This is a genomic window from Phytopseudomonas straminea, from assembly GCF_900112645.1.
GTDB classification, from domain to species: Bacteria; Pseudomonadota; Gammaproteobacteria; order Pseudomonadales; family Pseudomonadaceae; genus Aquipseudomonas; species Aquipseudomonas straminea.
This window is the reverse complement of record NZ_FOMO01000002.1, coordinates 394,489-622,475: the sequence shown is the minus strand read 5'-3', so window position 1 is coordinate 622,475 and position 227,987 is coordinate 394,489. Positions and strand designations below refer to the sequence as shown.

The 227,987-nt window shown below is 63.0% G+C and carries 209 protein-coding genes, 15 tRNA genes and 2 pseudogenes (2 of these 226 only partly in view); 157 read left to right on the top strand and 69 right to left on the bottom strand.

Annotation, left to right across the window (positions count from 1 at the left end):
* Positions 1-818: the 3' portion of an APC family permease gene (locus BM279_RS07130; RefSeq protein ID WP_093502261.1), read on the top strand. The gene continues 634 nt to the left of window position 1, outside the view; only the last 818 of its 1,452 coding nucleotides appear in the window; the start codon falls outside the window, past its left edge; the stop codon is at positions 816-818.
* Between the two features lie 176 nt (positions 819-994).
* Complete coding sequence (locus BM279_RS07125) at positions 995-2,326, top strand: alginate export family protein (RefSeq protein ID WP_093502259.1); 1,332 nt, start codon at positions 995-997, stop codon at positions 2,324-2,326.
* Between the two features lie 94 nt (positions 2,327-2,420).
* On the opposite strand, the gene BM279_RS07120 is transcribed toward BM279_RS07125, so the two are convergent.
* Positions 2,421-3,185, bottom strand: coding sequence for an IclR family transcriptional regulator (locus tag BM279_RS07120; RefSeq protein WP_093502257.1), 765 nt, complete (start codon positions 3,183-3,185; stop codon positions 2,421-2,423).
* Positions 3,186-3,436: 251 nt separating this feature from the next.
* On the opposite strand from BM279_RS07120, the pseudogene BM279_RS07115 reads away from it, so the two are divergent.
* The 12 genes and pseudogenes from BM279_RS07115 to BM279_RS07060 all read left to right on the top strand — a co-directional run bounded on the left by BM279_RS07115 (position 3,437) and on the right by BM279_RS07060 (position 17,400).
* Positions 3,437-4,987: pseudogene (locus tag BM279_RS07115) on the top strand (acetolactate synthase large subunit).
* 3 nt (positions 4,988-4,990) lie between these two features.
* A complete protein-coding gene (locus BM279_RS07110; protein ID WP_093502255.1) occupies positions 4,991-6,481 on the top strand; it encodes an aldehyde dehydrogenase family protein in 1,491 nt (496 codons plus the stop codon).
* Positions 6,482-6,506: 25 nt separating this feature from the next.
* The gene (locus BM279_RS07105; RefSeq protein ID WP_027910200.1) at positions 6,507-7,301 is read left to right on the top strand and encodes an SDR family NAD(P)-dependent oxidoreductase; all 795 of its coding nucleotides are present in this window, start codon (positions 6,507-6,509) and stop codon (positions 7,299-7,301) included.
* Positions 7,302-7,311: 10 nt separating this feature from the next.
* Entirely contained in the window at positions 7,312-8,349 is a 1,038-nt protein-coding gene (locus BM279_RS07100; protein ID WP_093502253.1) for a WD40/YVTN/BNR-like repeat-containing protein, read from the top strand.
* A 10-nt stretch (positions 8,350-8,359) separates the two neighbouring features.
* Positions 8,360-8,809, top strand: coding sequence for a VOC family protein (locus BM279_RS07095; protein WP_027906094.1), 450 nt, complete (start codon positions 8,360-8,362; stop codon positions 8,807-8,809).
* 15 nt (positions 8,810-8,824) lie between these two features.
* A complete protein-coding gene (locus BM279_RS07090; RefSeq protein WP_075931145.1) occupies positions 8,825-9,427 on the top strand; it encodes an amino acid synthesis family protein in 603 nt (200 codons plus the stop codon).
* Between the two features lie 14 nt (positions 9,428-9,441).
* The gene (locus tag BM279_RS07085) at positions 9,442-10,278 is read left to right on the top strand and encodes an alpha/beta fold hydrolase (RefSeq protein WP_093502251.1); all 837 of its coding nucleotides are present in this window, start codon (positions 9,442-9,444) and stop codon (positions 10,276-10,278) included.
* A gap of 39 nt (positions 10,279-10,317) precedes the next feature.
* On the top strand, positions 10,318-11,922 hold the full coding sequence (locus BM279_RS07080; RefSeq protein WP_093502249.1) for a bifunctional 3-(3-hydroxy-phenyl)propionate/3-hydroxycinnamic acid hydroxylase: 1,605 nt from the start codon (positions 10,318-10,320) through the stop codon (positions 11,920-11,922).
* Positions 11,919-12,701 carry a 2-keto-4-pentenoate hydratase gene (locus BM279_RS07075; RefSeq protein WP_093502247.1) on the top strand — a complete coding sequence of 261 codons (783 nt, stop codon included), beginning with the start codon at positions 11,919-11,921 and terminating at the stop codon, positions 12,699-12,701. The genes BM279_RS07080 and BM279_RS07075 overlap by 4 nt, the downstream gene beginning before the upstream one ends.
* 142 nt (positions 12,702-12,843) lie before the next feature.
* Entirely contained in the window at positions 12,844-13,791 is a 948-nt protein-coding gene (locus BM279_RS07070) for a helix-turn-helix domain-containing protein (RefSeq protein WP_093502245.1), read from the top strand.
* A gap of 31 nt (positions 13,792-13,822) precedes the next feature.
* The gene (locus tag BM279_RS07065; protein ID WP_093502243.1) at positions 13,823-15,055 is read left to right on the top strand and encodes a multidrug effflux MFS transporter; all 1,233 of its coding nucleotides are present in this window, start codon (positions 13,823-13,825) and stop codon (positions 15,053-15,055) included.
* 425 nt (positions 15,056-15,480) lie between these two features.
* Entirely contained in the window at positions 15,481-17,400 is a 1,920-nt protein-coding gene (locus tag BM279_RS07060) for a methyl-accepting chemotaxis protein (RefSeq protein WP_093502241.1), read from the top strand.
* 42 nt (positions 17,401-17,442) lie between these two features.
* On the opposite strand, the gene BM279_RS07055 is transcribed toward BM279_RS07060, so the two are convergent.
* The 6 genes from BM279_RS07055 to BM279_RS07030 form a co-directional block, all read right to left on the bottom strand.
* On the bottom strand, positions 17,443-18,066 hold the full coding sequence (locus BM279_RS07055; RefSeq protein WP_093502239.1) for a LysE family translocator: 624 nt from the start codon (positions 18,064-18,066) through the stop codon (positions 17,443-17,445).
* Between the two features lie 104 nt (positions 18,067-18,170).
* Positions 18,171-19,337, bottom strand: a complete 1,167-nt coding sequence (locus BM279_RS07050; RefSeq protein WP_093502237.1) for an MFS transporter — start codon at positions 19,335-19,337, stop codon at positions 18,171-18,173.
* A gap of 97 nt (positions 19,338-19,434) precedes the next feature.
* Entirely contained in the window at positions 19,435-19,575 is a 141-nt protein-coding gene (locus BM279_RS23335) for a hypothetical protein (protein ID WP_167363096.1), read from the bottom strand.
* Positions 19,576-19,697: 122 nt separating this feature from the next.
* A complete protein-coding gene (locus tag BM279_RS07040) occupies positions 19,698-22,139 on the bottom strand; it encodes a TonB-dependent siderophore receptor (RefSeq protein ID WP_425272666.1) in 2,442 nt (813 codons plus the stop codon).
* A gap of 91 nt (positions 22,140-22,230) precedes the next feature.
* The gene (locus BM279_RS07035; protein ID WP_093502232.1) at positions 22,231-23,220 is read right to left on the bottom strand and encodes a FecR domain-containing protein; all 990 of its coding nucleotides are present in this window, start codon (positions 23,218-23,220) and stop codon (positions 22,231-22,233) included.
* Positions 23,217-23,741, bottom strand: coding sequence for a sigma-70 family RNA polymerase sigma factor (locus BM279_RS07030; RefSeq protein WP_093502230.1), 525 nt, complete (start codon positions 23,739-23,741; stop codon positions 23,217-23,219). The genes BM279_RS07035 and BM279_RS07030 overlap by 4 nt, the downstream gene beginning before the upstream one ends.
* Positions 23,742-23,992: 251 nt before the next feature.
* Between BM279_RS07030 and pdxR the strand changes: the two genes are divergently transcribed.
* Positions 23,993-25,495 carry a MocR-like pyridoxine biosynthesis transcription factor PdxR gene (pdxR, locus tag BM279_RS07025; protein ID WP_093502227.1) on the top strand — a complete coding sequence of 501 codons (1,503 nt, stop codon included), beginning with the start codon at positions 23,993-23,995 and terminating at the stop codon, positions 25,493-25,495.
* A 7-nt stretch (positions 25,496-25,502) separates the two neighbouring features.
* On the opposite strand, the gene BM279_RS07020 is transcribed toward pdxR, so the two are convergent.
* The 4 genes from BM279_RS07020 to BM279_RS07005 all read right to left on the bottom strand — a co-directional run bounded on the left by BM279_RS07020 (position 25,503) and on the right by BM279_RS07005 (position 29,048).
* Positions 25,503-25,736 carry a zinc-ribbon domain-containing protein gene (locus BM279_RS07020; protein WP_093502225.1) on the bottom strand — a complete coding sequence of 78 codons (234 nt, stop codon included), beginning with the start codon at positions 25,734-25,736 and terminating at the stop codon, positions 25,503-25,505.
* Positions 25,737-25,886: 150 nt separating this feature from the next.
* Positions 25,887-26,231 carry a YdbL family probable chaperone protein gene (locus BM279_RS07015; protein ID WP_093502223.1) on the bottom strand — a complete coding sequence of 115 codons (345 nt, stop codon included), beginning with the start codon at positions 26,229-26,231 and terminating at the stop codon, positions 25,887-25,889.
* Positions 26,232-26,241: 10 nt separating this feature from the next.
* Positions 26,242-26,433: a YnbE family lipoprotein gene (locus BM279_RS07010; RefSeq protein ID WP_013792254.1), complete on the bottom strand. Its 192-nt coding sequence runs from the start codon at positions 26,431-26,433 to the stop codon at positions 26,242-26,244.
* 14 nt (positions 26,434-26,447) lie between these two features.
* The gene (locus BM279_RS07005; protein WP_167363105.1) at positions 26,448-29,048 is read right to left on the bottom strand and encodes an intermembrane phospholipid transport YdbH family protein; all 2,601 of its coding nucleotides are present in this window, start codon (positions 29,046-29,048) and stop codon (positions 26,448-26,450) included.
* Between the two features lie 526 nt (positions 29,049-29,574).
* Between BM279_RS07005 and BM279_RS07000 the strand changes: the two genes are divergently transcribed.
* Positions 29,575-29,982 (top strand): tetratricopeptide repeat protein, encoded by a 408-nt coding sequence (locus BM279_RS07000; protein ID WP_093502219.1) that lies wholly within the window; start codon positions 29,575-29,577, stop codon positions 29,980-29,982.
* 57 nt (positions 29,983-30,039) lie between these two features.
* Positions 30,040-31,527: a DNA recombination protein RmuC gene (locus tag BM279_RS06995; RefSeq protein WP_093502217.1), complete on the top strand. Its 1,488-nt coding sequence runs from the start codon at positions 30,040-30,042 to the stop codon at positions 31,525-31,527.
* Between the two features lie 21 nt (positions 31,528-31,548).
* Here the strand turns inward: BM279_RS06995 and BM279_RS06990 are convergent, their stop codons facing one another.
* Together BM279_RS06990 and BM279_RS06985 are read right to left on the bottom strand one after the other, a co-directional pair.
* Positions 31,549-31,887, bottom strand: a complete 339-nt coding sequence (locus BM279_RS06990) for an FKBP-type peptidyl-prolyl cis-trans isomerase (RefSeq protein WP_093502215.1) — start codon at positions 31,885-31,887, stop codon at positions 31,549-31,551.
* A gap of 133 nt (positions 31,888-32,020) precedes the next feature.
* Positions 32,021-35,491: a PAS domain-containing hybrid sensor histidine kinase/response regulator gene (locus tag BM279_RS06985; RefSeq protein ID WP_093502213.1), complete on the bottom strand. Its 3,471-nt coding sequence runs from the start codon at positions 35,489-35,491 to the stop codon at positions 32,021-32,023.
* A 215-nt stretch (positions 35,492-35,706) separates the two neighbouring features.
* Here BM279_RS06985 and BM279_RS06980 point away from each other — a divergent pair, with 215 nt between their 5' ends.
* From BM279_RS06980 to BM279_RS06945, 8 genes are all read left to right on the top strand, one after another.
* Positions 35,707-36,276, top strand: a complete 570-nt coding sequence (locus BM279_RS06980) for a GNAT family N-acetyltransferase (protein WP_093502211.1) — start codon at positions 35,707-35,709, stop codon at positions 36,274-36,276.
* A gap of 3 nt (positions 36,277-36,279) precedes the next feature.
* Complete coding sequence (locus tag BM279_RS06975; protein WP_093502209.1) at positions 36,280-37,110, top strand: helix-turn-helix transcriptional regulator; 831 nt, start codon at positions 36,280-36,282, stop codon at positions 37,108-37,110.
* A gap of 316 nt (positions 37,111-37,426) precedes the next feature.
* The gene (locus BM279_RS06970) at positions 37,427-38,137 is read left to right on the top strand and encodes an AzlC family ABC transporter permease (RefSeq protein ID WP_093502207.1); all 711 of its coding nucleotides are present in this window, start codon (positions 37,427-37,429) and stop codon (positions 38,135-38,137) included.
* Positions 38,137-38,466, top strand: a complete 330-nt coding sequence (locus BM279_RS06965) for an AzlD domain-containing protein (RefSeq protein ID WP_027906110.1) — start codon at positions 38,137-38,139, stop codon at positions 38,464-38,466. Before BM279_RS06970 ends, BM279_RS06965 begins: the two co-directional genes overlap by 1 nt.
* A gap of 134 nt (positions 38,467-38,600) precedes the next feature.
* Positions 38,601-39,218, top strand: coding sequence for a glutathione S-transferase family protein (locus tag BM279_RS06960; protein ID WP_093502205.1), 618 nt, complete (start codon positions 38,601-38,603; stop codon positions 39,216-39,218).
* Between the two features lie 32 nt (positions 39,219-39,250).
* Positions 39,251-41,317: a 2Fe-2S iron-sulfur cluster-binding protein gene (locus BM279_RS06955; RefSeq protein WP_093502203.1), complete on the top strand. Its 2,067-nt coding sequence runs from the start codon at positions 39,251-39,253 to the stop codon at positions 41,315-41,317.
* Between the two features lie 274 nt (positions 41,318-41,591).
* Positions 41,592-42,482: a LysR family transcriptional regulator gene (locus tag BM279_RS06950; RefSeq protein ID WP_093502201.1), complete on the top strand. Its 891-nt coding sequence runs from the start codon at positions 41,592-41,594 to the stop codon at positions 42,480-42,482.
* A 96-nt stretch (positions 42,483-42,578) separates the two neighbouring features.
* On the top strand, positions 42,579-44,453 hold the full coding sequence (locus tag BM279_RS06945; protein ID WP_093502199.1) for an MFS transporter: 1,875 nt from the start codon (positions 42,579-42,581) through the stop codon (positions 44,451-44,453).
* A gap of 137 nt (positions 44,454-44,590) precedes the next feature.
* Here BM279_RS06945 and sugE read toward each other — a convergent pair whose 3' ends face one another.
* From sugE to rdgC, 3 genes are all read right to left on the bottom strand, one after another.
* On the bottom strand, positions 44,591-44,908 hold the full coding sequence (gene sugE, locus BM279_RS06940; protein WP_093502197.1) for a quaternary ammonium compound efflux SMR transporter SugE: 318 nt from the start codon (positions 44,906-44,908) through the stop codon (positions 44,591-44,593).
* Between the two features lie 109 nt (positions 44,909-45,017).
* Positions 45,018-45,959 carry a bile acid:sodium symporter family protein gene (locus BM279_RS06935; protein WP_093502195.1) on the bottom strand — a complete coding sequence of 314 codons (942 nt, stop codon included), beginning with the start codon at positions 45,957-45,959 and terminating at the stop codon, positions 45,018-45,020.
* 170 nt (positions 45,960-46,129) lie between these two features.
* Positions 46,130-47,050 carry a recombination-associated protein RdgC gene (gene rdgC, locus BM279_RS06930; RefSeq protein WP_093502193.1) on the bottom strand — a complete coding sequence of 307 codons (921 nt, stop codon included), beginning with the start codon at positions 47,048-47,050 and terminating at the stop codon, positions 46,130-46,132.
* Positions 47,051-47,371: 321 nt separating this feature from the next.
* On the opposite strand from rdgC, the gene BM279_RS06925 reads away from it, so the two are divergent.
* Both BM279_RS06925 and BM279_RS06920 read left to right on the top strand, forming a co-directional pair.
* Positions 47,372-47,447, top strand: a tRNA-Val gene (locus tag BM279_RS06925).
* Between the two features lie 12 nt (positions 47,448-47,459).
* Positions 47,460-47,536 (top strand) — tRNA-Asp (locus tag BM279_RS06920).
* Between the two features lie 95 nt (positions 47,537-47,631).
* Here the strand turns inward: BM279_RS06920 and BM279_RS06915 are convergent.
* From BM279_RS06915 to BM279_RS23640, 5 genes are read right to left on the bottom strand one after another with little or no spacing between them, the layout of a single operon-like run.
* Complete coding sequence (locus BM279_RS06915; RefSeq protein ID WP_093502191.1) at positions 47,632-48,300, bottom strand: DUF3618 domain-containing protein; 669 nt, start codon at positions 48,298-48,300, stop codon at positions 47,632-47,634.
* Positions 48,297-48,701 (bottom strand): phage holin family protein, encoded by a 405-nt coding sequence (locus tag BM279_RS06910; protein WP_075931117.1) that lies wholly within the window; start codon positions 48,699-48,701, stop codon positions 48,297-48,299. Before BM279_RS06910 ends, BM279_RS06915 begins: the two co-directional genes overlap by 4 nt.
* Positions 48,698-49,111 carry a hypothetical protein gene (locus tag BM279_RS06905; RefSeq protein WP_093502189.1) on the bottom strand — a complete coding sequence of 138 codons (414 nt, stop codon included), beginning with the start codon at positions 49,109-49,111 and terminating at the stop codon, positions 48,698-48,700. The genes BM279_RS06910 and BM279_RS06905 overlap by 4 nt, the downstream gene beginning before the upstream one ends.
* A gap of 55 nt (positions 49,112-49,166) precedes the next feature.
* Positions 49,167-49,574 (bottom strand): YgaP-like transmembrane domain, encoded by a 408-nt coding sequence (locus tag BM279_RS06900; protein WP_093502187.1) that lies wholly within the window; start codon positions 49,572-49,574, stop codon positions 49,167-49,169.
* A 45-nt stretch (positions 49,575-49,619) separates the two neighbouring features.
* Complete coding sequence (locus tag BM279_RS23640; protein ID WP_279626490.1) at positions 49,620-49,745, bottom strand: hypothetical protein; 126 nt, start codon at positions 49,743-49,745, stop codon at positions 49,620-49,622.
* 256 nt (positions 49,746-50,001) lie between these two features.
* Between BM279_RS23640 and BM279_RS06895 the strand changes: the two genes are divergently transcribed.
* Entirely contained in the window at positions 50,002-51,795 is a 1,794-nt protein-coding gene (locus tag BM279_RS06895) for a thiamine pyrophosphate-requiring protein (protein WP_093502185.1), read from the top strand.
* Here the strand turns inward: BM279_RS06895 and BM279_RS06890 are convergent.
* Positions 51,792-52,289, bottom strand: coding sequence for a CinA family protein (locus BM279_RS06890; protein WP_093502183.1), 498 nt, complete (start codon positions 52,287-52,289; stop codon positions 51,792-51,794). The genes BM279_RS06895 and BM279_RS06890 overlap by 4 nt on opposite strands.
* Positions 52,290-52,437: 148 nt before the next feature.
* Here BM279_RS06890 and BM279_RS06885 point away from each other — a divergent pair, with 148 nt between their 5' ends.
* Positions 52,438-53,238 (top strand): glucose 1-dehydrogenase, encoded by an 801-nt coding sequence (locus tag BM279_RS06885; protein ID WP_093502181.1) that lies wholly within the window; start codon positions 52,438-52,440, stop codon positions 53,236-53,238.
* Positions 53,231-55,042 carry a glycoside hydrolase family 15 protein gene (locus BM279_RS06880; protein WP_093502179.1) on the top strand — a complete coding sequence of 604 codons (1,812 nt, stop codon included), beginning with the start codon at positions 53,231-53,233 and terminating at the stop codon, positions 55,040-55,042. The genes BM279_RS06885 and BM279_RS06880 overlap by 8 nt, the downstream gene beginning before the upstream one ends.
* A 10-nt stretch (positions 55,043-55,052) precedes the next feature.
* Here the strand turns inward: BM279_RS06880 and BM279_RS06875 are convergent, their stop codons facing one another.
* Positions 55,053-55,907, bottom strand: a complete 855-nt coding sequence (locus tag BM279_RS06875) for a DMT family transporter (RefSeq protein WP_093502177.1) — start codon at positions 55,905-55,907, stop codon at positions 55,053-55,055.
* Positions 55,908-56,055: 148 nt separating this feature from the next.
* Here BM279_RS06875 and BM279_RS06870 point away from each other — a divergent pair, with 148 nt between their 5' ends.
* A complete protein-coding gene (locus tag BM279_RS06870) occupies positions 56,056-57,108 on the top strand; it encodes an NAD(P)H-dependent flavin oxidoreductase (RefSeq protein WP_093502175.1) in 1,053 nt (350 codons plus the stop codon).
* Between the two features lie 61 nt (positions 57,109-57,169).
* Here the strand turns inward: BM279_RS06870 and BM279_RS06865 are convergent, their stop codons facing one another.
* Positions 57,170-57,439 (bottom strand): hypothetical protein, encoded by a 270-nt coding sequence (locus BM279_RS06865; protein ID WP_013792225.1) that lies wholly within the window; start codon positions 57,437-57,439, stop codon positions 57,170-57,172.
* A gap of 428 nt (positions 57,440-57,867) precedes the next feature.
* Here BM279_RS06865 and BM279_RS06860 point away from each other — a divergent pair, with 428 nt between their 5' ends.
* From BM279_RS06860 to BM279_RS06795, 14 genes are all read left to right on the top strand, one after another.
* A complete protein-coding gene (locus BM279_RS06860) occupies positions 57,868-59,124 on the top strand; it encodes an aspartate aminotransferase family protein (protein WP_425272675.1) in 1,257 nt (418 codons plus the stop codon).
* 123 nt (positions 59,125-59,247) lie between these two features.
* A complete protein-coding gene (gene aruF, locus BM279_RS06855) occupies positions 59,248-60,264 on the top strand; it encodes an arginine/ornithine succinyltransferase subunit alpha (protein WP_093502173.1) in 1,017 nt (338 codons plus the stop codon).
* A gap of 52 nt (positions 60,265-60,316) precedes the next feature.
* On the top strand, positions 60,317-61,333 hold the full coding sequence (astA, locus tag BM279_RS06850) for an arginine N-succinyltransferase (protein WP_093502171.1): 1,017 nt from the start codon (positions 60,317-60,319) through the stop codon (positions 61,331-61,333).
* Positions 61,334-61,467: 134 nt separating this feature from the next.
* Positions 61,468-62,922, top strand: coding sequence for a succinylglutamate-semialdehyde dehydrogenase (gene astD, locus BM279_RS06845; protein WP_093502169.1), 1,455 nt, complete (start codon positions 61,468-61,470; stop codon positions 62,920-62,922).
* Positions 62,919-64,274 (top strand): N-succinylarginine dihydrolase, encoded by a 1,356-nt coding sequence (gene astB, locus BM279_RS06840; protein WP_093502167.1) that lies wholly within the window; start codon positions 62,919-62,921, stop codon positions 64,272-64,274. The genes astD and astB overlap by 4 nt, the downstream gene beginning before the upstream one ends.
* A gap of 39 nt (positions 64,275-64,313) precedes the next feature.
* Complete coding sequence (locus tag BM279_RS06835; RefSeq protein WP_013792219.1) at positions 64,314-64,598, top strand: hypothetical protein; 285 nt, start codon at positions 64,314-64,316, stop codon at positions 64,596-64,598.
* 9 nt (positions 64,599-64,607) lie between these two features.
* Entirely contained in the window at positions 64,608-65,618 is a 1,011-nt protein-coding gene (astE, locus tag BM279_RS06830; protein WP_093502165.1) for a succinylglutamate desuccinylase, read from the top strand.
* Positions 65,619-65,646: 28 nt separating this feature from the next.
* Entirely contained in the window at positions 65,647-66,648 is a 1,002-nt protein-coding gene (gene ltaE, locus BM279_RS06825; RefSeq protein WP_093502163.1) for a low-specificity L-threonine aldolase, read from the top strand.
* Between the two features lie 173 nt (positions 66,649-66,821).
* Positions 66,822-69,446 (top strand): alanine--tRNA ligase, encoded by a 2,625-nt coding sequence (gene alaS / locus BM279_RS06820; protein ID WP_093502161.1) that lies wholly within the window; start codon positions 66,822-66,824, stop codon positions 69,444-69,446.
* 114 nt (positions 69,447-69,560) lie between these two features.
* Positions 69,561-70,799 (top strand): aspartate kinase, encoded by a 1,239-nt coding sequence (locus BM279_RS06815; RefSeq protein ID WP_013792215.1) that lies wholly within the window; start codon positions 69,561-69,563, stop codon positions 70,797-70,799.
* Between the two features lie 179 nt (positions 70,800-70,978).
* Positions 70,979-71,164 carry a carbon storage regulator CsrA gene (gene csrA / locus BM279_RS06810; RefSeq protein ID WP_013792214.1) on the top strand — a complete coding sequence of 62 codons (186 nt, stop codon included), beginning with the start codon at positions 70,979-70,981 and terminating at the stop codon, positions 71,162-71,164.
* Positions 71,165-71,225: 61 nt separating this feature from the next.
* A tRNA-Ser gene (locus BM279_RS06805) sits at positions 71,226-71,316 on the top strand.
* Positions 71,317-71,384: 68 nt separating this feature from the next.
* A tRNA-Arg gene (locus tag BM279_RS06800) sits at positions 71,385-71,461 on the top strand.
* A gap of 71 nt (positions 71,462-71,532) precedes the next feature.
* A tRNA-Arg gene (locus tag BM279_RS06795) sits at positions 71,533-71,609 on the top strand.
* A gap of 55 nt (positions 71,610-71,664) precedes the next feature.
* Here the strand turns inward: BM279_RS06795 and bamE are convergent.
* Positions 71,665-72,162, bottom strand: a complete 498-nt coding sequence (gene bamE / locus BM279_RS06790) for an outer membrane protein assembly factor BamE domain-containing protein (RefSeq protein WP_093502159.1) — start codon at positions 72,160-72,162, stop codon at positions 71,665-71,667.
* Between the two features lie 321 nt (positions 72,163-72,483).
* On the opposite strand from bamE, the gene mgtE reads away from it, so the two are divergent.
* Complete coding sequence (gene mgtE, locus BM279_RS06785) at positions 72,484-73,926, top strand: magnesium transporter (RefSeq protein WP_093502157.1); 1,443 nt, start codon at positions 72,484-72,486, stop codon at positions 73,924-73,926.
* A 121-nt stretch (positions 73,927-74,047) separates the two neighbouring features.
* On the opposite strand, the gene BM279_RS06780 is transcribed toward mgtE, so the two are convergent.
* Entirely contained in the window at positions 74,048-74,377 is a 330-nt protein-coding gene (locus BM279_RS06780) for an Arc family DNA-binding protein (protein WP_093502155.1), read from the bottom strand.
* Positions 74,378-74,787: 410 nt separating this feature from the next.
* On the opposite strand from BM279_RS06780, the gene phnN reads away from it, so the two are divergent.
* Entirely contained in the window at positions 74,788-75,348 is a 561-nt protein-coding gene (gene phnN / locus BM279_RS06775; RefSeq protein WP_093502153.1) for a phosphonate metabolism protein/1,5-bisphosphokinase (PRPP-forming) PhnN, read from the top strand.
* 31 nt (positions 75,349-75,379) lie between these two features.
* Here phnN and BM279_RS06770 read toward each other — a convergent pair whose 3' ends face one another.
* From BM279_RS06770 to BM279_RS06760, 3 genes are all read right to left on the bottom strand, one after another.
* On the bottom strand, positions 75,380-75,562 hold the full coding sequence (locus tag BM279_RS06770; protein WP_093502151.1) for a PA3371 family protein: 183 nt from the start codon (positions 75,560-75,562) through the stop codon (positions 75,380-75,382).
* 185 nt (positions 75,563-75,747) lie between these two features.
* Positions 75,748-75,984, bottom strand: coding sequence for a hypothetical protein (locus tag BM279_RS06765; RefSeq protein ID WP_093502149.1), 237 nt, complete (start codon positions 75,982-75,984; stop codon positions 75,748-75,750).
* A 179-nt stretch (positions 75,985-76,163) separates the two neighbouring features.
* Complete coding sequence (locus tag BM279_RS06760; RefSeq protein WP_093502147.1) at positions 76,164-76,631, bottom strand: Lrp/AsnC family transcriptional regulator; 468 nt, start codon at positions 76,629-76,631, stop codon at positions 76,164-76,166.
* Between the two features lie 198 nt (positions 76,632-76,829).
* On the opposite strand from BM279_RS06760, the gene BM279_RS06755 reads away from it, so the two are divergent.
* The 4 genes from BM279_RS06755 (at position 76,830) to BM279_RS06740 (ending at position 83,033) form a co-directional block, all read left to right on the top strand.
* Positions 76,830-80,297, top strand: a complete 3,468-nt coding sequence (locus BM279_RS06755; protein ID WP_093502145.1) for an indolepyruvate ferredoxin oxidoreductase family protein — start codon at positions 76,830-76,832, stop codon at positions 80,295-80,297.
* 79 nt (positions 80,298-80,376) lie between these two features.
* Positions 80,377-80,448: transfer RNA gene (locus tag BM279_RS06750), tRNA-Arg, on the top strand.
* Positions 80,449-80,886: 438 nt separating this feature from the next.
* Positions 80,887-81,534: a YceH family protein gene (locus BM279_RS06745; RefSeq protein ID WP_093502143.1), complete on the top strand. Its 648-nt coding sequence runs from the start codon at positions 80,887-80,889 to the stop codon at positions 81,532-81,534.
* Positions 81,535-81,704: 170 nt separating this feature from the next.
* Positions 81,705-83,033 carry an MFS transporter gene (locus BM279_RS06740; protein ID WP_093502141.1) on the top strand — a complete coding sequence of 443 codons (1,329 nt, stop codon included), beginning with the start codon at positions 81,705-81,707 and terminating at the stop codon, positions 83,031-83,033.
* A gap of 18 nt (positions 83,034-83,051) precedes the next feature.
* Here BM279_RS06740 and BM279_RS06735 read toward each other — a convergent pair whose 3' ends face one another.
* From BM279_RS06735 to flgA (BM279_RS06720), 4 genes are all read right to left on the bottom strand, one after another.
* On the bottom strand, positions 83,052-83,801 hold the full coding sequence (locus BM279_RS06735) for a flagellar brake protein (protein WP_093502139.1): 750 nt from the start codon (positions 83,799-83,801) through the stop codon (positions 83,052-83,054).
* A gap of 77 nt (positions 83,802-83,878) precedes the next feature.
* Entirely contained in the window at positions 83,879-84,346 is a 468-nt protein-coding gene (locus BM279_RS06730) for a flagella synthesis protein FlgN (protein ID WP_093502137.1), read from the bottom strand.
* 104 nt (positions 84,347-84,450) lie between these two features.
* Complete coding sequence (gene flgM / locus BM279_RS06725; RefSeq protein WP_093502135.1) at positions 84,451-84,786, bottom strand: flagellar biosynthesis anti-sigma factor FlgM; 336 nt, start codon at positions 84,784-84,786, stop codon at positions 84,451-84,453.
* 144 nt (positions 84,787-84,930) lie between these two features.
* Positions 84,931-85,689 carry a flagellar basal body P-ring formation chaperone FlgA gene (gene flgA, locus BM279_RS06720; RefSeq protein ID WP_093502133.1) on the bottom strand — a complete coding sequence of 253 codons (759 nt, stop codon included), beginning with the start codon at positions 85,687-85,689 and terminating at the stop codon, positions 84,931-84,933.
* A gap of 79 nt (positions 85,690-85,768) precedes the next feature.
* Here flgA (BM279_RS06720) and BM279_RS06715 point away from each other — a divergent pair, with 79 nt between their 5' ends.
* From BM279_RS06715 to BM279_RS06595, 25 genes are all read left to right on the top strand, one after another.
* A complete protein-coding gene (locus BM279_RS06715; protein ID WP_027910245.1) occupies positions 85,769-86,692 on the top strand; it encodes a chemotaxis protein CheV in 924 nt (307 codons plus the stop codon).
* 104 nt (positions 86,693-86,796) lie between these two features.
* On the top strand, positions 86,797-87,624 hold the full coding sequence (cheR, locus tag BM279_RS06710; RefSeq protein WP_093502532.1) for a protein-glutamate O-methyltransferase CheR: 828 nt from the start codon (positions 86,797-86,799) through the stop codon (positions 87,622-87,624).
* A 276-nt stretch (positions 87,625-87,900) separates the two neighbouring features.
* Positions 87,901-88,311 carry a flagellar basal body rod protein FlgB gene (flgB, locus tag BM279_RS06705; RefSeq protein ID WP_093502131.1) on the top strand — a complete coding sequence of 137 codons (411 nt, stop codon included), beginning with the start codon at positions 87,901-87,903 and terminating at the stop codon, positions 88,309-88,311.
* 11 nt (positions 88,312-88,322) lie between these two features.
* Complete coding sequence (flgC, locus tag BM279_RS06700) at positions 88,323-88,766, top strand: flagellar basal body rod protein FlgC (protein ID WP_093502129.1); 444 nt, start codon at positions 88,323-88,325, stop codon at positions 88,764-88,766.
* Positions 88,767-88,780: 14 nt separating this feature from the next.
* A complete protein-coding gene (gene flgD, locus BM279_RS06695; RefSeq protein ID WP_093502127.1) occupies positions 88,781-89,452 on the top strand; it encodes a flagellar hook assembly protein FlgD in 672 nt (223 codons plus the stop codon).
* 42 nt (positions 89,453-89,494) lie between these two features.
* Positions 89,495-90,976 carry a flagellar hook protein FlgE gene (locus tag BM279_RS06690; RefSeq protein ID WP_093502125.1) on the top strand — a complete coding sequence of 494 codons (1,482 nt, stop codon included), beginning with the start codon at positions 89,495-89,497 and terminating at the stop codon, positions 90,974-90,976.
* Positions 90,977-91,166: 190 nt separating this feature from the next.
* A complete protein-coding gene (gene flgF / locus BM279_RS06685; protein WP_093502123.1) occupies positions 91,167-91,907 on the top strand; it encodes a flagellar basal-body rod protein FlgF in 741 nt (246 codons plus the stop codon).
* 45 nt (positions 91,908-91,952) lie between these two features.
* The gene (gene flgG, locus BM279_RS06680) at positions 91,953-92,738 is read left to right on the top strand and encodes a flagellar basal-body rod protein FlgG (RefSeq protein WP_027910249.1); all 786 of its coding nucleotides are present in this window, start codon (positions 91,953-91,955) and stop codon (positions 92,736-92,738) included.
* A 61-nt stretch (positions 92,739-92,799) separates the two neighbouring features.
* The gene (flgH, locus tag BM279_RS06675) at positions 92,800-93,513 is read left to right on the top strand and encodes a flagellar basal body L-ring protein FlgH (RefSeq protein WP_093502121.1); all 714 of its coding nucleotides are present in this window, start codon (positions 92,800-92,802) and stop codon (positions 93,511-93,513) included.
* 11 nt (positions 93,514-93,524) lie between these two features.
* Positions 93,525-94,622, top strand: coding sequence for a flagellar basal body P-ring protein FlgI (locus BM279_RS06670; protein ID WP_093502530.1), 1,098 nt, complete (start codon positions 93,525-93,527; stop codon positions 94,620-94,622).
* Between the two features lie 12 nt (positions 94,623-94,634).
* Positions 94,635-95,867, top strand: coding sequence for a flagellar assembly peptidoglycan hydrolase FlgJ (gene flgJ, locus BM279_RS06665; RefSeq protein WP_093502119.1), 1,233 nt, complete (start codon positions 94,635-94,637; stop codon positions 95,865-95,867).
* A 6-nt stretch (positions 95,868-95,873) separates the two neighbouring features.
* Positions 95,874-97,913 (top strand): flagellar hook-associated protein FlgK, encoded by a 2,040-nt coding sequence (gene flgK, locus BM279_RS06660; RefSeq protein ID WP_093502117.1) that lies wholly within the window; start codon positions 95,874-95,876, stop codon positions 97,911-97,913.
* 151 nt (positions 97,914-98,064) lie between these two features.
* On the top strand, positions 98,065-99,309 hold the full coding sequence (gene flgL / locus BM279_RS06655) for a flagellar hook-associated protein FlgL (RefSeq protein WP_093502115.1): 1,245 nt from the start codon (positions 98,065-98,067) through the stop codon (positions 99,307-99,309).
* A gap of 625 nt (positions 99,310-99,934) precedes the next feature.
* Positions 99,935-100,702, top strand: coding sequence for a class I SAM-dependent methyltransferase (locus BM279_RS06650; protein ID WP_244154126.1), 768 nt, complete (start codon positions 99,935-99,937; stop codon positions 100,700-100,702).
* Positions 100,699-101,304 carry an HAD family hydrolase gene (locus tag BM279_RS06645; protein ID WP_093502110.1) on the top strand — a complete coding sequence of 202 codons (606 nt, stop codon included), beginning with the start codon at positions 100,699-100,701 and terminating at the stop codon, positions 101,302-101,304. The genes BM279_RS06650 and BM279_RS06645 overlap by 4 nt, the downstream gene beginning before the upstream one ends.
* Positions 101,280-101,942 carry a phosphocholine cytidylyltransferase family protein gene (locus tag BM279_RS06640; RefSeq protein WP_093502109.1) on the top strand — a complete coding sequence of 221 codons (663 nt, stop codon included), beginning with the start codon at positions 101,280-101,282 and terminating at the stop codon, positions 101,940-101,942. Before BM279_RS06645 ends, BM279_RS06640 begins: the two co-directional genes overlap by 25 nt.
* Positions 101,935-107,223, top strand: coding sequence for a glycosyltransferase (locus BM279_RS06635; protein ID WP_093502106.1), 5,289 nt, complete (start codon positions 101,935-101,937; stop codon positions 107,221-107,223). Before BM279_RS06640 ends, BM279_RS06635 begins: the two co-directional genes overlap by 8 nt.
* A gap of 329 nt (positions 107,224-107,552) precedes the next feature.
* Complete coding sequence (locus BM279_RS06630; protein ID WP_093502104.1) at positions 107,553-108,740, top strand: flagellin; 1,188 nt, start codon at positions 107,553-107,555, stop codon at positions 108,738-108,740.
* A gap of 75 nt (positions 108,741-108,815) precedes the next feature.
* On the top strand, positions 108,816-109,175 hold the full coding sequence (locus tag BM279_RS06625; protein WP_093502102.1) for a flagellar protein FlaG: 360 nt from the start codon (positions 108,816-108,818) through the stop codon (positions 109,173-109,175).
* A gap of 73 nt (positions 109,176-109,248) precedes the next feature.
* A complete protein-coding gene (gene fliD, locus BM279_RS06620; RefSeq protein ID WP_093502100.1) occupies positions 109,249-110,694 on the top strand; it encodes a flagellar filament capping protein FliD in 1,446 nt (481 codons plus the stop codon).
* 392 nt (positions 110,695-111,086) lie between these two features.
* Positions 111,087-111,467 (top strand): flagellar export chaperone FliS, encoded by a 381-nt coding sequence (gene fliS, locus BM279_RS06615; RefSeq protein WP_093502098.1) that lies wholly within the window; start codon positions 111,087-111,089, stop codon positions 111,465-111,467.
* 25 nt (positions 111,468-111,492) lie between these two features.
* Entirely contained in the window at positions 111,493-111,789 is a 297-nt protein-coding gene (gene fliT, locus BM279_RS06610) for a flagellar protein FliT (RefSeq protein ID WP_093502096.1), read from the top strand.
* A 206-nt stretch (positions 111,790-111,995) separates the two neighbouring features.
* The gene (locus BM279_RS06605; RefSeq protein ID WP_093502094.1) at positions 111,996-113,468 is read left to right on the top strand and encodes a sigma-54 dependent transcriptional regulator; all 1,473 of its coding nucleotides are present in this window, start codon (positions 111,996-111,998) and stop codon (positions 113,466-113,468) included.
* 208 nt (positions 113,469-113,676) lie between these two features.
* On the top strand, positions 113,677-114,882 hold the full coding sequence (locus BM279_RS06600; protein WP_093502092.1) for a sensor histidine kinase: 1,206 nt from the start codon (positions 113,677-113,679) through the stop codon (positions 114,880-114,882).
* Between the two features lie 3 nt (positions 114,883-114,885).
* Positions 114,886-116,289, top strand: coding sequence for a sigma-54-dependent transcriptional regulator (locus BM279_RS06595; RefSeq protein WP_093502090.1), 1,404 nt, complete (start codon positions 114,886-114,888; stop codon positions 116,287-116,289).
* Between the two features lie 346 nt (positions 116,290-116,635).
* Here BM279_RS06595 and BM279_RS06590 read toward each other — a convergent pair.
* Positions 116,636-116,711, bottom strand: a tRNA-Asn gene (locus tag BM279_RS06590).
* A 65-nt stretch (positions 116,712-116,776) separates the two neighbouring features.
* Entirely contained in the window at positions 116,777-117,973 is a 1,197-nt protein-coding gene (locus tag BM279_RS06585) for an amino acid aminotransferase (protein WP_093502088.1), read from the bottom strand.
* Between the two features lie 166 nt (positions 117,974-118,139).
* Between BM279_RS06585 and uvrB the strand changes: the two genes are divergently transcribed.
* From uvrB to BM279_RS06545, 8 genes are all read left to right on the top strand, one after another.
* Positions 118,140-120,155 (top strand): excinuclease ABC subunit UvrB, encoded by a 2,016-nt coding sequence (uvrB, locus tag BM279_RS06580; protein ID WP_093502086.1) that lies wholly within the window; start codon positions 118,140-118,142, stop codon positions 120,153-120,155.
* Positions 120,152-120,667, top strand: a complete 516-nt coding sequence (locus BM279_RS06575) for a nucleoside 2-deoxyribosyltransferase (protein ID WP_093502084.1) — start codon at positions 120,152-120,154, stop codon at positions 120,665-120,667. The genes uvrB and BM279_RS06575 overlap by 4 nt, the downstream gene beginning before the upstream one ends.
* Positions 120,668-120,840: 173 nt before the next feature.
* Entirely contained in the window at positions 120,841-122,322 is a 1,482-nt protein-coding gene (gltX, locus tag BM279_RS06570) for a glutamate--tRNA ligase (RefSeq protein ID WP_093502082.1), read from the top strand.
* Positions 122,323-122,479: 157 nt separating this feature from the next.
* Positions 122,480-122,555: transfer RNA gene (locus BM279_RS06565), tRNA-Ala, on the top strand.
* Positions 122,556-122,614: 59 nt separating this feature from the next.
* Positions 122,615-122,690: transfer RNA gene (locus BM279_RS06560), tRNA-Glu, on the top strand.
* Between the two features lie 49 nt (positions 122,691-122,739).
* Positions 122,740-122,815 (top strand) — tRNA-Ala (locus BM279_RS06555).
* A 48-nt stretch (positions 122,816-122,863) separates the two neighbouring features.
* Positions 122,864-122,939 (top strand) — tRNA-Glu (locus BM279_RS06550).
* A 228-nt stretch (positions 122,940-123,167) separates the two neighbouring features.
* Complete coding sequence (locus tag BM279_RS06545) at positions 123,168-123,602, top strand: acyl-CoA thioesterase (RefSeq protein WP_093502080.1); 435 nt, start codon at positions 123,168-123,170, stop codon at positions 123,600-123,602.
* Here the strand turns inward: BM279_RS06545 and BM279_RS06540 are convergent.
* The gene (locus BM279_RS06540; RefSeq protein WP_093502078.1) at positions 123,565-123,996 is read right to left on the bottom strand and encodes a hypothetical protein; all 432 of its coding nucleotides are present in this window, start codon (positions 123,994-123,996) and stop codon (positions 123,565-123,567) included. The two genes, BM279_RS06545 and BM279_RS06540, sit on opposite strands and share 38 nt — an antisense overlap.
* 149 nt (positions 123,997-124,145) lie before the next feature.
* Between BM279_RS06540 and BM279_RS06535 the strand changes: the two genes are divergently transcribed.
* The gene (locus tag BM279_RS06535; protein WP_093502076.1) at positions 124,146-125,159 is read left to right on the top strand and encodes a tRNA dihydrouridine synthase; all 1,014 of its coding nucleotides are present in this window, start codon (positions 124,146-124,148) and stop codon (positions 125,157-125,159) included.
* Here the strand turns inward: BM279_RS06535 and BM279_RS06530 are convergent.
* The gene (locus tag BM279_RS06530) at positions 125,143-125,889 is read right to left on the bottom strand and encodes an SDR family oxidoreductase (protein ID WP_093502074.1); all 747 of its coding nucleotides are present in this window, start codon (positions 125,887-125,889) and stop codon (positions 125,143-125,145) included. The two genes, BM279_RS06535 and BM279_RS06530, sit on opposite strands and share 17 nt — an antisense overlap.
* 121 nt (positions 125,890-126,010) lie before the next feature.
* Here BM279_RS06530 and BM279_RS06525 point away from each other — a divergent pair, with 121 nt between their 5' ends.
* Positions 126,011-126,463 (top strand): Hsp20 family protein, encoded by a 453-nt coding sequence (locus tag BM279_RS06525; protein ID WP_075929537.1) that lies wholly within the window; start codon positions 126,011-126,013, stop codon positions 126,461-126,463.
* A gap of 51 nt (positions 126,464-126,514) precedes the next feature.
* On the opposite strand, the gene BM279_RS06520 is transcribed toward BM279_RS06525, so the two are convergent.
* Together BM279_RS06520 and BM279_RS06515 are read right to left on the bottom strand one after the other, a co-directional pair.
* The gene (locus BM279_RS06520) at positions 126,515-129,439 is read right to left on the bottom strand and encodes an EAL domain-containing protein (protein ID WP_093502072.1); all 2,925 of its coding nucleotides are present in this window, start codon (positions 129,437-129,439) and stop codon (positions 126,515-126,517) included.
* A 90-nt stretch (positions 129,440-129,529) separates the two neighbouring features.
* Positions 129,530-130,435, bottom strand: a complete 906-nt coding sequence (locus BM279_RS06515; RefSeq protein ID WP_093502070.1) for a LysR family transcriptional regulator — start codon at positions 130,433-130,435, stop codon at positions 129,530-129,532.
* A gap of 231 nt (positions 130,436-130,666) precedes the next feature.
* On the opposite strand from BM279_RS06515, the gene leuC reads away from it, so the two are divergent.
* The 19 genes from leuC (at position 130,667) to glpT (ending at position 150,368) form a co-directional block, all read left to right on the top strand.
* Complete coding sequence (gene leuC, locus BM279_RS06510; RefSeq protein ID WP_093502068.1) at positions 130,667-132,094, top strand: 3-isopropylmalate dehydratase large subunit; 1,428 nt, start codon at positions 130,667-130,669, stop codon at positions 132,092-132,094.
* Between the two features lie 11 nt (positions 132,095-132,105).
* On the top strand, positions 132,106-132,753 hold the full coding sequence (gene leuD / locus BM279_RS06505) for a 3-isopropylmalate dehydratase small subunit (protein ID WP_093502066.1): 648 nt from the start codon (positions 132,106-132,108) through the stop codon (positions 132,751-132,753).
* Between the two features lie 197 nt (positions 132,754-132,950).
* The gene (gene leuB, locus BM279_RS06500) at positions 132,951-134,033 is read left to right on the top strand and encodes a 3-isopropylmalate dehydrogenase (RefSeq protein ID WP_075934173.1); all 1,083 of its coding nucleotides are present in this window, start codon (positions 132,951-132,953) and stop codon (positions 134,031-134,033) included.
* Between the two features lie 53 nt (positions 134,034-134,086).
* Complete coding sequence (gene asd, locus BM279_RS06495; protein WP_075929531.1) at positions 134,087-135,199, top strand: aspartate-semialdehyde dehydrogenase; 1,113 nt, start codon at positions 134,087-134,089, stop codon at positions 135,197-135,199.
* 135 nt (positions 135,200-135,334) lie between these two features.
* Complete coding sequence (locus tag BM279_RS06490; RefSeq protein WP_093502064.1) at positions 135,335-136,342, top strand: aspartate-semialdehyde dehydrogenase; 1,008 nt, start codon at positions 135,335-135,337, stop codon at positions 136,340-136,342.
* A 146-nt stretch (positions 136,343-136,488) separates the two neighbouring features.
* A complete protein-coding gene (locus BM279_RS06485; protein WP_093502062.1) occupies positions 136,489-139,308 on the top strand; it encodes a motility hub landmark protein FimV in 2,820 nt (939 codons plus the stop codon).
* Positions 139,309-139,480: 172 nt separating this feature from the next.
* Positions 139,481-140,311 carry a tRNA pseudouridine(38-40) synthase TruA gene (truA, locus tag BM279_RS06480; protein WP_093502060.1) on the top strand — a complete coding sequence of 277 codons (831 nt, stop codon included), beginning with the start codon at positions 139,481-139,483 and terminating at the stop codon, positions 140,309-140,311.
* Positions 140,312-140,392: 81 nt separating this feature from the next.
* On the top strand, positions 140,393-141,025 hold the full coding sequence (locus BM279_RS06475; protein WP_093502058.1) for a phosphoribosylanthranilate isomerase: 633 nt from the start codon (positions 140,393-140,395) through the stop codon (positions 141,023-141,025).
* A 171-nt stretch (positions 141,026-141,196) separates the two neighbouring features.
* Positions 141,197-142,081: an acetyl-CoA carboxylase, carboxyltransferase subunit beta gene (gene accD, locus BM279_RS06470; RefSeq protein WP_093502056.1), complete on the top strand. Its 885-nt coding sequence runs from the start codon at positions 141,197-141,199 to the stop codon at positions 142,079-142,081.
* Entirely contained in the window at positions 142,078-143,385 is a 1,308-nt protein-coding gene (gene folC, locus BM279_RS06465; RefSeq protein ID WP_093502054.1) for a bifunctional tetrahydrofolate synthase/dihydrofolate synthase, read from the top strand. The genes accD and folC overlap by 4 nt, the downstream gene beginning before the upstream one ends.
* Positions 143,369-144,010 (top strand): SPOR domain-containing protein, encoded by a 642-nt coding sequence (locus BM279_RS06460; RefSeq protein WP_093502052.1) that lies wholly within the window; start codon positions 143,369-143,371, stop codon positions 144,008-144,010. The genes folC and BM279_RS06460 overlap by 17 nt, the downstream gene beginning before the upstream one ends.
* 80 nt (positions 144,011-144,090) lie before the next feature.
* Positions 144,091-144,657, top strand: a complete 567-nt coding sequence (locus BM279_RS06455) for a CvpA family protein (RefSeq protein ID WP_093502050.1) — start codon at positions 144,091-144,093, stop codon at positions 144,655-144,657.
* A gap of 28 nt (positions 144,658-144,685) precedes the next feature.
* Positions 144,686-146,191, top strand: coding sequence for an amidophosphoribosyltransferase (purF, locus tag BM279_RS06450; RefSeq protein ID WP_093502048.1), 1,506 nt, complete (start codon positions 144,686-144,688; stop codon positions 146,189-146,191).
* Positions 146,192-146,258: 67 nt separating this feature from the next.
* Positions 146,259-147,470, top strand: a complete 1,212-nt coding sequence (locus tag BM279_RS06445) for an O-succinylhomoserine sulfhydrylase (protein ID WP_093502046.1) — start codon at positions 146,259-146,261, stop codon at positions 147,468-147,470.
* Positions 147,467-148,231 carry an SDR family oxidoreductase gene (locus BM279_RS06440; RefSeq protein WP_093502044.1) on the top strand — a complete coding sequence of 255 codons (765 nt, stop codon included), beginning with the start codon at positions 147,467-147,469 and terminating at the stop codon, positions 148,229-148,231. Before BM279_RS06445 ends, BM279_RS06440 begins: the two co-directional genes overlap by 4 nt.
* 99 nt (positions 148,232-148,330) lie before the next feature.
* Positions 148,331-148,406: transfer RNA gene (locus tag BM279_RS06435), tRNA-Val, on the top strand.
* Between the two features lie 37 nt (positions 148,407-148,443).
* Positions 148,444-148,520 (top strand) — tRNA-Asp (locus tag BM279_RS06430).
* 97 nt (positions 148,521-148,617) lie between these two features.
* Positions 148,618-148,694: transfer RNA gene (locus BM279_RS06425), tRNA-Asp, on the top strand.
* Between the two features lie 327 nt (positions 148,695-149,021).
* Positions 149,022-150,368, top strand: a complete 1,347-nt coding sequence (gene glpT, locus BM279_RS06420; RefSeq protein WP_093502042.1) for a glycerol-3-phosphate transporter — start codon at positions 149,022-149,024, stop codon at positions 150,366-150,368.
* Between the two features lie 156 nt (positions 150,369-150,524).
* On the opposite strand, the gene BM279_RS06415 is transcribed toward glpT, so the two are convergent.
* The gene (locus tag BM279_RS06415; protein ID WP_093502040.1) at positions 150,525-151,532 is read right to left on the bottom strand and encodes an AraC family transcriptional regulator; all 1,008 of its coding nucleotides are present in this window, start codon (positions 151,530-151,532) and stop codon (positions 150,525-150,527) included.
* A 393-nt stretch (positions 151,533-151,925) separates the two neighbouring features.
* Between BM279_RS06415 and BM279_RS06410 the strand changes: the two genes are divergently transcribed.
* The 3 genes from BM279_RS06410 to BM279_RS06400 all read left to right on the top strand — a co-directional run bounded on the left by BM279_RS06410 (position 151,926) and on the right by BM279_RS06400 (position 155,118).
* Positions 151,926-152,711: an EAL domain-containing protein gene (locus BM279_RS06410; RefSeq protein ID WP_306109830.1), complete on the top strand. Its 786-nt coding sequence runs from the start codon at positions 151,926-151,928 to the stop codon at positions 152,709-152,711.
* Positions 152,712-152,792: 81 nt separating this feature from the next.
* The gene (locus BM279_RS06405; protein ID WP_093502037.1) at positions 152,793-154,418 is read left to right on the top strand and encodes a methyl-accepting chemotaxis protein; all 1,626 of its coding nucleotides are present in this window, start codon (positions 152,793-152,795) and stop codon (positions 154,416-154,418) included.
* A gap of 91 nt (positions 154,419-154,509) precedes the next feature.
* Positions 154,510-155,118, top strand: coding sequence for an FMN-dependent NADH-azoreductase (locus BM279_RS06400; protein ID WP_093502035.1), 609 nt, complete (start codon positions 154,510-154,512; stop codon positions 155,116-155,118).
* Between the two features lie 27 nt (positions 155,119-155,145).
* Here the strand turns inward: BM279_RS06400 and BM279_RS06395 are convergent, their stop codons facing one another.
* Positions 155,146-158,280, bottom strand: coding sequence for an efflux RND transporter permease subunit (locus BM279_RS06395; protein WP_093502526.1), 3,135 nt, complete (start codon positions 158,278-158,280; stop codon positions 155,146-155,148).
* 18 nt (positions 158,281-158,298) lie between these two features.
* Positions 158,299-159,470: pseudogene (locus BM279_RS06390) on the bottom strand (efflux RND transporter periplasmic adaptor subunit).
* Positions 159,471-159,708: 238 nt separating this feature from the next.
* Between BM279_RS06390 and BM279_RS06385 the strand changes: the two are divergent.
* The 4 genes from BM279_RS06385 to BM279_RS06370 all read left to right on the top strand — a co-directional run bounded on the left by BM279_RS06385 (position 159,709) and on the right by BM279_RS06370 (position 161,449).
* Entirely contained in the window at positions 159,709-160,209 is a 501-nt protein-coding gene (locus BM279_RS06385) for a TetR/AcrR family transcriptional regulator (protein WP_244154139.1), read from the top strand.
* A gap of 115 nt (positions 160,210-160,324) precedes the next feature.
* Positions 160,325-160,642 carry a helix-turn-helix domain-containing protein gene (locus BM279_RS06380; RefSeq protein WP_093502031.1) on the top strand — a complete coding sequence of 106 codons (318 nt, stop codon included), beginning with the start codon at positions 160,325-160,327 and terminating at the stop codon, positions 160,640-160,642.
* Positions 160,639-161,004, top strand: coding sequence for a hypothetical protein (locus BM279_RS06375; protein WP_093502029.1), 366 nt, complete (start codon positions 160,639-160,641; stop codon positions 161,002-161,004). Before BM279_RS06380 ends, BM279_RS06375 begins: the two co-directional genes overlap by 4 nt.
* Before the next feature lie 94 nt (positions 161,005-161,098).
* Positions 161,099-161,449 carry a PilZ domain-containing protein gene (locus BM279_RS06370; RefSeq protein WP_093502026.1) on the top strand — a complete coding sequence of 117 codons (351 nt, stop codon included), beginning with the start codon at positions 161,099-161,101 and terminating at the stop codon, positions 161,447-161,449.
* A 4-nt stretch (positions 161,450-161,453) separates the two neighbouring features.
* Here BM279_RS06370 and BM279_RS06365 read toward each other — a convergent pair whose 3' ends face one another.
* From BM279_RS06365 to BM279_RS06335, 7 genes are read right to left on the bottom strand one after another with little or no spacing between them, the layout of a single operon-like run.
* Entirely contained in the window at positions 161,454-163,550 is a 2,097-nt protein-coding gene (locus tag BM279_RS06365) for a flagellar biosynthesis protein FlhA (RefSeq protein ID WP_093502024.1), read from the bottom strand.
* The gene (flhB, locus tag BM279_RS06360) at positions 163,547-164,686 is read right to left on the bottom strand and encodes a flagellar type III secretion system protein FlhB (protein WP_093502022.1); all 1,140 of its coding nucleotides are present in this window, start codon (positions 164,684-164,686) and stop codon (positions 163,547-163,549) included. Before flhB ends, BM279_RS06365 begins: the two co-directional genes overlap by 4 nt.
* Positions 164,683-165,480, bottom strand: a complete 798-nt coding sequence (fliR, locus tag BM279_RS06355) for a flagellar biosynthetic protein FliR (protein ID WP_093502020.1) — start codon at positions 165,478-165,480, stop codon at positions 164,683-164,685. Before fliR ends, flhB begins: the two co-directional genes overlap by 4 nt.
* A gap of 6 nt (positions 165,481-165,486) precedes the next feature.
* Complete coding sequence (locus BM279_RS06350; protein WP_013792137.1) at positions 165,487-165,759, bottom strand: flagellar biosynthetic protein FliQ; 273 nt, start codon at positions 165,757-165,759, stop codon at positions 165,487-165,489.
* Positions 165,760-165,768: 9 nt separating this feature from the next.
* Entirely contained in the window at positions 165,769-166,521 is a 753-nt protein-coding gene (fliP, locus tag BM279_RS06345; RefSeq protein WP_093502018.1) for a flagellar type III secretion system pore protein FliP, read from the bottom strand.
* Complete coding sequence (gene fliN, locus BM279_RS06340; RefSeq protein ID WP_013792135.1) at positions 166,518-166,871, bottom strand: flagellar motor switch protein FliN; 354 nt, start codon at positions 166,869-166,871, stop codon at positions 166,518-166,520. Before fliN ends, fliP begins: the two co-directional genes overlap by 4 nt.
* Complete coding sequence (locus BM279_RS06335) at positions 166,868-167,704, bottom strand: FliM/FliN family flagellar motor switch protein (protein ID WP_093502016.1); 837 nt, start codon at positions 167,702-167,704, stop codon at positions 166,868-166,870. Before BM279_RS06335 ends, fliN begins: the two co-directional genes overlap by 4 nt.
* Positions 167,705-168,070: 366 nt before the next feature.
* Between BM279_RS06335 and BM279_RS06330 the strand changes: the two genes are divergently transcribed.
* From BM279_RS06330 to BM279_RS06250, 17 genes are all read left to right on the top strand, one after another.
* Positions 168,071-169,471 (top strand): sigma-54 interaction domain-containing protein, encoded by a 1,401-nt coding sequence (locus BM279_RS06330; RefSeq protein WP_093502014.1) that lies wholly within the window; start codon positions 168,071-168,073, stop codon positions 169,469-169,471.
* Positions 169,472-169,491: 20 nt separating this feature from the next.
* Complete coding sequence (gene fliE, locus BM279_RS06325) at positions 169,492-169,809, top strand: flagellar hook-basal body complex protein FliE (protein WP_093502012.1); 318 nt, start codon at positions 169,492-169,494, stop codon at positions 169,807-169,809.
* A 9-nt stretch (positions 169,810-169,818) separates the two neighbouring features.
* Positions 169,819-171,537 (top strand): flagellar basal-body MS-ring/collar protein FliF, encoded by a 1,719-nt coding sequence (gene fliF / locus BM279_RS06320; protein ID WP_093502010.1) that lies wholly within the window; start codon positions 169,819-169,821, stop codon positions 171,535-171,537.
* A complete protein-coding gene (locus BM279_RS06315; RefSeq protein ID WP_093502008.1) occupies positions 171,509-172,570 on the top strand; it encodes a FliG C-terminal domain-containing protein in 1,062 nt (353 codons plus the stop codon). The genes fliF and BM279_RS06315 overlap by 29 nt, the downstream gene beginning before the upstream one ends.
* A 6-nt stretch (positions 172,571-172,576) precedes the next feature.
* Entirely contained in the window at positions 172,577-173,275 is a 699-nt protein-coding gene (gene fliH / locus BM279_RS06310) for a flagellar assembly protein FliH (RefSeq protein WP_093502006.1), read from the top strand.
* Positions 173,276-173,279: 4 nt separating this feature from the next.
* Positions 173,280-174,605: a flagellar protein export ATPase FliI gene (fliI, locus tag BM279_RS06305; protein ID WP_093502004.1), complete on the top strand. Its 1,326-nt coding sequence runs from the start codon at positions 173,280-173,282 to the stop codon at positions 174,603-174,605.
* Positions 174,602-175,027 (top strand): flagellar export protein FliJ, encoded by a 426-nt coding sequence (locus tag BM279_RS06300; RefSeq protein ID WP_093502002.1) that lies wholly within the window; start codon positions 174,602-174,604, stop codon positions 175,025-175,027. The genes fliI and BM279_RS06300 overlap by 4 nt, the downstream gene beginning before the upstream one ends.
* 90 nt (positions 175,028-175,117) lie before the next feature.
* Entirely contained in the window at positions 175,118-175,396 is a 279-nt protein-coding gene (flgM, locus tag BM279_RS06295; protein WP_093502000.1) for a flagellar biosynthesis anti-sigma factor FlgM, read from the top strand.
* Complete coding sequence (gene flgN, locus BM279_RS06290) at positions 175,393-175,833, top strand: flagellar protein FlgN (protein ID WP_244154125.1); 441 nt, start codon at positions 175,393-175,395, stop codon at positions 175,831-175,833. Before flgM (BM279_RS06295) ends, flgN begins: the two co-directional genes overlap by 4 nt.
* Before the next feature lie 167 nt (positions 175,834-176,000).
* Positions 176,001-177,320: a flagellar filament capping protein FliD gene (fliD, locus tag BM279_RS06285; protein WP_093501998.1), complete on the top strand. Its 1,320-nt coding sequence runs from the start codon at positions 176,001-176,003 to the stop codon at positions 177,318-177,320.
* Positions 177,320-177,718, top strand: a complete 399-nt coding sequence (fliS, locus tag BM279_RS06280) for a flagellar export chaperone FliS (protein WP_093501996.1) — start codon at positions 177,320-177,322, stop codon at positions 177,716-177,718. The genes fliD (BM279_RS06285) and fliS (BM279_RS06280) overlap by 1 nt, the downstream gene beginning before the upstream one ends.
* Positions 177,702-178,028, top strand: a complete 327-nt coding sequence (locus BM279_RS06275; protein ID WP_093501994.1) for a hypothetical protein — start codon at positions 177,702-177,704, stop codon at positions 178,026-178,028. Before fliS (BM279_RS06280) ends, BM279_RS06275 begins: the two co-directional genes overlap by 17 nt.
* Positions 178,028-179,110 carry a flagellar hook-length control protein FliK gene (locus BM279_RS06270; RefSeq protein WP_167363103.1) on the top strand — a complete coding sequence of 361 codons (1,083 nt, stop codon included), beginning with the start codon at positions 178,028-178,030 and terminating at the stop codon, positions 179,108-179,110. The genes BM279_RS06275 and BM279_RS06270 overlap by 1 nt, the downstream gene beginning before the upstream one ends.
* Positions 179,111-179,171: 61 nt before the next feature.
* The gene (locus BM279_RS06265) at positions 179,172-179,642 is read left to right on the top strand and encodes a flagellar basal body-associated FliL family protein (RefSeq protein ID WP_306109831.1); all 471 of its coding nucleotides are present in this window, start codon (positions 179,172-179,174) and stop codon (positions 179,640-179,642) included.
* Positions 179,643-179,650: 8 nt separating this feature from the next.
* Entirely contained in the window at positions 179,651-180,382 is a 732-nt protein-coding gene (locus tag BM279_RS06260; RefSeq protein ID WP_093501988.1) for a FliA/WhiG family RNA polymerase sigma factor, read from the top strand.
* A 4-nt stretch (positions 180,383-180,386) separates the two neighbouring features.
* A complete protein-coding gene (motA, locus tag BM279_RS06255) occupies positions 180,387-181,259 on the top strand; it encodes a flagellar motor stator protein MotA (protein ID WP_093501986.1) in 873 nt (290 codons plus the stop codon).
* The gene (locus BM279_RS06250; RefSeq protein ID WP_093501984.1) at positions 181,256-182,206 is read left to right on the top strand and encodes a flagellar motor protein MotB; all 951 of its coding nucleotides are present in this window, start codon (positions 181,256-181,258) and stop codon (positions 182,204-182,206) included. Before motA ends, BM279_RS06250 begins: the two co-directional genes overlap by 4 nt.
* Positions 182,207-182,210: 4 nt before the next feature.
* Here BM279_RS06250 and BM279_RS06245 read toward each other — a convergent pair whose 3' ends face one another.
* The 4 genes from BM279_RS06245 to flgA (BM279_RS06230) form a co-directional block, all read right to left on the bottom strand.
* A complete protein-coding gene (locus tag BM279_RS06245; protein ID WP_093501982.1) occupies positions 182,211-182,636 on the bottom strand; it encodes a hypothetical protein in 426 nt (141 codons plus the stop codon).
* On the bottom strand, positions 182,633-183,445 hold the full coding sequence (locus BM279_RS06240; RefSeq protein WP_093501980.1) for a winged helix-turn-helix domain-containing protein: 813 nt from the start codon (positions 183,443-183,445) through the stop codon (positions 182,633-182,635). Before BM279_RS06240 ends, BM279_RS06245 begins: the two co-directional genes overlap by 4 nt.
* A gap of 241 nt (positions 183,446-183,686) precedes the next feature.
* A complete protein-coding gene (lafA, locus tag BM279_RS06235; protein ID WP_093501977.1) occupies positions 183,687-184,529 on the bottom strand; it encodes a lateral flagellin LafA in 843 nt (280 codons plus the stop codon).
* 135 nt (positions 184,530-184,664) lie between these two features.
* Positions 184,665-185,474, bottom strand: a complete 810-nt coding sequence (gene flgA, locus BM279_RS06230) for a flagellar basal body P-ring formation chaperone FlgA (RefSeq protein WP_093501975.1) — start codon at positions 185,472-185,474, stop codon at positions 184,665-184,667.
* 88 nt (positions 185,475-185,562) lie between these two features.
* On the opposite strand from flgA (BM279_RS06230), the gene flgB (BM279_RS06225) reads away from it, so the two are divergent.
* Genes flgB (BM279_RS06225) through BM279_RS06165 form a run of 13 tightly spaced genes read left to right on the top strand, consistent with a single transcriptional unit; the run spans position 185,563 to position 196,255 of the window.
* Positions 185,563-185,925, top strand: a complete 363-nt coding sequence (gene flgB / locus BM279_RS06225) for a flagellar basal body rod protein FlgB (RefSeq protein ID WP_093501972.1) — start codon at positions 185,563-185,565, stop codon at positions 185,923-185,925.
* A gap of 2 nt (positions 185,926-185,927) precedes the next feature.
* On the top strand, positions 185,928-186,356 hold the full coding sequence (flgC, locus tag BM279_RS06220) for a flagellar basal body rod protein FlgC (protein WP_093501970.1): 429 nt from the start codon (positions 185,928-185,930) through the stop codon (positions 186,354-186,356).
* Positions 186,356-187,033 carry a flagellar hook capping FlgD N-terminal domain-containing protein gene (locus tag BM279_RS06215; RefSeq protein ID WP_093501968.1) on the top strand — a complete coding sequence of 226 codons (678 nt, stop codon included), beginning with the start codon at positions 186,356-186,358 and terminating at the stop codon, positions 187,031-187,033. Before flgC (BM279_RS06220) ends, BM279_RS06215 begins: the two co-directional genes overlap by 1 nt.
* A 25-nt stretch (positions 187,034-187,058) precedes the next feature.
* A complete protein-coding gene (gene flgE, locus BM279_RS06210) occupies positions 187,059-188,246 on the top strand; it encodes a flagellar hook protein FlgE (RefSeq protein WP_093501966.1) in 1,188 nt (395 codons plus the stop codon).
* A 9-nt stretch (positions 188,247-188,255) separates the two neighbouring features.
* Positions 188,256-188,990 (top strand): flagellar basal body rod protein FlgF, encoded by a 735-nt coding sequence (locus BM279_RS06205; protein WP_013792108.1) that lies wholly within the window; start codon positions 188,256-188,258, stop codon positions 188,988-188,990.
* 12 nt (positions 188,991-189,002) lie between these two features.
* Positions 189,003-189,788 (top strand): flagellar basal-body rod protein FlgG, encoded by a 786-nt coding sequence (gene flgG / locus BM279_RS06200; protein ID WP_013792107.1) that lies wholly within the window; start codon positions 189,003-189,005, stop codon positions 189,786-189,788.
* 2 nt (positions 189,789-189,790) lie between these two features.
* Entirely contained in the window at positions 189,791-190,456 is a 666-nt protein-coding gene (flgH, locus tag BM279_RS06195; protein ID WP_093501964.1) for a flagellar basal body L-ring protein FlgH, read from the top strand.
* An 11-nt stretch (positions 190,457-190,467) separates the two neighbouring features.
* Entirely contained in the window at positions 190,468-191,571 is a 1,104-nt protein-coding gene (locus tag BM279_RS06190; protein WP_093501962.1) for a flagellar basal body P-ring protein FlgI, read from the top strand.
* A 3-nt stretch (positions 191,572-191,574) separates the two neighbouring features.
* A complete protein-coding gene (locus BM279_RS06185; RefSeq protein ID WP_093501960.1) occupies positions 191,575-192,555 on the top strand; it encodes a lytic transglycosylase domain-containing protein in 981 nt (326 codons plus the stop codon).
* Positions 192,552-193,916, top strand: a complete 1,365-nt coding sequence (flgK, locus tag BM279_RS06180; RefSeq protein ID WP_093501958.1) for a flagellar hook-associated protein FlgK — start codon at positions 192,552-192,554, stop codon at positions 193,914-193,916. The genes BM279_RS06185 and flgK (BM279_RS06180) overlap by 4 nt, the downstream gene beginning before the upstream one ends.
* A 23-nt stretch (positions 193,917-193,939) precedes the next feature.
* Positions 193,940-194,851 carry a flagellar hook-associated protein FlgL gene (gene flgL / locus BM279_RS06175; RefSeq protein ID WP_093501956.1) on the top strand — a complete coding sequence of 304 codons (912 nt, stop codon included), beginning with the start codon at positions 193,940-193,942 and terminating at the stop codon, positions 194,849-194,851.
* A 13-nt stretch (positions 194,852-194,864) separates the two neighbouring features.
* Positions 194,865-195,896: a hypothetical protein gene (locus BM279_RS06170; protein WP_093501954.1), complete on the top strand. Its 1,032-nt coding sequence runs from the start codon at positions 194,865-194,867 to the stop codon at positions 195,894-195,896.
* A gap of 26 nt (positions 195,897-195,922) precedes the next feature.
* The gene (locus BM279_RS06165) at positions 195,923-196,255 is read left to right on the top strand and encodes a tryptophan synthase subunit beta (protein WP_093502522.1); all 333 of its coding nucleotides are present in this window, start codon (positions 195,923-195,925) and stop codon (positions 196,253-196,255) included.
* Here the strand turns inward: BM279_RS06165 and BM279_RS06160 are convergent.
* Together BM279_RS06160 and BM279_RS06155 are read right to left on the bottom strand one after the other, a co-directional pair.
* Positions 196,252-198,030: a bifunctional diguanylate cyclase/phosphodiesterase gene (locus tag BM279_RS06160; RefSeq protein WP_093501952.1), complete on the bottom strand. Its 1,779-nt coding sequence runs from the start codon at positions 198,028-198,030 to the stop codon at positions 196,252-196,254. The two genes, BM279_RS06165 and BM279_RS06160, sit on opposite strands and share 4 nt — an antisense overlap.
* 220 nt (positions 198,031-198,250) lie before the next feature.
* The gene (locus tag BM279_RS06155) at positions 198,251-200,341 is read right to left on the bottom strand and encodes a carboxy terminal-processing peptidase (RefSeq protein WP_482811897.1); all 2,091 of its coding nucleotides are present in this window, start codon (positions 200,339-200,341) and stop codon (positions 198,251-198,253) included.
* Positions 200,342-200,469: 128 nt separating this feature from the next.
* Here BM279_RS06155 and BM279_RS06150 point away from each other — a divergent pair, with 128 nt between their 5' ends.
* Positions 200,470-201,438 (top strand): NAD(P)H-quinone oxidoreductase, encoded by a 969-nt coding sequence (locus BM279_RS06150; RefSeq protein ID WP_093501948.1) that lies wholly within the window; start codon positions 200,470-200,472, stop codon positions 201,436-201,438.
* A 25-nt stretch (positions 201,439-201,463) separates the two neighbouring features.
* Here the strand turns inward: BM279_RS06150 and BM279_RS06145 are convergent, their stop codons facing one another.
* Positions 201,464-203,080: an FMN-binding glutamate synthase family protein gene (locus BM279_RS06145; RefSeq protein WP_093501946.1), complete on the bottom strand. Its 1,617-nt coding sequence runs from the start codon at positions 203,078-203,080 to the stop codon at positions 201,464-201,466.
* Positions 203,081-203,189: 109 nt separating this feature from the next.
* Between BM279_RS06145 and BM279_RS23635 the strand changes: the two genes are divergently transcribed.
* The 4 genes from BM279_RS23635 to BM279_RS06130 all read left to right on the top strand — a co-directional run bounded on the left by BM279_RS23635 (position 203,190) and on the right by BM279_RS06130 (position 207,242).
* Positions 203,190-203,321: a hypothetical protein gene (locus BM279_RS23635; RefSeq protein WP_279626488.1), complete on the top strand. Its 132-nt coding sequence runs from the start codon at positions 203,190-203,192 to the stop codon at positions 203,319-203,321.
* Positions 203,314-204,438, top strand: coding sequence for a beta-ketoacyl-ACP synthase III (locus tag BM279_RS06140; protein ID WP_093501944.1), 1,125 nt, complete (start codon positions 203,314-203,316; stop codon positions 204,436-204,438). Before BM279_RS23635 ends, BM279_RS06140 begins: the two co-directional genes overlap by 8 nt.
* Before the next feature lie 261 nt (positions 204,439-204,699).
* Positions 204,700-206,019 (top strand): OprO/OprP family phosphate-selective porin, encoded by a 1,320-nt coding sequence (locus tag BM279_RS06135; RefSeq protein WP_093501941.1) that lies wholly within the window; start codon positions 204,700-204,702, stop codon positions 206,017-206,019.
* 98 nt (positions 206,020-206,117) lie between these two features.
* Complete coding sequence (locus tag BM279_RS06130) at positions 206,118-207,242, top strand: GNAT family N-acetyltransferase (protein WP_093501939.1); 1,125 nt, start codon at positions 206,118-206,120, stop codon at positions 207,240-207,242.
* Between the two features lie 57 nt (positions 207,243-207,299).
* Here the strand turns inward: BM279_RS06130 and BM279_RS06125 are convergent, their stop codons facing one another.
* The 5 genes from BM279_RS06125 to BM279_RS06105 all read right to left on the bottom strand — a co-directional run bounded on the left by BM279_RS06125 (position 207,300) and on the right by BM279_RS06105 (position 212,137).
* Complete coding sequence (locus BM279_RS06125) at positions 207,300-207,563, bottom strand: DUF2790 domain-containing protein (protein WP_093501937.1); 264 nt, start codon at positions 207,561-207,563, stop codon at positions 207,300-207,302.
* Between the two features lie 185 nt (positions 207,564-207,748).
* The gene (locus BM279_RS06120; protein WP_093501935.1) at positions 207,749-209,584 is read right to left on the bottom strand and encodes an ABC transporter ATP-binding protein; all 1,836 of its coding nucleotides are present in this window, start codon (positions 209,582-209,584) and stop codon (positions 207,749-207,751) included.
* Positions 209,585-209,842: 258 nt separating this feature from the next.
* The gene (locus tag BM279_RS06115) at positions 209,843-210,397 is read right to left on the bottom strand and encodes a peptidylprolyl isomerase (protein ID WP_027910300.1); all 555 of its coding nucleotides are present in this window, start codon (positions 210,395-210,397) and stop codon (positions 209,843-209,845) included.
* A gap of 5 nt (positions 210,398-210,402) precedes the next feature.
* Positions 210,403-211,215 (bottom strand): alpha/beta fold hydrolase, encoded by an 813-nt coding sequence (locus BM279_RS06110; protein WP_093501933.1) that lies wholly within the window; start codon positions 211,213-211,215, stop codon positions 210,403-210,405.
* Positions 211,216-211,219: 4 nt separating this feature from the next.
* Entirely contained in the window at positions 211,220-212,137 is a 918-nt protein-coding gene (locus BM279_RS06105) for a LysR family transcriptional regulator (protein ID WP_093501931.1), read from the bottom strand.
* A 75-nt stretch (positions 212,138-212,212) separates the two neighbouring features.
* Between BM279_RS06105 and BM279_RS06100 the strand changes: the two genes are divergently transcribed.
* The 3 genes from BM279_RS06100 to BM279_RS06090 all read left to right on the top strand — a co-directional run bounded on the left by BM279_RS06100 (position 212,213) and on the right by BM279_RS06090 (position 215,137).
* Complete coding sequence (locus tag BM279_RS06100) at positions 212,213-212,527, top strand: 3-phosphoglycerate kinase (RefSeq protein WP_093501929.1); 315 nt, start codon at positions 212,213-212,215, stop codon at positions 212,525-212,527.
* Positions 212,528-212,788: 261 nt separating this feature from the next.
* The gene (gene rarD, locus BM279_RS06095) at positions 212,789-213,691 is read left to right on the top strand and encodes an EamA family transporter RarD (RefSeq protein ID WP_093501927.1); all 903 of its coding nucleotides are present in this window, start codon (positions 212,789-212,791) and stop codon (positions 213,689-213,691) included.
* A gap of 96 nt (positions 213,692-213,787) precedes the next feature.
* Positions 213,788-215,137 (top strand): DEAD/DEAH box helicase, encoded by a 1,350-nt coding sequence (locus BM279_RS06090; protein ID WP_093501925.1) that lies wholly within the window; start codon positions 213,788-213,790, stop codon positions 215,135-215,137.
* Between the two features lie 38 nt (positions 215,138-215,175).
* On the opposite strand, the gene BM279_RS06085 is transcribed toward BM279_RS06090, so the two are convergent.
* Entirely contained in the window at positions 215,176-215,463 is a 288-nt protein-coding gene (locus BM279_RS06085) for a hypothetical protein (RefSeq protein ID WP_093501923.1), read from the bottom strand.
* 80 nt (positions 215,464-215,543) lie between these two features.
* A complete protein-coding gene (locus BM279_RS06080; protein ID WP_093501921.1) occupies positions 215,544-217,313 on the bottom strand; it encodes a S8/S53 family peptidase in 1,770 nt (589 codons plus the stop codon).
* A 152-nt stretch (positions 217,314-217,465) separates the two neighbouring features.
* Between BM279_RS06080 and BM279_RS06075 the strand changes: the two genes are divergently transcribed.
* Both BM279_RS06075 and BM279_RS06070 read left to right on the top strand, forming a co-directional pair.
* Positions 217,466-217,873: a transcriptional regulator gene (locus BM279_RS06075; RefSeq protein WP_093501918.1), complete on the top strand. Its 408-nt coding sequence runs from the start codon at positions 217,466-217,468 to the stop codon at positions 217,871-217,873.
* A gap of 92 nt (positions 217,874-217,965) precedes the next feature.
* On the top strand, positions 217,966-218,685 hold the full coding sequence (locus BM279_RS06070) for a substrate-binding periplasmic protein (RefSeq protein ID WP_093501916.1): 720 nt from the start codon (positions 217,966-217,968) through the stop codon (positions 218,683-218,685).
* Positions 218,686-218,694: 9 nt separating this feature from the next.
* Here the strand turns inward: BM279_RS06070 and BM279_RS06065 are convergent, their stop codons facing one another.
* Together BM279_RS06065 and BM279_RS06060 are read right to left on the bottom strand one after the other, a co-directional pair.
* Complete coding sequence (locus BM279_RS06065) at positions 218,695-220,905, bottom strand: LTA synthase family protein (protein WP_093501914.1); 2,211 nt, start codon at positions 220,903-220,905, stop codon at positions 218,695-218,697.
* 235 nt (positions 220,906-221,140) lie between these two features.
* Positions 221,141-221,332 carry a hypothetical protein gene (locus tag BM279_RS06060; protein WP_013792078.1) on the bottom strand — a complete coding sequence of 64 codons (192 nt, stop codon included), beginning with the start codon at positions 221,330-221,332 and terminating at the stop codon, positions 221,141-221,143.
* A 156-nt stretch (positions 221,333-221,488) separates the two neighbouring features.
* On the opposite strand from BM279_RS06060, the gene BM279_RS06055 reads away from it, so the two are divergent.
* Both BM279_RS06055 and BM279_RS06050 read left to right on the top strand, forming a co-directional pair.
* On the top strand, positions 221,489-222,328 hold the full coding sequence (locus BM279_RS06055; RefSeq protein ID WP_093501912.1) for a CvfB family protein: 840 nt from the start codon (positions 221,489-221,491) through the stop codon (positions 222,326-222,328).
* A gap of 67 nt (positions 222,329-222,395) precedes the next feature.
* Positions 222,396-222,471 (top strand) — tRNA-Thr (locus tag BM279_RS06050).
* A 384-nt stretch (positions 222,472-222,855) separates the two neighbouring features.
* On the opposite strand, the gene BM279_RS06045 is transcribed toward BM279_RS06050, so the two are convergent.
* The 4 genes from BM279_RS06045 to BM279_RS06030 all read right to left on the bottom strand — a co-directional run bounded on the left by BM279_RS06045 (position 222,856) and on the right by BM279_RS06030 (position 226,507).
* Positions 222,856-223,536 (bottom strand): DsbA family protein, encoded by a 681-nt coding sequence (locus BM279_RS06045; RefSeq protein ID WP_093501910.1) that lies wholly within the window; start codon positions 223,534-223,536, stop codon positions 222,856-222,858.
* A gap of 116 nt (positions 223,537-223,652) precedes the next feature.
* A complete protein-coding gene (locus tag BM279_RS06040; RefSeq protein ID WP_093501908.1) occupies positions 223,653-223,964 on the bottom strand; it encodes an AzlD family protein in 312 nt (103 codons plus the stop codon).
* Positions 223,961-224,674, bottom strand: a complete 714-nt coding sequence (locus BM279_RS06035; RefSeq protein WP_093501906.1) for an AzlC family ABC transporter permease — start codon at positions 224,672-224,674, stop codon at positions 223,961-223,963. The genes BM279_RS06040 and BM279_RS06035 overlap by 4 nt, the downstream gene beginning before the upstream one ends.
* Positions 224,675-224,806: 132 nt before the next feature.
* Positions 224,807-226,507: an amidase gene (locus tag BM279_RS06030; RefSeq protein ID WP_093501904.1), complete on the bottom strand. Its 1,701-nt coding sequence runs from the start codon at positions 226,505-226,507 to the stop codon at positions 224,807-224,809.
* Positions 226,508-226,703: 196 nt separating this feature from the next.
* Here BM279_RS06030 and BM279_RS06025 point away from each other — a divergent pair, with 196 nt between their 5' ends.
* The 3 genes from BM279_RS06025 to BM279_RS06015 form a co-directional block, all read left to right on the top strand.
* Entirely contained in the window at positions 226,704-227,276 is a 573-nt protein-coding gene (locus BM279_RS06025; protein WP_093501902.1) for a flavin reductase family protein, read from the top strand.
* Positions 227,277-227,344: 68 nt separating this feature from the next.
* A complete protein-coding gene (locus BM279_RS06020; protein WP_093501900.1) occupies positions 227,345-227,689 on the top strand; it encodes a hypothetical protein in 345 nt (114 codons plus the stop codon).
* Between the two features lie 117 nt (positions 227,690-227,806).
* Positions 227,807-227,987, top strand: partial view of a DUF485 domain-containing protein gene (locus BM279_RS06015; RefSeq protein ID WP_070886806.1) — the 5' portion only. Its footprint extends 131 nt past the window's final position; the window shows 181 of its 312 coding nt (coding positions 1-181); the start codon lies at positions 227,807-227,809; its stop codon lies off the right edge, out of view.

Here is a 227,987-nt window from a genome sequence, read left to right as displayed (position 1 = left end):
TCTGCTTCGCAGCGTTCATCGGCTTTGAGGCAACCACCATTTATGGTGAGGAGGCGAAGAACCCGCAACGCGCCATCCCCATCGCCACCTATGTGTCGGTGCTGCTGATTGGTTGCTTCTACGCCATCTCGATCTGGTCCATGGTCATTGGCGTGGGCACCGACAAGATCGTGCCGACCCTGCAGGCGCTGACTGACCCGACCACCTTCATCTATGGACTGTCCGATCATTACGTCGGTGCCCATCTGACCCAGGTGATCCGCGTGCTGTTCGTGGTGAGCATCTATGCCGGCCTGCTGGCGTTTCACAATTCGGCGGCGCGCTATTTCTACGCCATCGGCCGTGACGGCCTGCTGCCCAAGTCGCTGGGCCTGACGCACCGCATTCACCAGAGCCCGCACATGGGGTCGGCCCTGCAGAGCCTGATCGCTGCCGTGGTGGTGCTGATCTTCGCGGTGATGGAGGCCGATCCGATCCTGCAGCTGTTCGCCTGGTTCTCCAGCCTGGCCACGCTGTGCCTGCTGCTGCTCATGGCGCTGACCTCGGCCGCGGTGCTGATGTACTTCAAGCGCAACCCGCAACTGAAGCTGGGGCTGCTGCGCCGCCTGATCCTGCCAGGGTTCTCCTGTGCGGCCTTGGGCATTGTTCTGGTCATCGCAGTCATCCATTTCGACGTGCTGACCGGCTCCAGCAAGGCGATCTCCTATGCGCTTTGCGCGGTCATCCCCGCGGCCCTGATCGGTGGTGTGCTGTTGGCCATGCGCCTGCGTCGCAAGTCGCCGGAATGCTTCGCCAAGCTGGGTAGCCACAAGCTGTAAGCCATTTTCCTTCTCTCTGCGCCAACCCCGCCTTACAGCAGTGCTGCCGACGGGGTCATGAGCGAGCAACCCAATCTATCCGCAACAGTCGCCGGCGGGCGAAGGTAGCCCAATCGCTGTATTGCGATTCGCCGGTGGCGGCAACAACGATAAATGGACGTGAAAGGAGCATCACCATGGAATATCGCAAAGCGGCAACACGCCTTTCCAGTGGCAGCCTGGCCCTGAGCCTGGCCATCGGTCTGACTACACCAGCAGGCGCTTATGAGCTGTACAGCGACGATGACAGCCATCTCAACGCCGATGTGCTCGCTGTATTCGGCATGCTCAACAGCCGTAAGAACTACGACGGCACCACCGGCGGTTCGACTTGGCGTGAGGGCTTCATCAAGTACGGTGTGAGCGGTGATCAGGGCCTCGGCACCGCTGGCACCGCCTACGGTGCCTTCAACCTGGTGAGCTCGGCGACCTGGGGCGATGGCGACCCGGCTGGCCTGACCGACGGCACCGAGCGCACCACCAAGATCGAAGAAGCCTATCTGGGCTGGCGCTCGGGGGATCTGTTCCCGGCGCTCGGCAAGGATGGCGTGGACTTTTCCGCCGGCCGGCAGGTAGTCAAATTGGGGCGTGGTTTCCTGATCAACGACGATGGCACCAACCTGGGCAAGGGGCCGGCTGATGGCGCGCTGAATCGCGGTGGCGCCTACTACATCGCCGCTCGCCATGCCTTCGACCGCACGGCGGTGTTGCGTCTGGGCGGCGAGGAGGGCGTGCACGGCTCGGCGGTATGGCTCAAATCCGACAACCGTGCCCAGGCCGAAGTCGAACTGGCCGCCGGGACCCTGGATTACACCAACGACACCGGTACCCTGGGCCTCACCTGGGTTCATGGTCTGGATGTGAATAAACGCTGGGCCAGCCCTATCCAGGCGCAGCGCGAGAACATGAACCTCTACAGCATTCGCGGCGAGGGCAGTGCCGGCATCGAGAATGCCAACTTCGCCTTCGAATATGCCTGGCAGGATGTCGATACCGGCGTAGAGAAGGCCTGGTACACCGAGGCCGGTTACACCTTCGCCAATGCGCCCTGGGCGCCGAGCCTGACCTACCGCTACACACGCTTTTCGGGGGATTGGGATTCGCTGTTCACAGGGCTGAGCACCGGTTATGGCACCTGGTTCCAGGGTGAGGTGGCAGGCAATTATGCGGGGCCGTTGAACACCAATACCGGCATCCATCACGTGGGCCTCAAGGCAACGCCGGTGGAGGGGCTGACCCTGGGCGCGCTGTTCTTCGACTACACCACGTTGCACGACCGCGACACCATCAACCGTGATGCCCGTGAGCTCGATCTGTATGCCGAATGGGCGGTCAGCGACCACCTGATCATCACGCCGCTGGTGGGGCTCTACAAACCCAGCAAGAGTGCCGAGGATGGGGTCGGCAACCAGGTCGGCGGCAATGGTACTAACGTCTACAGCCAGCTGATGGTCGTTGTGCCGTTCTGACGTTTCAGCTAACCCTCTTGGCGACCTGCTCCACGCACTTGGTCGCACGACTGCCCGCTTGCGGGCAGTCGGTTTTCCTTTTCCCTTATCCCTCTCAGGCAGTCGGTATCGAGCGCTGCGCGTGGATGTTCTGAGCGATGCGCCTGGTGGTGTCGATCAGCATGTCGAGCACCGTCTCCTGACGCAGCAGCCGGAAATTGGCCGTGGTGCCCACCGCGGAAATACTGCCCATCACTTCCTTCTCATCGACGCTGACGATGGGGGCGGCGATACCGGTGTGTCCGGTGTTCAGTTCGTCGTGGGTGATGCTGTAGCCATCCTTGCGAATCTTCTTGGCCATGCGCGCGAACTCCGACCAGCTGCAGGTGCTGTAGGGGTTGCTGGGGTCGTGGGCGATTTCTTCGTGCAGTTTTTGCAGGCGTTTGCCCTTTTGCGAGGCCACCAGCACCTTGGACTGCGCACCGCGAAACAGCGGCAGCGGATGGCCACGGCCGAAGGCGAAGTGCGAGGCATCGTGGGATTCGGTGATGTAGGTGTTGATGATGTGGCCGTCGTAGAAAACGCTGGCGAACACCGCCAGGCCGGTCTTGTCGGCCAGCTCGTGCATCAGTTCGCGCCCGGCGCTGAGGATCGGATCGTACTGGCGCATCATCCAGTCCAGCTCGATGATCCGTGGCCCCAGGCCATAGCTGCCGGCGCCCACGCGGGTCAGCAGGCCCGCCTCGCAGAGGTCCTTCACGTAGCGGTACACCGTGGCCCGGGAAAGCCCCATGCGCGCGGCGATGGTTTCCGGGTCCACCTGCAGTTGCTCGGGGCCGAACAGGTCCAGCACGCCCAGGGTCTTGCTCAAGCTGCTCATCTCACTCCTTGTGCGGCCACTACCTGCCGCTTTGCGTTTGCACCCACTACTGGCCCTGACGAGCGCTGCCCGCATGCACAGATGATGCAGGCGAGGGCAGAGAATCTCGCAGTCTGAGAAACGCTTGTCAAATTACCCTTAAAAATCTCATTTGTCTCGTATTTTGAGTAAATCATTAAAAATAACTTGGCGGTTTTTTTGAATGATGGAATAAATCTCAAAAAACAACGCAAGCCTGCGAGGGCAGACGAATGAATGGTGCCGAATTACTGATCGAAGCTGCTGCCGCCAGCGGCGTCGAATACTGTTTCGCCAACCCGGGAACCACCGAGATTCCCCTGGTGGCCGCGATCGCGAAACATCCTGCGCTGACGCTCAAGCCTGTGCTGTCGCTGTTCGAGGGTGTGTGCACCGGCGCCGCTGACGGTTACGGACGCATTGCCGGCAAGCCAGCCATGACCCTGACCCACCTCGGCCCGGGCTTCGCCAACGGCATCGCCAACCTGCACAACGCCCGCCGCGCCAACACGCCGATCGTCAACGTGATTGGTGATCACGCCTCCTGGCACGTCAACTACGACCCGCCCCTGGCCAGCGACATCGAAGCCCTGGCCGGCGCGGTATCCGGCTGGGTGCGCACCTCGCGCAGCGCCGAGCGGGTCGGCGAAGATTTCCAGAGCGCCGTGCAGGCCGCCTGGCAGCCACGCGGGCAGATCGCCAGCCTGATTCTGCCGATGGACCTGCAGGCCAACGAGGTGTCGGCTGGCGCCGCGCACTTCGCGCCGCTGCTGGCGCCGGTTCGTCGTCTGGCCGGCGACAAGGTCGAGCAGGTGGTAGCGGCCCTCAAGGGCGGCAAGCGCCTGGTGTTCATCGTCGGCGACAGCGGCCTCACGGCTGAAGGGCTGGAGGCCGCTGGCCGCCTGGCTCACCTGCCGGGTGTGCGGCTGTTCGCCGAGACCTTCCCGCGCGTCAGCCACCGTGGTGGTGGCCTGCCGGATCTCGACCGCCTGCCGTACTTCCCGGAAGTGGCCATCGAGATTCTCGACCAGTACGACCTGGTGGTATGCGCCGGTGTGCCGGAACCGATCAGCTACTTCGGCTACGAAGGCATCGCCTCGCGGCTGGCCGAGCGTGATCGCCTGCTGTCCCTGGCCGAGGTCGGCGACGACGTGGTCGGCGCGATCACCGCGGTGGCCGACGCCCTGTAGGCACCGGCCCATGTGCCTGTGCCTCAAGGCATCGAGATGCCGCCGGCCGAAGACGCACTGTCGCCGCAGTCGATCGGCAAGGTGCTGTCCGCTGCCCTGACTCACGACTGCATCGTATCCATCGAGGGCGGCACCTGCGGTTACCCGTTTTTCACCGCCTCGGCCGGCGCGGCCCGCCACCGCGTGCTGACCAACACCGGCGGCGCCATCGGCCAGGGCATCCCGGCCGGTTTCGGTGCGGCCCTAGCCGAGCGTGGCAATACCGTGTTCTGCCTGCAGTCGGACGGCAGCGCCCAGTACACCATCCAGACCCTGTGGAGCATCGCCCGTGAGCAGCTGCCGGTGATCATTCTGATCGCCGCCAACCACCGCTACGCGATCCTGCAGAACGAGCTGCGCCGTTACGGCGTGACCGACTTCGGCCCGCAAGCATTGGCCCTGACCGAACTGGACCGCCCGCGGGTGGACTGGAAGGCCCTGGCCAAGGGCTACGGCGTACCGGCCAGCACCGTGCGCACCAACCTTGAATTGCGTCAGGCCCTGGCGAATGCCATCGCCAGCGCGGCGCCCTGCCTGATCGAAATGGAGCTGTGAGCCATGAGCGAGATTCAACTGCTACCTGCTGTCCGTGAATTCCTTGCCACACCCAAGCGCCTGCTGATCGGTGGTCAGTGGGTGGAGGCAGCCAGTGGCAAGCGTTTCGCCGTCGAGAACCCAGCCACTGCCACTCATCTATGTGAAGTCGCCGAGGGCGAGGAGGCCGATGTCGACGCCGCCGTCGCCGCTGCCCGTGCCGCCTTCGAAGGCCCGTGGCGCTGGGAAACCCCGGCGCGCCGCGGCTACCTGCTATTTCGCCTGGCCGAGTTGATCGACGCGCACCGCGAAGAGCTGGCGCAACTGATCACCCTGGAGAACGGCAAGACCATTGCCGCCGCCCGCGGTGAGGCCACCAGCGCCGCCAACATCGTCCGCTACTTCGCCGGCTGGCCGACCAAGATCGAAGGCAGCACGCTGCCGGTATCGCCGGCCAGCGGCGCGCCGATGCTCAACTACACCCTGCGCGAGCCGGTGGGCGTGTGTGCACTGATCGTGCCGTGGAACTTCCCGCTGAACATGTGCGTGTGGAAGCTCGGCCCGGCCCTGGCCACCGGCTGCACCGCGGTACTCAAGCCCGCCGAGCAAACCCCGCTGATCGCCGTGCGCCTGGTGCAACTGATCGAGGAGGCGGGTTTCCCTGGCGGCGTGGTCAACCTGCTCACCGGCTTCGGCGCCCGAACCGGCGCGCCGCTGTCCCAGCACGCCGATGTCGACAAGATCGCCTTCACCGGCTCGACCCACGTTGGCCGCCTGATCGCTCAGGCTGCTACCAGCAACATGAAGAAGGTATCCCTGGAGCTGGGCGGCAAGTCGCCGAACATCATCCTGCCGGACGCCGACATCGTGCGCGCCGCCAAGGGCGCCGCCGACGGCATTTTCTACAACCAGGGCCAGGTGTGCACCGCCGCCTCGCGCCTGTACGTGCATGAATTGGTGCTCGACCAGGTGCTCGAGGAGCTGAAAAAACACGCCGCCGCCCACGTCATCGGCTCCGGCCTGGACAGTCGCAGCACCCTCGGACCGCTGGTTTCCGAGCGTCAGTTGAACACCGTGAGCGGTTACCTGCAGCGCGGCGTGCAGGACGGTGCCGAGCTGATCTGCGGCGGCAAGCGCCCGGCGCACCTGGAACAGGGCCACTTCATCGAGCCGACGGTGTTCTTCGACCGCGCCGAGCAGGCCTGCGTGGCCCGCGAGGAGATCTTCGGCCCGGTGCTCACGGTGATGAGCTGGTCGGACGTCGACGAACTGGCCCAGCGTGCCAACGACTCGCCCTACGGCCTGGCCGCTGGCCTGTGGACCCGCGATCTGCGCTCGGCACATCGCCTGGCCGCGCAGCTCAAGGCCGGTTCGGTATGGATCAACTGTTGGAACGTGGTCGATCCGGCCTCGCCCTTCGGTGGCTACAAGCAATCCGGCTGGGGCCGGGAAATGAGCAAGAACGTGATCGACGCCTACACCGAGACCAAAAGCGTCTACGTCGATCTCGCCTGACCGCACGACAACAAGAGGAATCATCATGGATCTGCAACTCAAAGACCGCGTCGCCATCGTCACCGGCGGCGGCATGGGCATCGGCAAAGAAGTCGCGCGCTTTCTCTCCGAGGAAGGCTGCAAGGTAGTGATCTGCGCACGCCGCATGGAATACCTGCGCGCCGCGGCCGAGGAAATCACCGCGCAAACCGGCAACGAAGTGCTGCCGCTGTTCTGCGACACCAACGACATGCAGGCCGTGTCGACCATGGTGCAACAGGCCAAGGATCACTTCGGCCGCATCGACATCCTGGTCAATGGCGCCGCTGCGCCGTCAGGCGTGGTGCGCAACGACATCGAGCACGCCGGCGACGACGAGCTGCTGTCGGACCTCAACACCAAGGTGATCGGCTACTTCCGCTGTGCCAAGGCGGTGACTCCGCACATGAAGGCCGCTGGTTTCGGCCGCATCATCAATATTGGTGGCCTCACCGGTCGTGGCAGCAAGGTGCTGTCGGGCATGCGCAACCTGGCCATCACCCACATGACCAAGACCCTGTCCGACCAGCTCGGCCCGTCGGGTATCACCGTCAACCTGATTCACCCTGGCGTGGTCGACACCCCGCACATCCACGAGCTGTACGAGCGTGAAGGCGTCAAGCAGGGCAAAACCCCTGAGCAGGTCGAGCAGGCCTACATCGACGCCACGCCGATCCGCCGCACCCTGCAGCCGATCGAAATGGGCTGGCTGATCGGCTTCCTGGCATCCCCAAAAGCGGCCGCCGTTACCGGCGAGTCCATCGGTATCGATGGCGGCCTGACCCGCGGCATCTTCATCTGAGGAGGCAATCATGAGCAACGGAACCCTGTTGGTGGCCACCGTCGGCCAGGCGGTGATCCGCAGCGCCGACGACGGCAAGACCTGGCATCGTCTGGGCCTCGGCCAGGATATCGAGTTCGACGCCATCACCCGCTCGCTGAGCGTCAGCCCGCAAGCGCCGGAAGTGATCTACGCCGGCACCGATGTCGGCCTGTGCGTAAGCCATGACACCGGCGGCAAGTGGACCCGCGTCGACTCGCCGTTCAATGGTGAAACGGTGTGGAAAGTGGCGGTCGATCCCAAGGATGCCAAGCGCATCTTCGTCGGCACCGGCGCGCCGTCGCGCGCCGTGCTGTGGCGCACTCTGGACGGTGGCGCCAGCTGGTACCGCGTGCCGGTGGAGATTCCCGAGTTCTGCGAGGGCGTCAGCAAGCCGCGCCTGCTGGCTTTCGCCTATGACCCGACCGACCGTAACCAGGTGTGGTTCGGCCTGGAAGAGGGCGGCCTGTTCCACAGCCGCGATGGCGGCGACACCTTCACCCGCGTCGATGACCGCCTGCTGTGGGACTACAACTCCGATGTGCACAACATCGTGGTGCTGCCCAACCACGGCAAGAAGGTCATCGTGGTGGTGTGCGTCAACGCCGTGTACCGCAGCTTCGACGAAGGCGCGACCTGGACCGGGATCATCGGCGCCGAAGCCTTCGGCCTGTATTACGTGCGCGTGCTCAATGCGCCGGTGGGCAGCGAAGACACCCTGTACCTGAGCATCTCCGACGGCACCCCGGGCACCACCAGCAAGGTGCTGGTATCGCGCGACGCCGCGGCGACCTGGGAAGTGCTGCCGCTGTCGCAGCAACCCAACTCCTGCGTCTGGGCCATCGCTTTCAACCCGGCCAACCCGCAGCAGATCGTCGCCGGTACCAAGTACGGCCACCTGTTCACCTCGGCGAACGGCGGTAACGGCTGGCAGAAACAGTGGCGCGAATTCAGCGAAATCGCCGACGTGCTGTGGACGCCTGCGGTCGCGCAGATCAAGGCCGGGCACACGTCCGTCATCAAGAAGTGAGGGCCCCGCGATGAAAATCGACATTCTCCGCACCCATATCTCGCTGTTCGTCACCGACCCGGACGCCTCGGCGCTGTGGTACGCCGATGTGCTGGGCATGCACGAAAGTGCCCGGGGCGAAGCCTGGGTGATGATGGCCTTCGGCAGCAAGCACCACGACATCGCGCTGATCAAGGCCGAGCCCGGCGCCCACCAGGGCGGGCTGGGCCTGCAGCACTACGGCCTGGAAGTGGCCGGCGACATGACCACGCTGCGCGAGCTGTACGGCATGTTGCTGAGCAAGGGTGTGGAGATCGTCAAGATCACCGATCACGAGATCGGCAACGGCCTGTACTTCCATGATCCGGACGGCAACCGCCTGGAATTCTTCTTCGAAACCGAACACGACGACGCGCTGGCCAAGGCGCGTTTCAAGGCGGCCGGCGCGCCGAGCCGCAACTTCACCGTCGACCCCCTCTGAGCAAGGAACACCTTCATGAAAGCCAAGAACTTCGCCAGCTACCACATCCGCAAGTGGTACAGCTTCACCGAGGAAACCCACGCCAACGAGACCGGCCAGCTGGCCGACGGCGAGCCGGTATTCAAGTACGTGATCGCTGCCGCCATCCACAATCCCTATGCCGGGCGCTTCAGCGAGAACCTCGATGAGCTGATCAACGATTCGCCGCTGCTCGGCAAGGAGTTCGGCCGTCGTATCAACGAGCTGGCCGCCGGTCGCAGCGTGATCAGCTACGGCAAGGCCTGCCTGGTCGGCAGTGCCAGCGAGTACGAGCACGGCAACGCCTTTTTGACCAACCCGGCCGCCGATCCGATTCGCGTTGCTCTGGGTGGCGGCAAATCCTGGGTGCCTTCTACCGGCAAGCGCGGCGCGCCGGGCGTGACCATCGATATTCCGCTGGCCCACAAGGACGCCCTCTACGTGCGTTCGCACTACGACACCGTGTCTGCCTCCTTTGGTGACGGCCCGGCGCCGGATGAAGTGATCATTATCTGGGCCTTCGCCACCCGCGGCCGCCTGCATGCACGCCTGGGCGGTCTGACCGCCGACGCCATCAAGGGCGACAACGGGCTGACCTGATCGGGAGATTCACCATGTCCAACAGTCACTTCTTCCACAACCGCTCGAAGCTGCCGCTGCACTTTCTGCAGTGGGGCAACCTGGACGCCACACCGGTGATCCTGCTCCACGGCCTGCGCGCCTATGCGCAGACCTGGCAGTCGCTGGCCGAGTGCCTGGGCGACGCGTTCTGCTGCTACGCACTCGACCAGCGCGGGCGCGGACTGAGTGACTGGGCCGACAGCCACACCTATTGCACCGAGCACTACGTGCGCGACCTCGAAGATCTGGTCGAGTACCTGCACCTGGATCGCTTCATGCTGGTGGGCCATTCCCTGGGCGGCGCCAATGCCCTGGAATACGCCCGCCAGCATCCGGGCCGGCTGTCGGCCCTGGTGATCGAAGACATCGGCCCGGGCTCGTCGAGCGTGGGTGACGGCGCAGAGCGGATCCGCCGCGAGATGCGCGAAACCCCGCTGTATTTCACCGACTGGGAGCAGGCACGGGCCTTCTGGCAGCGCTCGCGTCCTGGTCTGTCCAGCGAAGGGCTGGCATCGCGGCTGGCTCATTCGATGAAGGAAACCGAGCAGGGCATCACCTGGCGCCATGATCAACAGGGCATCGCCGAGGCGCGCCTGAGCATCACCCCGACCGACCTTTGGCCGGCGGTGCATGCACTGGACTGCCCGACGCTGTTCATCCGTGGTGGGCGCTCGGATTTCCTGCCGCTGCAAACCCTGAGCGCGCTGGAAAGCGCCAATAGCAACATCCAGACAACCGTGATCGCCGACGCCAGTCACTACGTGCACGACGACCAGAGTGCCGTGTTCAACGAGGTCGTCGGCGACTTCCTGCGGGCACAACGAAGCTAGCCCGAACTACACCAAAACCTACAAGAAGCAGGTGAAAGCATGAAACGCGAGACGACTCAGGTAGTCATCGTCGGCGGAGGCCCGAATGGCATCGCCATGGCCCACTACATGGGCCTGCACGGCATCGAATGCGTGGTGCTGGAGCTGGCAGAGGGTGTGCTGCCCTATCCGCGTGCGGTGGGCATGGACGATGAGGCGTTGCGCGTGCTGCAGGGCATCGGCATCGCTGACACCGCCATTCGCGACATGATTTGTGACGTGCCGCTGCGCTACTACAACGCCCGCGGTGTGTGCTTTGCCGAAGTCAAGCCGACGGTCGCCGAGTACGGCTGGCCGATGCGCAACATCTTCATGCAGCAGCTGCTCGAAGGCACGCTGCGCGATGCGTTGCCAAGCCGGGAGAGCGTCGAGCTGCGCCTGGGCCACGAGATGCTCGACCTCAGCCAGAACGAGGAGGGCGTGACCCTGCAGGTCAAGGGCGCCGACGGCGAATCCTATGAGCTGCATGCGCAATACGTGGTTGGCGCCGACGGTGGCCGCTCCTGCGTACGCAAGAAGCTCGGCATCGAATTGCTGGGCATGACCCATCCGCGCAAGTGGGTGGTGGTCGACGTCACCAACGATTCGCTGGATGCGCCGTACACCGCACTGCATGCCGACCCCGAGCGGCCGTTCGTGTGCATCTACCTGCCGTACCGCCAGCGCCGTTGGGAGTTCATGCTCAAGGAGGGCGAGGACGAGGCCAAGATGTGCGAAGAAGCCACCATTCGCAAGCTCATCCGCGGCCATATCGGCGACGCGGTGGACGAGCTGGAGATCGTGCGCATCCGTGCCTACACCCATAACTCGCGGGTCGCCGCGCGCTTCGTCGAAGGCCGCGTGGCACTGGTCGGCGATGCTGCGCACATCTCGCCGCCGTGGGCCGGTCAGGGCCTGAACTCGGGCCTGCGCGACGTCGCCAACCTGGCCTGGAAGCTGGTCGCCGTGCTCCAGGGCCGCGCCTCGCCGAAGATCATCGCCAGTTACGACGTCGAGCGCCGTGGTCATGCCACCGACCTGATCAGCCTGGCCGACAACATGGGCGCCGTACTGGGCCTGACCAACCCGCTGATGGCTGGCGTGCGCGACTGGCTGTTCCAGGCGGTGAATACCGTCGACAACCTGCGCTCGCACCTGCTGGAGTTCAAGTTCAAACCCAAGGCGACCATCATCAAGGGCCTGGTGTACCACGAGCGTGAAGAGCTGCGCGAAGGCGATCTGGTCGGCCAGCTGTTCGTGCAGCCCTACATCGAAGACGGTGAGCGCAATCGCCGCCGCCTCGACGAGGTGCTTGGCGACTCCTATGCGGTGCTCGGTTATCGGGTCAACCCGACCGCCGAACTCAGCGAGACGACCAAGGCTTATTGGGCGCGCTGGAACACCCAGTTCATCCAGGTCAATCGCTCGCGCAGCGGCAGCCGCAACCAGCCGCTGAGCGCCGACGGGGTGATCAGCGTGGAAGACGTCGACAACAAGCTGGGCAACTGGTTTTCCAAGGTGCGCGACTGCGTGGTGGTGGTGCGTCCGGATCGCTTCGTCGCTGCCATCACTACGCCGGAGCGGCTGGAAAGCGTGCTGGCCAAGCTGCAGGGGCAACTGTCATGAGTCAGGCCAATCTGGCCCAGCGCCTGCTACAGGCGACTCGCGAGCGGGTGGCACTGCCTCGTGAGCAGGGCGACGGTCTGAGCCTGGCCGCTGGTTACGAGCTGCAGCGTCTGGGCGTGCTGGTGCGTGAGGCGCGGCATGAGCGCCTGACCGGTTGGAAAGTGGCGTTTGCCGGCGCCGCGGCGCAGCGCCGCTTTGGCCTCAGCGAGCCGGTGTACGGGGCGCTGACCGATGCCATGGCGATTGCCGAAGGCCAGGCGGTGGAGCTTACCCTGCTGATCCAGCCCAAGCTGGAAATCGAGCTGGCCCTGGTGCTCGGCCAGGATCTGAACCCTGGCTTTTACAGCGATGAAGAATTGCTCGCTGCCATCGGTGAAGTGGCCGCCGCCTTCGAGATCGCCGACTGCCGCTGGCAGGCATGGAGTTTCGAAGCCGGCGCCTTCGTGGCCGACAACTCGGCCGCTGCGGCCTATTGCCTGTCCGCCCGGCAGCCTTTCGATGTACGTCGTCATGCTCAGGTCGAATACCGCCTTGTCCATGAAGGCCACGCGCTGGGTGGAGGGGTCAGCAGCCTGGGCGAGGAATCGCCGCTCGCCAATGCCTGCTGGCTTATCCGCCGGCTGTTGGCTGATGGGCATCAGCTGGCTGCCGGGCAGGTCATCCTGTCGGGGGCGCTATTACCGCCTATCGGAATCGAGCCGGGCACCTACCGGCTGAGCATGCTTGGCATGGAATTGGCTCTGGAATTCAAAGCAGGACAAAGGCCGGAGAGCCTGTAGTGGCATATCGCCGTTTAACGCGCGGATGCGCAAAACAATAAAAGTGGCCGGGAGGGGAAAATGCGCGTTTCGCTACAGCGCCTTTCGCCGCCAGAGCCATGTGTGGCTAAGCGTTACACACAAGCCGTGGAGTGCAGTGATCATGTTCGCAGAAGTCCGTTCCTTCAATGACCCACAACAACACGCCGGCTCGATTCTCGGCTGGCGCCAGGTGTATGACCAACTCGGCCGTGGCAGCCTGAGCACGCAGTTGCAGCAGGTGTCTTCCGAGCGCTTCCAAATCTTTCAGGAAGTGCTCGACAAACGTGTGGTGCAGCACGGCCACGCGCCAAAAGGGCGCCTGTGTCTGGCCCTGGTGCTCAACTCGGCCTGCGCACCGGTGGTGCAGAAGCACGAAGTGGGCGCCCATAGTGTGGTGCTACTACGTGACGGTGAGGAGTTCCTGCTGCACGCCCCGGAAGGCACGCATTTGCTCGCGGTGACGGTGGACACCGTGCGTTTCGCCAAGCTGGCGGCGCTGGAGTTGCCGCAGCAGCAACTCGATTTGCTCAAGAGCGCTTCGCAGATCGCCGTACCGGATGCGGCGCTCAAGCGCTTTCAGCAGCATGTCTATCCGGTGTTCCAGCATCTGCTGCACAAGGCGGACGAAGTCAGTGAGGCGGCCGAGCGGCTGCTCGAGGACGGCCTGATCGATGCCCTGCTGGACCTGTTCGGCAGTGCCCAGAGCGAAAGCCGCGGCCGTCACGGTAACCTGGCGGTCAGCTCGTACCTGGTGAAGAAAAGCCAGGAGCTGGCCCGCGATTGTGCCGACGAGCCGCTGAGCGTGCTGGATCTGTGCGAGCGCCTGCGCGTCAGCCGCCGCACCTTGCAGAACAGCTTCCATGTGGTGGCTGGCATTCCGCCGGTGGAGTATCTGCGTAACCTGCGCCTCAACGCGGTACGCCGGCGCCTGGCCAGCACCTCGACCGAGGCCTGCGGTGTGGGCGAAGCGGCGGCGCAGATGGGCTTCTATCACCTGAGCCATTTCTCGCGGAACTACCGCGGCCTGTTCGGCGAGTACCCGTCCGAAACCCGCCGCGCTACCGGCTGATTCGTCCCTTCGCCAACCTGAGAGCGCCTGAATGACATCGCAAACCCAGCCACGCTGGCTCGTGTGGCTGCTGGCCACGCTCGCCGCTTTTTCGCCGCTGTCCATCGACACTTACCTGCCGAGCCTGCCGGACATCGCGCGCGAGCTGGGCACTCGCGATGCCCAGGTGCAGCTGACCATCGGTGCGTTTCTGGCTGGGCTCTGCTCGGGCATGTTGCTCTATGGGCCGTTGTCGGACCGCTACGGGCGCCGCCGCCTGATGCTCGGCAGCCTGCTGCTGTACATCCTCGCCTCGGCCGGCTGCATCTGGGTGACGAGCGTCGAGCAACTGATCGTGCTGCGTTTTCTGCAGGCGGTCGGCGGCGCCGGCGCTCTGGTCCTGGCGCGCACCGTGGTGCGTGATCTCTACCCCTTGAGCGAGGCAGCGCGGGTGCTGTCGCTGATGCATGTGATCGCCATGGTCGCCACGCTGCTGGCGCCCATCATGGGCACGTACCTGGTGCTGCTTGGCGGTTGGCGGATCATCTTCGTGATGCTGTTTCTGCTCGGCGCCGGTTGTCTGTTCGCGGTAGCCACCTCCCTGCAGGAGAGCTTGCCTGTCAGCTCGCGCACGCAGTCGGTGCTGGGCTCCTTTCACCACTACGTCACCGTACTGCGTGATCCATTGGCGCTGTGCTACATCCTCGCCATGGGCCTGTCGGTGGGCGGCATGTTCGCCTTCATCACCGCGTCGCCGTTCCTGTTCATCCACCACTTCGGTTTCTCGCCACGGGCGTTCAGCCTGCTGTTCGGGCTGAACATCGTCGGCATCATTGTGGCCACCATCATCAACGCGCGGCTGGTGCGGCGCCTGGGGCCGCTGCAGATGCTCGGTGTCGGCAGCGTAGTGGCGGCTTGTGCGGGCGCGCTGCTGATCGTCATCGGCCTGACCGGTTGGGGGCAGCCGTTCTCGATCACTGGCGGCGTGCTGCTGTTCATGGGCATCAGTGGCCTGATCGGCGCCAACTGCATTGCCAGCCTGATGGGGCTGTTCCCCGGTAATGCCGGCGCCGCGGTGGGCTTGGGCATCTCCTTGCAGTTCGCTTGCGGGGCTTTGTTCAGCTGGCTGGTCAGCGTATTGGCAGACGGCACGGCGCGGCCCATGTGCCTGGTGATCGGCTTCGCCGGCCTAGGTAGTCTCGCTTGTTATCGGGCAATCCGTCATTTGATGCGCCAGCCGCAACGCCAGGCCGTCAGGCGCGCACTCGGTGCTCAGGATCGGTAGGGATATCGCGAGCTGGCAGTGCAAACGACTAGCACCCAGCGTTTCTGCAGGCAGGATCTACCACGTCTCGATTAATGCATTTTGTTGAATAAAAAATCCTATATTTGCATTGGATTGAATTATTGGCGTCTGCCACTCTCGCTACGTTCCCGTCTTATTGCTGCGTTGATGCTACCTCCACCGGTCAGCTGATCGAGCTGATGCTGGCCGCTGGCTCTCCAGCTTTTGCCGTACGCCCGATATCCGGCTATGCCCTCGACACGATGTAGCGTTGCTGGCTGCCCTTAGGTGGAGCGCTCGGCCGTATGGAGTCGAGCGAGCAGGCAAGCCTGGGCGGGACTACGCGCCTGGCGCAAGCATCCACCCATAGGATGCAGTTCGCCTCGTTGCGGTGACTTATAAAAACTAGGGGAAGGAGTTCTGCCATGTACCACTGGCTCGCCAGCGTGAGTGTCGCCAAAAAGCTGATGATCGGCTTCGGCTTGTTGTTATTGATGAGCCTGCTGATCTTCTGGTCCGGCTGGAGCTCCATCACCGGGTTGTCCTACCGGATGGACCGCATGGGCGCGGTCAACAAGCTGATGGATGACATGGGCGACATGCGCCTGGCCCGCGGCGACTATCTACAGAGCCAGGGCGACGTCGACAACGCCAAGGTACTGGACGCCAAGATCGATACCACCGCCCAGACCCTCGCAGGCCTCAAGGCGTTCTTCACTACGCCATTCAACCTCAAGCACCTCGACGACATGACCCAGAGCCTGCAGGCCTACCGCGTGGGCGTCGACGGCCTTAAGGCTGCTTACCAGCAGATCGACGCCTCGCGCCTGGTACGCCGTACCACCGGCGACAAGGCGCTGCAGCTGCTCGACGGGCTGGACAAGTACGTCACCGAAAGCGCCGACGTGGAAACCCAATACAAGGTCTATCGCGCGGTGAAGGACGTGCAGATGCAGTTCCTGTTCGCCCGCTTCGAAACCCGTGCTTACACCTACAGCAACAACCCCAAGAGTTTCGCCGCCGCTGCCGGGGCGGTCGATAAGACGCTGGCCAGCCTCGGCGTGCTGCGCCAGGCGCTGGACAGCGCCGATGGTGCGGCGCTTGCCGAGCTCGGCCAGGTGGTGCAGGGCTACCGAGACTCGCTGCAGACCCACCAGAGTGCGCTGCAGCAGATCAACACCAGCAGTGCCGAGGTGCAGAAGCAGGGCGACAACATGCTGCGCATCAGCCAGGAGCTGTACACCAACCAGATGCAGCTGCGCGCCGAAGACACCGACAAGGCTGCCTGGACCATGGGCCTGTGTCTGCTGCTCGCCCTTACGCTGGGCGTGATCGGCGCGGTGCTGATTACCCGGCAGATTGCACCGCCGCTGCGCGCCGCCCTGCAGAATGTGCGGCGTATCGCGGCCGGCGACCTGACTTACCAGGCCACCAGCCGACGCGGCGATGAAATCGGTCAACTCGAACAGGGCCTGGATGAGATGGCCAGCAACCTGCGGCAACTGATCGGCCACATCGGCGATGGCGCGACGCAGATAGCCAGCGCCACCGAAGAACTCTCGGCCATCACCCAGCAGACCCGTGCCGGTGCCAGCGAACAGAAGCTGGAAACCGAGCAGGTCGCCACCGCCATGCACGAAATGACCACTACTGTGCACGACGTGGCCCGTAACGCGGTGGACACCGCCAGTGCGGTGGATCATGCGGCACGTGATGCCAACGAGGGGGCGCGTATCGTGCTCAAGGCCATCGAGCAGATCGAGAACCTTACCGGCGAGGTGCAGCTGACCAGCGATGCCATCGGTAGCCTGGCCGCCGAGAGTGACCGTATCGGCAGCATGCTGGACGTGATCAAGTCGGTCGCCGAGCAGACCAACCTGCTGGCGCTCAACGCCGCCATTGAGGCAGCACGGGCCGGCGAGGCTGGCCGTGGGTTCGCCGTGGTGGCCGACGAGGTGCGTGGCCTGGCGCAGCGCACCCAGCAGTCCACCCAGGAGATCGAAGGGCTGATCGGCGCGTTGCAGCAGGGCACCCGCAACGCCGTGCAGCGCATGGACGCCAGCCTCAGCCTGACCACCGACAGCGTCGAACTGGCTCGCAATGCAGGGCAGGCGCTGTCGAGCATCACCTCGAACATTTCCGCCGTGCAGAGCATGACCCAGCAGATCGCCGCCGCGGCCGAGCAGCAGGGCGCGGTGGCCGAGGAGATCAACCGCAGCGTGTTGAACGTGCGCAGCATCACCGAGCAGGCCTACACCGCCAGCGAGCAGACCAGCGAGGCGAGCCAGGAACTGGCCAAGCTCGGCGGCGCGCTGCAGAGCCAGGTGCAGCGCTTTCGGGTCTGACCAGGCGGCAAAGCCTACAGCGCTTCCTGGCGCTGCAGGCATTCAACCCTTCAGCAGCATCACCAGCATGCCCACGGCCAGGGCGATCAGTACCAGGCCGGAAAGCCGTTCGAGCAGCGGCAGGGCGCGCTGGAAGTTGCACAGCAGCCGGCCATTGCCGATGGCCAGGGCCACCAGCAGATCCCAGCCGAGCACCACGGCGAACATCCGCACGCCATAGAACGCCTTCCAGCCGGCACTGCTCTGGGCGCCCAGCATGCTCGCCAGGCTGACGTAGAACAGCGCGTTCTTGGGGTTGAGAATGCCGGACAGAAAACCCATGCCAGCCGCGTGCAGCCAGGAGGCCCGGCTGGCGGGCGCCGCCTCGCCCGGTGCCTGCAGCACGCTGCTGCCGGCATGGCGAATGAACAACATGCCCAGATACAGCAGGTACAGACAGCCGACCAGCTGCAGGGTGATGAACGGTGCGCTGCCAGGCTGCAGCACCGACACGCCGGTAAAGGCGGCGACGATGAACGCTCCGTTGGCCACGGCGATGCCCAGGCAGGCGCCACTGGCGACCCGCCAGCCCGCTGCCAGGGACGTGCGGGCGACCAGAAAGAAGTCCGGACCGGGGGAAATCAGCGCCAGGAAGTGGGCGGCGGTAATGATCAGGAACTGCTGCATGGCGGGCATCGCTCGTCTGGGAAGAAAGGCCCGCCAGTCTGTCGCTCCGTACCTAGGCCGTATTGAAGGAAATCGTCAGGCCGCGGTTCGAGCGAAGGCGTCTTTCAGGTCGTGTCTCGTTGACTCAGCGTGCGGCGTGACGCGCGCAACGCCGAAAGCGCGGCCAACACGAACAGGCTGGCTGCAAGGCACAGCGCGAGCGGCAGGCCGTGGGCGCTACCGCCCATCAGGGCACCGCTGAGCAATGGCCCGAGCAGACTGCCGACGCCCCACAGCATGCCAACGCTGGCGTTGGCGGTGATCAGGTCGGCGCCGTGAAAATCCTCGCCGATCAGGATCAGCGCCAGGGTGTAGACGCCGCCTGCCGCCGCGCCAAGCAGCACCAGGGTTGGCCACAGCAGCGGTGGGTAGGCGAGTAGCCAGGGTAGGGTGATGCCACATGCCAGGCTGAGTAATCCGCAAGCCAGGTGCAGGGCGCGACGGTCGAGCCGATCCGCGAGCCAGCCAAGCGGCACCTGAAACAGCATGTCGCCGGCCAGGATCACGCTGGCCATCAGCGCGGCGGTGGCGAGGGCGAAACCCTGGCTGCTGGCGTAGAGGGGAAACAGCGAGAGAGTCACTGCATCGAAGAACGAAAAGAACAGCACCCCGATACACAGCGCTGGCGCCACGCGGAAAAAGCCCAGCAGCGAAAAGCGCCGCTCGTGTCGTTCTTCGCCGCTCAACTCGCGGGGCAGTCGCTGCCAGATCAGCGCCACCGTCAGCAGGTTGGCCAGAGTCACGATCAGTACGATCCAGGCACCCTGGGTGCCAAGCAGGCCGATCAGCGCCGGCCCGCCCAGTTGGCAACCGGTAAAGCAGGCGGCATAGAGCGCGACGGTCTGGCCGCGCCGCTGCGGATCGCACAACTGGTTGACCCAGGATTCGCCGAAAATCACCACCACGCCCATGGCCAGGCCCATGACCAGACGGCTGACGGCCAGTGCCGGCAGGTGGCTACCCAGCCATTGCAGGCTGGCGGCGCTCACGGCGCAGAGCATGAAGCACGCTAGATAGATCGTACGGCCGCGGCAGTGGCGACTCAGCAATGTGCTGAGCAGGGCCGCAAGGATCATCCCCACGGCCAGCATGGCGCTGATCACCCCAATGGCCAGTGAATCGGCACCCGCTTCGTGCAGGCGCAGTGATACCAGAGGGAGCGTCGCTCCCATGCTCAAACCGACCACCGAGACCGCGGCGATCAGCAGCGCCAATACATGACGATTGTTCATTTTCGACCTCCGCCTGACCCGGTGGCCAGGCGCGTATAAATACGAAGACGTGGCCACGCCCAGGGCGTGACGCCTGCAACAGAGGCAGCAACTGCCGTCAGGCAGCGGTGTGAGGCGAGAAGGTGAAGGCGAACAGCACCGCACGACGGCGGCGCAAAAGGGCATCGCGCGGCCAGCCCAGCGCCGCCGGCGATACACCGGTGCAGAGCGAGGCAGACGAATGGGCGATGGTTGGCATGGTGGGCTCGGAAAGGTCGAGACGCTGGAGTCTGGCCAGATGCAACGAGGCCGTCAATCGGCAGCGCCTGCACTGCCGGTTACCAGGCCAGACGCCTATGGGGCGGCCGACCTGAGCGTTCGCTACCAGCGGAAGTTCACCGCGGTCACCAGTTGGCGCTCGTCGCCATAGGTGCAGGTGGCGAATTCGCAGTAGGTGTATCGCTTGTTGGTGAGGTTGTTGGCGTTGAGGCTGATGTCCCAGTTCGCGTCGAGCTGGTAGCTGACCATGGCATCGAACAGGGTGTAGGCAGGCATCGCCGAGTCCATTTCGGAGGCCTGGGTGGTGCCCTTGTAGCGGGCGCCGGCGCCGACGGTGAGCTGCGGCATGTTGAGGCGCATGAAGTTGTAGTCCAGCCACAGCGCCGCCTGGTGATAGGGCGTGTCCTCGCTGCGCTGACCGACTTCGCCAGGGATTACGCTCTTTGTGATGCGCGCGTCGATATAGGCGTAGGAGGCGACCAGGCTGAGGTCCTCTGTCACGTCCGCCTTGGCTTCCGCCTCGAAGCCGCGCGAGCGCACTTCGCCCGTCTGCGAGGCGATGTTGGTGGCAGGGTTCTGCTTGAACACGTTCTGCTGGGTCAGCTCGAAAACCGCGGCACTGAGCAGCAGGTTGCGGCCGTCGGGCTGGTAGCGAATCCCCGCTTCGTATTGCTTGCCTTCGGTAGGCACGAAGCTCTGCCCGCCGGCAACGGCCACCGACACCGGGAAGAACGATTCGCTGTAGCTCAGGTACGGTGCCAGGCCGTTATCGAACTTGTACACCAGGCCGGCGCGGTAGGTGGTGGCCTCTTTGTCCTGGCTGGTGCGCACGCCGTTGCGATGCTGTTTCTGGTCTTGGTCGGCCCAGTCGTGGCGCACGCCGAGTACGGCAACCCAGCGATCGTCGATGTTGATCTGATCCTGCAGATAAACGCCTTTTTGCAGGGTGTCGATCTGAGAGCCGCGCTCCAGGCTGCGGTCCTTGTTCACCACCACCGGCTGCCCATAGTTGTAGCGGCTCAGATCCAGCGCCGGCGCGACGCCGCGGAAGTTGTGCGAGTCGTAGCTCATGTCGTAGGCATCGAAGCCCAGCAGCACGCTGTGCTCCGCACCACCAAGCTGCCATTTCGACTCGATGTTGGTGTCGCTGGCCAGGCCGCGGGCGCGTTCGTGGCGGTCGCTGTACTGGCGACGCAGGATGCCCGTGGTGGCTGCCTGATTGATGGCCGCGGCAGAGGTTTGTATCTGCAGGTACTTCCAGTCCACTTCGGTCTGGTAGTACCGCAGCTTGTGATTGATGCGCAGCTGCTCGTTGAAGTGGTGCTCGAACTCGTAACCGAGTGTCGACATCTCGCCGTTCATCTCGTTGTAGTCGGGCTCGCCGATGAAGTCGTGACGACCGATCTGGTACGCCGCGTCGCCCACGGCCTTGACCAGTTGGTAGGGCAGAGGCGCGGAGAAGCCCGTTTCGGTCTTCTGGTAGAACGACAACAGGGTCAGGGAGGTGTCTTCGTTCGGGCGCCAGGTCAGTGCCGGGGCGATGTAGAGCCTGTCGTCGTCGATGTGATCCTGGGGGGTGCCGCTATCGCGCTTGAGCAGGGTCAGGCGGTAGCTCAGGGTATCGCTGTCACCGAGCGGGCCGCTGAAGTCGGCGGACAGCTGCTTGCGGTCGTTCTGGCCGACCTGCAGGTTGAGTTCGTGCAGCGGTTCGCGAGTCGGCCGCTTGCTCACCCCGTTGATCATGCCGCCTGGCGACAGCTGCCCGTAGAGCACCGAGGCCGCGCCGCGAATCACCTCGACACGCTCCAGGCCATAGGGCTCCTGAATGCCGTCATAGGAATTGTTCTGCAGGCGCAGGCCATCGCGCAGAGAGCCACCGGTGGCGGACTCGACATCGAGGCCACGGATCCGAAAACGGTCCGCCGTGCGGTTGAAACTGGTCGGCTGGCTGGTGACGCCCGGTGTGTAGCTGAGTGCCTGGGAAAGGGTCTCCGACTGGCGATTGCGCAGCTCGTCGCGGGTGACCACCGAGATCGATTGCGGCGTATCGACCAGGGCGGTATCGGTCTTGGTGGCGCTGCTGTTGCGCAGGGCCACGTAGCCGGCCAGCGGCTCACCCGGCAGCTCGGCATTGCCGTCGGCGATGCCGGATACGGTGGTGCTGTCCAGCTCCAGCGCGCCGCTGGCTGGCAGCGGGCGCAGTACATAACCGCCGCCGCCCTGATCGACTGCCTCCAGCCCGGAGTTCTGCAGCACCAGGGCAAGCCCGGCGGTGACCGAGTAGTTGCCGTTCAGGCCGGGGCTGGTCTTGCCGCTGGCCAGGTCGTTGTGGCCGGCGAGGTAGACACCGGCCTGGGCGGAAAACTGGTTGAGCACGCTGTTGAGCGGCCCTGGCGCGATGCTGTAGGTGCGCACCGCCTGGCTTTCCTGCGCGGCGGCCGGCAGGGCGATCAGCAGCGTCGGGGCGAGGGACAGCGCCATGGGCAAGGCCAGGGCGAGTGGTCGCAGGGAGAAGTGGAAAGCGTGCGCGGCTGGCAAGTGCATGGTGGCCCCAGGTTTGGTCTGATCGGTTGGCTTCTCAGGGATTACCGAGCCAGATCTGCAAAAGGGAACCGCGCCGATGAATTAATTTCGTTCAGGCCCCGCTTGGCTCGACGGTTATCCACCAGTCGGTCAGCCGCTGCACCCGAATGGGCAGGGCGGCCTGCAGCAGGCGCAGGCTTTGCTCGCTGTCGTCCAGCGGGAAATAGCCCATCACCGGCAGGTTAGCAACCGCCGGGTTGCAGCCCAGGTGGCCGCGGCGAAATTGCCCCAACTCGTCGAGCAACTGGCCCAGCGGCATGCCTTCGGCGGCCAGCACATGACGCGTCCATGATTCGCGGGCGGCGGCTGCGGCTTGCACGGCGCCAATTTGCACAGTGTCGAAGGTGACTTGTTGGCCAGCGGGGATGCGCAGGGTTTGCTGGTTGGCTGCGGTACGGATGTCCACCGTGCCGTCGAACACCGTCAGCCAGGTTTGCGTATCGCTCTGGCGCACGCTGAAGCGCGTGCCCAACGCCTGCATGCGCCCGTGCCGGCTGGCGATGAAGAACGGGCGAGTATCGCGGGCGGTGTCGACCAGCACTTCGCCAGCGCGCAGGTGCAGCAGGCGCACGGCGTCGTCGAAGTCGGCGTCCACCGCGCTGCCCGCGTTGAGCCACAGACGAGTGCCGTCGGCCAGGCGGGTTTCGCGCACCTCGCCGATGCCGGTGGCGAAGTCGGCGCTCCAGCCGGCGACCAGGCGCGGCAGTGCCGTGTGGCGCCAGGCGCTCCACGCCACCAGGCTGCCAGCGCCGACGATCAACAGGCTCTTCAAACCCTCGCGCCGGGTCAGGCCGGAGCGGCCAGGCTGGGCCAGGGCATGGCGCAGCGTCTGTCCGTCGTCCTGTTGCTGCAACTGGCCGAAACGCTGGCTGACGCGCTCGACATAGTGCCAGGCGTCGCGGTGTTCGCCGTGTTGCTCCAGCCACCGCTGCCATTGCTGGCGCACCTGGCCATCGGCCTGCTCGTCGTGCAGGCGCACGTACCAGTCGGCGGCCTGCTGCAGGCTGGCGTGGCTTAGGGTGGGGGCGCGCGGGTTGATCATTCGACCAGCAGACCGTCGAGTTCGGCTTCGAGCAGGGCGCAGTGCAGCAGCGCCTGGGCCAGGTATTTCTTGACCATGCGCTCGGACACGCCGAGCTGCGTGGCGATCTGGCGATAGGGCAGGCCATCGAGCTGGGCGAGCAGAAACGCCTGGCGCACCCGCGCGGGCAGGCGCAGCAGCATGGCGTCTACTTCGTGCAGGGTTTCGATGATCAGCGCGGCCTGCTCAGGCGACGGCTGCAGCGCTTCCGGGCGGCTGGCCAGGGCGCTCAACCAGGCGTGTTCCAGCTGTTTGCGGCGCCAATGATCGATGCTCAGGCCACGGGCGATGGTCGCCAGGTACGAGCGTTCGCCACTGTGGCTGTCGAAGCGACGCGGGCGCAGCAGCAGGCGCACGAAGGTGTCCTGCACCAGGTCGGCGGCATCGGCGCTGTCACCCAGGCGACGGCGCAGGAACTGCTGCAGCCAGCCGCGATGGCTGGCGTACAGCTGGTGCAGGGCGGAGGTATCGGAAGGCGTCATCGAGAGCACGTACCCGAAGGCGTTTGCGCGCCTCAATGCAGATAAGAATTAGTCGCAAATTAGAACAAGATGCGTCGATTGCTGCAATGGGGTGGCAGTCGATTCTGAGCTGGAGCCGAGCGGCTCGTTACGGTCCAGCTGTTGTTGGGCTGTTCGTTGGGGCTGACGGTCTGATGGAGTCATTAGCTGCTTGAAGCGGATCAGCGTAATGAGCCATAAAGCACCAACTGATTGATCCAAGTGAGGCGATGATGGCGAGCAGAAAAGCGGGCCCCCTGGTGGTTTCGTTGCCGCTCGGTGTACCGCAGCCCGGTGAGAGCCTGCAGCGCTGGCTGTATGGCACGCTGCGCGAGGCGATCCTCAGCAGTCGCCTGCCATCGGGTAGCCAACTGCCCAGCACCCGCGCCCTGGCCGAGCACTACGGTATGGCCCGGGGGACCGTGCAGGCGGCCTATCAGCAACTGCAATCCGAAGGTTATCTGGATACCGGGAGCGGCTATGGCACGCGGGTGTGCACGGTGCTGCCGGATGCCACGCTCAACGCCGGCAATGCCCGGCGGGCGGTCCGGGCGCCCGTCGAGCAGCCGCGGGCCGCGCCGGACACCGAATGGTCGCAGCGCTTGCAGGCGGAAAAACCGGTGTTCATGAGTGGCGCTGCCCAGCGCGGCTTGCGGCCGTTCTTCCCGCATCGGGGTGATGTGCTGGCGTTTCCCATCGACCTGTGGCGCAAGCTGCACACCGCCCATCTGCGCGCTTCGCGCTTGCTGGACATGCTCGATGCCGACCCCGCCGGCCTGCCCGCGCTGCGCAGTGCCATCGCCCAGTACCTGGCGATTGCCCGGGGCGTGCAGGTCGGTGCCGAGCGAATCGTGATCCTCGGCAGCGTACAGCAGGCGCTGGATCTCACCTTGCGCCTGCTGGTGGCGCCAGGTGAACGGGTGTGGATGGAAGACCCCGGCTACCCCGGCGCCCGGCAACTGATGAAGGCGAGCGGCGTGGCGGTGGTCGATGTGCCGGTCGACCGCGAAGGCCTGCAGGTCGACACGGCCCTGGGCCTGGCACCGGATGCGCGGCTGGCCTACGTCACGCCCTCGCACCAGGCGCCGCTGGGCGGCGAACTGTCGCCAGCGCGGCGTCTGGCGTTGCTGCGCTGGGCCGACGAGCAGGGCAGTTACATCTTCGAGGACGATTACGACAGCGAGTACCGTTTCGTCGCCAAGCCCATTCCAGCGCTGCGCAGCATGGCCGGGGCCGATGCGTCGGTGATTCTCGCCGGTACCTTCAGCAAGCTGCTGTTTCCGTCCCTGCGCATGGCCTATGTGGTGCTGCCGCCGCAGTTGGTCGACAGCTTCACGCGCCTGGTGTCGTTGACCGCACGGCATGCCAACAGCCTGGCCCAGGCGGTACTGGCGGACTTCATCGACCAGGGCCACTTCGACCGCCACTTGCGGCGCATGCGCAAGCTCTACGCCGCGCGGGCCGAGGCATTTTCAGAGGCCGCCGAGCGGCATTGGCAGGGGTTGATCGAGGTACCGCCGATTCGCGCCGGTCTGGATGTGGTGTGCCGGCTTCACGGCATGGAGGAGGGGGATGCCCAGGCGCGCCTGGCCGAGGCGGGCATCGACGTCATGCCCCTGCAGCGCTATTGCGTGCAGCCCCAGGCGCCAGGGCTGGTGATGGGTTTCGCGGCGTACGACGAAGCGGCCATCGATGTGGCCGCCAGGGACGTGGCGCGGCTGCTTCGCCGCCCCTGAGCGCTGCTCAACTGGCGACGATGATCACGGTGATGCAGATCATCGCCACCACGCCAAACACCATGCGGGCGATCCACGGGGCGGTGAGCCAGGCGGTGGTCGCGCCGGCCACCTGACCGACGTTCTTCTCGGTGAGCCAGCGATTACCGGGTTGCGCTTGCATCGGGTTGCCGCACTGTGGGCAGGCATGAGCCTTGTCGGAGATGCGGTGTTGGCATTCGGGGCAGTCGATAAGGCTCATCTCGGTCGTCCTCTGATCGGTGGCGATAGCTGGAGGTGAGACTGGGCGCCTGTAACCGAGTTCCGTGCCAGGCCAGAGCTGACGAGGGCTGCGGGAGTTTTTATTGGCATTGAGAAAGCGCTCGCCCCGTGCGGCGAGCGCTCTGCGGCGTCACTTGCGGCGCCACTGCCCTTGCTGCTGGATGTATTGGCCGGCCGGGGTCTTGTCGATGGCCTTCTGGCCAGCGATGGTTTCCACGTCGCTGAGCTGGATGCCGTTCTGCTGGGCGAGCTTCTGGTATTCGGCACGGCGTGCAGCGTTGATCAGCTTGGCGATCTCGTCGGCCTGGCCGGCGGATTTGACCACGCCGAGGTAGCCGTTGGGCATTTCGCCGAGCTGGCCGCTGGCCTTGGCGTCACCCAGGGCGGACATCGCCTCGTTGAGGCTGATGGCGTGGGCCGGCAGGCTCAGGCTGAACAGCAGCAACAGGCCGGCGAAAGGTTTGATCAGATTCATGCGTGGCTCCTCAGAACAGTCCGCTGGATTCACTGAACATGCTGTCCAGCGCCTTATCCACCTTGATATAGATCTCGTGCTCGATCTTCACATTCAGGTTGATGTTGATCGGCTCGTTGGGCATCGCCAGTTGTACCGTCGGGGTACAGGCTGTGGTCAGCAGCCCCAGCAGCAGGGCGGTGATGCAACTACGCAAGCGCATGGCGCTTCTCCTCGTCAAGGCTCCTTGGGGGCGGTATTGCGCTGCAGCATTCGCTGCTGCACGCGCCGTGTGATGATGTCGTTGACCCGGTCGGTCAGCTGCAGGCTGGCGAGCAGGGTAGGGATGTCTTCCTCCAGGTTGATGTTGAAGTGAATCGGGCGGCCGTTCTCGATGGCCGGGTTCTGGCCTTCCAGACGCATGCCCAGGGTCAGTATGCCGTGCTGATCATAGTCGACCGAGCTGTTCAGGGTGGTGAACCGGAAGTCCTCCAGGGACTGCGTCACCAACTGCATCGCCGGGTTGCTGCGGCCCAGGGCCTTGATCTTCTCGGAGCTGAACTTCAGGTAGCCGCCGGGCTGGCGGGCGGCGACGTGACCTTGCTCGATCTTGATGCCGTTCTCGCCCAGGCGTAATGGTAGATCGCCGTCCAGAGTGCCACTGCCAGCCAGGCCTTCAGCGGGGTAGAGGGCGAGCAGCTGCTGGAGTTCCAGGCCGCGAATCTGGATGGGAAACGCTGGATTGGCCGCGCCCAGGTTCCAGGTGCCTGGCGTCAGGGTGACCTCACCGCCCATCAGCGCGGTGCGCGCCAGGTTAACTTCCAACTGGCCCCTGCCGGTATCTGCCAGCGGCGCGCTATAGCGGGCGCGGGCTTCGACTGGGCCAATGGGCAGGCCGGGGTTGGCCTGCTGTAGCTTGAGTTCGGGGATATACAGCTCGAAGCGCTGGTGCGCCAGCTTGAACTGCGCGCGCGCGTCCAGGCCGCTTAGTTCGGAGCGGTCATAGATGCCGCCGAGGCCCTTGCTGGTCAGGTCCAGGTCGAGGCTTGGCGCGCTGCTGCCAGCGGCCAGCGTCAGGTTGGCATCGGCATTCAGGCGGCCGCTGTCGAGGTCGAGCAGTTCGGGCCACTGCACCAGGGTCTTGGCCAGCGGGTTGCCGGAGCGCAGGAACAGCTCGCCCAGGGTGGCCTTGAGTTGCAGGTTGTGTTTCGCGTCGAGGCTGGCAGTGAGGTCGAGTTGCAGCTCGCTGTCGTTGCTCAGTTTGCCCTGCAGGGTGCCGGCCCCGTCGGCGACGGCCAGCTGGCCTTGCAATCGCCAGCCCTGGGGCTTTAGGTTGGCCTGCTGCAGGCGCGTGGTGCTCAGGTTCAGCGGGCCGTTGAATTGCCAGCCTTGCAGGGCGCCGTCCTGCAGCGTCAGCTTTAACGTGCTGCCGCCAATACCCGCCTGCAGCTTCTGCGCGCTCAATGCGGCGCCTTTCAGGCTGGCGGCCTGCAGCCCGGAACCTTTGCCGACGTTCAGCTCGAGTGCGTTGCCGTCGGCGTAGCCCGCCAGGTTCAGCGCGCTGCTCAGCTCGGTGGCTTGCCAGCCGGCCTGGTTCGCCCTGGCGGTGCGGGTGGTCAGGCGCGTATCGGCGAACTGCACCGCCCAGGGCGCCGAGCTGGCGACGGCCAGGCGGCCCTGCAAATCCAGGCGAGTGGCGCCGCGCAACGCAGCGGTCAATTTCAAGGGCAGGCTGCGCTCGACCAGCACCGGGCGTAAGTCGGCCAGTGGCGTATCCGCCTGTACCTGCAGGTGCAGGGAGTCGCTGCGCAGCTCCGGCGGCAGCGCCTCCAGCCAGTCGGGGTTCGGCTCGCTGAGTTGCAGGTCGGCCGCGACGCGCCTGGCGATCCACTGCTGGCCTTCATTATGGGCCGCCAGGGCCAGCTGACCCTGCAGCAAGCCGACGCCGGGCATTGGCCAGGGCTGCGGCAGATTGCCGTGCAGATCGAACTGGCCAGTGGCAGCCAGCAGGTTGTTCACATCCAGTTCGCGGCGCGGCAAGTTCAGTTGCCACGCGCCTGCCAGACTGGCTTCGCCGGGCGCCGCTGGCCACTGCTTGCCCTCGGGCAGTGCCCAGGCGCTCAACAGGCGCTGCAGCGTGGCGGCCTGGGTGAGGTCGGTAGCCTTAAGCTCGCCGTTCCAGGCCAGGCCTTCACCACGTTGCTCCAGGTGACTGATCAAGGTGGTTTGCGGTTGATGGTCCACCGCCAGCGTCAACTTCAGGTCGAGCGTATCGGTGCCTGGCTTGAGGTCGAGGGCGGCGCCGATGATCTGCGTCTGCTGGTCGAGATTCAAACACAGGGCGATGCGCTCATCCTCGCTACGCTGCAGAGCCAGATTGCCGGTGGCGACGCACTGGCCGCGGGCGCAGGGCAGGCTAGCTGTAAGGCTGGCGATGGCCAGACTGCGTGGCAGCAAGGCCAGTGGCGCGGCAAGTCGCTGCACATCGAGGTCGCTCGATGGGGGCTCGGTCTGCTCTTCTACTGTTGCCGGTCGCCACTGCAGCGACAAACGGTCGACAGCGACGTGCTGCCAAAACGGCAGGCTGAAGCCGAAGTCGCGCCAGGCCAGGTCGATGCTATTGCCCTGCAGTTCCAGGATGCCGGCAGTGCTGCGTTGGTGCAGCGCCAGACCATCGATCCGCAAACCTTCGCTCGACAGCGAAGCGCCATGCCAGTCGAAGGTTTCGATGCCGCTGCGCTGCAGCAGATAACGGCTGCCCAGATAAAGGCCGACGACCAGCATCAGCAGCACGGCGAGTGTGACGGACAGTCGCAGCCAGATGCGGCGGCTGAGCATGGGCGTGGGTCCCCTGAACGGATCAATCTGCGACGGTAACCCGAAGTGATCGAGGCTGCCAAACCGGACGCGCCTGATTGGCGCTTCACACTTTTGTGGCATGCCGATGACAGGGGCGGATTTGGTGCACGGTCTGCATGCCCCGCCCGTCGTGGCGTGCCGCCTTGTCAAGGGGGATTTTGCCCCGCAACAGGGCATTTTTCAGGCCTCGCCGCGGGACTTGTGCACAATCGCGAAGCAGCTTGTCAAGCTGCATGTTGCCTCTTGTCAAAACCTCGATAATAGCGTAGGTGTAAACATAAGTTTATGAAAAATATAGACTTTTTTGAGGTGGTGAAAAAATGAGCAGTTTGAGCGTAAGGCCCATTTCATGGGTGTTAGGAGGTATTTCGCCCACCATATTCACAAAGTTATCCACAGCTTCTGTGGATTGTCGTGCGCAGCCGCTCTGCCACGGGCCAGGGCTTTACCTGTGAATAAAAAAGAGTAGAGTGGCGCGCCTGTTCCGAACCCCTGCTTTAGTCTTATGCCCCGCGTTTTACCCCGCAGCCAATTCCACACCCTTCCAGTGCGTACCCAGGTTCCCGTTCGTGTCGCCACCTGGCTGCTCGACAGCCCGCGCCTGGGCGAAGCGCCCAGCGTCAAACGCATCGCTGGCCGTCTGCTCAAGCAGCCTGCACGTCAGGGAGTGGTTCAGGCGCAAAGCCGGCTAGGCCAGATGCTCTGCCGCGAATGCGGCAATACCCGCGACCGGCGCATCGGCGTCGAGCTGCTGCGCCAGGCGGCCCGTGCAGGCGATGGCCGCGCACAGCTGGAGCTCGGCCGCCTGTACTGCCAGCCGCGTACCCTCGAGCCCGAGCAGGCCCGGCACTGGCTGGAGCTGGCGGCGCTGCAGGGGCATGACGAGGCGCGGGATTTGCTGCAGCGCCTGTAACCGCTGCCAAACCGCCCGCGCGGTTATACTGCCCGGCAGTCTTGCCTGGATGCCTTTATGCCTTTCGATCTCCTGACCCTGTTGCCGGCCTTTCTGGTCGGCGCACTGCTGGCCGCCGTTCCCTTATGGCTGCGCATGGCTGCAGCCGTCCGTCAGGCCGAAGAGATGCGCCTGCAATCGGGGTTGGCCCAGGAGCGCATGAATGCGGCGCAGCTCGCCCAGGCCGGCCTCAGCGCGCAGCTGGACAACTGCCGCGACGAGCTTGCCGAGATCCTCGAAATCAAGGCTGATCAGCAGGCCGAACTGGCCGCCCTGCGCCGCGAAACTCACTTGCTGCAGAACGACCTGCAGCTGGCCCGCGAGCAGCTCGAGGGCGCGCAGGCCCTGCGCGAGCGGCAGGAAGCCGAGCTGCGCCGCCTGGACAGCGAGCGGGCCGGGTTGGCCGCCGAGCTGCACGAGCAGCAGGAAAACCATCAGCAGCGCCTGGAGGATCTGCAGGGCGCCCGCGATGCCCTGCGCGCGCAGTTCGCCGAGCTGGCCGGCAAGATCTTCGACGAGCGCGAGCAACGTTTCTCGGAGACCAGCCAGCAGCGCCTGGGGCAACTGCTCGACCCGCTCAAGGAGCGCATCCAGGCCTTCGAGAAGCGCGTCGAGGAGAGCTACCAGCAGGAGGCCCGCGAGCGCTTTTCTCTGGGCAAGGAGCTGGAGCGCTTGCAGGGCCTCAACCAGCGCCTGAGCGAGGAGGCGATGAACCTTACCCAGGCGCTCAAGGGCCAGAAGACCCAGGGCAACTGGGGCGAGCTGGTGCTCGAGCGGGTGCTCGAACATGCCGGCCTGCAGAAGGGCCGCGAGTACCACACCCAGGTCAGCCTGAAGAGTGCCGAGGGCGAGCGTTTTCAGCCGGACGTGCTGATCCAGCTGCCGGGCGACAAGCAGGTAGTGGTCGATGCCAAGGTCAGCCTCACCGCTTATCAGCAGTACGTGTCGGCCAGCGAGGAAGCGGCGCGGCAGGTGGCGCTGAAACAGCATGTACTTTCGCTGCGCAGCCACCTCAAGGGCCTGTCGCTCAAGGACTACCAGCACCTCGACGGGCTGCACAGCCTGGATTTCGTGCTGCTTTTCGTGCCGATCGAGGCCGCATTCGCAGCGGCTTTGCAGGCTGATCCGGGGCTGTTCCAGGAAGCCTTCGACCAGCACATCGTGATCGTCAGCCCGACCACGCTGCTGGCGACCCTGCGGGTGATCGACAGCCTGTGGCGCCAGGAACGGCAGAGTCAGAACGCTCGGGAAATCGCCGAGCGGGCAGGGGCGCTGTACGACAAGTTCGTGGCCTTCATCCAGGATCTGGACGAAGTGGGCATGCGCCTGCAACAGCTCGACAAGGCCTATTCCGGCGCGCGCAACAAGCTGGTGGACGGGCGCGGCAACCTGATCAGCCGCGCCGAGAACCTCAAGCTGCTTGGCGCCCGGGCCAGCAAGAGCCTGCCGCCCGAGCTGCTCGAGCGGGCAGCCGGGTTGCCGCTGGATGAGCTGGAGCCGGACTGAGCCGGGCGCTGATGTTGCGGCTCAGTCGTCGCGCGTCAGCACTTCCAGCAATTCGATTTCGAAGTTCAGGTTGGAGTTTGGCGTTATCGCGCCTACCGAGCGCTCGCCATAGGCCAGGTGCGCCGGCACGAACAACCGGCGCTTGCCACCGACCTGCATGCCCATTAGGCCCTGATCCCAACCTTTGATCACACGTCCGGTGCCTATCACGCACTGGAACGGCTTGCCGCGCGAATAGGACGAGTCGAACTCGGTGCCGTCCTCCAGCCAGCCGCGGTACTGGGTGGTGATCAGCGCGCCTTTGACCACCGCCTTGCCATCGCCCGGGTGGATATCTTCGATACGTAGTTCGTCGCTCATTGCTGGGGTTCCGAGAGTGCAGAAGGCCGCGTTTTTCGCAGGAAATGCACGGCTTTGCAAGATCCGGCTACGAGCTCGATGGACGCGGGCGCCCCGTCAGTTCTCACAGGTAGTGCATCGCTATCCTGCCGCTCTACTGCAACGGCAAATGCCGGCTGATCAACGCCCGCAGCGCCGCTGGCTTCACCGGCTTGGGCAGAAAATCCAGGCCGGCGGCGTGCACCTGGGCGATCAGTTCGGGGCGGCCGTCGGCGCTGATCACCACGCCGGGCACCGGCTCGCCCAGGCGGGTGCGCAGCCAGGCCATCAGCTCGGTGCCGGTGTCGCCTTCGTCCAGGTGATAGTCGACCAGGGCCAGGTGCGGGCGTACGTCCTCGTCGAGCAGCTGCTCGCATTCGGCGCGGGTGCGCGCCGACCAGACCTGGCAGCCCCAGCGCGAGAGCAGGCTGTGCATGCCGGTAAGGATGCTTTCCTCGTTGTCGATGCACAGCACCTGGGTGCCGGTGAGCAGTTGGCCGCTGCTTTCCGGCCGTGCCCGCTGGGCCGCTGGCGCCTGGTGGCGAGCGATCGGCACGGTGACGCTGAACACGCTGCCTTTGCCGGGCCAGGAACGCACTTCCAGGCTGTGGCCGAGCACGCGGCACAGCCCGTCGGCGATCGCCAGGCCCAGGCCTTTTTCGGCGCGGGTCTGGTGGCTGTCCAGGCGTTTGAATTCTTCGAAGATGGTCTGTCGTTTGTCTTCGGGAATGCCCGGGCCGCGATCCCAGACCTCCAGGCGCAGATTCGCGCCCTGGCGGCGCACGCCGAGCAGTACACGGCCCTTGGCGTAGCGGAAGGCGTTGGTGAGGAAGTTCTGCAGCACGCGGCGCAGCAGCTTGCTGTCGCTGTCTACCCGCAGTTTGCTGCCCTGCATGTGGAAATCCACGCCATGCTCGGCGGCCAGCACGCGGAATTCGGCACCCAGGGTGTCGAACAGGCTGTTGAGGGCGAAGGCATTGCGGTCCGGGGTGATGCGGCCGTTCTCCAGGCGTGAGATGTCCAGCAGGTCGCTGATCAGATCCTCGGCCGAGCGCAGCGAGCTGTCCAGGTGGCGCACCAGCTCCTGAGCCTCGTGGGGCAGCGCTTCTTCCTGGTGGGAGAGGGCGGCGGAGAACAGCCGGGCGGCGTTCAGCGGTTGCATCAGGTCATGGCTGACCGCGGCGAGAAAGCGGGTCTTCGAGGCGTTGGCGGCTTCGGCCACGCCGGTGGCGGCGGTCAGCGCCTTGTTCAGTTGCGACAGTTCATGGGTGCGCTCGGCGACGCGCTGTTCGAGGCCTTCGTTGGCGGCCTTGAGGGCGCGCTCGGCTTCGCGGAATTCGGTGATGTCGGTGAAGCTCATGACGAAGCCGCCGCCGGGCATGGGGTTGCCGATCAGCTCGATGACCCGCCCATTGGGAAACACCCGCTCGTAGCTGTGGGCGGTGCCCTGGCGCATCCAGTACAGGCGCTTGGCGACGCTTTCCTCGACGTCGGCGCTGCCGAGCATGCCGCGCTCGGCGTTGAAGCGGATGATCTCGGCGATCGGCCGGCCGACGCAGATCAGCCCGTCCGGGTACTCGAAGATTTCCAGGTAGCGCTGGTTCCAGGCCACTAGGCGCAGGGACTGATCGACCACGCTGATGCCCTGGCTGATGTTCTCGATGGCGCCCTGAAGCAGGGCGCGGTTGAACTGCAGCACCTCGCTGGCTTCGTCGACGATGCGCACCACGTCCTCGACCTGCATGTCGCGGCCTTCGATGGCCGCCTTGACCACCGCACGGGTCGACGAGGCGCCGAGCACGCCGGCAAGCAGGCGCTCGGTGTGGGCGATCCATTCGCTGTTGGCCGGCTGCGCCGAGTTGAAGGCCTTGCCCTGGCGACGGGCGAAGTGGCTGAAGCTTTCCTGCGCGCGTTCTTCGCCGACGAAGCGGCCGGCGAGCAGCAGCAGGTCGTTGACCTGCACCGCCAGGGCGCCGCGGCCGCCCTGTTTGTTGCCGAAGTCGTGGTTGACGAAGCGCCCAGCCTGCCAGTGCTCGGACACCCGGGTGCGCGAGAAGAACGATACCCAGGCGAACAGCGTCAGGTTGCCGGCCAGCGACAGCACCACGCCGCGGGTCAGGGCGTCGACCTCGAAGCCGATCGGCGCGTAGAGCAGGGTGCGCAGGCCGGGGAAGATGTCCAGCGGCCAGCCCAGGCCGCGGGCCAGCACCGGCAGCACCAGGGTGTAGATCCACAGCGCCGCGCCGGTGATCAACCCGGCGAACACGCCGCGGCGGTTGGCCTGCTTCCACACCAGGGCGCCGAACATCGCCGGCGCCAGTTGGCCGATGGCGGCGAAGGAGATCTGCCCGATGGTCGCCAGGCTGGCGTTGGTGCCGAGCAGGCGATAGCACACATAGGCCAGCAGCAGGATCAGCACGATGCTGACCCGTCGCGCGGTGAGCATCCAGTGGCGGAAGGCCTCGAACGGCCGTTCGGTGCTTTTGCGGTGCAGCAGCCAGGGCAGCAGCATGTCGTTGGAGATCATCGTCGACAGCGCCACCGACGCGACGATCACCATGCCGGTGGCCGCCGACGCGCCACCGATGAAGGCCAGCAGGGCCAGCGCCGGGTGGGCTTCGGCGAGCGGCAGGCTGATCACGAAGGAGTCCGGGCTCACTCCGCCGGGCAGCAGCATCTGCCCGGCCAGGGCGATGGGAATCACGAACAGCGCGGCCAGCAGCAGGTACAGCGGGAACACCCAGCGCGCCAGGCGCAGGTCGCGGGGGTCGGTGTTCTCCACCACGGTGACGTGGAACTGCCGCGGCAGACAGACGATGGCGATCATCGCCATGCCGGTCTGCACCAGCATCGCCGGCCAGTTCACCGCCTCGGCCCAGTACGCCTCCAGCTCGCGGCTGCGCTGCGCCTGACTGAACAAGTCGCCGAAACCGTTGAACAGCCCGAAGGTCACGAACGCGCCGACGGCGATGAAGGCCAGCAGCTTGACCAGCGACTCGAAAGCGATGGCCAGCACCATGCCGCGGTGGTGCTCGGTGACGTCCAGATTGCGAGTGCCGAATACGATGGTGAACAGCGCCAGGATCACCGAGACGATCAGCGCGGTGTCCTGGGCGCGGGTGCCGTCGGCGTCGGTTTCCGAGCCGATCAGCAGGTTCACGCCGAGCACGATGCCCTTGAGCTGCAGGGCGATGTAGGGCAGCACGCCGACCAGGCAGATCAGCGCGACGACGATGGCCAGGGACTGCGACTTGCCGTAGCGCGCGGCGATGAAGTCGGCGATCGAGGTGATGTTCTCCTGCTTGCTGATCAGCACCATCTTCTCGATCACCCAGGGGGCGAACAGCAGAAGCAGCATCGGCCCCAGGTAGATGGGCAGGAACGACCACAGTTGCTCGGCCGCCTGGCCGACGGCGCCGAAGAAGGTCCAGCTGGTGCAGTACACCGCCAGCGACAGCGAGTAGACCCAGGCGCGGACTTTCGGCGGCAGTGGCTTGCGGCGGCGGTCACCGTAGAAGGCGATGGCGAACAGCACGGCCATGTAGAGCAGGGCGACTGCAGCGATAAGCCAACTGGACAGCGACATGCAGACTCCACGAAACAGAAGGGCAATGGTGCGAGCGTACCTTGGCACGCCTGCGTAGTGTCGCAGCAAAGCGGCGCAGCGTCAGGCGCGACCAAGGTCGCAGGGGCACCGCCGTGCACTTGCGGCACGCTGGGCGCTGCCGTTTTTTGGCAGACAGGCCGTTTATTCGGTGAGAAACTGACACGCCTGGCAAGCGTTGTACCTGGAGAAAACCGATGTTCAAGCCGCAATTGATCACCCTGCAGCGCGGTGCCCTGCGCATCGAACCGTTGCTCGATGGCGATATTCCGGCGCTGGTCAGCCTGGCCGAAGCCAACCGTGATGAGCTGCTCTACATGAGCGGCACCCAGCGTCTGGACTGGTACCGCCTGGCCCTGCAGGAGCAGCGCGAAGAGCGCGCCTTGCCCTTCGTGATTCGCCTCGCCGACCAGATCGTCGGCACCACGCGCTTCGCCGACTTCATGCCGACCCTGCCGGCGGTGGAAATCGGCTGGACCTGGCTGGACTCCGCCCAGCACGGCACCGGCCTGAACAACATGATCAAGTACCTGATGCTGCGCCACGCCTTCGAGAGCTGGCAGATGGTGCGTGTGCAGCTGAAAACCGCCGCCAGCAACCAGCGCTCCCAGCGCGCCATCGAAAAGCTCGGCGCGGTTCGCGAGGGCCTGCTGCGCAATCATCGCCGCCTGGCCGACGGGCGCCTCGACGACACCGTGCTGTACAGCATCACCGATCAGGAATGGCCGGTGGTCAAGGCCGGGCTGGAGGCACGCTTCGGCGTGTGAGCCATGCCCTCCGGCGAACGCATCCGCTTCTGGGAAAGCCCCGCGCTGGCCGGCGTGGAGCTGCTGCAGGCGCGCTACATCAAGCAGCGCTTCACCCCGCACGTGCATGAAGGTTTCGTGTTCACCGTGATCGAGCACGGCGCCCAGCGCTTTCGCCACCGCGGTGCCGATCACCTGGCGCCGGTCGGCAGCATGGTGCTGATCAACCCGGATGAAGTGCACACCGGCTCGTCGGCCCATGAGCAGGGTTGGTTGTACCGCGCCTTCTACCCGGCGCCGGCCCAGGTCAATGGCGTGCTCGACGAACTGGGCCTGGCGCACCGCGGCCTGCCGTCGTTCGCCGCCAGCGTGCTGCAGGACGTCGAACTGCATCGGGCCTTCGGTCAGTTGCACCGCCTGCTCGACAGCGATGCCAATGTGCTGCACCAGCAGACGGCATGGCGCGAGACGCTGCTGATGCTGTTCCAGCGTCATGCCGGGGTCAGGCAGGCGGCCGTCGCCGGCCTGGAACCGCGGGCGGTGAGCCTGGCCAAGGAGCTGCTGGCCGCGCGCCTGGGCGAGCCGCCATCGCTGGAGGAACTGGCGGCCGCGGTGAACCTCTCGCCGTTCCATTTCGCCCGGGTGTTTCGCCGCGCCACCGGCCTGCCGCCCCATGCCTGGCTGCAGCAACGCCGGTTGGAGCAGGCGCGGGCGTTGCTGCGTGACGGCTGTGCACCGCTGAGCGTGGCGCTGCAACTGGGCTTCGCCGACCAAAGCCACCTGACGCGACAGTTCAAGCAGGTGTATGGCGTGGGGCCCGGTGAATACCGCAAGGCTTGCCATCGCAGCCCCTAGCCTGCGGTTGAGCGCAGCCGCAGCTTTCCCTGCGAATTACACCTGTGGGATCGGGCGGGGACGCCTAGTCCATGCCCGCGATTTTTCGCGCGCATGGCGCGCTCCCACAGGTACTACGCTGAAGCTGTTTTTGCCTATCGACACTGATTGGGAGAGAGCAGGTTGCTGGTTGCCACATCCTGGGTATCGCTGCGCTCAACCCAGGCTACCTGCTGTACGACTGCGCAAGATCGTTCAAGACAGCCAGAGCAGGCTGGGCTAGCCTGATGCGCTTCTGGTCGCCCGCAGGCGATCTTTTCAGCCAGGCGATAAGCCGATGTCCCGATACCAAGAATTCTTCCAGGGCCTGCGCGACATGCTGCCGATGCTGCTCGGCGCCATGCCGTTTGGCATCATCTATGGCAGCCTGGCCGGTGCCGCCGGGCTCGACGCCTGGCAGACCATCGGCATGTCGGTGCTGGTGTTCGCCGGCTCCGCGCAGTTCATCGCCGTCAGCCTGCTCACCGGCGGCGCCACCCTGGCGGTGCTGTGGCTGACCACCCTGGTGGTCAATCTGCGCCATGCGCTGTACAGCGCCACCCTGCAGCCGTTCGTGCGCCACCTGCCCAAGCGCTGGCGTATCCCGCTGGCGTTCTGGCTGACCGACGAGGCCTTTGCCGTGGTGCAGCAGCGCTACGCCCAGCGCGACGATTCGCCAAACAAGCACTGGTACTTTCTTGGCGCGGGCCTTGCCATGTACGGCAACTGGATCGGCTGCACGCTGATTGGCCTGCTGTTCGGCCAGGCGGTACCGAACCTCGCCGCCTGGGGGCTGGATTTCGCGATGATCGCCACCTTCGTCGGCATCGTCGTGCCGATGCTGCGCAATCGCCCCCAGGTGGCTGCCGCCCTGGTGGCGGCGGTGGTCGCGCTGATCTTTCACGACCTGCCGTACAAACTCGGGCTGATGGCTGCCGCCTTTGCCGGCATCGTGATCGGCGTGTTGCTCGAACGCGTCCAGGCGCCCCTGCAGGAGGAGCTCTGCTGATGGAAAACTGGATCCTGATCCTCGGCATGCTGGCGATCACCTTCGCCACGCGCTACAGCCTGTTCGCCTTTCCCAACCTGCGCTTTCCCCAGGCGGTGCGCCAGGCCCTGCATTACGTGCCGACCGCGGTGCTGACCGCCATCGTGGTGCCAGCCATGCTCCTGCCGGACGGGCGCAACTGGGCACTGAGCTGGGACAACGCCTATCTGCTGGCGGGTCTGGCAACCATCGTCATCGCCGTGGTGACGCGCCATCTACTGGCGACCATCGGCGGCGGATTGCTGATCTTCTTCGGGTTGCGCTGGGCGCTGGGGCAATTGCCGATCTGACGCGTAATCGGATTGTTCCATTTATCGCAATAAAGTAATGCCGACAACGCGTATTCCTCAAAACGCGCTGCGGTCGCAAGCTGGTTGCACGGCTCGGGACTTCTCCCGGCCCACCGTCAACCAGGAGCCGACCCATGAAAATCCATCACGTCCCCCTGTCCGGCCATGCCCACCGCGCCGTTCTGTTCGCTTCGTTGCTGGGCCTGAAGCCCGAGCTGGTCGAGGTCGACCTGGCCGGCGGTGCCAACAAGCAGCCTGAATTTCTCGCGCTCAACCCCTTCGGCCAGGTGCCGGTGCTGGAAGACGACGGCGTGGTGGTCGCCGACTCCAACGCCATCCTCGTTTACCTGGCCAAGAAGACCGGGCGCACCGACTGGCTGCCGGAAGACCCCGCTGGTGCGGCGGCGGTGCAGCGCTGGCTGTCCGTGGCCGCCGGCGAACTGGCTTACGGCCCTTGCGCGGCGCGCCTGATCACGGTGTTCGGTGCCGACTTCAATGCCGAAGAAGTGATCGCCCGTGCCCACGTACTGCTCGCCCGCCTGGAGCGCCACCTGAGCGATCGCCAGTGGCTGGCCGCCGACCACCCGACCATCGCCGACGTGGCGCTGTACAGCTACCTGGCGCGGGCGCCGGAGGGCAACGTCGACCTGTCGGCCTACAAGCAGGTCCGGGCTTTCCTGGCGCGCATCGAGGCGCTGCCCGGCTTCGTGGCCATTCCCCAGACGCCTGCCGGGCTGACCGCCAACGCCTGAGCCTGCGCACCACCGCCTCCAGGAGAACCGCCATGACCGATCTCGCGAAAACGCCCGCACCCTGGCATTCGGGTGAAACATTCATTCAGGAAAAGCTCGGCGTCGCCGAACGAATGGATGCGGTCGGCAAACGCGTGGTGCGCGACTTCATGCCCGACCAGCACCGGGATTTCTACGCCCAGCTGCCGTTCATCGTGCTGGGCAGCGTGGATGGGCAGGGCGATGCCTGGGCCGGCCTGCTCGAGGGCCAGGCCGGTTTCATGGCCTCGCCGACGCCCACCACGCTGGACATTGCCGCCCGGCCCCAGGCCGACGACCCTGTCGCCCAAGGCATGGGCGAGGGCGCTGCGCTGGGCCTCCTGGGCATCGAACTGCACAGCCGACGGCGTAACCGCATGAACGGCGTGGTGGTGGCGGGTGGCAAGGGCCTGCGGGTAGCGGTCGAGCAGAGTTTTGGCAACTGCCCACGCTACATCCAGCAGCGCGATTTCACCTTCGCCCGTGATCCGGCGGCGCCGTTCGCCGCTACCGTCGAGCAGTTGCCGGCGCTGGATGCCGCGGCGCGGGCAGTGATCGAAGGCGCCGACACCTTTTTCGTGGCGACCTATGCCGATGTCGACGGGCAGCGCCAGGTGGACGTCTCGCACCGTGGCGGCAACACCGGCTTCGTGCGCATCGATGCCGACGGCACCCTGACCATCCCGGACTTCAACGGCAACCTGTTCTTTTCCACCCTCGGCAACATCGTGCTCAACGGCAAGGCCGGTCTGCTGTTCGTGGATTTCGCCACGGGCGGCGTGCTGCAACTGAGCGGTGACGCCGAGGTCATCTTCGAATCCCCGGAAATCGGCGCCTTTCGGGGCGCCGAGCGGCTGTGGACCTTCCGGCCCCGGCGTATCGTACGACGCCCGGCTGCCATGGCCCTGCGCTGGGCCCTGCGCGAGGACGGCTGGGCGGACAGCTCGCTGCTCACCGGCAACTGGCAACAGGCCGCCGATCAGCTGCGCGCGGCTCAGTACGCCACGCAGTGGCGGCCAATGAGGATTGCGCGCATCGTTCAGGAAAGTCGGTCGATCCGTTCCCTGCATCTGGAGCCGGTCGACGGTGCCGGGGTATTGCCGCACCTGGCCGGCCAGCATCTGCCGATTCGGCTGCGAGTGGCGGCGGGCGAGAAGCCGCTGATTCGTACCTACACCCTGTCGGTGGCGCCGTCCGATGGCATCTACCGGATCAGCGTCAAGCGCGAGGGGCGGGTGTCGCAATTCATCCATGACGGGTTGCGCGAGGGCGATCTGATCGACGCCCGCGCACCGGCCGGGGCATTCACCCTCGATGCGCAGGAGGAGCGCCCGCTGGTGCTGCTGGCCGGTGGCATCGGCATCACGCCGATGCTGGCGATGCTGCGCCATGTGGTCTACGAAGGCTGGCGCCGGCAGCGGATCAGGCCGGTCACATTGTTCTACGCCGCGCGCTCGAAAGCCGAGCGCGCCTTCGACCGCGAACTCGGCGACCTGGTGGCCGCCGCCCAGGGCGCGGTCAGGCTGGTGCGGGTGCTGAGCGACAGCAGTGGCGCCGAGCCGGGTGTCGATTACGACACCGCTGGGCGCATCGACATGGCGCTGCTGACCCGTTATCTGGCCTTCGACGGTTACGCCTTCTACCTGTGCGGGCCGCCGGCCTTCACCCAGGGACTGTACGACGGCCTGCGCGGCTACAACATCGCTGATGGGCGCATCCATGCCGAAGGCTTCGGGCCGGCGTCCCTGGTGCGTCGCCCCGATCAGCCGGCGGCGGCCGCCGTGACGGCTCCGCCGGCCACCGAGGCGGTGCCGGTGCTGTTTACCGAGTCGCTGAAGGAGGGGCGCTGGACTCCGGGCTCCGGCACCTTGCTGGAACTGGCCGAGGCCAGAGGCCTGGAACCGGAGTTCAGTTGCCGCGAGGGCTCTTGCGGCACCTGCAAGACGCGCTTGGTGAAAGGCGCGGTGAGCTACCTGAAAGAACCCAGCGCGCCCCACGGCGACGATGAAGTGCTGATCTGCTGCGCAGTGCCGGCGCAGCCGCAAGGCGCCGATGACGAGCGCCTGGAGCTGGCGCTCTGAGCGGCGCAGAGAGCGAACCTCGGGCAGCCGCGCGCGCAGTTTTGTCGTAGCTGCCTTCAAGCTCGATTTTGGCTGGCAGGACGCGCAAGAGCTCGAGGCTGAAGCCTTTCCTACGAGATCGTGGATGGCCGGTAGGGTGATGGCGCCCCGCGTTCCTGCGTGGGCGCTCGACCATGCAGCCTGAACCGCATTGCCGCTCAGGACGCGCGGATACGGCATACTCGCTGGGCTGCGCCACCAGCGCAGCCAACGCCTAAAGCAGAGGAGCGGGTGGATGGATCGTTGGCAGGCGATGCGGGTATTCGTGAAGGTCGCGGAGACGGGCAGCTTCGCCAGTACCGCGCGGCAGATGCACATGAGCGCGCCGGCGGTGACGCGCATCGTCGCCGGCCTCGAGGACCTGATCGGCGCGCGGCTGCTGGTGCGCACCACGCGTTCGGTGAAGACCACCGATGCCGGCAGCCGCTACCTGCAGGATTGTCGGCGCATTCTCGCCGATATCGCCGAGGCGGAACTGGCCGCAGCCGGGCATTACGCCGAACCGTCCGGCACCCTGGCGGTGACCGCTGCGTCGATGTTCGGCCACCTGCACGTGCTGCCCCTGGTGCTCGATTACCTGGATGCCTACCCAGGCATGCACGCGCGCACCTTTTTCGTCGACCGGCCGGTGAATATCCTCGACGAGGGCATCGACGTGGCGGTTCGTATCGGACACCTGGCGGATTCGGGCTTTACCGCCATCCAGGTCGGCGCGGTACGCCGGGTGATCTGCGCGGCGCCGTGTTACCTGGGGAAATACGGCGTACCGACCACGCCCGCCGACTTGAAACACCATCGCATCGCCGTGTCGCAGAGCGCCTGGGCTTCGCCGGAATGGCGCTTCTCCGAGGGCCAGCGAGTGCTGGTCGACCCGGTGCTGCAATGCAACACCAACGAGTCGGCGATCGCCACCGCCAGGGCCGGCTGGGGGCTGACCCGGGTGCTGCACTATCAGGTCGGCCAGGCGCTGCAGGAGGGCGCGCTGCAGGTCGTGCTGGAAGGCTTCGAGGAGCCACCGCTGCCGATCCACGTGCTGTACCCCGAGGGCCGTCAGGCGCCGGCCAAGGTGCGCGCCTTCGTCGACCTGGCCGTGGCGCGCCTGCGTGGCAACCCGCTGTTCAACTGAAAAGGCGCGACGTGTCGATAAAAATGCCCGCGGCTGTGGCTTTGCCCGAGCCGTTGCAGTCCAATGCTCATCGAATCCGCAAAGGGAAAGGTATCGATGACTCAGCACTCGCAATTCGCTCTGCTGAAAAGCCGGCGCTTCCTGCCGTTCTTCGTCACGCAGCTGCTCGGCGCGTTCAACGACAACATCTTCAAGCAGTCGTTGATCCTGGCGATTCTCTTCAAGCTCAGCCTGGAGGCGGATCGCGACCTGCTGGTCAACGTCGCGGCCATGCTGTTCATCCTGCCGTTCTTCCTGTTTTCCGCCCTCGGCGGCCAGTTCGGCGAGAAGTTCGCCAAGGACCTGCTGATCCGTCGGCTGAAGTTCTTCGAGATTTTCATCATGCTGGTCGGCGCCCTCGGTGTGCTGCTCGGCAACCTGACGCTGATGCTCGCGGTGCTGTTCACCATGGGCATTCAATCGGCGCTGTTCGGCCCGGTGAAGTACTCGATCCTGCCCCAGGCGCTCAAGCCCGAGGAGTTGGTGGGCGGCAACGCACTGGTGGAAATGGGCACCTTTCTGGCGATTCTGGCGGGCACCATCGGCGCCGGCATCATGCTCACCAGTGTTCACTACAGCGTGATCGTCGCCGTCTCGGTGGTGCTGGTGGCGATGCTCGGCTACCTGTCGGCCCGCGGCATTCCGCGGGCCGGTGCCGCGCTGCCGGATCTGGCGCTGGACTGGAACATTTTCCGGCAAACCTGGCTGACCCTGCGCATGGGCCTTACGCAGCCCAAGGCGGTGTCGCGCTCGCTGGTCGGCAACTCGTGGTTCTGGTTTCTCGGCGCGGTGTACCTGACGCAGATCCCGGCCTATTCCAAGGAGTGGCTGCACGGTGACGAGAGCGTGGTCACCCTGATTCTCACCGTGTTCTCGGTGGGCATCGCCCTGGGATCGATGCTCTGCGAGCGCATGAGCGGGCGCAAGGTGGAAATCGGCCTGGTGCCGTTCGGTTCCATCGGCCTGACGGTGTTCGGCATCCTGCTCTGGGCGGCCTCGGGTGGCATTCCCGAGGCGGCGCAGCCCTACGACTGGCTGGCGCTGCTGGGCTTCGGCCACGCCTGGTGGGTAATGGCCTCGATCCTCGGCATTGGCGTGTTCGGCGGCTTCTACATCGTGCCGCTGTATGCGTTGATCCAGTCACGCACCGCCGAGAACGAGCGGGCCCGGGTGATCGCCGCCAACAACATTCTCAATGCGGCGTTCATGGTCGTCTCGGCAGTGGTTTCGATCCTGTTCCTGAGCGTCGCCGGGCTGTCGATCCCCCAGCTGTTCCTGGTCATTTCGCTGATGAACGTGGCGGTCAACAGTTACATCTTCAAGATCGTCCCCGAATTCACCATGCGCTTCCTGATCTGGATGCTCGGCCACTCCATGTACCGGGTGTCGCACAAGGGCCTCGACTCGATTCCGGAAGAGGGGCCGGCGGTGCTGGTGTGCAACCACGTGTCGTTCGTCGATGCGCTGCTGATCGGTGGTGCGGTGCGTCGCCCGGTGCGCTTCGTCATGTACTACAAGATCTACAACCTGCCGGTGCTCAACTTCATCTTCCGCACCGCCGGTACGGTGCCGATCGCCGGGCGCAGCGAAGACCTGCTGGTGTTCGATGCGGCATTCAAGCGCATCGGCGAATACCTGCGCGACGGCGAGTTGGTGTGCATCTTTCCCGAGGGCAAGCTGACCGCCGACGGCGAGATCGACGAGTTCAAGGCGGGCGTGGAGCGCATCCTGCAGGACAACCCGGTGCCGGTGATTCCCATGGCGCTGGGCGGGCTGTGGGGCAGCTTCTTCAGCCGTGACCCGCGCAAGGGCCTGTTCCGCCGCTTCTGGTCGCGGATCGACCTGGTAGCGGGCGCGCCCATCGAGGCAACGGTGGCGACGCGGCAGGTGCTGCAGGCCGAGGTGAAGGCGTTGCGTGGGGATAATCGCTAGAGCTTAAGATCAGCACCCGGGTGTCGCTACGCTCGACCAGGGCTACGGGATGGGTAGCCTGGGTTGAGCGAAGCGATACCCAAGGTTGATTCCAGCTACCTGAACAAAGAGCCCGCCAATCGGCGGGCTCTGTCATCTCAGCCGTGGCTCATCTTCAGGCCGATAAGCCCGCAGATGATCAACGCCACGCTGGCCAGGCGGATCAGCGCCATGGACTCACCGAACAGGATGATCCCGGCGATCACCGTGCCGACGGCGCCTACGCCCGTCCAGATCGCGTAAGCGGTGCCCAGTGGCAGCTCCTTCATGGCCAAACCGAGCAGGCCCAGGCTGACCACCATGGCGGCCACCGTGAGCACGGTCGGCAGAGGGCGAGTGAAGCCGTCGGTGTACTTCAGGCCGACGGCCCAGCCGACCTCGAACAGGCCGGCGAAGAACAGGATGATCCAGGACATAGGGCGACTCCAGTCGAATGGGGTCGTCCCCGATAATGATGCACCCGAGCCGGGGTCGTCCCCGGAGCGCTCCATTATTGTGCACGATTGGCCGGTTGGGGCAAGCCGTTCAATCGGCCGGCTTGTCGTCCTTCATGCGCCGCAGGAAGGTGGCCAGCAACGCGCCGGAGAGGTTATGCCACACGCTGAACAACGCGCTGGGCACCGCCGCCAGCGGGGAGAAGTGGGCGCTGGCCAGGGCCGCGCCGAGCCCGGAGTTCTGCATGCCGACCTCGATGGACAGCGTCTTGCGTTGCGCCAGGGGCATGCCGGTCAGCAGCCCGGCCAGATAACCGAGGCCCAGCCCCAGGGTGTTATGCAGTATCACCACCGCCATGATGATCAGGCCCGACTCGGCGATCTTCGCCTGGCTGGCCGCCACTACCGCGGCAACAATGGCGACGATGGACACCACCGAAATCAGCGGCAGTACGTCGACCGCCAGCTTGACCCGCTCACCCAGAAGGCGCTGGGCAACCAGGCCAAGCACGATGGGCAGCAGCACCATCTGCAGGATCGAACTGAACATCGCCCAGAACGATACCGGCAGCCATTCCGAGGCCAGCAGCCAGATCAGTGCCGGCGTGACGATGGGCGCCAGCAAGGTGGTCACCGCGGTGATGCCGACGGACAAGGCCACATCGCCCTTGGCGAACCAGGTGATGACGTTCGAGGCGGTGCCCCCAGGGCAGCAGCCGACCAGGATCACGCCAACGGCGATTTCCGGCGGCAGGGCGAACAGCTGGCAGAGCAACCAGGCCATGCCTGGCATGATGATGAACTGCGCCAGCACGCCGATCAGTACGCGCAGTGGATGGCGGGCCACTTCACGAAAATCCTCGGTCTTCAGGGTCAGGCCCATGCCGAACATGATCAGCCCGAGCAGCGGCACGATGAACGCGGTGAGCGGCAGGAAGGCACTCGGCAGCAGAAACGCCAGCACGGCGAACAGCAGAACCCAGATGGCGAAGGTATTGCCGACGAAGCGGCTGAGGGCGATCATGGCGGACATGGCAGAAATTCCCTATAAGCCGTAGCAGGCTCCCAAGGCGGAGCGCTGTGTAGCCAGTTATTTTTGGATAGACAGCTGTGGCTGTCGGATGGGGCGGGGAAACAGTGTAACCGGCGGGTTTGAAGGTGGACGGGTAAAGCGCCCGGTCCACCTTGACGCATCGCGCTATCTCAAATGCCTTGCGGGGTATCTTCACCGCCCAGGGCTTCGAACAACGCCGGCAGGAACTCGATCAGGGTCAGCATCATCAGCGTGAAGCTGGCGTCCTGCTGGCTCAGGTCATCGTCGCCACCATCCTGCTCGGCCTGCTCCTGCAGCAGGTCTTCGAACTTCAGGCGCTTGGCCACCAGCTTGTCATCGAGCACGAAGGACAGCTTGTCCTGCCAGGCCAGGGACAGTTGGGTCACCTGCTTGCCGGAGCTCATGTGCAGTTGCACTTCTTCGCCGGTCAGGTCCTGGCGCTTGCAGCGCACGATGCCGCCGTCTTCGTGGGTGTCGCGCAGCTCGCACTCGTCCAGCACGTGGAAGTCGGCAGCGGCCTGCTGGGCCTTGACCCAGTCGGTCATGGTCGCGCTCGGGGCGATCTTTACGGTCAGCGGGCGCACCGGCAGCGAGCCGATGGCTTCGCGCAGGGTCGACAGCAGGTCTTCGGCGCGCTTGGGGCTCGAGGCGTTGACGATGATCAGGCCCTGGGCCGGGGCGATGGCGGCGAAGGTCGCGGACTTGCGAATGAAGGCGCGGGGCAGGAAGGCCTGGACGATCTCGTCCTTGATCTGCTCGCGCTCCTTCTTGTAGACCTTGCGCATCTGCTCGCTTTCGATCTCGTCGACCTTCTCCTTCACGGCGTCCTTGACCACGCTGCCGGGCAGAATACGCTCTTCCTTGCGGGCGGAGATCAGCAGGAAGCCCTGGCTTTCATGCACCAGCGGTGCGTCCTCGCCCTTGCCGAAAGGGGCGACGAACCCATAGGTAGCCAGTTCCTGGCTGGCGCAGGGGCGCGCCGGCTTGGCGGCCAGTGCGGCCTCCAGTTTTTCGGTATCGAAGTCGACGTCCTGGGTGAGGCGGTAGACCAGCAGGTTGCGAAACCACATGAGCGGGTTGTCTCCAGTTAACGGGTGCGCGCCGCAGCGCGCAGGAAATCTTCAATTCGGGCGCATGGCAGCTGCCTCAGGCAGCGCATGGGCGGTCTGGCGGCGGACAGGGAATCACGCCGCGCGACGATCAGACCCGCGCGAGGGCGCATTATTCCTTCCGCTGGTGGATTAGGCCAACCCCGTATCGAGTCGTCATGTGATTTGCCCCGCCAAATGGCGGCGATTGCTAAGCCTTTGGATCGCCAATAAATTTTTTTCGCAAAGGGGGTTGCCAAGGGGCAGGGTGCTCTCTAGAATGCGCCCCACTTCGAGAGTGAAGGGTGATTAGCTCAGCCGGGAGAGCATCTGCCTTACAAGCAGAGGGTCGGCGGTTCGATCCCGTCATCACCCACCAATCGAGGTATGCGCAGCGGTAGTTCAGTCGGTTAGAATACCGGCCTGTCACGCCGGGGGTCGCGGGTTCGAGTCCCGTCCGCTGCGCCATATATCGCTTCCAGGGCCCACTGAACACCCGGAAGCAACGCAAAAAAGCGCCCTAGGGCGCTTTTTTCGTTTCTGCGTTTCGCCTTTACCCGGCGTCAGATAGCACCGGGGCGAAAAGGCGGCTCGTCATCCGGCACATCGGCCAGTTCATCGAAGCCGGCTTCGATATCCGGCACCACGTAGCTTTCCCGCGGCAGCCCCTCTTCTGGTGAGTGCCGGCGACCCGTGCCCAGCAGCCCCACCAAGGCGCCTGCCGCCAAACCGGCAGCCGCAAAGGCCCACGGGTGGCGATGCACGGCCTGGCCCACGGCGTTGGCGCTCTGCTTGACCTGCTCGGTCGCAGCGCTGGCGCCATCGGCGAGGTCGTGCAGTTTGCGGCGCGCGGCCTGAGTGCTTTGTTCCAGCGACTGTTTGGCACTGTGCAGGGCATCGGCCAGGGATTCGTGATCCTCCGGCAAGTCCGGCTCGGGCGCCTTCGGCGTGTGTCGGCGCGTCTGCTCGACGGCCAGCCAGACCAAGCCGATGGCGGTCATGGCAACGGGTACCGGATTGGCCTTGAGGGTCTGCCCCAGGCGTTCGGCCATTTCCAGGCCGCCACTGTCACGGCCATAGGCCAGGGCCTGGTCGATCAGCCGTTGCGGGGTCAGGCGTGCCTCCACATCATCGATGAGTGCATCGATACGGCTGCGCTGCTGGTCAATTTCCTGTTCGAGCACGTCCGGGGACTTGAGCGATTCGGCGGCGATGCTGCTGTGGGTACTCATGACATTTGCCTCTGCACCGCTTCCTTGTCTTTCTGCAAGGAATCCAGTGTGCGTTCGGGAGTGAGTTGGGAAGGGGCGAATTTCTGCTGCCCGACCTTGAGCATGATCAGGCCGATCACGATCACCACGACACCGACGATCAGTGCGGCTGCCCAGGGCGGCATCACTTCGCTGAGGCCGTAGACGGCGGCGAGCAGCAGCATCAGTACGCCGCACAGCAGCACGATGGCACCGCCCGCGACGGCGGCGATGCCGGTCTTGGTGGCTTGCAGCGAAGCATTGAGCTCGACCTTGGCCAGCGCCAGTTCCTTGGTGAACAGCGTCTGCACCTCTCGCGTCAGCTGGCGCAGCAGGCCGAGCAGCGAGGGCTCCAGTGGCGGTTGCCGAAGATCGTCGTTCATCGCAGCGTCCCTCCATGGTAGTAGTCATCAGCGCGGCTGCGGCGCTTGCGCAACAGGCGACTCAACAGAATGCCCACCGCCAGGCCGCCTGCCGCCAACCATAGCGGGTGCTTGCGGGCGAAGCGGTCGACGCTGTGCACGGCGTGGCCACTGTAGTTGTTCAAGGCATCGCGAAGAGCGGCGAGCTGGCGCGCGGCTTCGCGCAAACGATCCGGCGAGGCCGCGGCATCGGGGTTTTCCAGGTCGGCGATGGTGGAGCGGGCGATATTGGCCAGGGCTTCCAGCTCATCGGTATGGGACTGCTCGGCCTGGATGCGCGCGCGCAGCTGTTCCTGGGCATCTTGCTGCCAGTGCCCGGAAATGACCTTGGCAGGGCGCTTGTGCGGGCGTTCTTTGCTGTCGTTATCCATCTGACTACACCTGTTGATGCGTAAAAATGCGGTATGGCAATGCGCGTTAACGGCTCTACTCGCGGCTGGCGAATTCGTCGGCAATCGGTGTGCCCAGGTCTGCCGGCGCCGGCGTGACCGGTACCGGCGGCACGGGCGGGACTGGCGTGGCGCGGGTGCGATCGGCGACTTCCTCGGCCATCAGCACCAGCTCCTGAAGGCGCTGTACACGGGCGCGCAGGTAGCGGATTTCAGCCAGCGGATCGTCCGCCGCGCTTTTCACGCTGCAATGCCCGCTCAGCCCGCGCAACAGCAACAGGCCACCCACGCTCAACTGGCGCCGGCCACGCTCGCCGTGCTTGCTCGCGCCGAGCGTGGCCAGCAGCAATCCTCCGCCGATGGACAACAGGCGCTCCCAGCCTCTGACGTTCTGAGGTGCCGGGCCCTGTCGTTCGGGTTGCGATTGCGGTTCGAAGGCGACCATGTGTTCACTCCTGCCTGATGTGACGGGCCATCGGTTCAAGCCAGCTCAAACGGGGTCGGGCTGTGGCTTGTCCGGTAGCGCATCGTTGTCGGGTTCGTGGGGCTGGCCGAGGGGAGGGGGCTCGCCCGGCAAGTCGGGTGCCTGGGTCAGATCGGGTACTCGCTGGGTCATGCCTCGTCCCTCGGTGCGTTGCTCTAGAGGGTTTGAGGGTGACGGGCGCTGCATGTTCGATCTTTTTGCCCCGCGGTGACCTGCCTGCAAGCCAGGCGCAGCGGCCTGGCAGAAACCTTAAACCTCTGCGAGTGGGCCCCGGTCAAGATTTCCTGTCCGGCAGCGAACTGCCTGGCCGAGCCGTCGCGCACACAGACCTCGCGTGGCAACTCCATCCATGTCGGCCCAGCGGGCCTGAACTTCGAGCGAGTTTTCCATGAGCATGAACGTCGCAGATTTCATCGTCGAACGCCTTTACCAATGGGGCGTACGGCGCATCTATGGCTATCCGGGGGATGGCATCAACGGCGTATTCGGCGCCCTGGCCAAGGCCGAGGGCAAGATCCGCTTCATCCAGGCGCGTCATGAGGAAATGGCCGCGTTCATGGCGGCGGCCGACGCCAAGTTCTCTGGCGACCTGGGCGTATGTATTGCCACCTCCGGCCCCGGTGCGGCCCATCTGCTCACCGGTTTGTACGACGCGCGCATGGACCATATGCCGGTGCTGGCGATCGTCGGCCAGCAGGCGCGCAACGCCCTGGGCGGGCATTACCAGCAGGAGGTGGATCTGCTGTCGATGTTCAAGGACGTCGCCGGCGCCTTCGTTCAGCAGGCCAGCGCGCCCTCCCAGGTGCGTCACCTGGTCGACCGCAGCATTCGCACGGCGCTGGGCGATCGCCGGGTAACGGCGATCATTCTGCCCAATGACTTGCAGACGCTGCCCTACGAGGAGCCGCCCCGCGAGCACGGCACCCTGCATTCTGGCGTGGGTTACAGCCGACCGCGGGTTGTGCCTTATGAAGAAGATCTTCAGCGCGCCGCCGACGTGCTCAATGCCGGCAAGAAGGTAGCGATTCTGATCGGTGCCGGCGCGTTGGGCGCTGCGAAAGAAGTCACCGAAGTGGCCGATGTGCTCGGCGCCGGCGTGGCCAAAGCGCTGCTCGGCAAGGCGGCGTTGCCGGATGATCTGCCCTGGGTGACCGGTTCCATCGGCCTGCTGGGCACCAAGCCCAGCTATCAGATGATGAACGAATGCGACACCTTGCTGATGATCGGCTCGGGCTTTCCCTATGCCGAATTTCTGCCCAAGGAAGGTCAGGCGCGCGCCGTGCAGATCGACATCCAGGCCGACATGCTCGGCTTGCGCTACCCCATGGAAGTCAACCTGCAGGGCGACGCTGCCGATACCTTGCAGGCGCTGCTGCCACTGCTCGAACGCAAGACGCTGCGCACCTGGCGCAAGCGCATCGAGCGCTGGACGGCGCAGTGGCAGACCACCCTGAAGCGCCGCGCCATGGCTTCGGCTTCGCCGATCAACCCGCAGCGGGTCGCGTTTGAACTATCGCCGCGCCTGCCGGATCGCGCCGTGGTGACCAGCGATTCCGGCTCCTGTGCCAACTGGTTCGCCCGTGACATAAAGATGCGCGAGGACATGCTCTGCTCGCTGTCCGGCGGCCTGGCGTCCATGGGCGCAGCGGTGCCTTATGCGATTGCCGCCAAGTTCGCCCACCCGGATCGCCCGGTGGTGGCGCTGGTTGGCGATGGCGCCATGCAGATGAACAACATGGCCGAACTGATCACGGTCGCCAAATACTGGCACGAGTGGCAGGACAAGCGCTGGATCTGCGCGGTGTTCAACAACGAGGACCTCAATCAGGTGACCTGGGAGCAGCGGGTGATGGAGGGCGACCCGAAGTTCTCGGCCTCCCAGGACATTCCCAGCGTCGCCTATCACCAGTTCGCCGAGTCCATCGGGCTGATGGGTATCTACGTCGACCGTGAGGAGGATGTCGCTGCGGCTTGGGAGCAGGCGCTGGCCGCTGACCGCCCGGTGGTCATCGAATTCAAGACCGACCCTGACGTGCCGCCGCTGCCGCCGCATATCACCCTGGCCCAGGCCAAGGCCTTTGCATCCACCCTGTGGCAGGGCGACCCGAACCAGGGCGGCATCCTGCGCCAGGCCACCAAGCAGGTATTGGGTTCGATCCTGCCCGGCAAAGGCCGGCGCTAAGCCTCGCCAAGCAGCTGCGCGTGCCGCTCAGGCAGGCGCAGCAGGGCGAAGCGGGCAGCTTCATCGAGGATGCGCGAACGGTCGCCGGCGAAATGTTCGGTGCTCGAATACAGCTGGACGCTGCCGTCCGCGAGGCGAAAGGCCCAGGCGAAGCACAGGGTGCCGGCAGCAATCTCGCCCTGGGGTTCGGGGCCCGCGACGCCCGTGGTGGCGACGGCGACATTGGCCGGGCTGCCGTCTAGTGCGCCCTTGGCCATGGCCCACGCCACTTCTTCGCTGGTCAGGTTGAAGTTATCGAGGGTGTGCTGGCTCACGCCCAGCAAGCGTTTCTTGGCCGCTGGCGAATACACCACGTGACCGCTGTCCAGGCATTCGCCGCTGCCAGGATGCTTGGCGAGCAGCGCCACGACCATGCCGGCGGTGCAGGACTCGGCGGTGGTCAGATACAACTTGTGACGCTTCAGATAATCGAGCAGCGCTTCGATGTCTTGCATGGCAGTTCTCCTCCCGTGGCCGGTGTTTCTTGGATTGGCGCGCCGCTCTGGAGGTGCTGGCTGCCTGATCGGCGGCAGCGGGCTTTTCCCTGAACTCTGCCGCTTGGCTTTCAGTCAGGTGTAGCAAGTCGAGGAAAGGGGAACGGCCATGCTCATCTCACTGCAGTCACAGGTCGCGCTGGTCACCGGCGCCAGTTCGGGTATCGGCGCGGCTTCGGCCAAGGCGCTGGCGGAGGCGGGCGCCGCGGTGGTGCTCAACTATCGATCCGGGCGTGAGGCTGCCGAGAAGCTCGCCGCGCAAATCCGTGATGATGGCGGCCAGGCCATCGCCGTGCGGGCCGATGTATCCAACGAGCAGGACGTCGAGGCGCTGTTCGCTGAAACCCTTTCCGCGTTCGGGCGGTTGGACATTCTGCTGGCCAATTCCGGCATGCAGCGCGACGCGCCGACCGTCGACATGAGCCTGGACGAATGGAACCAGGTGCTGCAGGTCAACCTCACCGGCCAGTTTCTCTGCGTGCGCACGGCGCTGCGGCAGTTCGCCAAGCAGGGCATTCGCGAGGAGATTTCCCGCGCGGCCGGCAAGATCATCCAGATGAGCTCCGTGCACCAGCTGATTCCCTGGGCTGGGCGCGCCAACTACGCGGCCTCCAAGGGCGGGCTCGACCTGTTGATGCGCAGCGTGGCGCAGGAGGTGGGTGAGCAGCGCATTCGCGTCAACGCCATCGCCCCGGGGGCCATCCGCACCGCGATCAACCGTGAAGCCACCGAAGGCGCGGCTGCCGAAAAATTGCTCGAGCTGATTCCCTACGGCCGTATCGGTGACGCCGAGGACATCGCCAATGCGGTGGTGTGGCTGGCCTCCGATGCCGCCGATTACGTTCACGGCACCACGCTGTTCGTCGACGGCGGCATGAGCCTTTACCCGGAGTTTCGTGACAATGGCTGATATCCAGGATCGTCAGATGCCCATCGAGGCCCACGGCATCATCGGCGACATGCGCAGTGCCGCGCTGGTCGCCGACAGTGGTTGCGTGGACTTCTTCTGCTGGCCGGATTTCGACAGCCCGTCGATCTTCAGCGCCTTGCTCGACACGCCCGAAGCCGGGGTTTTCCAGCTGGCGCCGGATCTGCCCGAGGCGCGCCGTCAGCAGCTGTACCTACCCGATACCAACGTGCTGCAAACGCGCTGGCTGGACGAGCAGGCGATTGTGGAATGCACCGACCTGATGCCGATCAATGCGGATGTCGATGCTGCGCCAAGACTGATTCGCACCATTCGCGTGGTCTCCGGCCACGCCACCATCCGCCTGCGCTGCCGTGTGCGCCACGACTACAGCCGTGCTGACACGGTTGCCCAGCTCGACGGCCGGGACGTGTTGTTCAGCGCACCGGGCCAGCCCAGCTTGCGGCTGTCGGCGAGCCAGACGCTGTCTCTCGACGATCAGTGCGCCATTGCCGAATTCGAGTTGCGCGAAGGCGAGCATGCGGAGTTCGTGCTCGGTGCGCCGGATGATCCGCTGGTATCCGCAGGTGCGTGCGAGCATTGCCGCGACGAGACCGTGAAGTACTGGCGGCGCTGGATGAAACAGTCCAACTACCGCGGGCGCTGGCGCGAGATGGTCCATCGCTCGGCGCTGGCGCTCAAGCTGCTGACCTCACGCAAGCACGGCGGCATCATCGCCGCCGCCACCTACGGCCTGCCGGAAGCGCCAGGCGGTGAACGCAACTGGGATTATCGCTACACCTGGATTCGCGACGCCTCGTTCACCGTTTACGCCTTCATGCGTCTGGGGTTCTCCGGAGAAGCCAACGCCTTTATGCGTTGGGTGCGCGACCGCGTCGAAGACTGCTCGGAAACGCCGGCGCACCTGCGCATTCTCTATAGCCTGCGCGGGCAGCATCACTTGCCGGAAAGCTCGCTCGATCACCTCGCTGGCCATGGCGGCGCGAAGCCTGTGCGCATCGGCAACGAAGCCCACGAGCAGACCCAGCTGGATATCTTCGGCGAACTGCTGGACGCCGTGTACCTGGCCAACAAGTACGGCGAGGCGATTTCCCACGAGGGTTGGAAGCACGTGGTGGGCATCGTCGATCAGGTATGCGACAGCTGGCAGCAGAAGGATGTCGGCATCTGGGAGATTCGCGGCGAGGAGCAACACTTCCTGCATTCGCGGCTGATGTGCTGGGTCGCGCTGGATCGTGCCATCCGCCTGGCCCAGAAGCGTTCGCTGCCGGCGCCGTTCGCGCGCTGGAACGACGAGCGTCAGGCCATTCATGACGACATCTGGAACAATTTCTGGGACGAGAGCTGCGGCCATTTCGTGCAGCGCATCGGCTGCCAGGACGTCGACGGCTCCATGCTGCTGATGCCGTTGATGCGCTTCGTCGCCGCCACCGACCCACGCTGGTTGGCGACCCTGGAGGCCATCGAACAGCAGCTGGTGCGTGACGGCATGGTGTATCGCTACCGCACCGATGACGGCCTCAAGGGCGAGGAGGGTTCGTTCATGGCCTGCTCGTTCTGGTACGTCGAGTGCCTGGCGCGTGCCGGCAGGATCGAAAAGGCCCACCTGGAGTTCGAGCAACTGCTGCGCTATGCCAACCCGCTGGGGCTGTACGCCGAGGAGCTGGACAAGCGCGGCCACCATCTGGGCAACACGCCCCAGGCGCTGAGCCACCTGGCGTTGATCAGCGCGGCGAGCTTTCTCGACCACCGGCTCAGCGGCGAGCGCACCACCTGGCAACCCTGAGCCAGAGCGGTCAGTGACCGCCCTGCAAACCGGCCCAGGCCACGGCGCCGAGAATCAGCGCGCCGCCAAGCAACATGCCAGCGCTCGGTACGGCGCCGAATAGCAACCAGGCGCCGGCGATGGCATAGATCGGCTCCATGGTGATCACCACCGCAGCGGTGTGGGTGCGCACGTGGCGTAGCGAGGCGATGAACAGGCTGTAGGCCAGGGCCGTGCACAGCACGCCCAGCGCTGCCAGTTGCCACCAGTCGTGATTGGTGATGGTCGGCACCTCCGGCAGGCACCAGAGCAGCAGCGCGAGGCTGATCGCCAGGCATTGCCACCAGCACGAAGCCAGGCCATCGACGTTGCTCGCCGCATGCTTGTTGGCCACCGCAATCGCCGCATATATCGCACCAGACAGCACGCCATAGAGCAGGCCGAGGGTGGCGCCATCGCGCAGGTCGAACGATGGGGTGATCAGAATCAGCCCGACCGACACCAGCACCAGAATCCAGCGGTCGCTGCGCCCCAGGCGCTGGCCGAACACCAGCCGTTCGATCAGCGCGGTGAACGCGGGAAACGAGGCGAAGCCCAGGGTCGCCACGGCCACGCCGCCGGTTTGCACCGCCATGAAGAACAGCAGCCAGTGCGCCCCCAGCACCAGGCCCGTGGTCAGTAGCTTGGCAGCGGTGGCCGAGGTGACGCCGCGCCAGGGGCGCTTGCCCAGGCACAGGCAGAAAAGGCTCAGGGCCAACAGCGCGAAGGCCGAGCGGCCCAGCACGATCATGCTGGCGCTGACCTTCAGTGATTCGCCGAAAAGCGCCGAAACGCCGACCAGCAGGGCGGCCGTATGCAGCTGAAAGTGCGCGGTGCGAAGGCTCATAGGGGACCTGCCTGATCGGAGAGGCTACAGAGTGCCAAGTCAGGGGCGGCAGGTAAAACGGATTGTGCGGCTGGTTGGTCGGGTGAGCGTTACGCGGCCCGCGGCGTTATAGTCGGGGGCCGTGTCATCTTCATCAAGCGAGGATCTTATGAGTTGCGCAGCCCTGGGCATCGACTATCCGATCATCCAAGCCCCCATGGCGGGCACCGCCACGCCGGCTCTTGCCGCTGCGGTCAGCAACGCCGGCGGTTTGGGCTCGATCTCCATCGCCGCGGTGCAGGCCGAGGCCGGCCGGCAGATGATCCGGGAAACCCGCGCTGCCACGAGCAAACCGTTCAACATCAACGTGTTCTGCCACCGCCTGAGCGTCGCCGATGCGGCCAGGGAGCAGGCGTGGTTGGCGCACTTGCAGCCCTACTTCGCCGAGTTCGGCGCAGCTGCGCCGGAGGCCATCAGGGATATCTACTGCAGTTTCCAGGAGGACGAAGGGCAACTGCAGGTTCTGCTTGAAGAGCGACCGCCCATCGTCAGCTTTCATCTGGGGCTGCCGCCTCAGGCGCGCATCGATGCCCTGAAGAGTGCCGGCATCACCCTGCTGGCGTCGGCCACCACGCTGGAAGAAGGGTTGCTGGCCCAGGATGCGGGCATCGACATCATCGTTGCCCAGGGCATCGAGGCCGGCGGCCACCGCGGGGGGTTCGATCCGGCCCACGATCAGGGCATCGGCACGCTGGCTCTGGTGCGGGTGTTGGTCAAGCACCTGTCACGCCCGGTGATCGCCGCTGGCGGCATCATGGATGGCGCCGGGATCGCCGCCGCCATGAACCTGGGTGCCTGCGCTGCGCAATTGGGCACCGCGTTCATCCTTTGCCCCGAGTCGGCCGCCAACGAGGCCTATCGCCGCATGCTGGGCAGTGACCGGGCGCGGGTCACCCAGGTCACCACGGCGATTTCCGGGCGCCCGGCGCGCGGCATCGTCAATCGTTTCATGGCCGAAGTCGGCGCGCCCGGCCACCCTGCGGTGCCAGGGTTCGGCATTGCCTACGATGCCGGCAAGCAGCTGATCGCTGCTGCCGCCAAGGCTGGCAATGCCGAATTCGCTGCTCATTGGGCAGGGCAGGGGGCGGCGTTGGCGCGGACGATGCCGGCCGCTGAACTGGTGGCGGTGCTGCAGCGCGAGTACCTGGCGGCGCGCGGCTGAGGCGGGGAGAGCTTTTATGTGGGCCGACGGCGGCGTCGGCCCGGACGGTGAGCGATGCGACTCAGGCCGAGTGCAGTTGCACTTCTTCGATGGCATCGACGCGAACGGGCGCTTCGACACCGGTCAGTTCGCTGATCAGCACCCATTGCTGATCCAGCTCGCGGCTCACCGCGCCGAGGCGGGTGATCATCTTCGAGGCGGCAGAACGAACGCCACTGTCATCGCTACGCAGCAGATCGAAGGACAGAGCCGTCATGGCGGCGGTCATGTGGGTGATGCTGCGAGAGGTGAGGGTCAGCAGATCGGTCAGTTGTTGTTCTTTTGCGGTCATCTCGTGCTTCCTTGACTGGACGAGTCGATGCACAGCGTTGAAGGGAACTGCGTTGAACCATCGGATCCTTGATGGCTACCGGTGCGACGCCGTTCACAGTGGGGCGGCACGCGGCGAGCAAAATGATATCACCGTCACTCCAGGGGCTGGCAATATGCCGCATAGGGCGGAATGAAAATATTTTTCACGCCATTTGCGGTTCTCGCTCGGTCAGAGAATCCCTGGCGACTCGCCCCACCGAAACGGTGCACTCCGGATAAATGTTAGTCGACCCGTGCGCCGGAGCAGCCGCAACGTTTAAACTGCGCCTCGCCGGCCGACGGACGGGCTTTTGCCAGGCCCGAAGCCAGCAATGGCGCTGTAAGAAGTTGTCGCATGCCGGCAATGCCGGCCCATGAGCACCCCCCTACAATCTTTCGCATCGCAGCCTGTTCAGGCCTGCGTGTCTCGTCAGGAGAGTCCCGACGTCCGTTCAGCACGACCCGGTGCAACGCGCCGATTTCGACCAGGTGATGGTGCCCAGCTACGCCCCGGCTACGTTCGTGCCAGTTCGCGGCGCCGGTTCGCGCGTCTGGGACCAGAGTGGTCGCGAGCTGATCGACTTCTCCGGCGGCATCGCCGTCAACGCCCTGGGCCATGCCCACCCCGCGCTGGTCAAGGCGCTGACCGAGCAGGCAGGCAAGCTGTGGCACGTTTCCAACGTGTTTACCAACGAGCCGGCGCTGCGCCTGGCCAAGAAGCTGGTGGACGCCACCTTTGCCGACCGGGTGTTCCTCTGCAACTCCGGCGCCGAAGCCAACGAAGCTGCGTTCAAACTGGCACGCCGTGTGGCCCATGACCGCTTCGGGGCGGACAAGTACGAGATCATCGCGGCGACCAACAGCTTCCACGGCCGTACCTTGTTCACCGTCAGCGTCGGTGGCCAGCCGAAATATTCCGATGGCTTCGGGCCGAAGATCCAGGGCATCACCCATGTGCCGTACAACGACCTCGAAGCGCTCAAGGCGGCGATCAGCGACAAGACCTGCGCCGTCGTGATCGAGCCGATCCAGGGCGAGGGCGGCGTGCTGCCGGCGGATCTGGCCTACCTGCAAGGCGCTCGCGCGCTGTGCGATGAGCACAATGCACTGCTGGTGTTCGACGAAGTGCAGAGTGGCGTCGGCCGTTCCGGTCATCTGTATGCCTACCAGCACTACGGCGTAACGCCAGACGTGCTGTCCAGCGCCAAGAGCCTGGGCGGTGGTTTCCCCATCGCGGCGATGCTGACCACCGAGGCCCTGGCCAGCCATCTTGCGGTTGGCACCCATGGCACCACCTATGGCGGTAACCCGTTGGGTTGCGCGGTCGCCGAGGCGCTGCTCGACGTGGTCAACACGCCCGAGGTACTGGCGGGCGTCAAGGCCAAGCATGAGCGCTTCAAGACCCGCCTGCTGCAGATCGGCGAGCGCTATGGAGTGTTCTCCGGGGTGCGCGGCATGGGCCTGTTGATCGGCGCGGTGCTCTCCGATGCCTGGAAAGGCAAGGCGCGTGAATTTTTCGATGCGGCAGCCGGCGAGAATCTGATGATCCTGCAGGCCGGCCCGGACGTGGTGCGTTTTGCGCCCAGCCTGGTGATCGAGGATGCCGACATCGACGAGGGTCTGGATCGCTTCGAGCGTGCCGTGGCCAAGCTGGCCGGCGCCTGACCCTTACGGGCGGCTGGGCGCCGCCCGCTCAATTCGCTGTGTCGGCCCGTGCCGGCCAGCCTCACGGACGATGATTCTCGCTGCCAGGGCTGCAACGCCCCAGCCTTGCTGAAGGAGTGAACCATGCTGGTTATGCGCCCCGCGCGAATGACCGACCTCGCCGAAGTGCAGCGCCTGGCCGCGGACAGCCCGGTGGGCGTCACCTCGCTGCCCGACAACGCCGAGCGCCTGCGCGACAAGATCGCCGCGTCGGAAGCGTCGTTCGCCGCCGAAGTCAGCTTCAACGGCGAGGAGCGCTATTTCTTCGTGCTCGAAGACAGCGAAACCGGTCGCCTCTCCGGCTGCTCGGGCATCGTCGCCTCGGCGGGCTACTCCGAGCCGTTCTACAGCTTTCGCAACGAGACCTTCGTTCACAACTCCCGCGAGCTGAAGATCCACAACAAGATCCACGTGCTGTCGCTATGTCACGACCTGACCGGCAACAGCCTGCTCACCAGCTTCTACGTGGAGCGCGGGCTGGTCGACAGCGTCTGGGCCGAGCTCAATTCCCGTGCGCGCCTGCTGTTCGCCGCCGGCCATCCGGAGCGCTTCGCCGACGCCATGGTGGTGGAGATCGTCGGCGAGAGCGACGACGCCGGTGAATCGCCGTTCTGGGACGCGGTCGGGCGGCATTTCTTCGGCATGAGCTACGGCGAGGCCGAACGCCTGTGCGGGCTGCGCAGCCGCGCCTACCTGGCCGAGCTGATGCCCCATTACCCGATCTACGTGCCGCTGCTGCCCGATGCCGCTCAGGAGTCCATGGGCCTGGTGCACCCGCGTGCCCAGGTGTCGTTCGACATCCTGATGCGCGACGGCTTCGAAACCGACCACTACATCGACATATTCGACGGCGGCCCGACCCTGCATGCGCGCACCTCCGGTATTCGCTCCATCGCCCAGAGCGCGCTGGTGCCGGTGGTGCTTGGCGACGCGGGTGAGGGTGGCCAGGCTTACCTGGTCAGCAACGAGCAATTGCAGGGGTTTCGTGCAGTCGTCGCGCAGCTGGAGTGGGCACCCGGCCAGCCCGCGGTGCTCGATCCGCAGACCGCGCAGATCCTCGGCGTTGCCGAAGGCGGCCAGGTAAGGCTGGTGGCGGTATGAGTTTTCCAACCATGAGCGCCACCCGTCTGGCTCGCGATTTTCCGGAGGCAGCATGATCGTTCGCTCCGTACGGGCCGGTGACCTGCCGGCATTGATCGACCTGGCGCGCAGCACCGGCACGGGCCTGACCACCCTGCCGGCCAACGAAGCGCGCCTGGCCTACCGGGTCGGGCGAGCCGAGAAGACCTTCAGCGGCGAAGCCGAGCGCGGCGATTGCGACTACATGTTCGTGCTCGAGGACGATGACGGCCGCGTGCTGGGTATTTCCGCCATCGCCGGCGGCGTCGGCTTGCGCGAGTCCTGGTACAACTACCGGGTCGGTCTGACCGTCTGTGCGTCCCAGGAATTGGGCATCCACCGTCAGGTGCCGACGCTGTTCCTGGCCAACGACCTGACCGGCCATTCCGAGTTGTGCTCGCTGTTCCTGCATGCCGAGCATCGCACAGGCCTGAACGGGCGCCTGCTGTCCAAGGCGCGGTTGCTGTTCATCGCCGAGTTCCGCGAGCGTTTTGGCGAGAAGATCATTGCCGAGATGCGCGGCGTGTCCGACGAGCAGGGCCGTTCGCCGTTCTGGGAGTGCCTTGGCCGGCACTTCTTCCGCATGGAGTTCTCCCAGGCGGACTACCTCACCGGCGTCGGTAACAAGGCGTTCATCGCCGAGCTGATGCCGCGCTTTCCGCTTTACACCTGCTTCCTGTCCGAAGCCGCCCGCGAGGTGATCGGCCGGGTGCACCCGGATACCGAACCGGCGCTGGCGATGCTCAAGTCCGAGGGCTTCAGCTACCAGGGCTATGTCGATATCTTCGACGCCGGTCCGGCCATCGAGGCGGAGACTACGAAGATTCGTGCGATTCGCGACAGCCAGCTGCTGGTGCTGGCCATCGGCACGCCGGGTGACGATGCGCCAGTGTACCTGGTGCACAACCGCAAGCACGCCGATTGCCGCATCACTGCGGCCCGGGCGCGGATGGCCGCCGGGACGCTGGTCGTCGACCCGCTGACCGCCCGGCGCCTGCGCCTGAATGTCGGCGATCAGGTGCGCGCAGTGCCCCTGGCGGTAAAGGCCTGAGCCACCGTTTCTGATGTGACCGGGGCGGCGTGCTGCCCCGACCGGCAATGTCGCCATAGAGCGACAGCCGTGACAGGTAGCAGGTCAGCGCCCAGCGCTGGCCTGTGCAACCGTGAAGCCTGGAGTGATAGACCATGAGCACGCATTACATTGCAGGTCTCTGGCAGATAGGACAGGGCAGCACCCTGGAGTCCCTCAACCCAGTCAGCCAGCAGGTGCTCTGGGTGGGCCGTGAAGCTGACGCGACCCAGGTCGAGGCCGCTGTGCAGGCGGCCCGTGAAGCCTTCGCTGAATGGGCGGCGGCGCCATTGAGCGAACGCATTGCGCTGCTCGAGCGCTTCGCCGCCGTATTGAAAACCCGGCAGGACGAACTGGCCCGCACCATCGGTGAAGAAACCGGCAAGCCGCTGTGGGAAGCGACCACCGAAGTCGCCAGCATGATCGGCAAGGTGGCCATCTCCATCCAGAGCCATGCCGAGCGCACCGGCCAGCGCAGCGGCGCTCAGGGCAGCGTGCTGCGCCACAAGCCCCATGGCGTGGTCGCCGTGTTCGGCCCGTACAACTTTCCCGGTCATCTGCCCAACGGGCATATCGTGCCTGCCCTGTTGGCCGGCAATACCGTGGTGTTCAAACCCAGCGAGCAGACCCCGAAGGTCGCCGAGCTGACGCTCAACTGCTGGATCGAGGCCGGCCTGCCGGCTGGCGTGCTGAACCTGGTGCAGGGCGCGCGGGAAACGGGCGCGGCACTGGCGGCTCATCCGGGTATCGACGGCCTGTTCTTCACCGGCTCCAGTCGCACTGGCAACCAGTTGCACGCGCAGTTCGGCGGCCACCCGGAAACCGTCCTGGCCCTGGAAATGGGCGGCAACAATGCGCTGATCGTCGACCAGCCTGCCGATGTCGATGCGGCGGTGTATTGCATCGTCCAGTCCGCGTTCATTTCCGCCGGCCAGCGCTGTACCTGCGCCCGCCGCTTGCTGGTGCCTGAAGGCGATTGGGGTGACGCGTTGCTGGCGCGGCTGGTCAGCGTGGCCGCCAGCCTCAAGGTCGGTGCCTTCGATGCCGAGCCGGCGCCGTTCATGGGGGCGGTGATTTCCCTGGACGCCGCCCAGCACCTGCTCAAGGTGCAGGAGCGGCTGATCGACAAGGGCGCGCGGCCGCTGCTGGACATGAGCCAGCCGCTCGAAGGCGCGGCGCTGCTGACGCCCGGCATCATCGATGTCACCGCCGTGCAGCCGCGCGCCGACGAGGAAGTGTTCGGGCCCTTGCTGCAAGTGATTCGCTATGCCGATTTCGACGACGCCATCGTCGAAGCCAATGCCACCCGTTTCGGGCTTGCGGCCGGGCTGCTGTCCGATTCGCGTGAGCGTTACGAGCAGTTCTGGTTGCGCAGCCGAGCCGGCATCGTCAACTGGAACAAGCCACTGACCGGCGCCGCCAGCAGCGCGCCGTTCGGCGGCATCGGCGCGTCGGGCAACCATCGTCCCAGCGCCTATTACGCGGCGGATTACTGCGCCTATCCTGTGGCTTCGCTGGAAAGCGAGCAACTGGCGCTGCCCGACAGCCTGGCACCGGGAGTCAGCCTATGAGTCGACTCACCTCCTGCGAGCTGAACATCGACGGGCTGGTCGGCCCGACACACAACTACGGCGGGTTGTCGTACGGCAACGTGGCCTCGCAGAACAACTGCCAGGTGGCGTCCAACCCGCGGGAAGCGGCGCGTCAGGGCCTGGCGAAGATGAAGGCACTGATGGACATGGGCTACGCCCAGGCGGTGCTCGCGCCCCAGGAGCGCCCCGATGTGCACGCGCTGCGTGCCTGTGGCTTTACCGGTAGCGATGCCCAGGTGATCGAGAAGGCGGCGCGCGAGGCCATGCCGCTGCTGGTCGCCAGTTGCTCGGCCTCGAGCATGTGGACGGCCAATGCGGCGACCGTCAGCCCCAGCGCCGATACCGCCGACGGCCGCGTGCATTTCACCGCGTCCAACCTCAACTGCAAGTTTCACCGCTCCATCGAGCATCCCACCACCAGCCGCGTGCTGGCGGCGATGTTTGCCGACGAGCGCTATTTCGCTCACCACGCGGCCTTGCCCGCCGTCAGCCAGTTCGGCGACGAGGGCGCGGCCAACCATACGCGCTTGTGCCGCGACTACGGCGAGCGGGGCGTGGAGTTCTTCGTGTTCGGCCGCAGTGCCTTCGACCTGCGCTTGCCGGCGCCGCAGCGCTACCCGGCGCGCCAGACCCTGGAGGCTTCCCAGGCCGTGGCCCGGCTGCACGGCCTCGCCGATGACGCCGTGGTATTCGCCCAGCAGAACCCGGCGGTGGTCGATCAGGGCGTGTTCCATAATGATGTGATCGCGGTGGGCAACGGCCAGGTGCTGTTCCATCACGAGGACGCCTTTCTCGACAGCGAGCGGGTGGCGGGCGAGCTTGGCGACAAGCTGGCGCGCCTCGGCGGGCAGTTGCAATCGGTGTGCGTTCCACGCCACGTGCTGGGCGTCGAGGATGCGGTGCGCTCCTATCTGTTCAACAGTCAGCTGTTGAGCCGTGCCGACGGGCGTATGCTGTTGGTGGTGCCGGAGGAATGCCGCGGCAACCCGCGGGTCTGGGCCTACCTGCAGACGCTGCTGGGCAGCGACGGGCCGATTGCCGAGGTTCGCGCCTTCGACCTCAAACAGAGCATGCAGAACGGTGGCGGCCCCGCCTGCCTGCGTCTGCGTGTAGCCTTGCAGGCAGAAGAGCTGGCAGCGATGAACCCGGGCGTGATGCTGACGCCGGAACTGTATGAGCGGCTGCTGCAATGGGTCGACCGCCACTACCGTGATCGCCTGAGCGAGCATGACCTAGCCGACCCGCAGCTACTGGACGAATGCCGCACGGCGCTGGATGAGTTGACGCTAATCCTCGATCTTGGCGCCGTGTACCCCTTTCAACTCATTTGAGCGGCTCGATGGCGAGCCGCCAACCATGATGGAGTAACCATGAGCGACGCCCTGCAACTGATTCTCGAAGACGCCGACGGCACCCAGCTGGAAACCTCGTGCACCCGTTTTGCCGTAATGTGGCAGGGCAAGGAAGTGTGGATTCAGCAGGTCGGCAACGGCCAACTGATGATCGGCGTGGATGTCGCCGAAGGTGATAGCGAATACGCCAACCTGCTGCTGCGCCCGCTGGCCACCAACCTGGTCAGCCTGGAACTGGAAATGGAGCCGGCCGATGACGGCGCCGACGACGACCATGTCCATGGCCCGGACTGCAATCACTGAGGAACGCCCATGCTCGCCCTCGGCAAACTGCTCGAACTGACCCTGACCGGCCATGAGCCGGCCTCGAAGATCCAGTTGACGCCGCAGGGCACGCGCTTGCGCTGGCTGGCCGAGGGCGCCCTCGAAATCACCCCGGCCTGCGGGCGCGACAACGGCATGGACCTGTTGCTGTCCGCGGGCATCCACGGCAACGAGACCGCGCCGATCGAATTGCTCGACCGCTTGCTGCGGCGCATCGCGCGCAGCGAGTTGCAGCCGCGTGCACGCGTGCTGCTGCTGTTCGGCAACCCGGCAGCGATGCGCCGTGGCGAGCGTTTCGTCGAGCAGGACATCAACCGCCTGTTCAGTGGCCGTCATGAGCTGAGCAGTGGCGGCGAGGCGATGCGCGCCTGTGAACTGGAACACCTGGCGTCGTCATTCTTCATCGACTCCGGCCGCGAACGCCTGCATTACGACCTGCACACGGCGATCCGCGCCTCGCGTATCGAGCAGTTCGCCCTTTACCCCTGGGTCGAGGGGCGTCGCCAGTCGCGCCGCGAGTGTGCGCGTCTGCAGGCCGCCGGTATCGATGCGGTGCTGCTGCAAAGCAAGCCCTCGACCACCTTCAGTGCTTACACCTATGCCGAGCTGGGCGCTGAAGCCTTCACCCTGGAGCTGGGCAAGGCCCGGCCGTTCGGCCATAACGAGCTGGTCAATCTGGATCGCCTCGAGCTGCGTCTGCAGGCCCTGATCGAGGGCAATGAGCCGCCGGTCGAAGAGCGCTCCGTCGAGCGCCTCAAGCTGTTCGCCTTCTCCCGCGAGCTGATCAAGCACAGCGATGCCTTCGTCCTGCGCTTGCCTGCCGACGTGGAAAACTTCACCGAGCTGGAGCCCGGCTATCTACTTGCCGAAGACCTGGCCAGCAGCCGCTGGGTGGTGGAAGAGCAGGGCGCACGCATCATCTTTCCCAATCCCAAGGTCCACAACGGTCAGCGTGCCGGCATTCTGATCGTGCCCGCCGACGCCTCATTACTGGATTAGCCATTGCCCCGCATGCACAGGAGTGCCCATGCCCATCATCGATCTGCGTAGCGACACCGTGACCCAACCCACCGCTGGCATGCGCGAAGCGATGCTGGCCGCCGAACTGGGCGATGACGTGTACGGTGAAGACCCGACCGTCAACCGTCTGGAGCGGCGCCTGGCGCGGGATCTCGGCTTTGCCGCCGCGCTGTTCGTGCCCACCGGCACCATGAGCAACCTGCTTGGCCTGATGGCTCACTGCGAGCGGGGCGACGAATACATCGTCGGCCAGCAGGCGCACACCTACAAATACGAGGGCGGCGGCGCGGCGGTGCTGGGCTCGATCCAGCCCCAGCCGCTGGACATGGAACTCGATGGCTCCCTGGATCTTGACCGGGTCGAAGCGGCGATCAAGCAGGACGACTTCCATTTCGCCCGTACCCGTCTGCTGGCCCTGGAAAACACCATGCAGGGCAAAGTGCTGCCGCTGGAGTACCTGGCCGAGGCTCGCGCCTTCACGCGCAACAAGGACTTGGCGCTGCATCTGGATGGCGCGCGGCTGTTCAATGCGGCGGTCAGGCAGGGCGTCGAGGCGCGGAAAATCACTCAGCATTTCGATTCGGTGTCGGTGTGCTTGTCCAAAGGGCTGGGCGCGCCGGTTGGTTCGGTGCTGTGTGGCAGCGAGGCGCTGATCGCCAAGGCACGCCGCCTGCGCAAGATGGTCGGCGGCGGTATGCGTCAGGCCGGCGTGCTGGCTGCAGCCGGGCTGTACGCGCTGGACCATCAGGTCGAGCGCCTGGTGGAGGATCACGCCAATGCCGATTCCCTGGCGGCCGGCCTGCGCGAGCTGGGCTATTCGGTCGAGCCGGTGCACACCAACATGGTCTACGTGCAGATCGGCGAGCGCGCCTCTGCCCTGAAGGACTTCTGCGCCGAGCGGGGCATCCGCCTGAGCGCCGCGCCACGCCTGCGCATGGTCACCCATCTGGATGTCGATGCCGGCGCCATGGCTCAGGTGATCGAAGCCTTCGCCGCCTTCCGCGCCTGAGTTGGCCTGCGTGCAGTGCCAGGCAGTGGCCTGGCACTGCACGCCCTGTGTTTTCCGGCCATCGCGCCGCCTGCAAATAATTCAGCCCTTGCCCTAGCCGCCGCGGACAAGCCCGATATAATGCGGGCTTTTGCCGGCTCTGCCGTGGCCGCCTGTTTTCCTGGAAATTGCCAATGAAAAGCGCAGAAATCCGTGAAGCTTTCCTGAGCTTCTTCGAAGAGAAGGGGCACACCCGTGTCGCTTCCAGCTCCCTGATTCCGAACAACGACCCCACGTTGCTGTTCACCAACGCCGGCATGAACCAGTTCAAGGACTGCTTCCTGGGCCTGGAAAAGCGCGCCTATACCCGCGCCGCCACCAGCCAGAAGTGCGTGCGCGCCGGTGGCAAGCACAACGACCTGGAAAACGTCGGTTATACCGCGCGTCACCACACCTTCTTCGAAATGCTCGGCAACTTCAGCTTTGGCGACTATTTCAAGCGTGATGCCATCCACTTCGCCTGGGAATTCCTGACCGGCGACAAGTGGCTGAAACTGCCCAAGGACAAGCTCTGGGTCACGGTGTACGCCACCGATGACGAGGCCTACGACATCTGGAACAAGGAAGTCGGTGTGCCGGCCGAGCGGATGATCCGCATCGGCGACAACAAGGGCGCGCCGTACGCTTCCGACAACTTCTGGACCATGGGCGATACCGGCCCGTGCGGCCCCTGCACCGAAATCTTCTTCGACCATGGCGAGCACATCTGGGGCGGCCCGCCCGGCAGCCCGGAAGAAGATGGCGACCGTTACATCGAGATCTGGAACAACGTGTTCATGCAGTTCAACCGGACCGCGGACGGCGTGCTGCACCCGCTGCCGGCGCCGAGCGTGGACACCGGCATGGGCCTGGAGCGCATCAGCGCAGTGCTGCAGCACGTCAACTCCAACTATGAGATCGACCTGTTCCAGAGCCTGCTGGCTGCCAGTGCCCAGGCTATCGGCTGCGCCAACAATGGTGACGCATCGCTGAAAGTGGTGGCGGATCACATTCGCTCCTGCAGCTTCCTGATCGCCGACGGCGTCACGCCGTCCAACGAAGGCCGCGGCTACGTGCTGCGCCGCATCATTCGTCGCGCCTGCCGCCACGGTAACAAGCTGGGCGCCAAGGGCAGCTTCTTCCACAAGATCGTCGCGGCCCTGGCCAGCGAGATGGGCGAAGCCTTCCCTGAGCTGAAACAGCAGCAGGCGCACATCGAGCGCGTGCTGAAAACCGAAGAAGAGCAGTTCGCCAAGACCCTGGAGCAGGGCCTGAAGATCCTCGAGCAGGATCTGGCCGAGTTGCAGGGCTCGGTCATCCCGGGCGAAGTGATCTTCAAGCTGTATGACACCTACGGCTTCCCGATGGACCTGACCGGCGATATCGCCCGCGAGCGCGAGCTGACCCTCGACGAGGCCGGCTTCGAGCGTGAGATGGAAGCTCAGCGCGTGCGCGCGCGCTCCGCCAGCTCCTTCGGTGTGGACTACAACAGCCTGGTCAAGGTCGACAAGGACACCCGTTTCCTCGGCTATGGCGCCACGGTTGCCAGTGGCGAACTGCTGGTGCTGCTGCGCGACGGCCAGCCCGTCGACACCCTCAACGAGGGCGAGGAGGGCGTCGTAGTGCTCGACCAGACGCCGTTCTATGCCGAGTCCGGTGGCCAGATCGGTGACTGCGGGTTCCTTGAAGGCCCGGGCGTGCGCTTCGACGTGCGCGACACCACCAAGGTGGGCGGCGCGTGGCTGCACCATGGCGTGGTCAGCAAGGGCAGCCTGAGCGTCGGCGCCACCATCAATGCCGAGGTGGATGCCTCCGTGCGTACCGCCACCGGCCTCAATCACTCCGCTACGCACCTGCTGCACGCCGCGCTGCGCCAGGTACTCGGCGAGCACGTGCAGCAGAAAGGCTCGCTGGTCGACAGCCAGCGCCTGCGTTTCGACTTCAGCCACTTCGAGGCGATCAAGCCCGAGCAGCTCAAGGAGCTGGAAGAGATCGTCAACCGCGAAGTGCGGCGCAACACCCCGGTGCAGACCGAGGAAATGGACATCGAGAGCGCCAAGGCCAAGGGCGCCATGGCGCTGTTCGGCGAGAAGTACGGCGACAGCGTGCGCGTGCTGACCATGGGCGACGGTTTCTCGGTCGAGCTGTGCGGCGGCATCCACGCCAACCGTACCGGCGACATCGGCGTGTTCAAGATCGTCAGCGAAGGCGGTGTGGCGGCCGGCGTGCGCCGTATCGAAGCGGTCACCGGCGCAGCGGCATTCGCCTACCTGAACGGTGCTGAAGAACAGTTGAAAGAGGCAGCGAGCCTGGTCAAGGGCAGCCGCGATAATCTGCTCGACAAGCTCGCGGCGGTGATCGACCGTAACCGCCAGCTGGAAAAGGAGCTGGAGCAGCTCAAGGCCAAGGCCGCTAGTGCGGCGGGCAGCGACCTGGCCGGCTCGGCCGTGGACGTCAAGGGCGTGAAAACGCTCAGTGCGCGCATCGATGGCCTGGACGGCAAAGGCCTGCTGGCGCTGGTCGATCAACTGAAGAACAAGCTCGGCAGTGCGGTGATCCTGCTCGGCGGCGTACAGGACGACAAGGTCGTGCTGGTGGCTGGCGTGACCCAGGATCTGACCGCCAAGCTGAAGGCTGGCGACCTGATGAAACAGGCCGCTGCAGCCGTAGGCGGCAAGGGCGGTGGTCGTCCGGACATGGCGCAGGGCGGCGGGGTCGATGTGGCCGCGCTCGATGGTGCCCTGGCGCTGGTCGGCCCGTTCGTCGAGCAGGGCCTCTGAGGCCCGTAACTCAAGCGTGACCGCGTCGCCCGCCATGCCCGGCGAACGGCGCGGTGGTGTGCGGTGGTGTTGTCTGTTTAATGGGCGCCCTTCACGGGCTGAGGCAGCTTTGAAATGGCTTTGATCGTACAGAAATTCGGCGGTACCTCCGTCGGCACCGTCGAGCGAATCGCACAGGTCGCCGAAAAGGTGAAGAAATTCCGCGAGAAGGGCGATGATATCGTCGTCGTCGTGTCCGCTATGAGCGGCGAGACCAATCGTCTTATCGACCTGGCCAAGCAGATCAGCGACGACCAGCCGATCGCGCGCGAACTCGACGTCATGGTCTCCACCGGTGAGCAGGTGACCATCGCGCTGCTGGCCATGGCGCTGATCAAACGTGGCGTGCCGGCGGTGTCCTACACCGGCAGCCAGGTGCGCATCCTGACCGACAGCGCGCACACCAAGGCACGTATTCTGAGCATCGACGACACCAATATTCGCGCCGACCTCAAGGCCGGTCGCGTGGTGGTGGTTGCCGGCTTCCAGGGCGTGGACGAGCAGGGCAACATCACCACCCTCGGTCGCGGCGGCTCCGACACCACCGGCGTGGCCCTTGCCGCTGCCCTGAAAGCCGATGAGTGCCAGATCTACACCGACGTCGATGGCGTTTACACCACCGACCCGCGCGTGGTGCCCAAGGCTCAGCGCCTGGAGAAGATCACCTTCGAAGAGATGCTGGAAATGGCCAGCCTCGGTTCGAAAGTGCTGCAAATCCGCTCGGTGGAATTCGCCGGCAAGTACAACGTCCCGCTGCGCGTTCTGCACAGCTTCCAGGAGGGTCCGGGCACCCTCATTACCCTTGATGAAGAGGAATCCATGGAACAGCCGATCATCTCCGGCATCGCCTTCAATCGCGACGAAGCCAAGCTGACCATCCGTGGCGTGCCTGACCTGCCGGGCGTTGCGTTCAAGATTCTCGGCCCGATCAGCTCCGCCAACATTGAAGTGGACATGATCGTGCAGAATGTCGCGCACGATAACACCACCGATTTCACCTTCACCGTGCACCGCAACGATTACCAGAACGCTCAGCAGGTGCTCGAAGCCACTGCACGCGAACTCGGTGCTCGCGAAGTGGTCGGAGACGTTAACATCGCCAAGGTGTCCATCGTCGGCGTGGGTATGCGTTCCCATGCCGGTGTGGCCAGCCGTATGTTCGAAGCGCTGGCCAAGGAGAACATCAACATCCAGATGATCTCCACGTCCGAGATCAAGGTCTCGGTGGTCATCGAAGAGAAATATCTGGAATTGGCGGTGCGCGCCCTGCACACTGCGTTCGAACTCGATGCCCCGGCCCGTCAGGGCGACTGAGGCATCCTGCAAAAGGCGCGGCTACCCGCGCCTTTTGTTGTTTTGGTTGGTGTTGGTGGAACTTTCCTTCCGTCCGTACTGGTCAATACTTGAGTGCTGGCCTGTTGCTTTCGCGTCCGGCCGGCGCTTTTCACGTTTGCAGACTTGTTGTCCGAAATTGAATCCGTAAGGAGAAAGGAATGCTGATTCTGACTCGCCGGGTCGGAGAGACCCTGATGGTGGGTGACGAAGTCACCGTCACCGTATTGGGTGTTAAAGGTAATCAGGTGCGGATTGGCGTCAACGCGCCGAAGGAAGTCGCCGTTCACCGCGAAGAGATTTACCAGCGTATCCAGAAAGAGAAGGGCGAAGAACCAAACCATTAATTTTTCTCAAAATTTTGGTTTGCAAACGGGGAAAACATGTTTATCATGCGCCCCGTGTTGCGGAGAGGTGGCCGAGTGGCCGAAGGCGCTCCCCTGCTAAGGGAGTACACCTCAAAAGGGTGTCGGGGGTTCGAATCCCCCCTTCTCCGCCATTATTTGGCAAGCCGGGTTCTACCGGGCTGGCAAACAACCAGAGGTGATCTGGTATAAAAACACCAACGGACTCATAGCTCAGCTGGATAGAGTACTCGGCTACGAACCGAGCGGTCGGAGGTTCGAATCCTCCTGAGTCCGCCATATTGAATGGCTTGCAGCAATGCAGGCCATTTTGTTTCAACCAGCGGTGATCTGGTCTAAAAGCGCCACACGGACTCATAGCTCAGCTGGATAGAGTACTCGGCTACGAACCGAGCGGTCGGAGGTTCGAATCCTCCTGAGTCCGCCACACCAAAAGGGCCTGCAGCGATGCAGGCCCTTTTTCTTTGCCTGGCATTTTTGTCTCAGCGTTTGCCCGCCACGCAGTCGTTCTGATCGAAAATTACCGTACGCCGCTCGCTGTTTTGCTTGCTGGCGTAGTGGTAGGTGGTCTGGCCGTTGCGCTTGCTGATGCGTTCTGGCTTGCCCAAGGCGCTTTCCACATCGCTGCGCGTCATCCCGGCGCGCACCTGTTTTCTGATGATCGCTTCGCGCCGGGCGTTGCCGGTAACCGCATTTTCGCAACCGTCCTGCTGGCCGCCGACGATAGTCAGGGTGCTCTCGTTGCTGCGTGAGCTGGCGGTAGTGTTACTTGCTCTGGGCGACGCCAATGGAACGGCTGCGCCGCTTCCCGGTCTTGGATTGTGGGCGCGCTGCTCCTGTTGTTGCTGGTTTTCAGTGCAGCCGTGTTTGGTGAAGGTGATATGACCATTGGCGTCTTCGCAGCGAAACACGCTCGAGGCCAATGTTGGAATAGGGTAGAGCAAGATGGCGCAAACGGTTGCGCAGTGGGTCCAGTGCATGGTGGCGTCCTCCCTGACGTGTGCTAGGAAAGCTTAGTCTAGTGACCCCTCGCTGCCAGGTGTCCTGCGCTGGATTGGTAGCGTCGCATCTTCGGACTCGTGCGAATGCGCTCAAGAAAATGCTGCAAGCGCTTGTCTTGCCATGGCTTTGTCACGTACTCAAGCGATTGGCATGTTATTATTCGCTCCGTCAGCCCCGCCGGGGCTTGTGGATACCTTCCATGGACTTACCCAGTAGTAACTCAGAATTCCAAGTGTGCAATCACGTATTGACTGATTGACCCTCGCTGGCGCGCGCCGCCGCTGGGGGCGGAGTGTGCCATGACCGAAGTAGAAGCCAAGAAGCCGCAAGAAAGCCTGCAGGATCGACTCGCTCAGGTCGTCGAGCTGTTGCAGCGGCACAGGCTGGTCGAAGACCTGACCCATCGCCAGGAAGGCCCGCACCACGACCGCGTCGAAGGTCTGGTGCATCGACAGAACCTCGCCGAGCTGCAGCGCAAGCTCGACGACCTGCACCCGGCCGACGTCGCCTACATCCTCGAAGCCCTGCCGCTGGAAGATCGTCTCGCCGTCTGGCAGTTGGTCAAGGCCGACCGCGATGGTGACATCCTGCTCGAAGTTTCCGACGCCGTCCGGGAAACCCTGCTGGCCGACATGGAGGATCACGAGATCCTCGCGGCCGCCAAGGAGATGGACGCCGATGAGCTCGCCGACCTGGCCTCGGAGCTGCCGCGCGATGTCGTGCACGAACTCATGGAAACCCTTGATGCCCAGCAGCGCGAGCGGGTGCGTTCTGCGCTTTCCTATGAAGAGGAGCAGGTCGGTGCGCTGATGGACTTCGAAATGGTGACCATCCGCGAGGATGTCAGTCTCGAAGTGGTGCTGCGCTACCTACGTCGTCTCAAGGAGTTGCCGGGGCATACCGACAAGCTGTTCGTTGTCGATTATGACGGCGTCCTCAAGGGGGTGCTGTCGATCAAGCGCTTGCTGGTCAATGATCCGGACAAGCAGGTTGCCGAGGTCATGGCCAACGACCCGGTCAGCTTTCACCCTGATGAGGATGCCTACGATGCGGCCCAGGCCTTCGAGCGTTACAACCTCATTTCGGCGCCCGTGGTCGATAAGAACGGCAAGCTGATCGGCCGTCTTACCATCGATGAGATGGTTGACCTGATTCGAGAGGAGAGCGAAAGCGAAGTCCTCAACATGGCCGGTCTGCGCGAGGAGGAAGACATCTTCGCCTCGGTCTGGAAGTCGGTCCGCAACCGCTGGTCCTGGCTAGCCATCAACCTGATCACGGCGTTCATGGCCTCGCGCGTCATCGGCTTGTTCGAGGGTTCCATCGAGAAGCTGGTTGCCTTGGCGGCGCTGATGCCCATCGTTGCCGGTATCGGCGGTAACTCGGGCAACCAGACCATTACCATGATCGTGCGTGCCATGGCGCTCGATCAGGTCAGTACAGGCAATACCTCGCGGTTGATTCGCAAGGAGCTGGGCGTAGCGCTTATCAATGGTCTGGTATGGGGCGGGGTAATTGGTGTCGTCGCCTACGGGTTGTATGACAGCTGGTCGTTGGGTGTGGTGATGACCGCAGCGATGACGCTTAATCTGTTGCTGGCTGCGCTGATGGGCGTGTTGATTCCCATGACCCTGGTGCGTGTCGGGCGTGACCCGGCAATGGGTTCCAGCGTGATGATCACCGCAGTCACCGACAGTGGCGGTTTCTTCATTTTCCTTGGGCTAGCATCACTGTTCCTGCTTTAGTCGCCCAGCTTGCAGGCAATAAAAAAACCGGCGTTGAGCCGGTTTTTTATTGCCTGATGATTACTTGCGGGCGTCGAAAGCCGCTCGGTATCGCTTCCTGCGATTTTTTGCCCGTGCCGAATCAGTCGTCGTTACCGGCGGCCATTTCGGCATCGTGTGCGATCAGTGCAACGAGGGCGTTCTGCTGGCGGCGCGAGAGCTGGCGGAAGCGCTGCAGCAGTTCGCGTTCGTGCAGCGACAGCTCGGGGCTGTCGAGGCGCACGCCGAGCTCGTCGTCCAATACACCTTCCTGAAGCATGCTTTGCTCCAGGCGAGCGATGATTTCGGAGTTCATGCTGCGGTGGTGTTGGCGGGCCACGTCAGCGATGCGCTCGCGCATACCGTCGGGCAACCGAACGACGAACTTGTCAGCCGTACGGCTGGAGTAGATAGCCTGTTTCATAGGGCGCATACATCAACCAAATAAGTTCAGGGAAACGAAGCTGTAATGGCATAAAGCTACGGAAAGTCAGGTTCTGACCATCTTTCGCGTCTGCCGTTCAACAACGTCGGCATTTTGTCTGGTGATCGTACTTCTTGCCATCAGATATTTGACGCCAATTACGTGTCGTATTCTGTACCGAGTACCGGCTTTATGCCAGCACAAGTTGTCGGAATTGATTCCGATTGCGCGCAGCGTCGCATTTATCGTGGATGGCAGTGGGCCGCCTTTAACGATTTTCGTTAGTAATCGAGATAAAAAATGCGTTTTCTATGCACTTGCGCATGATTTAGCGTCGGTACGGTACGAATTGCTTATGATTGAGATCCTCTGCAGCCGTGATCGGCTGCGGATCGCATCAATCTCGGCGAGGTATGTGAATGAATGCTGGCAGGCTGATCTACCTGATGGGGCCTTCCGGTGCCGGTAAGGACAGCGTGCTGCAGCACCTGCAGCAATGCCTAGAGGGGCGTCGCTGTCGCATAGCGCGACGGGTCATCACTCGCTCAGCCGAGGCGATGGGCGAGGAGGCTATTTCCGTGTCGCATCGGGAGTTCGGCGAGCGTGAACGTGTTGGCGATTTCGCCATGGTCTGGCATGCCAATGGCTTGGCTTACGGGATTCCCAGGGAAATCGAAGAATGGCTGGCCGATGGTTACCAGGTGATCGTAAACGGCTCGCGCGGCTATCTGGATGAGGCTCGCAGCAAGTACCCCGATCTGCTTGCCGTTCTGCTTCAGGTCGAGCCAGCCATCCTGAGAAAACGCCTTCTTGCTCGAGCGCGGGAGGATATGGATCAGATCGAAGCGCGGCTGGCACGAAGTGCTGAGCTGAGCGGCAGCGCTTTCATGCAGGCCGATCAGCACATCATTCGCCTGGATAACTCCGGCAGTCTCGACGAGACGGTGGAGAGGCTGCTCCAGCTTATCGACAGCCACTAGCTGAGCAGCAAGCCAGAACGTTACTCGCGTTTTAGCGCAGAATCGGATCGAACTTGACCCGCTTGCCGATCAGCAGGGCTACGGCCAGCGCGACGCTGCTCATCGCCAGGGTAATCTTGGCGGTCGACGTGAGCCATTGAGCCTGTTCGGGCAAGACCAACAGGCCAGTGGACAGAACCGCGATCAGCAGAAACAACACAGCTGGTTTGGACATCATGCTCTCCTCGCGCGGCAAGGTTGCCTTCAGAAAAAAGGATCGTGGGGGCCGTTGTGCTCGTCATTGGAACTGCGTGGCGGAACTCGATCCGAGAGGCCGTCGATCATCCAGATGGCGGCACAGGTAACAACGGCCAGTAGTAGTACGAAACCGGGGAAGAATACGCTCCACATGGCCAGTACTCAGAAGGTAAAGCGCTGTTGGGCGCGAGGTTGCCAATCAGCGGTGGTCAGCGGTTTGGCGACGAATTGGCCAGGCTCGACTTTCGCAGCATGTTCGAACTGCACCGGGGTGGCACGCATCTGCTGAACCAGTTGCATGGCGGTTGCCTGTTGCTGGTTGTTCTGAAAATTGGCGAATGCGGCTCCTGCAAGCAGGGTCAGGGCGATAGCGGTAGCCAGTGCGATGAGGCTGTTCATGGGCGGGGTTCTCGCATTCGGAATTCTATGCGAGGGAGAGAGCAGTTCCCGTGCCAGGAGTTAAATCTAAAAAAATCCTTTAAAATCAATTGCTTAAAATTGATTTGGCGGTGCTTTCTCGTGCATGTTGCAAGGTGCGCACATTGGCGTATTGCAAAATGCATGACCTTGAATTTGTTTTAGTCCAGGGGCAGTTCAGTGGTGCGCTTGACTTCACTCATGGCGATGCCCGAATGAGCCTCCTGCACATGGGGACTTTGCAGCAATTGGTCGCGTAGAAAACGCTCGTAACTGGCGATATCGCGGGCTACGACCTTGAGCAGATAGTCCGAACTGCCCGCCATGGTGTAGCACTCGATGACCTCGGGATAACCGGCGATCGCCCGTTCGAATTCGTCCAGATTGCTGCGGCCATGGGCGGATAATTTGATGCTGACGAACACCGTGATGGTGAAGCCGAGACGCTTGTGGCTGAGCAACGCCACCTTGCGCTCGATAAAGCCTTCCTCCTGCAGACGATTGATGCGACGCCAGCAGGGCGACTGAGACAGCTCCACCTTCTTGGCAATTTCAGCCGCGCTGAGGTCGGCGTTGCGTTGCATCAGGCGAAGAATCCGCCGGTCGATGGCACTCAGAGGCTCGTGCATGTTCGTTTCTCCTTTGTGATTATTTTCGAAACGTTCATGTGCAGTATTGGCGTTGGCGGCATGAATGGGAAAGAAAAAATCGCCGCACTCCGGTCTATGCTTAAGGCAGACATCCACACAGTGATCCTGGCGGATGTAGGCAGGTGATTAACCGTGTCACCTGATAGGTCGCTATAAAAACAACAGGAGCGCCGTCTTATGTCTCTGGCCGAAATCCGTCTGGACGACAAATACCGTCTCGCGACGGGCCATTTGTACCTTACCGGGACCCAGGCGCTGACCCGCCTGCCCATGCTGCAGAAGCAGCGTGATACCGCCGCCGGGCTCAATACCGCCTGCTTCATTTCCGGCTACCGCGGCTCGCCACTGGGTGGGCTGGACAAGAGTCTTTGGGAGGCCCGAGAGTTTCTGCAGCAGAACGCCATTCATTTCCAGCCTGGGGTCAACGAGGAACTCGGCGCCACGGCGGTGTGGGGCAGCCAGCAGACCAATCTGTTTCCCGGCGCGCGCTACGACGGCGTATTCGCCATGTGGTACGGCAAGGGCCCTGGTGTCGATCGCAGCGGCGACGTGTTCAAGCACGGCAACTCCGCCGGTGTGTCGGCCCATGGCGGCGTGCTGGTGCTGGCCGGTGACGATCACGGCTGCAAGTCTTCTACCATCGCTCACCAGAGCGAACACGCCTTTATCGCTGCCTCGATGCCAGTGCTCAACCCGGCCAACGTTCAGGAAATCCTCGACTACGGCATCATCGGCTGGGAGCTGTCGCGGTACAGCGGTTGCTGGGTAGCGCTGAAGACCATTGCCGAAAACGTCGATTCCTCCGCGGTGGTGGATGTCGATCCGCAGCGCATCAAGGTCGTGATCCCCGATGATTTTGAGTTGCCCGAGGACGGCGTGCACATTCGCTGGCCGGATCCACCTCTGGCCCAGGAGAAGCGCCTCAACGTCTACAAGATTTATGCGGCCCGCGCTTTCGCCCATGCCAACGGCTTGAACAAGGTGATGCTCGATTCGCCCAATCCGCGCTTGGGGATCATCACCACCGGCAAATCCTATCTCGACGTACGCCAGGCACTGGATGACTTGGGCCTGGACGAATCACTCTGTGCGCAGATCGGATTGCGTGTGTTGAAAATCGGCATGAGCTGGCCGCTAGAGCCGGTTTCCGTGCATGCATTTGCCGAGGGGCTGGACGAGATTCTGGTTGTAGAGGAGAAGCGCAGCATCATCGAAGATCAGCTGACTGGACAACTCTACAACTGGCCGGTCGGAAAGCGCCCCCGGGTGGTTGGCGAGTTCGATGAGCAGGGCGAGTCGCTACTGCCTAATCTGGGTGAGTTGACCCCTGCAATGATTGCCCGGGTCATTGCGCGGCGTCTGGCGCCCATCTACACCAGTGAAGTGATCGAGGCGCGCCTGAAGTTTCTCGATGCCAAGGAAAAGGCTCTGGCAGCACGCAGCTACAACACCGTGCGAACCCCGCATTTCTGCTCGGGCTGCCCGCATAACAGCTCGACCAAGGTGCCTGAAGGTAGCCGCGCTATGGGCGGCATTGGCTGTCATTACATGACCCAGTGGATGGACCGTAGTACCGAGACCTTCACCCAGATGGGCGGGGAAGGGGTGACTTGGATCGGCCAGGCCCCGTTCACCGATACGCCCCATGTGTTCCAGAATCTGGGCGACGGCACCTATTTCCATTCCGGCCACCTGGCGCTACGGGCGGCCGTTGCAGCTGGGGTGAATATCACCTACAAGATTCTCTATAACGATGCGGTGGCCATGACCGGTGGGCAGCCGGTGGACGGTGAGCTGCGCGTCGACCAGTTGAGCCAGCAGGTATTCGCCGAGGGGGTAAAACGCATCGCGGTGGTGAGTGACGAGCCGGACAAGTATCCGAGCCGCTCGACCTTCGCGCCGATCACCAGCTTCCATCATCGCCGTGAGCTCGATGCAGTGCAGCGCGAGCTGCGCGAGTTCAAGGGCGTGTCGGTGATCATCTACGACCAGACCTGCGCGACCGAAAAGCGCCGGCGGCGCAAGCGCGGCAAACTGGTCGATCCTGCCAAACGCGCCTTTATCAATGCGGCGGTATGCGAAGGCTGCGGCGACTGCAGCGTGAAATCCAACTGCCTGTCGGTACTGCCGCTGGAAACCGAACTGGGGCGCAAGCGGGAAATCGACCAGAACGCCTGCAACAAGGATTTCAGTTGCCTGGATGGCTTCTGCCCCAGCTTCGTGACCGTGCAAGGCGGTCAGCTGCGCCAGCCCCAGGCACTCGGAGCCGGTGCGCTGTTCGTTGCCTTGCCGGAGCCTCGCCAGCCTGCCCTGGACAGACCCTGGAACATCCTCCTGCCCGGCGTCGGCGGCAGTGGCGTGACCACCGTGGGCGCTCTGTTGGGTATGGCAGCTCATCTGGAGAGCAAGGGTTGTACGGTGCTCGACCAGGCGGGGCTGGCGCAGAAATTCGGGCCGGTGAACACCCATGTGCGCATCGCGGCCCGTCAGGATGACATCTACGCCGTGCGGATTGCCGCGGGTGAAGCCGACCTGCTGATCGGCTGCGACTTGGTGGTGGCGGCTGGCGAAGACGCACTGGCCAAGCTCAACGAGAAGGTCTCCCACGCAGTTATCAACGATCACGAAGCCGCCACGGCGGAATTTACCCGTAATCCCGACGCCCAGGTGCCGGGGCCGGCGATGCGCCAGGCGCTTATCGACGCGGTAGGGGTCGAGAAAACCTGGTTCGTCGATGCAACGACCCTGGCGACCCGCCTGCTTGGTGACAGTATCGCCACCAACCTGTTTATGCTCGGCTACGCCTACCAGAAAGGCCTGGTGCCGATCAGCGCGCAGGCCATCGACAAGGCCATCGAGTTGAACAACGTGGCAGTCGAGTTCAACCAGCAGGCTTTCCTGTGGGGGCGGCGTGCCGCATACGATGCTGCCGCCATCGAGCGTCTGGTTCGCCCGCAGGGAGATGACAGCAAGCGCTGCAGCACGCTCGATGAAGTCATCGAAGACCGCGTCGCACGGCTGACTGCTTATCAGAATGTCCGCTATGCCGAGCGCTATCGTCAGTTGGTCGGCCGCGTCCGCGCACGTGACAGTGATCCGCAGCAGCGTCTGACCGAGGCGGTGGCGCGCTATTACTTCAAGCTTCTGGCCTACAAGGACGAGTACGAGGTAGCGCGCCTGTACAGCGATGCGGCGTTCAGCGAGGCACTGCATGCGCAGTTCCAGGGTGATTTTCGCCTGCAGTTTTACCTGGCGCCGTCCTGGCTGAGTCGCCCTGATCCAGTAACCGGAGAGCCACGCAAACGTAGCTTTGGGCCGTGGGTGCTTGGTGCCTTCAGGGTACTGGCAAAGTTGCGCGTATTACGCGGCACCTGGCTGGATCCTTTCGGGCATAGTGAGGAGCGCAAGTTGGAGCACGCCTTGATTGGCGACTACGAGCGCAGCATTCACCAATTGCTCGAATCACTCGATGCCGGCAACTACGACACCGCGCTGGCCATTGCCGAACTGCCTGAGCAAATCCGCGGTTACGGGCACGTCAAGGAAAAGGCAGTTGAGCGTGCGCGGGCCCAGGAGCGGCAGTTGCAGGAAAGGCTGAAGGCCGGCCAAGCGGTAGTCGTCAGGCTGTTTGAGCCGGCCGCCTGAGTTGCTGCACTGACATGACAAATTCGCGTGCGCTGGGTAACATGCCGGCCGGCGCCCTTAAGGGCGCCGGATCAAACGGGTCTCCTTAGTTCAACGGATAGAATAAGCCCCTCCTAAGGGCTAGATGCTGGTTCGATTCCAGCAGGGGACGCATGATCCGCACGCTTCGATCCTGACATCTATCGTGTCATCAGTTTGCGTTAGCCTGATAAAGAAAAATCGCCGAGAGCCAATATTCCGAGGCCGCATGTGACAACCTGTAAGGGTGGGTCGTCGGGAATGGCAGGCAAAAAAAGACCCGGCAAAAGCCGGGTCAATAACCGTGATTAGCCTGATGAGGAGATAAACTGGAAGCGTCCGACCAGGATGCATTCAGATTATCCAACCAGCCTCGCGGCTGGTGATGTAGATAATAGTCATTCTCGGTTGTTAGTCAATAAAAATAGTTCTCATTTACTCTCTCGTGCGAACATTGATTTTTTGCGTCTTGAAAATCAGCGACTTGCATGACGACAAAATCTCTTTCACGCATGTCATCTTCACTGCACTCGGGCTACCCTAGGTGCAACCTCCAGGCCGGGTGAGCGACATGACTGAAGATTCCCACGACACTTCTCCGCTGAGCGCCGCTGAAGCGCGCATTCTGGGCTGCCTGATCGAAAAGCAGGCCACGACCCCCGAGGCCTACCCGCTGACGCTCAACGCAGTGGTGCTCGCCTGCAATCAGAAAACCAGCCGTGACCCATTGATGAACCTGACTCAGGGGGCGGTAGGGCAGGGGCTGCGGAAACTGGAAGAGCGAGGCTTCGTGAAGCTGGTGATGGGCAGCCGTGCCGATCGCTGGGAGCATCGAATCGACAAGGCGCTCGAGTTGGTGGCCCCGCAGGTGACTTTGCTTGGCCTGTTGCTGCTGCGTGGGCCACAGACGACCGGCGAGCTGCTGGCGCGAAGCGGCCGCCAGTATGAGTTCGAAGACGCACAGCAGGTGCAGCACCATCTCGAGCGAATGATCGGGCGGCAGCTGGTGGCTCTGGTTGGTCGGCAGGCTGGGCAGCGCGAAGATCGTTATGCACAACTGCTGGGTGATCCGGAACAGTTGCAGGCGCAGCTGCAGCAGCGCGCACAGCGCCAGGAGTCGCCTGGTGACGGGGCATCGGATCGTCTGGAAGCGCTCGAAGCAAGGGTCAGCGCACTGGAAGAGCGGCTGGCGATTCTGGAGAGCAGGGCCGTCGATTAGGCATTGCCAATTGCCCAAGCGAGGTCAGGAATGAGTGAACTGTGCCCGATGCGCACCATCCATATGGCACAGCATCAGCTTGGTAGCCTTGGGTGCAGGGCAACTCGTCTGGTCGCCCGTCGAACATAGGCCGGCTCAGTGAAGCTGGTACAAGGAGTTGTTGCAGTCCAATGCGCTTGATCTGGAAATCCTTCAGTTCTCTCTACATCGCCACTGTCCTGATGCTGTTGGGCTCCGGCCTGCTGAGTACCTATCTGGCCCTGCGCCTGGCCGAGTCCGGCGAGGGTGTCTGGGCTGGTGCGCTAATGGCCGCTAACTATTTCGGCCTGGTATTGGGCGGCAAGATCGGTCACCGGCTGATCGCCCGGGTAGGGCATATCCGCGCCTATGTGGCCTGCGCGGGGGTGGTGACGGCGGCTGTGCTCGGCCATGGTTTGCTCGACTGGCTGCCAGCATGGCTCGTACTGCGTGTACTGGTCGGCCTGGGCATGATGTGTCAGTACATGGTGATCGAGAGCTGGCTCAACGAACAGGCGGAAACCAAGCAGCGTGGCTTGGTCTTCGCCGGCTACATGGCTGCGTCCTACCTGGGCCTGGTGCTCGGGCAGCTGGTGCTGGTGGTGCACCCGACGCTGGGCCTGGAACTGCTGATGCTGGTGGCCCTGTCGTTCGCCCTTTGTCTGGTGCCGGTGGCGCTGACTCGTCGCCTGCACCCAGCGCCCCTGCGACCCGCGCCATTGGAAATGCGCTTCTTCTTTCGCCGTGTACCGTTGTCACTCACCACTATCGGCGTTGCGGGCCTGATGATCGGTTCCTTTTACGGCTTGGCGCCGCTGTATGCGGCAGAAATGGGGCTAGCCACCGAGCAGGTGGGTATCTTCATGGGCTGTTGCATTCTCGCCGGGCTGGTGGTGCAGGCGCCTTTGGGTTGGCTCTCGGATCGCTTCGACCGGGTCAAATTGATCCGCGGCATGTCGGCTGTACTGCTACTGGTGGCCTCACCCCTGGCCGTTCTCTCCGAAGCGCCTCTGTTGCTGCTGATCTCGGTAGGCTTCATCGTCAGCATGTTGCAATTCAGCCTCTATCCACTGGCTGTGGCGTTCGCCAACGACCACGTCGAAACTGATCGACGAGTATCGCTGACCGCCATGTTGCTGGTCACTTTTGGGGTTGGCGCCTGTATCGGGCCACTGTTGGTCGGTGTGCTGATGCGCTTCTTCGGGGCCAACATGCTGTACGCGTTCTTCTGCCTGTGCGGGCTTTTCCTGGTCTGGCGTGTGCGCTCGAACATCGTCACACACCTGCACCAGGTCGACGATGCTCCGCTGCAGCACGTGGCCATGCCGGTGAACATGACCGCATCACCGCTGGTAGCGGCGCTCGATCCGCGTGTTGATGAGCAGGTTGTGCAGGAGCAGATGCAGGAGCCTGTGGCGACCGAATTGGATGATGCCGCCACTCCGGCTGAAGGCTCCGAGCCTCCTGCTACCGCGCCATAGGCATAATGCTTGACGGTATTACAGAAACCCGTCGCTTTCGAAGCGACGGGCTTCGCGCTGCAGTTGGTAGACGAAACGCTCGATCAGGCGCTGTTGCAGGCCGCCGAGGCTCTCGAAGTGCAGGCCCGCAAAGGTGATATCGAGCTTGTCGTCATAGCGGGCGTGACGCAGCTCGATGGCCGTTTCCAGTTTGCCGACCGGCAGCTGTGCGCAGAAAACCTCGTAGATCTGCCCGGCCTGCAGCTGTTTGGTGGCATCACCGGCGAGGCGGATCTTGCACCCTGATGCCGAGATGTCCAGCATCAGGCCTTCGAGCGGCGTGCGCAGCCGCGTTCCACTGAGCTGCACCTTGACCTGTTCCGATTGCTTGACTGCGGCGCGGAAGGCGTTGCGGCGCTGGTGGTAATGCACTTCAGCAGGAATCGTGCCGAGATAGCAGCGCTCTCCATCGCGTTCGCTTACACGCATGCCAGTTGGGCATTCCCAGGCGATGCGTACGCCGTCGTGCAGCGATTCGACGCTGAAGGCTTCGCCATTTTGCAGGTAACGTTCGCCGTCACTGGGGATCATCTCGTCGAGAATCAGCAGGTTGCGATCTCGGTCGATCTCGATGACAAAGCTCTGGAAACGCTGGTTGCGATCCTGAAACGTCAGGATCAAAGGGTCATGGTGCTGTTGCAGCAGACGTAGGTTGGCAACGATCTCCACAGGTGCCTTGAGCACCTTGGGGGGTTGCGGGCCACAGTCCTGAGCGAAGGGGGTGGACACGGTCCAGTGATCTCCGGGGCAAGGTACTGCTGCGTCGGTTAATGCGATGTTGCATCACCAAGCATCTTGTCGTTATGTCAGGCCTGGCTGAGCGGGCGCTTGTTGCCGATTTTAGCGGTACCACCGCTGCTGTCATAGAGTGACGGTGTTTCGCTGCCGCGCAAAATACCGAGCATGCTGGCAGTGGAATTCTGGCTGCTACGAATAACTCGGCCGTTACGTAAATTGGCTTCCTGGCAGCGTTCGAGCAGCTCGCTCAACTGTTCGCTGGCCTGGATCAGTTCGTCACCTTTGTCCGAACGTTCGGCAAGCGCTTTCAAGCCTGCGCGATCAGGGCTCAGTTGCAGACTGATTAGGGCTTGTGTACGGCCTTTGCCGTGTTGGTCGAGGGTAGCAAGCAGGGGCTGTTTGCTCGCTAGAATGTCCTGCAACTTGCTCAGGTCATGCTCGCCAAGGGCTTCATATTCGGCGTCGATCAGCTCAAGCAGTCGCGCTGCGTGGCCGATATCCTCGTTGAACAGATCGAGCAGGGGCGTGATGTTCATGGTTCTGGCTCTCTGGGGGGGAACCGCTAGGCGCGCATCTGCTATGGAAGCGGACGGGCGTCAGTCGGTTTCCGGGCGTCCAACACCCCAGTGCGAGCCGGAAGCTAGCGCTGGGATTCGAAATTGAGCAGCTTGCTGGCGACGCGCTGACTATCGACCTGATAGCTGCCGTCAGCAACGGCCTGTTTCAGCTTGGCTACTCGGTCACTGTCGACGGCCGGCTGGTCACGCAGCTTGTCGACGGTTTTCTGCAACTGTTGTGCTTCGCTACTCAGCTGTACGGACTCGCCGCTCTTGCCGCTGGCGGTGCTCTGCTGAGTTGTAGCGGTATTGCCGGCAGCCTTGTTGTCGATGGCTTCGTTCTTGCCGGCCTGAGTACCGCCGGCACGGCTGGTGCTGGCTGGCGTGGAGCTGTTGAGTCGGTTGAAGTCGATGACCATGGTGCAAAACCTCTAACGGTGTGTGGACGCTTGCCTAGTGTGTCGGCTGTGCCCGGAAAAACTTTAGGCAAAAAAATTGCGTCGCTTGCACAGTCTAAATCAGCCTCGTTCACCCGTCAGCCAGTCCATTGGCCGAGCCGGTTCTCACATCGATACTTCCACCTGCCCAGGGCCGGTAACCCTTGCGCGCACCACGCGTTGCGAGCTCTGGTTGCGCACGCTGATCTGCTTGCCAACGGCGCCATCGGAAAGCGCTTCGCCGGGCATGCGTACGTTGATGCCACCGCTGCGTGCGCTGATCACCACCTGATCGCCGCGGCGGATGACTTCCGCCTGGCGGATGAATGTAGGCGACAGTACCTGGTCCGGCTGCAAAGCTCGAGTGGCCTTGCGACCGACCGCCTGCTCCAAGTCGATCATGTAGCCCTGGTTGAGCAGGCCGACATCGCGCTCGGCGAGCATCAGGTCGCCCTCGCCGAGCACACCCTCGCGCTTGATAGGTCGGGTCACGGTGACCACTTCGCGGTAGAGGCGCACCTGGCCGGGAACGAATACGGTCCAGGGGGAGGCGCCATCGCAGCGTACACGCATAGTCACCCGGCCGATGGGTTCGGCCGGCGTTTCCAGGTTGATCGTCAGCGGCTGATCGCATAAAGGCAGGCGCAGGCGGGGGTCGAGGCGATTGATCTGCACCTCATGGCGCGCCTGAATATTGCTGCGCTGCAAATAGTCTGCAACTGCCTGCTCAAGAAAGCGCTGGGTCTCGCCGATAAGCTGATCGGGCAGGGTGACGGAGGCAGTTGTCAGCGTGCTATAGCCGAGCGCCAGCAAAGCAGGTAAAACTGCCAGGCAACGAAGGCTTTTGGCCATCGCGCGTCGGATAATTGTCATTCGTATATTCATGTCTGGTTCGTAGCAAGGCGCGTGCCGCCTGCTACGCTAACCAAATCTGATGTGTTACTGGAATCTTGGGAGCCCGTACATGGCCGGTGTGATGGATTCGGTCAACCAGCGAACTCAGCTGGTTGGGCAAAATCGCCTGGAACTGCTGTTGTTTCGTCTCGACGGCCCTCAGCTGTACGGGATCAACGTCTTCAAGGTGAAGGAGGTGTTGCAATGTCCGAAACTCACCATTATGCCCAAGTCGAGCCACGTGGTTCGCGGCGTGGCCAACATTCGCGGTGGCACGATTCCGATCCTGGATCTGTCTATCGCCACTGGCAAGCGCCCGCTCGCTGACCTTAATGGCAGCTTCGTGATCATCACTGAGTACAACACCAAGGTGCAGGGCTTCCTGGTCCGCTCGGTGGAGCGCATCGTCAATATGAACTGGGAAGAGATCCATCCTCCACCCAAGGGTACTGGGCGTGATCATTATCTGACAGCCGTTACCCGGCTGGATGAGAAGCTGGTCGAGATCATTGATGTCGAGAAGATTCTTGCCGAGGTGGCGCCGACCTCCGAGGTTATTTCGGCTGGGGTGATCGATGTCGAAGTGCAGACCAAGGCTGTCAGCCAGCACGTGCTGATCGTCGATGATTCCTCGGTGGCCCGTAAGCAGGTGATGCGCTGCCTGCAGACGGTCGGCGTAGAGGTCACGGCGCTGAACGATGGCCGTCAGGCGCTCGATTACCTGCAGGCCATGGTCGCTGAGGGCAAGTCGCCCGAGCAGGAGTTGCTGATGATCATTTCCGATATTGAGATGCCGGAAATGGATGGTTATACCCTGACGGCAGCGATTCGTGCTGATGCACGCATGCAGAAGCTGCACATTCTGCTGCATACTTCGCTGTCCGGCGTATTCAACCAGGCAATGGTGAAGAAAGTAGGGGCCAATGACTTCCTGGCGAAATTCCGTCCGGATGATCTGGCTTCACGAGTCGTGGATCGCATCAAGGCCGGCTGATCGTGGCAGCGTTAAAAAAGCTGGCAGATTTTGCCAGCTAACTCGTCTAGCGCTTCTCGGAGCGTTCGGCGCAATCAATGGAATAGATGGGCGAGGCCTCACGAGTGTCTTCAGGTAATTTGGATTTCGAGCAATTCCGGATCTTTCTGGAAAAGGCCTGTGGCATCGTGCTTGGCAGCAACAAGCAATACCTGGTTTCCAGTCGGCTGAATAAGCTGATGGAGACCAACGGCATCAAGACATTGGGTGAGCTGGTGCAGCGCATGCAAAGTCAGCCGCGTAGTGGCTTGCGCGAGCAGGTGGTCGACGCGATGACGACCAATGAAACCCTGTGGTTTCGTGACACCTATCCCTTCGAGGTGCTGAAGAATCGCGTATTGCCTGAGTTGATCAAGGCTTATCCGGGGCAGCGCCTGCGTATCTGGTCAGCCGCCTGCTCCTCGGGGCAGGAGCCTTACTCGCTGTCGATGAGTATTGATGAGTTCGAGCGCAGCAATGTTGGCCAGCTCAAGGCCGGGATTCAGATCGTCGCGACCGATCTGTCGCCCACCATGCTGAACAACTGCAAGTCGGGCGAGTATGACAGCCTTGCCATGGGGCGCGGGCTTGCTCAGGAGCGGCTACAACGCTATTTCGATCCTAAAGGGCCGGGGCGCTGGGTGGTCAAACCGGCCATTAAGAGCCGTGTGGAGTTCCGCCCGCTGAACCTGCTCGACAGCTACTCCAGTCTTGGCAAGTTCGATATCGTGTTCTGCCGCAACGTGCTGATCTACTTCTCGGCGGAAGTGAAGAAGGACATCCTCACGCGCATCCACGCCATGCTCAAGCCAGGTGGGTACTTGTTCCTTGGCGCCTCTGAGGCGCTTAACGGGTTGCCCGAGAAATACCAGATGGTTCAATGCAGTCCTGGGATCATCTACAAAGCCAAGTGATCAAAGGTTTTTTAGAAAGAACGGGAGGCCATGGCCTCCCGTTTTGTTTTATGGCTGACAGCCTTCTGTCACCACCGCGTCAGAAAAGCGGCAATCCAGCGCTCAGATTGCCGTACCTACTTTGCCTAGTGGCGGAAAAGCTTTGCCGCTCGTGCACCTCGAATGCCCTGATTTTCAGTTATGTAACTGATTTATAAATAAAAAAATAAATTGGCACGTGCTTTGCTGCTAGCTCTGCAGGCAAACAGGCTAGCCGTTACGGCAAAGGTCCCTGAGATGAGCATCAGTTTCGATAGTGCACTTGGTATTCACGAGAAGGCGCTGGGTTTTCGCGCGCAGCGTGCCGAAGTGCTGGCCAATAACATGGCTAACGCCGACACCCCCAACTACAAGGCGCGTGACCTGGATTTCGCGTCGGTGCTGGCTCAGCAGGCTGCAAAGAGCAGCGGGAGCGGCAACACGGGCTTGAGAACCACCAATAGCCGCCATATCGCAGCAGAAGGCGTGCCAATGGGCGACGCTTCGCTGGCCTACCGTACGCCCACTGCGCCTTCGATCGATCAGAACACTGTGGATGCGCAGGTCGAACAGGCCAATTACGCCGAGAATGCGGTGGCCTTCCAGACCAGCTTCACGCTGCTCAACAGTAAATTCAAAGGGCTCGTCAGCGCCCTGCGTGGTGAATAAAGGAGCCTGATATGTCCCTCACCAGTGTTTTCAATATCGCCGGAACCGGTATGAGTGCCCAGAGCACTCGCCTCAATACCATCTCCAGCAACATTGCCAACGCCGAGACCGTCTCCTCGAGCGTCGATCAGACCTATCGCGCGCGCCATCCGGTGTTCGCCACCGTGTTCCAGAATGCCCAGGGCGGCAATAACGGCTCGCTGTTTGCCGATCAGGACAACTCGGGCGCCGGCGTTCAGGTGCTGGGGATCGTCGAGGATCAGAGCAGTCTGATGCCGCGTTATGAGCCCAATCACCCGGCAGCGGACGAGAAGGGTTACGTCTATTACCCCAACGTCAACGTGGTCGAGGAAATGGCGGACATGATTTCCGCCAGTCGTGCCTTTCAGACCAACGTGGAAATGATGAATACCGCCAAGCAGATGATGCAGCGCGTATTGACCTTGGGCCAGTGAGCCAGGAGTGAGCGATGAGCACCGTTGATGGCGTCGGCTCCAGTTCCGTACTGGACAAGTATCAGGTCAAGCAGGACAGCACGCAGAACAAGGAGCTGGGCAAGGACCAGTTTCTCAACCTGCTGGTGGCGCAGCTTAACAATCAGAACCCGCTGGAGCCTCAGGGCAATGGCGAGTTCATCGCGCAGCTGGCGCAGTTCAGTACCGTGGAGGGGGTTGAAAAGCTCAACTCGAGCATGGAAACCATCCTCTCGGGCTATCAGTCCTCGCAGGCGCTGCAGGCTTCTTCATTGGTTGGGCGCAAGGTCATCGTGCCGGTCGATAAGGCGGTGGTCGATACCAGTGAAAGCTTCAAGGCCAGTGCCGTACTACCGACCAGCAGCAGCAACGTATACGTCAACGTTTACGACAGTGCCGGTGCGGTGGTCAGTCGTATCAATCTCGGCGAACAGCAGGCCGGCAACGTCAGTTTCATCTGGGATGGTAAGGATTCAAGCGGCAACGTCATGAAACCGGGAACTTACAAGTTCGAGGCTCAGGCCACTTACGGCAATGAGACCAAAGGGCTTTACACCTTGCTGCCGGCCAACGTCGACAGCGTCACCTTGGGCGGCAATGAGTTGATGCTCAACCTGGCGGGTATCGGCAATGTGCCGTTGTCGCAGGTGCAGGTCATTGGTCAGTAATTAACAGGCTTTAGCTGCCGAGCTTCGGCAAGGAGAATTTTCATGTCGTTCAATATCGGTCTTAGCGGCCTGCGTGCTGCAACCAGTGACCTCAACGTGACAGGTAACAACATCGCCAACGCCGGTACGGCTGGCTTCAAGCAGTCGCGTGCCGAGTTCGCTGACTTGTACGCTTCGTCGATGCTTAGCAGCGGCTCCAATCCGATTGGTAGTGGCGTGCTGCTCAGTGATGTGTCCCAGCTGTTCAGTCAGGGCAATATCAATTACACACAGAACTCGCTGGATCTGGCCATCAACGGCAGCGGCTTTTTCCGTACCAGCAATAATGGCGATATCAGTTACACCCGTGCCGGCTATTTTGGCACTGACCGTGAAGGTTTTATCGTCAACAACTTTGGGCACAACCTGCAGGGTTACAGTGTGGATGCCAATGGCAACCTGCAGAATGGCATCATCAGCAACCTGAAAGTGGAAACGGCCAGTCAGGCGCCGCGTTCGACCAGTACCATCACTCAGCCCTTCAACCTGAACTCCACTGAAGCTGTGCCGGTATTACGTCAGAGCGCCTACGATACGGCCTATCAGACTGCCTTCAATGGCGTGCTTTTGCCCGGTAACCCTAATCCGACTCCTGCTGAAATTGCGGCAGCTACTGCGGCGGCTACTCCTGCGGAGCTCGCAGCTGCGAATGCGGCAGGCGCAACGGCAGGCACAACTGCGGCGAATGCTTCGTTCAATCCGGCCGATCCGACCAGCTACAACCGTTCTACCTCGGTCAATATCTTTGATGCTCAGGGTAATGCGCACTCCTTTACTCAGTATTTTGTGAAGACTGGGGCGAATAACTGGGATGTGAAGATCTTGGTCGACGGGCGTAATCCGTTGGATCCGACCAGCACTCAGGCGCTATCGGCTGGGGTGACGTTCGATTCGTCCGGTAAAATGCAGACCATTGATCCGGCTAACTTGAGCGCTGGGCTGACGGTTGCTCCTGATGGTTCTATCAATATGAATGGCTGGGTGCCCGCTGCACCGACCAACGCTGAAGGTACGACCTGGGCGCCTAATGGGTCTGCCGCCAGTGCTGCGATCAAATTCGATTTCCGCGGCTCTACCCAGTTCAACAGTACCTTCTCGGTCGCCAAGGTGGTGCAGGATGGGTACAGCACGGGCGAACTGGCTGGCTTGCAGATAGATGAAACCGGTCAGCTCTTCGCGCGCTATACCAATGGCCAAACCAAGATTCAGGGGCAACTGGTTCTGGCTAACTTTGCCAACATGCAGGGTTTGACGCCGGTAGGTAAAACGGCCTGGGTACAGTCTTCTGAATCGGGCGAGCCGGTAATAGGAACGCCGAAAAGCGGTACTTTGGGCAGCCTGCAATCAGGCGCTCTGGAAGACTCCAACGTCGAACTGTCCGATCAGCTGGTCAACCTGATCGTGGCGCAGCGCAACTACCAGGCCAACGCCAAGACCATCGAAACCGAAAGTGCGATCACGCAGACCATCATCAATCTGCGTTAAGCGTCAGGGAGTCGTTGCCGGAAACGGCAACCACTCGCCGAGCGACAAATTACAGGCTCCTTCGGGAGCCTTTTTATTTTATTAATTCCTTTAAATTCAATTGCTTATAAATTTTATTGAGTTGTGGCATGTGTATTGCTTTTGAGGTGTGGTCAGAGTCGCGGGCGCGTCGCCCACCTCGGAGGAAAATATGGACAAGATGCTGTACGTCTCCATGACTGGTGCCCACAACAACAGCTTGGCCCAGCGTGCCCACGCCAACAATCTGGCAAACATCTCCACAACTGGATTCCGTCGTGATTTCGAGCAGGCCCGTTCGATGCAGATTTTCGGTGAGAGTCAGCCATCGCGCGTATTCGCCATGAGCGAGAGGCCGGGAACCGACTTTACACCGGGTTCGTTGCAGGAGACCGGGCGAGATCTGGATGTGGCCATCGGCGGCAAGGGCTGGTTGGCCGTGCAGGCGCCTGACGGTAGCGAAGCCTATGTGCGTACGGCCAGCCTGAATGTCGATGCCCAGGGCATGCTGCGCACCGGCAATGGCATGCCGGTGATGGGCAATGCCGGGCCGATTGCCGTGCCGCCGGAGCAGAAGATCGAGATTGGCCAGGACGGGACCATCAGTATTCGTGCGCTCGGCGAGGCGCCGCGGGTACTCGCCGAGGTCGATCGGCTGCGACTCGTCAATCCGGATCTCAAGCAGATGCAGAAGGGCACTGACGGCATGATCCGCTTCACTGGCCCGCAGCCGCCGGTAGCTGATGCCACGGTGCAGATTACCTCGGGTTTTCTCGAGTCCAGCAACGTCAATGCGGTCGAGGAGATGACGTCGATCCTGGCGCTGTCCCGGCAGTTCGAGCTGTCCGTCAAGATGATGCGCACTGCAGAAGATAATGACACCGCCATGGCGCGCGTCTTGCAGATGAGCTGATAACCAATACGCGGTGCCATGAATCCGGCACCCGAGGAGAACACTATGCTTCCGTCACTGTGGGTCGCTAAGACCGGCCTGTCAGCTCAGGACATGAACCTGACGACCATTTCCAACAACCTGGCCAACGTGTCCACCACGGGCTTCAAGCGCGATCGCGCCGAGTTCGAAGATCTGCTGTATCAGATCCGCCGTCAGCCCGGTGGTCAGTCGAGCCAGGACAGCCAATTGCCCTCCGGTCTGCAGCTCGGTACCGGCGTGCGTATCAATGGCACCCAGAAAATCTTCACTGCCGGCAGCCTGCAAACCACCGAGCAGCCGATGGATATGGCCGTTAATGGTCGTGGCTTTTTCCAGGTGTTGATGCCCGATGGCACGGTGTCCTACACCCGTGATGGCAGCTTCCACCTCAATGCCAACGGTCAAGTGGTCACCTCCCAAGGGTTCGCCCTGGAACCGGCCATCGTGCTGCCGCCGGAAGTGCGTACCTTCACTGTGGGGGAGGACGGTACCGCATCGGTCACCACTACCGGCAACCCGCAGCCGCAGATCGTCGGCAACATCCAGATCGCCGACTTCATCAACCCGGCGGGTCTGGAAGCCATCGGCAACAACCTGTTCATGGAAACCGCCTCCAGCGGTGCGCCGCAGGTTGGCACGCCCGGCCTCAACGGCCTGGGTACCACCCTGCAGAACACACTGGAGAACTCCAACGTCAGCGTGGTCGAGGAGATGGTCAACATGATTACCACTCAGCGCGCCTACGAGATGAACTCCAAGGTCATCTCCACCGCTGACCAGATGCTGGGCTTCATTTCTCAGAACCTTTAAGACCCCGAGGTAGGGCATAAGCCCTTCCCCTGATACGCCTGAACGCTGTGAGGTAGTGGTTATGAACCGCTTGGTGTGTGTGTTTTCGATTCTCGGCAGCGTAGTGCTGAGTGGCTGTGTGGCACCCGCTGCGCGGCCAAATGATCCCTACTACGCACCCGTTCTGCCGCGTACGCCGCTTCCGGCTGCGCAGAACAACGGCTCAATCTTCCAGTCCGGGTTCGAGAGCAACCTGTATGGCGATCGCAAGGCCTTTCGCGTGGGTGATGTGATTACCATCACCCTCAACGAGCGCACCCAGGCGAGCAAAAACGCCACCTCGAAGATCGCCAAGAACAGCAACGCCAATATCGGCCTCACTTCGCTGTTCGGCGGCGGTGTGTCGCTCAATAACCCAAATTCCAGCCTCAACCCCCTGCAGGCGGATGACCTCGGGCTGAGCGCTCAGTACGGCGCCCAGCGTAGTACGGATGGTTCTGGTCAGGCGGGGCAGAGCAACAGCCTGACCGGCTCGATCACCGTGACCGTGGCCGAGGTGCTGCCCAATGGCCTGCTGGTAGTGCGTGGCGAAAAGTGGATGACCCTCAACACCGGCGATGAGCTGGTGCGTATCGCCGGACTGGTTCGTTCCGATGATGTGGCCCGTGACAACTCGGTGGCGTCGACCCGCATAGCCGATGCACGTATCACCTATTCCGGCACCGGTGCCTTTGCCGATGCTAGCCAGCCGGGTTGGCTGGACCGCTTTTTCGCTAGCCCGCTGTTTCCGTTCTGAGGTCAATGATCATGCGTAAATGGATCATCACCGTTGCTGCGCTGCTCTTGGCCTCGACCGCTCAAGCCGAGCGGTTGAAGGACCTGGCCAGCATTCAGGGCGTACGCAGTAACCAGTTGATTGGCTACGGCCTGGTGGTCGGCCTCAATGGCAGCGGCGACCAGACCACCCAGACCCCGTTCACCGTGCAGACCTTCAACAACATGATGGCGCAGTTCGGCATCAAGGTGCCGGAGGGCGGCAACGTGCAGCTCAAGAACGTCGCGGCGGTGTCCATCCATGCCGATCTACCGCCTTTCGCCAAGCCAGGGCAGACCATCGATATCACCATTTCCTCGATCGGTAACGCCAAGAGCCTGCGTGGCGGCAGCCTGCTGATGACGCCGCTCAAGGGTATTGACGGCAACACTTACGCTATCGCCCAGGGCAACCTGGTGGTTGGCGGCTTCGATGCCAGCGGCGCCGATGGCTCGCGTATCACCGTCAACGTTCCGTCGGCCGGCCGTATCCCGGGTGGTGCCACCGTCGAGCGCCCGGTGCCGAGCGGCTTCGATCAAGGCAATACCCTGACGCTGAACCTCAATCGTCCGGATTTCACCACCGCCAAGAACATCGTCGACCACATCAACGAACTGCTCGGCCCAGGCGTTGCTCAGGCGCTGGATGGCGGCTCGGTTCGCGTCAGCGCGCCGCTCGACCCGAGCCAGCGCGTCGACTACCTGTCGATCCTGGAAAACATGGAAGTGGATGTCGGCCAGGCGGTGGCCAAGGTCATCATCAACTCGCGGACCGGCACTATCGTCATTGGGCAGAACGTGCGCGTGCAGCCTGCTGCAGTAACCCACGGCAGCCTGACGGTGACCATCACCGAAGATCCGATCGTCAGTCAGCCGGGCGCGCTGTCCGGTGGCGAAACCGCCGTGGTGCCGCGCTCGCGCGTTGGCGCCGACGAAGAAAAGAAACCGATGTTCAAGTTCGGCCCCGGCACCACCCTCGACGAGATCGTCCGGGCAGTGAACCAGGTGGGCGCTGCGCCTTCTGACCTCATGGCCATCCTGGAGGCGCTCAAGCAAGCCGGCGCTCTGCAGGCCGACCTGATCGTGATTTAAAGGACACGCGACATGGATACTCGACTCTCGGCCGCCGGCACCAGCACCGTAGACAGCGGTGCCTACACCGATCTCAATCGCCTCAACCAGTTCAAGGTCGGTGGTGACAATGAGGAGAACATTCGCAAGGTCGCGAAGGAGTTCGAGTCGCTGTTTCTCAATGAAATGCTCAAGACCATGCGTTCGGCCAACGAGGTGTTCGGTGAAGGTAACTTCATGAACAGCAACGAGGCCAAGACCTACCAGGACATGTACGACCAACAGCTGTCGGTGACCATGGCCGGCAACAAGAACGGCATCGGTCTGGCCGACGTGATGGCCCGGCAGATGTCGAAGATGAAGAACCCCAGCGAGCGACCTAATCCGTTCGCCCAGGTCGATGCCCCGGTGCCGGCTGCGCCGAGCAAGCCGCTGGCTCGTAACGAAGCGGTTGCTGACGCTGTGCCTGCGAAGGTCGAGAAGCTCGAGAAAGTCGCTGCCGCTGTGGACCCTGAGCGTAACGACATGACCCTGATCAATCAGCGTCGCCTGTCGCTGCCGGGCAAGCTCGCCCAGCGCGTTCAGGCCGGCATCGTGCCGGGCGCCGAAGCCGTCACTGCGACTACCGTAGCCAATACACCAGCCGGCGATGCTGTCGGCAAGCCTCTGGCAAAAGGCGACTGGCTGCCCGCCAAGGCCTACGCCGCGCCGGCCGAGCGCCGTTTGAGCATCAACGGCAGCGAAGAAATCGCCAGCCGTACCACGTTCAAATCGGCCAAGGAATTCATGGAAACCATGCTGCCGATGGCCGAGAAGGCCGCGGCCAAACTGGGTGTCGATCCGACCTACCTGGTCGCCCAGGCGGCGTTGGAAACCGGCTGGGGCAAGTCGATCATCAAACAAGGCGATGGCAGCAGCAGCTACAACCTGTTCGGCATCAAGACACACAACACCTGGGACGGCGATTCCGCCCGGGTGATGACCACCGAATACCAGAACGGCAAGCCAGTGAAGGAAGCCGCCTCGTTTCGCTCTTACGAATCCTTCGCCCATAGCTTCGAGGATTACGTGAGCTTCCTGCAAAGCAACGGACGCTACGAAAAGGCGCTGAGCTCCACCGCCAACCCCGAGCAGTTCGCCCGTGAGCTGCAGAAAGCCGGCTATGCCACCGATCCGCAGTACGCCCGCAAGGTCTCGCAGATCGCCCGCAAGCTGTCGACCTACCAGATGATTGCCGCCAACGGCGCGCCCTCGAACCGGGGATGATGAAGCATGGCTGACCTACTGAATATTGGCCTGTCGGGCCTGGCGGCAAACAAGACTTCGCTGTCGGTGACCGGGCATAACATCACCAATATCAATACCCCAGGGTTCTCGCGGCAGGACACCATCCAGGCAACGCGCACGCCGCAATTCAGCGGTGCCGGCTATATCGGCAGCGGCACCTCGCTGGTGGACATTCGTCGCAGTTACAGTGAGTTTCTCAGTACGCAACTGCGCAGTAGCACTTCGCTGAGTGCCGACGTGCAGGCTTATAAAAGCCAGATCGATCAGCTCGATTCTCTGTTGGCCGGTAGCACCACGGGTGTCACGCCATCGTTGCAAAAGTTCTTCTCAGCCATGCAGACGGCCGCCGAGGATCCGTCCAACCTGCCTGCCCGCCAGCTGGTGCTCTCCGAAGCGGAGGGGCTGAGTCGTCGGTTCAATACCGTCTACGACCGCCTGAATGAACAGAATAGCTTCGCCAATAAGCAGATGGGCGCCGTCACCGAACAGATCAACCGGCTCGCCGGTTCCATTGCCAGTCTCAACGAATCAATTTCTATCGCTCAAGCCAACGGCAGTCAGCCTAATGATCTGTTGGACGCGCGTGAAGAGACAGTGCGTCAACTGGCAACCTTTGTCGGCGTCAACGTTGTTGCGCAGAACGACGGCACGCAGAACGTCTTCATCGGTTCTGGCCAGCCGCTGGTGGTCGGGAGCAACGCCGCCCGCCTAGAGGTTGTACCAGGCACCAATGATCCGAATCGCTCCGAAATCCAGTTCATCGTCGGTGCTTCCCGGCAAACCATCACCACTCAAGTGACCGGTGGAGAGTTGGGCGGCATTCTGCGGTACCGCGAAGACGTGCTGGACAAGACCTTCAACTCTCTGGGTCGCCTCGCACTGTCGATCAGTGATCAGGTCAACAGCCAGTTGGGGCAGGGCTTGGATCTCAAGGGGCAGGTTGGTACCAAGTTGTTTGGTGATTTCAACGAGGAATCGTTGGCGCGCCTGCGCGTGTTACCTTCGTCGACCAACAGCAGTAATGCATCGCCAGTGCTGAACATCACCAATAGTTCGGTATTGACCACCAGTGATTATCGGTTGGAGTTCGACGGCACCAACTACTCGGCGCGCCGTTTGAGTGACAATCAGACGATGGCTGTGACCGAGAATCTGGCTGGCACCCTGAGTTTCCAAGACAGCGCAGGGCGTGATCAGGGTTTCCAGGTCGTTGTGGGAACACCGGCACCGGCGGCCGGTGATTATTTCGCGCTACAGCCTACACGTATTGGCGCTTCGACTATTTCAACCGTCCTTGACCAGGCTGATCAGCTGGCCTTCGCCGCGCCGATTCGCGCTGAGGCCAACCTGCAGAACCGCGGTAATGGTTCAATCAGTCAGCCGACACTGAAATCCACAGGCAGCAGTATCAACCCGGCCGCCTTGCAGGCGGCTTTTGCGCCGATCACGCTGACCTACGATTCGGCCGCCGGCAGCTTCACTGGCTTGCCAGCCGGGGCGTCTTTGACGCGCGTGGACAACAAGGGAAAGCCGATCACCCCGGCACCGACCCCGCTGTTCGAGCCCGGCCAGCAAAACAACTATCAGTTGACTCTGGCAGATGGCACCAGTGTCAACATGAGTGTCAGCGGGCGCCCGGAAAATGGCGATCGTTTCGATATCGCCTTCAACCTCAACGGCGTATCCGACAACCGCAATGCTTTGGCCTTGGTAGGGTTGCAGAGCAAGCAGGTCGTTGGTGTCGACCCTAGCGTCACAGGCATCACAACCGGTTCGAGCTTCACCGATAGCTATGGCGACCTAGTCGAGCGGGTCGGTACCCTGACCGCCCAGGCCCGTCAGGACAGCGATGCGACCAGTGCTATTCTCAAGCAGGCGCAGGACAACCGTGATTCTCTCTCAGCGGTCAACCTCGATGAAGAGGCTGCCAACCTGATCAAGTTTGAGCAGTACTACAACGCCTCTGCTCAGGTGATTCAAGTTGCGCGCTCGTTGTTCGATACCCTGATCGGAGCCTTCAGGTAGTAGGCTGGGCCTTGGCTCATCATGGCTGCCGCTACAGGTTGCCAATAAAGATTTCCGGTTCGGCCGCGTGGCAAACGCCATGTGGTGAAAAATCCCAAAACGGGTGCGGCTCTGGTAAGTGTCAGTTACCGCTAGAGAAGATGAGGCAGCTATGCGTATTTCCACTATCCAGGCGTTCAACAACGGCGTTCAAGGCCTGCAGCGCAACTATGCCAGTACCATCCGTACCCAGGAACAGATCAGCACCGGCAATCGGATCCTCACGCCGGCCGATGACCCTGTTGCGTCGGTGCGTCTGCTGCAGCTTGAGCAGCAGCAGAATGTGCTGAGTCAGTACAAGGAGAACTTGACTGCGGCAGATAATAGCCTGGTTCAGGAAGAGTCCGTACTCAGCTCCATAAACACTGTGTTGCTGCGTGTCCAGGAGCTTGCAGTTCGTTCCGGTAGCGGGACGCTCAGTGTTGAAGACCGCAAATCCAACGCTGCAGAATTGCGCGAGCGAGAAAATGAGCTACTGGGCCTGATGAATACCAAGAACGCCCGCGGTGAATACCTTTTCTCCGGGTTTCAGGGTAAGGCCGAACCCTTTGTTCGTAATGCCGATGGCACCTATAGCTATCAAGGCGACGAGGGACAGCGCAAATTGGAGATCGCCAGTTCGCTGAATGTGGCCATCAGCGACAATGGCAAGAAAGTCTTCCAAAATGTCACCAACGCCGGCAGGCTGGATGCAACCTCGACGTTGCAGGCAGGTTCGACGCTGCGCGCCTCTACACCACTGGTGCAGGATGAGGTGGCTTTTTCCGGTACGCCAGGTTTTCCCGACGGCGGTATCGATATCTTATTTGGCAATCCCAATGCCAACAGTTATGAAATATTTGCCGCAGGCACGGCGACTCCCCAATTGGCAGTGGGTTCGATGGATGAGAACGAGAAGACCACTGACAAGCTGGTCTTTCGAGGTGTTGTCGTCAATTTCGATGGTGTGCCAGCCGCCGGTGATCGAATCACGATAACCGCTGATCCGAACAGGCAGAAACAGGGGGTGCTGGATTCAATCGCCAATCTGCGCAAGGTGCTCGAAGAAACACCCTCTACACCAGAGGGAAGTTTGATTGTGCGTGATGCGGTCGCCGAGGCCATCACCAATTTGTCCAGTGCTAGCGTTGTGATCGATAGCACCCGGGGCGACATTGGCGCGCGACGCAATATCATAGACACCACTCTTACCAGCAACGAGGACTCGGCCTTGGGCAATAAGGCGGTTCAAGCGGAGCTGCGTGAGCTGGATTATCCTGAAGCCCTTTCCCGTTTGTCCTTCCAGACCTTGATTCTGGAGGCCGCACAACAAAGCTATATAAAGATCAGCGGGTTGAATCTCTTCAACAAACTGTGAGTATTAGGAACGGCACCCTCCATTTATCGTTGCTGTGGTTGAGCAATTCAAGAGTGCTGTGGGCACTGTTACGGGCACACAAACCCTCAAGAGCTTTACTTGCCTCTGATAACAGCACTCAATGAGCTGTAATCTCCTGTGGCAACCCGTTTATTTGACTCGAATGGGAATCGGGGAACAGGTCACTCAAGAATACAGCATTCAGCTCGTTCCTCATCGTGGTCTTTCGGCCGTGAGCCAGATTTTAGCGTCGTCTTGCTCCAGGTGCCTGTCCATAACCCGACAGCCGTGCAGCGCGACCGACCTATGATGGCTACACTGCTACTTCTAATCATCAAGCAATGCACTATTTTCTATGCCTTTTTTGGCCAAATTCTTGCTTCAGGGTTTTTAGGAGCAGAAGTGTCAGCGGTTTGACATGCCCAAGCGAGACATTCCTTCGGACCTTATGCCCTAGTAAGTTTGCAATGACTTGCGAAGGTTTTGTGCGTCATGCGGGCCTGTACAGTTGTCTGGCTATGATGCGGCGATTGGGTGGCAACCTCCGCAAAGCAATAGTTGCTGAATTGTTGCGAAGCCGAAGCACCTCACAAAAGCGTAGCCATTAGAACTCGAGGTTACATTGATGGATGTACGACGTATCAAAGGGCGTCCGGTTAGTATCGACTACGGGAGCACTCAAGCTTTTTTCGAGGCTCGTGGGCAGCGCCATTATGCTAACCCCCTGAGTGCCACCATGTATCAGGATGAGCAGCCGGAATTGGTCGCTGCACGCGACCAAGCAGAGAAGCAGCGGGTGTCATCGTCTCTCGTACTCACGGGCATCGGCAAGGTACTCGATATTGGCTGCGGAGTCGGGCGCTGGGGCTGGTTTCTGGTCGAGCATTGCCCCGGCTTGCGTTACTTGGGTGTCGATTTCTCGGCAAGCCTAATCGAGCAGGCGAAGCGGGAATCTGGCAGCCGTAATCTCGAAGGTCTGGACTTTCAAGTGATGTCGGCCACCCGTCTCGAACCCGACGCTTTGCTTCTGCCCGAACCCTTTGATCTTCTGCTGATTTCCGGTCTATTGATTTATCTAAACGATGAAGATTGCGCCAAGGTGCTGCGTGACGCGGCGCACCTCTGTGCTCCCGGTGGCGCAATCTACCTGCGTGAGCCAGTGGGTATCGAAGAACGCTTTACACTGGACCGCTTCTATTCTCGTGAGCTAGCCGACGAATACTCGGCCATCTACCGAACGGTCGATGAGCTTCGTAGCCTCATGTCTGGAGCCTTGCAAGGCACTGAAGTGGCAATTGAGCAGGAGGACGTTCTATTTCCGGACAGCCTCGAGAAACGAGCCGAGACCCGGCAATACTTCTTCATTCTGCGTCGTGCGGAGGGGGGGCAATGACCACCGCTTACTGTTTTGATCTCGACGGCACCCTAACTCGCCAGGAACTGCTTCCGCTTATTGCGTCATCCGTCGGGTTGGAAGATGAGATCAGTGTACTTACCCAGGCGACCATCGATGGCCTGCTGCCTTTTGACAAGTCCTTCAAGCTTCGTGTGCGGCTACTTCGTGATGCTCGCCTGGATTGGATTCATGAGGTACTTGAGGAACAAGTTGAGTTCGATCCGAACATTCTGGACTTCATCGAGCGGCATCGTGCGCAGTCCTTTGTCGTCACGGGAAGCCTTGATCTGTGGGTGAGGCCAGTCCTCGACAAGTTGGGCATACAGAGCTTCACCTCGCGCGCCCGATTCGATACCCAGGGCAATCTGGAGGGGGTGGAGCACATTCTGCATAAAGGCGACGCCATTAGTGCACTGCGTGGGCAATTCGACCGAATTGTTGCGGTAGGGGAGGGTATGAACGATGTGCCCATGTTCGAGGCGGCTGACTGGCGCATCGCCTATGGCGGTGTGCACAAGCCTAACAAGACGCTGGTCAAGCTCAGCGATTTCCTACTGCATGATGGAAAAGCCTTATGTCGCCTATTAAACACGTTGTAATCAGCGCGGCCGGGATCGGTTCGCGGCTGGGGCTTAACAAGCCGAAATGCCTTGTCGAAGTTGCTGGCCGCTCTTTGTTGGATTGGCATCTGCAGCGGCTGCAATGGGCCGAATCCGTGTGGTTGGTTGTGGGGTTTCGCGAGGAAGATGTGATAGAGCATGCCGTCGCGCTGCGTCCTGACATTATCATCGTTCGCAATCCTGACTATGCCCGCACCAATACGCTGCAGAGTATCTATCGCGTCTCTCGCCATTTGAGCGATAGGATGCTGATTCTCGATGCCGATACCATTCTCGAAGATCGTAGTTTGCAGAACTTTCTTACTGCGGGTGAGCAGCATGAACAGCTGGTGGGCGTGTCGCCCTATCTCACCAGCGACGGAGTTCGTGTCTTGCTTGATGCAGCGGGCGAGCAGGTAATCCGCTTCACGCGTGAGCCCATCTCTGATCTGGAGTGGACCGGCATTGCAATCATCCGGCCCGAGCTGGTGGTAGACAAACCGATTTATGTATACGAGGCGATAGAGGCTCACACGCCGATGCCCGCATTCACAATAAAAGCATTCGACATCGATACGACTGCAGATCTAGATATGGCGCGTAACGTGCTGGCCAATCAGTGGGGTGGAAATGAGTAATCAAGATCAGGGAGCAGTGGCTCATAAATTCTGGAGCAACACTGATCGTGGTCAGATTGGGCCGGTAGCGCTGTATCAGCGGCAGGAAGAGCATCTGCTTGAGCACGTTTTGCCACTGCTTGGTGAAAATGACCACCTGCTGGATATCGGTTGTGCGGACGGCCGGTTCAGCCGTCTTTTCGCTCGCAAGGTAGCTCGCGTATCGGCCATGGATCTGGGCGCTGAACTCATTGAGCAAGCCCGAGCGCTAGCGCGTGCTGAAGGCTTGGATAATGTTGAGTTTCAGGCAGGCAACGTTTTCGACTTCGATACCGAAGACCGCTTTGACGCGGTTAGCCTGATGGGCGTTCTGACCAGCATCAGTGACGATCTGGCTGCAGCCCGTGTGCTGCTCAAGGCAGTGTCATTGCTCAAGCCAGGCGGCTTGTTAATCCTCAAGGATTCGGTATTGCTTGAGGGGCATGAAGCACGGCAACTGCTCAACGAACAGTACGAAGCCAAATACCGCCCCGAAAGCCGCTACCTGGCGCTGATCCGTTCAATGGGGATGTATGAGATTGCCAATTATCCACTTCTAACGATGGATAATTACAATCAGACCAGTGTGCTTTACCTGTTCCGGCCACTGCTCTCCGAAACGAGGACGAGCTTGCCCATCAAGGATCTGAGGGTTGCTTGCTTTGGCAGCATGCCTTTCCATTTCCGCTCTTTGCGCCCGCTGTCCGCATGTTTTGAAAATAGCCTGTTGAGCCTTTCCATCCCTGAGGTGATGTCTTGGCGCCCGCAGGTGATCGTCGTGGCGGACGGCTGGTCGGTCGAGTTCTGGCGTGATTACTGCGATGCCCATGGCGTCTTGCTGATCGGAATGCGTCATGGGTCGGTCACCCGCTATGGATTTGCCGAGCCACAGTACAATCATGCCGACTATTTGTGTGGCAGCGTCTGGGATATAGAAGACAGCCTGCGTTCGAGTGTGCAACCTCGGTCGGGTTTTCTGCTGACCGGCAACGCCTGGGTCGACGAAGTCTTCCGCTTGCCGTCGCGACCGGTGAATGAACTGGCGCCGACAATCGTATTCGCACCGACCTACAACCCTGAGATCAGCGCTGCGGCCTTCTTTGGAGAGCGTCTGGTGGGCTTGATCCGCGAGGTCTATCCAACCTCTCGCATCATCATCAAGCCGCACCCAGCCATCGTTCAGCATGAGCATAGTTTCGTTGTTGACAAAGCCCTGTTCCGTGGACTGATGGAGTCCTGGCGTGCCCAGGTTGCCGCTGATCCGCTGGTGGAGCTTGTCGACGACCCCGAGGCGAGTATTGCCGACAGTTTTGCCGAGGCCGATATCCTCGTTGCCGATCGCTCCTCTTTGCTGTTCGAGTTCATGGCCCTCGATCGTCCAATTCTTCTGTATTCGAGCGATGCCCGGGTGGGGCATTGGGAATACAACCCGGACGCGCCTGGCAATGCCTGGCGAGATATCGGGATGGAGTTCAGCGATGACGAAGACTTCCTCGACCTGCTGCGCTGCGCTTACGCCAACCATGTGCAGTATTGCCGCGATAGTCAGACGCGCCGTGTCAGTGAGTTGTATGGACGCTTTCAGGATGGCCGCTCGGTCGAGCGCGTAGCCGATGCAATTGCCCGGGCGCCGCGACCACATGTGGTCATCGACACGCGTGAAACTGAGCTCGACCTGGAGATGCTCGGCGCGTTCGAGCGTTCCATGGCATTCGGGCATATCGCAATATTGGGCCGGCAGTCTGCGCAGAATCAGCTTGCACAGCCGCAGTTCGAGAACGCCCAGACCTTGCTGGACTGGCTCGGGCGCCGGCAGGCTCAGATTCAGGCATTGATGCTAGTTAATGGTAAGGCACCTTATCGCCCTGGCAGTGGGCATCGTATCAGCCAAGGATTGGCCAAGCTTGCCCGCGGTGAGCATACCGCCCAGGTCTTGACTCAGCAGCCGGTGCAAGGTGACGCCAGCGTGCCGTCGAGTGAGCCGGAAAACTGGATCATTCAGCGCCAGCGCTGGGCAATAGAGATACTTCAAGGCACGCAGCTGTGGACGCTTCTGCCCGGATATGGGTTGCGCCGTGGATTTGCCGCGCTGCCCGGACGTGCGACCGAGCAGGTCTTCAATACTTGGTGGCAAACGCTCTGCGTATCGGGTAATAGCGCCCCATGGCCGGCCCAGCGTATTGATACTGTATTCGACGATAGCGTCTTGCGAGTGGTTGGGCGCAACCACTATCTGTTAGCGCCGCGGGCTCGCTTAAAACTGGTGTGTGCCGTCGATGGGTGGCCCGAGCGCGATGGTTCCATCCAGATTGATGTGTCGGCTGTGCACGGTGTTGAATATGATCAGTTCCCCTTCAGAGCCGAGCTGCGCATTAATGGCACTGTTCATCGCGAACTGACGTTTAGGGATTACCAGGCGCAGCGGCTTGTAATCCCGTTCCGTCCGGAAGATGGCGGCAGCGTGACTTTGGATATCCATAGTAGCGCGCGTTTCCCAGGGCTGGCAGGCCTGGCTGGTCCTCTTTCGCTGGCGCTGGGTTTCGTGGACGCTCCGGTCGAGCAGGTCTCGGCCGCGCCGCCGCCTGTGGATACCATCAAACAATGGCTGGCGGGGCGGCAGCCCAGCGCCATCGAGCGACGACTGATTCGTGAGCGCCTGGCGGAGCACAACAGCGGCCCTCGAATGGCGGTTGTGGTGATGGACCCGGAGGGCGACATCCAGGCGCTGGCGAAAACGCTACGCAGTCTGAACCAGGAGCATCACCTCTATCAGCCGAGCACGGTTGCCGTGGTGACTGCCCAGACCGCGCCTTCTGATCATGGTCGGACAGCGGTTCGTATGATCCAGGCGCGCCCTGATGAATTGGCCAGCAAGGTCAATGCGCTAGCGGCAGACCTGGATGTCGATTGGCTCATGTTGGTCAACGCCGGTGACGAGTTCACTGCTAGCGGGCTCACTGTAGTGGCGCTGGAACTGCTGAATGCCGGCGAGTGCCGCGCCCTTTACTGCGACGAGCTGCAGCGCATGCCCGATGGAACCTTGGGGGCGGCGTTTCGGCCGAGTTTCAACCTCGATCTGCTGCTGAGCCTGCCGTCGGTAATGGCTCGCAACTGGTTGTACCGGCGTGATGTCTTCGTTGAAAGCGGTGGACTCAATGCGCAGTATCCACAGGCCATGGAGTTCGAATTGCTGACGCGGTTAGTGGAAGCTGGAGGCATGGCTGGACTGGGCCACGTCGACGAGCCGTTGCTGATCACCGATGCGCACGTTCCCGTGGAGATTGCCGACGAGCAGGCTGCGCTCCTCGCGCACTTGAACCGTCGTGGCTACGCCGACGCGCAACTGGTCACCAGTGCACCAGGTACCTACCGCATACGTTATGGCCACGCTGGACAGCCGTTGGTGTCGATCTTGATCCCAACGAAGGATCAGCTGGCGATGGTCCAGCGCTGCGTGGAAACCTTGCTTGAGCAGACTCGATATTCCAACTACGAGGTCCTGATCATCGATAACGCCAGTGAAACGCCTGAGGCGCAAGCCTGGCTGGCAGGTATCGAGGCGCTTCAAGAACAGAAAATCCGCGTGCTGCGTTATCCGCATCCGTTCAACTTCTCGGCTATGAATAATTTCGCTGCGCTCGAAGCGCAGGGCGATTACCTTGTGTTGCTCAACAACGACACGGCGATCATCCGCGAGGAGTGGCTGGACGAGATGCTCAATCATGCGCAGCGTCCTGAAGTTGGCATCGTTGGCGCCAAGCTGCTGTACCCGGACGGGCGCATCCAACACGCAGGTGTGGTATTGGGTCTCAACGGCCCGGCGGATCATCCATTCATCGGCGAAGCCATTGACGCACCGGGCCACATGCGTCGTTTGCAAGTTGACCAGAACTACAGTGCGGTTACCGCCGCCTGCCTGATGATTCGTCGATCCATATATTTAGAAGTGGGCGGCATGGATGAGCAGGCCTTCAAGGTTTCCTATAATGATGTCGATCTTTGTCTCAAGGTTGGCCAAGCCGGTTACTTGAATGTCTGGACGCCCCATGCGCTCGTGCTGCACGAAGGTAACGTGAGCCAGAAGGCAATCGATCCACACAAGCAGGAGGCCAAGCGAAAACGCTTTGTCGCAGAGCAGGACATCATGTACGAGCGTTGGCTGCCGCTGCTCGCCCGTGACCCCGCCTATAACGCCAATCTATCGCTGGTCCAGCGTGGCGGCTTCAAGCTGACCGACAATGCTATCAGCTGGCGACCACTACAGTCCTGGCGGCCTTTGCCCACCTTGCTCGTTCACCAGGCCGACATGCAGGGATGCGGTCACTATCGGATGATCCAGCCATTTATTGCCATGAAGCTTCAGGGGCTGGCCGACGGCATGCTCTCGCGCGGTCTAATGCATGTGCCTGACCTAGAGCGCTACGATCCCGACTCTATCGTGCTGCAGCGTCAGGTTGGTGAGGATCGAATTCAGGCCATGCAGCGGATGAAATCGTTTTCACGAGCCTTCAAGGTTTACGAACTGGATGACTATCTGCCTAATTTGCCGGTGAAAAACGTGCACCGGAGCCACATGCCCAAAGACATCCTCAAGACCTTGCGTCGGGGCCTAGGGTTCGTGGATCGCTTCGTGGTATCCACCGATGCACTGGCCGAAGCCTTCGGCGGGCTGCACGACGACATTCGGGTCGTCAAGAACCGCTTGCCCAGCCATTGGTGGCAGGGGCTTGAAAGCGAGCGACGCGTCTCGAGCCGGCCCCGGGTCGGCTGGGCTGGCGGCATTAGTCACACCGGTGATCTGGAGATGATCGCGGACGTCGTTCGTGAACTGGCCGGTGAGGTGGACTGGGTATTCTTCGGGATGTGTCCCGAGAACCTCAAGCCCTATATTCGCGAGTTTCATCAGGGCGTACACATCGATCGCTATCCAGCTGCGCTGGCGAGGCTCAACCTGGATCTGGCTATCGCGCCTGTCGAGCAGAACCTGTTCAACGAATGCAAAAGCAACTTGCGACTACTTGAATACGGTGCCTGCGGATTCCCTGTGGTATGCAGTGACATACGTTGCTACCAGGACGATGCCTTTCCGGTCACCCGAGTGAAGAACCGCTACAAGGATTGGGTTGACGCTATCCGAATGCATCTGGCCGATATGGATGCAACGGCCCGGATGGGGGATGAGTTGCAGCAGATCGTCTTGCGTGACTGGATGCTTCGAGGTGAAAACCTGGACGCTTGGGCCCGTGCCTGGCTTCCGGACTGATCGGGCGCTCCAGCTTGACCGACCGGGAAGTGTATTGGGCACTTTCCGATCATTGATCCCCGCCTAATTTGCTGCGACTCAAGTTTTTACACTGAGCGGCGATAACCTTCATGACGGTTGCGCCGTTGCCTCGTCGCTTTTAATAGGCAAGGTGCACCTATGAGTTATCGCCAAACAAGAACGGGTAAGAAAAAGCTGTTTCAGGCCCTAAAGCTTCTCGTCAAGGTGACGATAACTAAATCGAACGCGAACTAAATGGGTGCTTGGTCAATGCCTCACCCGAGGTCGCAGGCTTAGGCAAGCATCATAGTCCTGTGGAGGACAGCATCATGGCTCTTACTGTCAACACCAACGTGGCGTCGCTGAACACTCAGCGCAACCTCAACTCCTCTTCCAACTCGCTGAGCACCTCCCTGCAGCGTCTGTCCACTGGTAGCCGTATCAACAGCGCCAAGGATGATGCCGCCGGTCTGCAGATCTCCAACCGTCTTACCAGCCAGGTCAACGGCTTGAACGTGGCGACCAAGAACGCCAACGACGGCATCTCGCTGGCACAGACCGCGGAAGGTGCACTGCAGCAGTCCACCAACATCCTGCAGCGTATGCGTGATCTGTCGCTGCAGTCGGCCAACGGCTCTAACAGCACGTCGGAACGCGACGCGCTCAATAGCGAAGTGGGTCAGCTCAAGAAAGAACTGGATCGTATCAGCAACACCACGACCTTCGGTGGTCGTAAGCTGCTGGACGGCTCCTTCGGCACCGCCAGCTTCCAAGTGGGTTCGGCTGCGAACGAAATCATCAGCGTTGGCATCGACGAGATGAGTGCCGAGTCGCTGAAAGGCTCGTACTACACCGCTAGTGGTGGCGCTACCACCTTCGCAACTGGCACTGCTGCCAGTTCGGGTACCATCACCATCAAAACTGCTGCCGTTAACGGGGCAGCGAGTGGCGAGACCAAGGTTACGGTCAACTTCAAGGGCAACGAAACAGCGGAGCAGGCTGCTGCCAAGATCGCTGCGGCCGTCAACGATGCGAACATTGGCGTGGGTGCGTTCGTAGATGGTGACAAGATTAGCTACATCGCCAGGGCGGGTGAGAACGCTTCCGGTACCGCGACTGGTAGCATTACCTCGATTGAATTCGCTGGTGCTGCATCTGGCGCGACTGCTATCACCGCGTTCTCTGCTTCGGCTTCGGGCGACAGCCGTGTATCGGACATCGACATCAGCTCGGCCAGCGGTGCGCAGGCTGCGGTACTGATTATCGACGATGCGCTGAAGTTGATTGACTCTCAACGTGCTGATCTGGGTGCCATCCAGAACCGCTTCGATAACACCATCGCCAACCTGCAGAACATTGGCGAGAACGTATCCGCAGCCCGCGGTCGTATCCAAGATACCGACTTCGCTGCAGAGACAGCCAACATGACCAAGAACCAGGTGCTTCAACAGGCAGGCACGGCGATCCTGGCCCAGGCCAACCAGTTGCCGCAGTCGGTTCTTAGCCTCCTGCGTTAAACGGTACGAAGGTCAGGTAAAACTCGGGGGGAAGCGTTCGCGCTTCGCCCCGTTCTTCGTTGAGAGGTCAACATCATGGACGTCAAGTCGATCAGTAGCCAAGGAGTCATCCCTGTCGATCGTCTGTCGAATAAAAGCGCTTCGACTTTAGCTCGGCAGCAGCTTACTGCTGCGACGGTGCCGCCACAGGCCGAGGATGTTCGTAATCCATCGAGCGAGGAGTTGCAGAAGGCAGTCGCCAGTGTAGAGTCCTTTACGCAAAATATCCGTCGCGATCTGAAGTTTTCCCTAGATGATGAAAGTGGCAAGGTTGTAGTTAAAGTAACCGACTCGAAAACTGGCGAAGTGATTCGTCAGATGCCTTCGGAGGAAGCTTTACGGTTGGCGCAGCGGCTTGAAGAGGCGCGTAGCCTACTATTTAAGGCTGAGGCTTGAAAATTCTGGCGCGGATGCTGCATTGAAACGCGCATAAGCGGCTTTGCCGTCAATGAACTGACGAGGATTTGTCATGGCTGTCACGACAATCAATGGCTTCAACTCAGGGCTAGACATCAAAGGAATCGTGAAGGCCATGGTTGATGCTGAGAGAGCGCCCAAGGCTCAGCAACTGTCCAAGCTGCAGACGAAGACCACCGCGCAGATTTCAGGGTTGGGCAATTTGCGGTCGGGTATCTCCAACATGCAAAGCGTGATGAAGGACCTGAATAGCGCCAAGTTGTTCCAGGCACGTACCGTCACGTCGTCGGACGCCACTCAGGTGTCGGGAAAGGCGGATGCGACGGCCACGCCGGGTACCTACAAAATCGATGTCGAGCGCCTCGCTACTGCTAGCACTGTTGCTAGTGCTGCGATCGAAAAGGACTCGAAGTTTGCAGGTGGAGGCAGTCTGACTATCAGTGTCGGTGACGAAGCGCTGAAAACAGTAACACTCCCTTCTGGTAAGGATTTGTCCCTGTCAGAAGTGAGTACTGCGATAAACACTCAACTTAAGAATCAGGGTATTTCGGCTACTGTTGTTACTAACCCTAGCGATGGCAAATCCCGGCTAATGCTGACGTCCAGCAAAACGGGCGGCGGCAACGATATTACGCTTTCCGCTAGTGGAGATCTGGCCAAGCTTGAAGTCCCGGCACAGGGCGGCGGTAGTACCACGCCGGATGGCGTGCAGTACATTTCCAAAGCTACCAATGCCAAATTGAGCATAAACGGGTTGAGCATTGAAAGTCCCAGCAATAGCGTGAGTGATGCTATTGAGGGCGTTACTTTAACCCTGGCTGCTCCGACGATCACGACTTCAACGGTCAATGGCGAGGCTGTGTCGACAAGCAAGCCAATAACGCTGACTGTTGCCGAGGACAAGGCCGGTGTCAAAGGGAACATCAAGAAGTTTGTCGATGCATACAACAGCCTCATAACTACGACGAGTTCGCTCACCCAGGTCACGAAGGTCGGTGAGGACGGGGCCCCTATCGCTGCGGCGCTTGTCGGTGACGCAGGGGTTAGGCAGCTACTATCCACCATGCGCACCGAGCTCGGTGATCCGCAGCCTGGCGCGGATAGCGGTATACGCATCCTTGCCGATATGGGTATCACTACAGGCAAAGATGGCAAGCTAGTCATCGACGATACCAAGCTAACCAAGACGCTCGATGAGAACTATGAAGCCGTCGCGGGTTTCTTTACCGGTGATGACGGTCTTATGAGCCGGCTTAGTGCCAAGCTTGAGGTTTATACTCAGACCGGTGGAATACTCGATAGCCGTATCAATGGGTTGAATGGCACGATCAAGTCGATCGACAAACAAACCGAGACCCTTTCCCTGCGTATGGACAAGCTGCAGGCGCGACTGCTGGCTCAGTTCAATGCTATGGATGGGCTCTTGGGGCAAATGAGTTCGACCAGCAACGCGCTGGCTTCAGCGTTGTCCAGTCTGCCGGGCGTGGTCCGCTCCTGATCGGGTCTAACGCCCAGTCGTCGTGAGCATCCGTAATTATGGCTGGCGAGCGAGGGGGCACACAGTTCACGTTGACCGCGTATCGGGTGGGGGCGCCCAGCTCTGAACAATGATTTGTTTGATTGCCCCATGGCTCATGCAATCTCATTATCTGATTGCATGCTAACAGTTGCTGTTACAGGTTTTGAGGCTGACAGATCCGCCTACGGGCTGATCTGCTTCAGCTCTTTCTTGTAGCCACTTTGCTCTACAGGTGCTTGGCGGCTGGTTGATGGTTCAATCCAGGCGTCGCGCCCCGCTAGGCTCTGCAGCATTTAATCAATTATCGCTAAAGCTCACAGGTGTGATGCCGATACACCAAGTATCATCGCTTTACACTGGAGTACATCAGCATGAACGCCATGGCCGCTATGCGTCAGTATCAGAACGTCAACACCCAGGCGCAAGCTGTTGACGCCAGCCCGCATCGTTTGATTCAGATGCTGATGGAAGGTGGTCTGACTCGCCTGGCCCAGGCACGTGGTGCCATGGAGCGTGGTCAGTTTGCCATGAAGGGTGAGTTGATCGGCAAAGCCATTGCTATCATCGGCGGGCTGCGTGAAGGTCTGAATCTGGAGTTGGGCGGTGAACTGGCTCGAAATCTCGATGACCTGTACGACTATATGAACCGTCGCTTGCTCGAGGCCAATCTGAAAAACAGCGTCGAACCACTCGATGAGGTGGCTGACTTGCTGCGCAATGTGAAGGCTGGCTGGGATGGTATTGCTCAGTGATCTTTGCGCCGAAAAGGAGTTTTCCATGAGTACGTCCGTTCAGCGTTTACAGAATACCGGTACGGCAATGCGCCAGGCTCTCTTCACTCAGGATTGGGCGGCAATTGGCGAATTGGATCTGCAGTGCCGGCAGGCAGTTGAGGATGCCATTGTGGATGCTGCAGACGACGACGGTGCGTTGCGTGCGCGAATGGAAGAGCTGCTGGAGCTGTACAAGGAGTTGGTAACTGCTTGCCAAGCCGAGCGTCAACGTCTGGCAAGTGAGCTGGTTCAGCTCAATCAGTCGCACCAAGGCGCAAAGGTGTATCAGCTTTTTGGTTGAGTTGTTTACAAGCCGCTATCGTCGGAGATGTCTAACTCCTTTCCTGCGGCTTCAAGTCTCGCCTTTCGGGGCACTTCTCAGTTCATCGCAACTTCCTCCAAATAATCACGCCATAAAATTGACTAAGCGCCAATAATTTACTTTACTGCTGGCTATATGCCGGCGCTTTGGCTGCTGGTGGCTTTTTATCTTTAGGCCGAACAACTATGTGGCGTGAAACCAAGCTTCTGCTAATCGACGACAACCTCGAGCGTCGTCATGACCTGTCGGTGATTCTCAATTTTCTCGGTGAAGACCACCTTGCTTGCGGCAGCAGCGAATGGCGTGACGTTGTGGAGCAAATCGACTCCAGCAGAAGCATTCTTGGCGTCCTGCTCGGTGAGGTGCAGCTCAAGGGGGGGGCGCTGGATCTGCTCAAGCAGTTCGCCGCCTGGGACGAGTTCTTGCCGGTGCTGATGCTTCATGAGCATGCCACTACTGACTGGCCAGAGGAGTTTCGCCGCCGGGTATTGGCGACTCTGGAAATGCCGCCCAGCTATAACAAACTCCTCGATTCCCTCCATCGTGCCCAGGTCTATCGCGAGATGTATGACCAGGCGCGGGAGCGCGGTCGGCAGCGCGAACCTAATTTGTTTCGTAGCCTGGTAGGCACCAGTCGTGCCATTCAGCATGTTAGGCAGATGATGCAGCAGGTGGCCGACACCGAGGCCAGCGTGCTGATTCTCGGGGAGTCGGGCACCGGCAAGGAAGTCGTCGCGCGCAATCTGCATTACCACTCCAAGCGCCGCGAAGCGCCGTTCGTACCGGTCAACTGCGGCGCCATTCCCGCCGAGCTGCTGGAAAGCGAACTGTTCGGGCATGAGAAGGGCGCGTTCACGGGCGCCATCACCAGCCGCGCTGGGCGTTTCGAGCTGGCCAATGGCGGAACGCTGTTTCTGGACGAGATCGGCGACATGCCGCTGCCGATGCAGGTCAAGTTGCTTCGAGTTCTGCAGGAGCGCACCTTCGAGCGCGTGGGCAGCAACAAGACCCAGAACGCCGACGTGCGCATCATCGCGGCCACCCACAAGAACCTCGAGAGCATGATTGAGAGCGGCAGCTTCCGTGAGGATTTGTACTACCGCCTCAACGTGTTCCCTATCGAAATGGCGCCGCTGCGTGAGCGCATTGAAGACATTCCGCTGCTGATGAACGAGCTGATCTCGCGCATGGAGCACGAGAAGCGTGGCTCCATCCGCTTCAACTCCGCCGCCATCATGTCGCTCTGCCGTCATGACTGGGCGGGCAACGTGCGTGAGCTGGCCAACCTGGTCGAGCGCATGGCGATCATGCATCCCTACGGCGTGATCGGTGTGGGTGAGCTGCCAAAGAAATTCCGCCACGTCGATGATGAGGACGAGCAACTGGCGGCCAGCCTGCGTGATGAGCTGGACGAGCGTGCGGTGCTGACTTCTTCTGCGCCATCCGTGCTGTCGGCGGCGATGCTGCCTGCCGAAGGTCTGGACCTCAAGGATTACCTTGGCAACCTCGAGCAGGGGCTTATCCAGCAGGCGCTCGATGATGCCGGCGGTGTCGTGGCCCGCGCTGCTGAGCGGCTGCGCATCCGCCGCACCACGCTGGTCGAGAAGATGCGCAAGTACGGCATGAGCCGTCGCGAAGACGAGATGGGCGACGACTGAATCGTCTGGCCTAAATCTCTTAAGGTGGGCCATAGCCCACCTGTCCCCCCCCCCGAGCCTTAACGCTCTTGCAGTCAGTCAATTGACGACTTGCTACTCATTAAAATCCTATGTGATTGAAAATAAATGGTTTTATTTTAAGGCATGAGTATTGCTATCTCTCTGGCAAATGACCGCCTTCTGACGGCCCGCCATGTAAGAGAGTGCAATGAAACCAAGCCCGCAACGTCATGTTTCCCTGGATACCTCATCGCCGATAGGCGCGGAGCGTGGGGATCTGGAGCAGTCGCTGGCCTTGTTCGAGCAGATGTCGAGCCGGCTGGGTAGCTCCTACAGTCTCCTGGAAAATCGCGTCAATGAACTGACTGGACAGCTGGCCCAAGTCAGCGAGCAGCGCGTGCAGGAGCTGAACGAAAAGGAGCGGTTGGCCCACCGCCTGCAAAGCCTGTTGGATCTGCTGCCCGGTGGCGTCGTCGTCATCGATGGCCATGGCGTGGTGCGTGAAGCCAATCCTGTGGCGCGGGACATGCTTGGGGAAGCGCTTCTGGGATGTCTTTGGCGTGACGTGATCGCGCAGCGCTTCGCACCGCGGCGCGACGACGGTCATGAAATTTCTTTGGCCGATGGCCGGCGACTGTCGATATCCACGCGCTCGCTGCAAGGCGAACCCGGCCAGCTGGTGTTGCTGACCGACCTGACGGAAACCCGTCGCCTGCAGGATCAGCTGTCGCGACACGAGCGCCTGAGTGCCATGGGGCGCATGGTCGCGTCACTGGCTCACCAGGTGCGTACGCCGCTATCGGCGGCGTTGCTGTATGCCAGTCACCTGACTGAACAGGTACTGCCGGCCGAGCAGCAACAGCGCTTCGCCGGGCGCCTCAAAGAGCGGCTGCACGAACTCGAGCATCAGGTACGCGACATGCTGGTGTTCGCCCGCGGCGAGCTACCACTGCCGAATCGACTCGGTCCTGCTCAGCTGTTCGAGGCGCTCAGGCAGTCCGGTGAGTCGGTGCTGCAAGGTATCGACGTTCGCTGGCAATGCGATGTTCGGGGCGGCGAGCTGCTCTGCAATCGCGACACGTTGGTTGGTGCGCTGCTGAACCTGGTCGAGAACGCGATCCAGGCGACAGGGCAGGGTGTGCGCCTCAAGGTGCATGCTTACAAGCGCGAATCCACCTTGCGTCTGTGCATCAGTGACGACGGTCCCGGCATTGATGCCCTCACGCTGGCACGTCTGGGCGAGCCGTTCTTCACCACGAAAACCACCGGTACCGGCCTCGGGTTGGCGGTGGTCAAGGCGGTCGCTCGCGCTCACCAGGGCGAGTTGCACCTGCGTTCACGGCCGGGTCGCGGTACCTGCGCTTTGTTGATTCTGCCGCTGATTACCCCAGCGCACCCCACGATTCAGGAGTGACCCATGGCTGCCAAAGTCCTGCTGGTTGAAGACGATCGCGCATTGCGCGAAGCCCTGGCTGACACCCTCGAGCTCGGTGGCCATGATTACCGGGCCGTCGACTGCGCCGAAGCGGCGCTGGTCGCCATCGCCCAGGAGCCGTTCGGGCTGGTGATCAGTGACGTGAACATGCCGGGCATGGATGGTCATCAACTGCTATGCGCCATTCGCGAACGCCAGCCGCAGTTGCCGGTGCTGCTGATGACGGCTTTCGGTGCCGTCGAGCGTGCCGTCGACGCCATACGCCGTGGTGCAGTCGACTATCTGGTCAAGCCCTTCGAACCCAAGACCCTGTTGTCGCTGGTGGCGCGCCATGCGCTCGGGCGGGCCAGCGAACTGGATCAGGACGGTCCGGTAGCTTGCGAGCAGGCCAGCCTGCAGCTGCTTGAGTTGGCGGCGCGGGTGGCCCGTAGCGACTCCACCGTGCTGATCACCGGCGAGTCGGGGACCGGCAAGGAGGTTCTGGCGCGTTATCTTCATCAGCAGTCTCCGCGTGCCAAGGAGCCTTTCATCGCCATCAACTGCGCGGCGATTCCGGACAACATGCTGGAAGCCACCCTGTTCGGTCACGAAAAGGGCGCATTCACGGGCGCCGTTGCCAGCGCGCCGGGCAAGTTCGAGCTGGCCGAGGGCGGAACCATCCTGCTCGATGAAATCTCCGAGATGCCGCTGGCCTTGCAGGCCAAGCTGTTGCGTGTGTTGCAGGAGCGTGAGGTCGAGCGAGTCGGCGCCCGTAAGCCGATCAGCCTGGATATCCGCGTGCTGGCGACCAGCAACCGTGACTTGGCGGCAGAGGTAGCGGCAGGCCGCTTCCGGGAGGATCTGTTCTATCGCCTTTCGGTGTTCCCGCTGGCCTGGCGACCGTTACGTGAGCGCCCGGCGGATATCCTACCCCTGGCCGAGCGTCTGCTGGCCAAGTACGTGAAGAAGATGAACCTGGCGCCGTTACGGCTCTCGGTCCAGGCGGTCGCCTGCCTGACTGGGCATGCCTGGCCGGGTAACGTGCGTGAGCTTGACAATGCCATTCAGCGCGCGGTCATCCTTCAGCAAAATGGTGTTATCGAGCCCAACGACTTGTACCTGAACGCGCCTATCGGGTTCGCACAGGCAGCACCTGCACCGCAATTGGCGGCGGTGCCGAACGCGCCGCTGCCGGTCATGCCGGACGCAAGCGTGGCGGATGGGGCCTTGGGCGAGGACCTGCGACGTCGTGAGTATCAAGTGATCATCGATATCCTGCGTGCCGAGCGAGGGCGTCGCAAAGAGGCCGCCGAGCGACTGGGCATCAGCCCGCGTACCTTGCGCTACAAGCTGGCGCAGATGCGTGATGCCGGGATGGATGTCGAGGCTTATCTGTACGCCAGCTAAACCTGGGGTAGCCCGGGTTGAGCGAAGCGATACCCGGTAAGTTTTATAGGCCTTGTGATCGCGCGGTGGGTTACGCACCGCTCCGAGTAAGTAGCGTTCGCCAGGCTTCTGGCCAGCGGCGCTAACCCACCCTACGAACCGCACACTTTCCGACAGCCAATAAAAAACCCGGCCTAATGACCGGGTTTCTTGAATTTGGCTCCGCGACCTGGACTCGACAGCGCAGCTGAACGCGCCTCAGCGCGGCCCCGTAGGAGGGAGCGAAGCGAATAACCTGGGACGCAGTCCCTGGTGAGAGTCCGGCAGGCAATAAAAAACCCGGCATAAAGGCCGGGTTTCTCGAATTTGGCTCCGCGACCTGGACTCGAACCAGGGACCCAATGATTAACAGTCATTTGCTCTACCGACTGAGCTATCGCGGAACAACGACGCGTATCCTACTGATTACGAAGGGGAAGTCAAGCATCTGCCGACTTCCCCTCGCAACTTACAGAATGGCGGCGATGGCCTTGGTTACGACCGGCAGGTTGCGCGTGTTCAGGGCGGCCACGCAGATGCGGCCGGTGCCCACGGCGTAGATGCCGAATTCGCTGCGCAGGCGCTCGACCTGTTCGGTGGTCAGGCCCGAGTAGGAGAACATCCCGCGCTGTTCGGCGACGAAGCCGAAGTCGCGCTTGGCGTTCAGTGCTGCCAGCTGCTCGACCATGGCCAGGCGCATGGTGCGGATACGATCGCGCATCTCGCCCAGCTCGGTTTCCCACATCACGCGCAGTTCTGGGTTGTTGAGCACGGCTGCAACCACGCTGGCGCCATGGGTCGGCGGGTTGGAGTAGTTGGTGCGGATCACGCGCTTGACCTGGGACAGCACGCGGCTGCCTTCTTCCTGGTCTCCGACCACGATGGTCAGGGCGCCGACGCGCTCGCCGTACAGCGAGAACGACTTGGAGAACGAGCTGGAGACGAAGAAGGTCAGGCCAGATTGGGCGAACAAACGTACCGCCGCGGCGTCCTCTTCAATACCGTCGCCAAAACCCTGGTAGGCGATGTCGAGGAAGGGCACATGCTCGCGTTCGCGCACGATTTCCAGCACCGCCTGCCAGTCTTCTGGAGTCAGGTCGACGCCGGTCGGGTTGTGGCAGCAGGCGTGCAACACGACGATGGAGCGCGCCGGCAGGTTCTTCAGGTCTTCGAGCAGGCCGCCACGGTTCACGCCGTTGCTGAAGGCGTCGTAGTAGCGGTAGTTGCGCACCGGGAAACCGGCGGCTTCGAACAGTGCGCGATGGTTCTCCCAGCTCGGGTCGCTGATCGCCACGGTGGCGTCGGGCAGCAGGCGCTTGAGGAAGTCCGCGCCGGTCTTCAGAGCCCCGGTGCCGCCGATGGCCTGGGTGGTGATCACGCGGCCTTGCTGGATCAGCGGCGAGTCGTTGCCCAGCAGCAGCTTCTGCAAGGCCTGATCGTAAGCGGCGATGCCTTCGATCGGCAGGTAGCCACGTGGCGCGCGAGCGGCGGTCAAGGCCGCTTCGGCTTCGACCACGGCGCGCAACAGCGGGATGCGACCTTCTTCGTTGGTGTAGACACCCACGCCAAGGTTGACCTTGTCAGGGCGTTTATCGGCGTTGAATGCTTCGTTGAGGCCCAGGATGGGATCGCGCGGAGCCATTTCGACGGCGGAGAACAGACTCATGGGGGCGGCAGCTCTGTGGTGAGGTGAGTATCGAGCAACCCGGCAACTGGATTAGGGGTTGCGCAAGCGGGCCGTTAGTATAGCGGCCCATATTCGGTGTCGCGACAGCGTACATCAGGTATGACGCACGTGTTGTCGTGGCGTCACAGCCTTTGCAGAGGTAATTATGTCTGAGTTTCAACTGGTCACCCGTTTCGAGCCCGCTGGCGACCAGCCCGAGGCGATTCGGCAGATGGTCGAAGGCCTCGAAGCCGGGCTTTCGCACCAGACGCTGCTCGGCGTGACGGGCTCCGGCAAGACCTTCAGTGTGGCCAACGTCATCGCCCAGGTGCAGCGCCCGACGCTGGTGCTGGCGCCGAACAAGACCCTGGCGGCGCAGTTGTATGGCGAATTCAAGTCGTTCTTCCCGAACAACGCGGTGGAGTACTTCGTTTCCTATTACGACTACTACCAGCCCGAGGCCTACGTGCCGTCGTCGGACACCTTCATCGAGAAGGACGCCTCGATCAACGATCACATCGAGCAGATGCGCCTGTCAGCGACCAAGGCGCTGATCGAGCGCAAGGACGTCATCGTGGTCTGCACGGTGTCGTCGATCTACGGCCTGGGCAGCCCCGAGGAGTACCTGAAAATGGTGCTGCACCTCGACCGTGGCGACAAGATGGACCAGCGCGCGCTGCTGCGCCGCCTGGCCGAGCTGCAATACACCCGCAACGACATGGATTTCGCCCGGGCGACCTTCCGGGTGCGCGGCGATGTGATCGACATCTTCCCGGCCGAATCGGATCTGGAAGCGATCCGCATCGAACTCTTCGATGACGAGGTGGAAAACATCAGCGCCTTCGATCCGCTGACTGGCGAGGTGCTGCAACGCCTGCCGCGTTTCACCTTCTACCCCAAGAGCCACTACGTGACGCCCCGCGACACGCTGCTCGAGGCGATGGAGAAGATCAAGATCGAGCTCAAGGACCGCCTGGACTACCTGCGCGGCGCCAACAAACTGGTCGAAGCCCAGCGACTGGAGCAGCGCACCCGTTTCGACCTGGAGATGATCCTCGAGCTGGGCTACTGCAACGGCATCGAAAACTACTCGCGCTACCTGTCCGGGCGCGACCCCGGTGCGCCGCCACCCACGCTCTACGATTACCTGCCAGCGGAGGCGCTGCTGGTGATCGACGAATCCCACGTCAGCGTGCCCCAGGTCGGCGCCATGTACAAAGGCGACCGTTCGCGCAAGGAAACCCTGGTCGAGTACGGCTTCCGCCTGCCCTCGGCGCTGGACAACCGCCCGATGCGCTTCGAGGAATGGGAAGCCTCGTGCCCGCAGACCATCTTCGTTTCCGCCACACCGGGGCCTTACGAGGCCGACCATGCCGGGCGGGTGATCGAGCAGGTGGTGCGACCCACCGGCCTGGTCGACCCGGAAGTGGAGGTACGCCCGGCGCGTACCCAGGTCGACGACCTGCTGTCGGAGATCAACAAGCGCGTCGCCCTCGAGCAGCGCGTGCTGGTCACCACGCTGACCAAGCGCATGGCCGAGGACCTTACCGACTACCTGGCCGACCACGGCGTCAAGGTGCGTTACCTGCACTCGGATATCGACACTGTTGAACGGGTGGAAATCATCCGTGACCTGCGCATCGGCACCTTCGACGTGCTGATCGGCATCAACCTGCTGCGCGAGGGCCTGGATATGCCCGAAGTCGCCCTGGTGGCGATTCTCGACGCCGACAAGGAAGGCTTCCTGCGTAGCGAGCGCTCTTTGATCCAGACCATCGGGCGCGCAGCCCGTAACCTCAATGGTCGGGCGATTCTCTACGCCGACAACATGACCGGCTCCATGGAGCGCGCCATCGGCGAGACCGAGCGGCGCCGGCAGAAGCAGCTGGCCTTCAACGAGGCTCACGGCATCGTGCCCAAGGGCGTGGTCAAGGACATCAAGGACATTCTCGAAGGCGCCGTGGTACCGGGTGCACGTAGCAAGAAGCGCAAGGGCATGGCCAAGGCAGCCGAAGAGAACGCCCGTTACGAAGCGGAGCTGCGCTCGCCGGCGGAGATCACCAAGCGCATTCGTCAGCTGGAGGACAAGATGTTCGAGCTGGCCCGCGATCTGGAATTCGAGGCGGCGGCGCAGACCCGCGACGAAATCCAGAAGTTGCGTGACCGGCTGCTCGCGGTATGAGTACGGCGGCTCAGCCCAAGGTCTACCTGGCCGGTTTCGACGTGTTCAGGGCCGATGCCATCGAGCGCGGTGAGTACCTCAAGCGCCTGTGCCTCGAGCACGGGCTCGAAGGGCTTTATCCGTTCGATAACGAGGTGGCCGAGGGCCTGGCACCGGCCGATTTGGCGGCTCAGATCTGCCGGCTCAACCTGGCGATGATCCGTGATGCCGATGCCGTGCTGGCCAACCTCAACCCGTTTCGCGGGTTCGAGCCGGATTCCGGCACGGCCTTCGAGGTCGGTGCGGCGGTGGCGCTGGGCAAGCCGGTGTGGGCCTACTTCGAGCCCCAGGGCAGCATGCGCCAGTGGCTGCCCGGTGACGAAAACGGTCGTGACGCCGACGGCTACTTCATCGAGGATTTCGGCCTGCCGCGCAACCTGATGCTGGCTTGCTCCTGGGCTGGCTGCAGCGCCAGTGTGGAGGAGGGCGTTACGGCGCTATCTCGCTACCTCAGTGGCGCTTCGCGCGCCTGACGCGTTCTTCGCAGCCCTGCGCCGCGGTCCGCTGGAGCCAGCCGGGGCTGGCCTGTTAATATTCGTTCCCTTCGCTTTCTCGCGTCATCCATGGCGCCTGCGCCTGTCGCTCATGCGGTCTGGGTGCGGGGCTAGCCCATGCCATTTTCAGTCTTACTTGCTCGGGACTTTCCATGACCACCGTTCGCACTCGTATCGCTCCGTCGCCCACTGGCGATCCTCACGTCGGCACCGCCTACATCGCCCTGTTCAACCTGTGCTTCGCCAGGCAACACGGCGGTGAGTTCATCCTGCGCATCGAGGATACCGACCAGGTCCGTTCGACTCGCGAGTCCGAGCAGCAGATCTACGATGCCCTGCGCTGGCTGGGCATCGAGTGGAACGAAGGCCCGGACGTCGGCGGCCCTTATGGCCCGTACCGGCAGAGCGAACGTGGCGAGATCTACCGCAAGTACGCGCTGGAGCTGGTCGAGAAGGGCCACGCCTTCTACTGCTTCTGCACCCCGGAAGAACTCGACCAGATGCGTGCCGAGCAGATGGCTCGTGGCGAGACGCCGCGCTACGACGGCCGCGGCCTGCTGCTCTCCGACGAGGACGTGCAGCGCCGCCTGGCAGCGGGCGAGCCCCACGTGATCCGCATGAAGGTGCCGAGCGAGGGCGTCTGCGTGGTGCCGGACATGCTGCGCGGTGATGTGGAGATTCCATGGGATCGCATGGACATGCAGGTGCTGATGAAGACCGATGGCCTGCCGACCTACTTCCTGGCCAACGTGGTCGACGACCACCTGATGAAGATCACCCACGTGCTGCGTGGTGAAGAATGGCTGCCCTCGGCGCCCAAGCTGATCCTGCTGTACGAGTACTTCGGTTGGGAAAAGCCGCAGCTGTGCTACATGCCGCTGCTGCGTAACCCGGACAAGAGCAAGCTGTCCAAGCGCAAGAACCCGACCTCGATCACCTTCTACGAGCGCATGGGCTTCCTGCCCCAGGCGATGCTCAACTACCTAGGCCGCATGGGCTGGTCGATGCCGGACGAGCGCGAGAAATTCACCCTCGAGGAGATGATCGCTAATTTCGACGTACAGCGCGTTTCCCTCGGCGGGCCAATCTTCGATCTGGAGAAGCTGTCCTGGCTCAACGGCCAGTGGATGCGCGACCTGAGCGTCGAAGCGTTCGCCGCTGGCGTGCAGAAGTGGGCCTTCAACAGCGACTACCTGATGAAGATCGCCCCCCACGTGCAGGGCAGGGTGGAAACCTTCAGCCAGATCGCGCCACTGGCCAGCTTCTTCTTCGCAGGCGGCGTGCAGCCGGACAAGGCGCTGTTCGCCCACAAGAAGCTGTCGGACGATCAGGTGCGCCAGCTCATGCAGCTGATCCTCTGGAAGCTCGAAGCGCTGCGCCAGTGGGAGAAGGAACGCATCACAGGCTGCATCCAGGCGGTAGTCGAACACCTAGAGCTGAAACTGCGTGACGCCATGCCGCTGATGTTCGCTGCCGTCACCGGTCAGGCCAGTTCGGTATCGGTGCTCGATGCCATGGAAATTCTCGGCCCGGACCTCACCCGTTTCCGCCTGCGCCAGGCCATCGAGCTGCTCGGTGGTGTGTCGAAGAAGGAGAACAAGGAGTGGGAAAAACTGCTGGCCAGCATCGGTTGATCACCAGTGGTTTGTCGGCCGCTGGTCGCCGTCGGCGGCCGGCAGCCAGCGGTTTGCGGTAAGTGTTTGTTATGTCAGCGAAAAAAAATAAGGCAGCCGCTAATTTTTTGTTGACAGGGTGCAGGGGCGCACTTAACATGCGCCCCGTCCTCGAGATGGGGCTATAGCTCAGCTGGGAGAGCGCTTGCATGGCATGCAAGAGGTCGACGGTTCGATCCCGTCTAGCTCCACCAATCTCGGATGCCACAACCGGTTCTAAGGAGCGGGTTGAGTTGTAAAGAAGGGCATTTGCGTCCCCTTCGTCTAGTGGCCTAGGACACCGCCCTTTCACGGCGGTAACAGGGGTTCGAGTCCCCTAGGGGACGCCACTATTTCCAGCTGCAGTGCTCAGGCATTGCAGCCAGACCGCAAGGTTCTGGGGCTATAGCTCAGCTGGGAGAGCGCTTGCATGGCATGCAAGAGGTCGACGGTTCGATCCCGTCTAGCTCCACCAATCCACGACAAGGCCAGCCGAGTGCTGGCCTTGTTCTTCGAAGGTTTCGTCCCCTTCGTCTAGTGGCCTAGGACACCGCCCTTTCACGGCGGTAACAGGGGTTCGAGTCCCCTAGGGGACGCCATTTTTGCCCGCTCTGCGGGATTTTTAAGGGTCACTTCTCACGAAGTGGCCCTTTTGTTTTTGCGCGTACGAAAACTTCTCGTCGATCCGTGCGGCTGGCAATGCGGCGCTTGCGTTACAGCAGGCTGAGCCCCTAAGGTCGAGCCTGTTGCGTCGCCAAGGGAGGCCATTGCATGAATCTCACTTACACTGCTGCATCGCTACGCGCCGCTGCGCTCGGGTGTCTGTCGTGAACTGGGACCGCCCCGACCCATTCACCATCGAGTTGCTGGTCGGCAGCGAGGATATCGATGGCCTCGGGCACGCCAACAACGCGGTTTACGTGACCTGGCTGGAGCGTTGCGCCTGGCGCCATTCCCAATCGCTGGGGCTGGATCTGGTCGAGTACCGGCGCCTGGATCGGGCCATGGCGGTGGTGCGCCACGAGATCGATTACCTGAGTAGTGCCTACGAAGGCCAGGAACTGGTCATAGGCACCTGGATCGTCGAATCCGACCAGCGTTTGAAGATGGATCGCTGCTTTCAACTGATACGCCCTCAGGATGGCGCCACCCTGTTGCGTGCGCGCACCACCTTCGTCTGCATCGAACTGTCCAGCGGTCGCCCCAAGCGCATGCCGGCCGAATTCATCGAGGGTTATGGCCGGGCGTTGCTGCCGGCTTGAGTGTTCGTGGCTGCGGGGCCAGAAACAGCTTTCGCTCTTCGTAGACTGCCTGGTAGCGCCGGGTTTCACCTGGTTGCAGCAAGAGCGACTGGCTGCTCACCAAGTCTATCTCGGCGCAGAAGCCTTCGCGTGACGGGGTGAGCACAACGCTGCGTTCGCCGCTGGGGACGTCGAGCGTGACGCTTTCGCCGGCTGGCAAGGCGACAACCAGTTGCTCGTCGACGCGCAGTTGCAGGTCGCAGGCGTTGGGCGCATTGCGGTCGCGGCTGACGATCAGCTTGGCGGCCGCTGCGGGATCCAGCGGCACGCCCTCGGAGATCGGCGTGGCGGCGATTGCAGTGGTGGTGGCCAGCAGCAGGGCGAGCGGGGCGCTGCGCAGCACGAGTCGATTCATGGCGATTTCCGGTGGTGTCTGTCAATTCAGTGGACTGCGCCAGGCGTTGGGTGTTCAGGCGCTGTCCCGGCGCGTCGCTCGCCGCTACACTACGCGCCGTTTTTGCCTCGGCATGCCGATGGCCTTTCCCGTTATTCGAGAGTATCGCCATGCAGATCGCCCTGGCGCCCATGGAGGGGCTGGTCGATGAAATCCTCCGCGACGTGCTGACCCAGGTTGGCGGCATCGACTGGTGCGTGACCGAGTTCATCCGCGTCACCGATCGCGTGCTGCCTAGGTCGACCTACCGCAAACTGGCGCCGGAGCTGTTCAATGGCGCCCGCACGGCTGCCGGTACGCCGCTGCGCGTGCAATTGCTTGGCTCCGATCCCAAGTGCCTGGGTGACAACGCCGCCTACGCCTGTGTGCTCGGCGCGCCGGTGATCGACCTCAATTTCGGCTGCCCGGCCAAGACGGTGAACAAGTCCCGTGGTGGGGCGGTGCTGCTCAAGGAGCCGGAGCTGCTGCACGCCATCGTGCGCGAGGTGCGCCGCAGCGTGCCGGCGGCCATTCCCGTCACTGCCAAGATGCGCCTGGGCTTCGATCACAAGGACCTGGCTCTCGATTGCGCCCGTGCACTGGCCGAAGGCGGCGCCTCGCAGATCGTCGTGCACGCGCGCACCAAGGTCGAGGGCTACAAGCCGCCAGCGCACTGGGAGTGGGTGGCGCGGGTGCAGGAGGTGGTCAGCGTGCCGGTGTATGCCAACGGCGACATCTGGTCCGTCGAGGACTGGCAGCGCTGCCGCGAGGTGAGCGGCGCCGAGCACTTCATGCTGGGGCGTGGCGTGGTGGCGCGGCCCGATCTGGCCCGGCAGATCGCTGCGGCGAAGCTCGGCCAGAATGTCGGCGTGATGAGCTGGGCTGAGTTGCAGCCGATGTTGGCCGAGTTCTGGCTGCAGGCCCGCCGCAAGATCTCGCCGCGCTACGCTCCCGGGCGCCTCAAGCAGTGGCTGGCGATGCTCACGCGCAGCTATCCCGAGGCTGTCGAGCTGTTCGCTCTGGTGCGGCGAGAAACCAACTGCGAGGTCATCGACGCACTGCTGGGCGTGAGCATCGCGCCGACAGAGGTGAGCACGCTGCAAGCGCTCGAAGTTGACGAGGAGGCGCTCAGCGCCCTCCGCTGACGTCGAGCAGCGAGCCGGTGGTATAGCTGGCCTGTTCGCTGGCCAACCACAGAATCGCTTCTGCCACCTCGTCAGCCCGCCCGCCGCGGCCCAGCGGAATGCTGGCGGCGACGCGCGCCACTCGCTGCGGCTCGCCGCCACTGGCGTGGATCTCGGTGTCGATCACGCCGGGTCGCACGGCATTCACGCGAATGCCATCGGCGGCGAGTTCCTTGGCCAGCCCTACCGTCATGCTGTCGACCGCGCCCTTGGCTGCGGCATAGTCGATGTACTCTTCGGGGGCGCCGAGGCGGGCGGCAATCGATGACACGTTGACGATCACGCCGCCACGCCCGCCCAGGCGGGTGGACATCCGCGCAATCGCCTCACGGCTACACAGGAAGCTGCCGTACACGTTGGTGGCGAACACTCGCTGCCAGCGCTCCAGGCTCATGCGCTCCAGGCGCATCTGCTGCTCGAGCATCCCGGCGTTGTTGACCAGCACGTCCAGACGCCCCAGGCGGGCGTCGACCTCGGTGAATAGCCGGCGAACCTGGGCTTCGTCCGCCACATCGGCCTGTACCGCCAGCGCCTCGCCGCCCGTGGTCGTGATCGCTTCGACGAGCGCGTCGGCGGCCTCACGGTTGCGCTGGTAGTTGATGACCACGCGGTAACCCTGGCCAGCCGCCAGCCTTGCCGTGGCCGCACCGATGCCGCGGCTGGCACCGGTGATCAGCATCACCTTGCTCATCGAAAAATCTCCTTTTTCGGTCCCCTTGAAATTTTTTCGGCCATCCACATTTTTATCACCGTGGGATGCCGAAGTCGGGTCCCGCACCTTATCACTCGCTGACCAATTCAGGAGATCAACCATGAGCACTGCATTTTCCATGACCCCGCTGTTCCGTCAGTCCATTGGCTTCGACCGTTTCAACGACCTGTTCGAATCGGCGATGCGCAACGAGACCAGCAGCAGCTACCCGCCCTACAACGTCGAGAAGCATGCCGACGACCAGTACCGGATCGTCATCGCTGCCGCCGGATTCCAGGATGAAGATCTGGATCTACAGGTCGAGCGCGGCGTGTTGACCGTGACCGGCGGCAAGCGCGCAGGCAATGGCAATGGTGAAAATGTCACCTACCTATATCAAGGCATCGCTCAGCGTTCGTTCAAGCTGTCGTTCCGCCTAGCCGATCACATCGAGGTCAAGAGCGCCAGCCTAGTGAACGGCCTGCTCAACATCGAGTTGGAGCGCCATGTGCCGGAAGAGGCCAAGGCCAAGCGCATCCCGATCGGGGCCGCACGTCCGGCGCTGGAGAACTGATCGCCGTTGCCGGCACACCGGAAAAGGCGCCCTCGTGGCGCCTTTTCCGTTTCAGTGCGGCAGGTGTTGGGCGCCGTGGCTGAGCAGGGCGCGGAAGGCCGTCAGCGGCTGCGGACGGCTGAACAGGTAGCCCTGGTAGCAGTTGCAGCCCTGGCTTTGCAGAAAGTCCAGCTGGCTCTGCTGTTCCACGCCTTCGGCGATGACCTCCAGGCCCAGGCTGAGGCCCAACGCCACCACAGCGCGGATGATTTCCGCGTCGCTGGGGTTGCTGGTGGCGTCGCGTACGAACGACTGGTCGATCTTCAGCACGTTCACCGGCAAGCGCTTGAGGTAGGTGAGCGACGAGTAGCCGGTGCCGAAATCGTCCATGGCGAAACTGACGCCCAGTTTGCGCAGACGATTCATCTTGGCGATGGTGTCGTCGATGTCCTCGATGACGATGCCTTCGGTGATTTCCAGCTTGAGCATGCCCTGGGGCAGTTTGTTCTGGCGCAGGCAATGCTCGACGCGCTCGACGAAGTCGCTCTGGCGGAACTGCCGGGTGCTGATGTTCACGCACAGGCTGAAACGCTCGTCGATAAGGCCATCCTGCAGCAGTCGAGCACAGGCATGGCACGCTTCGACCATCACCCAGGCGCCGACTTCCAGAATCAGCCCACTTTCCTCCAGTACATGGATGAACAACGCCGGCGACTGCTGGCCGAGTGTTGGGTGGGCCCAGCGCAGCAGCGCTTCGGCGCCGATGATCTGGTCGGTACGGGCATCCACCTGGGCCTGAAAATACAGCTCGAATTCACCGCGGCTCAGGGCCGTGCGCAGTTCGTTTTCCAGGCGCAGGCGCTCGCTGGCAGCGTGCTGCATGGAGCTGTGGAACAGCTGGATGACGTTGCGCCCCGAGTCCTTGGCGCGGTACAGGGCGATGTCGGCGCGCTTGAGCAGATCGGCCGGGGTCTGGCCGTGATCGGGAATCAGGGCGATGCCGATGCTTGGCGTGACCTGCAGGCGATGGCCCTCGAGCAGCATGGGCTCGCTGAGCAGGATGCGCAGCTTTTCCGCCGCCTGCCCGGCGTGGGCGATGACCTGTTCGCGGGTGCCCTCCAGGCCGGTCAGCAGTACCACGAATTCATCGCCACCCAGGCGCGCCACGGTGTCTTCTTCGCGCACGCTGACTTCCAGGCGGGCGGTGATCAGCTTGAGTACGGCATCGCCGAACGGATGGCCGAGTGAATCATTGATGTGCTTGAAATGGTCGAGGTCGAGAAACAGCAGGGCGCCGCGCAGGTTGTGGCGCTGCAACAGGGCAATCTGCTGGGTCAGGCGGTCCATTAGCAGGGCGCGGTTGGGCAGGCTGGTCAGCGGGTCGTGGTAAGCCAGATGCTGGATCTGTTCCTGGGCGGCCTTTAGCTCGCTGATGTCACGGGCGGTGACCAGCAGGCATTCGGTGCCATCCAGCTCGATCGGCTCGAAGGACACTTCCACTTCCAACGGGTTGCCGTGGCGATCACGGGCATTCATTTCCATGCGTCGGATATGGCCTTCGTCGTTCAGGGCATCGAGCAGGCGCTGGCGCTCCGCCGGATTCGACCAGATGCCGATCTCGGTCGTGGTATGTCCAATCACTTCCTCGGCGCTGTAGCCGGTCAGGCGGGTGAAGCCGTCGTTGATCTCGATGTAGCGGCCGGTTTCGCGGGTGGTGATGGTGATGGCATCGGGACTTGAGTGAAAGGCCTTGTAGAACTTCTCCTGGCTGGCCTTGAGCGCCGATTCGGCGCGCTGCTGCTCGGTGATGTCGCGAAACTTGCTGAGTACGCAAGGTTGGCCGGCCAGTTCGAGGCGTCGGCACGAGACGATGCAGTTCATCAGCCTGCCATTTGGGTCGAGCAGGTCGATGCGTTCGTCCTCAAGATCGGTGCCGGTGAGGATTTTGCCGCGCAGCGGCGAGTCCGCCGGCAGCCCCTGCCAGGGGGCGATCTTGAAAATATTGCGCCCGGCGGCTTCTGCCGGCCGCCAGCCGAATGCCTGGGTGAACGCCGGGTTGACCTCCAGAATCCTACCCTCCGGCAGTGTGGTAACGCAGATCGGGTCGGGGCTGGCCTGGAAGACCGTGGCGAATTTGCGCTCAGAGGCTTGCAGGCGTTGTTCTCGCAGGGTGCGTTCGCTGGTGTCGATCATCACGCCGGTCATGCGCAGCGGCTGGCCATGTGCGTCGCGGTACAGCCTTGCCTTGCTTTCCAGATAATGGGTCTGGCCGTTGCCGTGTACCGTACGGTAGGTGACCTGGGAGTCCTGGCCGTTATCGGGCAGCAGGTCGCGATAGGCTTGGCGCAGGCCGTCAAGATCCTGCTCTGGAACATGGGCGAAGAAATCCGGAAAGGGACCTTGGAAGGTTGCAGCCGGCAGGCCGTGCAGCATGGCTGCGCGGGGCGAGGCGAACATGGTATTGCTGGGGATGTGCCAGTCCCAGGTGCCCAGTTCGGCCGACTCGAGCGCCAGGCGCAGACGTTCCTGGCTATCGGCTAGTGCCTGCTCCTGTGCCCGTTGGCGGGTGATATCGCGCACCACGCCGAACATTCGGTTCTGCCGGCCCTCGCCGACCTGCAGGCTGCCGGTGATCTCGATCCAGTGCAGGCTGCCATCCGGCCAGCGGATACGGTGGCGGATGGGTGCGGCGGTAGGTGAGCCGTCGATCACTGCCTGAAACAGACGCAGCACCTCGTCGCGCTCTTCTTCGGGAATCAGTTCGATGTAGTTGACCGGATCACTGAGGGGGCGGGTCGGATCCAGGCCGAAGACCTTCTGGGCGCCACGTGACCAGCTAACCTCGCCGGTATCGAGGTTCCAGAACCAGGCGCCGAGGCCAGCACCATTGAGAGCGGCCAGCAAATGTTGGCTGTCACGCCAGGTTTTTTCGAACTCGGCTGGATCGAGCACCGGTACGTGGGGCAGTGGTGGGCGTTTGTCGTTTGAGTTGCCCATGACCCTTTCCTCTACGGAGCCTGGCAATGGTGGCGGCCGGGCTATCGGCAAGTTCGCCGCAGGCATACCGGCAGATGGCCGGTATGGGTGTCACGTTAGCTGCTGCCCAGGCGCTAAGGCAAGACTGTCGCGATGGCTGTCGAGCAGTTGCATGAAGGCCCGGGCGGCATTCGACAGGGTGCGTTCGGTGTGCACGATATAGCCAAGCTGGCGCGACAGCTGGATGTCCGGCAAAGGCAGACGGAAAACCTGATCATCAAGCATGGTGCGTGGCAGCACGCTCCAGGCCAGACCAATGGACACCATCATCTTGATGGTTTCCAGGTAGTTGGTGCTCATGGCGATGTTTGGTATCAGGTCCTCGGCCTCGAACAAGCGCTGCACGATATGGTGGGTAAAGGTGTTGCCGCCGGGAAATACCGCCGGGTGTAGGGCCACATCGGCTAGCGTCACGCCCGTGCCCTGTGCCAGCGGGTGTTCGGGGGCGGTGACGAAATCAAGCGGGTCGTCCCACACCGGCACCGCACGCACCGGGTCGCGGGTGTCCGGAGCCAGGGTGATCACCGCCAGTTCGGCGCGGCCATGGAACACCTCGTCATAGGCCACTTCCGAATCGAGAAACTGGATGTCCAGTGCGACCTGCGGATGTGCGCGGGTAAAGGCGCGCAACAGCGGCGGCAGGCGGTGCAGGCCTATATGGTGACTGGTGGCCAGCGTCAGTCGCCCGGTGATCTCGCCATTGAGGTTGGTCAACGCCCGGCGCGTGTCCTCCAGCACGTTGAGAATCTGGTAGGCGCGCGGCAGCAGGGCACGGCCCGCTTCGGTCAAGCTCACCTCGCGGCCCAGGCGGTCGAACAGGCGCACACGCAGTTGCTGCTCGAGGCTGGCGATGCGTTTGCTCACCGCCGGCTGGGTCAGGTGCAGGCGTATGGCGGCCTCGGAGAAGCTGCCGAGTTCGGCGATGGCAATAAAGGCATTGAGCGTGGCGAGATCCATGGGCGTTTCCGGCTGCGATCGGGACGGTAGAGGGCGATCCTATAGTAATTCCAGTCAGGAATCTTCTGGATGAAAAATATGAATTTGAGTTATTCGCCAGCCACGCATAGCATTCTCCCCATAAGCCAAAGGGCTATTGCCCAGGCATAGAAAGGACACCTCTACTAAAGGCAAGCGATGAAAGCGCTGCAGTTTTTAGACGTGCCCGAAAGACCGATGAGGACCAGGCTGATGGCAGGCAAGACGCTCTACGACAAGTTGTGGGAAATGCACGAAGTGAAGCGACGCGACGACGGTTCGTCGCTGATCTACATCGACCGCCACATTCTTCACGAAGTGACGTCGCCCCAGGCCTTCGAAGGCCTGCGCCTGGCGAGCCGCAAGCCGTGGCGCATCGATGCCAACATCGCCACGCCCGACCACAACGTGCCGACCACCCGCGCCGAGCGCCTCGGTGGCCTCGACGCCATCGCCGATGAAGTCTCGCGTATTCAGGTCAAGACCCTGGACGAGAACTGCGACGACTTCGGCATCCTCGAATTCAAGATGAACGACGTGCGCCAAGGCATCGTCCACGTGGTCGGTCCGGAGCAGGGCGCCACCTTGCCGGGCATGACCGTGGTCTGCGGCGATTCGCACACGTCCACCCATGGCGCTTTCGGCGCGCTGGCCCACGGCATCGGTACCTCGGAAGTCGAGCACGTGCTCGCCACCCAGTGCCTGGTCGCCAAGAAGATGAAGAACATGCAGGTGCGCGTCGAAGGCAAATTGCCGTTCGGCGTGACCGCGAAGGACATCGTTCTGGCCGTGATCGGCAAGATCGGTACTGCCGGTGGCAACGGCCACGCCCTGGAGTTTGCCGGCAGCGCGATCCGCGACCTGTCGCTGGAAGGGCGCATGACCATCTGCAACATGTCCATCGAGGCTGGTGCCCGCGTTGGTCTGGTGGCGGTGGACGAGAAGACCATCGCCTACGTCAAGGATCGCCCGTTCGCGCCCAAGGGCGAGCACTGGGAGCAGGCCGTGGCGGTGTGGCGTGATCTGGTGTCCGATGCCGATGCGCAATTTGACACCGTGGTCGAGCTGCGTGCCGAAGACATCAAGCCACAGGTCAGCTGGGGTACCTCGCCCGAGATGGTCTTGGCCGTCGACCAGAACGTGCCGGACCCTGCCTGTGAAAGCGACCCGGTGAAGAAGGATTCGATCACCCGCGCCCTGAAGTACATGGGCCTGGCTGCTAACCAGCCGATCACCGACATTCAGCTCGATCGCGTGTTCATCGGCTCGTGCACCAACTCGCGTATCGAAGACCTGCGTGCGGCCGCCGAGGTGGCCAAGGGCCGCAAGGTCGCCGCCACCGTCAAGCAGGCGCTGGTGGTGCCGGGCTCCGGCCTGGTCAAGGCCCAGGCGGAGAGCGAAGGGCTGGACAAGATCTTCATCGAAGCCGGTTTCGAATGGCGTGAGCCGGGCTGCTCCATGTGCCTGGCGATGAACCCGGACAAACTCGGCAGTGGCGAGCATTGCGCCTCGACCTCCAACCGTAACTTCGAAGGCCGTCAGGGCGCCGGTGGTCGTACCCACCTGGTCAGCCCGGCCATGGCCGCCGCTGCCGCGGTGACCGGCCGCTTCATCGATGTGCGCGAATTGATCCAGGCCTGAGGAGAAAGATGATGAAAGCCTTTACCCAACACACCGGCTTGGTTTGCCCGCTCGACCGCGCCAACGTCGACACCGACCAGATCATTCCCAAGCAGTTCTTGAAGTCGATCAAACGCACCGGCTTCGGTCCCAACCTGTTCGACGAGTGGCGCTATCTGGATGTCGGTCAGCCGAATCAGGACAACTCCAACCGCCCGATCAACAAGGATTTCGTCCTCAACTTCCCGCGCTATCAGGGCGCCAGCGTGCTGCTGGCCCGCGAGAACTTCGGCTGCGGTTCGAGCCGTGAGCACGCGCCCTGGGCACTGGACGAGTACGGTTTCCGTACGGTGATCGCGCCGAGCTTCGCCGACATCTTCTTCAACAACAGCTTCAAGAACGGCCTGCTGCCGATCATTCTCAAGGTTGAAGAAGTCGATGCGCTGTTCGAACAGGCCGAGGCCACCGAGGGCTATCAGCTGACCGTCGACCTCGAAGCGCAGACCGTGACCCGTCCCGATCGCGTGCAGTACAGCTTCGAAGTCGATGCCTTCCGCAAGCACTGCCTGCTCAATGGCCTGGATGACATCGGCCTGACCCTGCAGGACGCCGAAGCGATCCGCGCCTTCGAAGTCGGTTATCAGCAGCGTCAGCCCTGGTTGTTCGGCGCCGTCAAGTAAACGAGCCGGCGCCAACTGGCGGCGCGGAAAGAAAAGGTTACGTGTTATCAGCGGATGGGCCCGTCGTGCCTTGACCCCGCCGAAGCAGGCGCCGAATATGGCGCCCCTCTCGGCAGGGTGATGGCCGCGGGCCTGTTCGGGTTTTCACAGGTCGCACACGGCAAGGCCGGCGATCCGAACGACATGAAGGAAAAGGTATGAGCAAGCAGATTCTGGTTCTCCCCGGTGACGGCATCGGCCCTGAAATCATGGCCGAAGCGGTCAAGGTGCTGCGTCTGGCCAACGACAAGTTCGCCCTCGATGTCGAGCTGTCGTTCGACGAGCTGGGTGGCGCGGCCGTGGACAAATACGGCGTGCCGCTGGCCGACGAGACCCTGGAGCGCGCTCGCGCTGCTGATGCCGTGCTGCTCGGCGCCGTCGGCGGCCCGAAGTGGGACAAGATCGATCCGGCCATCCGCCCTGAGCGCGGCCTGCTGAAGATCCGCTCGCAACTGGGCCTGTTCGCCAATCTGCGCCCGGCCATCCTTTACCCACAACTGGCCGACGCCTCGTCGCTCAAGCCGGAAGTGGTAGCGGGCCTGGATATCCTCATTGTTCGTGAGCTGACCGGCGGCATCTATTTCGGCCAGCCGCGCGAGAGCAAGGTGCTCGATAATGGCGAGCGCATGGCTTATGACACGCTGCCCTACAGCGAGAGCGAGATCCGTCGCATCGCCAAGGTCGGCTTCGACATGGCCCGCGTGCGTGGCAGCAAACTGTGCTCGGTGGACAAGGCCAACGTGCTGGCCTCCAGCCAACTGTGGCGCGCGGTGGTCGAGGAAGTCGCCAAGGACTACCCGGACGTCGAGCTGAGCCACATGTACGTCGACAATGCCGCCATGCAGCTGGTGCGTGCGCCCAAGCAGTTCGACGTGATGGTCACCGACAACATGTTCGGCGATATCCTCTCCGACGAGGCCTCGATGCTCACCGGCTCGATCGGCATGCTGCCCTCGGCGTCGCTGGATGCCAACAACAAGGGCATGTACGAGCCGTGCCATGGCTCGGCGCCGGATATCGCCGGGCAGGGCATCGCCAACCCGCTGGCGACCATCCTGTCGGTGTCCATGATGCTGCGTTACAGCTTCAATCAGACCCAGGCGGCGGACGCCATCGAGCTGGCGGTCAGCCGCGTGCTCGACCAGGGCCTGCGTACCGGCGACATCCACTCGGCGGGTACGACCAAGGTCGGCACGGCGGCAATGGGTGATGCGGTAGTCGAAGCGCTGCGTAGTCTGTAATCTTCCAGGCCGCCGGGAATTGGCGGTGGTCTGTTCATATAGGTGTAGTGGTTATGAAACGTGTAGGTCTTATCGGTTGGCGGGGCATGGTTGGTTCCGTGCTCATGCAGCGCATGCTGGAAGAACAGGATTTCGATCTGATCGAGCCGGTATTCTTCACCACCTCCAATGTGGGCGGCCAGGGGCCGGCCATTGGCAAGGAAACCGAAGCGCTCAAGGATGCCTACAGCATCGACGAGCTCAAAGGCCTGGACGTTATCCTCACCTGCCAGGGTGGCGACTACACCAGTGAAGTCTTCCCCAAGCTGCGCGAAGCCGGCTGGAAGGGCTACTGGATCGATGCGGCGTCTTCGCTGCGCATGGCCGACGACGCAGTGATCGTGCTCGACCCGGTCAACCGCAAGGTCATCGACCATGCGCTGGACGCCGGCACCAAGAATTACATCGGCGGCAACTGCACCGTCAGCCTGATGCTGATGGCCCTTGGCGGCCTGTACGAAGCCGGCCTGGTCGAGTGGATGAGTGCCATGACCTACCAGGCGGCCTCCGGCGCCGGCGCCCAGAACATGCGCGAGCTGATCAAGCAGATGGGCACCATCAACGCCACCGTTGCCGATGAACTGGCCGACCCGGCCAGCGCCATCCTCGACATCGACCGCAAGGTGGCCGAAGCCATGCGCGGCGATGCCTTCCCGGTCGACAACTTCGGCGTGCCGCTGGCCGGCAGCCTGATCCCCTACATCGACAAGGAACTGCCGAACGGGCAGAGCCGCGAAGAGTGGAAGGCCCAGGCCGAGACCAACAAGATCCTCGGCCGCTTCAAGAGCCCGATCCCGGTGGATGGCATCTGCGTGCGCATCGGCGCCATGCGTTGCCACAGCCAGGCGCTGACCATCAAGCTCAACAAGGACGTGCCGCTGTCGGATATCGAAGGCCTGATCAGCCAGCACAACCCCTGGGTCAAGCTGGTGCCGAACCACCGCGAAGCCAGCATCCGCGAGCTCGGCCCGACGGCCGTGACCGGTACCCTGAGCGTGCCGGTCGGCCGCCTGCGCAAACTCAACATGGGTTCGCAGTACCTGGGCGCCTTCACTGTGGGCGACCAGCTGCTGTGGGGCGCCGCCGAGCCGCTGCGCCGTATGCTGCGCATTCTGCTGGAACGCTGATCGACAACTGGCGCGCTGCCAGGCGCGCCAAGAGGGGCGGGTAGAGGGTGATCGCTTGCGATTGCCGTCGCCCGCCCCTCTGCTTTTCGGTAGAGTGCCGGGTCTGTTTCAGCTACCCAGCGTCAGGCTTCCTTTATGTCTTCTACCTTTGCTATCGCCATCGTCGGTGCCACCGGCAGCGTCGGCGAATCCCTGCTGCAACTTCTCGAAGAACGCGACTTTCCCGTTACCGACCTGCACCTGCTGGCCAGCAACGAGTCGGCCGGGCGCAGCCTGGCCTTCAAGGGCCGCAACCTGCGCGTGCGCGCTGTGGAAGGGTTCGATTTCCGTACCGTTCAGCTGGTGTTCTTCGCCGCCGACCCAGCAGTGACTCGCGTCCATGCCGAGGCGGTGCGTAAGGCCGGCTGCTCGCTGATCGACGTCTCCGGCGCGCTGCCCGCCGATATGGCGCCACGGGTGGTGCCGGAAGTGAACGGCGAGGCGATCAGTGGCCAGGCGCCGTTCGCACTTACCAGCCCGGCCTCGGTAGCCGTGGCCGTCGGCCTGGTGCTTGGCGCGCTGCGTGATGTGCTGCAGGTGCAGAAGGTGGTGATCAATGCCGGGCTGGCGGTGTCCAGTCGCGGTCGCGAAGGGGTTGCCGAGCTGGCGCGGCAAACCGCCGAACTGCTCAATGGCCGGGCGCTCGAGCCGCGGTTGTTCGACCGGCAAATGGCTTTCAACGTGCTCGCCCAGGTCGATGAGGCCGATGCCGACGGGCACGGCTCGCTGGAGCGACGCATCCACGAAGACGTCAGGGCGCTGCTCGGCGAAGGCCTGCAAAGCGTGGCCGTCAACTGCCATCAGGTGCCGGTATTTTTCGGCGATAGTTTGAGTGTCACCGTGCAGGCGTCTACACCTGTAGAACTCGACAAGGTATTGGCGGCTCTGGAAGCGGCGGTCGGCATCGAGCTGGTTGAGGCGGGTGACTACCCGACGGTGATCGGCGACGCTGTCGGCCAGGACGAGGTGTACGTGGGCCGCGTGCGCCGCGGGATTGACGATCCCTGTCAGCTCACTTTGTGGATTGCGTCTGATAATGTGCGAAAAGGTGCGGCTTTGAACGCCGTGCAGCTGGGCGAGTTATTGATAAAACACTATCTGTAAAAGATACTTATCCGGAAATCTGCATATTTATTCGAGCTTGGCAATCACTGAGCGCGCTGATCGTTGGCTGGGGGGCCTGAAAGGGGGCAGCCACCGATCATCTATCCTCTCGTTGTGCGAGAGCCGTCAACACAAAGGAAAAGGCTATGGTTCGGGTTCGTAAACTGGTACTGGCTATCGCTGCGGCGACGGCGCTGTCTTCCGGTATGGCGCATGCGCTGGGGGTCGGCGAGCTGACACTCCAGTCGTCTCTGAACCAGCCTCTGGTGGCGGAAATCGAACTGCTCGATGTGCGCGATCTGTCCGCCGCGGAAATGCGTCCGTCGCTGGCTTCGCCCGAGGAGTTCAACAAGGCTGGCGTCGATCGCCAGTATTTCCTCACCGACCTCAAGTTCACGCCCATCGTCAAACCCAACGGCAAGAGCGTGATTCGCGTCACCTCGACCAAGCCGGTGCGCGAGCCCTACCTGAACTTCCTCGTCGAAGTACTGTGGCCCAATGGCCGTCTGCTGCGCGAGTACACCCTGCTGCTCGACCCGCCCCTGTATTCCCCGCAAGCCGCTGCTGCCCCGCAACTGCCGGTAGCTGCGCCTGCTCCTGCACCACGTCCGGTGCCGAGCTCCGCACCGCGTGCCTCCGCACCTTCTGCCGCTGCGCCTACGCCGCGTGCCGCCGCTGGTGGTGATTACCGTACCAATGCCAACGACACACTGTGGGAAGTGGCCCAGCGTACCGGCGGCAGTGGCAGCGTCCATCAGAAGATGCTGGCCATTCAGGACCTCAACCCGGATGCCTTCATCGGCGGCAACATCAACCGTATGAAGAGCGGCCAGGTTCTGCGTCTGCCCGATGACCAGCAGATCGCCCGTCGCAGCCAATCCGAAGCGCTGGCTCAGGTCGCCGAGCAGAACAGTTCCTGGCGTCAGGGCCGCAGTGCGCCGGCTGCCGCCGGTGCCCGGCAGATCGATGCTACCCGCCGCAGCACCGCTGGTGCTGCGCCGTCGGAAGTTTCCAACGAAGACAAGCTCAAGCTGGTCGCTGCCGAAGCCGGCAAGGCCACCGCAGGCAGTGAGAGCGGCAAGGCCAACAATGCCGCGCTGGCCAATCAGCTGGCCGTGACTCAGGAAAGCCTGGATTCGACGCGTCGCGAGAACGACGAGCTGAAAGATCGCATGAGCGATCTGCAAAGCCAGCTCGACAAGCTGCAACGCCTGATTCAGCTCAAGGACAACCAGCTCGCCAAGCTGCAGGCCGATGTGTCGGCACCGGCTGGCCAGGCTCCTGGCAATGCCGCCGCTGGCGCTACGCCCGCTCCGGCAACTGCAGCCACTGCACCTGCCGAGACGCCATCGGCTGCTGCTCCAGCAGCTCAGGCGCCTGCCGGTAATGAAGCCGCGCCCGAATCAGCGCCGGTGGATCCTGCAGCTGCTCAGCCGACTGGCGAGCCAGCAGCTGATGCGCCGGCAACCGAGACTGCGCCTGTGCCGGCTCCAGAAGCCGCGCCCGCCGAGCCAGCTGCGCCTGTTGCCGAAGTGCCTGCCCAGGCGCCGGTTGCCGCAACGCCCGAGCCGGTCGAGGAGGACAGCGCCCTCGACAACCTGCTGGCCAACCCGATGATGCTCGGCCTGATCGGCGGCAGCCTGCTGCTGGCCCTGCTGCTGGTGCTGCTGATCATTTCGCGTCGCAATGCCCGCAAGGCCGAGGAGGAAGAGTCCAGCCTGTCGACTTATGAAGAAGACACCCACGCCTTCGACAGCGACCTGGAACTGCCCGCTGACAGCCTGAACGACTTGCCGGACGACCAGATTGCCCTGAGCCAGCCAGCGAGCGAAGAGCGCGTCACCGCCCAGACTGGCGACGCCCTGGGTGAAGCGGACATCTACATCGCCTACGGTCGTTTCAATCAGGCCGCCGAGCTGCTACACAACGCCATCAACGACGAGCCGCATCGCACCGACCTGCGTTTGAAACTGATGGAGGTTTATGCCGAGCTGGGCGACCGCGAAGGCTTCGCCCGCCAGGAGAACGAGCTGCGCGAAATCGGCGGTGCCAACGCCCAGGTCGAGCAGTTGAAGACCCGCTATCCGACCATGGTCGTGCTTGGCGGCAGCGCGGTTCTGGCCAGCGCCGCTGCGGCAGACGATCTGGATTCCTTCAGCCTGGACGACCTGGCGCTGGACGAGCCGGAGCAGCCGGTCGCGCCGCTGCCGCCTGCGGCAGATGACGCCTTCGATCTCGACCTGGATGCCCTGGAAGCCGAGTTCTCTGCCGAGCCTCCGGCAAAAACTCAAAATGACGCGCCGCGTTTCGACGAAATCGACACCCTGAGCCTGGATTCCGATCTCGATCTGCCGTCCGCAGTGCCGGGCGCAAGTAAGGACGAGCCGCTGGACTTCGACCTGGATCTGGGCAATGAGCCGGTCAATCGTCAGGAGCCTGGTGGCGAGCTGGCCGACTTCAGTCTCGATCTCGACACGCCCGCTACCCCGGCTGCTACGAAGGAAGATGACTTCCTGCTGAGCCTGGATGACGACGCCGACAAGCCGGCAAATGATCTCTCGGATCTGTCCGCTGCCCTGGACAGCGATAAGGGGGATGACTTTGGCCTGCCTGCCGACTTCGATCTGTCACTCAATGACGAGCCGGCCGAGCCGAGCACTGGCGCCAGCTTCGCCGCTCAACTCGACGACGTGACCGCCGAACTGGACCAGCTGGCCGAAAGCCTCGAGCAGCAAGGTCAGCAGGCGCCGCAGGACATGCAGGCCGATCATGTGCCGCTCGATGACGATGAGGACTTCGACTTCCTCGCCGGCACCGACGAGACCGCCACCAAGCTGGATCTGGCGCGAGCCTACATCGATATGGGCGATAGCGAGGGTGCCCGTGACATCCTCGATGAAGTGATCGCCGAAGGTAACGAAACTCAGCAGCAGGAAGCGCGCGAGCTGATCGGCAAACTGGTTTGACGAGCAGTTGAGTGGAGAAAACGGCAGCCCTTGGGCTGCCGTTTTTACATCTGCGGCTCACAACTAAATGGGCTGCCGACATGGCAGCCTCCTGGCGTGGCGGTATAATTGCCGGCATTGCAGCTCTGATCTGGTCTACCAATTGATTAACGAACAAAAGACGGCAGCCGAAATGGCTGCCGTCGGCATTTACAAGATCGCCCTGGGTGTCGAATACCGCGGTACCCGCTATCGCGGTTTTCAGCGGCAGCGCGACGGGGTTCCGTCGATCCAGGCCTCGCTCGAACAAGCCCTGTCCAAGGTTGCTGGTGGCGCTCCGGTCACGCTCAGCTGTGCCGGGCGTACCGATGCGCTGGTGCATGCCAGCGGCCAGGTGGTGCATTTCGACACCCGCGTCGAGCGCTCCATGCATGCTTGGGTGATGGGCGCCAACATGAATCTGCCGGGTGACATCAGCGTCACCTGGGCCAAAGCCATGCCGAGTCATTTCGATGCGCGCTTTTGCGCCATGGCGCGGCGTTACCGCTACGTGATCTACAACGACCAGATCCGCCCGGCGCATATGGCCGAGGAGGTGACTTGGAATCATCGGCCGTTGGATGTTGAGCGCATGCGCGAGGCGGCCCAGGTATTCCTGGGTACCCACGATTTCAGCGCCTTCCGCGCCCGCCAGTGCCAGGCCAAGTCGCCGATCAAGACGGTCCATCATCTCGAGTTGCTGCAGCATGGTCGTTTCATCATCCTCGATATCCGCGCCAATGCCTTTCTGCACCACATGGTGCGTAATATCGCCGGCGTGCTGATGACCATCGGCGCCGGTGAGCGGCCGGTGGAGTGGGCCGGTCAGGTGCTGGAGGCTGGTGTGCGGCGCACTGGGGGAGTGACTGCTCACCCGTATGGGCTGTATCTGGTGCAGGTGGACTATCCGGAAGAATTCGACTTGCCGGCCCGCTACCTGGGCCCGCACTTTCTCTCCGGGCTCGAGGACGTGGCGGCGCGCTGAGCGGGGCAGGGAGCAGCAATTAATGGCGCGCCCTGGCCGGTCATTTGTTACCATCCGGCCTTTCGCGGAGGTATTCGTCTTTTGTCAGTGGTTCGCAGCAAGATCTGTGGGATTACTCGCCTCGAGGATGCGCTGGCTGCCGTAGCGGCCGGCGCCGATGCCATCGGGCTTGTGTTTTATGCGCCCAGCCCGCGCGCGGTGACGATTGCCCAGGCCCAGGCCATCGTCGCCGGGCTGCCGCCGTTCGTGACCACTGTCGGCCTGTTCGTCGACATGCTGCCGCGCGAAATCGAAGGGGTGCTAGCTGCCGTCCCCCTGGATCTTCTGCAATTTCACGGCGACGAAAGTCCAGCCGACTGCGAAGCGCTGCGTCGGCCGTATATCAAGGCGTTGCGTGTACGCGCGGGGGATGATGTCGTCGCGCAGGTTGACGCCTACCCGGGCGCACGCGCCGTATTGCTCGATACCTTCGTCGATGGCGTGCCTGGCGGCACGGGGCAGGCGTTCGACTGGACGCTGGTGCCGGCGCAACTGAGCAAACCGGTGATCCTGGCTGGCGGTCTTACGCCCGGCAACGTCGCGGCAGCCATCGCTCAGGTGCGGCCTTACGCGGTGGATGTCAGCGGCGGCGTGGAGGTCAGCAAGGGCATCAAGGATGCCCACAAGGTCAAAGACTTCGTGCGCGCGGTGCGCGGCGTTGGAGAGTCGATGTGACGGCGCCGCAGGGTGAGCCGTCCATACTCCTATCGCCGCGAACAGCGCGTGCTTTTTTCGTGGTCGAAGCAGGTGGCGGGCATCAGCCGGCCCCAGCGGCGACCGCTTTGTGAATTCGCTTGTCATGTGCAGCAAGCATGTTGAAGCCTACAGCGTTGGAGAATTGAGAGCATGAGCAACTGGCTGGTAGACAAACTGATCCCCTCGATCATGCGTTCCGAGGTCAAGAAGAGTTCGGTACCTGAAGGCCTGTGGCACAAGTGCCCATCCTGCGAAGCGGTGCTGTACAAGCCGGAGCTGGAAAAGACCCTGGACGTCTGCCCCAAATGCAACCACCACATGCGCATCGATGCCCGCGCCCGCCTGAACATCTTCCTGGATGCCGATGGCCGTGAGGAGATCGGTGCCGATCTGGAGCCTTCTGACCGCCTGAAATTCCGCGACAGCAAGAAGTACAAGGATCGCCTGGTCGCTGCCCAGAAGCAGACCGGTGAGAAGGATGCCCTGATTTCCATGAGCGGCAGCCTGGAAGGGATGCCGGTCGTGGCCTGTGCTTTCGAGTTCTCGTTCATGGGCGGCTCGATGGGCGCCATCGTCGGTGAGCGTTTCGTGCAGGCTGCCAACGTGGCCCTGGAGAACCGCTGCCCGCTGATCTGCTTCGCCGCCTCCGGTGGTGCGCGCATGCAGGAAGCGCTGATCTCGCTGATGCAGATGGCCAAGACTTCCGCCGTGCTGGCGCGCCTGCGTGAAGAGGGGGTTCCGTTCATCTCCGTGCTGACCGATCCGGTCTACGGCGGTGTATCCGCCAGCTTGGCGATGCTGGGTGACGTGATTGTCGCCGAGCCCAAGGCGCTGATCGGCTTCGCCGGCCCGCGCGTGATCGAGCAGACCGTTCGCGAGAAACTGCCCGAAGGCTTCCAGCGCAGCGAGTTCCTTCTCGACCACGGTGCCATCGACATGATCATTCACCGTGCCGAGCTGCGTCCGCGCCTGGCCCGTCTGCTGGCGCAGTTCACTCACCAGCCAACACCTGCTGCACTGCCGGTCAGCGCATGACCCAGCGCTCCCTGGCCGAGTGGCTGGCGTACCTGGAGCGTCTGCATCCGAGCGCCATCGACATGGGCCTGGAGCGCTCCCGTGAAGTGGCGGCGCGTCTTGGCCTGTCTCGGCCGGCGCCGCGTGTCATCACCGTTACCGGCACCAATGGCAAGGGCTCGACCTGCGCCTTCATCGCCTCTTTGCTGCGTGCCCAGGGCCTGAAGGTCGGGGTGTACAGCTCGCCGCACCTGCTGCGTTACAACGAGCGGGTGCAGATCGATGGCGAGCAGGCCAGCGATGCTGGCCTTTGCGAAGCCTTTGCCGCCGTCGAGGCGGCCCGCGGCGAAACCTCGCTGACCTATTTCGAGATGGGCACCCTGGCGGCGTTCTGGCTGTTCGAGCGAGCCGGCCTGGATGTCGTGGTGCTCGAAGTCGGCCTGGGCGGGCGCCTGGATGCGGTGAATCTGGTCGACGCCGACCTCGCACTGATCACCAGCATTGGTGTCGACCATGCCGACTGGCTGGGCGATACCCGCGAATCGGTCGCTTTCGAGAAGGCCGGCATCATGCGCGCGGGCAAGCCGGCGCTGTGTGGTGATTTCGACCCGCCGCTGCCGCTGCTCGAACGGGTCGCCGAACTGGATTGCCCGTTCTTCCTGCGTTGCCGGGATTTCGACCTGAGCGTCAGTGAGTCAGGCTGGAACTGGTATGGGCTGACCTCCACCGGCGAGGTGCTGCGTCTCGAGGGCCTGCCGCTGCTCGATCTGCCCATGGAAAATGCCGCACTGGCGTTGCAGGCCTACGCCTTGCTGGACCTGCCATGGGATGCCCAGCGCATCGCCGGTGCCCTGCAGGCCACGCGGGTGACCGGTCGACTGGATCGTCGTCACTTGAACTGGCGCGGCAAGTCCCTCACTCTGTTGCTCGACGTGGGGCACAATCCCCATGCCGCGCAGTTTCTTGCCGGTCGTTTGCAGGCGCGTGGCATAGCGGGGCAGCGCCTGGCGGTGTTCGGTCTGTTGGCCGACAAGGAGCTGCCCGGTGTGGTGGCGCCGCTGCTGGTGGACATCGCCCATTGGGCGGTGGCGAAGCTGCCCAGCGAACGCTCGCGTCCCGCTGCCGAGCTGCACGCGCACCTGGCTGCTTGTGGTGCTCAGGTCGAGGCGTACGGTGATGTCGCCAGTGCCCTGGAGGCGCAGTGCGAGCGGGCTGCAGACGGTGATGAAATTCTGCTCTTTGGATCTTTTTTCTGCGTGGCCGAAGCCCTGATGTGGCTTGAGCGCTACGCCCAGGAGGTTGTGCAGGATGGCAATGCTCGATAGTGGAACCAAGCAACGTATCGTCGGCGCGCTGGTGCTCGTGGCCCTGGCCGTGATCTTCCTGCCGATGCTGCTTTCCCGTCCCGACGAGCTGCGGCACGTGGTGGTCGATGCGCCGAGCATTCCCGCCAAGCCGGTCACCCCTGAAATCGAGATGCAGCCGGTGATCGTGCCCGACCCGCAGGAACTACCGCAGGAACCGGTACCCGTCGACAGCTCGCCCACCGATCAGGCGCAGCCGCCGGTCGAGCAGCCCATTGGCGAACTGCCGGCCAGTGAGCCTGCGGCGCCAACGCCGCCTCCGGCTGCCCAGCCTGCGCCAAGCAAGCCGGCCGAAGTGGCGCCGCCACCGCAGAAAGCTCCGGCGGAACGTCTGGATGTCAACAGCTTGCCTGTCAGCTGGTCGGTACAGCTGGCCAGCCTGTCCAGTCGCCCGGGCGCGGAAAATCTTCAGAAGACTCTGCGCTCGCAAGGCTACAACGCCTATATCCGCACCGCCGATGGCATGAATCGCGTGTTCGTCGGGCCGCTGGTCGAGCGAGTCGAGGCCGACCGCCTGCGTGACCAACTCAACCGCCAGCACAAGCTCAATGGCTTCGTGGTGCGCTTCCAGCCGGAAAGCAACTGACGCTTAGCATGTTATCCGCGCTTAACCGATGGGCAGGGCTCTGCTAAAATGCAGCGCCTCTTCCATCGGTAGCCTGCATCGTGGCATTTACCTGGGTCGATTGGGCGATCATCGCCATCATCGCCGTTTCGAGTCTGATCAGTCTGAGCAGAGGCTTCGTCAAGGAAGCCCTGTCGCTCGTCACCTGGATCATCGCTGGCGTGGTCGCCTGGATGTTCGGCGGCGCGCTGGCACAGCATCTCGACGCCTATATCGAAACCCCGTCCGCCCGTGTCATCGCTGCCTGCGTGATCTTGTTCGTATTGACGCTGCTGGTCGGCGCGCTGATCAACTACCTGATTGGCGAGTTGATCCGCGTGACCGGTCTGTCGGGTACGGATCGTTTCCTGGGCATGGTGTTCGGTGCCGCCCGCGGCGCCTTGCTGGTCGTGGTGGCGGTCGGGCTGCTCAGCCTGGGGCCGGTGCAACAGGATGCCTGGTGGCAGCAGTCGGCCTTGCTGCCGCATTTTCTGCTGGTTGCAGACTGGTCGAAGAACCTCATATTGGGTTTGTCCAGCGAGTGGCTGGCCAGCGGTATACGCGAGCCGGTCGAGCTGCCGTTCAAAGAGGTGCTGCAGGGGGCTTCTCCTGTCGGCACCGGTAAATAGTCGTTTCACTGAGTAGGGGTTGCGTCACATGTGTGGCATTGTCGGTATCGTCGGTAAATCGAACGTCAATCAGGCGCTGTATGACGGCCTCACCGTCCTCCAGCACCGCGGCCAGGATGCTGCCGGTATCGTCACCAGCCATGAAGGCCGCCTGTTCCTGCGCAAGGACAACGGCCTGGTGCGTGACGTGTTCCAGCAGCGCCACATGCAGCGCCTGGTCGGCCACATGGGCATCGGCCACGTGCGCTACCCGACCGCAGGCAGCTCCAGCTCGGCCGAAGCCCAGCCGTTCTACGTCAACTCGCCGTACGGCATCACCCTGGCGCACAACGGCAACTTGACCAACGTCGAGCAGCTGGCCAAGGAGATCTACGAATCGGATCTGCGTCATGTCAACACCAACTCCGACTCCGAAGTGCTGCTCAACGTGTTCGCCCATGAGCTGGCCGTGCGCGGCAAGCTCAACCCCAGCGAAGAAGACGTGTTCGCGGCGGTGAAGGACGTGCACAAGCGTTGCCGCGGCGGCTACGCCGTGGTGGCGATGATCACCGGTTACGGCATCGTTGGTTTCCGCGACCCGAACGGCATCCGTCCGATCGTGTTCGGCCAGCGCCACACCGACGAAGGCGTCGAGTACATGATCGCCTCCGAAAGCGTCGCTCTGGACGTGCTCGGCTTCACCCTGATCCGCGACCTGGCGCCGGGCGAAGCGGTATACATCACCGAAGAAGGCCAGATGTTCACCCGCCAGTGCGCGCCGAACCCGCAGCTCAAGCCGTGCATCTTCGAGCACGTGTACCTGGCACGCCCCGACTCCATCATGGATGGCGTATCGGTCTACAAGGCGCGCCTGCGCATGGGCGAGAAGCTCGCCGACAAGATCCGTCGCGAGCGCCCGGAGCACGATATCGACGTGGTCATCCCGATTCCCGATACCAGCCGCACCTCGGCGCTGGAGCTGGCCAACCATCTGGGCGTCAAGTTCCGCGAAGGTTTCGTGAAGAACCGCTACATCGGCCGGACCTTCATCATGCCGGGCCAGGCGGCGCGCAAGAAGTCGGTGCGCCAGAAGCTCAACGCCATCGAGCTGGAATTCCGCGGCAAGAACGTGATGCTGGTCGATGACTCCATCGTGCGCGGCACCACCTGCAAGCAGATCATCCAGATGGCCCGCGAAGCCGGCGCCAAGAACGTGTATTTCTGCTCCGCGGCACCGGCCGTTCGCTACCCGAACGTCTACGGCATCGACATGCCGAGCCCCCATGAGCTGATCGCCCATGGCCGCACCACCGAGCAGGTGGCCGAGCTGATCGGCGCCGACTGGCTTGTCTACCAGGATCTCGATGACCTGAAGGAGGCGGTCGGTGGTGGCAAGATCAAGATCGAGCAGTTCGACAGCGCGGTATTCGACGGCGAGTACGTCACCGGCGATGTCGACGAGGCTTATCTGAATCGCATCGACCTGGCGCGCAACGATGGCAACAAGGCCAAGTCGCAAGCGGTCAGCGAGATCATCGATCTGTACAACAACTGATCGATGCTAAATGATTCAACAACCGGGCCCTTTGGGCCCGGCCTGTTTTCTGGATGAGGAAAAGGATATGACACAGGATTGGCAAGCCGGTCGGCTCGACAGCGATCTCGACGGCGTAGGCTTCGACACTCTGGCGGTCCGTGCAGGCCAACACCGCACGCCGGAAGGCGAGCACAGCGAAGCGCTGTTCCCGACTTCCAGCTACGTGTTTCGTACCGCTGGCGATGCCGCGGCGCGTTTCGCCGGTGAGGTGCCGGGCAACGTCTATTCGCGTTACACCAACCCGACGGTGCGTGCCTTCGAAGAGCGCATCGCGGCCATGGAGGGCGCCGAGCAGGCGGTCGCCACGGCATCGGGCATGTCGGCGATCCTGTCCATCGTCATGAGCCTGTGCAGCGCCGGTGATCACGTGCTGGTCTCGCGCAGCGTGTTCGGCTCGACCATCAGCCTGTTCGAGAAGTACCTCAAGCGCTTTGGTGTACAGGTCGACTATGTGCCGCTGGCCGACCTCGAGGGCTGGGCCGCCGCCTTCAAGCCGAACACCAAGCTGCTGTTCGTCGAGTCGCCCTCCAACCCCCTGGCCGAGCTGGTCGACATCGCGGCCCTGGCGGCCATCGCCCACGAGAAGGGCGCACTGCTGGCGGTGGACAACTGCTTCTGCACGCCAGCGCTGCAGCAGCCGCTGAAGCTTGGCGCGGACATCGTCATGCACTCGGCCACCAAATACATCGATGGCCAGGGCCGGGCGATGGGCGGCGTGGTAGCCGGCAGCGCCAAACTGATGGCCGAGGTGGTGGGCTTCCTGCGTACCGCTGGGCCGACCCTCAGCCCCTTCAATGCCTGGATTTTCCTCAAAGGCCTGGAGACCCTGCGCATTCGCATGCAGGCGCACTGCAGCACGGCGCTGGAGCTGGCGCGCTGGTTGGAGCAGCAGGAAAGCATCGAGAAGGTGCACTACGCCGGGCTCACCAGTCATCCGCAACACGAGCTGGCTGCGCGCCAGCAAAGCGCTTTCGGTGCGGTGGTCAGCTTCGAGGTCAAGGGTGGCAAGGAGGGCGCCTGGCGCTTCATCGATGCTACGCGGGTGATTTCCATCACCACCAACCTGGGCGATACCAAGACCACCATCGCTCATCCGGCGACCACCTCCCACGGGCGCCTTTCGCCCCAGGAGCGCGAGAATGCCGGGATTCGTGACAGCCTGATTCGGGTAGCCGTCGGCCTGGAAGACATCGCCGATCTCAAGGCCGATCTGAGCCGAGGCTTGCAGGCCCTGTGAATGCTGCCGGCGAGGTCGCCCATGGCCGCGTTGCGCTGGTCACCGGTGCTGCGCGCGGCATCGGTGAAGGTGTCGCACACTGGTTGCTGGAGCATGGCTGGCGGGTAGCGCTCTGCGATTTGGCAGGCAGCCAGGGCGCCGAGGTCGCTGCCGCCCTGGGCGAGCATGCCGCATTCGTGGCCATGGACGTGTCGGATGAAACCCAGGTCGCCCAAGGCGTAGCAGCGGTCATCGAACGCTTTGGCAGGCTGGATGCCCTGGTGTGCAATGCCGGGGTCGCCAGCCCCCATAGCGGACCGCTGCAAGAGCTGTCGCTGGAGCAGTGGAATCAGGTGCTGGCGATCAACCTCAGCGGGCCGATGCTGTTGGCCAAACACTGTGCGGCGCACCTGCGTGCAACGGGCGGTGCCATCGTCAACATGGCGTCGACCCGCGCCAGCCAGTCCGAGCCCGAGAGCGAAGCCTATGCGGCGAGCAAGGGTGGGCTGATAGCCCTCACGCACGCCTTGGCGATCAGCCTCGGCCCGAGCATTCGAGTGAATGCGGTGAGCCCGGGCTGGATCGATTCCCGCGATGCGGCGCAACGTGCCAACGAGCCGCTGAGCGTTGAGGATCACGCGCAGCATCCTGTCGGGCGGGTAGGGCAGGTCGAGGACGTGGCAGCGCTGGTGGCCTGGTTGTTGTCGCCCGAAGCGGGCTTCGTGACGGGTCAGGAGTTCGTCACCGACGGCGGCATGACACGCAAGATGATCTACCGCTGAGGCGTGATCGAGTGCATCGCGTCTTTTTTGAAAAAAATTCAACGCCGGCCTTGACTTAGGTTGGGTGCCCGCGTAAATTTCGCGTCCTCGCAAGGCCAAGGGTGATTAGCTCAGCCGGGAGAGCATCTGCCTTACAAGCAGAGGGTCGGCGGTTCGATCCCGTCATCACCCACCACTTGCCTTGAGAGAAACGGACGAAAGTCCACCGACGCGCAGCGGTAGTTCAGTCGGTTAGAATACCGGCCTGTCACGCCGGGGGTCGCGGGTTCGAGTCCCGTCCGCTGCGCCATATTTTCCATCTGAGATCCTGATCTGAGATGTGATGCGAAGGCCAAGCCTACGCATCTGACGAAGCACGAGTTCTACGGACGCAAGTCCACCGACACGCAGCGGTAGTTCAGTCGGTTAGAATACCGGCCTGTCACGCCGGGGGTCGCGGGTTCGAGTCCCGTCCGCTGCGCCATATCCACCTGCCTCGAGCAGGTTTCCTGAAAAGCGGCCCTAGGGCCGCTTTTCTTGTTTCTGCCTCCCGTAATTGAGCATCCATCCTCAGCGTTTATCTGGCCGGCAAAGGTGTGCGGCTCAGCATGACGTTGGCGCTTGCTGGCGGCCTGGATAGTCAGAACCGGGTCAGCGACTGCTGCCTCTGGTCCGAATGCTTACATTACTTTCGGATTCCAACAGATTGTTATCTTTACCGTTTCACTAGTGAGTGATATTTTCGCAAATGAAAATGTCACACAACTGTCACATTTGCACGTGCAGCTAAAACAAGAACTGGAGCCTTTAGATGTTCGCCTTCTTTCGTCCCGCCCCTCATCGGGAACCATTGCCTGATGATCAGATAGACAGTACCTACCGCCGCCTTCGCTGGCAGATTTTCGCCGGTATCTTCATCGGCTACGCAGGCTATTACCTGCTGCGCAAGAACTTCTCGCTGGCCATGCCCTACCTCATCGAAGAGGAGGGTTACACCCGTGGGCAACTGGGCCTGGCGATGTCGGCCATCGCCATCTCCTATGGTTTGTCGAAATTTCTCATGGGGCTGATTTCCGATCGCTCCAACCCCCGTTACTTCCTGCCCTTCGGCCTGATGGTATCGGCCGGGGTGATGTTCGTTTTCGGTTTCGCACCGTGGGCAACCTCCAGCGTGACCATCATGTTCATCCTCCTGTTCATCAACGGCTGGGCTCAGGGCATGGGCTGGCCGCCCAGTGGCCGAACCATGGTGCACTGGTGGTCGCAGAAGGAGCGTGGTGGCGTAGTGTCGGTGTGGAACGTTGCCCACAACGTGGGGGGGGGCCTGATCGGCCCGCTGTTCCTGCTCGGCATGGGCCTGTTCAATGAATGGCATGCTGCCTTCTATGTACCCGCTGCGGTCGCCATGCTGGTCGCGGTGTTCGCCTTTGCGACCATGCGTGACACGCCGCAGTCGGTCGGCCTGCCGCCGATCGAGAAATACAAGAACGACTACCCCGAGGGCTACGACGAAAGCCACGAGAAGGAATTCAGCACCAAGGAAATCTTCGTCAAGTACGTGCTGCGCAACAAGATGCTGTGGTTCATCGCCCTGGCCAACGTCTTCGTTTACCTGCTGCGCTATGGCGTGCTGGACTGGGCGCCGACCTACCTGAAAGAGGTCAAGCACTTCACTGTCGACAAGAGCTCCTGGGCCTACTTCTTCTACGAATGGGCAGGCATCCCCGGCACGCTGCTGTGCGGTTGGATGTCGGACAAGGTGTTCCGTGGTAATCGCGGCCTGACTGGCGTCGTGTTCATGGCATTGGTGACTGTGGCGACCGTGGTCTACTGGCTCAACCCGCCGGGCAACCCGCTGGTGGACATGGCTGCCCTGGTCGCCATCGGCTTCCTGATCTACGGGCCGGTGATGCTGATTGGTCTACATGCGCTGGAATTGGCGCCGAAGAAAGCCGCTGGTACGGCTGCCGGCTTTACCGGTCTGTTCGGCTACCTGGGTGGCTCGGTCGCCGCGAGTGCTGCGATGGGCTATACGGTCGACCACTTCGGCTGGGATGGTGGCTTCGTGCTGCTGATCGGCGCGTGCCTGCTGGCCATCGTGTTCCTGATCCCGACCTTGTGGCACAAGCAGGCGCCTAGCGAAGAGCGCGCCGGCTAACCGACTGCCGAACGCGTGGCGCCTGCCACGTGTTCGGCACGTTGTGGTGGGCACTAGCTTTCTTGCAGCCTGCCGAACGCCAGGGCGCAATGCCCGGCTCTGGCTGCATTCCTATCAATTCCTGCGTGCTGCAATAACTGGCCGAGTACCGGTTGCTCAGTTGGTCAGCACGTCTTCGTGATTGCGGTACTGGCTTGGCGGCATGCCAAACCAGCGCATGCTCGCTTTGTGAAAGCTGCTCTGGTCGCGAAAACCCAGAGTGGCGGAAATGTATTTGAGGCTGCGTGTGGAGTTGCGCAACAGGTTGTGCGCCAGCTTCAGGCGTGTCTCTTCCTGCAGTTGGACGAAGCTCACCGCTTCACGCTCCAGGGCCTTTTGTAGGCCGCGTTTGCTGAGCAGCAAGGTGCTGGCGACTTCACTCAGGTCCAGGTTGATGCCCTGCGTGAGCTGTCTGGTCAGCAGGCGCTCGACGCGGGCGGCCACTGAGCCCTTGACCAGATCATCGAGGCGCGACTGCGCGTATTCCTGATGCATGACATGCAGCGCCGCGTCCGCCGTCGGCAGTGCGATGGCCGCATCACGTGCTCTGAAGATCATGCTGTTGTGGGGCGCCGAAAAGCGCAGGTTGTCGCCGAACATCTGGCGAAGGCGGGTGGTATCTGCCGGTTGTGCGTAGGTGAATTCGGCGCCCAGCGGCTTGGGGCGCTGATGGGGGGTCAGCCAGTGGATGACACCGAGGGTCAGCGCGGCGCCGGCATCGATGAAGGCGCGCGGTGCGGGTATGGGCGAAGTACCGACTTCCAGGCCGATCAGCTTCAAGGTGTCCTGGCGTTGTTCGAGCAGGTAGTGCGAGCCATTGGTGACCAGGGGATGATAATCGACCATCAGCTTAAGCGCTGTGCCCAGGGTCGGGCTGGACATCATTGGGTAGCACTGTGCACCCAGAGCACTGGGGTGGGCGTGAGCATAGGCACCCAGGCCGATGTCAGGATTGCCAGTCTGTTCGCTGGCCTGGCTGAACAGGCTGTATACCTGGGCCAGGGTGATCGGCGTGCCGTTGTGCAGGGCCAGTAACAACTGCTGGTCGAGCTTGCGCGGGTCCACACCTTGTTCGAGAAAGGTCTTGGCCATCACCTGGAAGCAGTTGCTCGTCACTGTGTACATCGCATGTCCTGGATAGCCCGCTGAATGAAGTTGTACAGCCGTTGCGTGTGCGGACAACAAAGGGGCGCCCGGGAACACTGGCTGTCGCCTGTGCACGCTGAGAGAATTGCGCTCCTTATCCGTGCCGCTCCTGCTGGGCCGTGAGTGAGGCTAAGCCATAAGTAAAGCCGCACGTCCCACTCCGTGATCGGTAGCTGTTGCTGCGAGCGACTGTACACCGCGTTGATACCCCGATGTGGTGCTATTGAGCGATCACGCACATTCCTGTCAGCCGATTAGCGATCTTATCGAATAGTGGCTATCCGCTGCTATGCGCAAACGTTTGCGCGATGAGCGATACATCGCAACTATGGAAATCGACTCATGCCTTCGATGTTCGCTGAGCGCCCGATGATGGGCCTCGACGCCATGTCTGCCAGCAAACTGGCCGCCGACGAAGCACGCGTGCGGTATTTCTACGAGCAGCTGCAGTGCGGCCGCTTTCATCTGGCCTTTCAGCCGGTGAGATCTGCCACCGACATCCAGCGCTCCTTATACAGCGAGGGCTTGCTGCGCAGCGAAGGCGAGCCGCTGGGCTTTAATCCGTTCGCCTTGCTGGAGCGCCGCCATGCCATGCGGCGTCTCGACCATTTCGTGCTCGACGCGGTTGTTGGCCTGCTGCAGGCAAATCCGATGTTGACGTTGGGCTGCAATGTCTCGGCCCAGAGCGCGCGGATCGATTACCACTGGGAGTTGATGCTGCAGCGACTGGTTGACGCCGATCTGGCCGCGCGGCTGGTCATCGAGATCACCGAGAGTTCGGCACCTTGTGGCCATGATCAGGCCGTCGAGTTTGTTCATCAGTTGCGCAGCACCGGCTGCCATGTGGCCATCGACGACTTCGGAGCAGGCTTCGCCACGCTGGCGTTTATCCAAGATGCGCAGCCGGACATCATCAAGATCGATCAGGGCTATGTGCAGCGCGCGCGGCGCTCCGCGCTGCATGCCAGAACCCTCCGGCACCTGGTTGGCCTGTGCAACACCCTGGCTACCCATGTGGTGGTCGAGGGCATCGAAACCACCGATGACCTGGCAATCAGCCGTGATTGCGAAGCGCAGTGGGTACAGGGATTTCTCTTCGCCCGCCCGCAAAAACTCATCGAAGGCCTGGACATGCCGTGCGTGTTGAAAGGTGCATGAATCCCGGGTTGCGCGTGGAGTAGGTATGTGCGATCCGATACCTGGCGGCCGGTCGGACGCCTGATAACCGAGAGGCAAGTGATGGCGCTTAGAAATTTGAAGATTGGTGTGCGTGCCGGTGCGTGTTTCGCCGCCCTGGCTACCTTGCTGGTTGTGCTGGGAATCATCACCTTCGAGCAAATGAAGCGCATGGACAGCATGAGCGATGGTATCGAGGCGAAGTGGTTTCCGTCGACACTGGCCCTGAATGAACTGGGCATGTCGGTCATGCGCGTCAGGGCGCTGACCCTGCGTTTCTACGCCCTCGATAGCGACGAGGCACGCCGTGCTGCGTTACCCGCGCTGGACAGCGCCAAGGCGGATCTGGCCCGCGCGCAGAACGACTACACACCCTTGGTCGACTCCGATTCCGAGCGTGTTCTTGTGCAGCAATTGCTCGGCGTCAAGGATCGCTACCTGCAGCACCAGCGCGACGTGGTCGAGCAATTGATGCGTGGTGAGCGGGCGAGTGCCGAACGGATCCTGACCGGTTCCATGGCTCAGGAAGGTGACCAACTGGTCGAAGAGCTCAAGGCGCTCACCGAATACAATCGCCAGGGCGCCATGCGTGACTTCGGCGAAAGCGATGAGGTATTCGAGAGCAGCACACGTACCGTGGCGCTGGTGGTGCTCATGGCTACGCTGCTGACCATTACCCTGGCAATTGTGCTGACTCGCAGTATTGTCAAACCGCTTGGCGAGGCGGTCGAGGTCGCCCAGAGCATCGCCGCCGGCGACCTGACCCGCGATTTCGAGCACCAAGGCCATGATGAGCCCGCGCAGCTTCTAAAAGCCTTGGCCACCATGCAGGGCAGCTTGCGCGCTACTTTGCAGCGTATTGGCGAGTCGTCCAATCTGTTGGCCTCATCATCCGAAGAGCTGCAGGCGGTAACCGAGGATGCGACCCGCGGCCTGTATCAGCAGAACGATGAGATCGAGCAGGCGGCCACTGCGGTGAACCAGATGACTGCCACGGTGGAGGAAGTGGCGCAGAACGCGGTCAGCACCTCCGAGGCATCGCGTCAGTCCGACCAGGCCGCGCACGGCGGGCAGGAGCAAGTGCGCAAGACCGTCGACTCCATCCATCTGCTGGCCCGGGATGTTACCGAAACCTCTGAAGAGGTCGGCAAGCTGGCCGGCAGCGTGCGCGAGATCAGCCAGGTGGTCACGGTTATTCGCTCCATCGCCGAGCAGACCAATCTGCTGGCCCTGAACGCGGCCATCGAGGCTGCTCGGGCTGGCGAGCAGGGACGGGGCTTTGCGGTGGTCGCGGATGAGGTACGGGCGCTGGCGCATCGTACCCAGCAGTCGACCGGGGAAATCGAACAGATGATCGAGAACATTCAACACGGCACCGAACATGCGGTGGCCGCCATGCAGAGCAGCAGTGCCCGCGCCGATACCACGCTGACCCTGGCCCAGGCCGCCGGCGACGCGCTGGATGACATCGTGCAGGCTATCGCTTCGATCACCGAGCGTAATCTGGTGATCGCCAGCGCCGCGGAGCAGCAGGCCCAGGTGTCGCGTGAGGTAGACCGCAACCTGATGAATATCCGCGATCTGTCGCAGCAGACCTCGGCCGGTGCCAACCAGACCCGTGCCGCGAGCCAGGAGCTTGCCAGCCTGGCGGTTAGCCTCAATGGTCTGGTCACCGCTTTCCGGGTCTGACCACGAACGGTGCCGAACGACTCGCCACAGATAGCTGGCGTTCGGCGCCGTTGTTTACTTTATCGCCGCTTCAGAAGTGACTTGGAAAACAATGAAAATCCTGCATGTGGACTCGAGCATCTCGGGCGATCGCTCGTTGAGCAAGGAGCTGTCTGCCATCGCAGTCGCCAACCTGCGTGCTATCTACCCGGATGCCGAGGTGCTGTACCGAGACCTGGTCGAAAACCCCATCAACCACCTGACCGGTCCGATATTCGCCGGTTTCGAGGGGGGTGAGCTGGCTGATGCCGACGAAGCGCTGCAACAGGAGCATCGGCTTTCCGAGCAATTGGTAGACGAGTTTTTGGCCAGCAACATCCTGGTGATCGGTGCGCCGATGTACAACTTCTCCATTGCCAGTCAGTTGAAGGTCTGGCTGGATCGTATTGCTCAGGTGGGGCGCACCTTCAGCTACACCGAGCATGGCACCGTAGGCCTGGCCGGCGGCAAATGTGTGATCGTGGTGTCGGTGTGCGGCGGCTTCTATTCCCACGGGCCCATGGCACCGATGGATTTCCAGGAGCCGTACCTGCAGAGCTTCTTCAAGTTCCTGGGCATCACCGACGTGCGCTTCGTCAGGGCCGAAGGGGCGCTGAAAGGCGAGCTGGAGCGCAGCGAAGGCATCAAGGTCGCCAAGGCTGCGCTATCTCGCGTTTACTGACCGACGACTGCCGCATAGGCAACCGCCTTACTCCGCCTTGTGCAGGGGATGGTTGTCGGTTTGCTGCGGTTTGCTGCGCAGCAGCGACAGTACCCAGGCGAAGAAGATCGGCACGAAGATCACCCCCAGCAAGGTCGCACTGAACATACCGCCCAGCACGCCGGTGCCGATGGCGCGCTGGCTGGCGGCGCCTGCGCCGGTGGCGATCACCAGCGGCACCACGCCGAGCATGAAGGCCATGGAGGTCATGATGATCGGCCTGAAGCGCAGGCGAGCGGCTTCGATGGCGGCATCGCGCAGCGAGTAACCGTCTTCCCAGAGGTCCTTGGCGAACTCGACGATCAGGATGGCATTCTTTGCCGCCAGGCCGATCACGGTGATCAGGCCGACCTTGAAGTAAACGTCGTTGGGCAGGCCGATGGCGGTCACCGCGAGCACCGCACCGAGGGCGCCGACCGGTACGATGAGCATCACCGCCAGCGGAATCGCCCAGCTCTCGTACAGGGCGACGAGCAGCAGGAACACCACCACGATGGCCAGGGCGAAGAGCATCACCGCCTGGCCACTGGCGACCCTCTCCTGGTAAGAGAGGCCAGTCCATTCGTAGCCGATACCGTCCGGCAAGTCGGCGGCGATGCGCTCCAGTTCGGCCATGGCCTCGCCGGTGCTGACGCCAGGAGCGGCGTCGCCGGAGATGCGGATCGACGGGTAGCCGTTGTAGCGCGCCACCTGCACCGGGCCCTGTTCCCATTGGGTGGTCACGAAAGCGCTAAGTGGCACCAGATTGCCGCTGTCGTTGGGCACGTGCAGCTTGAGCACGCTTTCCGGGGTCATTCGCGCGGCCTGTTCGGCCTGTACGACCACGCGCTGCTGGCGACCGGCGTTGGCGAAGTCGTTGATCACCGAGGAGCCGAAGGCGGTGGACAGCGCATTGCTGATCGACTCGAAACTGACGCCCTGGGCGCGTGCCTGCTCACGGTCGATGACCAGGCGCAGCTGCGGCGCTTCGGCCAGGCCTTCCATCATGCCGTAGAGGAACAGCGGGTTGCCGTTGACCTTGCCGAGCACCTGGTCACGGGCTGCCAGTAGCGCTTCGCGGCCGAGGCCGCCGCGGTCCTGAAGACGCAGGGCGAAGCCGCCGGAGTTGCCCAGGCCTTCGATCGGCGGTGGTGGAACGGCCATCATGGCGCCGTCATCAAGGTTGGCGAAGCGGCCGTTGACTGCGGCCGTCTCAGCCTCGACCGATTGCTGCGAATCGCGCTCGGACCAGTCCTTGAGTAGCGGGAAGGCGATGGCGGCGTTCTCGCCCATGCCCGAGAAGCTGAAGCCCAGCACCAAGAACGAGGTTGCCACGGCCTCGCGGGTGGCGAGAAACTCCTCCAGCTGCTTGCCGGTCGCCGAAGTGCGCTCGCGCGTCGCGCCGGGCGGCAGCTGGATGTCGACGATCATGTAGCCCTGATCCTCGACCGGCACGAAGGATTCCGGTAGGCGCAGGTAGAAGAAACCCATCAGCACCACGATGCCCAGATAGATGAACATGAAGCGCCCGGCCCGCGGTACCAGCTTGCTGTTGAGCCTGGTGTAACGCCCGGTCAGGCCGGTGAACTTGCGGTTGAACCAGCCGAAGAAACCGGTTTTCTCGTGATGCCCCTGGGGGATCGGTTTGAGAATGGTGGCGCACAGCGCCGGCGTGAAGGTCAGCGCCAGGAAACCTGAGAACAGGATCGACACCGCCAGCGACAGCGAGAACTGCTGGTAGATCACCCCCACCGAACCTGCCATGAACGCCAGTGGCAGGAACACCGCCGACAGCACCAGGGTAATGCCTAGGATCGCCCCGGACACCTGGCCCATCGCCTTGATGGTCGCCGGCACCGGTTCCAGGCCTTCTTCGGCCATGATCCGCTCGACGTTCTCCACCACCACGATGGCGTCGTCGACCAGGATGCCGATGGCCAGCACCATGCCGAACATGGTCATCATGTTCACCGAGAAGCCCAAGAGGTACATGAAGGTCAATGTGCCGAGCAGACACACCGGCACCACGATCGACGGAATCAACGTGTAGCGCACGTTCTGCAGGAACAGGAACATCACCAGGAACACCAGCACCATGGCCTCGACCAGAGTCATGATGACCTTGTCGATGGCCACATCGACGAAGCGCGAGGTGTCGTAGGGCACCGAGAACTGCACGTTTTCCGGGAAACCAGCGGACAGCTCGGTGAGGCGCTGCTTGACCGCCTCTGCGGTCTGGATGGCGTTGGCGCCAGGGGCCAGTTGCACGGCAGCGGCCACGGCCGGCTTGCCGTCCTGGCGTGAGCCGAAGTTGTAATCCTGGCTGCCGACCTCGATACGCGCGACATCGCCCAGGGTCAGGCGCGAGCCATCCTGGTTGGCGCGCAACACGATGGCGGCGAATTCCTCGGGGCTGTCCAGGGTGCCCTTGACCGCCAGGGTCGCGGTCAACTCCTGCTCGGCGCTGCCCGGCGTGCTGCCGAAGGCGCCGGCCGGCACCTGTACGTTCTGGGCACGGATGGCGTTGTTGACGTCATCGATGGACAGGCCATAACCGACCAGCTTCTGCGGGTCGATCCACACACGCATGGCCGCTTCGGAGGCGAAGAACTGCAGCTTGCCGACGCCCTGTACACGGCGGATCTCGTTGTTGATATTGCGCGCGGCATAGTCGGCCAGCGCCGTGGTGTCGTCGTTGGCGCCGCCATCCTTGTAGCTCAGGGCGTAGATCAGCAGAAAGCCAGCGGTGGCCTGTTCGGTCTGAATGCCCAGGGTCAGCACAGCCTGGGGCATGCGTGCTTCGGCTTTCTTCAGGCGGTTCTGCACATCGACCTGAGCCAGTTCCGGGTCCGTGCCCGGTTGGAAGGTCACGGTGATTTCGGCGATGCCGTTGGCGTTGCTGGTGGACTCGAAGTACAGCAGATTCTTGGCGCCGTTGAGCTCTTCCTCGATCACACTGGTGACCGAGTCGGTCAGCACCTGGGCCGAAGCACCCGGGTAGGTGGCGGTCACGGTTATCTGTGGCGGCGCCACGTTGGGGTACTGCGCAACCGGCAGAAAGGGGATAGCCAAAAGGCCGGCCATGGTGATGAACAGCGCGACCACCCAGGCGAAGTTCGGGCGCCGGATAAAGAACAGAGACATCATGTCATGGGCTCCGGCTTACTGCGCCTGTGAAGGGTTGGCGGGCGTGTCTGGCGCTGGCGCGCCGTGTTCACGGGGCACCACCTTGGCGCCTGGCTGGATCGCGCCCAGTGAGCTGACGATGACCTTGTCGCCGGCCTTGAGGCCTTCGGTAATCTGCCAGCGGGCGCCCTGCATGGCACCGGTGGTGACCGGCCGCGCTTCCACGCTGTTGTCGGCGCCGAGCAGCATCACGCTGGCCTTGCCATCGGCGGAGCGCTGCACGGCGCGCTGCGGTACCAGGATGGCGTCTTGGTCGAGCCCTTGGGTGTGCGCACCCGCACGTACATACCCGGCAGCAACACGCCCTGGGGGTTGTCAAAGCGCCCGCGCAGGGCGATCTGCCCGGTGCTGCGGTCTACCGAAATGTCGGTGAACAGCAGGGTGCCCTTGCTCTCGATATCGGTGCCGTCGACGCGCAGCGACAGCGCCTTGTCGCCCTCGCCGGAAACCTTGCCATCGGCGATGGCGGCGCGCAGGCGCAGGGCATCGGCAGCCGGCTGGCTGAAGTCCGCATACACCGGGTCGAGCTGCTGAATGCGGGCGAGCAGGGTGGTTTCGCCCTGGCCGACCAGCGCGCCTTCGGTCACCTGGGCACGGCCGATGCGCCCGGCGATGGGCGCGCGGACCTGAGCGTAACCCAGATCCAGCTTGGCGGTTTCCACATTGGCCTGGGCCGAGCGTTTGTCGGCCTGAGCGCTACGCAGGGTGGCGCGGGCCACGTCGAAGTCTTGCTGGCTGACCGCGTTGATCTTCACCAGCGGCTGATAGCGCTCGACGGTGGCCTGGGCCTGGAACAGCTGCGCTTCGGTGCGGGCCAGTTCGCCCTCGGCGCGTGACAGCGCCGCCTTGAAGGGCGCGGGGTCGATCTGGAACAGCAGGTCACCGGCCTTGACGTCGGCGCCTTCCTCGAAGGTGCGCTTGAGTACGATGCCGGCAACCCGCGCACGCACCTCTGCTACACGCACCGGCTCGATGCGGCCCGGCAGTTCGGCCACCACGGTGAAGGGTTCGGTCTTGACGGTGAGCACATCCACCTCACGCGGTGGCGCTTCGCCCCAGCCCTGTTCGCCCTTGTCGCAGCCGGCCAGAGCGATGGCCATGGAGAGGGTGATCGCCGAAACGACGTGACCAGCGCGAATCCTGCTCATGCTTCACCTGGGGCGCAATGCCCGTTGCAATTATTCTGGAAAGGCGCGAATGGTCAGCTATAGATGCGGGTGAGTCAATATTGTCTCATTTGCATTTTGTGTGACTAGATTTGGCAGTTATTACGGATATTGAGACTTTTGCTGCACAATGGCGCGCCGTGAAGAAAAACTTGAGAGCAATGCATTGACACAACGACCTGTCGCCGAAGAAAAACTCCTTAAGGCCTTGGCCGTGGCCATGGTCGAGCAGCCCCGTGGAACCTTCAAGGAAATCGCCGAGGCGGCCGGGGTCAGCAAGGCTACCCTGAACCGATTTTGCGGAACCCGCGACAACCTGATCGAGATGCTCTTCGACTATGGCTCAGAGGTGATGAACCAGGTCATCGCCGAAGCCGACCTGCAGCATGCGCCGGTGCCAGAAGCCTTGCAACGTCTGGTGGACGGGCACCTGGTGCATCGTGACCTGCTGGTATTCCTGATGTTTCAGTGGCGCCCGGACTCGCTGCATCAGTGCGGCGAAGAAGCGCGCTGGTTGCCGTATACCAATGCGTTGGACCAATTCTTCCTGCGCGGCCAGCAGGAGGGGATTTTTCGTATCGATATCGGCGCGCCGGTACTGACCGAACTGTTCGCTTCGCTGCTGTTCGGCCTGGTCGATGGCGAGCGACGGGGGCGGGTAGCGCGGGCCAGCATGGGCGCGTCGCTGCTGCAGTTCTTCATGCAGGGCGCGGCGACCTGAGCAGGCGCTGACGTGTTGCGAGCGCGCTGGGCGGCAGGGCTGGTAGTATCCGGCTATCTGAAGACTTTGAGCCGGTGCACGCAGAGGGATGCTGCGCTTTGCGGAGAAACCAAGCATGAACGTACAAGTGATCGAGCGCGACGGCGAGCCGGAATACGCGGTGCTGCCGTGGGCCGAGTATCAGGCGCTGCTCCAGGCGGCCGGCAAGAGCCCTGCAGTGGTTCCGAGCCAGCCCGATGCCGATGCGCCCAAGCCGTTGAGCGAGCTTACCGCGTTGCGTGAAGGCAAGGGCCTGAGCCGTGACGAGCTGGCGCGCGCGGTGGGCATCAGCCCGCATTATCTGGGTATGATCGAAAGCGGCGAGCGCCAGCCCGATGCCGCCATTCTGCGGGCGCTGGCCTGGGTGCTCGGCATCTCCGGTTGGCAGGCATGAGCGTGCGCATCAGCCGCACGCACTGGGAGGCGCTGCTCGCAGCGCTCGAAGATGCGCGCCGGCAGCGCCATCTATTGACCTACCGCGCGCTGATCGAGCGCCTCGCGCTACCGGCGCCGGCCATGCAAACCCTTACCGCTGCGCTCGAACACCTGGCCGCACTGGATGCGCGCAGTGACCGACCGCTGCGCAGCGCCCTGGTGATCAGCCAGGGCGCCAGCCGCCTGCCACGCACCGGGTTCTTCGAGTGCGTCACCCGCCTGGGCCGTTTCGACGGCGCCCCCGACGGCGTCGCGGCCGCCTCCTGGCATGCTTCGGAAGTGGCCCGGGTGTTCGAGTTCGAGTATCCCGATACGCCCTGACCAACCTGCCGATCCGCCATCGTCTGCCCAGGCATTTAAGTTTCGGGGCGGCCGGGTCGCTCTGTATGGCTGACTCCCATACGTTGGCAGGGCCATGCGTCAATACAGCCGCATCATGTTTCGTTCATTGTTCCGGGTGAAGGTCAGTGACCGCCACTCCGGCAAGCTCATCGGTTACGCCCGTGACGTCTGCGAAGACGGTCTGCGGCTGATCTGCGACCTGCCGGTGGAGGTGGGTGCACAGTTCGGCCTGAGTCTGCGCATGCGCGCCAGTGATGGTGCCATGAGCCAGGTGGAGCTCAACGCCACCTGCCTGTGGGTGCGGGAAAATCCGCAGAGTGGTCATCAGGAGCTCGGGCTGCAATTGCTGCAGCCCGGCGATGACTACGTGGCGTTCGTCGAGCGCCTGCGCGTCGACCGCGGTATTCCGGCCACACCGCCCTGACATCTCACCCCAGGGTGCCGAGGATGTTCACCCCGACGCGCTCGGGAATCTCGTTCTGCGAGAGCACGTGCAAACCGGGGCTGAATACCCGCGCATAACGGGCCAGCAGCGGGCGCAGCTGTGGCATCACGGTGAGGATCGGCGGATGACCTTCCTTGCGCAGGCGCTCCTTTACCACCGGCATGGTGTTTTGCAACTGGTTGAGCAGGTTGGGCTCCACCGGAATGTTGTCCAGGCTGACCGGGCCGGCCTGCTGGGCGATGGACAGAGCACTGAGCAGGGTGTTTTCCAGGCTGTTGTCGAGCACGAACACGGCCAGTTCCTGACGCTCACCGGCAATGGCCGAGACGATGCTGCGACGCAGGGCGAAGCGCACATCGGCGGCCAGCAGCAACGGATCCTTGGTGGTCTCGCTGGATTCGAGCAGGGTCGAGGCGATGCTGACGATATCGCGCAGCGGTACCTGCTCCTGCAGCAGTTGGCGCAGCACGCGGTGCTGCAGGCTGTAGCTGAGCTGCGCCTTGATGTTCTCGGCCAGCTTGGGGGCCTGCACGGTCAGGCGCTGCATCAGGTGCTCGACGTCGTCGTGTTTGAACAGGTCGGGCAGGTGTTCGCGGATCACCTTGTTCAGATGGGTGGCGATCACGCTGGCGCAGTCGATCACCTGATAGCCCAGGTTGAGGGCGCGTGACTTATCCGCCGGCTGGATCCACACCACCTGCATGCGGTAGGCCGGGTCGGTGCCCAGAATGCCGTCCACTTCACCGTAGAGTTCCAATGCCGGAATCGCCATCAGGCGGTCGGCATGCAGCTCGCCGCTGTCCACACGCTCGCCGTTGACCAGAATCTGGTACTGGTTGGCCTTCAGGCGCAGGCTGTCGCGGATGTGCACCTCCGGCAGCAGGAAACCGAGGCTTTCCGAGAGCGTCTGGCGTACGCCACGCACCCGCTGGACTAGCGGCGCGCCACCTTCCTCGTTGACCAGGCCGACCAGCTTGTAGCCCAGTGACACCGACAGTCGCTCGACCAGCGGGATGTCTTCCCAGGCCAGGTTCTGGGTGCGCTCGGTGGTCATCGCCTTGCTCAATGCCTGGGTCTGCTCCAGCACCTCGCCCTCGATCGGCGGGGCGTTGCGCGAGACGTGCCAGGCAATGAAGGCCATCAGCGCGGCGAAGCTGCCGAAGGCCACGAACGGCATGCCCGGTACCAGCGCCAGGATGAACAGGATGGCCGCCACGGTGTACAGCACCTGGGGCGAGGCGAGCATCTGCCGGCGCACCAGGCTGGTGATCTCGGCGCTCTCGTTGACCCGGGTGATGATGATCGCCGCCGCCGTGGACAGCAGCAGCGCCGGAATCTGCGCCACCAGGCCGTCACCGATGGTCAGCAGTGCGTACAGGCGGAAGGCTTCGCCGCCGGCCAGGCCATGGACGAACACGCCGATGGCCAGGCCGCCGAACAGGTTGATGAGCAGAATCAGGATGCCGGCGATGGCGTCGCCGCGCACGAACTTGCTGGCGCCGTCCATCGCGCCGTAGAAGTCCGCCTCCTTGCCCACTTCGACACGGCGCTTCTTGGCCTCGGCCTGATCGATCAGGCCGGCATTGAGGTCCGCATCGATGGCCATCTGTTTGCCGGGCAGGGCGTCGAGGGTGAAGCGCGCGGTGACTTCGGAGATCCGCTCGCCGCCCTTGGTGATGACCATGAAGTTGACGATGGTGAGGATCACGAAAACGATCATGCCGACGATAAAGTTGCCGCCGATCACCACATGGCCGAACGCTTCGATCACCTTGCCCGCTGCGCCCGAGCCGGTGTGGCCATCGAGCAGCACCACGCGGGTGGAGGCCACGCTCATGCACAGGCGCATCAGGGTGGTGACCAGAATCACCGTGGGCAACAGCGAGAAGTCCAGCGGGCTGCGCGACGACAGGCTGGTCATCAGCACCAGCACGGCGATGCCGATGTTGAAGGTGAACAGGATGTCCAGCAGCAACGGCGGCAGCGGCAGGATGATCATCGCCAGGATCGACAGGATCACCACGGGAATGCCGAGGCGCCCGTTGCTCAGTGTCGATGCGACGTGTTGCAGTGGTTTCATGACAGGCCTCTGTTGGCAAGGCTTTCGGGTATCGGGAGGTTGCCCGGCAGCTCGGGGCGACGACGGCGCCCCTGGCGCCAGGCCTTGAGTTGCAGCACGTAGGTCAGAACCTGGGCGACGGCCTTGTACAGCGCCGTGGGAATCTGCTGGTTGACCTGGGTGGTGAAGTAGATGGCCCGGGCCAGGGGCGGAATCTCCACCAGATCCAGGCCGTGGCGCTGGGCCAGTTCGCGGATGTACAGCGCGGTGTCGTCGTTGCCGCGGGCGATCACGTAGGGCGCTTCGGCCTTGCTGCTGTCATAGCGCAGGGCGACCGCATAGTGCTGCGGGTTGACGATCACCACGTTGGCCTCGTGGATCACCTTGCTGATCTGGCGATGCAGCATCTGCTTCTGCACCTGACGGATGCGCGCCTTGACCTCGGGGCGGCCTTCCTGATTCTTGTGCTCTTCCTTGATCTCCTGCTTGCTCATGCGCAGGCGTCGATGGAACAGCAGGCGCTGCAAGGGAATGTCGATCAGCGAGAAGAGGATGAATACCACCAGCAGCATCAGTGCGCTGTTCATCGCCAGGTTCAAAGCGCCGGCGATGGCGGTGTACACGTCGCTGCGCTGCAGGGCCGTCAGTTGCGTCACCACGTCGCGCGCCAGGTAGGCGGCGAGCAGGCCCAGCACGAGGATCTTGCCGAGGGACTTGAACAGATCGCTCCAGCTCTGCGCCGAGAAGAACATGCGCTTCAGGCCGCTGAGCGGGTTGAGCTTGGAGGCCTTGAAGGCGAAGTTCTTGCTGGCGAACACCCAGCCGCCAGGGATCATGGAAAACACCACCACCAGCAGACTGGTCAGCCCCAGGGGCACCAGCAGCATGACGAACAGCATCAGGTTATGGGCCAGAAACTGCTCGAGGTCGTCCTGGCCGAGCTGGCCCGGCTGCAGGTTGACGAAGGTACGCGCGAAACTGTCCTGCAGGCCGGTGTAGAACCAGCCGACGCTGTACTTGAGGGTCAGCAGGGTGGCCAGCAGGGTAATGGTGGTGGACAGGTCCTTGGAGCGCGCGACCTGGCCTTCTTCCTTGGTCTTCTTGAGCTTCTGGTGCGTGGGCTGTTCGGTTTTTTCCTGGCTGCTCTGGTCGCTCATGTCAGGCCGCCTCCCATCAGGGTGCCGAGGTCATCGAGCAGGCGGCGGGTCAGGTGCAGATAGTGCTGGGGCACGTCGGCGAGCGTCATGTAGATGCACAGCAGGCCGGTGATGATCGACAGTGGAAAGCCCAGGGAAAACAGGTTCATCGCCGGCGAAATGCGATTGAGCAGACCGAAGCAGAACTGCACGAGCATGGTGCAGAACACCATGGGCAGGGTGAACAGGGTCGCGGCGGCGATCATCCAGCTCAGCGACTGGGCGAAGGCCATGAAGCCGGCGTAGGGCAGGGGTTCGTCCATCGGCCAGTGCACGAAGCTCTGGTACAGCACGCTGATGCCGAGCAGGTGGCCGTCGATGGAAAAGAACAGGAACAGCAGCAGGATGAAATACACCTGGGCGACGATGGACGACGACGACACGCCGTTCACCGGGTCGTTGTAGCGCGCCATGCTCATGCCCATCTGGGTGGAGATGATTTCACCGACCAGGGTGAACACGGTGAACACCAGTTGCATCGACAGGCCCAGCAGGGCGCCGATGGCCAGCTGCTGGAAGGCCACCCGCAGGCCGCGCACCGACAGCGGCTCGAAGTAGTCCAGCGGCGGCAGGCTGTGGGCCAGGGCGATGCTGGCCAGCAACGCCAGCACGACCCGGGCGCGCACGGGCAGGGCGCGGTGGCCGAACATCGGCGCGACGGCAAAGAACGCCAGCAGCCGGCAGAAGGGTGCCCAGTAGCCCTGCAGGGTCAGCAGCAGTTGAGACAACTGGTAGACGGAGGCTTCGGCGGGCACGTACGTCTACCCGACCAGACGGCTGGCCTGCTGGAAGCTCTCGATGAACAGCTCGCTCAGCGTGCGCAGAATCCAGTGGCCGGCGAACACCAGCATGCCCAGGGTAATCAGCAGGCGCGGCAGAAAACTCAGCATCTGTTCGTTGATCTGCGTGGCCGCCTGGAAAATGCTCACCAGCAGGCCGCCGAGCAGGCTCGGCACGACCAGTACGCAGACCACCAGGGCGGTGATGTGCACGGCGTTGGCGACGATGGAAACAGCGGTGTCGGGCGTCAGCATGGCGGCAACCTAGAAGGGTTGAACACTGGTGGCGAGGGTGCCCATCATCAGTGTCCAGCCGTCCACCAGCACGAACACCATGAGCTTGAAGGGCAGCGAGATCATCATCGGCGAGAGCATCATCATGCCCATTGCCATCAGCACGCTGGCCACCACCAGGTCGATGACCAGAAACGGGATGAAGATCATGAACCCCAGCTGGAACGCGGTTTTCAGCTCGCTGAGCACGAACGCCGGGAGGATCAGCGAGAAATCCAGGGTGGTCGGATCTTCGGGCATGGTCTCGCCGGCCAGTTCGACCATGGTGACCAGCGAGTTCTTGTTGGTCTGCGCGAGCATGAAGCGCGCCATCACGCCCTTGGCGCTGTCCAGCGCCTCGGGCAGCGTCAGTTGGTCGGTCTCGAAGGGCTGGTAGGCATTCTCGTACAACTCCTGCCAGGCCGGGCGCATCACCAGCAGGGTCAGGCACAGGGCGATGCCGATCAGCACGTTGTTCGGCGGGCTCTGCTGCAGGCCGATGGCCTGACGCAGGATGGCCAGCACGATGATGAAGCGGGTGAAGCAGGTCATCATCAGCAGCATGGCCGGCAGCAGGCCGAGCAGCGTCATCAGCACCAAGATCTGTACCTTGACGCTCAGGTCCTGGCCGTTCTCGGTGTCGTTCAGGCTCAAGAGCGTGATGTCACCATTGGCCGCCTGCACGCTCAGGGGCAGCAGCGCCAGGGCCAGAGCGCCAAGGCGGGCGACACGGGATGCGGTCATGGAGCCAGGTCGTCGAGGCCGTTGCCGCACAACTCGACGATGCGCAGGCCGTAATTGCCGTTCATCACCACCACTTCGGCCTTGGCGAACAACGCGCCGTTGACCTTCACGTCGAGTGGCTCTCCGGCCAGTTTGTCGAGCACGATCACGCTGTGGGTATCGACCTCCATCAGTTCCTTGAGTGACACCCGGGTGGAAGCCACTTCGAGGCTGACGTCCACCGGGATCTTGCCGAAGAAGCTCAGGTCCTGGCCCAGCTCGCGGGCGGGAGCGCCGCTCTCTGCCGGTGCGCCGGCCAGGTCGTCGTTGATCAGGTTGTCCAGTTCGCTGTCGGAAATCGGGCCGCTCATGGGGTCTGCACGCTCTCGAGGGATGTCAGGAAAAGGGCGCCGTCTTCCTCGAAAACGGTGCCGCGAAACAGCTTCTGCTGGTTGATCTCGATATCGCAGCGCTCCGCCAGGCGAATCGGCAGGATGTCGCCGCGCTTCAGGTTGAGCACCTGCAGCAGCGGCATGCGCAGGCGCGCCAGCACGCAATCGAGCTGCACCGGTAACTGCTGGATGTGCTGCGCAGGATTGCCGTTCAGCCGCGCCGGGGGCGGGCTGTTGCGGCGCGTCAGTTCGTTGACCAGCTGGGCATCCAGATACAGGTACAGCGAAGCCTGGGTGCCGGTGATATGGCTGATGTAGCGAAACTCGGCCTGGTACTCCCACTGCACCTCGTCATAGGTGCTGTCGTGGTGGCTGAGCTTGCCGGGGTCTTCGCCGGCGAGCAGCGCGCGCAGCAACAGGTGCACCACGTCGCTGCCGAGGCGATCACGCATGCGCTGCTCGGACGAGCTTTCCGGGGGCATCTCGCCACCCGGCAGCGACGTGCCGCCGTAGTAACACTCCAGGGCTTCGGTAAGCAGGCTGCGCTCGATGGCGAAGCCGACCTTGCCGTGGGCACTGCGATAGGTGCATTCGGCCGGGCACTTGAAATGCTCGAGCACGTCGACGCCCTGCAACTCGAGGTTGATGCGGTAGTTGCGCAGGAAATAGTCACTGACCAGACGCGGGTATTTGCCCGACGTTTCCCGGATGTAATTCGGGATGCGGTGATAGTGCCGACCGAGTTTGTGCGGCTTGAGCCGCAGCAACTGATCAGGCTGAACATCGTGGTGGATTTTCGAATTACCGAGCATCTGCCAAACCGCACTTTTCCAAAAAATCGGAGAGACAGGGCAGCAATCACATGCCTGGGCACGGAGTTGCCGGCGCCTTTGACGTGGCCAAGGCGGCATACCTGAAGTGAGGGGCGAGTCTAGGAGCGACGGGGCTTTGAGGTTAAATCAAGAGATATCAAAAGACGTCTTGAGGCGTTATTGGCGCCGCTTGACGGGTTTTGATGGGAACTGATTCAGCGCTTGGCGGGCAATTGGCTAATTTTGCCTTCCGCCCGAACGGCAGGGCGCCCAAATGTAGGATGGCGACCTGTTCTGATCGGCGATTAAGCCATTGGTTCACGCAACACGAAATTTTTTCACCACCGCCAGCAGGGAGGGATTGAAATGAATCGTCCAGTCAGTCATTGCGAACCTCTCGTGTTCGCGGCCGCCACGGACAGTCGACGTGTTCTGGTCGTTGGCCAGGGGGCATTTCACGGCGCGCTGCTCGATGCCCTGGCGACCCAACGTTGTCAGGTGCAGCGCTGCGCCGATCTTCACGGCGTGCAGGCCGCCCACCTGGAGCGGGCCAGCCTGGTCTTCCTGTTCGCCTCCATGGGGTGCGCCCAGGCGTTGAGCGAACAGGTGCGCAGCTGGCTGCTGCGGTATCCGCGCCTGACCCTGATTCCGGTGGTCGACTACGCCGACCAGGAAAAAGCGGCGCTGCTGCTAGAAGGCGGCTGCGTCGATTACCTGCTGTCGCCGTTCAGCGAGCAGCAGGTCGCCACGCTATTGCAGCGCCAGGCGCTCGCCGACAGTTCCGCCGACGAACTGGTCTGCCATTCGGCTTCCGGTCGTCGCCTGCTGGCCATGGCCCAGCGCGTGGCGCTGACCCGTGCGCCGGTGCTGATCAGCGGCGAAACCGGAACCGGCAAGGAGCGCATGGCGCGCTATATCCATCGGTGCTCCGGGCGCCCGGAGGCGCCCTTCGTCGCGGTCAACTGCGCGGCGATCCCCGAGCAGATGCTCGAGTCCATTCTGTTCGGCCACGAGCGTGGCGCCTTCACCGGTGCCGTCAGCGCGCAGGCCGGCAAGTTCGAACAGGCCAACGGCGGCACGCTGCTGCTCGATGAAATCGGCGAACTGCCCCTGGCGCTGCAGGCCAAGCTGCTGCGTGTGCTGCAGGAGCAGCGGGTGGAGCGCCTTGGCGGGCGCCGGGAAATTGCGCTGGACGTGCGCATCATCGCTGCCACCAACCGCGACCTGCAGCAGGAAGTGGCCGCCGGGCGTTTTCGCGCCGACCTGATGTTCCGTCTGGACGTGTTGCCCCTGCACATCGCACCGCTGCGTGAGCGGCGTGACGACATCCTGCCGCTGGTCAGCCGCTTCATCGCCAGCCACGCGCCGGGCGAAGGCGAAGAACTGCTCACCGATTCGGCGCGCCGTGCGCTGCTCGGCCATGACTGGCCCGGCAACGTGCGCGAGCTGGAGAACACCGTGCAGCGCGCGCTGGTGCTGCGCAATGGCCTGTTCATCCAGCCTGCCGACCTTGGCCTGGAGGTGCCGGGCAGCGTGCCGGCAGCGAGCATCCACATCGCCGCGGCGATGCAGCCGGATGCGGGTGAGGATGGCCGCGCGGCGCTGCGCGCCAGTGGCAAGTGGGCCGAGTACCAGCACGTGCTCGATACCATCCGCCGCTTCGACGGCCACAAGACCAAAGCCGCGCAGAGCCTGGGCATGAGTACCCGGGCACTGCGCTATCGCCTGAGCGCCATGCGCGAGCAGGGCGTACACATTCCGTTCTGATCGCCGCTGGAGAGCCGTGGATGAATTCGATCGATTCGATACGCCAGGACATGCTGGCACGCATGGAGGCCATGAAGGGCCTCAGCCAGGGCGCGGGCATTCGCCCGGCGGCCGAGCCCCAGGGCTTCACCGACAGCTTCGCCGCCAACCTGCGGGCCATCGACGCCCAGCAGCACCAGGCGAGTTCGGCGGTGGCCGCCGTGGAGCGTGGGCAGAGCGATGACCTGGTCGGTGCCATGGTCGACAGCCAGAAGGCCAGTGTGGCGTTCTCTGCATTGCTGCAGGTACGCAACAAGCTGAGCACGGCGTTTGACGACATCATCAAGATGCCGTTGTAAGGAGGCCAGGTGCCGCAACGCGTACTGAAAACCATCAGAAGCAATCCGCTGCTGGAGCGCCTCAGGGCCGATCCGCGTATCGCCCTGGCATGCATGGCGGCCATCGCTGCGCTGCTGGCAATGGGCGTCGTCTACTACCTGTGGAAGGGCGAGGACAACCTGCGCCCGCTGTATGGCGCTGGTGAGCGCTTTCCCGCTGCCGAGGTGATCGCCCTGCTGGAAGGCGAGGGCATTGCCTATCGCCTGCATCCGCAGAGCGGCCAGGTGCTGGTCAGCGATGAACAGGTGGCGCGGGCGCGGCTGTTGCTGGCGGCCAGGGGCGTCAAGGTGTCGCTGCCGGCGGGCTACGAACTGTTCGACAAGGACGAGCCACTGGGCACCAGCCAGTTCATGCAGGACGTGCGCCTGAAACGCAGCCTGGAGGGTGAGCTGGCGCAGACCATCATGGCACTGCAGGGCGTGCAGCAGGCGCGGGTTCACCTGGCGCGCGAAGAGAACAATTCGTTCGTGATTGCCCGCCGCGAGCCGACCAAGGCCTCGGTGATGCTGCAGCTGGCGCCGGGTTATCGCCTGGAGCCGGAGCAGGTGTCCGCGGTGGTCAACCTGGTGGCCGGCAGCGTGCCCCAGCTCGATGCCAAGGACGTGCGCGTCGTCGACCAGCACGGCACGCTGCTGTCCCGTGACCTGGAAGGCTGGGGCGGCCCGCAGCGCACCTGGCAGGTGATCGAGGATTATCAGCGCAAGGCGGCGTTCAATGTCGAGGAAGTGCTGACCCCGGTGCTGGGCCGCGACAATTATCGCCTCAGCGTGTCCGCCGATATCGACTTCAGCCAGCGCGAGGAAACCCTGCAGACCTACGGCCAGGAACCGCGGCTGCGTAACGAGGTGACCCGCGACGAAAGCGTGCTCGACAAGCTGGCCCTGGGTGTTCCCGGTTCGCTGAGCAACACGCCGCCGGCCAACACCCAGGCCCAGCGCCAGGCGGCCCAGGGTGGCCAGGCCGCGCAGCCGGCACCGCCCGAGGACAAGGCTGCGACGTCGCTGCGCAAGGAATCCAATCGCCAGCTCGATTACGACCAGAGCGTCACTCACGTGCGCCACGCACCCTATCGCCTGCAGCAGCAGAGCGTGGCCGTGGTGCTCAACGCCCAGGCCGCCCCTGAAGGTGGCTGGACGGCCGAGGCGCGCAGCGAGCTGGAGGCGATGGTCAAGAGTGCGGTCGGCTTCAACCAGGCGCGCGGCGATGTGCTGACCCTGAGCGTGCTGCCGTTCACTCCCGCCGCGGCGGACGAGTCGGCCAACGCCGGCCTCGCCTGGTGGGAAAACCCCAACGTGCACGAGTGGGTGAAGATCGCCGTGTTCGCGCTGATCAGCCTGCTGCTGGTGCTGCTGGTGGTTCGCCCGGCCGTGCGCGGGCTGATCGCCCGCCCGGACCGCAAGACGGAAAACGCGGCTGCAGGGGCAGAGGGCGAAGGCGAATTGCCGGCGATGCTGGCCAGCGAGCAGGCCGGGCGCCTGCTCGCGCGGGTGGGCGGCGAGCGTGATCCGGCCAAGCTGTTCAGCGAGTTGAATCCGCTGTCGGAAATTCGCCTGCCGGCGCCCGGCTCGGGCCTGGAACACCAGATCGAACACCTGCGGATGCTGGCCGAGAACGATCCCGAGCGCGTCTCGGAAGTCATCAAACAATGGGTAGGGCGTAATGACAAAGAACTCGGTGCAGCCGGTTGAGAAGGCTGCCAGCAGCAAGGCTGGCGAGCTCAAACCGAGGGCGCGTGCGTTGAGCTCTACCGAGCAGGCGGCGATCCTCATGCTGAGCATGGGCGACGACATCTCCTCGCGGGTGCTGCGGCACTTCTCGCGCGAGGAGATCATCAGCATCAGCCAGACCATGGCGCGCCTGTCGAACATCAAACTGGCCACGGTTTCCGACGTCATCGGGCGGTTCTTCGACGACTACAAGGAACAGAGCAACATCAAGGGGGCGTCGCGCAGCTACCTCTCCGGGATGCTCGGCAAGGCCCTGGGCAGCGAGATCACCCGCAATTTGCTGGACAGCATCTACGGCGAGGAAATCCGCGCCAAGATGGCGCGCCTGGAGTGGCTCGATCCCAAGCAGTTCGCCGCCATGCTGGCCAAGGAGCACGCGCAGATGCAGGCGGTGTTCCTGGCATTCCTGCCGCCTGGCATGGCCTGCGACGTGCTCGAGTGCATGCCGGCCGAGCGCCAGGACGAGCTGCTGTACCGCATCGCCAACCTCAACGAGGTCAACGGCGACGTGATCGCCGAACTGGAGCAGCTGATCGACCGCAGCCTGTCGGTGCTGTCCGCCCAGGGCTCCCAGGTGCGCGGCCTCAAGCAGGCGGCCGACATCATGAACCGCTTCAAGGGTGACCGAAGCCAGATGTTCGAGCTGCTGCGTTCCCACGACGAGCAGCTGGTGGGCCGCATCGAGGAGGAAATGTACGACTTCTTCATCCTCTCGCGGCAGACCCCGGACGTGCTGTCCGCCTTGCTCGAAGCCGTGCCCATGGAAGAGTGGGTGGTGGCGCTCAAGGGCGCCGAGCCGGCGCTCACCAAGGCCATCCAGGCGGTCATGCCCAAGCGTCAGGCCCAGCAGATGGAGTCGATCAAGCGGCGTCAGGGCCCGGTGCCGATGAGCCGCATCGAGCAGGTGCGCAAGGACATCATGGCCGTGGTGCGTGACATGGCGGCCCAGGGCGACATCCAGCTGCAGTTGTTCCGCGAACAGACGGTGGAGTAGAACGGCATGAGCGTGAAAGTCAGTCGAGACCACGACAAGGCCTGGCGGGCGTACCGCTTCCCGCCACGCTGCCCGGACATCCTCGAGTCGGGCGGTGACGCGGCCAGCGTGCAGCGCGCCATGAGCGACGGTTTTCAGCAGGGTATCGAAAAGGGTTACCAGGAGGGCTTGCAGCAGGGCCACGATGCCGGTCACCAGCAGGGTCTGCAGCTCGGCCGCGAAGAGGGCTTGCGCCTGGGCCGCGAAGAAGGCCGCCGCCATGGTCAGACGGCCTTCGAAGAGGCCGCCCGGCCGCTGGATGCGCTGTACGCGCAGTTGCAGCAGCACGCCGCCGAGCAGGAACGCAAGCGCCGCCAGGAACTGCTGGAGCTGGTGGGCAAGGTCGCCCGCCAGGTGATTCGCTGCGAGCTGACCCTGCACCCGGACCAACTGCTGACGCTCGCCGAAGAGGCCCTGGCCGGCATGCCGGGCGAGCAGGGCGAGCAGGGCGAGGTCAAGGTGCTGCTCAACCCCGATGAATACGCGCGCCTGCGTGATCTCGCCCCCGAGCGCGCGGCCACCTGGCGGCTGGTCGCCGACGAGCGCCTGGCGCTGGGCGAGTGCCGTGTGGTCACCGCCCAGGCCGAGGCGGACATCGGCTGCCAGCAGCGCCTGGACTCGTGCCTGGAAACCCTGGCCGAGCACCTCGAACTGACCGAGGACTGAGGCCATGGCGCAGCTGGGTGAATTCAAGCTCGATGAAGCCCTGCGCTCGCTCGACGGCGTGCGCTTGGCCAAGGTCAGCGGGCGCCTGGTCAAGGTATCCGGGCTGCTGCTGGAAAGCCTGGGGTGCCAGCGCACCACCGGCCAGCGCTGTCACATCGAACAGGGCGACGGCTGTCTGCTGGAAGCCCAGGTGGTGGGTTTCAACCGTGATATCACCTACCTGATGCCGTTCAAGAAACCCGTGGGCCTCGGCGCGGGTTCGCGGGTGTTTCCCGCCGCCGACGAGGCGTCGCTGCAGATCGACGAGTCATGGCTTGGCCGGGTGATCAACGGCTTGGGCGAACCCCTGGACGGCCTGGGCAAGCTGATCGGGCGCGATTCGCTGTCCCAGGAGTTGCCGACCGTCAACCCGCTGCGCAGACGCCCGGTGGAAGAGCCACTGGATGTCGGCGTACGCGCCATCAACGCCATGCTGACCCTCGGCAAGGGCCAGCGCGTCGGCCTGTTCGCCGGCAGCGGCGTGGGCAAGAGCGTGCTGCTGGGCATGATTACCCGCGAAACCAAGGCCGATGTGGTGGTGGTCGGGTTGATCGGCGAGCGCGGCCGTGAGGTACAGGAATTCATTCTGCATTCGCTGGGCGAGGAAGGGCTGCGCAAGGCCGTGGTGGTCGTAGCGCCAGCCAACGAATCGCCGCTGATGCGTCTGAAGGCGGCCGAGCTGTGCCACAGCATCGCCGCCTACTTTCGTGACCAGGGCAAGGACGTGCTTTTGCTCGTCGACTCGTTGACGCGCTACGCCATGGCCCAGCGGGAAATCGCCCTGGCCCTGGGCGAGCCGCCTGCCACCAAGGGCTACCCGCCGTCGGTGTTCGGCCTGTTGCCGGAGCTGGTCGAAAGCGCCGGCAACGGCGAGGCCGGCAGCGGCAGCCTGAGCGCCATCTACACTGTGCTGGCCGAGGGCGATGACCAGCAGGACCCCATCGCCGACTGCGCCCGGGCCATTCTCGACGGGCACATCGTGCTGTCGCGGCGCCTGGCAGACGTCGGCCATTATCCGGCTATCGACATCGCCGCCTCGGTGAGCCGTTGCATGTCCCAGGTGGTGCCGGTGGAGCTGCGCCGCGCGGCCCTGCAGCTCAAGGAGCTGTACGGCGCCTTCGAGAAGATTCGCGAACTGATTCCCCTCGGCGGATACACGCCGGGCATGGATGCCAGGACCGATCGAGCGGTGCAGATTGCGCCCGCCATCCAGCGCTTTCTGTGTCAGGAAGTGGGTGAGGGCGCCGACCTGGCGGACAGCCAGGGCCGCTTGCAGGCGCTGATCCGATGAAGCAGCAGGTCGAGGTGCTGCAGCGCCTGGCCGCGCTGCGCGGCAATCAGGTACGCCAGGTGCTGGGCCGCGTGGCTTACCAGCGCAACCTGTGCCAGCGCTATCGCAACAACATCAGTGGGCTCGACCGGCTGTGCGGCTTCGAGGTTCGCGTGGATACGCTGCTGCAGCGCAGCAATCAGCAACAGTACAAGCTGACCCTGCACAAGATGCTGCAGCTGCAACGCCGCGAGCTGGATGTGGCCGAGCAGGCGCTGCAGCGCATCCAGAGCGAACTGCTGGCGGCCATGCGCAGCGAAAAGGTGGTGGCCCAGGTGCTCGATGGCAAGCTGCAGCAATGGCAGGCGCAATTGACGCAGCAGGAACAGAAGATTCAGGACGGCCTGGCCACCCAGGCCTGGTGGCGCAACCAGGCGCCGTGACTGCCCGGTAAAAAAATTGCTTGCCGGCTTAAGTGGCCTTCATCGCCAGTCGCCTCTACTCGATAACAGCGGAAAACCTGGACCGATCACATGGAAATCAACCGCCACCTGAACCTCACGCCGACGCCCGTCAGCGAGCCGGCGGCTGCCAGCCGCGGTACCCGTGAGGCCACGTCCACGGCTGCTGCGCCAGGCGGCGCCGACGCGCGCCCGCTCGAGCAGCTGCAGGATGCGCTGCGTGCGCTGCCCGAGGTCGACCTGGACAAGGTCGAGAGCCTGCGCAAGGCCCTGCGCGAAGGCAGCCTGGACAGCAGCGCCGGTGCCCTGGCCAGCGGCATTCTGATCTACCACGGGATTCGCGAGGCGTGAGCCAGCGCGAACGCCTGCTCGAGGCCATGGAACAGGATCTGCACCAGGACCTGGACGACTACGTCTACCTGCGCGGCCTGATGCAGGAGTTGCGTCATGGCCTGATGCGCTGCGACACCGACGGCGTGCACCTGCTCAACGAGCGTATCCAGCTGCTGCTCGGCAGCGCGCAGGATCGTGCCCGGCGCCGCGTCAAGGTATTGAAGGCCGTCGGCCTGGCGTTCGACGAGGCCGGCATGCAGGCCTTCATCGCCCTTTATCCGACTGCGCGCGGGCGCGACATGCAGGCGCTGTGGACGCAGCTCGGGCAGATCGCCCAGCAGTGTCAGCGGCTCAACGAGGTCAATGGCCAGCTACTCGCCAGCCAGCACGAGATTCTCTGCCAGTTGCTCGAGCCCCAGCGTGGCGACGGCTTCTACTGCCCGCCCGCTTACTGATCCGCAAACCCTTCCAGCAGGCGGAAGGAAGCAGTGCTTCCGCCGGACGTCTCCGGCTGCCCAGGCGGAAGCATCGTTTCACCTCTCGGCTGGCTGAAACCCGCGTAATACGGGGTTTCTGGCCCTGGCACCGGAATTGCTAAATAGCTTTCAGTGGAGATTCGAACATGGCCATAGACTCAGCTTACGTACAGCAGATGGCGACGCAACTGGCGACCTACGAGGTCCAGGGAACGGAGCGCCGGGCGCAGCGCAACAAGACCAACTACAACGCCCAGTTGTCTTCGCTGACATCCCTGGATTCGGCGCTCAAGACCTTCAAGTCGGCGGTGTACGGGCTAAAGTCCAACAAGGCCAGCATGCTGATCAACAGCGGCACCTTCAGCAAGCCCGAGCAGGCCACGGCCACCCTGGACGGCAAGGCCGCTGCGGGCACCTATCAGTTTTTTGTCGAGCAGTTGGCCAGCAGCCATCAACTGGCCTTCGGTCAGCTGCGCGACGGTGACGTGGCGGCGGGCGGCTCACTGACCCTGGGGCAGGGTGACAAGTCGTTCACGGTCGACCTGAGCGCTGCGGACAAGAGCGGCGACGGCACCCTGTCGCTGGCCGAGCTTTCCGCGGCGATCAATTCCGCGAGCGATAACACCGGAGTTAAGAGCACCCTGGTACGCAGCAACGGCGAAGTGACGCTGGTGCTCAACAGCGAAAAGAGCGGTGAGGCCCAGGCGATTTCCGTGGCAGTCAGCGGCAACGCCGCCCTGGCCACTGCCGCCGACAACCGCCAGGAGCTTTCGGCTGCCCGCGATGCCCGGGTGCGCCTGGGCGGTGAAGGCGGGATGCTGCTGCAGAACGCCAGCAATACCTTCGAGAACCTCATGGAAGGCGTGAACATCACGTTCAACCAGGTGCATGCCAGCGGCGAGCAGCCGCTGACCTTCACCGTAGAGCGTGATGACGAGGCGACCCAGGCCAAGCTCAAGACCTTTATCGATGCCTACAACGCCCTGGCCGGGGTCATCGACGGCCTGACCGGCAGCGGCGGCGAGTCAGGGCAGCGCGGTGCACTGGCCGGTGATTCCACGGTACGTACCATCGACAACTCGCTGAGCCAACTGATCCGCACCAGTTTCGACGGCAAGAGCCTGATCGACTTTGGCGTCAGCGCCGACCGAGACGGCAAGTTGACCCTGGACGCCGCGCGCTTTCAGAAGGCGCTGGCTGCCGAGCCTGAGGCCTTCGAGAAGCTGTTCACCGGCAAGGACAGTCTGATCGACAGCCTCGACAAGACCGTGGCGCTTTACACCAACAGCGGCAATGGCCTGCTCAAGGCACGCAAGGACAATCTGGGCACCGCCATCAAGCGGGTCGAGAAACAGTTCGACGATATCGATCGCCAGTACGAGCAGTACTACAACCGCTACCTGAAGCAGTACACCAACCTCATGCAGATCCAGATCAGCATGGAGCAGACCGGCGGAATGTTCTGATGAGCTACTACTCCTTCGACGACAGTTACGACAGTTACCGCGCCGTTGACCTGCACGCCCGTGCGGCTTCGGCATCGCCCTACGAGCTGGTGCTGCAATTGTTCGACGGCTTGCTCGATGAGCTGGCACGCGCACGCGGGCATATTCAGGCGCGGCGTTTCCAGCAGAAGGGGCAGTCTCTGGAAAAATGCCTGCAGATCCTCAACGGCCTCAACGGCGCCCTCGATCATGACAATGGCGGCGACGTGGTGCAGGGCCTGGCACGGCTCTACGACTACTGCATCTACCGCATCTCCGACGTCAGCGTGACGCTGTCGCTCGAGGGGCTGGACGAAGTCACCGGATTGCTCGGCGTGCTGCGCGAAGGCTGGGAGGGCGTGAATGCCAAGCGCGGCTGAAACCTGCGACCAGGTGCTGCGTCTGCGTGCGCTGTATGACGCCCTGGCCGATGTGCTGATGCGTGAAGACTGGCCGGCGGTGGCTGACGTCGACCGCGACATCGCCGCTTACCTGGGCGCTGCCGATAGCTGCCCCTGTGATGCCCGGCATGCCGAGGCGCGTCTGCGCCTGCAGGTGCTGCACGGCCAGGCCCGCCAGCGCTGTGCTGCGGAATGCGAGCGGCTGCGCAGCCGCTTGCGCGATTACCTGGAGCGCGCCGAAGGGCGCAGCGCCTATCAGCAGAGTCAACTGTGGGGAGAGGGTGTGTGATGAACCCGGTGCTTTCCGGCCTGCCGAGCGCGACAGCGTCCACACCCAGTGATGCGCCGCTGGCAGCCGCCGAGTTGTCGAGCGGTGATGCGCAAGCGATGGTGCAGCCCGGCAGCGCGAGCTTCGTGATCGATGCCGAACAGGTGCTTGCACCGTCGGTGCTCGACGCCTGGCCGCTGGCAGAGGATGCCATGCAGGCGCCAGAGCCCGAGGTGCCAGCTTCGCCGGATGCAGCCGCAGATCCCGGTAGCGAAGCCGAGCAGTGGCTCGCCAGCATGTTCGGTCAGCTGGAGGCCCAGTTGCAGGTCCGTGAAGTACCGCGCATTGGCGACGGCAATGCGCCCGTGCCGCCGATGGTCACTACGCCGCCTGGCGCGGCCTCGTTGCGAGGTGGCGTAAGCGTCGAGGACAAGGGCCTGCGTCAGGGGGACGTGCCTCAGCCCGATCCTCAGGCGGACGCACAAGCCGCGTTCAGACGCGCTGCGCCAGTGGACGAAATCAGCGTTGCAGCCTTGCAGCACAAAACCGAGCTCGCCCCTGTCGAGCCTGCTCGCGCCGCGCTGGCGCCGGTCGTGGTCGGGCTGGGCCCGGTGCCCGTCGCCGCTGCACCGGTTGCAGCGGCAACGGCCAGCGCATCGCCTGCCGAACGCACCTTGAGCCTGGCCCAGGTGCCGCAGGCGCAGTGGGGCGAGCGCATGATCGGTGCCCTGCGTGACAGCGTCGAACTGCAATTTCGCAACGGCCTGCAGCAGGCCACCATTCGCCTCGATCCCGCCGAGCTGGGGCGTGTGGAAATCCAGCTGAGCCATGAGGCCGGGCGCCTGCAGGTGCAGATCCAGGCCGGCCAGGCGGACGTGGTTCGCCTGCTGCAGCAGACCAGCGAGCGATTGCGCCAGGACTTGGTCGGGCAGACGTTCGTCGATGTCAGCGTACAGGTCGGCGGCGATGCCCAGCACGACCGCCGAGGCCGGCAGGCGCCGTCCGCCTGGGTAAATGAATCACCAAGCAAGGCCGCGCAACTGGACGAAGACCAGGGCGCAGAAGCCAGGGGCTCGCGCAGCGATGTGCTGATCACCGTATAGGTCAGCCAGTGCCTACCCATTTTTCCGCAATTTCGTGAACTGAGATTTATCGAACATGACGATGCCGCGCCTGATGCTGATCATTCTGGTCCTCAACCTGCTCATCACCCTGGGCGGCGTGGGCGCCAACTACTGGATGCTGCGCGCGGGCGTGCAAGCGGCCAGTGCGCCGGCTGGGGAGGCAGCCGAAGCGCCCACGGTGGCCGAAGTGGCGGCGTCCGAGTACCAGTTCTTCCCCATCGACAAGATCATCGTCAGTGTGCGCGGTACCGCGCGCGAGCATTACTTCGTGCTCGACCTGGCGCTGCAGGCTGGCAAGGAAACCGAAAAGGTGCAGCTCGAGAGCCTGGAGCCCATGGTGCGCAATTCGGTGGTGTCTCATCTTTCCGCGCTGTCGTTCGATGCCCTGCGCGAACTGCCCGTCAGCGACCTGCAGACGAAACTTGAAAACGTGCTGCGTGAAGACCTGGCGGCGCGCAATATCAGCGTGCCGTTCAGCAATCTGCTGGTCAGCAAGCTGATCGTGCAGTAGGCCGGCCCATGAGCGCTCAGCCTGCCCAGGACCACCACTACGCCGAGGCACCGGTCGCGTTCGTACCGCTGTCGGCAGCAGCCGAACAGCAGTGGCTGCTGCGCTACCTGCCGCTGGTCAAGCGGGTGGTACGCCAACTGGAGCTGCAGGCTAGCCAGGTGCTCGATCGTGAAGACATGGAACAGATCGGTTTGCTAGGCCTGCTCGACAGCCTGCGCCGCTATGGCGAGCCGGATGAGCAGTTCGCACGTTTCGCCAGCTTGCGCATCCGTGGCGCGATCCTCGATGAGCTGCGTCGCCTCGACTGGCGCCCACGTACCGTGCGGCAACAGTCGCATCGGGTGCGCGACGGCATTCGCGAGCTGACCCGCAAGCTGGGCCGCGAGCCCCAGGAGAGCGAGATCCTGGCCGCTACCGGCCTGGACGCCCAGGGCTATCAGGATCACCTGATGGCGCAAACCAGCGAAGCCATCGAGAGCCTCGACAGCCTGCTGCAGGACGGTCAGGAAAGCCTGGCCGGCAGCAGCCGCAGCGCCGAGGATCAGGTGCTGCGCGAGCGCCTGCTGACCCAGGCCCTGGCGCGCCTGGATGAGCGCGAGCGCCTGGTGCTGACCCTGTATTACCTGCACGAGCTGAGTCTCAAGGAAATCGCCCTGGTGCTCGAAGTGAGCGACGCCCGGGTCTGTCAACTGAGCAAGCAGGCGATCGCCAAGGCTTGCCGCTTTCTCACGGAGAACTGAAACGATGCAGAAGATCCTGGGCTCGCTGATCATCATCGGCTGCGTGCTGGGCGGCTACACCATGGCCCATGGTGACATCGCCATGCTCTGGCAACCGGCCGAGGTGGTCATCATTCTCGGCGCCGGCCTGGGCAGTCTGGTGGTGGCCAACCCCAAGGAAGTGCTGCTGGAAATGTGCAGCCAGATCAAGGGCGTGTTCGTCCTCAAGCGCCGCGGCGAGGAGTTTCAGCGGCAATTGCTGATGCTGCTCTACGAACTGCTGGAAACGGTCGAGGAGGGTGGCCTGAAGGCGCTGGACGAGCATATCGAGGAGCCTGAGCAGAGCGAGCTGTTCACCCGCTACCCGCTGATTCTCGAAGAAAACAATCTGATGGCCTTCATCGCCGACAACTTCCGGCTGATGGCCATGGGCAAGATCAGCGCCCACGAGCTGGAAGGCTTTCTCGAGCAGGAACTCGAGGCCATGGAGCATGCGCTGCTGCAGCCGTCGCGCTCGCTGCAGAAGATTGGTGAAGCGATGCCGGGCTTCGGCATCCTGGCCGCAATCCTGGGCATCATCATCACCATGGGCAGCATCGGTGGTTCGGTGGCCGAAGTGGGTGCCCACGTGGCGGCGGCGCTGGTCGGTACCTTCCTGGGCATCTTCATGTGCTATTGCCTGATGGAGCCGCTGTCCCATGCCATGTCGCAGCGCATCAAGACCGAGCTGTCGGCGCTCGAGTGCGTACGTACCACACTGGTCGCCCACGTGGCCGGCAAGCCGACGCTGCTGGCGGTGGACGCCGGCCGCAAGTTGATCGAGCAGGACGTCAAGCCGGCGTTCAAGCAGCTGGAGATCTGGGTCAACCAGTTCGAGGATCAAAGGGACGCCGCATGAGCAAGCGTGGGGCCGCTCAGGGCCATGAGATCATCATCAAGCGGCGTTCGCGCAAGGGCCATGAAGAAGGCCACGGCGGCGCCTGGAAGGTGGCTTTCGCCGATTTCACCATGGCAATGATGGCGCTGTTCATGGTGCTGTGGATCGTCAACCCGCGTAATGAAATGACCAGCCCATCCCAGGGCGACATGCTCACCAACCCGCTGGTCGACGGGGGCGCCGGGGTCTTCGAGGGCACCAGCCGAACGCCGCTGGAGTTCGACGGCGTATCGGTACCTCGGCCGCAGCCCGAGCGACCTTCGGACGAGTACGCCAGTGGCCAGGGGCAGGCAGGCGAAGCTGGCGAGGCGCAGCCCGTGCGGCATTACGGCAGCGCCAGCGATATGCAGTCGCTGGCCACCCTGCTGGAACAGATCAAGCAGCAACTCGATGCCGAAGCCAACCTGGAGGTGGAAATCGTGCCTCAGGGGCTGCGCATCGTTCTCAAGGATGATGCGCAACGCTTCATGTTCGCCCGTGGCAGCGCCAAGATCGATCCGCATTTTCTGGCGTTGCTGGGTGGCTTGTCAGCAGTGCTGGCCGGTGCCGACAACAAGCTGATCATCAGCGGACATACCGACTCGACTGCTTTTCGCAGTATTACCGGCTACGACAACTGGAATCTCTCCGGTGACCGTGCGCTGCAGGCGCGCCGGGTGATGGTCGAGAAAGGCATTGCGGTGGCGCGCGTACTGCAGGTCACGGCCCATGCCGACGGTATGCCCATTCGGCCGGATCAGCCGGAGGACGGTGCCAATCGCCGGGTGGAAATCCTCCTGCTGACCGATCAGGCCGAGGCGCTGTATCGGCAGTTGTTCGACAGCACGGCGCTACGTGCCCGGGTTAGCGAGCAGGGGGCGCAATTGCTCGGCAACGGTGATGCGCAGCCTGACGCCAAGGCGCTGTGAGCCGCTAGTCGCGACAATAGACCTGGCTGGTTTCGGTGGCGTACAGGCAGTCGTTGATGGCGGTCAGGTTGATCACTGAGCCCTTGCGACGTGTGAACAGGTGGGTGAATAGGCTGTAGTCGTCGGCGCTGGCATCCAGCTCCGTGGCGTTGCCCTTTTCAACCACCAGTTGGTAGTGCCCCTTCTGGTGCTTTTCAACCCGGCCATTGAATTCCACGATCAGGCCTTGCTGGCGGCTGAGCCCATAGAAGCGCTGGTCGCTGAATTGCATCGCATGGGTGACCTGGGTGCTGCTGCCATCAGCGAGCAGCAGGGTGCCCTGGCTGCTGTAGCGGCCCTGCAGGCAGCTTTCCGCCGACCAGGGAGACAGGGTGACCAGGGCCAACGCCAGGGTGCCGGTGAATAACAGAATCTTTTTTCCACGCGTCATATCAGGCAGCTTCGCAGGTGTTGTTCCGGCACTGCACTGAGCCGTGATTGATGGATTTCCAGCCAGTGGGTTTGTCGGCTGTCCGGGTTGCGGCATAGCACCTGCACGAATTCTCCGATGCCGGTGACCGTGACCACGCGCGGCTGCTCGCTTAGCTCGGCCAGGCCACTGACCGCGGGCTGCGCCAGATGCTGCAGCTGGGCAAGCTGTCGCGGGTTCTGAGCGACGTAGAGAATGCTCAACTGGCCCAGCGTGGCATACAACTGCAAGTCGGTTTCCTTGTCGCTGGCCAGCTTGCTGCACAGCAGCAATGTGCCGGCGGCCATCAAGGCGGCCGGCCAGCGCAACTGAAATCCAGGGCGTTTTTTCGTGATCACTTGCGCAGTTGGCGCCGCTTGCAGCGCTGGTGCCGCAGTGGCTGCAGGCTGCAGGGTTTCCAGCACGGTGCTGGGGTTGAGCAGGTACCCCCGGCGCGGAAGGGTTTGGATGATGTCGCGTTTCTGTTCATCGCCCAGCAGTTGGCGCAGGGTGTAGATCTGCTGGTTCAGGCTGCCCTGTCCGACTACACGATCCGCCCAGGCGTATTGAAGCAAATCCTCCCTGGCGATCACTTCGCCAGGCGTCTGCAGCAGGCGCTCCAGCAAGCGACTACCCGAATAGCCGAGTTCCACACGCTTTTGTTGCTCGCCATTGAGCAATATCAGCAGGTAGCGCGCCGGCTGAAACAACGCTTCGCCACCCGCGCCACCGATCTGCAATCGGAAGCAGGGGCCGTCCAGGTCGATTTCAAGGGAAGAGGAAAGCGTCATAGGCGAACGTGAACTTTTTCCATTTCAGGAGGTATAGCATCCATTTGTGGCGGCATATTGGCGTTGTAAAACCGTCACTGCAACTTTTTTAGCATGACTGCTGTGACATTTTGTCGAGTATGGAGGGCTGAAAATTGCCGACCCGATCACTTCAGCGGTGTGCACGACCGGTTTTGTCACGCAAACGAAAACGCCCCCGCACGAGGGCGGGGGCGTCGAAGGGCTTGTCGCTGCGGCTGGATCAGCCCAGCAGGGACATGACCATGCTCGGCATCTGGCCGGATTGGCGCAGCATCGAAATACCGGACTGCATCAGCATGCTGTTCTTGGTCATGCTGGCGCTTTCGGAAGCGAAGTCGGCGTCCATGATGCGGCCGCGGGCAACATCGGTGTTGTCCTTCATGTTGGCCAGGTTGTTGGACGTGTGGTTCAGCCGGTTGATGTTGGCACCGAAGTCGGCACGCAGAGCGCCGATATCGTCCAGGCCATCTGCCAGGGCAGTGATGGCCGCGCCAGCGTTGGCTGCGTCGTCCAAGGTCAGGGCTTTGATATCGGTGATCAGGGTTGCCATGCCGTCGACCTTGGTCGAGGCGTCAAAGGCCAATGTCTCGTCAGCAGTGGCGCCAATCTGGAAGTTGACCGGACCTGCCTGCAGTTTGCCGCCGGTGTCGAACAGTTTTTCGCCAGCGTAGGTGGTGTTCTGGAAGATGTTCTCGATCTCCAGGGCCAGTGCGTCGAACTCGCCCTGCAGTGCGGTACGGTCGTCTGCGCTGTTGGTATCACTCGCCGCTTGAGTGGCCAGGTCTTTCAGACGCTGGGTGATGTCGGTGATTTCGGTGAAGGCGCCTTCAGCGGTTTGCAGCAGGGAGATGGCATCGCCGGTGTTGCGCGAGGCAACGTCCATGCCGCGGGACTGGGCATTCAGGCGGGTGGCGATCTGCAGGCCAGCGGCGTCGTCGGCGGCGCTGTTGACGCGGTAGCCGGTACCCAGGCGCTGTTGCGCGGTGGACAGGTTGCCGTTGGTCTTGTTCAGGTTCGACTGGGTGACCAGGGATGCGTAGTTGGTGTGGATCGACAGAGCCATTTCGAATCGTCCTTCTGACGGTTGGTTGGGAGCTGGCTTTGCGCCTGCTAACCGGTGAAGGCGACAGCTGCTGTCAGGGACTTAAATGTTTTCTGCAAAAAAATGGCGCCAGATATCGAACACTGCTTTTGCGGCTCACTGGCGCTGCGTCGTCACCACGCCCTTGGCCTTGACCCTGGCGCGGATCACCGTGTCGCTAGCCTGATTGCGCACGCGGATCAGCTGACCCATCTGTCCGTCTTCGAGGGCGGTGCCCGCGGTGCTGGCCTGGATATCGCCCTGGCGCGCGATCATGGTCACGGTCTGCCCGCGCGTGACCAGCAAGGCCGGGGCAACCAGATTGGGGGTCAGCACCTGGCCCGCCCTGATGCGCCGCTTGGCGATCTGCCCAGCGACCTCATCGGCATCCTGATAGTAACCGCGCGGCAGCCTGGCGACGTCCTGTTCCTGCAGCTGAAACTGCTCGGCCGCCAGTGGCGCGCCGCGATCCGTCACGGCGGTGGCGACCAGCACCGGCAGCAGTACGCTGGGCGTCACCAGGCTGACCTGTTGCCAGCCGCCATCGCCCGGGCAGGCCACCTGCAGACGCTGGCGTTCGAGCAGGCCCCGGCCTTCGTCGAGGCGCTCGAGCTGCAGTGCCGAGGCGCAGCTGGGCAGCGTAAGGCTGGTGCCCAGCACAGTGCGCTTGTAGGTGATCTGCGGGTTCTGCCAGCCCTGCTGCTCGGCATATTCATCGAGCTGGCTGGCGAGGTAGGCGCGAATACGTGCGTCGATCTGCTGCCCGGAATCGGCAAACGCCCCATTCGAATAGCTCAGCGCGACCGCCAGCAGCGCGGCGGCAACGGCCGTCGTGGCGGAAGCGAGGTTTCCGCCTGCGGCCAGGGCTTCCTGTAAAAGCGGAAGCGTGGCTGTTGTCCGAGTGTCTGGCTTTTCTGAAAAATCCATTTAAATCAGTAGCTTGCTTAAATTTATCGAGTGGGCACGATTTCTGCTCTCGTACCCGCAACAGCGATGGATGTGGGGGGAGCGTGCGATGAGTATACGGATCGAGGAAAGCCTGGGGGTACATGTGCGTGCCCTCGAGCTGCGCATGCAGCGCAGCGAAATCCTCTCGGCCAACCTGGCCAACGAGGATACGCCAGGGTTCCAGGCCCGTGACATCGATTTCGCCAGCGAGATGAGGCAGCTCGAAGGTTCGGCCTTTTCGGCGCTGGGCCGCAGTACCGATGCCGGCTTGCAGTACCGCTTGCCCATGCAGCCTTCGCTGGACGGCAACACGGTCGAGCTGGCGGTGGAGCAGGCCGAGTTCTCGCGCAATGCCATGGATTTCCAGACCAGCCTGACGTTCCTGAGCATGAAGTTCCAGGGCCTCAAGCAAGCCATCGAGGGCCGCTGAGCATGTCGTTCGATTCTCTCTACCGCATTGCCGGCACCGCCATGAACGCACAGACCGTGCGCCTCAATACCGTGGCCAGCAACCTGGCCAATGCCGAGTCGGCCGCAGCCGACCCAGCTGACGTGTACCAGGCGCGCAAGCCGGTATTCGCCGCCATTTACGAGAACGGCCAGCTGACCCGCAGTGCCGGCATGGGCGGCGCCCATGTACAGGTGCTCGATGTGGTGCCGTCTGGTCGTGAGCCGGTACGCCGTTACGAGCCTGGCAATCCGCTGGCCAACGGTCAGGGCTACGTTTACTACGCCAACATCAACCAGATCGAGGAAATGACCGACATGATGTCCGCTACCCGCAGCTTCGAAACAGGCGTGGAGGTGCTCAACCGGGTCAAGAGCATGCAGCAGGGCCTGCTGCGGCTGGGTGAAAACTGATGGCCGTGGTCACCGGCACGAGCCTGTCGGCTAACGGCTCCGATTCCTCCGATCAGATCAAGGGCGCGGTCAACCTCAGCGACGCGGCGAAGATGGAAAACACCTTCATCTCGCTGATGGTGGCGCAGATCCAGAACCAGGATCCCACCAGCCCGGTGGATAACACCGAGTTCCTCAACCAGTTTTCGGCCATGTCCCAGGTCAAGAGCCTGGAAAACATGGCGGCCATGAGCCAGAGCAACCTGGTGCTGCTGGACAACCTGCAGACCCTGACCGCCGCCGGGCTGGTCAATCAGGAAGTGAAGGTGGCGGTCGAGTCGCTGAGCCTCGACGGCGAACCCGTGAAGGGCTCGTTCAACCTCGAACACGCCTCGGCCAAGACCCAGCTGGAACTTACCGACAGCAATGGCGTGGTCACCCGTGTGGAGCTGGGCAGCCAGGTGCCGGGGGAGGTGCCGTTCACCATCGACCCGGCGGCGCTCGGTCTGCGCCCCGGTTCTTTCAAGGTGGCGGTGGTCACTGCCAGTGGCGAGGTGCCCACCGTCGAGGTCGCCGGTGTGGTCACGCGGGTACGGGTCGGTGACAGCGGCCCGATGTTGGATATCGACGGCGTCGGATCGGTGCCGTTCTACACCCTGACCGAGTTCGGCCAGTCCCGCACCGCGGACCTGTTCTGATCCGTCTTTCACGCAGAGGTATTCCATGAGTTTCAACATCGCCCTGAGTGGCCTGAACGCGGTCAACGAGCAGCTCAACACCATCAGTCACAACATTTCCAACGTCGGCACCACAGGCTTCAAGTCGTCGCGCACCGAGTTCGGCAGCGTCTACGCGGAGAGCCAGATGATGGGCGTGGAGGTCCTGGCCACCACCCAGAGCATCAGCCAGCGTGGCGCCCTGGTCGGCACCGGTTCGAGCCTCGATCTGGCTATCGCCGGCGACGGTTTCTTCACCGTGCGCAGCGCCAGTGGCGAGGTGCAGTACACACGAGCCGGGGTATTCGGGCCGGACAAGGACAACTTCGTCACCACCCCCAGTGGTGCACGCGTGCAGGGCTATGGCGTCGACGCCGCCGGCAATCTGCAGGTCGGTGCGGTCGGCGACCTCCAGCTGAGCAGCGCCAACCTGCCGGCCAGGGCCAGCGATAGCCTGGACTTCGTCACCAACCTCAATGCCAACGATGCCGTGCCGACGGTCGCCGTCTTCGACCCGGCCGACAGCAACAGCTTCAATTCCACCTACACCTCCCGGGTGTACGACTCCCTGGGACGTGAACACACCTTCACCCAGTACTTCGTCAAGACCGCCGAGAACGCCTGGCAGAGTCATTACTACCTGGACGGTACGGCCGTCGGCACGCCGACCACCCTGAATTTTTCGACCGCAGGCGCGCTGACCGCGCCTACCGCGCCGACCACCCTGACGGCCAACGTGCCGGGCGCCGACGCGATCAGCATCGCTCTCGATTACACCGGCACCAGCCAGTTCGGCTCGCCGTTCGTGGTCACCACCAACGTCGCCAACGGTTATACGGCGGGCGAGCAGATCGGCATGGCGGTCGAGAAGAACGGCATGATCTACGCCAACTACAGCAACGGCCAGCGCATGCTGCAGGGCCAGGTGGTACTGGCCAATTTCGCCAACGCCCAGGGCCTGCGCAACGAAACCGGTACGGCCTGGAGCGAGACCGCCGATTCCGGCCAGGCGCTGCTCGGGGTTCCCGGTGTCGGCTCGTTCGGCGCCCTGGCGGCCAGTACGCTGGAAGGTTCCAACGTCGACCTGACCCAGCAACTGGTCAACCTGATGGAAGGCCAGCGCAACTACCAGGCCAACAGCAAGGTACTGACCACCAACAAGGAACTCACCCAGGTGTTGTTCAACGCAATCTGAGGCTGATCCATGGATCGTTTGGGATACACCGCGATGACCGCGGCCAGCCGCACGATGACCTCGCTGCAAGTGCGTGCCAACAACCTGGCCAACGTCAACACCAGCGGCTTTCGCGCCGACCTGGAACAGGCCGAGGCCTCCAGCGTGGATGGCTACGGCTATGCCAGCCGGCACCTGGCGAGGGTGCGCGACAACGGCGTGGACCTGAGCCAGGGCCAGATGATGGCAACCGGCCGCGAGCTGGATTTCGCCATCCAGGGCCCCGGCCTGATCGCCGTGCAGGATGGCGAAGGGCGCGAGCTCTACACCCGCAACGGCAATCTGGTGGTCGACGCCGAGATGCGCCTGACCCTGCATGGCCGACCGGTGGTGGGCGAGGGCGGGCCGATCGTGCTGCCCGAATACGACAGCCTCAACATCGGTCGTGACGGCATCGTCTCGGTGGTGCCGCGCGGCGACTTCGTCACCGCCGAAGTGGGGCGCATCAAGCTGGTCAACGAACCCGCCGACGCGCTACGCAAGGACGAAAGCGGCCTGCTGATCCGCGCCGATGGCGTACAGGCAGAGGCGGACGAAGGCGTGCGCCTGGTGTCCGGCTTTCTGGAGTCGAGCAACGTGTCGTCCATCGAGCAACTGGTGGCGAGCATGAGTCTGGGGCGTCTGTTCGAGACCCAGGTGAAGATGATGAAGGCTGCCGAAAATCTGTCCGAGGCGGGCAACCGGCTGATTCGTGGCCAGGGTTAACAGGAGCGTGAAATGAGTTCTGCATTGTGGGTGAGCAAGACCGGCCTTACGGCCCAGGACACTGCCTTGTCGGCGGTGGCCAACAACCTGGCCAACGTCAACACCGTCGGCTTCAAGGCCGATCGAGTGGTCTTCGAGGATCTGTTCTATTCCATCGATCTGCAGCCCGGTGCCCAGGCCGATCAGGTCAATACCGTGCCGTCCGGCATCCAGCTCGGTAGCGGCGTGCGGGTGGTCGGCACCCAGAAGGTATTCACCGAAGGCAGCATGCAGACCACCAACCAGCCAATGGATCTGGCCATCGTCGGCGCCGGCTTCTTCCAGGTCGAAGCGCCTAACGGCGACATTTATTACACCGAGAACGGCCAGTTCCAGCTCAACGCCGAAGGGGTGATGGTCAATGCTCAGGGCTTGCCGTTGACACCGAACATCGAAGTACCGGCTGGCGCCAGCCGCTTCACGGTGGGCAGCGACGGCATCGTCACGGCGGTGCTGGCCGGTGATTCGCTGCCGTCCGAGCTGGGCCAGATCAACCTGGTCAACTTCGCCAACCCGGCGGGCCTGGAAGCCCTGGGCGGCAACCTGTACCGCGAGACCGTTTCCAGTGGCGAGCCCCAGGAGGGCGTACCGGGCGAGGAAGGCCTGGGTGGCCTCAAGCAGGGCGTGCTGGAGGGCTCCAACGTGCAGGTGGTCGAGGCGATGGTCAACATGATCGCCATCCAGCGTGCCTACGAGGCCAACGCCAAGGTGCTGGACGCCGCGTCCGGCATGCAGCAGTTCCTCAACCAGACCGTCTGACCATGAGCCTTCGCCTGTTCTCGCTGCTCGCCGTGCTGTGTCTGGCCGGCTGCGCCAGCTTCAAGGAAATGCTGCCCGAGGAGGATTCCGCCGCCTATCAGCCGCCCGAGCTGGACTACAGCCTGCCGCCCACGGTGGCTGGCGGCCTGTATCGCAATGGCTATGGTGGCTCGCTGCTGCAGGATCAACGTGCCCTGCGTGTCGGTGACATCCTCACTGTGGTGCTGCAGGAAAGTACCCAGTCGAGCAAGAGCGCCGGCACGCAGTTCGGCAAGCAGGCGGGCGTGAATATCGGTATACCGCGGGTGTTGGGTAACAACTACGAACGCCTGGAAAGCAGCGCCGCGGCCAACCGTACCTTCAATGGCTCGGCGCAGAGCTCGCAGCAGAACTCGCTGCGCGGCTCCATCGCGGTGACTGTGCATCGGGTACTGCCCAACGGCACCCTGCTGGTTCGCGGTGAAAAGGGCCTCAGGCTCAATCAGGGCGAAGAGTTCATTCGCCTCACCGGCCTGGTGCGGGTCGGTGATATCAACCGCTTCAACCAGATTTCCTCCCAGAACGTCGCCAACGCGCAGATCTCCTACGCCGGTCGCGGCGTGCTCAACGACAGCAATTCGGCGGGCTGGCTGACGCGCTTCTTCACCCATCCGATTTTCCCGCTGTGACAGGAGCTGCCATGCGTGCCCCGCTTATTCGCCTGTGCGCCGTCGCGCTGCTCGGCCTCGCGCCGCTGGTGCAGGCCGTACCGTTGCTGGATCTGGTCGATGTCGAAGGGATTCGCGGCAACCAACTGATTGGCTACGGACTGGTGGTAGGCCTGGACGGCACCGGCGACAAGAGCCAAGTGCGCTTCACCAGCCAGTCGGTCGCCAACATGATCAAGCAGTTCGGCGTCAACCTGCCGGAGAACGTCGACCCCAAGCTGAAGAACGTCGCCGCGGTGACCGTCACCGCCGAAGTGCCGCCTTCCTACGGCCCGGGGCAAACGGTCGACATCACTGTGTCATCCCTGGGCGATGCCAAGAGCCTGCGCGGCGGGCAATTGCTGCTCACCCCGCTGCTCGGTGTGGACGGCGAGACCTATGCACTGGCCCAGGGTGCCCTGGTGGTCGGCGGCCTCAAGGCCGAAGGGCAGAGCGGTTCGAGCATCGCCATCAACAGTGCCAACAGCGGGCGCATCGCCAATGGTGCGACCATCGAGAAAATGATCGGCAGCGATTTCATCACCCGCCCGGACATCATGCTCAACCTTCGCCAGCCGAGCTTCCAGACGGCCACCCATATCGTCCGTGCCTTGGAGGCGACCTTCGGGCCGGGCCTGGCCAGCGCCCTGGACGGCACTCGAGTCAGTGTCAGGGCGCCGCAGACGCCGAGCCAGCGCACCAGTTTCATGGCGCTGCTCGAAGCCGTGGAGGTCGAACAGGGGCGCGTGCGCCCGCGTGTGGTGTTCAACAGTCGCACCGGCACCGTGGTGGTCGGGCAGGGCGTGCGGGTCAAGGCCGCGGCGGTCTCCCATGGCAATTTGCGGGTGACCATCCGGGAAAATCCTCAGGTCAGCCAGCCGGCACCTTTCTCGCAAGGGCAGACCGTGGTCACGCCGCAATCTGACGTGGAAGTCGCCCAGGAAGCCAACCCGATGTTCCGCTGGCCGGAAGGCTCCAGCCTGGAAAGCATCATCGATACCGTCAACAGCCTCGGCGCCACCCCGGATGATGTGATGAGCATCCTCCAGGCCCTGGAGCAGGCCGGTGCCCTGAACGCCGAACTGATCGTGATCTAAGCCATGAACGTCATTTCACTTAACTCACGCCCGGCCAGCCGCGCTGGCGAGCAACCCGTGGTTCGCTCACAGCTGGAAGTGGCCGCCGAGCAGTTTGAAGCGCTGTTTCTGCAGCAGCTGCTCAAGCAGATGCGCAAGGCCGGTGACGTGCTGAGCGAAGGCAGCCTGACGCGCAGCCGCGATCTGGATACCTTGCGTGACCTGCACGACCAGGCACTGGCTGATGGCCTGTCGCAACAGCGCCAGGGTGGTATTGCCGAGCTGCTGGTCAAGCAACTCTCCGGCGGCGCCGACCAGCGTGTTACTGCGGATGGCCGTGGGCCGGCGCCCGGGCCGGTCGGCGGTGGCGGCTTCGCCATCGCGCTGCAGCGTACCTGGGGGCAGGTCGACAGTCTGGTCAGCCAGGGCTCGAAGGCCTTTTCGCAGCTGGTCGATAAAGTCATCGCCCAGGAGTCGGGCGGCCGCGTCGATGCCGTGTCTCCCAAGGGCGCGCGCGGCCTCATGCAGCTGATGCCCGATACCGCCAAGGAAATGGCCGCGCGCCTCGGCGTGCCCTATGACGAGAGCCGGCTGACCCAGGATGCCGACTACAACCAGCGCCTGGGCAGCGCCTATCTGCAGCAGATGCTGGAGCGTTACGACGGCCATCAGGCGTTGGCGCTGGCCGCCTACAACGCCGGGCCGGGCAAGGTGGACGAGTGGCTCAAGAGTAATGGCGATCCGCGTCAGGGCGGCCTGAGTACCGGCGAGTGGATCCAGCGCATCCCGTTCGAGGAAACCCGTACCTATACGCGGCGGATCCTCGGCGCGGGGGCAGTTGGCGCAGCGGTTCCGCTTTCCTCGGCGGCGCCGCTTAATTCACCGCCCTCATCGGTCGCCTTGCAAGAGCAGCAGCGCAGTGCTGCCGCGAGCCACGGACACCGGGGGCTGTCGCTGGCATTCGCTCAACCGATTCGCACCGAGCGTCAGGAGTCGCAGCCTTGAGCATCCTCAACCAGATTGGTTACAGCGGCGTCAACGCCGCCAAGGTGGCCCTCAATACCACCGCTCAGAACATCGCCAACAGCCAGACCGCCGGCTTCAGCCGCCTGGACACGCAATTCTCGTCGCTGGCCGGCAGCAGCGCGCTGCGTGCTGGCGGCGGCGTGCAGGTCAGTTCGATCCGCCGTCTGTCCAACGATTTCGACAACCAGCAGCTGTGGCGCGCCACCAGCGTGCAGCAGTTCCATCAGGGTGCACAGCAGTACTTCACCGCAGTGGAGCAACTTATGGCATCCGACGGCTCGAGCATCAGCATCGGCCTGGACCAGCTGTTCGCTGCGCTCAGTGGTGCGTCGGCGACCCCGGATTCCATCGCCCTGCGCCAGCAGATCATCAGCGAGGCGGGCAACCTGGCGCAGCGTTTCAACGGCCTGGGCGGCAACTTGCAGGCTCAGCTCGATGGCCTGCAGGCGCAGCGTTCGACCATGGCGCAGGAGGTCAACGGGTTGAGCGGTAACATCGCCGAGCTCAATCGCAGCATCGTCGAAACCCAGGCCAGTGGCGGCGACACCAATGCTCTGCGTGACCAGCGTGACGTGCTGGTGCAGCAGCTCGCGCAGCATGCTGCGCTGCGTATCCATGAGGATGCGAAGGGGGCACTGGAGGTGTCGCTCACCAACGGTCAGCCGCTGGTAGCCGGCAACCGCGCCGCGAGCCTGAGTGTGACCCGCGAGGCCGACGGTACCCAATCGATGGCGCTGCGCTTCGCCGACACCGACTTCGCGCTGCGTGAGGACAGCCTGGGCGGCGCCCTTGGTGGCCTGCACGAAGCGGAGTATGGCGTGCTGCGCCCGCAGCAGACCGCGCTGCAGGACATGGCCTCGGCGCTGGCCGGGCTGGTCAATGCGACCCTGGCCGGTGGCTTCGACCTGAACGGTACTGCGGGTAAGCCGTTGTTTACCTTCCAGGCCGACAGCAGCGCCATGCTGGTGCTGAACCCGTTGGCGCCCGGCGAGCTGGCGTTGTCCTCCGCTGCTGACGAGAAGGGCAACAATGAAAACCTGCTCAAGCTGGTCGCCCTGAAGGACCAGGGCGTGGTCGTTGCCGGCAACACCCTGACCCTCAACGATGCCTACGCCACGCTGCTTGGCCAGGTGGCCAGTGCCAGCCGGCAGAACCAGAGCGACCTGAATACCGCCACCGGGGTCACCACCCAGGCCAAAGCACGGCGCGACAGCGTCAGCGCCGTGAACCGCGATGAAGAAGCGATCGCCCTGATGGACTACCAACAGGCCTACCAGGCCAACATGAAAGTCATCAGCACCGCCAATCAGATTTTCGACGAGTTGCTCGCGGCCTTCTGACCGCGGCCATGGAGCCTTCTCGCATGCGCATCACCAATGCCCAGATCACTGCCACCATGCAGGGGTCGATGAATCAGAACTCCGTCGAGCTGGCCAAGCTGATGCAGCAAATGGCGACCAACCAACGTCTGCAGCTGCCCTCCGACGATCCCATCGCCAGTGTGAGGCTGCTGCGCATCCAGCGTTCGGAGGCGAGCCTGGAGCAGTTCCAGACCAACATCGGCGCGTTGAGCAGCAGCCTGTCGATGCAGGAAACCAACCTGAAGTCGATCTCCGACACCCTGCTCAGTGCCCGTGATCGCCTGCTGTGGGCTGCCAACGGTGCCAACGCCTCAGAGGATCTCGGTGCGATCGCCGGCGAGCTGAAGATCATCGAGTCGTCGATTTTGAGTTTTGCCAACGTACGTGATGAAGAGGGGCGCTATCTGTTTTCCGGCACCCTGAGCGAACAACCGGCGATCAGTTACGACGAGGCCACCGGCTACCAGCTTGGCGGCAATGACAAGCAGCGCCAGGTGCTGGTTGCCAATGGCGTAATGGTGGCCGAGAACGTCACTGCCGCCGACGTATTTGGCGGCTCGGTCGACCTGCTCAACCAGATGCGCGAGCTGGTGACCACCCTGCAGGACCCGGCGCTCGACAGCACCGACCCGCAAGTACGCCAGTTGATCACCTCCACCCTGGATACCCTGGACTCGGCTCACAGCCGGGTGATGGCCTCGGTCACCGACCTGGGCGGCCGGCAGAACGCACTGACCCTGCTAAACGACAGCAACGAAGACGTTTCCCTGGTCAACCAGCGTGTCGAGGGCGAGTTGTCGCGTCTCGATTACGCCAGCGCCAACATCCGCTTCAACGACTACCTGCTGGCCGTTCAGTCGACGCAGAAGACCTATCTGAAGATAAGCGAGCTGTCGCTGTTCAATCTGCTCTGAGGAGCGACAAAGCATGCGGGTCGACAAGCATTCCCCGATCGTCAGTGGCCTTGACCGGCAGGCGCCCAAGCGCTCGCTTGTCACCGTAGCCGATGCCGCGCAACAGACGCAGTCGGAGCGCGGCGCGGCGGTGGGCTCGGCCCAGGGCCGCAAGAGTGCCGGTTTCGGGCTGCAGCTCAATCAGCAACTGACCACCATGCAATCGGCCAGCAGCTACCTGGCTCAGCTGTCCGCGACCCTGGTGCCGCTCAAGCTGAGCCTGAGCCGGGAGCTGGGCAACGCGCGGATGCAGGATCGCGAAGGCGTGGGTGCGCAGCTGGGCGAGTTACGCTCGTTACTCGAGCAGCGCAGTGCCCGCAGTGCCGGCAGCCTGGATGGCCAGCTCAATCTGCACCTGAACGAGCCGGTGCGGGTGCGCTTCAGCTTGCCGGGGCTTGAATCCCTGCAAACGTTCCAGCAGGCCGGGCGTGAAAGTCTGTTGTTCAGCATCGGGCGCAGCAGCCAGGAACCGGTCGCGGTGGTGCTCGACGAAGGGTTGAGTGAGGAGCAGATCCTGCGCCGCTTCAATGTCGGCTTGGCCCCGGCCGGAATTCGCAGTGAGCTGACGACCGACGGCGCGCTGGTCTTTTCCGCCCGCGAAGCCGACTGGCAGACTCTGCGCGAACATCTCCGTGTGAAGGGCGAGGGAGCTTTGTTCGCCGCGCAGCGCTTCACCGAACTCAAGCCGGTCGAATCGCAGCTGCTGCAGCCCCAGGCGCTGGAAACGCTGGAAGAACCGCGTGAGGTCCGGCGAATGCTCGATACCGTGGTCAAGGTGCTGGATCATATCCAGGAACTGGGCGAGCAGCTACGCCAGCGCCAGGACGAGATTCGCAGTTTTCTGGCCCGTCAGCTGGGCGACGACGAGCAGCGCTGGGCAGGCGATTATGTGACCGCGGTATACAACCTGATGCGCAAGAGCTCGAGCAGCTACGCATCGGTATCCGATACCCTGGTCGCCCAGGCTACAATCAGCCGCTTCACGGTTATCAGCCTGTTGTCCTGACTATGGCAAGTATCAAGGAGGCCTGCGTGGATGAGGGAAAACCGGTGGTCTACGCGCTCCGCGGCGCCCATGGTCGCCTGTTGCGTCTGGATAATCAGCCTTTCGAGGGCATGAACGATACCTTGGCATTTCATAGCGCCGAGGTCAGCCACTGGCTGCGCAGCGGCGAGGCTCAAGCCCAGCGCGACTGGTTGCGCGAGTCCGACCGTGACGTACTGCGGGTGATGGAGGACGTCATCACGCTACTGATCGAGCGAGGCATCATCGACTACACCGAGCTGCCTCAGGCGGCGCGCGACAAGCTCGATATTCGTGCCCTGGTGCGCGCTGATCTGGAAGGTCTGGTAGACCGCGGTTAGACCGCCTGTTGCGTGGCACCTTGCAAGGTATGGGTATCGATCACCTGCAGGCTGTAACCCGGCACTGCCTTGGCCTGGCGTTTGGCTTCGGAGGCCAGACCCGCCAGTTCGCTGGCGTCCAGCAGGGCGCAGTGCTCGGGGTGCAGGTGCACCACGCCGAGCGACAGTGATAGCAGCGGAAATTCCTCGCGCTGGCCCTGGCGGTTGTGGCTGATGAAGCAGCCGGCGTCCAGGTGTTCTTCCAGGTAGAAACGTCGGCACTGGCTCTGGAAGTCTTCCAGCAACTGGTTGAGGCGGCTGCGCCAGTCCTTGGAGCCGAACACCAGCAGAAAGTCATCGCCGCCTATATGGCCGACGAAATCCCGGCTGGGGTCGACGCGCTCGTTCAGGCAGTGCGCCAGGCACAGCAGCACCTCGTCGCCCTTGGCATAGCCATACAGATCGTTGAAAGGCTTGAAGCTGTCGATGTCGACATAGCAGACCGCCGCCTCGCGGCTCTGCTGCAGCAGTCGCGCCAGGCATTGCTGGATTGGCACGTTACCCGGCAGCAGGGTCAGCGGGTTGGCGTAGCGGGCCTGCTGGATCTTCAGTTCGGTGATCAGCTTGAGTACGTCGATCACCCGCCCCAGGCCCTGGTAGCAGCCCTCGACGGTGATCACGAAATCCTCTTCCATGCGCTGGCGGGCACGGCTGGTCAGCAGGCGGCTGACCTGTTGCAGCGACTGGCTGATCTCCACGGCCAGAAAGTCGTTGCTCATCAGCCGGCTGATGGGCTTGCGCGCGTACAGCTCGGTGGCGAAGGGTTTGAGCAACACGTCCGAAAGTGAATGCCGATGCACGATGCCGACCGGGCGCTGGGCCTCGTCCAGCACTGCCAGTGAGTTGAGGTTGGCCTGGGCGCGAAACGCCTCCAGCACATCGGCGGTCGGCGTGGAAATCGACACCGCCGGCTGCTCGTTGAGCAGGGCGGTAAGGTCGCTGCTTTCCTCGCCCAGGGGCGTCGGCGCCTGACCGAGGGCGGGCAACATCTTGCGGGCGTCGGTAGGCGGCGTTTCCTGTGGGCGGCAGAGCAGGTAGCCCTGCAGCAGGTCGACGCCCATTTCACAGAGCACGGCGAGCTCTTCTTCCAGCTCGATGCCCTCGGCGATCACCTTGGCCCGCGAGGCCTTGGCCATCTGCAGGATGGAACCGACGAACTCGCGCTTGACCGCATCGCGATGAATGCCGTCGATGAAGTGCCGGTCGATCTTCACGTAATCCGGGCGCAGCTCCGACCACAGGCGCAGGCTGGAATAACCGGCACCCAGGTCGTCGAGCGCAATGGAAAAGCCCATGTCGCGGTAGTGGTGCAGGGCGGTGTCGAGCAGGTAGAAATCGTCGGTGGGCGATTGTTCGGTCAGCTCGATCACCACCCGGCTGGGCGAGATGCCATAGGTCTGCAGCAACTGCAGGGTACGGCCGGGCTGGTGGTTGGCGTCAAGCAGCGAATCGGGAGAGACGTTGAGAAATAGCAAACCATCGAGCTGCTGTTCGCTGAATCGGCGGCAGGCGCTCTTGCGACACGCCAGTTCCAGCTCGCTGAGCATGCCGGTCTGGCGCGCGGCGGCGAATAGGGTCAGTGGCGAATGCAGCGGACTATTGGAAGGGCCACGGGTCAGCGCTTCGTAACCGAGGATACGACGCTCGGCGACCGACACGATGGGTTGGAACAGGCTATGCAAGTCGCCGTGGGCGAGAATCTGGCCCAGCGAGCTCAACTGTTCGGTGACGGTCATGGCGTATCTCTATGCAAATCGAATAGCGGAAGATGGCTATTAGCCATGATAGTTGCGTCCCGCAAGATACGCATGATTTGACTACAGAATGATGACCGCTTGATGACGCGGGCCCGGCGTCAATAAACAGGAAGATGATTTTCTGGCGTTGTTGTTATGTCTCGGGCAATAAAAAGGGCGTCGTGTTGGCGACGCCCTTTGGGTTACAGCTGGCCGGTGATCATTGCTTGGCCAGGCGGGTATTGAGCTTGAGGTAGTCGATCAGAATGTGGCCGGTTTCCGTCAGGTAGGCGTCGTCTTCCGGTTTGGTCTTCTTGTCTTCCTCGGCCTGCGCCATGACGTCGTCATCGTCTTCCTTCTTCAGCTCCTTGAGCGGCTCTTCGCCCTTGGCACTGCGGCGGGCGTTCTCGATCACCAGCTGGCGTTTCTCGATATCGGCCTGCTCGGCGCGGCGCTTGGCTTCGTTGAGGCTGACGGTCTTCTCGGCCATCAGCTCGCGGGACAGCGCCAGGCGGTCGCGGGCAAAGTTGAAGTCGGGGTTATTGGCGGTACGCGCGTCGTAGCGGTTTTTCAGCTCGGTAAGGAACGGCTTGATCGGATCCAGCTCGGGCTTGATGGCCGGGCGGATGCTGTCCCACGGCATGGCCTCGGGCAGAGCGCTCTCGCCGATTTCCTTGTTGTCCATCACGTCCGGATAGGAGATGTCCGGCACCACGCCGCGGTGCTGGGTGCTCTGCCCGGAAACGCGATAGAACTTGGCCAGGGTCAGCTTCAGCTCACCGTGGTTAAGCGGCTGGATGGTCTGCACGGTGCCCTTGCCGAAGGTCTGACCACCGAGGATCAGCGCGCGGTGGTAGTCCTGCATGGCACCGGCGAAGATCTCCGAGGCCGAGGCGGACAGGCGGTTGACCAGCAAGGCCAGCGGGCCCTTGTAGAACGCGCCATCCTGTTCGTCAGCCAGCACGTCGACGCGGCCGTCGCTGTTGCGCACCAGTACGGTCGGGCCCTTGTCGATGAACAGGCCGGTCAGTTCGGTAGCTTCCTGCAACGAGCCGCCGCCGTTGTTGCGCAGATCGATGACGATACCGTCGACCTTCTCGGCCTGCAGCTCGGTGATCAGTTTCTTGACGTCGCGGGTAGTGCTCTTGTAATCCGGATCACCGGCACGGAAGGCCTTGAAGTCCAGATAGAAGGCCGGGATTTCGATCACGCCCAGCTTGTAAGGACGACCGTCCTGGTCGAGCTTGAGGATGGATTTCTTGGCCGCCTGCTCTTCGAGCTTCACCGCTTCGCGGGTGATGCTGACGATCTTGCTGGTCATGTCGTTGGGCGCGTTGCTGGCCGGGATCACCTCCAGGCGCACCTTCGAGCCTTTAGGGCCGCGGATCAGCTTGACCACTTCATCCAGGCGCCAGCCGATGACGTCAACGATTTCGTCATCGCCCTGGCCAACCCCGATGATCTTGTCAGCCGGCGAGATCTGCTTGCTTTTCTCGGCCGGGCCGGCCGGAACCAGACGCACGACCTTCACATGCTCGTTGTCGCTCTGCAGCACGGCGCCAATACCCTCGAGGGACAGGCTCATGTTGATGTCGAAGTTTTCCGCGCTGTCCGGCGACAGGTAGTTGGTGTGCGGATCGTAGGTCATGGCGAAGGCGTTGATGTAGGCCTGGAACACGTCTTCGCTGCGGGTCTGCTGCAGGCGTGCCTGCTGAGCCTTGTAGCGTTTGGTGAGCAGCTCCTGGATCGCCTTGGGTTCCTTGCCGGCGAGCTTCAGGCGCAGCACTTCGTCTTTCAGACGTTTGCGCCACAGGTCGTCGAGCTCGGCGACGTCCTTGGCCCACGGCGCCTTCTCGCGGTCGATCAACAGGCTCTCGTCAACCGTGAAGTCGATCTTGTCGACGCCTTTGGCGAGCAAGCCCTGCACATAGTTCAGGCGATCCTGCTGGCGGGCAAGGTAGCGCTTGTAGATCGCGAAGCCGGGTTCCAGATCACCCTTTTTCAGGAAATCGTCGAACTTGTCATTCCAGCGGTCGAACTCGGCGATATCACCGGCGGTGAAGTAGCTACGCGCCGGGTCGAGCATCTTCAGGTAACCCTGATAGATCTTTTCCGAGCGGGCGTCGTCCAACGGAGGCTTGCTGTAGTGATGACGCTGCAGCAATTCGACCACGTTGAGGCTGGCGATCACCTGATCACGATCGGGCTGCAGGTATTCCCACGGATCGGCCTGAGTGGTTTTGGCGGCAAGGGGTAAAGCGCCCAGCCCGAGAAAGAGGGCCAGGGTGGCGCTGAGAAAGGATCGCTTCATGCTGATTCGACGTGGGGACAGTTGATAACGCATATTAGGCCGTCTTTGAGGGCGCCAGGTTCCATTGGCGCAATGCAAAGGCCCGTCGCTTAGCGGCGGGCCAGGTTCGAATGCACTATGGAGGCACCGTGAAAGCATTGCAAGGCGTTGAAGGGCAGGTGCAATGGGTCGATCGACCCACGCCGGCCTGTGATGTAGGGGAAGTACGTATTCGTGTGGCGGCCGCGGGCCTGAACCGCGCCGACCTGCTGCAGCGGGCCGGCAACTACCCGCCGCCGCCGGGTGCCAGCGACGCGTTGGGCCTGGAATGCGCGGGTATTGTCAGTGAGGTAGGGCCGGGTTGTGATGACTGGCAGGTGGGTGATCGCGTCTGCGCGCTGCTCGCTGGTGGCGGTGTGGCCGAAGAGGTGGTGGTCGATGCACGCCACGTGCTGCCGGTGCCGGAAGGTCTGTCGCTGCACGAGGCAGCGGCGTTGCCGGAGGTGTACGCCACCGCCTGGCTCAACCTGTTCCAGCTGGCCGGCCTCAAGCCCGGCGAGAAGGTGCTGCTGCACGCCGGCGCCAGTGGTGTCGGTTCGGCGGCCATCCAGCTGTGCAAGGCCTTTGGTAGTGCTTGCTGGGTGACAGTCGGCTCCCAGGAGCGCCTGGCCTACTGCGAAAGCCTGGGCGCCAGTGGCGGGGCGATTCGCGACAAGGATGGCCTCAAGGTGCCGGACGATTTCGGCCCGTTCGAGGTGATTCTCGATCCGGTGGGCGCCAGCTACGCGGCACTCAACCTCAAGCTGCTGGCGCTCGACGGGCGCTGGGTGAACATCGGCATGATGGGCGGGCGCAAGGCCGAGGTGGACATGGCGCTGGTACTCGGCAAGCGCATCCAGCTGATCGGCTCGACCCTGCGCAACCGTGACGACCTGTTCAAGGCCGAGCTGCTGCGCGATCTGCGCCAGCACGTGTGGCCGCTGTTCAGCGAGGGGCGCCTCAAGCCGCAATTGGCCCGCACCTTCCCGGTGGCCGAAGCTCATGAGGCCTACGAGACCCTGGAAAGCAACCAGGTCAACGGCAAGCTGGTGCTGGTCATCGATGACAGCCTGAGCTGATCTGCCGGCCTGACGCAGCGCTTTATCAGGCTGCGTCAGGCGCTGCGTCGAAGCTGTCGGCGCGAGCCATCTTCCACATCCTGGCGTAAAACTCCCCCTCTATATCCCCGCTGAGCAACTCGCCTGGCTTGAGGAATACGTGCTGCTGCGAGAACAGGCGGATTTCCGTGGCTGACATTCTCTGCACCAGGTGCCGCGCATCCATCTGCGCAGGATGATCGAGGCCGGCTGCAGCGAGCATTTCGGCCAGTGCCTTCAAGGTGTTGCGGTGGAAGTTGTAGACCCGCTGGGCCTTGTCTGCGACCACCAGGGCACGCTGACGCAGCGGATCCTGGGTGGCCACGCCTGTCGGGCATTTGTTGGTGTGACAGCTCTGGCTCTGGATGCAGCCGATGGCGAACATGAAGCCACGTGCCGAGTTGGCCCAGTCCGCGCCGATGGCCAGCACCCGGGCGATGTCGAACGCGCTGACGATTTTGCCGCTGGCGCCGAGCTTGATCTTGTCGCGCAGGTTCAGGCCGACCAGCGTGTTGTGCACGAACAGCAGGCCTTCACGCATCGGCACACCCAGGTGGTCGGTGAATTCCACGGGGGCCGCTCCGGTGCCGCCTTCCTTGCCATCGATGACGATGAAGTCCGGCAGGATGCCGGTTTCTAGCATGGCCTTGGCGATGGCCATGAACTCCCAGGGATGGCCCAGGCAGAACTTGAAACCAACTGGTTTGCCGCCGGACAGCTCCCGCAGCCGGGCGATGAACTGCAGCAGTTCGATGGGCGTTGCAAAGGCGCTGTGGCGCGACGGTGATACGCAATCCTCGCCCATGGGCACGCCGCGAGTTTCGGCAATTTCCGGGGTGATCTTGTGCTTGGGCAGAATGCCGCCGTGGCCTGGCTTGGCGCCCTGGCTGAGCTTGATCTCGATCATCCGCACCTGGGGGCGCTGCGCCTGGGCGGCAAAGCGCTCGGCATCGAAACTTCCGGTGGCGGTGCGGCAGCCGAAGTAACCGCTGCCCAGCTCCCAGATCAGATCGCCGTCGTGCTCTCGGTGATAACTGCTGATGCTGCCTTCGCCAGTGTCATGGGCGAAGTTGCCCAGCTTCGCGCCCTTGTTGAGTGCGCGGATGGCGTTGGCGCTCAGTGAGCCGAAGCTCATGGCGGAAATGTTGAACAGTGAGGCCGAATAGGGCTGGCTGCACTGCGGCCCGCCGATGATCACCCGGAAACTGTCAGGGTCGCCCAGCGGCGCCGGGCGCATCGAGTGGCTGATGAATTCGAAACCGTTCTGGTAAACGTCGCTGAGCGTACCGAACGGCTTGTCGGCGCCCTCGTTTTTGGCCCTGGCGTACACCAGCGAGCGCTGGGCGCGAGAGAAGGGCAGTTGCTCGTTATCGCCTTCGAGCAGGTACTGACGAATCTCTGGGCGGATACCTTCGACCAGGTAGCGGATATTGCCCAGGATCGGGTAGTTGCGCCGCACGGCATGGCGCTTTTGCAGCAGATCGCCAATGCCCACTACGCTCAATATGGCGCTCACCAGGGTCAGCGGCCACACCCATTCGTGCTCCAAGAACGGCAGACTGCCGAGGGTGAACAACACGCAAAAGGCGAAGAAGGCGTAGCGGCTGAGCAGCGACAGGTTCATACCCGTTCCTTATTGCAGAAGGAGACCGCGGCAATGTAGACCGCTGCTCGTGGTTCGTCGACGCCTGTGGCAGCCTCCTTAGCTGCGTGCAGACGAAAACGCGGTGCCTGTGGCACACTTGAAAACCAGTGAATACGGGTTGTGCAGCGACGAGCAGCGCCAGACCGTGCTCGAGTACCGACGGCGCCTTGCCGCGGTCTGCCAGGCCATCGCCAACAACAAGAGGAAGCAGCGTGCATAACGTCGTCATCAGCGGTACGGGCCTTTATACCCCGGCCAACAGCATCTCCAACGACGAGTTGGTGGCGTCCTTCAATGCCTATGTGCAGCAGTTCAACGCGGACCACGCCGAGGCCATTGAGCTTGGCGAAGTCGAGGCACTGAGCGAGTCGAACAGCGCCTTTATCGAGAAGGCTTCGGGCATCAAGAGTCGTTTCGTGATCGACAAGCAGGGCATCCTCGATCCGCAGCGTATGGTGCCTTTCATCCCAGAACGCAATAACGAGCAGTGGGGCATTCTCTGCGAGATGTCGGTGGCGGCGGCCAAAGAGGCGCTGGCACGGGCCGGCAAGAGCGCTGCGGACATCGACGGGGTGATCGTCGCCTGTTCCAACCTGCAGCGTGCCTATCCGGCCGTAGCCATCGAAGTGCAGGCGGCGCTGGGTATCCAGGGCTTCGGCTTCGACATGAACGTGGCGTGCTCGTCGGCGACCTTCGGCATCCAGGCGGCGGCCAACAGCATCCAGCTCGGCCAGGCGCGGGCGATTCTGATGGTCAACCCGGAAATCTGCACCGGGCACCTGAATTTCCGTGACCGCGACAGCCATTTCATCTTTGGCGATGCGGCTACCGCGGTGATTCTGGAACGCGCGGATCTGGCGATTTCCAAGCATCAGTTCGACGTGGTCGGCACCAAGCTGCTGACCCAGTTCTCCAACAACATCCGCAACAACTTCGGCTTCTTGAATCGTGCCGCCGAGGAAAGCGCTCAGACGTCCCGCGACAAGCTGTTCGTGCAGGAAGGGCGCAAGGTGTTCAAGGAAGTCTGCCCGATGGTGGCCGAGCTGATCGCCGCCCACCTGCAGGAGAATGGCCTGAATGTGGCGGACGTGAAGCGCTTCTGGCTGCACCAGGCCAACCTCAACATGAACCAGCTGATCGCCCGTAAGCTGCTCGGCCGCGACCCGGAAGCCCACGAGGCGCCGGTGATCCTCGACACTTACGCCAACACCAGTTCGGCGGGTTCGGTGATTGCTCTGCACAAGCATCAGGACGATCTGCCGGCCGGCTCACTCGGTGTGCTCAGCTCATTCGGCGCCGGCTATTCCATCGGCAGCGTGATTCTGCGCAAGCACTGATCGTACAAAGGCGGCACGCAAGGTGCCGCCTGTTTCACTCCCGCAACCCCTCTAGTACGCCCTATACAGCCGATTCAGCTACTCGGCTGAGTGCTTCGCTGTCAAGCGTTATATTTAAAGGGATTAAAAAGTTCCCTTGTCATCAAATATTTATATATCAGCAACTGCGCTGAAATAACCCGCCGCGAAGATTCCCCCAGCACGAACGAGCCCACAGCTCGGGTGTTTTCCAGCACTTAAGTTCAATTAGGGGAATTCTCGATGATCCGCAAGCACTTCGCCGGTTTCGCAGCCAGCGCCCTGGCTCTGGCCGTTTCCGCCCAGGCTTTCGCCGGCACCGTCACCACCGACGGCGCTGACATCGTGGTTAAAACCAAAGGCGGCCTTGAGGTTGCGACGACCGACAAGGAGTTCAGCTTCAAGGTTGGTGGTCGGTTGCAGGCCGATTACAGCACTTTCGACGGCTTCTACACCGTCAACGGCAACAACGCTGATGCAGGCTATTTCCGCCGCGCCTTCCTGGAAATTGGCGGTGTGCTCTACACCGACTGGGCCTATCAGCTGAACTATGACTTCTCGCACAACGCCGGTGGCGACAACCGTTCCGAAGATGGCTACTTCGACGAAGCGTCGTTGGCCTACAACGGCTTCAAGCCATTGTCGATCAAGGTAGGCCGCTTCGACCCGGAATTCGGTCTGGAAAAAGCCACCAGCTCCAAGTGGGTAACCGCCCCTGAGCGCACCGCGGCCTACGATCTGGTCGATTGGGCCAACAGCCACAACGGCGGCATGGGCATCCAGGTTTCCGGCACCGCTGGCGATTCGCTGTACGGCTCCGCAGGCTTCTTCGCCAAGGACGCCACCAACGCCGACAAGGATGGCGACAGCACCAAGCAGTTCAACCTGCGCGGTGTGTTTGCTCCGCTGCACGAGACTGGCAACGTGCTGCACCTGGGCCTGAACTTCGCCCAGCGTGATCTCTCCGATACCGCTTTCGATGGCCGCATCCGCAGCCGCCTGGGTATGCGCGGTGTGAGTACCGACGGTGGCCAGGACGCCGGCACCAACGGCAACCGTCTGCTGCTGGGCGGCGCCAACAACCTGCCGGTCGGTTCCTACGACACCGACCGCGCCATGGGCCTGGAAGCTGCCTGGGCGATGGGCCCGCTGTCCGTCCAGGGTGAGTACATCACCCGCAAGATGAAAGCCGATGCCGACACCCGTGAAGACATCAAGGCCAAGGGTTATTACGGCCAGGTCGCCTACACTCTGACCGGCGAAGCCCGCGCCTACAAGCTCGGCAAGTTCGACGCCATCAAGCCGGCCAACAAGTCCATCGGTGCCTGGGAGCTGTTCTACCGCTATGACCACATCGCCGTCGAAGACGACACCGTGGGTATCGATCCGACCGACGACGTGACCGGCAAGGTGCATAACCTGGGTGTGAACTGGTACGCCAACGAAGCAGTGAAGGTCAGCGCCACCTATATCAAGGCCAAGGTCGACAATCAGGTCAACTCGGTTGCAGCCGATGACGACAGCGGTGACGGCGTGGTACTGCGCGCCCAATACGTGTTCTAAGCAACACCCTGCAAACGTGGTACTCCTTTGAACCCCGCCTCAGGCGGGGTTTTTTTATTGGCGATATAGTGTGCGCTGTTTGCCCGTGGATATAGCCGATGCCCGTCTACAGTCTGCACGCCCTCAAGGATCTCGACGCCGTCACTTGGGACGGCCTGCTCAGCGAACCCCAGCCGTTCCTGCGCCACGCCTTTCTCAGCACTCTCGAAGAAAGCGGCAGCGTAGGCGGGCGCAGCGGCTGGCAGGCCGCCCACCAGGTGTTGCTCGATGGCGACGGTCGGCCGCTGGCAGCGCTGCCGGCCTACGTCAAATACCACTCCCAGGGCGAGTACGTGTTCGATCACGGCTGGGCCGACGCCTGTCGCCGCGCCGGTATCGGCTACTACCCGAAGCTGTTGGGCGCCATTCCCTTTTCACCGGTAACCGGCCAGCGCCTGCTGGGCACGCCTGAGGCAGCCGGGCAGTTGCTCGATGGCGTCACGGCAACGCTGGAGGAGCAGGGGCTTTCCAGCCTGCATGTGAATTTCACCGATGCGGCGAGCGATGCAGTTATGCAGAAGCGTGATGGCTGGCTGCAGCGTCTGGGCTGCCAGTTTCACTGGCACAACCGCGGCTATCGGGATTTTCAGGATTTTCTCGATACCTTGAGTTCGCGCAAGCGCAAGCAGATGCGCAAGGAGCGCGAGCAGGTGGCGGGGCAGGGCATCGCCTTCGATTGGCGCGAAGGGCATCAGCTGAGTGAAGCGCAATGGGATTTCGTCTACCACTGCTACGCCAATACCTACCACGTGCGTGGACAGCGGCCGTACCTGACCCGCGATTTCTTCAGCCTGCTGGCCGAGCGCATGCCCGAGGCGATCCGCGTGGTATTGGCCTGCCGCGGCTCACAACCAGTGGCCATGGCCTTCAGCCTGCTGGGCGGAGAAAGCCTGTATGGGCGTTACTGGGGATGTCTGGCCGAGTTCGACCGGCTGCACTTCGAAACCTGTTTCTACCAGGGTATGGAGCAGGCGATTGCCCAAGGCCTGCAGCGCTTCGATGCCGGCGCCCAGGGCGAGCACAAGCTGATTCGCGGCTTCGAGCCGACCATCACCCATTCCTGGCACTACCTGGTGCACGAAGGTTTGCGTGATGCGGTGGCGGGTTTTCTGCAGGAGGAGCGTGAGGGCGTGCTGGCCTACGCCGAGCAGGCGAGGGGGATGCTGCCGTATCGTCAGGCCTGAGGCGACGCCGCTACGCGCTGCGGTTGCCAGCAACGCGTAGCGGCAACAGAGGCCTTATCAGCCATCGTAACGGCCGCCCCATTCGAGAAAACTCATCTTGTGGGTTTCACCCTGGCTGTCGGTGTAGACCATGATCACCGGCACCACTCCGCTCTTGTCGGAAACGTCGGTGCGGTACAGCACTTTCTGCACGTCGACTTTCATGCCGTAGTGGTATTGCTCGGTCGGCAGGCCGGCACCTGGCTTGGGCTGGATATCGGCAGCGAACACGGCGGGAGCGAGACTGGAAAGCAGAGCGGTAATGGCGGTTGCAATTTTCATGATGGAGTCCTCGACGATTCGAAAACCGGCAACCGGATCGATTGGTTCGATTGCGTTGCCTGGTGGACTCATATGACCAGCAAAGCCAAAGCGGCGGAAATTGATGGTCTCGTTAGTAGGTATCATGAAAATTGATATTTGTTAGCTAGCTAACTATTTTGCTTGCTGCTTGGCCCCGCCCGACGTCAGTCGACGCCGACGAAACCACCGGTCTGGTGCTGCCACAGGCGCGCATACAACCCGCCATGGGCAATCAGCTCGGCGTGGGTGCCGGTCTCGATCACCTGGCCCTTGTCGATCACCACCAGGCGATCCATGCGTGCGATGGTCGACAGGCGGTGGGCGATGGCGATCACCGTCTTGCCGTCCATCAGGCTGTCCAGGCTTTCCTGAATCGCCGCTTCGACTTCCGAATCCAGCGCCGAGGTGGCTTCGTCGAGTACCAGGATCGGTGCGTCCTTGAGCAGCACGCGGGCAATGGCGATGCGCTGGCGCTGGCCGCCTGAAAGCTTCACGCCGCGTTCGCCGACCTGGGCTTCGAAGCCCAGGCCGCCCTGGCTGTCGTCCAGGGTGGTGATGAAGCTGTCGGCGCGGGCCTTGCGGGCCGCTGCCCAGAGTTCTTCGTCGCTGGCGTCGGGCTTGCCATAGCGCAGGTTGTCGCGGATCGAGCGGTGCAGCAGGGAGGTGTCCTGGGTGACCACGCCGATGTTGGCGCGCAGGGTTTCCTGGCTGACTTCAGCGATGTTCTGGCCGTCGACGAGAATCTGCCCGCTCTCCAGGTCGTAGAGGCGCAGCAGCAGGTTGACCAGGGTCGACTTGCCGGCGCCGGACGGGCCGACCAGGCCGATCTTCTCGCCGGGGCGGATTTCGAGATTCAGGCCGCTGATCACGCCGCCGCTCTTGCCGTAGTGAAAGTGCACGTCCTCGAAGCGCACGCCGCCTTGTTGCACCTGCAGCGGTTTGGCGTCCTCGCGGTCGAGTACATGGCGCGGCTGGACGATGGTCTGCATGCCGTCCTGCACGGTGCCGACGTTCTCGAAAATGCCGTTGACCACCCACATGATCCATTCGGCCATGTTGTTGATGCGGATCACCAGGCCCAGCGCCAGGGCGATGGCGCCGGTGCTGATCAGCGATTCGCTCCACAGCCACAGGGCCAGGGCGCCGGTGCCTACGATCAGCAGGCCGTTCAGGCAGGTGATCAGAAAGTCCAGACTGGTGATGATGCGCGTCTGCTGGCGGAACTTGTCGAGCAGCTCCTGCATGGCATTGCGGGCGTAGCTTTCCTCTTCGCGCGAGTGGGCGAACAGCTTGAGGGTGGCGACGTTGCTATAGCCGTCGACAACCCGGCCCATGACCTTGGAGCGCGCTGCCGAGGCCGCCGCCGAACGTTCCTTGATGCGTGGCACGAAGTACCAGAGCGCTGCGCTGTAGCCGATTATCCACAGCGTCAACGGCACGATCAGGCGTACGTCCGCCTCGGCGAACAGGTACAGCGCACTGCCGGCGTAGACCACCACGTGCCACAGCGCATCGATCACCTGCATGGCCGATTCGCGCAGCGACGGACCCGTCTGCATGACGCGCTGGGCGATACGCCCGGCGAAGTCGTTCTGGAAGAAATTCAGGCTCTGCTTGAGCACGTAGCGATGGTTCTGCCAGCGGATCAGGTTGGTCAGCCCCGGGTTGATGGTCTGGTGCACCAGCAGGTTGTGCAGACCGAATACCAGCGGGCGGATGACCAGCGCCACGACGGCCATCCACAGCAGCTCATTCTGGTGCTCGGCGAAGAAGGTGCGGGCATCGGCGGTGGCCTGGGCCATATCGATCAGCTGGCCGAGAAAGCTGAACAGCGCCACTTCGATCACCGCTGCGAAGAAGCCGACGACCAGCAGCACCAGCACCGGCGGCCAGACCTGCTTCAGGTAATGGGCGTAGAAGCGCAGCATGCCGGCAGGCGGCGCCACGTCCGGGCTGGGCTTGAAGACATCGATCAGATTTTCGAAGCGGCGAAACAACATGGCGTGCAGTCTGCTCTGGCGGAGAAGGAGGAATCAGGGCTGCTCGAGGCAGGCGCGCGGGGCGCCGGGGCGGGCCCACGTGTGCTGGCGCGTGGGTCGCCGGAGAGGCTCTATACGAAAAGTACCTGCGCTCGGTGATGCTTCGTTAAAAATCGATTCGGACTGCTCATTTACAACTCGTAAACTCCGCGTCCTCACCGATTTTTGCCTCGCCTGACCTTCGCTCGGAGACTTTTCGTACAGACCCTCGGGCGCGGATCAGAGGCGCTTGGCGTCGAGAATCACCACCGGATCGACCGGCACGTTCTGCTGGCCGGCGCGGTTGGCGGTACGCACTTGGGCGATGCGGTCGACCACTTCCATACCGCGGGTGACCTTGCCGAACACCGCATAACCGAAGTCGCGCGAGCCGTGGTCGAGGAAGGCGTTGTCGGTGTGGTTGATGAAGAACTGGCTGGTGGCCGAGTCGCGGACTTGGGTACGGGCCATGGCCAGGGTGCCGCGCACGTTGTGCAGGCCGTTGTCGGCTTCGTTCTTGATCGGCGCCTGGGTCTGCTTCTGGCGCATGTTTTCATCGAAACCGCCGCCCTGCACCATGAAGCCCGGGATCACGCGGTGGAATACGGTGCCCTTGTAGAAGCCGCTGTCCACGTAGGCGAGGAAGTTCTGGGTGCTGATCGGCGCTTTCTGCTCATCGAGCTGCACTTCGATCTCGCCCAGGCTGGTGGTCAGCAGTACGGTGGGGTTCTCGGCCGCCATCAGGTGAGCGGTGAACAGCAGCGAGCAGGCGGTGAGGGCGAGTTTCTTCAGCATCGGGTCTAGTCCTTGATTGAGGTGGCGGCAGTGTTTTCGACTTCCTGCATAAAGGCAAGCAGGCTGCGGTTGAAGCGTTCGGGCTGGTCGAGCGGCGTGGCATGGCGTGAGTCGTCGATCACCAGCAGGCGTGCGTCGGGCAATTCGTCGACATAGGCCTGCTTCTGCGCGACCGGCGTGTAGTCACGGTCGGCGCTGATCACCAGAGTAGGACAGGTGATGCAGCTAAGACGTTCACGCACGCCCCAGCCGATGATGGCGTCGAGGCTGGCCAGGTAGGCGCGCTTGTCGTTGAGCGGCCAGCGTTCCTCGACCTTGCGGCGCAACTCGGCCTGCTCGGGTTTGGGAAACAGCAGGCGAGCCAGGGCCTTGGCAGTAATTTCCAGCGGCAGCAGGCGGGCCAACGTCCAGCGCTTGGCGATTTGCAGGTAGTCAGCCGGCTTTTTCGCCTTCACCTCCGGCGCGCTGTTGACGATCGTCAGGCTGCGCAGCAACTGCGGCTGATCCACGCCCAGCTGGAAGCCGATCATGCCGCCCATGGAAATGCCGACCAGGTGTACGGGGGGCAGCTGCAGATGCTCGATCAGCGCCGCCACATCGCCGGCGAAGTCGGCGATACGGTAGCGCTGGCGCGGTTTGTCGGAGCGCCCGTGGCCGCGAACGTCAAGGGCGATCACCCGGTGGTGGGCGGCGAGCGCGGGAATCTGCAGCTCCCAGTCCAGGGTACTGGAGCCCAGGCCGTGCACCAGCAGCACTGGCGATCCTGCGCCGTGCTCCTCGAAGTACAGCCGGCAGCCGCGGTACTCGAAAAAGGCCATCGTCTCAGGCCGGGGTAACGGGCGCGGCGTCGAGCGGGGCGGCGTCGAAGCGCTGGATCAGGTCGGTGAGAATCTGCGTGGCCGGGCCCAGGGCCTTGTCCTTGCTGGCGTAGAGAAAGAACACCGGCTTGCGGTTACCGCCCTTGTCCAGCGGCAGTGGCTTGAGCAGGCCGTCCTTGAGTTCGCGCTCGATCATGTGCCGTGGCAGCCAGGCGAACCCCAGGCCGTTGCCCACGAAGGTCGCCGCGGTGGCCAGGCTGCCTACCGTCCAGCGCTGCTCGGCGCCCAGCCAGCCCACATCGCGAGGCTGGTGGCGCCCCGAGTCGCGGATCACCACCTGCATCTGGGTTTCCAGGTCTTGGAAGTTGAGGCCGCGCTGCAGGCGATGCAGCGGGTGATCCGGATGGGCCACGGCGATGAATTCCACCGGGCTCATCTCCGAGCCGAGAAAACCGGGAATGTTGTAGGCACTGATCGCGAGATCCGCAACGCCTTCCTTGAGTACTTCCTCGACGCCGGACAGCACCTCTTCGCGCAGGCGCACGCGGCAACCGCGGCTTTGCGGCATGAAGGCGGTCAACGCACGTACCAGGCGGGCGCTGGGGTAGGCGGCATCGACCACCAGGCGTACCTCGGCTTCCCAGCCCTGTTCCATGTGGTGGGCCAGGTCCTCCAGTTGGCTGGCCTGCTTGACCAACTGCCGGGAGCGGCGCAGCAACACGTCACCGGCCTCGGTGAGCACCGCCTTGCGGCCGTCGATACGTAGCAGCGGCACGCCCAGTTGCTCCTGCATACGCGCCACGGTGTAGCTCACCGAGGATTGCGAGCGGTGCAGCATCTCGGCGGCCTGGGCGAAGCCGCCGTTGTCGACCACCGCCTGCAAAGTGCGCCACTGATCGAGGGTTACGCGTGGAGCCTTCATTTCTTCTCCTTCACAGGCGGCTGTGCACGGGCAGGGCGCAGCCTCTAGACTGTCGGCTCACCTCGGAGGCTGGCCATGAAAAAATTCTGTTGCGCGCTGATCGTCTGCTTGCCGCTGGCAGCGCAGGCTTATCCCATCGAACTGGAAAAGCAGTTCAACGGCGCCGAAATCTCGGCGAGCACCCAGGAAATCGACCACAACATGGCGGCCGTTCTGGTGCAGAACTACGGCTCGCAGGCCGCCTCCTGCAAGGCGGTGTTTCGCAACGGCCCCGAGGCGCCGCGCACCCGCAGCACCAACCTGGCGGCGGGACAGAGCGGCAACCTCACGGTGAAGTTCGCCCGCAGCATCATTCGCCTGCGTGTGGATCTGACCTGCCAGCCTCAATAGGTCGATCAGACTAGGGTCAGCCAGCCGACAAATCAACTTCCTCGATAGATATGGGCGAATAGCCCTATCTTTTTATCGGATATCGATCACGCGCGCCTCGCTCTAGCCGCCCCGGATTGTTTGTCCATCGGTGAACCGTTATGGTGCGCCGCCCGTTCGACAGCGGCACTCGCGTATCCGCCTGCGCCGCCGCCACGGCAATCGCGCAGTTGCCTGATAGGCTAAGCGGCGCGGGCGACTTTTCCCTTCTCGAGGTGCGCGATGACGCTTTCCGGACCCGGCGTGCTGTTCTCTGTCAGCGCCTCGATCCTGTTCGCCCTGATCCCCGGCTATGTGCAGATGCTCACGCCGCTGGACGGCTTTCAGGTGTTCGCCCAGCGCGTGCTCTGGTCGATTCCGGCCGTTTTGCTGCTGCTTACGCTGCTGCGCCAGTGGCCGTTGCTGCTTACCGCCTTGCAGCGCCTGCGCTGCGAGCCGCTGCTGCTGGCCGCGCTGCCGGTGGGCGCCGCGCTGATCGGCCTGCAGTGGTTCATGTTCGTCTGGGCGCCGCTGACCGGACACATGCTTGATGTCTCCCTGGGTTACTTCCTGCTACCGCTGGCCATGGTGCTGGTCGGTCGGGTGTTTTACGGCGAGCGCCTGCGCCCGCTGCAGAAGATCGCCGTGGTCTGCGCCTTCGCCGGCGTGCTGCACGAGCTGTGGCAAGCTCAGGCATTTTCCTGGGTCACCCTGGTCACCGCCCTTGGCTATCCGCCTTACTTCATGCTGCGCCGCTGGATGCGCCTGGACGCGTTGCCGGGCCTGGTACTGGAGATGCTGGTGATGGCGCCCTTGGCCATCTGGCTGATCGTCCACTGGGCGCCGGCCGGCATGTTCGCCGAGTACCCGCGCCTGTGGTGGATGGTGCCGGGCATGGCGCTGCTCGGCACAATCGCCCTGGCGCTGATGATGGCCTCGTCGCGCCTGCTGCCGCTTGGGCTGTTCGGCATTCTCAGCTATGTGGAGCCAGTGCTGCTGTTCATGTTCAGCCTGCTGTTCTTGGGCGAGCAGTTCGACCCGGATCAGTTCATGACCTACCTGCCGATCTGGGTGGCGGTGGTGCTGGTGGGCTGGGACAGCGGCCGTTTGCTGCTCAAGCAGCGGCGCATGCAGACCGCAGCCTGAGTGCTTTGCGCTAACCATTCAGAGAAAGCATTCGGCCCCGCGGCGCGAACGCGGTAACCTATGCGGCTGATTTAGCATTTGCATCGAGGTTGCCCCGTGTTTGCCCAATTTGCCCTGCATGAACGTCTGCTCAAAGCCGTGGCCGAGCTCAACTTCACCGAGCCCACTGCGGTGCAGGCCGCTGCGATTCCTCCGGCGCTGGAAGGCAAAGACCTGCGGGTGATCGCCCAGACCGGCAGCGGCAAGACCGCTGCCTTCGTACTGCCGATGCTCAACCGCCTGCTTGGTGATGGCAGCTCCAAGGCGCGGGTCAGTGTGCGCGCACTGATCATGCTGCCGACCCGCGAGCTGGCCCAGCAGACCCTCAAGGAAGTAGAGCGCTTCGCCCAGTTCACCTTCCTCAAGGGCGGGCTGATCACCGGCGGTGAAGACTTCAAGGTGCAGGCCGCCATGCTGCGCAAGGTCGATATCGTCATCGGCACGCCAGGCCGCCTGATCGAGCATGCCAACGCCGGCAACCTGCTGTTCGATGACGTCGAGGTGCTGGTGCTCGATGAAGCCGACCGCATGCTCGACATGGGCTTCGCCGAAGACGTGCAGCGCCTGGCCGAAATGTGTAACCGCGAGCACCAGACCCTGCTGTTCTCCGCTACCAGCGGCGGCGCTGGCCTGCGCGAAGTGGTCGCCAAAGTGCTGCGCGAGCCCACGCACCTGCAGCTCAACCGCGTCAGCGAACTGGCCGAGGGCACCCGCCAGCAGATCATCACCGCCGACCACAATTACCACAAGGAACAGCTGGTCGAGTGGCTGCTGAGCAACGAGACCTACGACAAGGCGATCATCTTCACCAACACCCGGGTGCAGGCCGACCGCCTGTACGGCAAGTTGGTGGCCAAGGAATTCAAGACCTTCGTGCTGCACGGTGAGAAGGATCAGAAGGACCGCAAGCTGGCCATCGACCGCCTGCGTCAGGGCGCCGTCAAGGTGCTGGTCGCCACCGACGTGGCGGCGCGCGGCCTGGATGTCGAGGGCCTGGATCTGGTGATTAACTTCGACATGCCGCGCTCCGGTGACGAATATGTACACCGCGTCGGCCGTACCGGCCGTGCCGGCAGCGAAGGTCTGGCTATCTCGCTGATCACCCACAGCGACTGGAACCTGATGTCGAGCATCGAGCGTTACCTCAAGCAGCGCTTCGAGAAACGCACCGTCAAGGAGCTCAAGGGCAGCTACCAGGGGCCGAAGAACCTCAAGGCATCCGGCAAGGCCGCGGGCACCAAGAAGAAAAAGGTCGACCCGAAAACCGGTAAGAAGATCGCCAAGAAGCCCGCGGCAAAGACGCCAGCCAAGCGTAATACGGTGAACAAGCCGAAAAGCGATGCCGGCCTGGTAAGCCAGGACGGCCTGGCGCCTCTCAAGCGCAAGGCGCCGTCGACTGACGCTTGATGTTTTAGCGGGTCACCGGCAGCAACTGCCGGTGACCGTTATTGAACCTGTTCTTCAACCTCGCCGCCAATTTCTTCCAATTCCTGCAAGCGCTGATCGTAAGCATCGCAGTCGGTGGCGTGCTCGCCGCTGCTCTCCGGTTGCGCCTCTTTGAGTTCCTGGCGCAGCACCGCGGCGCGCTCTGGATCGCGTTGGGTGATTTCCTCGATCTTGGCCGCCAGTTCCTGCGCCTTGCCGGCTGCCTCTTCGGTGGTGCAAGCCTGCGCCTGCCCCATGCCATAAAGGGCCAGTGCCAGGCCGAAGAGTGGTGCTATGTGCTTGATCATGCTCGAATCCTCACGCCTTGGTATCCGAGCGGTTGAGTGCCTGCCAGCGCTGATGGTTCAGGGCTTCTGCCCGGCGCCTACTACTTGTTATCCAGGCTTCTGACGGTCAGATCCAGAGCCTTCTGCATGTCCAGCCGGGCGGAGCGGCCGATGTCCTTGTCATTGAGATCGAAGCCGCGCTCCGACGGCAGGATCGGTGCGGTCAGGTCATCGGCATCGGTAGGCTCGAAGTCGAATTCTTCGCCGATGGTCATGGCGCTGCGGCGCAGCAGCATGCGCAGCTGGTCCGGGTGCAGCTGCGGGTTGATCGACATTAGCGACGCCACCACGCCGGCCACCAGCGGCGTGGCGTAGGAGGTGCCGCAATGCACGCTGCCCTGCTGGTTTTCCGCGGCGGTGGAGGCGCGTACGCAGGCCGCGGCGGTGATGTCCACCCGGGTGTCGACGTTCGATGAGCTGCGCCGTTTTACGTAGGCCGGGTCGTCCACGGCGACGTCCCGGTCGCTGCGTTGGTGGCCGCCGACCACGAACAACTGCTCGGTGACGAACGAGGAGGGCAGGCGGTAGTCATCGGCGCCGGAGAACGAGGCACCGTTGCCGGCCGAGTTGACTACCACCACGTCCGGATGCTCGCGGCGCAGCCACAGAAAGAACTCCTCCAGCAGCTCTTCATAGCCGCTCATGGCAATACCGGAGCGCACCAGCGAGTCGATCTCGTCGCCGTTGATGTCCTTTGCGCCGATGCGGTGAATGCCCCAACTCCAGTTCAGCACACGTACGCCGTCTTCGACCAGATTGACCGAGGCGGCGACGTTGGCGGTGATGCCAGCGTCCGAGTTGCGGTCGACGATCACCTCGAAGCCCGGGCCAGCGCCATCCAGGCCGCGCAGGAAGCCGGTATTGCCACCGTCGTCCCAGCGCGCGGCCAGGATGCCGGCGACGGTGGAGCCGTGGCCGTCCGGCTTGTCGGCGTCGCGGCTGTACAGGCGAGTATGCGGCGTGTTGCCCTGACGCTCGGCGGCGCCCAGATAGTCCTTGAAATCCGGCGCGTCGAAGTCGACGTTGCGCTCGATCAGGCCGATGCGTACCGGCTTGGTGGCGATGGGCGAGCGTTTGGAGGGAATGCGGCGCTGGTAATAGTTGACCGCATCGACGAAGCGGTTGGCGGCCCATTCCTCCTCGTTCAACTGCTCGTCCTTGCTCTCGCCCGACGGCGCTTCCTGCTCCTCGGCGGAGGATTCCTCGATCACCACGGCATCGACGCTCAGCTCGCTGCCCAGGCGCAGCACCATGGCGTCACGCTGGACCAGGTCCTCGGCCGGCAGGCGCAGCTGGTAAGTGTTTAGCGGTGCGATGGCACCGACCACTTCGGCGCCGTATTTCCTGGCCAGCGCCTTGGCGGTATCCAAGCCGTTGGCATCTTCCTCGATCACCACGCTGACAAGATCGACGTAGGTGTTCAGGCCGTCCATGTTCTTTGCCACTTCACCCGGTTTGGCGGCCACGACGTGGCTGCCGGCCATCGACAGCCACACGGGGTTACTTTCCTGCTCGCCCTGTTTCAGCCACAGCGGGCCGCTCTGGTAGTCCTTGCTGTCGAGGGTGATGCGCAAGCCGTCCTGACGCTTCACCGCACTTTGCGGCAGGGGCTTGCCATCGAGCAGCACCTGCAACTGGCCGTCGGACACGCCGCGCGCATTCAGGCAGAAGGTCTGGCGCTGGGTGTCGAGCACGTCCTCGCAACGATAGAGGTGCTTAAGCCGCAGCGGCTCGGCGGCCAATACCGAAGGCGCTATGCTCGCCACGAGCAGAGCGCTGAAGATGGGGCGCAGCAGGGGCTGGCGGAGCATGGCGAGGTCCTTTGTGCGGGGGCTTGGGCCTCAGACTGGCGGGCGCAGAGCTTGGTTCAGGCGACGTTCGGCGGATAACCCGAACCCTGTGCGAGGCGCTGGCGTCACAGCTCTACAGGCGCACAGGCGCCGATAAGAACGGAGACCAAGCCATGACGATTCATCAGCACACCCACAACTGGGATCTAGTCGAACGCATGCTCCACGCGGTACAGAACGGCGCCGGCCAGCCATTCGTGCCGCGCCGCTGCGCCGAAGAACTGGCCGATGCCTTGCAGCAGGCCGGCAAGCCGGTCGACAACCTCGACTCGCTCAAGGCCCAGGCCGACGATTACGAGGCCATGCTGCTCGAAGGCGGTTTCATCTCCCCACGGCCAGAAAGCGACGGTGGCAATGGCGAGAATTTCGTGCTGACTCCGCGTGGCGCGCAATTGCTGAGCATGATCGACAGCACCTTTCCGGGCGAGCAGCACCCGCGCGAGGTGCTAGACCGCCACGGCCTGACGGCGCTGACGCCGTCGGTGTTCGACGGTCTGGCGTCGCGCGAGGCGCTGGTCTGATACCCAGCGACGCCCTGGCCGCGTAAACTGTTCGCTCACGGTCTGGCCTGCCAGGCCAAGGGAAGAGTCGGCGCGGCGAGGGCGTTTCTGGGATGAAGTGGTGGGCAATCGGACTGCTGCTGTTGGCGATCGACGCCACGGCTGAAGAGCTAAGGATCGGCTTTGGTACGCATAAACCGCCGTATATCTTCCAGGGCGAGCAACGAGGGCTGGAGTACGACATCGTGGTCGCCGCTGCCCGTGCCGGTGGCATGCAGGTCATTCCCTCCTATGCACCGCCGGAACGCTTGCATCGTGCCTATAGTCGTGGCGACCTCGATGGCATCGCCAGCACGCGCCTGCAAGGCGGAGTGAACAGCTTCTACACCCAGCCTTACATCAGCTATCAGCATGTGGCCATCGCGCTAAGCGCGCGTAATTATCGAATCGAGCGTATCGCGGACTTGGGCAATTATTCGATTCGCGCCTTCCAGCGGGCACGCATCGTGCTGGGCGATGAATTTCAGCGCATGGCCGAGGCCAACCCGCGGTATTACGAGGAGGCTCAGGAGATCGCCCGCAATCGCCTGCTGTACAGTGGCCGGGTCGACGTGGTGATTGGCGACCGGCGGGTGCTGCATTACTTCAATCGCGAGGTGTATCGCCAGGTGGATGTCAGCCAGCCGATCACCGAGTACCGGCTGTTCCCACCGACTTCGTACCAGTTGGGCATGCGTGATCAGTCGGCACGTGATCGTTTCGATCAGGGCCTGGCCGAGATTATCGCCAGCGGCGAATACGCACAGATCGAGCGCCGCTATGCGATGTACTGAGCCGCCCCGTCACTGAGTCAGTTCTTCGCTTTCCTCGTCGACCTTGGCGGCTAGCATCTCGCTCTCTATGGGGCGCGTTTCGACGCTGAAGTCGGTGATTTCGATGGAGCCCTTGCCTTCGCCCACTAGGTGGAAGGAGAACGCCTTGCGGGTGTCCAGGTTGTCGAAGGCGAAGCTCACTTCTACCGGCTTGCCCTTTTTCAGGACGGGTATCTCCGGGACGTTGATCAGCACGTCGCGGTCGAACTCCTTGGTCTTCAGGCGCAGCGTGGCGCCTGCCGCGCTCATGTTCAGCGCATTGATCTTCAGGGTCACGCGGGTTTGGGTGCCCTTGGGTAGCTCCAGATACTGGGCTCCAATCAGGTTGTCGGCCCAGTCGTCGCCAGGCGTCGGGCTCAGACGAATGCGCGCGTTGCTGGCGAACTGCAGCACCTGATTGTCCTGGCCATCGGTCAGTGAGCGATCCAGCAGCTCGGCACGCAGGCTCACCTGGCGCGCCGGCTTGCCGCTCACGCGGCCCAGATATGCGGCATCGGCAGCGATAAAGCCCGGACTGGCGTAGCGCCGGCAAACCTGCTGGAAGTTGCATTCGGTCAGCGTGCCCTGGCCGTCGTGCTCACGCAGCAGGCCGTTGGTGTAGGAGATGATCTGGCGGCCCTGGTTGTAGTCGCGCAGCATCGAGCGCCCGGCGATGTTGGCCGGCAACGGCAGGGCCAGGTAGTCGAGCACCGAGGCGGTCAGGTCGATATGCCCGTACACACCGCGCTTGAGTGACGGCAGCTGCGCCTGCTCGGGCGCCAGCATCAGATTGAAGCCCCAGGCCGAGGCTAGGCGCACGTTTTCGATGCCGTGGGATTCGTCCGAGGTGACCACCACCAGGGTGTCGTCGAGCACGCCGCGTTTTTGCAGGCCATCGAGGAAGTCACCCACTGCATCGTCCAGATAGGCGATAGCCGCCTGTTTGGCGCTGGCATGGCGTTCCAGATAGTCAGCCGGTGCGGAGTAGGGCTGGTGGGTGCCGACGGTCAGCAGGGTCAGCATCCACGGCGCTTTCTGCTTACGCAGGCCGTCGACGTAAGTCAGCGCGCCTTCGAAGTAGGCCTTGTCGTCCATGCCCCAGGCGAAGTCCAGGTACGGCGTGTTGCGGAACCAGTCGCGGCCCAGGGTCTTGTCGAAACCCATGCGCGGCATGATCTGGTCCTTGGCCATGAAGCGCAGCCCGGCACCCTGCAGAAAATGCGTGCTGAAACCATTGTCACGCAGCTGGGCCGGCAGGCACTGGGCGGCCCGCACGGCATTGCTCAATAGCTCGATGCCCTTGGGTGTGCCCGAATTGAGCTTGTCATAGTCGCCGCAAAGCATTGCGTACAGACCGCGAATGGTCTGATGGGCGTGTAGCACGTAGTCGCTGGTCAGCATGCCGCGCTCGGCCCAGGCGCTCAGGCGTGGCATCAGATCTTCCTGATACGGGCTGCCGATGGCCCGACGGCTGGCGCCGATATAGGCACCGGGAATGCCTTCCAGGGTGATGATCAGCACGTTGCGCGCGCGGCCTGGCTCGCTGAGCAGCGGCGTGCCGTCCATGTCCAGGCGGGTCAGGCCGCTGGCATCCGGCGGGCTGTGGGGTTGGCCGCGGGTCATCCAGTCCTCGACGCCCAGCTGGGCCAGGCTGACGCCTTCGGCCAGCCATTTATGTGGCAGATTGAATTGCACCCACTGGTCCGCTTCGCTGGGGCTGCGATATTGGTAAACGGCATGGGCGGCGAACAACGCCACGGGTGCCAGCAGCCAGACAACTGACGGTTTGCACAGCGGCGGGCGCGCGGCGAGTAAGACAAAGAACGCAAGAACCGCAAGGATCAAAGCGCCAGCCAGCCAGGGATGGGTAAGGCCACCGCCCTGGGTCGAGTGGCTGAGAAATTGGGCGTCGGCCAGGTAATGCAGGTCCGCCAGCTCGGGCATGCGGCCAACGGCGCTGACCAGCTCGATGGTGCCCAAGTTGAAGACTACCCAGGCCACTGCTAGCGGAATGCCCAGGAGCAGCCGACGACGCAGCGCCAGCCACAGCAGCAGGCTGCCAATGGCCAGGTCGGAGAGGTAACCGAACGGGTGTGACCAGCCCAGCGAGTAGCGACCGAGCAGTGGCAACGCGATGAACAGGACAACCAGTACCAGCACGGTGCTGGCCGGTCGCTGCAGCCAGGGGCTGAGAAAACGCACGTATCTTCCTTAAAACGATGATCCACAGACGACAGCACTGCGTATCGGCTCAGACGAGCGATGACCTCAATGCTGGAAAAGACGGTCATCATTTTGAAACATGCGTGTGCTCATCGCCAGCGACAAGCGCCGAAGATGGGAATTAAGTCGTTCAAATCATTGCCCGGGCGGGCGAGAGGCGGGACTGCCGACCTGGCGCCTGGGTGAAGGCGCTGCAGGTCGATACAGACGAAAATTACTTCTTGGAAATGGTGATGTGTCGGCTGGCCGGGCCATTGGTCTGGCCGCTGACGCCCTTGGCGATCTCCTGGATCTTGCCGCCGGACTTGAGGAACGCCGCTACCTGAGCGTCGATCGACTCGCTGGTTTCTACGGCAGGGGCGGGCTTGGGCTTGCTGTGGGATGCTTTGACGCGCATGACGGTCATAGGTGCCTACTCGATTCATCAAGATGGCCGCCCATTGTATCACCGCTGAGTGCTTCGCTGTTCATTCGATGACCAGTGGACGAACCGCTGGTTGCCGGTCGGGCTTCGCGGCGACGACTCGGGTACACTGCCGGCCTGAAAATGAGGGTAGGTACCATGGCTGTTATCGGACGTATGAATTCCTTGCAGGTCGTCAAGCACACCGACTTCGGTCTGTATCTGGACGGCGGGGCGGACGGCGAGATTCTGTTGCCCAAGCGCTACATCCCCAAGGATTCGCCGAGCGAGGTGGACGACTGGCTCAACGTGTTCGTCTACCTGGACAGCGAAGACAAGCTGATCGCCACCACCGACAAGCCCAAGGTGCAGGTTGGCGAGTTCGCCAGCCTCAAGGTCGTCGACATCAACCGCGTCGGCCTGTTTCTCGACTGGGGCCTGCCCAAGGACCTGCTGCTGCCGCATTCGGAAGAAAAGCGCCCGCTGCAGATCGGCGATTACTGCGTGGTGCACGTATTCGTCGACAAGCGCAGCCGCCGCATTACTGCCACCGCGCGCCTGGACCGCTACCTGGACAAAGTGCCGGCCACCTACCAGGCCGGTGAAGAGGTCGACCTGCTGGTGGTCGAGTCCACCGACATGGGCTTCAAGGCGATCATCAACGGCAAGCACTGGGGCCTGATCCACAAGAACGAAGTGATCGGCTTCATGCGCAGCGGTATCCGCCAGCCCGGCTACATCAAGGAAATGCGCAGCGACGGCAAGATCAGCCTCAGCCTGCAGCCGGTCGGCCAGCAAGTCGCCGACACCCTTGGCGAACAGATCCTGCAGCGCCTGCGCGACAACGGCGGTGTGCTGGAGCTGAGCGACAAGAGCGCGCCGGAGCGCATCAGCGCCATGTTCCGGGTCAGCAAGGGCAACTTCAAGAAGGCCATCGGCGGCCTCTACAAGCAGGGCCTGATCCACATCCATGACGAGCGCATCGAACTGGTGAAATAGCCGTCACCGGCGCCCCAGCAAAAAGCACTTGAGCGCCGCGCAGTGCATGCCAATAATGCGAGCCCACGCCGGTGTAGCTCAGTCGGTAGAGCAGCGCACTCGTAACGCGAAGGTCGTAGGTTCGATTCCTATCTCCGGCACCAGAAAATGAAAAAGGCCCGCACTTTGATGCGGGCCTTTTTCGTTCTTGGAGGTCGTCTAAGCCGATTCGGATCAGGTTGCTGCTTCGCCAAGGCTCTGATGGTGGTCGGTGATATCAGGAGCGCACGCCCAGCCGGTACGAGGTCGCTGCCAACGGGCACCCATGTGTCTGATTGCTAGATGCTGGTGAACCTCAATTGCGAATACGCACTGACCGAGCAGCTGGTGCTATCGGGTTACCTGAAGAGCCTGTTCGAAAAGCAGTAGATCACCAACAATCGCAATGACGAGATCATCCATGTCGGCCCGTAGCGCAGACTCGGGCTGGTGTTCGACTACCGGCTGTAAGGCGAGCTGTGCCTGACTGGCCCGCGCCTTTGAGGCGCTCAGACCACGTCGCTGCCGAGCAAAGCGCGCAATTCATCCAGCAAAAAACTCGGCCCCTGGTACAGCGCCTTGGTCGACAGTAAGTGAGTACGCTTATCCACCCGTACCAGCAGTTGCGGCACGCCCTGGATGCCAAAGCGGCTCATCAGTACCTGGGCGCTCTGGACACGCACATCGGTTTGCTGGGCAAGCTGATGGTCCGATGTCAGCTGCCGGGCCAGTTCCTCGCTGTCGCGCAGGTGGCCAGCTTCTGCAAGGATCTGAGTCGTCAGGCACGCGACGACCTCGGCTCTGGCGGTGTTTTCACCACGCACGTATCTGGCCAGCTGCAAATGCCTGAGCAACCGCGGCTCCATTGTCGGGTGGATCTGCCGAGCTGCCGTCAGGGCGCGGTTGATGGCAGTCGAGTCGAACGCCGTGGTGGTATCGGCCAGTATCTTGTCACGGTAGGTCGTGCTGAACACCTCTCCGGTTGCCGCTTCGATGCGCTGATCATTGCTCCAGGCATGAGCTGCCCAACCAGCCGACATGGTGCGGGCTCCAGCACCGGAGAACAGGCCGCTGGGCAGCATATCCAGCTGGTCTGGCCAGCGCTCGGCCAGGGTAGCCAGCGCCTGGGAACTGGCATAGCACCAGCCGCACAGCGGATCGAAGATGTACTGGAAATTGAACGATGCCATGGTCAGCTGTCCCGAGAAGAGTCGTCGCGGCACTCTACGGCTTAGGAGGGGCGTGATATAGGCTCCACAGGTTGCAGCTATGTTGCACAATCCGAACAGATCGGAGCGTGGCGCCATCACATCAGGTGGCGAACCAGGGCTGCAACCAGAATCCCGGTGGCAATGGCCGCCAGCGGCTTCTTGACCAGCAGCATGACGATGGCGGTGGCGAGCAGGGCGAGGCGGGCGCCGGCATCGCCTTCCAGGGCCAGGGGCGCAAGCAGAGCTACCAGCACCGAGCCGGACATGGCGCTGATGAATTGCTGGGTTCGGGTGTTGATCGGCACGAAGGACATGACGAACACGCCGCCCCAACGGGTGGCCAGGGTGACCACCGCCATGACGATCACGACGATCAGCGCGCCGGAGCCGGCGGTTTCCATCATCATGCCTTTTTCTCCATCCACAGGGCGCCCAGCAGCCCGCCGGCAATGGCGCCGACCACTACGTGGCTGTTGCTGGGCAGATACCAGTAGGCCAGCAGCGAGGCGAGGGCCGCGACGGCCCAGATGATCAGGATGCGCAGGTTCTTCTGGCCGCCGACGACCATGGCTAGCAGGAAGCAGCCCATCACCATGTCGAGACCAAAGCTCACCGGGTCGTCGATGGCGCTGCCGAAATAGATGCCCAGCCAAGTACCCAGCAGCCAGGCCAGCCACAACGCCAGGCCACCCCCGAGCAGTAGCCCGAGCCCGGGTTTGCCGGCGCCGAAGGCCTGCATCGACATCGCCCAGTTGGCGTCCGAGGCCACCAGCATCACGCCATAACGCTTGGCCGGCGGCAGGCTGCTGAGCCAGGGATACAGCGTGGCGCCCATCAGCAGGTGGCGGGCATTGATGGCGAATACCGTCAGTGCCAGGGGCACCAGCGGTACCTGGGTGCCCCACAGGTCCAGCGCGGCGAATTGTGAGGCACCGGCGAACACCAGTGCGCTCATCACCAGGCTGGTTTCGGTGCCGAGCCCGGTTTGCGTGGCGGCCAGTCCGAATGCCAGCCCGAATAGCACCACGAACGCCGAGATCGGCAGGAACTGGCGAAAGCCGCTCCAGGTGAGGGCGGCAGTGAGGACGTGCAGCTGTTTTTCGTCGTGAACGGGCATAACGATCCTGGTTGTTGCGGTAACACCGCCGTACGACGGTGTTACCGGTCCATATTTTGCGTGCTGACGACGGTTGATTGCCGGCGGGACGGGATCGGCAGTTTACCAAGCCCGTCTTCGCATTCGTGCGTTTTAGAGCGGCGGCGTGCGTGGTGGGATCTGCCGCTTGCTGCCGGTCGCCTCGAAAGCCGAGCCCAGCTGCAGCAGCGCGTTGTCGTCGTAGGCGCGGCCGGCGAAGGTCAGGCCGACCGGGATGCCGATATCGGCCATCACGCCCATGGGCACGGTCACGGTCGGCACACCGAGATGGCGGATGGCGAGGTTGCCATTGGCGACCCAAATACCATTGCTCCAGGCGATGTCCGCCGACTCGAGATTCACGTCGGCATCGGCCGGGCCCACGTCGGCGACGGTGGGGAACAGCACGGCGTCCAGCCCCAGTTCGTCCATCCACTGTTCGAGGTCGAGCTGGCGGGTTTTTTCCAGGCCGCGCAGGCCGTCCGGCACGCTAGCGATCTCGTCCCAGGCCTTGAGGCCGCGCTGGGCCATGCGCACGTACTCGTCCATGCCGGCGGCCAGGTCATCTTCACGATTGGGCAGGGTGCCGGGATCATGGGGGAAGATCTGCGGTCCATCGACATCGGCCAGGCGGTTTAGCTTGGGGTCACCATTGGCGCGCAGGAAATCATCGAACGCCCAGCCGGACAGCTCCCAGAGCTCATCATGCAGAAACTCGCGGGACACCAGGCCGCGGTTGTAAACGGTCGGCGCGCCGGGGCGGTCGCCCTCGCAGTTGGACACCAGCGGGAAATCCACTTCGACCACCGTGGCGCCGGCGCTTTCCAACGCCGCGCGGGCCTGTTCCCAGAGGTCGATCACCGAGGCGCGGGTGTGGATACGCTGGCCGGTCGGGCCGCCGATGCCGGGCTTCTCGCTGGTGCCGGCCAGCTCGTCCTTGTTGATGTACATGCGTGGCACACCCAGGCGCTTGCCTTTCAAGGCTTCGGGCTTGGCTGCCAGATCGAGATAGGACGCCGGGCGAATGTCCGAGGCTTTCGGGATTGGTACCCAGGGCTGCAGGCGCCACAGGTCGCCGCGGGTATCTGCGTCATCGGCGACCACTACGTCGAGCACTTCGAGCAGGTCGCTCATGCTGCGGGCATAGGGCACTACCACGTCCATGGTCGGCGTCAGCGGCCAGTTGCCACGCACCGAAATCACCCCGCGCGACGGCGTGTAGGCGCACAGGCCGTTGTTCGAGGCCGGCCCACGACCGCTCGACCAGGTTTCCTCGGCCAGGCCGAACGCGGAGAAGCTTGCCGCCGTTGCGGTACCGGCACCGTTGGACGAACCGGAGGCGAACGGCGCGGTGAGGTACTTGACGTTGTAAGGGCTTTCCGCACGGCCATACACGCCGCGCTGCATACCGCCATTGGCCATTGGCGGCATGTTGGTCTTGCCCAGGCAGATGGCGCCCGCGGCACGCAGGCGCTCGATGGTGAAGGCGTCGCGCTGGGCGACCAGATCCTTGAAGGCCGGGCTGCCCGATGCAGCGGTCAGGCCCTTGACCAGGTAGCTGTCCTTAGCTGTGTAGGGAATGCCATCCAGCGGGCTCAGCAGCTCGCCGCAAGCGCGGCGGGCATCGGAGGCTTCGGCTTCCTGCAGGGCATCGGGGTTGCGAACCACCACGGCGTTGAGCTTGGTGGGCGTAGCGGCGCCGTCATAGGCATCGATCCGCGCCAGATAAGCCTTTACCAGCTCGACCGCGGTGGTGCGGCCGGCCTCGAGCGCTGCGCGCAGCTCGGCGATGGAGACTTCGGTTACCTCGAACATGCTGTCACCCCTTATGGCTCGCGGGCCGGCGATGTTATTTGTGTGCCAGATGCCCGGTTGGATAGCGGCTTACTTGCAGCCGATCGGAGGCCGATTCTAGTGCCCGCCGTGCAGAAGGTGCAGCCCCTGGCGTTCAATTTTCTGCACAGTGCAAGGATGCTATAAAGTGTCACCTGGTTTTCAGCGAGGTGCCGCGATGTATATTTCGATCAAGCCCGTGGACCTGGACAAGGCCTACCGCCTGCTCAACCATGGGCCGACCGTGCTGGTGTCTGCCCGTCATGACGGCGTCGACGGGGTGATGGCCGCCGCCTGGGCCTGCGCGCTGGATTTCGACCCGCCCAAGCTCACCGTGGTGCTCGACAAGAGCACCGCCACTCGCGGGCTGGTCGAGGGTAGCGGTCAGTTCGTCATCCAGATACCGACCGCCGCGCAGCTGGAGCTGACCTATCAGGTCGGCTCGCGCAGCCTTAGTGATGAGCCCGGCAAGCTGGCCGCCAGCGGTGTCGAGCTGTTTGCCCTGGGTGACGCAGATTTACCGTTCGTGGCTGGCTGTTCGGCGTGGCTGGCCTGCCGGCTGATTCCCGAGCCCCATAATCAGCAGGCGTATGACCTGTTTATCGGCGAGGTCACCGCGGCTTGGGCCGATGATCGTGTGTTTCGCGACGGACGCTGGCACTTCGAAGATGCTGATCCTGCCTGGCGCAGCCTTCATCATGTGGCCGGCGGTCACTTTTATGGTATCGGCGAGGCGCTGACCCGCAAATGATTCGGTGCGCGTGCTGTCTCAGGCAGACATGCATTGCAGGCGCTCTGGCGCCCGGATCGGAGTTCACAATGAAGGCACTGATCGGTCTTACTCTGGCGCTAGCCGTCATGGCCGGCGCTTCTGCCGCGCTGGCTGATGAGCGCGCGCCGCAAACCATCCGCGTGATTCCCAAGTCGTACGTCAGCCCCGGGGCGAGCGGTAGCGTCGATACCTACGAGCGCCAGGAGCAATACAACCTTTATGGCGGTCAGCGCCTGCCACAAGGCATCAACACCCGCCGTTATGAAAGCGGGCAAAGCAGCTCCACCTTCGAGACCCGCGGCGGCATCCGCCAGAGCACCGAGTATCCCAATGGCTATGAAGTGCAGAGGTATCCGGGGCAGGGCAGCCATCAGTACGAACAGCGGCGTTAAGCCGCATTAGACTTTGGTCTAAAAAGCGAGGGGTTTCGACTAAGGTCGTCTGTCAGAAGTTGAATGCTGACATACAGTTATCCGTACCAGCATCCTGCTGTGGAGGATAACAATAAAATGAACGACAGCATCTACCGGCGGATCGAGCAAAATCCGCGCTTCCAGGAACTAGTAGCCAAGCGCGAGCGATTCGCCTGGATACTCTCCGCCATCATGCTCGGCATCTACGTCGGCTTCATTCTGCTCATCGCCTTCGTGCCTGGCCTGCTCGGAACCCGCATCAGTGCGGACTCGCCGA

Bases quoted from the DNA above. Each gene is read 5' to 3' on its own strand.
- flgJ (WP_093502119.1), top strand. From the start codon at position 94,635: ATGGATACTCGACTCTCGGCCGCCGGCACCAGCACCGTAGACAGCGGT.
- BM279_RS06110 (WP_093501933.1), bottom strand. From the start codon at position 211,215: ATGGCCTTTTTCGAGTACCGCGGCTGCCGGCTGTACTTCGAGGAGCAC.
- BM279_RS06990 (WP_093502215.1), bottom strand. From the start codon at position 31,887: ATGAGCGACGAACTACGTATCGAAGATATCCACCCGGGCGATGGCAAG.
- lafA (WP_093501977.1), bottom strand. From the start codon at position 184,529: ATGGCTCTGTCGATCCACACCAACTACGCATCCCTGGTCACCCAGTCG.
- BM279_RS07050 (WP_093502237.1), bottom strand. From the start codon at position 19,337: ATGAACAATCGTCATGTATTGGCGCTGCTGATCGCCGCGGTCTCGGTG.
- alaS (WP_093502161.1), top strand. From the start codon at position 66,822: ATGAAAAGCGCAGAAATCCGTGAAGCTTTCCTGAGCTTCTTCGAAGAG.
- BM279_RS07030 (WP_093502230.1), bottom strand. From the start codon at position 23,741: ATGACGCCTTCCGATACCTCCGCCCTGCACCAGCTGTACGCCAGCCAT.
- BM279_RS06905 (WP_093502189.1), bottom strand. From the start codon at position 49,111: ATGGATAACGACAGCAAAGAACGCCCGCACAAGCGCCCTGCCAAGGTC.
- accD (WP_093502056.1), top strand. From the start codon at position 141,197: ATGAGCAACTGGCTGGTAGACAAACTGATCCCCTCGATCATGCGTTCC.
- BM279_RS06585 (WP_093502088.1), bottom strand. From the start codon at position 117,973: ATGAGTCTGTTCTCCGCCGTCGAAATGGCTCCGCGCGATCCCATCCTG.
- gltX (WP_093502082.1), top strand. From the start codon at position 120,841: ATGACCACCGTTCGCACTCGTATCGCTCCGTCGCCCACTGGCGATCCT.
- csrA (WP_013792214.1), top strand. From the start codon at position 70,979: ATGCTGATTCTGACTCGCCGGGTCGGAGAGACCCTGATGGTGGGTGAC.
- BM279_RS06375 (WP_093502029.1), top strand. From the start codon at position 160,639: ATGAGCGTGCGCATCAGCCGCACGCACTGGGAGGCGCTGCTCGCAGCG.
- leuD (WP_093502066.1), top strand. From the start codon at position 132,106: ATGAAAGCCTTTACCCAACACACCGGCTTGGTTTGCCCGCTCGACCGC.
- BM279_RS06330 (WP_093502014.1), top strand. From the start codon at position 168,071: ATGAATCGTCCAGTCAGTCATTGCGAACCTCTCGTGTTCGCGGCCGCC.
- BM279_RS06740 (WP_093502141.1), top strand. From the start codon at position 81,705: ATGCGCTTGATCTGGAAATCCTTCAGTTCTCTCTACATCGCCACTGTC.
- BM279_RS06770 (WP_093502151.1), bottom strand. From the start codon at position 75,562: ATGTCCAAACCAGCTGTGTTGTTTCTGCTGATCGCGGTTCTGTCCACT.
- BM279_RS07080 (WP_093502249.1), top strand. From the start codon at position 10,318: ATGAAACGCGAGACGACTCAGGTAGTCATCGTCGGCGGAGGCCCGAAT.
- BM279_RS06445 (WP_093502046.1), top strand. From the start codon at position 146,259: ATGACACAGGATTGGCAAGCCGGTCGGCTCGACAGCGATCTCGACGGC.
- pdxR (WP_093502227.1), top strand. From the start codon at position 23,993: ATGGCGAGCAGAAAAGCGGGCCCCCTGGTGGTTTCGTTGCCGCTCGGT.
- BM279_RS06895 (WP_093502185.1), top strand. From the start codon at position 50,002: ATGAGCATGAACGTCGCAGATTTCATCGTCGAACGCCTTTACCAATGG.
- flgA (WP_093501975.1), bottom strand. From the start codon at position 185,474: ATGGATTTTTCAGAAAAGCCAGACACTCGGACAACAGCCACGCTTCCG.
- fliS (WP_093502098.1), top strand. From the start codon at position 111,087: ATGAACGCCATGGCCGCTATGCGTCAGTATCAGAACGTCAACACCCAG.
- flgH (WP_093502121.1), top strand. From the start codon at position 92,800: ATGAACCGCTTGGTGTGTGTGTTTTCGATTCTCGGCAGCGTAGTGCTG.
- BM279_RS06885 (WP_093502181.1), top strand. From the start codon at position 52,438: ATGCTCATCTCACTGCAGTCACAGGTCGCGCTGGTCACCGGCGCCAGT.
- BM279_RS06145 (WP_093501946.1), bottom strand. From the start codon at position 203,080: ATGAACCTGTCGCTGCTCAGCCGCTACGCCTTCTTCGCCTTTTGCGTG.
- BM279_RS06880 (WP_093502179.1), top strand. From the start codon at position 53,231: ATGGCTGATATCCAGGATCGTCAGATGCCCATCGAGGCCCACGGCATC.
- BM279_RS06240 (WP_093501980.1), bottom strand. From the start codon at position 183,445: ATGACGCTTTCCTCTTCCCTTGAAATCGACCTGGACGGCCCCTGCTTC.
- fliH (WP_093502006.1), top strand. From the start codon at position 172,577: ATGAGCGTGAAAGTCAGTCGAGACCACGACAAGGCCTGGCGGGCGTAC.
- BM279_RS06595 (WP_093502090.1), top strand. From the start codon at position 114,886: ATGGCTGCCAAAGTCCTGCTGGTTGAAGACGATCGCGCATTGCGCGAA.
- fliP (WP_093502018.1), bottom strand. From the start codon at position 166,521: ATGACCGCATCCCGTGTCGCCCGCCTTGGCGCTCTGGCCCTGGCGCTG.
- BM279_RS06115 (WP_027910300.1), bottom strand. From the start codon at position 210,397: ATGCTGAAGAAACTCGCCCTCACCGCCTGCTCGCTGCTGTTCACCGCT.
- BM279_RS06490 (WP_093502064.1), top strand. From the start codon at position 135,335: ATGTCTTCTACCTTTGCTATCGCCATCGTCGGTGCCACCGGCAGCGTC.
- BM279_RS06080 (WP_093501921.1), bottom strand. From the start codon at position 217,313: ATGCTCCGCCAGCCCCTGCTGCGCCCCATCTTCAGCGCTCTGCTCGTG.
- flgM (WP_093502135.1), bottom strand. From the start codon at position 84,786: ATGGTCATCGACTTCAACCGACTCAACAGCTCCACGCCAGCCAGCACC.
- BM279_RS06915 (WP_093502191.1), bottom strand. From the start codon at position 48,300: ATGAGTACCCACAGCAGCATCGCCGCCGAATCGCTCAAGTCCCCGGAC.
- fliS (WP_093501996.1), top strand. From the start codon at position 177,320: ATGAGCTACTACTCCTTCGACGACAGTTACGACAGTTACCGCGCCGTT.
- BM279_RS06155 (WP_482811897.1), bottom strand. From the start codon at position 200,341: ATGAAGCGATCCTTTCTCAGCGCCACCCTGGCCCTCTTTCTCGGGCTG.
- BM279_RS06485 (WP_093502062.1), top strand. From the start codon at position 136,489: ATGGTTCGGGTTCGTAAACTGGTACTGGCTATCGCTGCGGCGACGGCG.
- BM279_RS06985 (WP_093502213.1), bottom strand. From the start codon at position 35,491: ATGTCGCTGTCCAGTTGGCTTATCGCTGCAGTCGCCCTGCTCTACATG.
- flgL (WP_093502115.1), top strand. From the start codon at position 98,065: ATGCGTATTTCCACTATCCAGGCGTTCAACAACGGCGTTCAAGGCCTG.
- BM279_RS06815 (WP_013792215.1), top strand. From the start codon at position 69,561: ATGGCTTTGATCGTACAGAAATTCGGCGGTACCTCCGTCGGCACCGTC.
- BM279_RS06575 (WP_093502084.1), top strand. From the start codon at position 120,152: ATGAGTACGGCGGCTCAGCCCAAGGTCTACCTGGCCGGTTTCGACGTG.
- rdgC (WP_093502193.1), bottom strand. From the start codon at position 47,050: ATGTGGTTTCGCAACCTGCTGGTCTACCGCCTCACCCAGGACGTCGAC.
- BM279_RS06835 (WP_013792219.1), top strand. From the start codon at position 64,314: ATGAGCGACGCCCTGCAACTGATTCTCGAAGACGCCGACGGCACCCAG.
- purF (WP_093502048.1), top strand. From the start codon at position 144,686: ATGTGTGGCATTGTCGGTATCGTCGGTAAATCGAACGTCAATCAGGCG.
- BM279_RS06045 (WP_093501910.1), bottom strand. From the start codon at position 223,536: ATGGCATCGTTCAATTTCCAGTACATCTTCGATCCGCTGTGCGGCTGG.
- rarD (WP_093501927.1), top strand. From the start codon at position 212,789: ATGACGCTTTCCGGACCCGGCGTGCTGTTCTCTGTCAGCGCCTCGATC.
- BM279_RS06245 (WP_093501982.1), bottom strand. From the start codon at position 182,636: ATGACGCGTGGAAAAAAGATTCTGTTATTCACCGGCACCCTGGCGTTG.
- BM279_RS06650 (WP_244154126.1), top strand. From the start codon at position 99,935: ATGGATGTACGACGTATCAAAGGGCGTCCGGTTAGTATCGACTACGGG.
- BM279_RS06385 (WP_244154139.1), top strand. From the start codon at position 159,709: ATGGTCGAGCAGCCCCGTGGAACCTTCAAGGAAATCGCCGAGGCGGCC.
- BM279_RS06415 (WP_093502040.1), bottom strand. From the start codon at position 151,532: ATGTACACAGTGACGAGCAACTGCTTCCAGGTGATGGCCAAGACCTTT.
- uvrB (WP_093502086.1), top strand. From the start codon at position 118,140: ATGTCTGAGTTTCAACTGGTCACCCGTTTCGAGCCCGCTGGCGACCAG.
- BM279_RS06025 (WP_093501902.1), top strand. From the start codon at position 226,704: ATGTATATTTCGATCAAGCCCGTGGACCTGGACAAGGCCTACCGCCTG.
- BM279_RS23335 (WP_167363096.1), bottom strand. From the start codon at position 19,575: ATGCCAACCATCGCCCATTCGTCTGCCTCGCTCTGCACCGGTGTATCG.
- BM279_RS07020 (WP_093502225.1), bottom strand. From the start codon at position 25,736: ATGAGCCTTATCGACTGCCCCGAATGCCAACACCGCATCTCCGACAAG.
- BM279_RS06540 (WP_093502078.1), bottom strand. From the start codon at position 123,996: ATGAATCGACTCGTGCTGCGCAGCGCCCCGCTCGCCCTGCTGCTGGCC.
- BM279_RS06755 (WP_093502145.1), top strand. From the start codon at position 76,830: ATGTCTCTGGCCGAAATCCGTCTGGACGACAAATACCGTCTCGCGACG.
- glpT (WP_093502042.1), top strand. From the start codon at position 149,022: ATGTTCGCCTTCTTTCGTCCCGCCCCTCATCGGGAACCATTGCCTGAT.
- BM279_RS06645 (WP_093502110.1), top strand. From the start codon at position 100,699: ATGACCACCGCTTACTGTTTTGATCTCGACGGCACCCTAACTCGCCAG.
- BM279_RS06120 (WP_093501935.1), bottom strand. From the start codon at position 209,584: ATGTTGTTTCGCCGCTTCGAAAATCTGATCGATGTCTTCAAGCCCAGC.
- BM279_RS06410 (WP_306109830.1), top strand. From the start codon at position 151,926: ATGGGCCTCGACGCCATGTCTGCCAGCAAACTGGCCGCCGACGAAGCA.
- BM279_RS07035 (WP_093502232.1), bottom strand. From the start codon at position 23,220: ATGATCAACCCGCGCGCCCCCACCCTAAGCCACGCCAGCCTGCAGCAG.
- BM279_RS07075 (WP_093502247.1), top strand. From the start codon at position 11,919: ATGAGTCAGGCCAATCTGGCCCAGCGCCTGCTACAGGCGACTCGCGAG.
- flgE (WP_093501966.1), top strand. From the start codon at position 187,059: ATGAGTTTCAACATCGCCCTGAGTGGCCTGAACGCGGTCAACGAGCAG.
- BM279_RS06275 (WP_093501994.1), top strand. From the start codon at position 177,702: ATGCCAAGCGCGGCTGAAACCTGCGACCAGGTGCTGCGTCTGCGTGCG.
- BM279_RS07055 (WP_093502239.1), bottom strand. From the start codon at position 18,066: ATGCAGCAGTTCCTGATCATTACCGCCGCCCACTTCCTGGCGCTGATT.
- astE (WP_093502165.1), top strand. From the start codon at position 64,608: ATGCTCGCCCTCGGCAAACTGCTCGAACTGACCCTGACCGGCCATGAG.
- BM279_RS06265 (WP_306109831.1), top strand. From the start codon at position 179,172: ATGCCGCGCCTGATGCTGATCATTCTGGTCCTCAACCTGCTCATCACC.
- BM279_RS06135 (WP_093501941.1), top strand. From the start codon at position 204,700: ATGATCCGCAAGCACTTCGCCGGTTTCGCAGCCAGCGCCCTGGCTCTG.
- flgG (WP_027910249.1), top strand. From the start codon at position 91,953: ATGCTTCCGTCACTGTGGGTCGCTAAGACCGGCCTGTCAGCTCAGGAC.
- BM279_RS07085 (WP_093502251.1), top strand. From the start codon at position 9,442: ATGTCCAACAGTCACTTCTTCCACAACCGCTCGAAGCTGCCGCTGCAC.
- BM279_RS07105 (WP_027910200.1), top strand. From the start codon at position 6,507: ATGGATCTGCAACTCAAAGACCGCGTCGCCATCGTCACCGGCGGCGGC.
- BM279_RS23640 (WP_279626490.1), bottom strand. From the start codon at position 49,745: ATGACCCAGCGAGTACCCGATCTGACCCAGGCACCCGACTTGCCGGGC.
- BM279_RS06365 (WP_093502024.1), bottom strand. From the start codon at position 163,550: ATGAAACCACTGCAACACGTCGCATCGACACTGAGCAACGGGCGCCTC.
- BM279_RS06125 (WP_093501937.1), bottom strand. From the start codon at position 207,563: ATGAAAATTGCAACCGCCATTACCGCTCTGCTTTCCAGTCTCGCTCCC.
- BM279_RS06945 (WP_093502199.1), top strand. From the start codon at position 42,579: ATGACTCAGCACTCGCAATTCGCTCTGCTGAAAAGCCGGCGCTTCCTG.
- BM279_RS06635 (WP_093502106.1), top strand. From the start codon at position 101,935: ATGAGTAATCAAGATCAGGGAGCAGTGGCTCATAAATTCTGGAGCAAC.
- BM279_RS06395 (WP_093502526.1), bottom strand. From the start codon at position 158,280: ATGTCTCTGTTCTTTATCCGGCGCCCGAACTTCGCCTGGGTGGTCGCG.
- leuB (WP_075934173.1), top strand. From the start codon at position 132,951: ATGAGCAAGCAGATTCTGGTTCTCCCCGGTGACGGCATCGGCCCTGAA.
- BM279_RS06205 (WP_013792108.1), top strand. From the start codon at position 188,256: ATGGATCGTTTGGGATACACCGCGATGACCGCGGCCAGCCGCACGATG.
- BM279_RS06715 (WP_027910245.1), top strand. From the start codon at position 85,769: ATGGCCGGTGTGATGGATTCGGTCAACCAGCGAACTCAGCTGGTTGGG.
- BM279_RS06250 (WP_093501984.1), top strand. From the start codon at position 181,256: ATGAGCAAGCGTGGGGCCGCTCAGGGCCATGAGATCATCATCAAGCGG.
- BM279_RS06515 (WP_093502070.1), bottom strand. From the start codon at position 130,435: ATGGATCTCGCCACGCTCAATGCCTTTATTGCCATCGCCGAACTCGGC.
- sugE (WP_093502197.1), bottom strand. From the start codon at position 44,908: ATGTCCTGGATCATCCTGTTCTTCGCCGGCCTGTTCGAGGTCGGCTGG.
- asd (WP_075929531.1), top strand. From the start codon at position 134,087: ATGAAACGTGTAGGTCTTATCGGTTGGCGGGGCATGGTTGGTTCCGTG.
- BM279_RS06535 (WP_093502076.1), top strand. From the start codon at position 124,146: ATGCAGATCGCCCTGGCGCCCATGGAGGGGCTGGTCGATGAAATCCTC.
- BM279_RS06215 (WP_093501968.1), top strand. From the start codon at position 186,356: ATGGCCGTGGTCACCGGCACGAGCCTGTCGGCTAACGGCTCCGATTCC.
- astB (WP_093502167.1), top strand. From the start codon at position 62,919: ATGAGTCGACTCACCTCCTGCGAGCTGAACATCGACGGGCTGGTCGGC.
- BM279_RS06910 (WP_075931117.1), bottom strand. From the start codon at position 48,701: ATGAACGACGATCTTCGGCAACCGCCACTGGAGCCCTCGCTGCTCGGC.
- BM279_RS06335 (WP_093502016.1), bottom strand. From the start codon at position 167,704: ATGCTCGGTAATTCGAAAATCCACCACGATGTTCAGCCTGATCAGTTG.
- leuC (WP_093502068.1), top strand. From the start codon at position 130,667: ATGGCAGGCAAGACGCTCTACGACAAGTTGTGGGAAATGCACGAAGTG.
- BM279_RS06955 (WP_093502203.1), top strand. From the start codon at position 39,251: ATGACCGATCTCGCGAAAACGCCCGCACCCTGGCATTCGGGTGAAACA.
- BM279_RS06900 (WP_093502187.1), bottom strand. From the start codon at position 49,574: ATGGTCGCCTTCGAACCGCAATCGCAACCCGAACGACAGGGCCCGGCA.
- BM279_RS07000 (WP_093502219.1), top strand. From the start codon at position 29,575: ATGCCCCGCGTTTTACCCCGCAGCCAATTCCACACCCTTCCAGTGCGT.
- ltaE (WP_093502163.1), top strand. From the start codon at position 65,647: ATGCCCATCATCGATCTGCGTAGCGACACCGTGACCCAACCCACCGCT.
- BM279_RS06960 (WP_093502205.1), top strand. From the start codon at position 38,601: ATGAAAATCCATCACGTCCCCCTGTCCGGCCATGCCCACCGCGCCGTT.
- BM279_RS07040 (WP_425272666.1), bottom strand. From the start codon at position 22,139: ATGCACTTGCCAGCCGCGCACGCTTTCCACTTCTCCCTGCGACCACTC.
- BM279_RS06965 (WP_027906110.1), top strand. From the start codon at position 38,137: ATGGAAAACTGGATCCTGATCCTCGGCATGCTGGCGATCACCTTCGCC.
- BM279_RS06260 (WP_093501988.1), top strand. From the start codon at position 179,651: ATGAGCGCTCAGCCTGCCCAGGACCACCACTACGCCGAGGCACCGGTC.
- BM279_RS06630 (WP_093502104.1), top strand. From the start codon at position 107,553: ATGGCTCTTACTGTCAACACCAACGTGGCGTCGCTGAACACTCAGCGC.
- flgH (WP_093501964.1), top strand. From the start codon at position 189,791: ATGAGCCTTCGCCTGTTCTCGCTGCTCGCCGTGCTGTGTCTGGCCGGC.
- BM279_RS06605 (WP_093502094.1), top strand. From the start codon at position 111,996: ATGTGGCGTGAAACCAAGCTTCTGCTAATCGACGACAACCTCGAGCGT.
- BM279_RS07005 (WP_167363105.1), bottom strand. From the start codon at position 29,048: ATGCTCAGCCGCCGCATCTGGCTGCGACTGTCCGTCACACTCGCCGTG.
- BM279_RS06765 (WP_093502149.1), bottom strand. From the start codon at position 75,984: ATGAACAGCCTCATCGCACTGGCTACCGCTATCGCCCTGACCCTGCTT.
- BM279_RS06890 (WP_093502183.1), bottom strand. From the start codon at position 52,289: ATGCAAGACATCGAAGCGCTGCTCGATTATCTGAAGCGTCACAAGTTG.
- BM279_RS06950 (WP_093502201.1), top strand. From the start codon at position 41,592: ATGGATCGTTGGCAGGCGATGCGGGTATTCGTGAAGGTCGCGGAGACG.
- fliN (WP_013792135.1), bottom strand. From the start codon at position 166,871: ATGAGCGGCCCGATTTCCGACAGCGAACTGGACAACCTGATCAACGAC.
- BM279_RS06130 (WP_093501939.1), top strand. From the start codon at position 206,118: ATGCCCGTCTACAGTCTGCACGCCCTCAAGGATCTCGACGCCGTCACT.
- BM279_RS06525 (WP_075929537.1), top strand. From the start codon at position 126,011: ATGAGCACTGCATTTTCCATGACCCCGCTGTTCCGTCAGTCCATTGGC.
- BM279_RS06350 (WP_013792137.1), bottom strand. From the start codon at position 165,759: ATGCTGACGCCCGACACCGCTGTTTCCATCGTCGCCAACGCCGTGCAC.
- BM279_RS06270 (WP_167363103.1), top strand. From the start codon at position 178,028: ATGAACCCGGTGCTTTCCGGCCTGCCGAGCGCGACAGCGTCCACACCC.
- BM279_RS06730 (WP_093502137.1), bottom strand. From the start codon at position 84,346: ATGAACATCACGCCCCTGCTCGATCTGTTCAACGAGGATATCGGCCAC.
- BM279_RS06870 (WP_093502175.1), top strand. From the start codon at position 56,056: ATGAGTTGCGCAGCCCTGGGCATCGACTATCCGATCATCCAAGCCCCC.
- BM279_RS06975 (WP_093502209.1), top strand. From the start codon at position 36,280: ATGCCCTCCGGCGAACGCATCCGCTTCTGGGAAAGCCCCGCGCTGGCC.
- BM279_RS06055 (WP_093501912.1), top strand. From the start codon at position 221,489: ATGGCTGTTATCGGACGTATGAATTCCTTGCAGGTCGTCAAGCACACC.
- BM279_RS06185 (WP_093501960.1), top strand. From the start codon at position 191,575: ATGAACGTCATTTCACTTAACTCACGCCCGGCCAGCCGCGCTGGCGAG.
- folC (WP_093502054.1), top strand. From the start codon at position 142,078: ATGACCCAGCGCTCCCTGGCCGAGTGGCTGGCGTACCTGGAGCGTCTG.
- flgG (WP_013792107.1), top strand. From the start codon at position 189,003: ATGAGTTCTGCATTGTGGGTGAGCAAGACCGGCCTTACGGCCCAGGAC.
- BM279_RS07070 (WP_093502245.1), top strand. From the start codon at position 12,844: ATGTTCGCAGAAGTCCGTTCCTTCAATGACCCACAACAACACGCCGGC.
- BM279_RS07125 (WP_093502259.1), top strand. From the start codon at position 995: ATGGAATATCGCAAAGCGGCAACACGCCTTTCCAGTGGCAGCCTGGCC.
- BM279_RS06060 (WP_013792078.1), bottom strand. From the start codon at position 221,332: ATGACCGTCATGCGCGTCAAAGCATCCCACAGCAAGCCCAAGCCCGCC.
- flgL (WP_093501956.1), top strand. From the start codon at position 193,940: ATGCGCATCACCAATGCCCAGATCACTGCCACCATGCAGGGGTCGATG.
- astD (WP_093502169.1), top strand. From the start codon at position 61,468: ATGAGCACGCATTACATTGCAGGTCTCTGGCAGATAGGACAGGGCAGC.
- BM279_RS06865 (WP_013792225.1), bottom strand. From the start codon at position 57,439: ATGACCGCAAAAGAACAACAACTGACCGATCTGCTGACCCTCACCTCT.
- mgtE (WP_093502157.1), top strand. From the start codon at position 72,484: ATGACCGAAGTAGAAGCCAAGAAGCCGCAAGAAAGCCTGCAGGATCGA.
- BM279_RS06370 (WP_093502026.1), top strand. From the start codon at position 161,099: ATGCGTCAATACAGCCGCATCATGTTTCGTTCATTGTTCCGGGTGAAG.
- BM279_RS06035 (WP_093501906.1), bottom strand. From the start codon at position 224,674: ATGCCCGTTCACGACGAAAAACAGCTGCACGTCCTCACTGCCGCCCTC.
- BM279_RS06085 (WP_093501923.1), bottom strand. From the start codon at position 215,463: ATGATCAAGCACATAGCACCACTCTTCGGCCTGGCACTGGCCCTTTAT.
- BM279_RS07095 (WP_027906094.1), top strand. From the start codon at position 8,360: ATGAAAATCGACATTCTCCGCACCCATATCTCGCTGTTCGTCACCGAC.
- fliD (WP_093501998.1), top strand. From the start codon at position 176,001: ATGGCCATAGACTCAGCTTACGTACAGCAGATGGCGACGCAACTGGCG.
- BM279_RS06105 (WP_093501931.1), bottom strand. From the start codon at position 212,137: ATGAAGGCTCCACGCGTAACCCTCGATCAGTGGCGCACTTTGCAGGCG.
- BM279_RS06970 (WP_093502207.1), top strand. From the start codon at position 37,427: ATGTCCCGATACCAAGAATTCTTCCAGGGCCTGCGCGACATGCTGCCG.
- BM279_RS07065 (WP_093502243.1), top strand. From the start codon at position 13,823: ATGACATCGCAAACCCAGCCACGCTGGCTCGTGTGGCTGCTGGCCACG.
- BM279_RS06875 (WP_093502177.1), bottom strand. From the start codon at position 55,907: ATGAGCCTTCGCACCGCGCACTTTCAGCTGCATACGGCCGCCCTGCTG.
- BM279_RS06020 (WP_093501900.1), top strand. From the start codon at position 227,345: ATGAAGGCACTGATCGGTCTTACTCTGGCGCTAGCCGTCATGGCCGGC.
- BM279_RS06315 (WP_093502008.1), top strand. From the start codon at position 171,509: ATGACAAAGAACTCGGTGCAGCCGGTTGAGAAGGCTGCCAGCAGCAAG.
- BM279_RS06070 (WP_093501916.1), top strand. From the start codon at position 217,966: ATGAAGTGGTGGGCAATCGGACTGCTGCTGTTGGCGATCGACGCCACG.
- fliI (WP_093502004.1), top strand. From the start codon at position 173,280: ATGGCGCAGCTGGGTGAATTCAAGCTCGATGAAGCCCTGCGCTCGCTC.
- BM279_RS06780 (WP_093502155.1), bottom strand. From the start codon at position 74,377: ATGCGCCCTATGAAACAGGCTATCTACTCCAGCCGTACGGCTGACAAG.
- BM279_RS06040 (WP_093501908.1), bottom strand. From the start codon at position 223,964: ATGATGATGGAAACCGCCGGCTCCGGCGCGCTGATCGTCGTGATCGTC.
- BM279_RS07010 (WP_013792254.1), bottom strand. From the start codon at position 26,433: ATGCGCTTGCGTAGTTGCATCACCGCCCTGCTGCTGGGGCTGCTGACC.
- truA (WP_093502060.1), top strand. From the start codon at position 139,481: ATGGCTGCCGTCGGCATTTACAAGATCGCCCTGGGTGTCGAATACCGC.
- BM279_RS07110 (WP_093502255.1), top strand. From the start codon at position 4,991: ATGAGCGAGATTCAACTGCTACCTGCTGTCCGTGAATTCCTTGCCACA.
- flhB (WP_093502022.1), bottom strand. From the start codon at position 164,686: ATGAGCGACCAGAGCAGCCAGGAAAAAACCGAACAGCCCACGCACCAG.
- BM279_RS06670 (WP_093502530.1), top strand. From the start codon at position 93,525: ATGCGTAAATGGATCATCACCGTTGCTGCGCTGCTCTTGGCCTCGACC.
- flgA (WP_093502133.1), bottom strand. From the start codon at position 85,689: ATGAATATACGAATGACAATTATCCGACGCGCGATGGCCAAAAGCCTT.
- fliT (WP_093502096.1), top strand. From the start codon at position 111,493: ATGAGTACGTCCGTTCAGCGTTTACAGAATACCGGTACGGCAATGCGC.
- fliE (WP_093502012.1), top strand. From the start codon at position 169,492: ATGAATTCGATCGATTCGATACGCCAGGACATGCTGGCACGCATGGAG.
- BM279_RS06300 (WP_093502002.1), top strand. From the start codon at position 174,602: ATGAAGCAGCAGGTCGAGGTGCTGCAGCGCCTGGCCGCGCTGCGCGGC.
- BM279_RS06100 (WP_093501929.1), top strand. From the start codon at position 212,213: ATGAAAAAATTCTGTTGCGCGCTGATCGTCTGCTTGCCGCTGGCAGCG.
- bamE (WP_093502159.1), bottom strand. From the start codon at position 72,162: ATGCACTGGACCCACTGCGCAACCGTTTGCGCCATCTTGCTCTACCCT.
- BM279_RS07120 (WP_093502257.1), bottom strand. From the start codon at position 3,185: ATGAGCAGCTTGAGCAAGACCCTGGGCGTGCTGGACCTGTTCGGCCCC.
- phnN (WP_093502153.1), top strand. From the start codon at position 74,788: ATGAATGCTGGCAGGCTGATCTACCTGATGGGGCCTTCCGGTGCCGGT.
- BM279_RS06075 (WP_093501918.1), top strand. From the start codon at position 217,466: ATGACGATTCATCAGCACACCCACAACTGGGATCTAGTCGAACGCATG.
- astA (WP_093502171.1), top strand. From the start codon at position 60,317: ATGATCGTTCGCTCCGTACGGGCCGGTGACCTGCCGGCATTGATCGAC.
- flgB (WP_093501972.1), top strand. From the start codon at position 185,563: ATGAGTATACGGATCGAGGAAAGCCTGGGGGTACATGTGCGTGCCCTC.
- BM279_RS06935 (WP_093502195.1), bottom strand. From the start codon at position 45,959: ATGTCCGCCATGATCGCCCTCAGCCGCTTCGTCGGCAATACCTTCGCC.
- BM279_RS06380 (WP_093502031.1), top strand. From the start codon at position 160,325: ATGAACGTACAAGTGATCGAGCGCGACGGCGAGCCGGAATACGCGGTG.
- BM279_RS07090 (WP_075931145.1), top strand. From the start codon at position 8,825: ATGAAAGCCAAGAACTTCGCCAGCTACCACATCCGCAAGTGGTACAGC.
- flgB (WP_093502131.1), top strand. From the start codon at position 87,901: ATGAGCATCAGTTTCGATAGTGCACTTGGTATTCACGAGAAGGCGCTG.
- BM279_RS06030 (WP_093501904.1), bottom strand. From the start codon at position 226,507: ATGTTCGAGGTAACCGAAGTCTCCATCGCCGAGCTGCGCGCAGCGCTC.
- BM279_RS06170 (WP_093501954.1), top strand. From the start codon at position 194,865: ATGCGGGTCGACAAGCATTCCCCGATCGTCAGTGGCCTTGACCGGCAG.
- BM279_RS06995 (WP_093502217.1), top strand. From the start codon at position 30,040: ATGCCTTTCGATCTCCTGACCCTGTTGCCGGCCTTTCTGGTCGGCGCA.
- aruF (WP_093502173.1), top strand. From the start codon at position 59,248: ATGCTGGTTATGCGCCCCGCGCGAATGACCGACCTCGCCGAAGTGCAG.
- BM279_RS06625 (WP_093502102.1), top strand. From the start codon at position 108,816: ATGGACGTCAAGTCGATCAGTAGCCAAGGAGTCATCCCTGTCGATCGT.
- BM279_RS06190 (WP_093501962.1), top strand. From the start codon at position 190,468: ATGCGTGCCCCGCTTATTCGCCTGTGCGCCGTCGCGCTGCTCGGCCTC.
- flgC (WP_093502129.1), top strand. From the start codon at position 88,323: ATGTCCCTCACCAGTGTTTTCAATATCGCCGGAACCGGTATGAGTGCC.
- BM279_RS07100 (WP_093502253.1), top strand. From the start codon at position 7,312: ATGAGCAACGGAACCCTGTTGGTGGCCACCGTCGGCCAGGCGGTGATC.
- motA (WP_093501986.1), top strand. From the start codon at position 180,387: ATGCAGAAGATCCTGGGCTCGCTGATCATCATCGGCTGCGTGCTGGGC.
- BM279_RS06460 (WP_093502052.1), top strand. From the start codon at position 143,369: ATGGCAATGCTCGATAGTGGAACCAAGCAACGTATCGTCGGCGCGCTG.
- flgM (WP_093502000.1), top strand. From the start codon at position 175,118: ATGGAAATCAACCGCCACCTGAACCTCACGCCGACGCCCGTCAGCGAG.
- BM279_RS06160 (WP_093501952.1), bottom strand. From the start codon at position 198,030: ATGACCGTCACCGAACAGTTGAGCTCGCTGGGCCAGATTCTCGCCCAC.
- BM279_RS06690 (WP_093502125.1), top strand. From the start codon at position 89,495: ATGTCGTTCAATATCGGTCTTAGCGGCCTGCGTGCTGCAACCAGTGAC.
- BM279_RS06400 (WP_093502035.1), top strand. From the start codon at position 154,510: ATGAAAATCCTGCATGTGGACTCGAGCATCTCGGGCGATCGCTCGTTG.
- flgK (WP_093502117.1), top strand. From the start codon at position 95,874: ATGGCTGACCTACTGAATATTGGCCTGTCGGGCCTGGCGGCAAACAAG.
- BM279_RS06980 (WP_093502211.1), top strand. From the start codon at position 35,707: ATGTTCAAGCCGCAATTGATCACCCTGCAGCGCGGTGCCCTGCGCATC.
- BM279_RS06745 (WP_093502143.1), top strand. From the start codon at position 80,887: ATGACTGAAGATTCCCACGACACTTCTCCGCTGAGCGCCGCTGAAGCG.
- BM279_RS06405 (WP_093502037.1), top strand. From the start codon at position 152,793: ATGGCGCTTAGAAATTTGAAGATTGGTGTGCGTGCCGGTGCGTGTTTC.
- BM279_RS06530 (WP_093502074.1), bottom strand. From the start codon at position 125,889: ATGAGCAAGGTGATGCTGATCACCGGTGCCAGCCGCGGCATCGGTGCG.
- flgD (WP_093502127.1), top strand. From the start codon at position 88,781: ATGAGCACCGTTGATGGCGTCGGCTCCAGTTCCGTACTGGACAAGTAT.
- flgC (WP_093501970.1), top strand. From the start codon at position 185,928: ATGTCGTTCGATTCTCTCTACCGCATTGCCGGCACCGCCATGAACGCA.
- BM279_RS07060 (WP_093502241.1), top strand. From the start codon at position 15,481: ATGTACCACTGGCTCGCCAGCGTGAGTGTCGCCAAAAAGCTGATGATC.
- BM279_RS06640 (WP_093502109.1), top strand. From the start codon at position 101,280: ATGTCGCCTATTAAACACGTTGTAATCAGCGCGGCCGGGATCGGTTCG.
- BM279_RS06760 (WP_093502147.1), bottom strand. From the start codon at position 76,631: ATGCACGAGCCTCTGAGTGCCATCGACCGGCGGATTCTTCGCCTGATG.
- BM279_RS07015 (WP_093502223.1), bottom strand. From the start codon at position 26,231: ATGAATCTGATCAAACCTTTCGCCGGCCTGTTGCTGCTGTTCAGCCTG.
- BM279_RS06600 (WP_093502092.1), top strand. From the start codon at position 113,677: ATGAAACCAAGCCCGCAACGTCATGTTTCCCTGGATACCTCATCGCCG.
- BM279_RS06520 (WP_093502072.1), bottom strand. From the start codon at position 129,439: ATGGGCAACTCAAACGACAAACGCCCACCACTGCCCCACGTACCGGTG.
- flgF (WP_093502123.1), top strand. From the start codon at position 91,167: ATGGACAAGATGCTGTACGTCTCCATGACTGGTGCCCACAACAACAGC.
- fliD (WP_093502100.1), top strand. From the start codon at position 109,249: ATGGCTGTCACGACAATCAATGGCTTCAACTCAGGGCTAGACATCAAA.